The organism is Klebsiella sp. A52, from assembly GCF_018388785.1.
GTDB classification, from domain to species: Bacteria; Pseudomonadota; Gammaproteobacteria; order Enterobacterales; family Enterobacteriaceae; genus Klebsiella; species Klebsiella aerogenes.
This window is the reverse complement of record NZ_CP074437.1, coordinates 1,723,082-1,948,878: the sequence shown is the minus strand read 5'-3', so window position 1 is coordinate 1,948,878 and position 225,797 is coordinate 1,723,082. Positions and strand designations below refer to the sequence as shown.

Genomic DNA, 225,797 nt, shown 5'->3' with positions numbered 1-225,797 from the left:
TATTACGGGCTGGAAAAACCGCAAACCGATAGCGATTTCGCCGATCAGGTCTGGAGCTATTTCGCGACGGGTACGCAATTACAGGAGCTATACATCACACCATCGATGCTTAACAAAGCGAAGTGGGATACCCTGGCGCAGGCGGCAAAATGGTCGAGGGCAAATGCGGATGTGCTGGTGGATACCCATTGGGTCGGCGGCGATCCTACCGCGCTGGAAGTTTACGGCTGGGCTTCATGGAAGAAAGATAAGGCGATATTAGGCCTGCGTAACCCATCAGATAAACCGCAGCAGTATTTCCTGGATCTCGCAAAAGCGTTCGAGATACCGCAGGGAGAGACATCGCGATTTACGTTAAAAAGCGTTTACGGTAGTAACGCGACCTTCCCAGCTGATTACCAGCAAGCGGTTATTGTTACGCTACAACCCTTACAAACGCTGGTTTTCGAAGCGACGCCGGTAAAATAGTCAGCCGCGCCCGGTTAACCCCGGGCGCAGTGGTTATCCCTGCTGCTCCAGCGCGTATTTATACAGCGCGTTCTTCTTCACGCCGTGGATTTCCGCGGCCAGCGCGGCGGCTTTCTTCAACGGCAGTTCCGCCTGTAACAGCGCCAGAGTCCGCAGCGCGGCCGCCGGCAACGCCTCTTCCTGGGCCTTAAAACCTTCGACGATCAGCACCATCTCGCCTTTGCGGCGATTTTCGTCTTCCTTCACCCACGCCACCAGCTCGCCAATCGGCGCGCCGTGGATAGACTCCCAGGTTTTGGTCAGCTCGCGTGCCAACACTACGTAACGGGATTCGCCCAGAACCGCGCAGATATCCTCCAGGCTCTCCACCAGGCGGTGCGTTGACTCATAAAAGATAATAGTGCGCGGCTCTTCTTCCAGCGCCTTCAGGGTATCGCGGCGGCCTTTCGATTTCGCCGGCAGGAAACCTTCATAGCAGAAACGATCGGACGGCAAACCGGCGGCGCTCAGAGCGGCAATCGCAGCACAAGGGCCCGGTAGCGGCACGACGCGAATATTGGCTTCACGGCAGGTACGCACCAGATGGTAGCCGGGATCGTTAATCAGCGGCGTGCCGGCATCGGACACCAGCGCGATGTTCTGCCCCTCTTTTAATTTCGCTAAAAGTGTTTCGGCCTTTTGCTGCTCGTTATGGTCGTGAAGGGCAAATAAACGGGCGTTAATCGCAAAATGCTGCAGCAGCAAACCGGTATGGCGGGTATCCTCCGCAGCAATTAAATCAACAGCTTGCAACACTTCCAGTGCGCGCTGCGTGATATCAGACAGATTCCCTATCGGAGTGGGCACAATGTACAGTTGCCCCTGAGAATTATCCGCTGATTCGTGTTGTTTCATTGTCTCGTCCGTATTGCCGATTTAATATTGAGCATTGAGCCAAAAAAATATCACTGGATACATATGGTACCGTCAACATTTCTTCGTTCTAAGCCCGCGCGCTGTCTGCCCGTATTGCTGGCTACTCTTCTTTTTGCTGGCTGCGGCACCCACACGCAGGATCAAAGCACGGCGTTTATGCAGGGTACGTCGCAGGCCAACTCCAGTTTCTACCTACAGCAGATGCAGCAAAGCACGAATGATAGCAAGACCAACTGGCAATTACTCGCCATTCGTGCACTGCTGCAGGAAGGTAAGAAGCAGCAGGCTATCGACCTGTACAACCAACTGCCGTCGAACCTGAACAGCACGCAGGCCCGTGAACAGTCGCTGCTGGCGGTGGAAGTCAAACTGGCGCAAGGCGATTACCAGGGCGCGAAGGCATTGCTGAGCAAACTCGATCCTCTCAGTTTTGAGAAAAATCAGCAGCCGCGCTACTGGCAGGCGCAAATTGACGCCAGCCAGGGACAGCCGTCTCTGGCATTGCTGCGTGCGCTGATTGCCCAGCAGCCCCTGCTAAACCAGACGAAGCAAAAACAACAAAACATCGACGCCACATGGAAAGCGCTAACGGCGATGACCCCACAGCAGGCCAACGCGCTGGTAATCAATGCCGACGAAAACGTGCTGCAGGGCTGGCTGGATCTGCAGCGGATGTGGTTCGACAACCGCAACGATCCGGCAATGCTGAAAGCGGGCGTCAAAGACTGGCAAATCCGTTATCCGCAGAACCCGGGGGCGCAGATGCTGCCCACTGCGCTGGTGAATATGCAAAACTATAAACCGGCCTCGACCAATAAAATCGCCCTGCTGCTGCCTCTGAACGGCCAGGCGGCGATTTTCGGCCGCACTATCCAGCAGGGTTTTGAAGCGGCGAAGAATGGCGCCCCAGCGGTCCAGGGTAGCGCAGTGCCGGCGCAGGTCGCCCAGGCGGCGAATGTTGCCGGCAATAACGATGTGGTGAGCCCTTCGCAGGCGGAAGTCGGCGATCTCACCGCCACCGGCAGCCAGGCCGCGCCGGTGCAGGCGCCAGCGGAGACGCAGGCCGCGCCTGCCGCGAAACCAGCAGCCGCTCCGCTATCCGCCCCGGTTACCGCAACGCCGGCAGCACAACCGGTAGCACAACCGGTGAGCGCGCCAGCCGCGCAGCCGCAGCCCGCGGTGGCGACCACCGCCAATCCTGCCGCTGAACTGAAAATTTACGATACCACCAGCCAGCCGATGAGCCAGCTGCTGGCGCAGGTGCAGCAGGACGGCGCCACCCTCGTGGTCGGCCCGCTGCTGAAAGAAAACGTCGAAGAGGTGATGAGAAGCAACACCTCGCTGAACGTGCTCGCCCTTAACCAGCCGGGTAAAGTCGAGAACCGCCCGAACCTGTGCTACTTCGCGCTCTCCCCGGAAGATGAAGCCCGCGACGCGGCGCGTCATATTCACGATCAGGGCAAGCAAACGCCGTTACTGCTGGTGCCGCGCGGCGCGCTTGGCGACCGCGTGGTCAGCGCATTCGCCGACGAGTGGCTGAAACTGGGCGGCGGTACGGTGCTGCAGCAACGTCTGGGATCGACGGCGGAGCTGAAATCCGGCGTCAACGGTGGCGGCATCTCGCTGACCGGCAGCCCGGTATCGACGCTGCCGTCATCTGTGGATAGCTCGCTCGGCAGCCCAGGCGACGTTCCGGTCAGCAGCGGCGGCAGCATCGATGCCGCCTATATCGTCGCTACCCCGGAACAAATTGGCTATATCAAGCCGCTGATCGCCATGCGCAACGGCAGCCAGAGCAACGTCACCCTGTACGCCAGCTCCCGCAGCGCCCAGGGCACCTCCGGCCCGGATTTCCGTCTGGAGATGGAAGGCCTGCAATATAGTGAAATCCCGATGCTGGCTGGCAGTAACCCGGCGCTGATGCAGCAGGCGCTCTCAGCCGTGCGTAACGACTACTCGCTGGCGCGTCTGTATGCGATGGGCGCCGACGCCTGGTCGCTGGCGAATCATTTCGCGCAAATGCGCCAGAGCCCAGGTTACGAGCTGAACGGCAATACGGGCGATCTGACGGCCACGCCGGACTGCGTGATCAACAGGAAGTTATCATGGCTCAAGTACCAACAGGGACAAATCGTCGCAGCCAACTAAGCAAACAGACCGGCGACGCCTGGGAAAGCCAGGCGCGTCGGTGGTTAGAACGGCATGGACTGCGTTTTATCGCCGCCAACGCCCGCGAGCGCGGCGGCGAGATCGATCTTATTATGCGCGACGGCGCGGTTATCGTGTTCGTCGAAGTGCGCTACCGGCGCAGCGCCAGCTACGGCGATGCCGCCGCCAGCGTCACGCCGCAAAAGCAACAACGTCTTCTCAAGGCTGCTCGTCTGTGGCTCTCCCGGCAGAATGGGAGTTTTGATACTGTGGATTGCCGTTTCGATGTGGTAGCCTTCACCGGCAACGACATCCAATGGCTGAAAAACGCCTTTGGCGAATAGCGTATTATCAGATTTAAGGGATCCCGTGCTCGACAGAATTAAAGCCTGCTTTACCGAAAGCATTCAAACCCAAATCGCCGCCGCGGAAGCGCTCCCGGACGCCATCTCGCGCGCGGCTATGACGCTCGTTCAGTCGCTGCTTAACGGCAACAAAATCCTCTGTTGTGGTAATGGCACCTCCGCCGCCAACGCACAGCATTTTGCTGCCAGCATGATCAATCGTTTCGAAACAGAGCGCCCTGGTTTACCCGCCATTGCACTAAATACCGATAATGTGGTCTTAACCGCAATCGCCAACGATCGCCTGCATGATGAAATCTACGCTAAACAGGTGCGCGCGCTGGGTCACGCCGGCGACGTACTGTTGGCGATTTCTACGCGCGGCAATAGCCGGGATATCGTGAAAGCCGTGGAAGCGGCGGTCACCCGCGATATGACTATCGTGGCGTTAACCGGTTACGACGGCGGCGAGCTGGCTGGCCTGTTAGGTCAGCAGGACGTTGAAATCCGCATTCCTTCGCACCGCAGCGCGCGGATCCAGGAAATGCACATGCTTACCGTCAATTGTCTGTGCGATTTGATTGATAACACGCTTTTTCCACACCAGGACGAATAAGGAGAACACATGAAGGCTCTCTCGCCCCTCGCCATCCTGCTTTCTGCGCTACTGCTACAGGGCTGCGTCGCCGCAGCGGTAGTCGGTACGGCAGCCGTCGGCACCAAAGCGGCAACGGACCCGCGTACGGTGGGTACGCAGGTTGATGACAGCACCCTGGAGCTACGCGTTAACAGCGCCTTAGGGAAAGATGAACAGATTAAGAAAGAAGCGCGTATTAACGTCACCGCTTATCAGGGTAAGGTCCTGCTGACCGGTCAGTCGCCGACCGCCGATCTCTCCTCTCGCGCCAAACAAATCGCGATGGGAGTTGAAGGGACTACCGAAGTCTTCAATGAAGTGCGTCAAGGCCAGCCGATTGGCTTAGGCACCGCGTCGTCGGATACCTGGATCACCACCAAAGTTCGTTCCCAACTGCTGGGCAGCGATCAGGTGAAGTCTTCCAACGTGAAAGTGACGACCGAAAACAGCGAAGTGTTCCTGATGGGCCTGGTCACCGACCGTGAAGGCCGCGCGGCGGCAGATATCGCCAGCCGGGTAAGCGGCGTGAGCCGCGTCACCACCGCGTTTACCTATCTTAAATAAACGTGATCTAACCCGGCTGGCGCTTCGCTAAGCCGGGCTACCAAATAGCGCTGCGCTGTAGCCCCGGTAAGCGGCAGTATAAATTAAAGGCAGGCCGCACGGACCGTAGGCCGGGTAAGGCGCAGCCGCCACCCGGCACAAAATCCGGAACGGGTCCACAGCCCCGCGCCGGATAAATTACACCAGCGCCAGCGCGCCGACGATCGCCCCGCACAACGCCACCAGCCCGCCGGTTAGCCACAGCGCTTTAGCCGGAAACGCCTTACGCAACATAACCAGCGACGGTACGCTCACCGCAGGCAAGGTAATCAGCAGCGCCAGCGCCGGCGCGGTGCCCATTCCAGCCAGCATCATCGTCTGCACAATCGGGATTTCCGCCGCCGTCGGGATAACGAACAGACAACCGGCTATCGCCATTGCGATCACCCAGAACAGCGTGTTATCGACCGCGCCCTCGGCATGCGGGAACAGCCAGACCCGCGCCGCGCCCAGTACCAGCACCGCGAGGATGTAAACCGGGATCGTACTCCAGAACAGCGACCACAGCGCGCGCAGCCAGCGGTTGATAAAACTGCCCTCATCATTCTTCAGTTGGCTAACGTCTTCTGCCGCTACCGGCTGCGTCGCCGCCTCTTTTACCCATTTTTGCACCAGCGTCGCCACCACCAGCACCGTCGCCAGCCCGGCCACCAGCCGGATCAGAGCAAAATGCCAGCCAAGCACGAAACCCATAAAAACCAGCGTCGCCGGGTTCAGCAGCGGGTTGCCCATCCAGAACGCCAGCGCCCCGCCCATCGACACCTGCTGTTTACGCATTCCGGCGGCAACCGGCGCGGCGCAGCAGGTACACATCATCCCCGGTAGCGAAAAAATTGCTCCCAGCAGCGTACCCTGAAAACGAGATTGCCCAAGCGTGCGCAGCAGCCAGTCGCGGGGGATCAGCACCTGAATAAGCGAACCGAGCAGCACGCCGAGCGCCGCCGCTTTCCAGACCGCGAGGAAGTAAACCATCGCGTAATCCCATGCCGCCTGCAGCGGGTTTACATCAGCCTGGGCGAGAATAGATTTACCGATACTGTGGGTTTCCGCGGCCGTAAAGGCTTTACCGTAATACGGCTGCCATTTGACGTACCACAGGCCAACGATAACGACGAGAAAGAACAGTGCGGGTTTCCACCATTGAAATGGTGATGCCGCCTGAGATGAAGACTGACCAGCCATAGCATTCCCCAGGGAGAAGTGATAACAAATAAGGAGGTGAATACTACGCCTGCCGTCCAAATTTGAAAATGATTAATCCGCCTGCCTGGCGGCGCGTTCCCGTAGCTGAGACGAGGTCAGGATCTGGACGCCTTCATGGCTCGGCGCCAGCGCCTCGGCCAGCAGAGCCGTCGCCACATCGCGGGCCTGAATGGCTTTCCAGTCTCCAGGCAGAAAACGAAATAGCGGTGCAAAGAGCGTTTCATTGGCGCGTTTATGCTCCCGATCGCCCAGTAACATCGAAGGACGGGCAATGGTCAGCCGCGGCCACTCCTGCGCAATCAGCGCCTCTTCCATTTCTCCTTTCACGCGGTTATAGAAGAAGGGCGAATGCGAATTGGCGCCCATCGCGCTGACCACCAGCATATGTTGCGCCCCGAGGCGCTTCCCGACCAGCGCCGTATCCACCACCAGCGTATAGTCAGCATGCACAAACGCTTCTTTACTCCCCGCTTCCCGTCGCGTGGTGCCCAGGCAGCAGAATACGATATCGACAGGATCAACCACCTGCGCCAGTGCATCGGTCAACTGCGGATCGTGTGGATTGAATACCCCCTCCGCTGGAGCAAGCGGACGGCGCGTTGGCGCAGTAATCGCGCTAATACGCGGCTCACTCTGTAGTAGCCGAAGTAAGTGCCCACCAACCAATCCAGTCGCGCCGGTTAATAATACCTGACTCATCAAATCTCCTTTGCAGAATAGTCTGCCTTGCACTTTGCCCCACATGTTCCAGGCTTAATAGCTTACGAGGTAAGTATCCACCATCATCATGGAAATGCCTCATTCACTGCCAAAAGATCGGAGGAAGAATGAGTAAAAAGATTGCCGTACTAATCACCGACGACTTCGAAGATTCTGAATTCACCTCACCTGCCGAGGCTTTTAAACTTGCCGGGCATCAGGTCGTGACAATTGAGAAACAGGCGGGAAAAACGGTAAAAGGGAAGCAAGGCGAGGCTGAAGTGGCGATCGACAAAGCGATTGATGACGTGACGCCGGCGCAGTTTGACGCCCTGTTGCTGCCTGGCGGCTATTCACCGGACCAGTTGCGGGGTGATGAGCGCTTCGTCACTTTTACTCGCGACTTCGTGAATAGCGGTAAACCGGTCTTTGCCATTTGTCACGGCCCGCAGTTACTCATCAGCGCAGACGTCATTCGCGGGCGTAAGCTCACGGCGGTTAAACCCATCGTGGTCGACGTGAAAAACGCCGGCGGTGAGTTTTACGATCAGGAAGTGGTGCTTGATAACGATCAGTTAGTCACCAGCAGAACCCCGGACGATCTTCCGGCGTTCAATCGCGAGGCGCTACGCCTGCTCGGGGCTTGAGTCGCGCAGCCAATATAGCTTTTTGCCAAAACCCAGCGTGTTGTCGGTAAATTTAAGCTCGTCGGGACGGATCTCCCACACCGGCGCCGACAACATGCGGGCGACAGGAAAGCGTTTAACGTAGCGTTTTCGCATCTCAGCCTCTTCGTCACCGTGAAGGCGGCGGATCTCCCCCTTAAACTGCACGCCGCGGATTAAGGCAACGGTCTTTGGCTGGCCGTTGACCGTCCCGGCGACCTTCGCGCGTTCGCCGGTCATCTGGCCGTGACGGGTTTTTTCGTCGCTCAGCAGATAAAAAACGACGTTATCCGGGTCGTAAACGTAAAACGCATTGGCGCACCACAGCTCGTCATCACGTGCGACGCACCAGGTGATGACGTGTTGTTTACCCAGCCAGCGGCTAATCGCGGCAAGCGTTTCCATCTTTATTCTCCATTATGCTATGGTGCACACACCCTAACAAACTGACGTTATTACCGTGTGCTGGTTTCTCTATCTTATTCGAACCGCTGATAACCGCCTGTATACCGGCATTACCACCGATGTTCCGCGCCGCTTTCTTCAGCATCAGGAAGGCAAAGGAGCGAAAGCGCTGCGCGGCAAAGGCGAACTGGCGCTGGCGTTTAGTCAGAAAGTTGGTGACCACTCACTCGCTCTGCGGCTGGAGTATCGCATCAAGCAGCTAACGAAGCGCCAGAAAGAGCGCCTCGTTGCCGGGGATGGTTCGTTCGAGACCCTGCTGGAGGGGCTCAGAAGCGATTGAAATGATCGCTGTACTCGACCAGACCGTGTACGCCCTGCAGCGCGTCATCCGCCAGACGGTGCACCTGGAAGGCTTCAGCGGTGTCCGGCCAGCGGCAGCGTAAATCGAACGCGGCGGCGGGTTCAAAGCCTAAACGGCCATACAGCGCCGGTTCGCCCAGCGTAACCACCGCGGCGTAGCCAAATTCATTTAATGAATCCAGCCCTTCGTAGACCAGCTGTCGGCCAATACCCTGGCGGCGATAGCTTTCATCTACCGCCAACGGCCCCAGACCGACCCACTGCAGCTCTTCGCCTTCGACGGTGACCGGGCTAAAGGCGACGTAGCCCACCACATGGCCTTCATCGTCAGTGGCGACTAAGCCCAGCGTGATCAAACCATCTTCACGCAGATCGTGCACCAGCTTCGCTTCCGCGTCGCTGCCGAACGTACGGCGCAGCAGCGCGTCGATACCCGGCGCATCAATCCCAATTTCCACTCGAATCAGCATGCCTCACCTACCGATGTCTGTTCAGGTTTCTGCGGGCTCTTCAGGCCTGCTTCGACAAAATCCGCCATCTGCAGCAGCATGACCCGCAGTGCTTTCGGCATCTGCTCCAGCTCGATGGCATCCATCAGGTTCTTCACGTATAGACCCAGCTCAGTATCACCTTCAATCACCAGACGACGCTGGAAGAATAGCGTATCCGGATCCTGTTTACGCGCGGCAATCATCAGCAGATCGCTGGCATCGGCGCTAAAGCTGACGTCGGCGTCAGCCTGCTGGCTGACCACCAGGCGACCATCGACTACCGAGGTATACCACAGCAGGCCAATATCGCGCACATTAATACTTAACCAGCGACCTTCGAGAAACTCCAGTTCTCCATCCGCCAGCGCCTGGCGAAATTGCCAGCTCAATACTTGTTCCAGCACCTGGCGCTTGAGGGCAAAAGGCGCCAGCTTAACCGGCACGCTCATTAAAGACGGGCCAAAACGGACCAGCCGGGAACGCAGTTCATCCAACACAAGCTTCACTCCATGCATGCAATAGTTTCGCTATTGTGCCATATCAAATAAACGACATAGCGGCGTAAATCAACAAAATCGCGATGATGGTCGCCAGCTATTGAGCCCACCAATACGCTTTTAACTGCCTCAAATCAAAAATTGTCACCAGAAGGTTAACTAAAATCCCAGCTCGTTAACCATTTTGCGTCCCTGACCGGCCGCGTTTTTCAGGAAAAATTATGGAGCTGCTCTGCCCCGCCGGTAACCTCCCGGCACTTAAGGCGGCCATCGAAAACGGCGCCGATGCCGTGTATATCGGGCTGAAAGATGACACCAATGCCCGCCACTTTGCCGGCCTTAATTTCACCGAAAAGAAATTGCAGGAAGCCGTCAGCTTTGTGCACCAGCATCGCCGTAAGCTACATATCGCGATTAACACCTTCGCCCATCCCGACGGTTATGCCCGTTGGCAGCGTGCTGTGGATATGGCCGCGCAATTGGGCGCCGACGCGCTTATCCTCGCCGATATCGCGATGCTGGAGTACGCCGCGGAACGCTATCCGCACATTGAACGTCACGTTTCAGTGCAGGCGTCCGCCACTAACGAAGAGGCGGTGCGTTTTTATCACCGCAACTTTGACGTTGCCCGCGTCGTACTGCCGCGGGTGTTATCCATTCACCAGGTGAAACAGTTAGCCCGCGCCACGCCGGTGCCGCTGGAAGTTTTCGCCTTCGGTAGCTTATGCATCATGGCGGAAGGCCGCTGCTATCTCTCGTCGTATCTCACCGGCGAATCGCCAAATACCGTCGGCGCCTGTTCGCCCGCGCGCTTCGTCCGCTGGCAGCAAACGCCGCAGGGGCTGGAGTCACGCCTTAACGAAGTGCTGATCGATCGCTATCAGGATGGCGAGAATGCCGGTTATCCGACGCTGTGCAAAGGCCGCTACCTGGTCGACGGCGAGCGCTACCACGCGCTGGAAGAACCCACCAGCCTCAATACCCTGGAGCTGTTGCCAGAACTGATGGCCGCCAATATCGCCTCGGTAAAAATCGAAGGCCGTCAGCGCAGCCCGGCATACGTCACCCAGGTAGCGAAAGTCTGGCGTCAGGCGATCGACCGCTGTAAAGCCGATCCGCAGAATTTCGTGCCGCAATCCGCATGGATGGAAACCCTTGGTTCGATGTCCGAAGGAACGCAAACCACCCTTGGCGCCTATCACCGTAAATGGCAGTGAGAAACATGAAATATTCATTAGGGCCGGTGCTGTACTACTGGCCAAAAGAGACGCTGGAAGATTTTTACCAGCAGGCGGCAAACAGTAGCGCTGACACCATTTATCTGGGCGAGGCGGTGTGCAGCAAGCGCCGCGCCACTAAAGTCGGCGATTGGATCGAAATGGCGAAAGCGCTGGCCGGTAGCGGCAAGCAGGTGGTGCTCTCCACCCTCGCGCTGGTGCAGGCCTCCTCCGAACTGGGCGAGCTGAAGCGCTATGTCGAGAACGGCGAATTCCTGATTGAAGCCAGTGACCTCGGCGTGGTCAACCTCTGCGCCGAACGCAAGCTGCCCTTCGTCGCCGGTCATGCGCTGAACTGCTACAACGCCGTCACTTTGCGCCTCCTGCTGAAGCAGGGCATGACGCGCTGGTGCATGCCAGTGGAGCTTTCCCGCGACTGGCTGGCTAATTTGCTGACCCAGTGCGAAGAACTGGGCATTCGCAACCAGTTTGAAGTCGAAGTGCTGAGCTATGGCCATTTGCCGCTGGCTTATTCCGCGCGCTGCTTTACCGCCCGCTCGGAAGACCGGCCAAAAGACGAATGCGAAACCTGCTGCATCAAGTACCCAACCGGGCGCAGCATGCTGTCGCAGGAGAACCAGCAGGTGTTTGTGCTTAACGGCATTCAGACGATGAGCGGCTACGTCTATAACCTTGGCAACGAGTTAACCTCGATGCACGGTCTGGTGGATATGGTGCGCCTGTCGCCGATGGGCAGCGAGACCTTTGCCATACTCGACGCCTTCCGCGCCAACGAAAATGGCGCTGCGCCGCTGGATCTCACCGCCAACAGCGATTGCAACGGCTACTGGAAACGGCTGGCCGGGCTGGAGCTGCAGGCGTAAGGTGAAGTGTAAAAGCTCACTTTGTTAACAACGGTTATTAATTTTTAATGCACTATTAAAAGATTCACCGTCGACAAAGTGAGCTGTTATGACTGATAAAACCATTCCGTTCTCGGTGCTCGATCTGGCGCCGATCCCGCAGGGATCTTCGGCTAAAGAAGCCTTCTCCCACTCTCTCGCTCTCGCCCGGCTGGCGGAATCCCGCGGCTACCACCGTTACTGGCTGGCTGAGCACCATAATATGGTGGGCATTGCCAGCGCGGCGACTTCGGTGTTGATTGGCTATCTTGCCGCCAATACCACCACCCTGCATCTGGGCTCCGGAGGCGTGATGTTGCCAAACCATTCGCCGCTGGTGATCGCCGAACAGTTCGGTACCCTGAATACGCTGTATCCCGGACGTATCGATCTCGGCCTTGGCCGCGCGCCGGGCAGCGATCAGCCGACCATGCGCGCGCTGCGTCGCCATATGAGCGGCGATGTCGATAATTTCCCGCGCGATGTGGCGGAGCTGGTGGACTGGTTTGACGCCCGCGATGCTCATCCGCAGGTGCGCCCGGTTCCCGGCTATGGCGAACGAATTCCGGTGTGGCTGCTGGGCTCAAGCCTGTACAGCGCGCAGCTGGCGGCGCAGCTTGGTCTGCCATTTGCTTTCGCCTCTCACTTCGCGCCGGACATGTTATTCCAGGCGCTGCATCTGTATCGCAGCAATTTCAAACCTTCGGCGCGGCTCGAAAAACCGTACGCGATGGTATGCATCAATATTATCGCCGCCGATAGCAATCGCGACGCGGAGTTCCTCTTTACTTCGATGCAGCAGGCCTTCGTTAAGCTGCGCCGCGGCGAAACCGGGCAGTTGCCGCCGCCGGTGGAAAATATGCATCAGCTGTGGTCAGCGTCCGAGCAGTATGGTGTGCAGCAGGCATTAAGCATGTCGCTGGTTGGCGATAAAACCAAAGTTCGCCACGGGTTAGCGTCGATTCTTCGCGAAACGGAAGCGGACGAAATCATGGTTAACGGCCAGATCTTCGACCACCAGGCGCGCCTGCATTCCTTTGATTTAGCGATGCAGGTGAAAGAGGAGTTGTTAGGTTAGTGACGCGGTAAGCCCGGTGCGCGTCACGCCACCGGGCGATGCGGTTATTGATAAACCGGCAACAGATTAAAGCTCGACAGGAAATGCACCACCGCGTTGCCGAGCCCGAACAGCAGGATCAGCGTAATCATCGGTTTTCCGCCCCAAACGCGGAACTGTGGGCTACCGAAGCGTTTACGCGAAGCGCGGGCCAGCAGCGCCGGCACAATCGCCGCCCATACCGTCGCCGCCAGACCGGCATAGCCAATGGCGTAAAGGAAGCCATCTGGTTTCACCAGCCCGCCGATCATCGGCGGGATAAAGGTCAACAGCGCGGTTTTAAAGCGTCCCATCGCGCTATCGTCAAAGCCAAACAGATCCGCGAGATAATCGAACAACCCCAGCGTCACGCCGAGGAAGGAACTGGCGACGGCAAAGTTGGAGAACACCACCAGCAGCAGATCCAGACCGCGGCTATTCAGCACGCCGCTCAGCGCCTGCACCAGCACATCAATGTTGCCGCCCTTCTGGGCGATACCGATAAACTGCGGACGAGGGATATTACCCATCGTCACCAGCAGCCAGACCACATACAGACCCAGCGCCAGCAGCGTACCGTAAATCAGACAGCGGGTAATGGTACGCGGATCCTTACCATAATATTTCATCAGGCTCGGCACGTTACCGTGATAGCCAAACGAGGCCAGGCAGAACGGCAGCGTCATCAGCAGGTATGGCGCATAGGAGGCATTCTTCTCCACGACGTTAAACAGCGTCGTCGGCTCGACGTGCCCCAGCAGGCTGCCGAAGGTCAGAAAGAAGGTAATCACCTTAGCGCCCAGTACGATAGCCGTCATGCGGCTTACCGCTTTCGTGCTCATCCAGACGATAAAGGCCACCAGCAGCGCGAAGCCGAAGCCCGCAGCGCGCGCGGGTACGTTCAGCGACATTTCACTGAAGGTGTGGTGCAGGATCGAACCGCTCGCCGAAATATAGGCGTAGGTCAGGATATACAGCACAAAGGCGATCGACACGCCGTTTACCAGGTTCCAGCCTTTGCCGAGCAGGTCTTTGGTAATGGTGTCGAAGCTGGAGCCAATCCGGTAGTTAAGGTTGGCTTCCAGAATCATCAAACCGGAGTGCAGCATGCAGAACCAGGTAAAAACCAGCGCCGCCAGCGACCAGAAGAACCACGCGCCGGACATAACCACCGGCAGCGAGAACATGCCCGCGCCAATAATTGTGCCGCCGATAATCACCACGCCGCCAAATAAAGACGGTCGGGTGGCCGTAGTGGTTAGTGTCGCCATTTGCCGAAATCTCCAGTCGAAAATACTTCGCTCACGTTGAGCATGACGCACTGTACCAGTACACGAGTACAAAAGAAATAAAAAAAGCCCCAATCATGACGATCGGGGCTGTATTATTTACTTTACGCTAGCGGATTGCGCTTATTACGCATCGCCACCGAAACGACGACGACCCGCGGAATCATCACGGCGCGGCGCGGAAGCATCGTCACGACGCGGCGCGCGGCCGCCTTCACGACGTTCGCCGCTGAAACGACGACCTTCACCACGACCGCCTTCACGACGTTCGCCACCGAAGCTACGACCGCCTTCACGACGCTCGCCGCCGAAGCCACGACCGCCTTCACGACGCTCGCCGCCGCCACGACGTTCGGTGCGCGGCTGCGCATCGCCCAGCAGCTGCATGTTCATCGGCTTGTTCAGGATGCGGGTACGAGTAAAGTGCTGCAGCACTTCGCCCGGCATACCTTTCGGCAGTTCGATGGTGGAGTGAGAACCGAACAGCTTGATGTTACCGATGTAACGGCTGCTGATGTCGCCTTCGTTAGCGATCGCGCCAACGATATGACGAACTTCAACGCCGTCATCACGGCCCACTTCAATGCGGTACAATTCCATTTCACCCACGTCACGACGCTCACGCTTCGGACGATCTTCACGATCGCCACGCGGGCCGCGGTCATTACGGTCGCCACGGCGTTCGAAACGGTCATCACGATCGCGGAATTCACGACGCGGACGCATCGGCGCATCCGGCGGAACGATCAGAGAACGTTCGCCCTGGGCCATTTTCAGCAGCGCAGCGGCCAGCGTTTCTACGTCCAGCTCTTCGCCTTCCGCGGTCGGCTGGATTTTCGCCAGCAGCGCACGGTACTGGTCCAGATCGCTGCTTTCCAGCTGCTGCTGAACTTTAGCGGCGAATTTCTCCAGGCGACGTTTGCCCAGCAGTTCTGCGTTCGGCAGTTCTACTTCAGGGATCGTCAGCTTCATCGTACGTTCGATGTTACGCAGCAGGCGACGCTCACGGTTCTCAACGAACAGCAGCGCGCGACCCGCACGACCCGCACGACCGGTACGACCGATACGGTGAACGTAAGATTCGGAATCCATCGGGATGTCATAGTTAACAACCAGGCTGATGCGCTCAACGTCCAGGCCGCGGGCCGCAACGTCGGTGGCGATCAGGATATCCAGACGACCGTCTTTCAGGCGCTCCAGGGTCTGCTCACGCAGCGCCTGGTTCATATCGCCGTTAAGCGCGGCGCTGTTATAACCGCTACGCTCCAGCGCTTCTGCCACTTCCAGGGTCGCGTTTTTGGTACGCACGAAGATAATCGCCGCATCAAAGTCTTCCGCTTCCAGGAAACGCACCAGCGCTTCGTTTTTACGCATGCCGTAAGCAGTCCAGTAGCTCTGGCTGATGTCCGGGCGCGTGGTGACGCTGGACTGAATGCGCACTTCCTGCGGCTCTTTCATGAAGCGGCGGGTAATGCGACGAATCGCTTCCGGCATAGTGGCGGAGAACAGAGCGGTCTGATGACCTTCCGGGATCTGCGCCATAATGGTTTCTACGTCTTCGATAAAGCCCATGCGCAGCATTTCATCTGCTTCGTCCAGTACCAGGCCGCTCAGTTTAGAGAGATCCAGCGTACCGCGCTTCAGGTGGTCCAGCAGACGACCCGGGGTACCGACAACGATCTGCGGCCCCTGACGCAGGGCGCGCAGCTGCACGTCATAACGCTGGCCGCCGTACAGGGCAACCACGTTTACGCCGCGCATATGTTTAGAGAATTCCGTCATTGCTTCAGCAACCTGTACCGCCAGTTCGCGGGTCGGCGCCAGCACCAGAATCTGCGGTGCTCTCAGCTCAGGATCGATGTTGTTCAGCAGCGGTAAAGAGAACGCTGCGGTCTTACCGCTACCGGTCTGGGCCATACCCAGAACGTCGCGGCCGTCCAGCAGATGCGGAATGCACTCAGCCTGGATCGGAGATGGTTTTTCGTAACCCAGATCGTTAAGCGCTTCAAGGATAGGAGCCTTCAGGCCCAGATCTGCAAAAGTGGTTTCGAATTCAGCCATGTAGTACGTGTGCCTCAAAATTAATGGCGGCCAGTCTACATAACTCATCGTGAAAATTTAGAGTAATTTTCATTGAAAAGTGTGAACCGGCTCAAAGTAGGTGTATTAACGAACAACAACGCCCTCACCCGCGAAGGTGATGGCAATCAAAAAATGGGCTGATGTGTGTTCGTCAGCTATTGCTGGTCCGATTCTGCCAGGTCATCTTGCTCCTGGCCCAAGAGCGATAATTCCAACAATGCGTATCGGTGCTCAACGTAGTTATGAACGTTGTTAGCGACCGCCAGTTTGAACAGTGCCGTAGCGCTGTCCTTGTCCCCCAGACTTAGGTAGTACTTACCTAAATAGAAGTTGGTTTCACTGAGATGCTCAGCGAGCGAGGTGTTATCCGTTGCGTCTGCCTTCAGACGGGTCATCAGCTCTTTTTCGCTAATGTCGCCAAGGTAGAACTCGACAATGTTCCATCCCCATTGCTCTTTATCCGACTTGTTGAAGCGCTGTTTCAGTGCTTCAAGCGCCTGCTTCTCATCAAGCTTACGCTCGGCGAGGTATAACCACAGACTGCGGAAAGGATCATTGGGATCGTCTTGATAAAACGCCAGCAGATCATCTTGCGCTAACTTAGCACGGCCACCGTAATACAGAGCGATGCCGCGGTTTAAGTGCGCGTAGTTGTAAGTTGGATCAAGCTCAAGTACAGAATCAAACGCTTCATAGGCAGCATCAAAATTGCCTGCCTGCGTTAAATAAATGCCTAAGTAATTGAATACTTCAGGCATATCGGGTCGGATTGCCAGCGCTTGTGAAAAATCATTTCGCGCTAATGCCCTCAGACCGAGACTATCATACAACACTCCGCGCTCATATAAAAGCTGTGCGCGTTCGTCATCGGTTAAAGCCCGACTGGCAAGAATTTGTTCCATGCGCGCCAGAATCACTTCTTGCTGCAAAGTCGGTTGCAATGGTACCGCGAGGACGGCGTCCTTACGCCAGGCAGAGTTGCTGCATCCTGCCAGCGTGAGAGCTGTCGCCACGAAACACCAGCGCAGAAAAGGCTTCATTTCCCACTCCCGAAGACAACGATTGGATGAACGTCCAGTTCCCCGGCTGCAAAAAGGCATCCTGCCCGGAATAGACCCTCCGCCGAAGCGGAGGGCAATCGGCAACCTTACTCGCCCTGCTCTGCGGCCGGAGCTTCCGGCGCGGTAGCTGGCTGAGTCTGCTCAGTTGCTTCTTTAATGCTCAGACGTACGCGGCCCTGACGGTCAACTTCCAGAACCTTAACCGGTACTTCCTGACCCATCTGCAGGTAATCAGTCACTTTCTCAACGCGCTTGTCAGCGATCTGAGAGATGTGAACCAGACCTTCTTTACCGCCGCCGATGGCAACGAATGCGCCAAAGTCAACGATGCGGGTCACTTTACCATTGTAGATACGGCCAACTTCGATCTCAGCGGTGATCTCTTCGATACGGCGGATAGCATGCTGCGCTTTGTCGCCGTCGGTCGCTGCGATCTTCACGGTACCGTCATCTTCGATTTCGATGGTGGTGCCGGTTTCTTCGGTCAGAGCACGGATAACAGAACCGCCTTTACCGATAACGTCTTTGATCTTGTCCGGGTTGATCTTGATGGTGTGGATACGCGGTGCGAATTCGGAGATGTCGCCGCGCGGCGCGTTAATCGCCTGTTCCATCACGCCCAGGATGTGCAGACGCGCACCTTTAGCCTGGTTCAGAGCAACCTGCATGATTTCTTTGGTGATACCTTCAATTTTGATATCCATCTGCAGCGCAGAGATACCGTCGCGAGAACCCGCAACTTTGAAGTCCATATCGCCAAGGTGGTCTTCGTCACCCAGAATGTCGGACAGTACGACGAAGTTGTCGCCTTCTTTCACCAGACCCATTGCGATACCCGCAACGGCGGCTTTCACCGGCACGCCAGCGTCCATCAGCGCCAGAGATGCGCCACAGACGGAAGCCATGGAAGAAGAACCGTTGGATTCGGTGATCTCAGATACCACGCGAACGGTGTACGGGAATTCGTCGATTGTCGGCATTACGGCCAGAACGCCGCGCTTAGCCAGACGACCGTGACCGATTTCACGACGCTTCGGAGAACCCACCATGCCAGTTTCGCCTACGGAGTACGGAGGGAAGTTGTAGTGGAACAGGAAGGAGTCCGTGCGCTCGCCCATCAGTTCGTCGATGTTCTGCGCGTCGCGTGCGGTACCCAGAGTCGCGGTAACCAGCGCCTGAGTTTCGCCGCGGGTAAACAGTGCGGAACCGTGAGTACGCGGCAGTACGCCGGTACGAACGTCCAGACCACGGATCATGTCTTTTTCGCGGCCATCGATACGCGGCTCGCCTGCCAGTACGCGGCTACGAACAACGTTTTTCTCGATGGCGTGCAGGATTTCACCCAGTTCGTTGGCGTCCAGGGTTTCATCTTCAGCAACCAGCGTAGCGATGGTTTCAGATTTGATGACGTCAACCTGAGCGTAACGCTCTTGTTTGTCGGTGATACGGTAAGCATCGCTCAGGCGGGATTCAGCCAGCGCAGCAACGCGCGCGTTCAGCGCTTCGTTGACCGCTTCCGGCTGCCAGTCCCAACGTGGTTTACCGGCTTCTTTCACCAGATCGTTGATGTTCTGAATAACAACCTGCTGCTGCTCGTGGCCAAAGACCACCGCGCCCAGCATCTGGTCTTCGCTCAGCAGTTCAGCTTCGGATTCAACCATCAGTACGGCCGCTTCGGTACCGGCAACCACCAGATCCAGTTTGCTGGATTTCAGCTCTTCCTGGGTTGGGTTCAGTACGTACTGGTCGTTGATGTAACCCACGCGAGCGGCGCCGATTGGGCCATTGAACGGAATACCGGACAGAGACAGCGCTGCGGATGCGCCGATCATCGCGACGATATCCGGGTTAACCTGCGGGTTAACGGAAACAACGGTCGCGATAACCTGAACTTCGTTAACGAAGCCTTCCGGGAACAGCGGACGAACCGGGCGGTCAATCAGACGCGCGATCAGGGTTTCGCCTTCGCTTGGACGGCCTTCACGACGGAAGAAGCCACCCGGGATTTTACCGGCAGCGTAAGTACGCTCCTGGTAGTTAACAGTCAGCGGGAAGAAGTCCTGGCCCGGTTTCGCTTTTTTCTGACCCACAACGGTAACGAATACCGCGGTGTCATCCATGCTAACCATCACAGCGGCCGTTGCCTGGCGCGCCATCATGCCGGTCTCCAGGGTTACGGTGTGTTGGCCGTACTGGAATTTACGAACGATCGGATTAAGCAAAATTCTATCCTTTTATCTAAATATGACGCCATATCCACGATATCGCGCCTGATGACCCGATCCTCTGCATCCTCGCGACTAATGACAACCTTTACCCGCCCCTGCGGATGAAGCCTCTCATTAGCCGCGCGAACCTCTGCATGAAGATCATTAATAGCAACAATACATGAGTTTTTAATGAATTGCTGCCGCCCGGTCGAAAAAAGGGGCCGTGAGGCCCCTTTTTCTGAAACTCGCAGAATTAGCGACGCAGACCCAGACGCTCGATCAGCGCGGAGTAACGTGCAACATCTTTACGTTTCAGGTAGTCGAGCAGTTTACGACGCTGAGAAACCATGCGCAGCAGACCACGACGGCTGTGGTGATCTTTTTTGTGCTCTGCAAAGTGACCCTGCAGGTGGTTGATCTGTGCAGTCAGCAGTGCAACCTGAACTTCAGTAGAACCGCTGTCGTTTGCGCCACGACCGAACTCAGAAACGATTTGTGCTTTAGCTTCAACGCTTAGAGACATTTTCAAACTCCAAAATTATAAGTAAAGAAAGGGTGCCGATCTCTAATTCAGCAACCCCTGATGCAACGCCCGAAAATGTTAAAACACTTTAGCGGACGTTAAGCGGCGATATTCTACTCGTAGCAGGCTTTTATCGCAACAAAAGCGCTCACTGCGGGTATTCCACCACCAGACGACGGGGCGCGACGCGGCCTTCATCGTCGATTTCGCCCATGCCGAGGAACTTGCCGGACTCGCTTTCCATCACCCGCACCAGCCCGTTAAGCGGCGCGCCTGACTGACGAACCGGATTACCGTTCTTAAAGTAGACCGCGGAAGTTTCTGGAATATGAACCAGCGGGTAATCCGAAGCCGGGCTGTCCATCGGCATCAGCAGCGGATCAAGCAGTTGCGCGGCAGGAATATCCTGCGCCGCCGCCTGTTCGACCAGCGCCTGCAGCTGCTCCAGGGTCACCATCCGCTCGACCGGGTATTTGCTCACCGCCAGGCGACGCAGGAAAATCACGTGCGCGCCGCAGCCAAGTTTCTCACCCAAATCATCGATAATCGTACGGATGTAGGTGCCTTTCGAGCAGTGGATCTCAAGCTCCAGTTCATCGCCTTCATGGCGAATAAACAGCAGCTCATAGACCGTAATCGGCCGGGCTTCACGCGGAACCTCAATGCCCTGACGAGCGTATTCGTACAGTTTTTTACCCTGATACTTCAGCGCCGAGTACATCGACGGCACCTGCTGAGTCTCGCCGCGGAAGCTATCCAGCGCCGCCGCCAGTTGTTCTTCGCTAAAGGTTAGCGGGCGTTCTTCCACCACCTGACCATCGGCGTCGGAGGTATCCGTACGCTGGCCAAGTTTGGCGATCACGCGATAACGCTTATCGGAGTCCAGCAGATACTGGGAAAACTTAGTCGCTTCGCCAAGGCAAACCGGCAGCATACCGGTCGCCAGCGGATCCAGCGCGCCGGTATGCCCAGCGCGGTTGGCGTTATAAATACGTTTTACTTTCTGCAGCACATCGTTGCTGGAGGCGCCCTGAGGCTTATCCAGCAGCAATACGCCGTGCACGTCGCGGCCGCGACGACGAGGACGACTCATTAGTCCTCCTTGCTGTCGTCCGGGTTAACACGACGCTCATCGTCGTGTTTCACCACGCTGGTAACCAGGTTGGACATGCGCATCCCTTCGACCAGCGAGTTGTCGTAGAAGAAAGTCAGTTCCGGCACGATGCGCAGGCGCATCGCTTTGCCCAGCAGAGAGCGGATAAAGCCAGAGGCTTCCTGCAGCGCTTTGATGCCCGCTTTCACCGCGGCTTCATCTTTGTCGTTGAGGAAGGTGACATACACTTTGGCATAGGCCAGGTCACGGGACATTTCCACGCCGGAAACGGTGGTCATCATGCCCAGACGCGGGTCTTTGATTTCACGCTGCAGGATGATGGCAATTTCTTTTTGCATCTCCTGGGCCACGCGCTGCGGGCGACCAAATTCTTTCGCCATAATAAATTCTCCAGAATAAAGACAAAAAAGGGGCCAAAAGCCCCTTTTTAAAATTATTGCCGGGTGGCGCTTCGCTTACCCGGCCTTCGCATAGCTATCTGACGATTAATCGATGCTACGCTGGATTTCGATGATTTCGAACACTTCGATCATATCGCCAACGCGAACGTCGTTGTAGTTCTTCACGCCGATACCACATTCCATGCCGTTACGGACTTCGTTAACGTCATCTTTGAAGCGGCGCAGGGATTCCAGCTCGCCTTCATAGATAACCACGTTGTCGCGCAGGACGCGGATTGGGTTGTGACGTTTAATCGTACCTTCGGTAACCATACAGCCCGCGATGGCGCCGAATTTCGGCGATTTGAAGACATCACGCACTTCAGCCAGACCGATGATCTGCTGTTTCAGTTCCGGAGACAGCATGCCGCTCATCGCTGCTTTCACTTCGTCGATCAGGTTATAGATGACGGAGTAGTAACGCAGATCCAGGCTTTCTGACTCGATAACTTTACGTGCGGAAGCATCGGCACGAACGTTGAAGCCAACCAGAATCGCGTTGGAAGCGGCAGCCAGGGTCGCGTCGGTTTCGGTGATACCACCTACGCCGGAACCGATGATCTTCACTTTAACTTCGTCGGTAGACAGTTTCAGTAAGGAATCGGAAATCGCTTCGACAGAGCCCTGCACGTCCGCTTTCAGCACGATGTTCACTTCGTGAACTTCGCCTTCGGTCATGTTAGCGAACATGTTTTCCAGTTTAGATTTCTGCTGGCGAGCCAGTTTAACTTCACGGAATTTACCCTGACGATACAGCGCAACTTCACGCGCTTTTTTCTCGTCACGAACAACGGTAACTTCATCACCCGCCGCCGGAACGCCGGACAGACCGAGGATTTCCACCGGAATGGACGGACCCGCTTCCAGCACTTCGCGACCCAGTTCGTCACGCATCGCACGTACGCGGCCATATTCAAAGCCACACAGTACGATATCGCCCTTATGCAGAGTACCTTCGCGAACCAGAACGGTAGCTACCGGACCACGACCTTTATCCAGGAAGGATTCGATGACCGCGCCGCTCGCCATACCGTTACGTACCGCTTTCAGTTCGAGAACTTCAGCCTGCAGCAGGATTGCGTTCAGCAGGTCGTCGATACCGGTACCGACTTTCGCTGATACTGGGATGAACTGCGCTTCACCGCCCCACTCTTCCGGCATCACGCCGTACTGGGAGAGTTCGTTCTTCACGCGATCCATATCCGCTTCCGGCTTATCGATCTTGTTCACTGCAACCACTACCGGCACCTGCGCCGCTTTGGCGTGCTGGATAGCTTCCACAGTCTGCGGCATCACGCCGTCGTCTGCCGCCACCACCAGAACCACGATATCCGTCGCCTGCGCGCCACGAGCACGCATAGAGGTAAACGCGGCGTGGCCCGGGGTATCCAGGAAGGTGATCATGCCGTTGTCGGTTTCTACGTGGTACGCGCCGATGTGCTGGGTAATACCACCCGCTTCGCCGGAGGCAACCTTAGTAGAACGAATGTAGTCCAGCAGAGAGGTTTTACCGTGGTCAACGTGACCCATGATGGTCACTACCGGTGCGCGCGGTTCAGCCGCAGCGCCGGTGTCACGGTCGCTCATTACTGCTTCTTCCAGCTCGTTTTCACGACGCAGGATAACTTTGTGGCCCATCTCTTCGGCAACCAGCTGTGCGGTTTCCTGGTCGATGACCTGGTTGATGGTCGCCATCGCGCCCAGTTTCATCATCGCTTTGATGACCTGAGAGCCTTTGACCGCCATCTTGTTGGCCAGCTCGCCAACGGTGATGGTTTCGCCGATCACAACATCACGGTTAACGGCCTGAGCCGGCTTCTGGAAGCCCTGCTGCAGAGAAGAACCTTTACGATGTTTGCCGCCTTTACCGCCGCGAACGGCCGCACGGGCTTCTTCACGGTCAGCTTTAGATTCAGCGTGTTTGTTGCCTTTCTTCGCCGGACGCGCAGCTTTGCTGTTACGGCCACGGCCGCGACCGCCTTCAACTTCACGATCGTTATCATCTTCAGCCTGACGCGCATGCTGAGAGGTGGTTACGTGGTAGTCGGTCGTTTCTTCTGGGGTTTCCGGAGTTTCACTCCAGTTTTTTTCATTTTCTTCAGCCATACGGCGTGCTTCTTCCGCTACACGGCGCGCTTCTTCTTCAAGTTTGCGGCGTGCTTCTTCTTCCGATTTGCGCTTCAGCTCCGCTGCTTCGTTCTCACGGCGGATCTTTTCAGCCTGGGCGGTCTTGGTCATTTCGTCGGTATGTTGATTGCTCACTTTGTCTTTTTCCGCGGCTTCACGTTTCGCTTTATCAGCGACTTCACGTTTAGCTTGTTCTGCGGCCTCACGTTCAGCTTTTAATTGCGCCTCGCGTTTAGCTGCTTCTTCAGCTTCACGACGGGCCTGCTCTTCCGCTTCACGCTGCGCCTGCTCTTCCGCGGCCAGGCGTTCAGCCTCTTGCGGATCGCGTTTCACAAAGGTGCGTTTCTTGCGGACTTCGATTTGTACCGATTTACTCTTTCCACCGGTACCTGGAATATTTAACGTGCTGCGCGTTTTACGCTGCAACGTCAGCTTGTCAGGCGCCGAGCCGTGTTCACGGTTCAGGTGCGTTAACAAGGTTTGCTTCTCTTGCGCGGTCACAGAATCATCAGCCGATTTGCGAATGCCTGCATCAGCAAATTGCTGTATCAGGCGATCCACAGAGGTCTGAATTTCTGAGGCCAGCGCTTTAATAGTCACATCTGTCATGCTGTTCCTTCCTGCTACAGTTTATTACGCTTCGTCGCCGAACCAACAAATGTTGCGAGCAGCCATGATGAGTTCACCAGCTTTCTCGTCGGTCATACCTTCGATATCAGCCAGGTCATCAACGCCCTGTTCGGCGAGATCTTCCAGCGTACAAACACCACGGGCAGCCAGCTTAAACGCCAGAGCACGGTCCAAACCTTCCAGATTCAGTAAATCGTCGGCAGGTTTGTTGTCTCCCAGGCTTTCTTCCTGAGCCAGCGCCAGTGTAGTCAGTGCGTTTTTCGCACGCTCACGAAGTGCTTCAACGGTCGCTTCGTCAAGGCCGTCGATTTCCAGCAGTTCTTTCATCGGCACATAGGCCAGTTCTTCCAGCGAGGAGAAGCCCTCTTCAACCAGTACGGTTGCGAAATCTTCATCAATATCGAGATATTTGGTGAAGGTATCGATAGCGGCATGGGCTTCAGCCTGGTGCTTAGCCTGCAGGTCATCAACGGTCATCACGTTGAGTTCCCAGCCGCTGAGCTGCGATGCCAGGCGGACGTTCTGACCGTTACGGCCGATCGCCTGCGCCAGGTTGCCTGCTTCTACCGCGATGTCCATGGTGTGTTTATCTTCATCCACCACGATGGACGCGACGTCAGCCGGCGCCATAGCGTTAATCACGAACTGCGCCGGGTTATCATCCCACAGGACGATATCGATGCGCTCGCCGCCAAGCTCGGTAGAAACCGCCTGAACGCGCGCGCCGCGCATACCGACACAAGCGCCAACCGGGTCGATACGCTTGTCATTGGTTTTCACAGCGATTTTCGCACGAGAACCCGGATCGCGGGCTGCGGCTTTGATTTCCAGCACTTCTTCGCCAATTTCCGGCACTTCAATGCGGAACAGTTCGACCAGCATCTCCGGTTTGGAGCGAGTCACGAACAGCTGCGCGCCGCGCGCTTCCGGACGAACGGCGTACAGCACGCCGCGAATACGGTCGCCCGGACGGAAGTTTTCACGCGGCAGCATATCTTCACGCAGGATCACGGCTTCAGCATTGCTGCCCAGATCCAGAGTGATGTTGTCGCGGTTCACTTTTTTCACCACGCCGGTGATGATCTCACCTTCGTGCTCGCGGAACTGATCGACAACCATCGCGCGCTCAGCTTCACGTACTTTCTGTACGATAACCTGTTTAGCGGTCTGCGTAGTGATACGGTCGAAGGTGACAGATTCAATCTGATCTTCAACGTAGTCGCCGACGTTCATGCTTTCATCTTCGTAACGCGCAGCTTCCAGCGTGATCTCGCGGGTAGGTTGAGTCACCTCTTCAACCACCAGCCAGCGACGGAAGGTGTCGAAATCGCCGCTTTTACGGTCGATTTCTACGCGAACGTCGATCTCTTGTTCGTATTTTTTCTTGGTCGCCGTTGCCAGAGCGCTTTCCAACGCTTCGAAAATCTTCTCGCGCGGCAGCGCTTTTTCGTTGGAAACGGCTTCAACAACAGCCAAAATTTCTTTGTTCATCGGGGCCTTTCACCTCAATCCAGACTGTTAAAAGTGGGGAACCAGGTTCGCCTTCTGGATGTTACTCAGCGCGAACACTTCATCTTTGCCTTCGACGGTTACCGTGATCATCTCACCGTCTACCGCTTTGATAATGCCCTGCCATTTACGACGGTTCTGTACCGCCATGCGCAGCACCAGCGAAACTTCTTCACCGGTGAAACGTTGATAGTGTTCAGCAGTAAACATCGGACGGTCGAGACCAGGCGAAGAGACTTCCAGGTTGTAAGCGACGGTGATCGGATCTTCGACATCCATGACAGCACTGACCTGGTGGCTCACATCAGCACAATCATCAACATTGATGCCATCTTCACTATCAATATAGATGCGCAGTGTGGATGTGCGACCGCGAATAAATTCGATGCCGACCAGCTCAAAGCCAAGCGCTTCAACTGGCGCAGTGAGCATCTCTGTTAATTTTTGCTCTAATGTGGACAAACCCACCCCCAAGACATAAAAAAAGGGCGTATAGCCCAGTTATTCTGAAGTCAGATAACAAAAAACCCCGATAAATCGGGGCTTTAGATAACTGAACCCTGAGACCGCAATTGCGATCTGGAACACCTTCCAGAAGAATTCTTTCAAATCCGGCTACGAAGGACCTAGTCCTCACAGTATATTTGAAAAAGTACTTAATGGGAAAGTGGTTGCGGGGGCCGGATTTGAACCGACGACCTTCGGGTTATGAGCCCGACGAGCTACCAGGCTGCTCCACCCCGCGCCTGAAACGTGGCATATTTTACTCTTTCTGAGCAAAAGACGCAAATACTGCTGGGATTTGGTACCGAGGACGGGACATAAAATCGTGGTGAATTGTATCGATAAATCATATATTTTGTCAACATCCATTTTACACCACCCGCTTGCCGTTTATGCTGGCATTTCAGGCTTTTTTAGCAAAATCACCATCAGGCTCTTCCTGTCGCCAGCAAAAGATGATTAAATGAAAACTCACAATTAGTGCATAAAAATGCAAATTTGTTGTTGAGTCGAACTCACCACAGTCTATCTAGCAGGGTTTTATTTTATGACGACGATTCTTAAGCATCTCCCGGTTGGTCAACGTATTGGTATTGCTTTCTCTGGTGGACTGGATACCAGCGCCGCCCTGCTGTGGATGCGTAAAAAAGGCGCGGTTCCTTATGCATATACCGCGAATCTGGGCCAGCCTGACGAAGACGACTACGAAGCCATTCCGCGTCGTGCGAAAGAGTATGGCGCTGAAGGCGCTCGTCTGATTGATTGCCGCAAACAACTGGTGGCGGAAGGTATAGCGGCGATTCAGTGCGGCGCATTCCATAACACCACCGGCGGCTTAACTTATTTCAATACCACGCCGCTGGGCCGCGCCGTGACCGGCACCATGCTGGTTGCCGCGATGAAAGAAGATGGCGTCAACATCTGGGGCGACGGTAGCACCTATAAAGGCAACGATATCGAGCGCTTTTATCGCTACGGTCTGCTGACCAATGCGGAACTGCAGATTTACAAACCGTGGCTGGATAGCGACTTCATTGATGAACTGGGCGGTCGTCATGAAATGTCCGAGTTTATGATAGCCTGCGGCTTCGACTACAAAATGTCTGTCGAAAAAGCCTATTCCACCGACTCCAACATGCTGGGTGCGACGCACGAAGCGAAAGATCTCGAATTTCTCAATTCCAGCGTGAAAATCGTCAACCCGATCATGGGTGTGAAGTTCTGGGATGAAAGCGTAAAAATCGCCGCTGAAGAAGTGACCGTGCGTTTTGAACAGGGCCACCCGGTTGCGCTGAATGGTAAAACGTTCAGCGATGACGTCGAACTGATGCTGGAAGCTAACCGCATCGGTGGTCGCCACGGTCTGGGCATGAGCGATCAGATTGAAAACCGCATCATTGAAGCGAAAAGCCGCGGCATCTATGAAGCCCCGGGGATGGCGCTATTGCATATCGCCTACGAGCGCCTGCTGACCGGTATCCATAACGAAGATACTATCGAGCAATATCATGCTCATGGCCGCCAGTTGGGTCGTCTGCTGTATCAGGGACGCTGGTTCGATTCCCAGGCGCTGATGCTGCGCGATTCGCTGCAGCGTTGGGTAGCCAGCCAGATCACTGGCGAAGTCACCCTTGAACTGCGTCGCGGCAACGACTACTCGATCCTGAATACCGTGTCAGACAACCTGACCTATAAAGCAGAGCGTCTGACCATGGAAAAAGGCGATTCCATGTTTACCGCTGAAGATCGTATCGGCCAGCTGACCATGCGTAACCTGGACATTACCGATACTCGTGAGAAGCTATTCGGCTATGCCCAATCCGGGCTACTCAGCGCGTCTTCCGCCACCGGTCTGCCACAGGTTGAAAACCTGGAAAATCGCGATAAATAAACCGCGAAGCCAAACTCTCCAGCCGGCGCTAACCCGCCGGCTTTTTTATTTCCGCAATAAATCCTAAATCACAACCCTACTTTATCGTTATAGTTTATGGCATCACTATTTTTAATAATCACCATCTATAATTTATCGAATACCTGTACTCTTATACCGAGAGGATCGCAATGAATATTAAACCTCCCGTTCGGCCGCAAGACGCGATCAACCGTCTGATGGCAATGCTGGAACCGCATGCCACGCCAATAAATATGGTCGCAAGGAAAAGGCTTAGCTGGGAATATAAAGGTAAAATCCAGCTCTATCTGTTTAAGAAAGGTGAGTTATCCATTTTTCGCTCATCGGACAGATTACTCATGGTCACCGTCTATGAACCACACCTGTTTGGCGTAGCCGAGATGCTGCAGCCCAGCCGTAGCCACGGCCTTCGCGCGGAAGTCGATACGGAGATCCTGCGGATTGACAGCGACAAAGCCATGCAACTGTTCAGTGAGCATAACATGTGGGAAGAGGTCACCCGGCTACTAGCTTACCACACCTCTTATTTGGTGTATCGCGACGATTTAGTATTACAGCAGCGGACTTATTCGGTCATTCGCAATCACTTAATGGAAATGCTGTTGCTTCCTGAAGAGACTCGTTCGCGGGTATCCATGCTGGAATATATTCAGGACCGCACGCATTTGTCGCGCAGCAGCATTCTGAATGTGCTTTCCGCATTGAAAAAAGGTGGCTATATCGAGTTTGCCCGCGGTGGTTATTTACAGAGTATCACCTCCCTGCCTGAGAAGTTTTAACACACTGCAGTCCCACTTATCGCCTCACGACCATTATTTAAAAATAAACATATAAACGGTAACGGTGGGCGATAAATGCTTTTATTCTGCACATAACTATTAAACCAGAAACCCGTTAATTTTGCCCGAGCGCTCGTATCGGGCATTTTTTTACCCGAAGGAATACGAATAATGAGCATGTTCAGATTGAAATCCATCCTGCTTATCGCCGCCCTGAGCGCCAGCAGCGCCGCCTTCGCTTCCGTTAGTCTTCACGGTGAGGCCGGTTCAGAATTCACCAACTTATCAGCCAGCTTTAATCCACAGGCTCCCGGAATGACCTTTAACGGGAACTGGGCGCATAGCGATAACGATGGCGATACGGTGGGATTGGGCATGGGCTATAACTTTGACCTCGGTCCGTTCCTGCTGACGGCCGGTGGTAAAGCGGTATACCTGAATCCGAACGATGGCGATGAAGGCTATGCGATTGCCCTCGGCGGCGGCGCTCAACTACCGCTTGGCGATTTCTTTACCTTGTTCGGTGAGGCTTATTATTCCCCGGATTCAATGTCCAGCGGCGTTGATGAATACCTTGAAGCCAATGCCGGCTTACGCGTGAATATCATTAAATCCATGAGCATCGAAGCGGGCTATCGCTATATCGATATGGCGGGTAAACATGACCACCGCGATAACGTCCTGGCGGATGGCGCCTATGCGGGTTTCAATTTCCGTTTCTAAGTGCGGCAAAAGGGATTGCCTATCGGCAATCCCTTTTTTTATGCGACAGATGGTATGGTTTTCAGCAGCTTATTAATTTCCTGCAAGCCCGCAATATTGTTCTCTTTACGGTAGACGTCGTTCATCGAAGCCATTTGCTCAAGTTTGGTTAACGCACCGTAGACCTGAAACGCCTCGCTATGCTTATCAAAGACATCCCGTTTATCCACATCCTGTAAATAGTTGCTTTTAAGCGACTGGCTTAACTTGCTGATGAGCAGGTTGTTATCCTGAAAACAGTTAACGACCGTTGATGATTCCGGCGCAGGCACGGAATTATTTATAACCGGCACCTGCAGGGTATTCAACGTGTCTACTGTTTCTGGCGAAGAATTGCTGCTGCATCCGGCCAGGCCCAACATACCGGCAATGATAACTACTTTTAAAGTACGCATGGCGTCACTGAACCTCGTCAAAATTGATGAGGGCGACTTTAGCGATTTCACGGGGATCAAAACCAGCGGAGTGTTGTTTATAAATAAACAACGAATAGAGAGGGACAAAAACAAAAAAAGACGCTTTTCAGCGTCTTTTCTCTGGAATATTGGTACCGAGGATGGGACTCGAACCCACAAGCCCGTTAGGGCACTACCACCTCAAGGTAGCGTGTCTACCAATTCCACCACCTCGGTACAGAATACTTAGTGCGGGATATCGCTGGCCGGCTGAGCCGGTGCGGTTGGCTGAGTCTGCTCAGATTTCGGCGCACTCAGATTATCCCACTCACTTCCTTTATTGGTCTTGTTGCTGTTGATATTACCCAGCGCCAGACTGATGATGAAGAACAGCGCGGCCAGGATGCCGGTCATACGGGTCATGAAGTTACCAGAACCGCTAGAACCAAACAACGTGCCAGAAGCGCCTGCTCCGAAGGAGGCTCCCATGTCAGCGCCTTTACCTTGCTGCAGCATGATCAGGCCAACAAGGGCAATCGCTACAATAAGGAAAATTACTAAAAGAGCTTCGTACATAATCAACCTGTTCCTTGCGGATTCGCCGCATACCAAGTGCTTCACCAATAAAGCGGGACGTTTTAATATTTCCCACTGAAGCGGGTGTGAATACTAACCAAAGCGAATAACCTTCGCAAGGGCAATTTTGGTGTATTGTATCAACTGCGGAAAAAAACAGCAAAAAGCGTTTTTATATGCTTAAAAAGGCAGCAACAGCCGCCTTTTTAATCACTTAGACGCGATAGTTATACGCTTTTGACCGCATCGGCGATACGGTGGGCAAATTCCTTCACCTGCGCTTCATGCTCGCCTTCAACCATCACGCGAATCAGCGGCTCTGTGCCAGATTTACGCAGCAGCACGCGTCCACGGTTCCCCAGCGCAGCCTCAACTTCGGCAGTGACCGCTTTTACGCTGTCATGTTCCAGCGGGTTGCCGCTGCCTTCGGTAAAGCGTACGTTGACCAGAATCTGCGGGAACATTTTCATACCGCTGCACAGATCGTGCAGGCTCATATGATTACGCACCATCGCCGCCACCACCTGCAGGCTGGCGACAATGCCATCGCCGGTGGTGGTTTTGTCCAGCAGAATCACGTGGCCGGAGTTTTCCGCGCCGATACGCCAGCCTTTTTCCTGCAGTTTTTCCAGCACGTAGCGGTCACCCACTTTCGCACGGGTAAACGGAATGCCAAGTTGCTTCAGCGCCAGCTCAAGACCCATGTTGCTCATCAGCGTGCCGACTGCGCCACCGCGCAGCTGACCCTGACGCAGACCCTCACGGGTGATAATATAGAGGATCTGATCGCCATCGACTTTATTACCTTCATGATCAACCATGATGACGCGATCGCCATCGCCGTCGTAGGCAATACCCAGATCGGCTTTTTCCGCCAGCACGCGTGCCTGCAGCGCGCGGACGTCGGTTGCGCCGACCTCTTCGTTAATATTTAGCCCATCAGGCTCACAGCCCATCGCGATAACCTGTGCGCCCAGTTCACGGAATACATTCGGCGCAATGTGGTAAGTCGCGCCGTGGGCGCAATCCACCACTACCTTCAGCGAACCGAGGCTCAGCTCATTCGGGAAAGTGCCTTTACAGAACTCAATATAGCGGCCTGCGGCATCGACAATACGGCTGGCTTTCCCAAGCTCAGCGGAATCAACGCAGGTCAGCTCTTTTTCCATCTCTGCTTCAATTGCTTCTTCGACGTCATCCGGAAGCTTAGTGCCTTCGATGGAGAAGAATTTAATACCGTTGTCGTAGAAAGGGTTATGAGAGGCAGAGATGACGATTCCCGCTTCAGCGCGGAAGGCGCGGGTCAGATAAGCGATTGCCGGCGTCGGCATAGGGCCGGTAAATGAGGCGGACAAGCCCGCAGCCGCCAGGCCAGCTTCCAGCGCGGATTCCAGCATGTAGCCAGAAATTCGCGTGTCTTTGCCGATAATGATTTTACGTGAACCATGGCGCGCGAGCACTTTGCCGGCCGCCCAACCCAGTTTCAGCACGAACTCAGGCGTAATAGGTGCGTCGCCAACGCGGCCACGAATACCATCGGTGCCAAAATATTTGCGGTTACTCATAACGTTTATTTTCCTTAGCGGCCAGGGTGGCTTCCACCACGCGCAGCGCTTCTACCGTTTCTTTGACATCATGGACGCGAATTATCTGCGCGCCCTGCATTGCAGCAATGACTGCGCAGGACAAGCTGCCGCTCAGCCGTTCCGACGGCCCTACGTTCAACAGCTGACCCACCATCGACTTACGCGACATCCCCACCAGCAGCGGGAGGCCAAAATGATGGAACTCCCCTAGTCGGGCAAGCAGTTCATAGTTATGGGAAAGATTTTTACCGAATCCGAATCCCGGGTCGAGCAACAATTTTTCTTTTGCGATCCCCGCCTGTTCGCAGCGCACAATGTGTTCAGCAAAAAAACGGTCAACATCGGCAAAAACATCTTCGTACTTCGGCGCTTCCTGCATCGTTTTCGGCTGCCCCTGCATATGCATCAGGCACACCGGTAGCCCGGTTTGCGCGGCGGCCTGCAGGGCGCCAGGCTCGGTTAATGAACGGATATCGTTAATGATATGCGCGCCAGCGCGCGCGGATTCGCGGATGACCTCGGCTTTCGAGGTATCAACCGAGATCCAGACTTCAAAACGCTGTGCAATTGCCTCAACCACCGGGATCACCCGCGCCAGCTCTTCCTCGACGCTGACTTCCGCCGCGCCAGGCCGGGTTGATTCACCGCCGATATCAATAATAGTCGCCCCGGCGTTAATCATCAGGTTGGCATGCTTAACCGCTTCAATCAGTGAATTGTGGCTGCCGCCATCGGAGAAGGAATCCGGCGTAACGTTAAGGATCCCCATCACATGCGGATGGGAGAGATCGAGCGTTGACCCCTGGGCGTGTAATTGCATGTTTTCTTTCCGCTATGGTTTGTACAGTTGTCGTTCGGACAGGATTCGGCCCGTACCATCTTAGAGATTCTGACGGTGACATCATTCAATTCCTCAAAAGGAATAATGAAGCGCCGGCGTTTAAATATTCAAAAAATGAATATTATCAGACAGACGATGCATCCGCGCGTGTTGCAGCCGCCTCCATCCCGAAAACATTTTACGCGATGGACGATAGCATGCCATCGCTATAGTTATGTTCCGAAAGAGGAACGCTGAAGACCGGCACATAAAACAAAAGGGCCGCAGCGGATTAGGCTGCGGCCCTTATTAGTCAGAGCGCTTTGGCAAAGCGTGGAGGCTTATTTGTCGCCCAGCTGTTCCGACATGGTATTACCCGGATTCGGCGTACGCGGTTCATCAACCGGACGCGGCGCCGTCGGGGTGCCATTGTTGCCAGAGTTATTAGAAGAACCCGGTTCTTCCCAACCCGCCGGCGGACGAACATCGCGACGAGCCATCAGGTCGTCAATCTGCGGCGCATCGATGGTCTCATATTTCATGAGCGCATCTTTCATCGCGTGCAGAATATCCATGTTGTCGTTCAGCAGCTGGCGAGCACGACCATAGTTACGCTCAATCAGCGATTTCACTTCCTGGTCGATGATACGCGCGGTTTCATCAGACATATGCTTCGCTTTCGCGACGCTACGGCCGAGGAACACTTCGCCCTCTTCTTCGGCATACAGCAGCGGGCCGAGTTTGTCAGAGAAGCCCCACTGGGTAACCATGTTACGCGCCAGGTTAGTCGCAACTTTAATATCGTTGGACGCGCCGGTAGAAACATGTTCCGCACCGTAGATAATTTCTTCCGCCAGACGACCGCCGTACAGGGTGGAGATCTGACTTTCCAGTTTCTGACGGCTGGCGCTGATAGCATCGCCTTCCGGCAGGAAGAAGGTCACACCCAGCGCACGGCCGCGCGGGATAATCGTCACTTTGTGTACCGGATCGTGCTCAGGTACCAGACGGCCGATAATCGCGTGGCCCGCTTCGTGGTACGCGGTCGATTCTTTCTGCGCTTCCGTCATCACCATGGAGCGACGTTCCGCACCCATCATGATTTTGTCTTTCGCTTTTTCGAACTCAACCATCGAGACGACGCGTTTGTTACCACGGGCAGCAAACAGGGCAGCTTCGTTCACCAGGTTCGCGAGGTCAGCACCGGAGAAGCCAGGAGTACCACGAGCAATAATTGCCGCGTCGATATCCGGCGCCAGCGGTACGCGACGCATGTGAACTTTAAGGATCTGCTCACGACCACGAACATCCGGCAGACCAACGACAACCTGACGGTCAAAACGGCCAGGACGCAGCAGTGCCGGGTCCAGAACGTCCGGACGGTTAGTCGCGGCGATAACGATGATACCTTCGTTACCTTCGAAGCCGTCCATCTCAACCAGCATCTGGTTCAGGGTCTGCTCACGCTCATCGTGACCACCGCCAAGACCGGCGCCACGCTGGCGACCGACGGCGTCGATTTCATCGATGAAGATGATGCAAGGCGCTGCTTTCTTAGCTTGTTCGAACATGTCGCGTACGCGAGACGCGCCGACACCCACAAACATTTCTACGAAGTCAGAACCGGAAATAGTAAAGAACGGCACTTTTGCTTCGCCGGCGATAGCTTTCGCCAGCAGCGTTTTACCGGTACCCGGAGGGCCGACCATCAGGACGCCTTTCGGGATTTTACCGCCCAGCTTCTGGAAACGGCTCGGTTCGCGCAGATATTCAACCAGCTCGCCTACTTCCTCTTTCGCTTCGTCGCAACCGGCAACGTCAGCAAAGGTGGTTTTGATCTGGTCTTCGGTCAGCATTCGGGCCTTGCTCTTGCCGAAGGACATCGCGCCCTTTCCGCCGCCGCCCTGCATCTGACGCATAAAGAATATCCAGACGCCGATCAGCAGCAGCATCGGGAACCAGGAAATGAAGATGGAAGCCAGCAGGCTTGGTTCTTCCGGCGGTTCGCCAACTACTTTGACGTTTTTAGTCAACAGGTTGTCGAGCAGCTTCGGATCGTTAACCGGAATGTAAGTCGTGTAACGGTTACTATCTTTCTTGGTAACGTTGATCTCACGTCCGTTGATACGCGCTTCGCGAACCTGGTCCTGATTGACCTCTTGCAGGAAGGTAGAATAATCCACCTTGCGGCCATTCGACTCGCTGGGCCCAAAGCTCTGGAATACTGACATCAGCACAACGGCAATGACCAGCCAGAGTATTAGGTTTTTCGCCATGTCACTCAAGGGATTAACCTCTTATTACAACTGTGTTAAAAACAGCGTCAGGATACTCTATATCCAGCGTCTTTCAAACTTTCGTTTGAAATCTACCGGTTATGGTTTACGCCCGGTCGCTACAATATACACTTCACGCGAACGAGCGCGGGAAGAGTCCGGCTTACGAACTTTGACCTTCGTAAACAGGGAGCGAATTTCTCTAAGATACTCATCGAAGCCTTCGCCCTGGAACACCTTCACAACAAAACTACCACCTGGCGCTAATACATCACGAGACATTTCAAGCGCCAGTTCTACCAGATACATAGCCCGGGGAATATCCACCGCCGGTGTTCCGCACATATTCGGCGCCATATCGGACATGACAACTTGTACTTTACTGTCGCCTACTCGCTCAAGTAACGCTTTCAGGACTAATTCATCACGAAAGTCGCCCTGAAGGAAGTCCACACCGACGATTGGATCCATTGGTAAAAGATCGCAAGCGATGATGCGGCCGCTGTTTCCGATCTGCGTAACCGCGTATTGCGACCAGCCACCGGGTGCAGCGCCAAGGTCGACTATCGTCATCCCCGGCTTAAAAATCTTGTCACTTTGCTGTATTTCATCAAGTTTAAACCAGGCACGGGAACGTAACCCCTTTTTCTGTGCCTGTTGAACATATTTATCGCTAAAGTGTTCCTGAAGCCAGCGGCTTGAGCTGGCAGAACGCTTTTTACCTGTCATTTAACATTCCCATTCGGGTTCATCGTACTTTACTGCGTAAAAATCGACGCGGTAGTTTGGCGATATATGGGAGATGGCGGTAGAATGACCCGTTTTCAATCCCAACGTAAGCAAAAAAATACGATGAATCTGAGTACTAAACAAAAACAGCACCTGAAAGGTCTGGCACATCCGCTCAAGCCGGTAGTTATGCTTGGCAATAATGGTTTGACCGAAGGGGTACTGGCCGAGATCGAACAAGCGTTAGGGCACCATGAGCTCATCAAGGTGAAGATCGCCTCAGAAGATCGCGAAACTAAAGCCTTGATCGTGGAAGCCATCGTGCGTGAAACCGGCGCCTGTAACGTACAGGTCATCGGTAAAACGCTGGTTCTGTACCGCCCAACGCCAGAGCGTAAAATCTCGCTGCCACGCTAAGAATATCCTGAATCCCGACACAACATTGTGTAAAACGAGGGATTTCTGTGGCCAGGCGAGCAAAATGCCATGCTCCTGACGTTGATAAAAGGCCGCTATGCGGCCTTTTTCCTTTCTTTACAATCTATAAACATCGTAGCGGGAAATACGCCTTACAGGTACTCAACCTTGGTAATTTCGTATTCCACTTCACCACCCGGGGTACGGATAGTGACGACATCATCCTGCTCTTTGCCAATCAGACCGCGGGCGATCGGTGAATTCACAGAGATGAGATTCTGTTTAAAATCCGCTTCGTCATCGCCCACGATACGGTAAGTCTGCTCTTCGTCGTTATCCAGGTTCAGCACACTGACCGTGGAGCCGAAAATCACGCGGCCATTATTCGGCATCTTAGTGATATCGATAACCTGCGCATTCGACAGTTTTGCTTCGATATCCTTGATACGACCTTCGCAGAAGCCCTGCTGTTCACGGGCAGCGTGGTATTCCGCGTTCTCTTTCAGATCGCCGTGCTCACGCGCCTCGGCGATAGCAGCAATAATCTCTGGACGACGTACGGACTTCAGGAAATCCAGTTCTTCGCGCAGTTTCTCTGCGCCACGTAAGGTCATCGGAATAGCTTGCATTTGTTATACCTCTTTATCATTCCTTCATGGAACGGACGGAGTCGTTCCGCCATCGGTCACGTCTTAGCCATGGCCGAAGCAAAAAGAAAACCGACCCGGGAAACACTCCCCAGGTCAGCAGCAATTTTCAATTTGATACGCATTTTACCCTGAAGTTCACTATGGGTCATCGTTTACTTTACAGGGTGATGCACCGTAGTATGACGGCTTGGTTTCAGGTTGTTAGCGCGAGATTATGCGATTTCCCAGATTTATCATCGGATTGACTGCCGGTATAGCGCTTAGCGCTCAGGCCGCGAATATTGACGAGTACATCAGTCAGCTTCCTGCTGGCGCGAACCTTGCCTTCATGGCGCAGAAGGTTGGCTCCCCGACGCCGGAGATAGACTTCCACAGCCAACAGATGGCGCTGCCTGCCAGTACCCAGAAGGTGATCACCGCGCTGGCGGCGTTGCTGCAGCTGGGGCCGGACTTCCGCTTCACCACGACGCTGGAAACCAAAGGCTCGCTTGACGGCGGTGTGCTGAAAGGCGACCTGATTGCCCGCTTCGGCGGCGATCCGACGCTAAAGCGTCAGGATATCCGCAACATGGTGGCGTCGCTGAAAAAAGCCGGCATACAGCGCATTGAAGGCAATGTGCTTATCGATACCTCGGTTTTCGCTAGCCACGATAAGGCCCCCGGCTGGCCATGGAATGACATGACGCAGTGCTTCAGCGCCCCGCCAGCGGCAGCGATTGTTGATCGTAACTGTTTCTCCGTCTCACTCTATAGCGCGCAGAAACCCGGCGATTTGGCCTTTATCCGCGTGGCCTCTTACTATCCGGTCACCATGTTCAGCCAGGTGCGGACGCTCGCCCGCGGCTCCGCAGAGGCGCAGTATTGCGAGCTGGACGTCGTACCAGGCGATCTTAACCGCTACACCCTCACCGGCTGCCTGCCGCAGCGCAGCGAGCCGCTGCCGCTGGCGTTCGCCATTCAGGACGGCGCAGGCTATGCAGGCGCGATCCTGAAAGCTGAGCTCACCGATGCGGGTATCACCTACAGCGGCACTCTCTTGCGCCAGACCCTGGCTAACGATCCGGGCACCGTGCTGGCGACGACCCAATCGGCGCCGTTGCACGATCTTCTACGCATCATGTTGAAGAAATCCGACAACATGATTGCCGATACGGTGTTTCGTACTATCGGCCACGCGCGAATGGGCGTGCCAGGAACCTGGCGCGCCGGTTCCGACGCGGTGCGGCAAATTCTGCGCCAGCAGGCGGGTATTGATCTCGGTAACACGATTATCGCCGATGGCTCAGGCCTGTCCCGGCACAATCTTATCGCGCCGGCGACGATGATGCAGGTATTGCAGTACATCGCTCAGCACGATAACGAGCTCAACTTTATCTCGATGTTGCCGCTTGCCGGGCACGATGGTTCGCTGCAGTATCGCGCCGGTCTTCATCAGGCGGGCGTTGACGGTAAGGTTTCGGCGAAGACCGGTTCGCTGCAGGGGGTATATAACCTGGCAGGTTTCATTACCACCGCCAGCGGGCAAAAGATGGCCTTCGTGCAGTATCTCTCCGGCTATGCGGTGCCGCCGAGCGACCAGCGCAACCGCCGCATACCATTGGTGCGCTTCGAAAGTCGACTGTATAAAGATTTGTACCAGAACAACTAAAACAAAAGGGCCGCATCAGATGATGCGGCCCTTTTTACTCAGAATTAACGTTTGTAGATGAATTCGACGCCTTCTTCGTCGTCTTCGTCCCAGTCGTCATCCCAGTCTTCGTCATCTTCTTCCAGTTCGGCTTCTTCAAGCTGCTGACGGTGATAGTCGTCCCACATGAACTCGACTTTCTCCGGCTTCTGCTCTTCTTCCGCCTGCACGATTGGATTTTCGATGATAAAGGTCATCACGTCCCAGCACAGGTCTTTAACGCCCTGCTGGCTGGCCGCGGAGATCAGATAGAACTTATCTTCCCAACCCAGCGCTTCGGCGATGGCCTTCGCTTTGGCTTCAGCCTCCGCTTTGTCCATCAGGTCAATCTTGTTGAAGACCAGCCAGCGCGGTTTAGAGGCCAGCTTCTCGCTGTATTTCTCCAGTTCGCCGATGATAATGCGCGCGTTTTCTACCGGATCGGAACCGTCGATAGGCTCGATGTCGATAAGGTGCAGCAGCACGCGGCAGCGCTCGAGGTGCTTAAGGAAGCGAATACCAAGGCCAGCGCCTTCCGCTGCGCCCTCAATCAGCCCCGGAATATCGGCGACCACAAAGCTCTTCTCGTTGTCCATACGCACCACGCCCAGGCTCGGTACCAGGGTGGTAAATGGATAGTCGGCCACTTTCGGCTTCGCCGCGGAGACCGCGCGAATGAAGGTGGATTTACCGGCATTCGGCATCCCCAGCATCCCCACGTCGGCCAGCAGCATCAGCTCGAGCTGCAGATCGCGCTTATCGCCCGGCGTACCCATGGTTTTCTGACGCGGGGTACGGTTAACGGATGATTTGAAGCGCGTGTTGCCCAGACCATGCCAGCCGCCTTTCGCAACCATTAAACGCTGACCGTGCTTGGTCATATCGCCCATGGTCTCGCCGGTTCCCTGGTCGATGACGCGGGTCCCTACAGGCACTTTCACCGTGACATCTTTACCGCGTTTACCGGTACAGTCGCGGCTCTGACCGTTCTGTCCGCGTTCTGCGCGGAAAGATTTTTCGAATCGATAGTCGATCAGGGTGTTGAGGTTCTCGTCCGCTTCCAGCCAAACGTCGCCGCCGTCACCGCCATCGCCGCCGTCCGGGCCGCCTCGCGGAATATATTTTTCGCGGCGGAAGCTAACGCAACCATTGCCGCCGTCACCTGCTACGACCAGGATCGTTGCTTCATCTACAAACTTCATTTTACTCTCCGTAAATCATTCGCCTGAGCGGGGCAGCGGTACAACCGCTTCTCGCTTGCGCCAGCGTCCCCAAAGACGATGGCCAATGGCGGAATACATCGCGCCCGCAACCACGACAAACGCACCGAGATAACCAATCAGGTTTAACATCGGTCTGGCGAAAACATCGGGCCAGGCCATTGATAATAAATCAGAAAACAGTAGCGTAAACAGTGGCGTTAAGGTAATTAACGCGCTGACCTGCGCCGCCTGCCAGCGCGCCATGGCTTCCGCCAGCGCCCCGTAGCCGACCAGGGTATTCAGCCCGCAAAAAATCAGGCAAGCCAGTTGCCAGTCGCTCAGTTGGGAGATAACCCCCGGTTTAGCGAGTGGCAGTAAAGCAATCGTACATAAAGTGTACAGCAAAAATAGTATCTGCTGTGATGCCAGGCGCCGCAATAACACCTTTTGCGCGACCCCGTAGCTTACCCACACCGTTGCCGCTGCGACACCAAAAATTACCCCCCACGTGTAGTCCGTGAGACGGGTAAAGATTTCAATCAGGCTGGTGTTGAAGAACATCACCAGCCCGCTGAGCAACATCAGCGCCCCTACAACCTGGGTACCGCGCATGCGCTCTTTCAGAATCACAACGCTTGCCACCATCATACCGACCGGTGATAACTGGCCGATGACCTGGGAGGCCGTTGGACTGAGATATTGCAAGGAAGAGCTGAACAGAATGAAGTTACCGAACAGACCGCCGGTAGCAATCGCTAATAAAACCAACCAACGCGGCTTGCGAAAAATACGCAGCGGCGGCAGCTTGCCTTTGATGGCGAGGATCGCGCCAAGACCAATACTGGCCATCAAAAAGCGATAAAAGACCACCGTTGGCGGCTCCATCACTTCGAGAACCTGCTTCATTGCAATTGGCAGTGCTCCCCAACACATCGCGGTGGTTAGCGCCAAAAGAATGCCTATGCCGGCCTGCTGCTTCATGATGCCCGTTTTCCCTGCAGAAATTTTTCCGGGATTCTAATGTAAAAAGCCCCGCAACGTGTTGCGGGGCTTTCATCCGTCACCAGGACGCGAAAAACTTATTCAGCAACGATGCTGATGAATTTACGGTTTTTCGGGCCTTTAACTTCGAACTTGACTTTACCGTCAGTCAAAGCGAACAGAGTGTGGTCACGGCCGCAACCAACGTTGGTGCCAGCGTGGAATTTGGTACCACGTTGACGAACGATGATGCTACCTGCCAGAACTGCTTCACCGCCGAAACGTTTTACGCCCAGACGTTTAGCTTCTGAATCGCGACCGTTACGAGTCGAGCCGCCAGCCTTTTTATGTGCCATTTAAATCTACTCCCTCAAGTCTTAGGCGCTGATGCCAGTGATTTTCACATCAGTGAACCACTGACGGTGGCCTGCTTGCTTACGATAGTGTTTACGACGACGAAACTTAACGATTTTAACTTTCTCGCCACGACCGTGAGCAACAACTTCAGCTTTGATTACGCCGCCCTCAACGAAAGGAACGCCGATCTTGATTTCTTCACCGTTTGCGATCATCAGAACTTCAGCGAACTCAACAGCTTCGCCAGTTGCGATGTCCAGCTTTTCCAGGCGAACGGTCTGACCTTCGCTTACTCGGTGTTGTTTACCACCACTTTGGAAAACCGCGTACATATAAAACTCCGCTTCCGCGCACCTCTTCGTGTGATTCAGAGTGCGCTATAAATATTCACAATAGGGCGCGAATATTACGCAAAACGCGACCCTTTGACAAGAGCGATCATCGATCAACGCAGAAAAAAAACACAACTTTCACGCTAACGTTTATCTGCGCTGATTTTTCAGTACAATCATATCTTCTTTTAATTCTATCTTAATCCTTCTGTGATCCCACCTGGATTCGCGGTAACAGGACATTTGGCCCGGCTTTTGCGATGAATTTAGAAAAAATCAATGAGTTAACCGCGCAGGATATGGCGGGTGTCAATGCGGCAATCCTCGAGCAGCTCAACTCAGATGTACAGCTTATCAATCAGTTAGGCTACTACATCGTCAGCGGAGGCGGTAAACGTATTCGTCCGATGATCGCCGTGCTTGCAGCGCGTGCGGTCGGCTATCAGGGGAATGCGCACGTCAACATTGCCGCACTGATCGAATTTATTCATACCGCGACCCTGCTGCATGACGACGTCGTCGACGAGTCCGATATGCGCCGCGGCAAGGCGACGGCCAATGCCGCGTTCGGTAACGCCGCCAGCGTACTGGTGGGCGACTTTATCTACACTCGCGCCTTCCAGATGATGACTCGCCTCGGTTCGCTGAAGGTGCTGGAGGTGATGTCGGAAGCCGTAAACGTTATCGCCGAAGGTGAAGTCCTGCAGTTGATGAACGTCAACGACCCGGATATCACAGAAGAGAACTATATGCGGGTCATCTACAGTAAGACCGCCCGTCTGTTTGAAGCCGCTTCGCAGTGTTCCGGCATCCTGGCTGGCTGCAGCGCGGAAGAAGAACAGGCGCTGCAGGATTATGGTCGTTACCTCGGCACCGCGTTCCAGCTGATTGACGATCTGCTGGATTACAGTTCCGATGGCGAACGCCTTGGCAAAAACGTCGGTGATGACCTGAACGAAGGCAAACCAACGCTGCCGCTACTGCACGCGATGCATCACGGTACCCCGGATCAGGCGGCGATGATTCGCGGCGCTATCGAGCAGGGTAACGGACGCCATCTGCTTGACGCCGTACTTGAAACCATGGCGGCCTGCGGTTCGCTGGAGTGGACGCAGAAACGTGCGGAAGAAGAAGCCGATAAAGCTATCGCCGCGCTGCAGGTTCTGCCGGATACGCCGTGGCGCGAGGCGCTCATCGGCCTTGCCCATATCGCCGTTCAGCGCGACCACTAATCCCCCCTTTCTCCCGCGCGCATTGCGCGGGAGAGTTCCAATAAAATCCAATATCCTTCAAATAACGCCATAAACCTTAATATATTCCGAATATACAGGAACTATAATGGAACTTGTTAAAACCATATAAGAACCAGGGTATAGTATTTCAGCCGTCCGTATTGACGCGCAGACAGTTATCACCGGGAGAATTTATGGATAAGTTCATCGACTGGCATTCAGCGGATATCATTGCCGGCCTTCGCAAAAAGGGGACATCGCTCGCAGCTGAGTCGCGACGTCACGGTTTAAGCTCTTCTACGCTTGCCAACGCACTAACCCGTCCGTGGCCAAAGGGCGAATTGATTATTGCTAACGCGCTGGGAACCGATCCGTGGGTTATTTGGCCATCGCGTTATCACGATCCCATTACCCATCAGTTCATCGACAGAACGCAGATGATGCGTCAGAAGAGAAATAAGACCTAAGGTGAGGGAGAGCTCGATAACAGCCCCCGGACGGACGTCAGAGGGCTGCTACCGAAGCGGGACTACTCGCCCTTAACGCGTTCGATATTCGCGCCCAGAGCCTGCAGTTTATCTTCGATGCGCTCATAGCCGCGATCGATGTGATAGATACGGTCGACGATGGTCGTCCCTTCCGCAATACAACCCGCCAGTACCAGGCTTGCGGATGCACGCAGGTCGGTCGCCATGACCTGTGCGCCGGACAGCTTCGCGACACCATGGCAAATCGCGGTATTGCTCTCGATTTCCGCGTGCGCGCCCATACGGATCAGTTCCGGAATGTGCATGAAGCGGTTTTCGAAGATGGTTTCGGTGATAACGCCAGTCCCTTCAGCCACCAGGTTCAGCAAGGTGAACTGCGCCTGCATGTCGGTTGGGAAACCCGGGTGCGGCGCGGTACGCACGTTGACCGCTTTCGGACGGTTGCCGTGCATATCGAGGCTAATCCAGTCTTCACCGACTTCAATATCCGCGCCAGCTTCGCGCAGCTTCGCCAGCACCGCATCCAGGGTATCCGGCTGCGCATGGCGGCACATAATTTTACCGCCGGAGATCGCCGCGGCAACCAGGAAGGTACCGGTTTCGATACGGTCCGGCAGCACGCGATAAACGCCGCCGCCGAGACGCGCGACGCCTTCGATGGTGATACGGTCGCTGCCCTGGCCTTTGATTTTCGCGCCCAGCGCGTTGAGGAAGTTGGCGGTATCGACGATTTCCGGCTCGCGCGCGGCGTTTTCGATAACCGTGGTGCCTTCAGCCAGCGTCGCCGCGCTCATGATAGTCACGGTCGCCCCTACGCTCACCTTATCCATCACAATATGCGCGCCTTTCAGACGCCCATTGACTGATGCCTTCACATAGCCTTCTTCCAGTTTGATTTCCGCGCCCAGCTGTTCCAGACCGGTAATGTGCAGGTCGACCGGACGCGCGCCGATAGCGCAGCCGCCCGGCAGAGAAACCTGACCCTGACCGAAACGCGCCACCAGCGGCCCCAGCGCCCAGATGGAAGCGCGCATGGTTTTCACTAAATCGTACGGAGCACAGAAAACATTTACCGGACCGGCATCGATCCATACGGAACCATTGCGCTCGACCTTCGCGCCCAGCTGGCTCAGCAGCTTCATGGTGGTATCGATATCTTTCAGCTTCGGTACATTCTGGATTTCAATCGGCTCTTCGGCTAACAGCGCGGCAAAGAGGATTGGCAGGGCAGCGTTTTTAGCGCCGGAAATGGTGACCTCGCCCTGCAGGCGAGTCGGCCCCTGAACACGGAATTTATCCATTGATTCTGTTCTCGGTTAAAAATTCATCAACGCTGTAGGGAACATCCCTACAGCTTAAAAGCCATTAAGTTTGCGATCGCGCGCCCATTCTTGCGGGGTAAACGCTTTGATCGACAGCGCATGAATGCGATTGTCGGCAATATATTCCATCAGCGGCGCGTAGATAGCCTGCTGTTTTTTTACCCGGCTCATGCCGTCAAACATCTCACCCACAGCGATAACCTGAAAGTGGCTGCCATCGCCAGAGACGTGGACTTCCTGAAGGGAGAGTGCGTTCATCAGCACGGTCTGAATTTCATGATTTTCCATGGGATCACATTTTTCTGAGTGTGAAAACAGCCCAACATCTTAGAGGAAAGTGGCGCTGTCTTAAACAAGCAAAAAGCCCCATCGAACAGATTGATAGGGCTTTCAGAATAGCTTCAGCATTAACCTACTGAAAAATTTACGGGATCATGTCTGCCGGAAGGTTGTAAAGACTCACCAGCGTTTGCAGGTTTTCGCTTTTTCCTACCACTTGCGCCGTTTTGCCCTGCCGGCGTACCAGCGCGACAAAATGAACCAGCAACGCCACTCCGGCGCTATCGACCCGCGAAACGTCGCTGAGGTCGATAGTGGATACGCCGTCGGTAGCCTGCGCGCGGGCATTCCACAGCGGCAGTATAAATTCCTGATCCAGTTCGCCGCGCAACGCCAGGCGTTCACCGTCGCGGTTCCAGCTCAGTTGCTCGCTCATTATTTTTTCTGTTCCAGAGTGATAGGCTGGGCAGAAATAGCTTTCAGCTGCGCGGTCAGACCGTCAACGCCTTTCGTACGCAGCAGATCGCTCCACTCGTTTTGTTTGGTAGTGATCATGCTGACGCCTTCGGCGATCATGTCATAAGCCTGCCAGTTGCCGGTCTGGGTATTTTTACGCCATTGGAAGTCCAGGCGTACCGGAGGACGGCCATTCGGGTCGAGGATGGTGACGCGAATCGGAACGATGGTTGCGCTGCCCAGCGGCTGCTCAGGCGCAATTTGATAAGTCTGCCCGTGATACATGGCCAGCGCCTGACCGTAAGCCTGTTTCAGATATTCGCGGAAGGCGGCAAAGTAGGCTTCACGCTGTGCAGGCGTCGCCTCTTTGTAGTAACGGCCCAGCACCAGCGCGCCGGCGTATTTCACCTGCACGTAAGGCAGCAGTTCCTGATCGACGATATCACGCAGATAGTTTGGGTTCGCTTTGATCTTCGGCTGTTCGTTCTTCAGACGATCGAAGGTCTTCTGCGCCGCCTCGTCCATCAGCTTATACGGGTTAGTTTGATCCGCGGCATGCGCGGCGGTCAGTGGAGCAATCACCAGCATGGCGACCATGAGTAAGCGTTTAAACATATCTTGTCTCTCCTGAAATTAATGCGTCATGCCGGCCTGCGGCGTAGCGTCAGTATGACTCTCAGCCGCCGCCTTATCATTGTCAGAATTCTGATTATCGCCGCCCTTGCTGTTATAGAGGAACTGGCCTATCAGATCTTCCAGTACCATCGCGGACTTGGTGTCCTGAATCGTACCGCCGTCTTTAAGAATAGCGGTGCCCAGTTCCGGATCTTCGAAACCGACGTTCAGCGCCAGGTACTGCTCCCCGAGCAGGCCGGAAGTACGAATCGCCAGCGAACTGGTATCCGGAATGTGGTTGTAGCTTTCGTCGATATCGATGGCAACACGCGGCAGATAGGTTTTCGGATCGAGGGTAATATCGGCAACGCGACCGACCACCACACCGCCGATACGCACCGGTGAACGCGCTTTCAGGCCGCCGATGTTATCGAAGGTCGCATAAAGACGGTAAGTCGGTTCGGTACGCAACGAGGTCACGTTCGCCGCCTTCAGACAGACAAACAGCGCCGCCAGCAGCGCCGCCAGTAAGAACACACCTACCCAGATCTCATTTTTTTTCGTTTGCATGAACTTAATTCCCAAACATCAGCGCAGTCAGCACAAAATCCAGCCCCAGAACCGCCAGCGACGAATGCACCACGGTGCGCGTCGTTGCCCGGCTAATTCCAGCGGAAGTGGGGATAGCGTCATAACCATTGAATAACGCAATCCAGGTTACCGTAACGGCAAAAACCAGGCTTTTAATCAGGCAGTTAACCAGATCCATTCGCCAGTCGACGGCATTTTGCATCGCGGTCCAGAAGAACCCTGCGTCGATGCCTTTCCAGCTTACGCCAACCAGCGAACCGCCCCAGACCCCCACGGCGACGAAAATGATCGTCAACAGCGGTAGCGAGATGACCCCGGCCCAGAAGCGCGGCGAAATCACCCGGCGCAGCGGATCCACCGCCATCATCTCCATGCTGGAGAGCTGCTCGGTCGCCCGCATCAGGCCAATCTCGGCGGTTAACGCCGAACCGGCTCGCCCGGCGAACAGCAGCGCGGCCACCACCGGCCCCAGCTCGCGCAGCAGCGACAGCGCCACCAGCATGCCCAGACTGGTCTCAGCGCTATAGGTCGTTAATACCAGATAACCCTGCAGCCCCAGTACCATTCCGATGAACAGCCCCGAAACGATAATAATCAGCATCGATAGCACGCCGACGTTATACAGCTGGCGTACCAGCAGCGGCGCATGCTTGCGAAATTCCGGCTTGCCCACCACGGCATTAAACAGCATTAATCCGGCGCGCCCGAAGGTCGCGGTGGTTTTGATGCCGCGGTGTCCGAGCGCTGCCAGCGCATTAAATAGCATGAGTCGTTTAGCTCCCTTTGCCTAATAAATCATGGTGGTAATCGCCCGCAGGATAGCGGAACGGCACCGGGCCGTCAGCGATGCCATCAATGAACTGGCGCACGCGCGGATCGCTATTTTCACGCAGCGATTGCGCGCTGCCGTGGGCAACGATTTTCTTATCCGCCACGATGTAGGCGTAATCCGCAATGCTCAGCACTTCCGGTACGTCGTGCGATACCACAATGCAGGTCACTCCCAGGGTGCTATTCAGCTCTGAGATAAGTTTAACCAATACGCCCATGGTGATGGGATCTTGTCCGACGAAGGGTTCGTCAAACATGATCAGATCCGGCTCAAGGGCAATAGCCCGCGCCAGCGCCGCGCGCCGCGCCATCCCGCCGGAGAGTTCAGAAGGCATCAGTTTCGCCGCGCCGCGTAGCCCAACCGCCTCCAGCTTCATCATGACGGTGGTATGCAGCAGCGCATCCGGCAACTGGGTATGTTCGCGCAGCGGGTAAGCTACGTTATCAAACACGTTCATATCGGTGAATAGCGCGCCGGACTGAAACAGCATGCTCATACGTTTACGCACGGTATACAGCCGCGAGCGCGTCATTTGCGGCACGTTTTCGCCGTCAAACAGGATCTCGCCGCTGTCCGGCGGGATCTGGCCGCCGATCAAACGCAGCAGGGTCGTCTTGCCGATCCCCGATGGCCCCATAATGGCGGTAATCTTGCCGCGAGGCACCGATAGCGAGATATCATCGAAGATGACGCGGTCGCCCCGAGAGAAACGAATACCGCGAACCTCGACTAAATTCGCCAGAGTTTGGCTCATAAAATCATCCTTACTAAACCTTCGGGCTAAGCATGGCGCTTTCTTTCACCACAAACCCAACATTTTTACAGAATCTTACCTGCCCGGGTTAGCGAAAGCTGGCATTTGTTTTACTTTTGCCACACATAAAGTCAAAATTAAGAATTCGTTACGCTGCGTACGGACGGCCAGCGAGGCGACGATTATACCTGAAGAAAGGACTTTAGATGCTCTTAGCAACGGCTCTGTTAATAATTGGTTTACTGCTGGTCGTTTACAGCGCCGATCGTCTGGTATACGCCGCTTCAATACTGTGCCGCATGATGGGGATCCCGCCGCTCATCATCGGCATGACTGTCGTGAGCATCGGTACCAGCCTGCCGGAGATCATCGTTTCCGTCGCCGCCTCCCTGCACGGACAAACCGATTTGGCGATCGGCACGGCGTTGGGATCCAATATTACTAATATTCTATTAATTCTCGGTCTTGCCGCCCTGCTCCATCCATTTACCGTGCATTCTGATATCCTGCGCCGCGAATTGCCGTTAATGTTGCTGGTCAGTTTACTGGCGGGATTTGTACTTTACGATGGTCAACTGTCGCGTCTGGACGGGCTGTTTTTACTGGCGCTGGCCATACTGTGGCTGGTGTTTACCCTAAAGATAGCGCGCCTGGCGGAACGCCAGGGCAGCGATAGCCTGACCCGGGAACAGCTGGCGGAGCTGCCACGCGGCGGTTCGCTGCCCGTCGCCCTGCTGTGGCTCGGGGTGGCGATGATCGTCATGCCGATGGCCACCCGCATGGTGGTGGATAACGCCACGGTGCTGGCGAACTATTTCGCAATTAGCGAGCTGACGGTCGGCTTAACGGTTATTGCTATCGGCACCAGCCTGCCGGAACTGGCCACCGCTATCGCCGGCGCACGAAAAGGGGAAGACGATATCGCCATCGGGAATATTATTGGCGCGAATATCCTTAACCTTGTGTTGGTACTCGGGCTGCCAGCGTTAATAGCCCCTGGCGCCTTCCCTGCCGAAGCTTTTACGCGCGACTACAGCGTAATGCTGCTGGTCAGCGCTATCTTCGCGCTGCTGTGCTGGCGGCGCAAACGGCAGCCGGGACGCGTAGCGGGCGCCTTGCTGGTCGGCGGCTTTATGGTTTGGTTGGCGCTACTGTTCTGTTCTGCGCCGTTCTTCGTTGAATGAATTGGGATAACATCATGTCGCAAATAGATTTGCCAACGGATTTTGACTTTCAACAGGCAGGACGTCAGGTTCTGGAAATTGAACGTGAAGGTCTGGCCCAGCTCGATCAGTATATTAATGAAGATTTCACCCGCGCCTGTGAAACGATTTTCCGCTGCGGCGGTAAAGTCGTGGTGATGGGCATGGGTAAATCCGGTCATATCGGGCGCAAAATGGCGGCGACTTTCGCCAGTACCGGTACTTCGGCTTTTTTTGTCCATCCCGGTGAAGCGGCTCACGGCGATCTGGGGATGGTCACGCCGCAGGATGTGGTCATCGCGCTATCCAATTCCGGTGAATCTAATGAAATTCTGGCGTTGATTCCGGTGCTTAAACGCCAGCAGGTGCCGCTTATCTGCGTCACCAGCCGTCCGGACAGCAGCATGGCGCGCGCCGCCGATATTCATCTATGTGTGAAAGTGCCGAAAGAGGCCTGTCCGCTAGGACTGGCGCCGACCTCCAGCACCACCGCCGCGCTGGTGATGGGTGACGCCCTTGCCGTAGCGCTGCTCGAAGCTCGCGGCTTTACCGCCGAAGATTTCGCCCTGTCACACCCCGGCGGCGCACTTGGTCGTAAGCTGCTGCTGCGGGTCAATGATATTATGCATACCGGCGATGAGATCCCTCACGTCGGCCTGCAGGCCACCCTGCGCGATGCGCTGCTGGAAATCACCCGTAAGAATTTAGGCATGACGGCCATCTGCGATGACGAGATGAATATCATCGGCATCTTCACCGATGGCGACCTGCGCCGCGTCTTTGATACCGGCGTCGATATGCGTAACGCCAGCATCGCTGAAGTCATGACCCCAGGCGGGATCCGCATTCGTCCGGGCATGCTGGCGGTAGATGCGCTCAACCTGATGCAGTCCCGCCATATCACCTGCGTGCTGGTTGCCGATGGCGACCGACTGCTAGGTGTGGTACATATGCACGATCTGCTGCGCGCTGGCGTAGTGTAAGTAAGGATAAAATAATGAATAATGCTGATGCCCAGGTCGACACCTGCTACGGGCCGGTAAGCCAGGAATTTATCGACCGGGCGGCGAAGATCCGTTTACTGATCCTCGACGTCGACGGCGTGCTTTCCGACGGCCTTATCTATATGGGCAACAACGGCGAAGAACTGAAAGCGTTTAACGTCCGCGATGGCTACGGGATCCGCTGCGCGCTGACTTCCGGTATTGAAGTCGCGATTATTACCGGGCGAAAAGCTAAACTGGTAGAAGACCGCTGCCAGACGCTGGGCATTACGCATCTGTATCAAGGTCAGTCCGATAAGCTATTGGCGTTTCGCGAATTATTAAGCAAACTGGCGGTTCGCCCCGATGAAGTCGCGTACATTGGCGACGATCTGATCGACTGGCCGGTAATGGCGGAGGTCGGTTTAAGCGTCGCCGTCGCCGATGCGCATCCGCTGCTGCTCCCGCGGGCGAACTATGTCACGCGAATTAACGGCGGACGCGGCGCGGTACGCGAAGTCTGCGATTTGTTACTATTGGCGCAGGGCAAGCTTGATGAGGCCAAAGGGCAATCAATATGAGTAAAACCAGACGTTGGGTTATCATCTTACTATCGCTGGTCGCGTTGATCCTGATCGGCCTGAACCTGGCGAGTACGGACGACACCGCGACCGTCGCGGTCAATCCTAACGATCCGACGTATAAAAGCGAGCATACCGATACCGTGGTGTACAGCCCGGAAGGCGCGCTGAGCTATCGTCTGATAGCCGAGCATGTCGAATACTTTTCCGAACAAGAAGTATCGTGGTTCACCAACCCGGTAATGACCACCTTTGATACCAACAAGGTTCCGGCCTGGTCAATCAGAGCGGATAAAGCCAAGTTAACCAACGACCGTATGCTGTATCTTTACGGCCACGTTGAGGTCGACGCGTTGAGCCCCGACTCTCAACTGCGCAAAATTACCACCGATAACGCGCAGGTGAACCTGGTGACCCAGGATGTAACCTCTGACGATATGGTGACGTTATACGGAACAACATTTAATTCCAGCGGCCTGAAAATGCGCGGGAACCTACGCAGCAAAAATGCCGAGCTGATTGAAAAGGTTAGAACCTCTTATGAAATTCAGAACAAACAAACTCAGCCTTAACATTGCGCTCGCAAGCGCGCTTCTGGCCGCCAGCCTGCCGGCTCTGGCAAAAACCGGCGATACCGATCAGCCGATTCACATCGAATCCGATCAGCAGTCGCTGGATATGCAGGGTAACGTCGTGACCTTCACCGGTAATGTGGTCGTTACCCAGGGGACCATTAAGATCAATGCCGACAAGGTCGTGGTTACCCGCCCTGGCGGTGAAAAAGGCAAAGAGGTGATCGACGGTTTCGGCAATCCGGCCACCTTCTATCAGATGCAGGACAACGGCAAACCGGTGAAAGGCCGCGCGTCGAAAATGCATTATGAACTGCAGAACGATTTCGTGGTGCTGACCGGTAACGCGCATCTGGAACAGCTGGATAGCAATATTCAGGGCGATAAAATCACCTATCTGGTGAAAGAGCAGAAAATGCAGGCCTTCAGCAACAAAGGCGGCCGCGTGACTACGGTACTGGTGCCTTCGCAGTTGCAGGACAAAAGCGGCGATCAGCAAAAGAAAGGTAAGTAATCCGTTATGGCAACATTAACTGCAAAAAACCTCGCCAAAGCCTACAAAGGCCGCCGCGTGGTGGAAGACGTCAGCCTGACCGTCAACTCCGGTGAAATCGTCGGTCTGCTGGGCCCGAACGGCGCCGGTAAGACCACCACCTTTTATATGGTGGTGGGCATTGTGCCGCGCGATGCCGGCAACATTATCATTGACGATGAAGATATCAGTCTGCTGCCGCTGCACGCGCGCGCGCGCCGCGGCATTGGTTACCTGCCGCAGGAAGCCTCTATCTTCCGCCGCCTGAGCGTCTACGATAACCTGATGGCGGTGCTGCAGATTCGCGACGATCTCAGCAGCGAGCAGCGTGAAGATCGCGCTAAAGAGCTGATGGAAGAATTCCACATCGAACACCTGCGCGATAGCCTGGGCCAGGCGCTCTCCGGCGGTGAACGCCGCCGCGTCGAAATCGCCCGCGCGCTGGCGGCGAACCCCAAATTCATCCTGCTGGATGAACCGTTCGCCGGGGTCGACCCCATCTCCGTTATCGATATTAAACGCATCATCGAACACCTGCGCGACAGCGGGCTTGGCGTACTCATTACTGACCATAACGTCAGGGAGACGCTGGCGGTCTGTGAACGAGCTTATATCGTAAGCCAGGGCCATCTCATCGCCCACGGCACCCCGCAGCAAATCCTTGAAGACGAGCAGGTTAAACGCGTGTACCTTGGGGAAGACTTCAGACTCTGATAGGGTAGAGGTTATAGACGTTTTAGCCGGAGATATTGACCCTGAACATGAAGCAAGGTTTGCAATTAAGGCTAAGCCAACAGCTTGCCATGACGCCCCAACTGCAGCAGGCCATCCGCTTGTTGCAGCTGTCCACGTTAGAACTCCAGCAAGAACTCCAGCAGGCGCTGGAGAGTAACCCGTTGCTTGAGCAAACCGATCTTCACGAAGAGGTTGAAACCACAGAAGCCGAGGACCGCGAGTCTCTGGATACCGTCGACGCGCTCGAACAAAAAGAGATGCCGGACGAGCTCCCGCTGGACGCCAGTTGGGATGAAATCTACACCGCCGGCACGCCGTCGGGTAATGGCGTCGACTACCAGGACGATGAACTGCCGATCTATCAGGGTGAAACCACCCAGAGCCTGCAGGATTATCTGATGTGGCAGGTTGAGCTCACGCCTTTCACCGATACCGACCGCGCGATTGCCACCTCCATCGTCGATGCCGTTGACGATACCGGCTACCTTACTATTCCCATTCAGGACATTGTCGATAGTATCGAAGATGATGAAATTGGCATTGAGGAAGTGGAAGCGGTACTCAAACGCGTGCAGCGTTTCGATCCGGTCGGCGTCGCCGCCAGGGATCTCCGTGACTGCCTGCTGATCCAGCTTTCACAATTTGCCAAAGAGACGCCGTGGCTGGAAGAGGCGCGGTTGATCATCAGCGAGCATCTTGATCTCCTGGCCAACCACGATTTCCGCAGCCTGATGCGCGTCACCCGCTTGAAAGAAGACGTTCTGAAAGAGGCGGTTTGCCTGATCCAGTCGCTGGATCCGCGGCCGGGGCAGTCCATACAAACCAGCGAGCCGGAGTACGTGATCCCGGATGTGCTGGTGCGCAAGGTTAGCGGCCGCTGGGTTGTCGAGCTCAATTCCGATAGCATTCCGCGGCTGAAGATTAATCAGCAATACGCGGCGATGGGCAATAATGCGCGCAACGACGCCGACAGCCAATTTATCCGCAGCAACCTGCAGGAAGCCCGCTGGCTGATTAAGAGCCTTGAGAGCCGTAACGATACCCTACTGCGCGTCAGCCGCTGCATCGTCGAACAGCAGCAGGCCTTCTTTGAGCAGGGCGAAGAATTTATGAAACCGATGGTGCTGGCGGATATCGCCCAGGCCGTCGAGATGCATGAATCAACAATTTCACGCGTTACCACGCAAAAATATCTGCACAGTCCACGAGGTATTTTTGAGTTGAAGTATTTCTTCTCCAGCCATGTCAATACCGAAGGCGGCGGCGAAGCCTCGTCTACCGCCATTCGCGCGCTGGTGAAGAAGTTAATCGCCGCGGAAAACCCCGCGAAGCCGTTGAGCGACAGCAAGCTCACCACCATGCTCTCCGATCAGGGTATTATGGTGGCACGGCGCACTGTTGCTAAGTACCGAGAGTCTTTATCCATTCCGCCGTCAAACCAGCGCAAACAACTGGTCTGACACAACCGATAAGGAAGACACTATGCAGCTCAACATTACAGGACACAACGTCGAGATCACTCCTGCTATGCGCGACTTCGTCACCACGAAGTTCAGCAAACTGGAGCAGTTTTTCGATAGGATCAACCAGGTCTATATTGTGTTAAAAGTAGAGAAGGTGACGCAAATCGCGGACGCCAATTTGCATGTCAACGGTGGCGAAATCCATGCCAGTGCGGAAGGGCAGGATATGTATGCCGCTATCGATGGTCTTATCGATAAGCTGGCAAGACAGTTAACAAAACATAAAGATAAACTGAAACAACACTAATTGTCCGGGCGATCGCCCTTATCCGCAGCCCGCGGATAAGGGCAGCTCAGGTGAAATTATGATGAACAACGATTCCGCTCTACAACTGAGCAATGTCCTTAACCAGGATTGTACCCGTAGCCAGGTTCACTGCCAGAGCAAGAAACGCGCGCTGGAAATCATCAGCGAACTGGCGGCGAAGCAGCTAGGTTTACCGCCGCAGGTGGTCTTTGAAGCGATCCTGACCCGTGAAAAAATGGGCAGTACCGGGATCGGCAACGGCATTGCGATCCCTCACGGCAAGCTTGAAGAGGATACCCTGCGCGCCGTTGGCGTCTTTGTGCAGCTGGAAACGCCGATCGCCTTCGATGCGATCGACAATCAGCCGGTCGATCTGCTGTTTGCGCTACTGGTGCCGGCCGATCAAACCAAAACCCACCTGCATACGCTCTCGCTGGTCGCCAAACGTCTGGCGGACAAAACCATCTGCCGTCGCCTGCGCGCTGCGGTGAGCGATGAAGAGTTGTATGAGATCATCACCGAAGCAGGAAGCAGCGATGACGCTTAACGTGAGTCGCGCCTTAACCTTTATCGTACTGAGGAGAAACGGTACATGGTACTGATGATCGTCAGCGGCCGCTCTGGCTCGGGGAAATCCGTCGCCCTGCGAGCGCTGGAAGATATGGGCTTCTACTGTGTGGATAACCTGCCGGTAGTGCTGTTGCCTGAGCTGGCGCGAACGCTGGCCGACCGCGATATCTCCGCGGCCGTCAGCATCGACGTGCGCAACATGCCGGAATCACCGGAAATCTTTGAACAAGCGATGCAGAACCTGCCGGAATCCTTCTCCCCGCAGCTGCTGTTCCTTGATGCCGACCGCAACACCCTGATCCGCCGCTACAGCGATACCCGCCGCTTGCATCCGCTCTCCAGCAAGAATCTGTCGCTCGAAAGCGCGATCGACGAAGAGAGCGATCTGCTCGAGCCGCTGCGCTCGCGCGCGGACCTGATCGTCGATACTTCCGAAATGTCGGTGCATGAACTGGCCGAGATGCTGCGTACCCGCCTGCTAGGTAAACGCGAACGTGAATTGACGATGGTCTTTGAATCATTCGGCTTCAAACACGGTATCCCTATCGATGCCGATTACGTTTTTGACGTCCGTTTCCTGCCGAACCCGCACTGGGATCCGAAGCTACGCCCCATGACCGGCCTCGATAAACCGGTTGCCGCCTTCCTCGATCGCCATACGGAAGTGCATAACTTTATTTATCAGACCCGAAGCTATCTGGAGCTTTGGTTGCCAATGCTGGAAACCAATAACCGCAGCTATCTGACGGTGGCCATTGGTTGTACCGGCGGTAAGCATCGCTCGGTCTATATTGCCGAACAGCTGGCTGACTACTTCCGCTCGCGCGGTAAGAACGTGCAGTCTCGTCACCGGACGCTGGAAAAACGTAAATCATGACCGTCAAGCAAACCGTTGAAATCACCAACAAGCTGGGCATGCATGCGCGCCCGGCGATGAAGCTTTTCGAGCTAATGCAGAATTTCGATGCGGAAGTGTTGCTACGCAACGACGAAGGCACGGAGGCGGAAGCCAATAGCGTTATCGCCCTGCTGATGCTCGATTCCGCCAAAGGTCGTCAAATTGAGGTGGAGGCCAGCGGCCCGCAGGAAGTCGAAGCGCTGGCGGCGGTGATCGCGCTATTCAACGCCGGGTTTGATGAAGACTAAGCATCTCCCGGCGGGATTGCGGTTAATGCAGCTTATTGGCCTGCATAAAGCCTTCGCCGCCTAACTGACGCATCTGGCGCAGGATCCATGCCTGTCGGCTGCGAACATAACCTGATGGCGCATCGGCGCGAAACCGAATCGGATTCGGTAATACCGCCGCCAGCAGCGCGGCCTCTGCAGGGGTTAAACGGCTGGCCGGCTTATGAAAATAGCGCTGAGCCGCCGCTTCAACACCGAAAATACCGTCGCCAAACTCGGCGATATTCAGATACACGGTGAGAATGCGTTTCTTGCTCCAGACCGTTTCAATACCGACGGTCAGGCCCACTTCCAGCCCCTTGCGTAGCCAGCTACGGCCATCCCATAAAAACAGGTTTTTCGCCGTCTGCTGAGAGAGCGTCGACGCGCCGCGAATTCGATTTTCATTCCGTTCGTTGTGCGCCAGCGCTTTTTCGATTGCCGGCACGTCAAAACCCCAGTGGTCGGGGAATTTCTGATCTTCAGCGGCAATCACCGCCAGCCCCATCCAGGGGGAAATCTCGTCCATACCAACCCAATCAGAATGGGCGACATAATGAAAATCACCGGAGAACCAGGCGCTAACCTGGCGCTCGAGCATCACCGCTGAGAACGGCACCGGCAGAACGCTGAATACGGCGATACCGCCGCCCCAGAAAACCACGCAGATAAGCGCCAGGCGTAACAGCAGGCGCTTGATCATCGCCAGCGGCGCAACACGCTTACTCATTCAGCGAGAACCAGTACGCGATCGACCAGTTTCTCAATACCGCTGGCGGCCTCGGCAATATTCTGCGCCAGCATATAAGCAGGCGTAGTCACCACTTTGTTGTCTTCATCGACCACGATGTCGTCAACCGGGCACGGCACGTGCTCCGCGCCCATCTCTTCCAGCACCTCGGCAGTATCCGGATCGGTACCGATGGTTATCCGCAGCGGTGTCGGGAAAATCTTCGGCAACAGCGCCGGCGCGATACACATAAAGCCCAGCGGCTTACCCGCCTCGTGCATCGCCAGCGTTAACGCCTGCAGATCGCGGTCAACGACGCAGTCACTCCCCTGGGCGGCGAAATTACTCAGGTTTTTCGCCGCGCCAAAGCCGCCTGGCACAATCAGCGCATCCAGATCGTCCACACGGGCGCTGGCCAAAGGCTGAATAGCGCCGCGCGCAAGACGCGCCGCTTCAATCAGCACGTTGCGGCTTTCCGCCATCGTTTCGCCGGTCAGATGATTGATCACGTCGGTTTGCGCCTTATCCGGCGCAAAGCAGACGGCCTGCGCGCCGCGACGCGCAATGGCCAACAGGGTAATGACCGCTTCATGGATTTCTGCGCCGTCGTAAACGCCACAGCCGCTTAGTACCACGCCAATCTTCTTCATCTTGCTAACCCCTTAGCGCAACTCTATGAAACAAGTAAATAATTTTGATTTACTCGCTATGCTTCACATATTTTACCGATTCACGTAACAAATTATTTATGGTTTGCTATCTTAATGAACGAGCAAGCCAAATCCTCAGGTTGCGCCGTGTAAAAAAATCACTCGAACAATCCTGGCTCAACAACCAGTTCCCTGGTGTTGGCGCAGTATTCGCGCACCCCGGTTTATCCGGGGTCATTTTTTATCCGCCGCCGCAATCCAGGCCTTCAGTATCGCAACATCGTTTTGCCACTCGGATTTCATCTCTTCCACCCACTCGCCGACGTTGTCTTCCCACGCGGGTAAATCTGGCGTTTGGATCTGCTGTCCCAACTGCTGGATATGGCGCAGGCCTATCGAACCCGCCGCGCCCTTAATTTTATGGCCCTCATCGACGATACCTTTCTGGTCGCGCGCGGTGAGATTCGATTCCAGCACGGACATGTAGCCTGGCATCATCTTCTCAAACACCGCCAGCCCGTCGGTAATCAGCTTCGGTCCCACCAGCTCGATATATTGCTCCAGCATATCGGTGTCCAGTACCGATGCCGATTTCGCGACATCCACCGCAGGCGGTTCATGGCCGTCGTCTTCCGGCGCATCCCAGAATTTCTTGATGATCGCGGTTAACGCCGGTACCGACAGCGGCTTACTCAATACATCATCCATGCCGGCATCAAGGTACTCTTTTTTGTCCTTCAGCACGTTAGCGGTCAGCGCCACCAGCGGCGGCAGCTCATCGGCGGCATAGCGCTGTTTTAGCTGCCGCGAGATATCGAGGCCGGTCATGTCCGGTAGCTGAATATCCAGCAACACCAGGTCGTATTCGCCGGGTTCGAACATCTCCAGCGCGGCTTTACCGGTCATCGCCACGTCCACGCTGTTGCCCAGTTTTTCCAGCACCGAACGGGCGACAATCACGTTCAGTTCGATATCTTCCACCAGCAGCACGTTCAGCGCCGGCAGCGGCATATCGTCTTCGGCCAGCGTATCTTCGACTTCATCAGCCACCGCCTGCGCGTGTACGGTCAGGGTAAACGTCGCCCCCTGCCCCGGCTGGCTGGTCACGCTGATATCGCCGCCCATATTGCGCGCCAGACGGCGCGACACCGCCAGACCAATGCCGGTACCGGTTGCCGGTTTACCGCCATGGCTATCTTTCACCTGATAATACATGGCGAAAATTTTGTCCTGCTCCGCCTGCGGGATACCGATACCGGAGTCCTCGACTTCGAAGTGCAGCATATCGCCTTCATCATAGCGGACGCGCACGGTGACATTGCCCTGCTGGGTAAACTTCACCGCATTGCTGATCAGATTCCACAGGATCTGCCGCAGGCGCGTACCATCGGTTACCACCTTGTGCGGCAGCGGCTGGGTTGGCTCCATCACAAAGCGCAACCCTTTCTGCTGCGCCTGCAGGCCCGAGAGGTTCTCCAGATCGGCAAGGAAGCTGGTGAAGTCCACCTCCTGATTATCGAGCTGCACTTTGCGCCGCTCCATTTTATCCATGTCGATAATATCGTTGAAGATATTCCCCAGCGTCACCGCTGAAACATGGATAGTTTTCAGATATTTTTCCTGCTCGTTGGTCAATTCAGTATCCAGCAGGATGCGGCTGAGCCCAACGATGCCGTTGAGCGGCGTACGCAGCTCGTGGCTGATGGTTGAGATAAAGGTGGTCTTGTCCCGGCTGGCGCGCTCCAGCGCGTCCTGATAGCGCTTACGCTCGGTAATATCGCGGCCAAAGCCCATCAGGCCACGGCGCTTGCCCACGCGGTCATAGTAGGGGACCTTGCGGATCTCAAAGCAGGCTTTACGCCCATCGGGATAATCGAGCCATTGTTCGTAGGTCAGCGAGACATTATGGCGGAAGACTTTCTCATCGGTCTCCAGCACTTTCACCGCGGCTTCTTCGCTATAGACATCCTGCGGCTTGAGGTGAATCAGCTGCTTTTCGCTTTTTCCGGTCAACAGTTCCATCGCCCGGTTACAGCCGGAGAACTCTTTATCTTCGTTACGATAGAAAACCAGATCCGGTGAGGCATCAAGGAAAGAGCGCAGGAAGGAGGACTGTTGTTCCAGCTGAATTTGCGTCTCTTCACGCTCTTTCATCTCTATTTTCAACTGTTCCAGCGTAGTCTCGCGTTCCGCTTCCGCTTTCTCACGCTCGCCAATTTCCTGGTTCAACTGGGCGATATTGTCCTTGAGCTGCACGTTAAGCTTAAGGTCGCGCTCGCGCATCTCTTCCAGCTTTTCCACCAGCCGCGAGAGCCGCTGCCGCGACTCTTCCAGCTGTTCGACCACCACTGACAGAAAATAGACCGCCCAGGGGGTAATCAGCAGCCCGAAGAAGATAGAACGGATGACATCAATACTCTCCACCTGCCCATGCAGCACCATCGTGACGGCCATCTGCACCACGATAGCCAGCACCACCAGCGCCAGAGCTAACAGCATTGAAAAGCGCACCAGACCTAACTTCATCATCAGATCGACATAGTACTGCGCCAGCATACGAATTTGCTTCATGAGGGATTCCTTATCGCCAACTCCGCACAATAATACCCAATTCTGAACATTACGCTGTAAGTTGTGCAAAAAATGCGGCGGTAATCAGCCGTTAAGGAAGTGGAGCATCAGGCGGGCAGGATCCACGGTGTCCCCAATGCCGACCCCTGAACGCCATGGGCATTAAGGTATTTGTCCAGCTCGACCATGCCGGTCCAGCGGTTTTCGCACCACAGCGGCGCCAGCAGCGTTGGGCGACGGGCGCTGGCCGAGATACGGTGATAAATCACCTCCGGCGGGGTATGGCGAATCATCTCACCGGCGGTGACCGTATAGTCATCCAGCGCAATACCGTTCAGGCGCCCCGCCTGCCAGGCTTTCGCCATGATGCTGCCGGTCACGATGTGCAGCGGGTGCAGCTTGATGCCATCGACGCCGGTGTCAACTACCCGTTGCAGGGTGTGCAGGCACTGCTGCTGGGTTTCGCCCGGCAGGCCGACGATAAGATGCGCACAGACCTTTAATCCGCGCTCGCGCGCCAGTCGGGTGGTGCGCTGGTAGCAGGCAAAGTCATGGCCGCGATTGATACGATGCAGCGTTTTATCATGCGCAGTCTGCAATCCCAGCTCCAGCCAGATTTCATAGCCCTGCTCCCGATATTCGCTGAGCAGGTCCAGCACCGCATCGGGAACGCAGTCGGGGCGAGTGCCGACGCACAGCCCCACGATATTCGCCTGGCTCACCGCCTGCTGATACATCGAACGCAGGAGCTGAACTTCGGCAAAGGTGCTGGTGTAGGCCTGGAAATAAGCAAGATAGCGTTTCGCGCGGTTGACCAGCTGCGCCTGGTGCGCCAGCTGATCGGCAATTGAGCGGTACTGCTGGGCCTCGTCGGCGAAGGAGGCGACATTACAAAATGTGCAGCCGCCGCGGCCAATTGTGCCATCACGATTCGGGCAGCTAAATCCACCATGCAGCGTCAGTTTATGTACCTTTTCACCGTAGCGGCGCGTAAGATCCCCACCAAACATGTTGACTAATTTTTGTAACTGCATAATCTGATAGACCGGCCTCAAGAAAGGGGCCAAGCCTGCCATTTTTAGCCTCCGACGGCGATGACCTGGATCAATCGTCAGCGCGGCCGCTTAGCTCATTGCATATTCAATCAAAATAAACGCTGTTTCATTCACAGCTGCAGTAATAACATTTCCTTATACTTCAATGCTGAGTTTCAATTATCTTTGTCACAGCAAAAAATAGTTTTATTTCCTGCCATTAAGAACAGCAGCAGTCAAATACTCTGCTATAAAAATACAATTCAGCACAGAAAGGTAATCTTAGGCTGCGGATATAGTGAGACAGATCACACTAGATTACGCATCCCTGAGAGTTTACATGCCTTTAAAAAAACAATAATACCCTTTAAAATCATAAAATTAACCACCTCTTAGCACACTTTTGTATAAATAAGATTGCCATTTGACGTAAGTGTGGATTCTCGATAAGTTGGGAATCCGCTGGAAGCTTTCTGGATGAGCGCTCTGCTCATCATATTTATGCAGTAATTGAGATTCCCTCTTAATAGCAAGTCCTCAAACTTGTGTACCGATGCGAAAAGGATTTAAAGAGGGCGAATGCGAGGTAGGCAAAGATGCCCTTACCCCGTCGCCATGCTCTTGCTGTGCCTTGCGCGCAATCGATTAAGAGGGCATCCCGTAGAGCCTGGGGAGGTTCACTGATATGTTGTACGACAAATCCCTTGAGCGGGATAACTGTGGTTTCGGCCTGATCGCCCACATAGAAGGCGAACCTAGCCACAAGGTAGTGCGCACCGCTATACACGCACTGGCCCGAATGCAGCACCGCGGCGCGATCCTTGCCGATGGTAAAACCGGCGACGGTTGCGGCCTGCTGTTACAAAAACCCGATCGTTTCTTCCGGATTGTGGCGGAAGAGCGCGGCTGGCGCTTAGCCAAAAACTACGCCGTCGGGATGCTGTTCCTGAATAAAGACCCCGAGCTGGCAAGCGCTGCGCGCCGTATCGTTGAAGAAGAGCTGCAACGCGAAACATTGTCTATCGTTGGCTGGCGCGATGTGCCGACTAACGAAGGCGTGCTCGGTGAAATCGCCCTCTCCTCGCTGCCTCGTATTGAACAAATTTTTGTTAACGCTCCGGCAGGCTGGCGCCCGCGCGATATGGAACGTCGTCTGTTCATCGCGCGCCGTCGCATTGAAAAGCGCCTGCAGGAAGACAAAGATTTCTACGTTTGTAGCCTGTCGAACCTGGTCAATATCTATAAAGGTCTGTGTATGCCGGCGGATTTGCCGCGCTTCTACCTGGACCTCGCGGACCTGCGCCTGGAATCCGCTATCTGTCTGTTCCACCAGCGCTTCTCCACCAACACCGTACCACGCTGGCCGCTGGCGCAGCCGTTCCGCTATCTGGCGCACAACGGTGAAATCAATACCATCACCGGTAACCGCCAGTGGGCCCGCGCCCGTACCTATAAATTCCAGACCCCGCTGATCCCCGATCTGCATGACGCCGCGCCGTTCGTCAATGAAACCGGCTCTGACTCAAGCTCGATGGATAATATGCTGGAACTGCTGCTGGCAGGCGGGATGGATATCGTCCGCGCGATGCGCCTGCTGGTACCGCCGGCCTGGCAGAATAACCCGGATATGGATCCGGAGCTGCGCGCGTTCTTCGACTTTAACTCCATGCATATGGAGCCGTGGGACGGCCCGGCGGGCATCGTCATGTCCGACGGTCGCTACGCCGCCTGTAACCTCGACCGTAACGGTCTGCGTCCGGCGCGCTACGTCATTACCAAAGATAAACTCATCACCTGCGCGTCTGAAGTCGGCATCTGGGACTATCAGCCGGATGAGGTGATGGAAAAAGGCCGCGTTGGGCCTGGCGAGCTGATGGTCATCGATACCCGCAGCGGGCGCATTCTGCACTCGGCGGAAACCGATAACGATCTGAAAAGCCGCCATCCGTACAAAGAGTGGATGGAGAAAAACGTCCGCCGTCTGGTGCCGTTCGAAGACCTGCCGGAAGAAGAAGTCGGCAGCCGTCAGTTGGATGACGACACGCTCGCCAGCTACCAGAAACAGTTTAACTACAGCGCCGAAGAGCTGGACTCCGTTCTGCGCGTCCTTGGGGAAAACGGCCAGGAAGCGGTCGGTTCGATGGGCGATGATACCCCATTCGCCGTGCTCTCCAGCCAGCCGCGTATCATTTACGATTATTTTCGCCAGCAGTTCGCCCAGGTGACAAACCCGCCTATCGATCCGCTGCGTGAGGCGCACGTGATGTCGCTGGCTACCAGTATCGGCCGTGAAATGAACGTCTTCTGCGAAGCGGAAGGCCAGGCGCACCGCCTGAGCTTCAAATCGCCGATCCTGCTGTACTCCGACTTTAAACAGCTGACCACCATGGAGGAGGAGCACTATCGCGCCGACACCCTGGACATTACCTTTGATGCCAACGAAACCACGCTGGCCGAGACGGTAAAAGCGCTGTGCGATAAAGCGGAACAGATGGTGCGTAACGGTACCGTATTGCTGGTACTGTCTGACCGCAACATCGCGAAAGATCGTCTACCGGTGCCGGCGCCGATGGCCGTTGGCGCTATCCAGACGCGCCTCGTCGAAAAGAGCCTGCGCTGCGACGCTAACATCATCGTCGAAACCGCCAGCGCCCGCGATCCGCACCACTTCGCGGTGCTGCTGGGCTTTGGCGCGACGGCTATCTATCCTTATCTGGCTTACGAAACCCTGGCGAAGCTGGTGGATAGCAAAGCTATCGATAAAGAATACCGTGCGGTGATGCTGAACTACCGTAACGGCATCAACAAAGGCCTGTACAAAATCATGTCGAAGATGGGGATCTCGACCATCGCCTCCTACCGCTGCTCGAAGCTGTTCGAAGCGGTCGGCCTGCATCGCGACGTGGCCGACCTCTGCTTCCAGGGCGTAGTGAGCCGCATCGGCGGCGCCGGTTTCGACGACTTCCAGCAGGACCTGCTGAATCTGTCGAAGCGCGCATGGCTGGCGCGTAAACCGCTGGCTCAGGGCGGCTTGCTGAAATACGTCCACGGCGGCGAATATCACGCCTACAACCCGGACGTCGTTCGCACCCTGCAGCAGGCGGTTCAGAGCGGCGAATACCGTGATTATCAGGAATACGCGAAGCTGGTTAATGAACGCCCGGCGGCCACGCTGCGCGATCTGCTGGCGCTCAACCCAAGCGATGAAGCCGTAAGCATCAATGAGGTGGAATCAGCGAAAGAGCTGTTTAAACGCTTCGATACCGCGGCCATGTCGATCGGCGCACTGAGCCCGGAAGCGCACGAATCACTGGCGGAAGCGATGAACAGCATCGGCGGCTTCTCCAACTCCGGTGAAGGCGGTGAAGACCCGGCGCGCTACGGCACCAACAAAGTCTCGCGCATTAAGCAGGTGGCTTCCGGTCGTTTCGGCGTTACTCCAGCCTACCTGGTGAATGCCGACGTGATCCAAATTAAAGTCGCCCAGGGCGCGAAACCCGGTGAAGGCGGACAGTTGCCGGGTGACAAAGTGACGCCTTATATCGCCAAACTGCGTTATTCGGTACCGGGCGTGACGCTGATCTCCCCGCCGCCGCACCACGATATTTACTCTATCGAGGATCTGGCGCAGCTGATTTTCGACCTCAAGCAGGTCAATCCGAAGGCGATGATTTCCGTCAAACTGGTTTCCGAACCGGGTGTCGGCACCATCGCCACCGGCGTGGCGAAAGCCTACGCAGACCTTATCACTATCGCCGGTTACGATGGCGGTACCGGGGCGAGCCCGCTCTCATCGGTGAAATATGCCGGCTGTCCGTGGGAACTTGGCCTGGTGGAAACCCAGCAGGCGCTGGTCGCCAACGGCCTGCGTCATAAAATTCGCCTGCAGGTAGACGGCGGCCTGAAAACCGGCCTCGATATCATCAAAGCGGCGATCCTTGGCGCGGAAAGCTTCGGCTTCGGCACCGGCCCGATGGTCGCGCTGGGCTGTAAATACCTGCGTATCTGTCACCTGAACAACTGCGCCACCGGCGTAGCGACCCAGGACGACAAACTGCGTAAGAACCACTACCACGGCCTGCCGTTCAAAGTGACCAACTACTTTGAATTCATTGCCCGCGAAACCCGCGAGCTGATGGCGCAGCTGGGCGTGAAGCGTCTGGTGGACCTGATCGGCCGTACCGACCTGCTGAAAGAACTGGAAGGCTTTACGGCGAAACAGCAGAAACTGGAGCTCGGCAAACTGCTGGAAACCGCTGAGCCGCTGCCGGGCAAGGCGCTGTACTGCACCGAGAGCAACCCGCCGTTCGATAACGGCGTGCTCAACGCGCAGCTGCTGCAGCAGGCGAAGCCGTATGTGGATAACAAACAGAGCAAAACGTTCTGGTTCGATATTCGTAACACCGACCGTTCCGTTGGGGCGTCATTGTCCGGCTATATCGCCCAGACTCATGGCGACCAGGGGCTGGCCGCCGACCCGATTACCGCCCACTTTAGCGGTACCGCGGGCCAGAGCTTCGGCGTCTGGAACGCCGGCGGCGTTGAGCTGCACCTGACCGGCGACGCCAACGACTACGTGGGTAAAGGGATGGCGGGCGGTCTGCTGTCGATTCGTCCTCCGGTCGGCTCCGCCTTCCGCAGCCATGAAGCAAGCATCATTGGCAACACCTGTCTGTATGGCGCGACCGGCGGTCGTCTGTACGCGGCAGGACGCGCGGGCGAACGCTTTGCGGTACGTAACTCCGGCGCCATCACCGTGGTGGAAGGCATCGGCGACAACGGCTGTGAATACATGACCGGCGGTATCGTCTGTATCCTGGGTAAAACCGGCGTGAACTTCGGCGCAGGTATGACCGGCGGCTTTGCTTACGTCCTGGATGAAGATGGCGACTTCCGTAAACGCGTTAACCCTGAACTGGTGGAAGTTCTGGACGTGGACACGCTGGCTATCCATGAGGAACACCTGCGCGGCTTAATTACCGAACACGTCCAGCTTACCGGTTCGCAGCGCGGCGAAGAGATCCTCGCCAACTGGCCGGCCTTCGCGGCGAAGTTTGCGCTGGTTAAACCGAAGTCCAGCGATGTTAAAGCACTGTTGGGTCACCGTAGTCGTTCCGCAGCTGAGCTGCGGGTGCAGGCGCAGTAAGGGGTTAAGATGAGTCAGAACGTATACCAATTTATCGACCTGCAGCGTGTTGATCCGCCAAAGAAACCGCTGAAGATCCGTAAAATTGAGTTTGTAGAAATTTACGAGCCGTTTTCAGAAGGCCAGGCCAAGGCGCAGGCGGATCGCTGCCTCTCCTGCGGCAACCCTTACTGCGAATGGAAATGTCCGGTGCACAACTACATCCCGAACTGGCTGAAGCTGGCCAACGAGGGGCGTATTTTTGAAGCGGCGGAGCTGTCGCATCAGACCAACACCCTGCCGGAAGTCTGCGGACGTGTCTGCCCGCAGGACCGCCTGTGCGAAGGTTCCTGCACCCTGAACGATGAGTTCGGCGCGGTGACCATCGGCAACATTGAACGCTATATCAACGATAAAGCGTTTGAGATGGGCTGGCGCCCGGACTTGTCCGGCGTGAAGCAAACCGGTAAAACTGTCGCCATCATCGGCGCCGGTCCGGCAGGGCTGGCCTGCGCCGATGTGCTGACCCGCAACGGCGTGAAGGCGATCGTCTTCGATCGTCATCCGGAAATCGGCGGCCTGCTGACCTTCGGCATCCCGGCGTTCAAGCTGGAAAAAGAGGTGATGACCCGCCGCCGTGAGATCTTCACCGGCATGGGGATTGAGTTCCGGCTCAATACCGAAGTGGGTCGTGACGTCCAGCTCGACGATCTGCTGAAAGAGTACGATGCGGTATTTCTGGGCGTGGGCACCTACCAGTCCATGCGCGGCGGGCTGGAAAACGAAGATGCCAACGGCGTGTATGACGCTCTGCCGTTCCTTATCGCCAACACCAAACAGATCATGGGCTTTGGCGAAACGGCGCACGAACCTTTCGTCAGTATGGAAGGCAAACGCGTGGTGGTTCTCGGCGGCGGCGACACCGCGATGGACTGCGTGCGGACCTCGGTTCGTCAGGGGGCGGCGCACGTTATTTGCGCCTATCGCCGTGACGAAGAAAACATGCCGGGCTCCAAACGCGAAGTGAAAAACGCGCGTGAAGAGGGTGTCGAATTCCAGTTCAACGTCCAGCCGCTGGGCGTGGAAGTGAATGCCAACGGCAAAGTGTGCGGCGTGAAAATGGCGCGCACCGAAATGGGCCAGCCGGATGCGAAAGGCCGCCGTCGCGCGGAAATCGTCGCCGGTTCCGAGCACGTGGTGCCGGCAGACGCGGTGGTGATGGCGTTTGGTTTCCGTCCGCACAGCATGGAATGGCTGGCGAAGCATAGCGTCGAGCTGGACTCTCAGGGCCGCATCATCGCCCCGGAAGGCAGCGACAACGCGTTCCAGACCAGCAACCCGAAAATCTTTGCCGGCGGCGATATCGTTCGCGGTTCGGACCTGGTGGTAACGGCGATTGCCGAAGGCCGCAAAGCGGCAGACGGTATCCTCAACTATCTTGAAGTCTGATTAGATTCTGAGTCGCAACGCATAAAAGCCCGATGGTTAACGCCACCGGGCTTTTTTATTGCTCATTGAGTGGAAACGGCTTTTTTCAACGCCGTATTATACCAGCCACAGATATGCTCTAAGCGGGTTATCGCTGACCCGACGGTGACGGCCCACGCGCCGTGGCGCATCGCCTCAGCCGCCTGCGCTGGCGTATTATACCGCCCCTCGGCGATTACCCTGCAGCCCGCGGCGCTGAGGCTTTTCACCAGCGCCAGGTCGGGCTCATCCGGCGTCTCTTCTGCGGTATAGCCTGAAAGAGTGGTGCCGACGATTTCTGCGCCCAGCTGCCAGCACTGCAGGGCATCGGCCTGAGACGAACAATCCGCCATCGCCACTTTTCCCTGATGATGAATTTCCGCCAATAGCCCCGATACCGGTACCGGACGCTGACGCGGCGTACCGTCAATGGCAATCATATCCGCCCCGCACTGCGCCAGCGCGACGATATCCTCCACCCACGGGGTGATACGCACCGGGCTTTCATGCAGATCGCGCTTTATCAGGCCGATAATGGGCACCGTCACTAACGGACGAACGGCCTGCAGGTTGTTCAGACCTTCAATACGCAGCGCCACGGCCCCCGCCTGCTCTGCCGCCAGCGCCATCGCGGCGACAATCTGCGGGTTATCAAGCGGGCTGCCGGGTACCGGCTGGCAGGAGACAATTAATCCGCCATGCTGGCGTATACGCGAATTTAGTTGGGCAAATAAAGACATTCCTGCTCCCCGAACGGATACGTGTAGCGTTAACAGTACCAGTGGCGAGACGCGTGATGTGTGGCGGGGTTAACAAAGCAAGCAGGCAAAAAAACAGGCCCCGGAGGGCCTGTCAGGCATTACTTCACAACGCGCAGCGCCGGACGACCACCGCGCGGCGGCGGTGGCGTGTCGTCAGGATCGTCATCGTGATTATCCGGCTTATCGCCATCAATCACCGACATCACCGTTTCGTTTTCGCTCTCAGGCGCGACGTCATCATCGTTGAGGCTGCTGACATCTTCGTCATAGGCCGCTTCAGGTTCAAACATCGTTCCTGCGCCGTTCTCACGGGCATAGATTGCGAGTACCGCAGCCAGCGGCACGGAAACGTTGCGCGGTACGCCGCCGAAGCGGGCGTTAAAGCGCACTTCGTCATTCGCCAGTTCCAGATTGCCCACCGCACGCGGCGCAATGTTCAGAACGATTTGGCCGTCGCGAGCGTACTCCATCGGCACGAGAACGCCTGGCAGCGTCACATCGACGACCAGGTGCGGAGTCAGCTGGTTATCCAGCAGCCACTCATAGAACGCCCGCAGCAGGTACGGGCGACGCGGCGTCAGCTGTGATACATCCATTATTTAGCCCCGGCCGAGGCGCATTTCACGCTCGGCTTCAGTTAAAGAAGCGAGGAAAGAATCACGTTCGAAGACGCGAGTCATATAGCCCTTAAGCTCTTTCGCGCCAGCACCCACCAGTTCTACGCCGAGAACCGGCAAACGCCACAGCAGCGGAGCCAGGTAGCAATCGACCAGGCTGAACTCATCGCTCAGGAAGTAAGGCTTCTGAGTAAAGACCGGCGCAATCGCCTGCAGTTCTTCACGCAGCTGCTTACGAGCGGCATCAGCCTGGGCCGCGGTACCGGTCTGGATGGTATTCATCAGCGAATACCAGTCTTTCTCGATACGTTGCATGTACAGACGGCTTTCACCACGCGCCACCGGGTAAACCGGCATTAGCGGCGGATGCGGGAAACGCTCATCCAGGTATTCCATAATGATGCGGGATTCCCACAGAGTGAGCTCACGATCCACCAGCGTCGGGACGCTTTGATTCGGGTTGAGGTCAATCAGATCCTGAGGCGGGTTATCCTTCTCCACGTGCTCTATCTCAAAACTGACACCTTTTTCGGCCAGCACGATGCGGACCTGATGGCTATAGATGTCAGTAGGACCAGAAAACAGCGTCATTACCGAACGTTTGTTGGCAGCGACAGCCATGAAAACCTCCAGGTATATTCAGAATTTTTACTGCTGCCGACCACGCATGGCCAGCCAGATGTATAAACCCCATTCGCACGGCGACGATATGTTCATTGATTAACTAAAAAATGAACAACCACCAGCATTTGGGCAGAAAATTGGATGATAGTTTACCAGATTTTGCGGACGTTGTGGTGAGGGTATTCTGGAAATGCTGAAAAAGTGGTAAGAACAGGCCATTTCTTTGTGGATAACAGCCGTTTTATCCATAAAAAAACCCGCCGGAGCGGGTTTTTTCGCAAATTGTTCTGCGTGAGCAGAAAACAATTAACGTTTGGAGAACTGCGGACGACGACGTGCTTTACGCAGACCGACTTTCTTACGTTCAACCTGACGAGCGTCACGAGTAACGAAGCCAGCTTTACGCAGTTCAGAACGCAGGGACTCGTCGTACTCCATCAGAGCGCGGGTGATACCGTGACGGATCGCACCAGCCTGACCAGAGATACCACCACCTTTAACAGTGATGTACAGATCCAGTTTCTCAACCATGTCGACCAGTTCCAGCGGCTGACGAACTACCATGCGGGCAGTTTCACGACCGAAGTACTGTTCCAGCGAACGCTGGTTGATTACGATTTTGCCGTTGCCCGGTTTGATGAAAACGCGAGCTGCGGAACTTTTGCGGCGACCAGTGCCGTAGTATTGATTTTCAGCCATTGCCTATAATCCCGATTAGATGTCAAGAACTTGCGGTTGCTGTGCCGCGTGGTTGTGCTCGTTACCAGCGTAAACTTTCAGTTTACGGTACATAGCACGACCCAGCGGGCCTTTTGGCAGCATGCCTTTAACCGCGATTTCAATCACACGCTCAGGACGGCGGGCAATCATCTCTTCAAAGGTCGCTTCTTTGATACCACCGATGTGGCCGGTGTGGTGGTAGTACATTTTGTCTTCGCGCTTGTTGCCGGTTACAGCAACTTTTTCTGCGTTCAGAACGATGATGTAATCACCAGTATCAACGTGCGGAGTGTATTCCGCTTTGTGCTTACCGCGCAGGCGACGAGCCAGTTCAGTAGCCAGACGGCCCAGAGTTTTACCGGTCGCGTCAACAACATACCAGTCGCGTTTTACGGTTTCTGGTTTAGCTGTAAAAGTTTTCATTAAAAGCTTACCCAAATAAATAAGTTACACGTTGGTGAACACCCAAACGTTTAGTCAGTTGAGGTTCACACGACAAAGTCCGGCAAACCTACCCCTTCGAATAGCCTATGCCAGCACATAGAAGATTTCGGGAAAAAAAACCTTCTCGTAACGTGGGGTCGCAAGATTATAGAGAAGTAGGGGCCAAAGATCGACCCCTTTATGTGATTTGCAGCAGGTTTTTCTCAACCTGAGAAGAAGGCTGGATTCAGGGCATGTGCGGCTGCTTCAGATACTCTTCGCTTTGCATTTCCTGCAGGCGCGATAAACAGCGCTGGAACTCAAACTTCAGGCGTTCGCCCTGATAGATCTCATACAGCGGTACCGCCGCGCTGACTACCAGCTTCACGTGGCGTTCGTAGAATTCATCCACCAGCGCGATAAAGCGCCGCGCTTCGCTCTCGAGCTGCGTCGTCATCACCGGCACATCGAACAACATCACGGTATGGAACAGGCGTGACAGCGCGATGTAATCGTGCTGGCTGCGCGCATCCACGCACAGCGTGTCGAACGACGCCGCCAGGGTCTGGTTTTCCACGCCCAGCGTCGGCAGCGGCCGGTGGTTAATTTCCAGCGTCGGCATCTGCTCGCGTTTGGCCCCCGCCAGCGCCAGCCAGAGTTTATCCATTTGCTGGTTGGTCTCGGCATTGAGCGGCGACAGCCACAGATGCGCCTGGGTTAAAGTGCGCAGGCGGTAATCAATCCCCGCATCGACGTTCATAATGTCGCAATGCTGTTTGATGGCGTCTATCGCCGGCAGGAAACGCGCGCGTTGCAGACCATTGCGGTAGAGTTCGTCCGGCGGGATGTTCGAGGTAGCGACCAGCGTAATCCCCCGCGAGAACAGCGCTTTCATTAAGCCGCCGAGCAGCATGGCATCGGTGATGTCGGAGACAAAAAACTCGTCGAAGCACAACACATCGGTTTGCGCTTTAAAGCGATCGGCAACGATTTCCAGCGGGTCGCTATGCCCCTGCAGGGTGGTTAACTCTTCGTGCACGCGCAGCATAAAGCGATGGAAATGCAGGCGCTGTTTACGCTCGCCCGGCAGGCTTTGATAGAACATATCCATCAGCCAGGTTTTGCCGCGCCCCACGCCGCCCCACATATACAGGCCGCGTACGGCGGTCGCTTCCGCCGCCGGCTCACGCTTGCCGAGTAGTTTGCTGAATTTCGCCCGCAGACCGCCGCCCGCGGGCGCTGCGGCTACAGGTTTATCCTGCAGTTCACGATAGATGGTATCGAGTCGGCTGACCGCTTCTCGTTGGACATCGTCTGGTTGATGGCTGCCCTCTTTGAGAGCTAAAAGGTAACGCGATGTTGGGGACAGGCTTTGCATGATCTTATTGTTATTCCTTGAAAACCGTGGCGCCGTAGCGCACGATTGACGAAAAAAAGGCGGTTCTACAGTACGCGATGATACGCCAGGATTCCACTTCTGTGGAATTAGCGGTTATAGTGGCACTATCGGGCGCAGGCGGAGAGCCTAACAGCCACCCTACGGAACCACAAAACAACGGGAGATGTTCATGACCTGGGAATACGCGCTAATTGGATTAGTCGTCGGTATCATCATCGGTGCCGTCGCCATGCGTTTTGGTAACCGCAAATTGCGTCAGCAACAAGCGCTGCAGTTCGAACTGGAAAAGAATAAAGCAGAGCTTGAAGAGTATCGCGAAGAGCTGGTCAGCCATTTTGCGCGCAGCGCAGAACTGCTGGACAACATGGCGGATGACTACCGTCAGCTGTATCAGCACATGGCAAAAAGCTCCAGCAGCCTGCTGCCGGACGCCATGGCGGACGCTAATCCGTTCCGCAATCGCCTGGCGGAGTCCGAAGCCAGCAACGATCAGGCGCCGGTCCAGATGCCGCGCGACTACTCTGAAGGCGCCTCCGGCCTGCTGCGCGGTGGCGCGAAACGCGACTGATCCCGCTGTCTGCGTAAAAATATTTACCGGGCGCGCCTTCCGCGCCCGTCTTCCCCCTGCATCCCAGCTACAATTTAAGCACGGACCGCATTGTTAGCCGGTCGAAAATTCAATAACATCAAATCATTCGGACGTTTTTTCCATACACCTCAGGTTACGAGAGCCAGCATCTAATGAAGAAACAGACTTTGCTGTTGAGTGCGTTAGCGTTAAGCATTGGATTATCGTTGTCGGTCCTGCCTCCGGCGGCGGCATCACTGCCGACCCAGGTTCCAGGCCAGGGCGCGCTGCCGAGCCTCGCGCCGATGCTGGAAAAAGTATTGCCTGCGGTGGTGAGCGTGCAGGTAGAAGGCACCGCCTCGCCGGTGCAGAATATGCCGGAAGAGCTGAAAAAATACTTCGGCGACAACGCGCCGCAAGAGCAGGCGCAGCCGTTTGAAGGCCTCGGTTCAGGGGTGATTATCGACGCCGCCAAAGGCTACGTGCTGACCAACAACCACGTAATAAGCCAGGCGCAGAAAATCAGCATTCAGTTGAACGATGGCCGCGAGTTCGATGCCAAACTGGTAGGCAGCGACGAACAGAGCGATATCGCTCTACTGCAGGTTTTAAAACCCAGCAATTTAACGCAAATCGCCATCGCGGATTCCGACAAACTGCGCGTCGGCGATTTCGCCGTTGCCGTCGGCAACCCCTTCGGCCTCGGCCAAACCGCCACTTCCGGCATTATCTCCGCGCTGGGCCGTAGCGGCCTTAATCTCGAAGGGCTGGAAAACTTTATTCAAACCGATGCCTCAATTAACCGCGGCAACTCCGGCGGCGCGCTGCTGAATCTCAACGGCGAGCTTATCGGCATTAATACCGCCATTCTGGCGCCGGGCGGCGGCAGCATCGGTATCGGATTCGCCATCCCGAGCAACATGGCGAAGACCCTCGCCGATCAGCTTATTCAATACGGCGAAATCAAACGCGGCCTGCTGGGTATTAAAGGCATGGAAATGAGCGCGGATATCGCTAAGGCGATGAATATCAACGCTCAGCGCGGCGCCTTCGTAAGCGAAGTCCTGGCCAATTCAGGCTCCGCAAAAGCAGGGATTAAATCCGGTGACGTTATCGTCAGCATGAACGGCAAGCCGCTAAGCAGCTTCGCCGAGCTGCGTTCGCGTATCGCCACTACCGCCCCTGGCACTAAAGTAAAACTGGGGCTACTGCGCGACGGCAAACCATTGGAGGTTGAAGTGACGTTGGATAAGAGCACTTCTTCCACCGCCAGCGCCGATCTGATTATCCCGGCCCTGCAGGGAGCGGCGCTAAGCGATGGCCAGCTGAAAGACGGCACTAAGGGCGTGACTATCGATAGCGTCGATAAAGGCAGCGCGGCGGCACAGGTTGGCTTGCATAAAGACGATCTGATTATCGGCCTCAACCGCCAGCGCGTGCGTTCCATCGCCGAGCTACGTAAAGTGCTGGAAACCAAACCGGCCGTCATCGCGCTGAATGTGCTGCGCGGTAACGAAAGCATTTATCTGCTGCTACGCTGACGGCTGCTTCCGGACATCGCGCGTCGTGCGATGTCCGGATAAGTCATGCTATGCTGCGCCTGCCCATTAATTAACGATATTCGCATCATGCCAGGAAAGCTTTTACGTTCAGTCCTTATCGGTTTAATCGTCGGCGGCATCCTGCTGGCGGCGATGCCTTCGCTGCGCCAGTGGCAGCTCTCATCAGCGACGCCGAGCGATACCGCTGACGAATCGCCCGCCAGCTATAATGCCGCGGTAAGACGCGCAGCGCCGGCGGTGGTCAACGTCTATAACCGCGCGCTGAACAGCACCAGCCATAACCAGCTGACGCTTGGCTCCGGCGTTATCATGGACCAACGCGGATATATCCTCACCAACAAGCACGTCATCAACGATGCTGACCAGATAATCATTGCGCTGCAGGATGGACGGGTATTCGAAGCCCTGTTAGTCGGTTCCGATACCCTGACCGACCTGGCGGTGCTCAAAATAAACGCCAGCGGCGGCCTGCCGGTCATCCCGATTAACCCGAAACGCGTTCCGCATATCGGCGATGTAGTACTGGCGATAGGCAACCCATATAACCTCGGACAAACCATCACCCAGGGCATCATCAGCGCGACCGGTCGTATCGGCCTGAACCCTACCGGGCGGCAGAATTTCCTGCAAACCGATGCCTCTATCAACCACGGCAACTCCGGCGGCGCGCTGGTCAACTCGCTGGGTGAATTGATGGGTATTAACACCCTGTCGTTTGATAAGAGCAATGACGGCGAAACGCCGGAAGGGATCGGCTTTGCCATCCCGTTCCAGCTGGCGACCAAGATCATGGATAAACTGATCCGCGATGGTCGGGTGATCCGCGGTTACATCGGGATCAGCGGCCGCGAGATCGCGCCAATGCATGCGCAGAGCGGCGGCATGGATCAGATCCAGGGGATCGTCGTGAATGACGTCGCCCCGGATGGCCCGGCGGCGCAGGCTGGGATCCGCGCCAATGACGTGATCATCTCGGTGAATGATAAACCAGCAGTTTCGGCGCTGGAAACCATGGACCAGGTTGCGGAAATTCGCCCGGGTTCAGAAATCCCGGTGGTCATCATGCGCGATGATAAGAAAATCACCCTGCACGTGGCGGTACAGGAATACCCGGCGACAAATTAACGCTTAGCGCTCCTTTATCGGGAGCGCGATTAATCGGCAAACAGCGGTCCGGCCGGGAATCTGGCCAGAAACCCGGTCACCGCCAGTAACGACCACAACGATGGCCAGCGGATCTGCCGCTCCTGCAGTTCATCATCCAGCGTCAGTAACGCGAACTCCCCTCTCTCGCCGAGAACCCCGCCCTGCCACAGCAGCCGTTGCGCCTGCTGCCGCGCCCACGGCGATTCACTCTTCCAGGCCAGTAAATGCAGCAGCGACTGCTGTAAACAAACGCTGTGCGCATGGTTGTCCCGCAGCAATCGTCGATACACCGGCAGCGAGATACTGCGTACGCTGTAGAAACCGCTGCGCGATTCACTATCAGCCTGCGCCACGCTGGCGCACATCTGCCCGGCCAGATCGCATAAACGATTATGCGTCAGCGGCTGACGCAGCGCATCCAGATGCCCGGCAGCGGCGCAAAGCAGGCCGCTCCTTTGCCGCTCCTGCGTCAGCGAATCAAGCAACGCCGCTACCGTTTCAGCCTCCCCGCTCTGCGCATGCTGTATACCGGCGTCATAACAACAGACAAAGAAATCATGGCTGCCACGGCCGACCGGCGGGTGCGCCAGCAGATTCAGCGCCGGATGCAGTTGTTCAAGCTCCTCCAGCGACGCCAGGGCGTCATCAACGACCCCCTCTTTTGCCGACGACCGGCTGGCAGGATGTAATACTAGCGTTTCATTCATCAAAGCCTCCTCAGGAAAAATTCCCGGCTCGCGCGGCGCCCGGCCGGGCTACGGGGTCACCGGTCGCCCGGCTAAGGTGCCAGCCGCCCTCCGGGAACCTCTCCCCGGTGGCGCTGCGCTTACCGGGGCTACAAACCGGAGCGGACCGGTCGCCCGGCTAAGGCGCCAGCCGCCATCCGGCAACCTCTCCCCGGTGGCGCTGCGCTTACCGGGGCTACAAACCGGAGCGGACCGGTCGCCCGGATAAGGCGCCAGCCGCCATCCGGGAACCTCTCCCCGGTGGCGCTGCGCTTACCGGGGCTACAAACCGGAGCGGACCGGTCGCCCGGCTAAGGCGCCAGCCGCCATCCGGGAACCCCTCCCCGGTGGCGCTGCGCTTACCGGGGCTACAAACCGGAGCGGACCGGTCGCCCGGCTAAGGCGCCAGCCGCCATCCGGGAACCTCTCCCCGGTGGCGCTGGCTTACCGGGGCTACAAACCGGAGCGGACCGGTCGCCCGGATAAGGCGCCAGCCGCTATCCGGCAACCTCTCCCCGGTGGCGCTGCGCTTACCGGGGCTACAAACAGGAGCGGACCGGTAGCCCGGATAAGGCACCAGCCGCCATCCGGGAACCTCTCCCCGGTGGCGCTGCGCTTACCGGGGCTACAAACCGGAGCGGACCGGTCGCCCGGATAAGGCGCCAGCCGCCATCCGGGAACCTCTCCCCGGTGGCGCTGCGCTTACCGGTGTTACAAACCGGAGCGGACCGGTCGCCCGGATAAGGCGTCAGCCGCTATCCGGAAACCTCTCCCCGGTGGCGCTGCGCTTACCGGGGCTACAAACCGGAGCGGACGGGTAGCCCGGATAAGGCGCCAGCCGCTATCCGGGATGGATGCCGGCCTACATCGCCAGCACGTACTTGAGCATCACCCCGGCGGCGATCGCCGAGCCGATCACCCCGGCCACGTTCGGGCCCATCGCGTGCATCAGCAGGAAGTTCTGCCCGTCCGCTTCCAGACCCACCTTGTTGGACACCCTCGCCGCCATCGGCACCGCCGATACCCCGGCGGAACCAATCAGCGGGTTGATCTTGTGCTTACTGAACACGTTCATCAGCTTGGCCATCAACACCCCGGCGGCGGTGCCCACGCAGAAGGCGATCACCCCCAGCAGCAGGATCCCCAGCGTCTGCGGCTGCAGGAACTTGTCCGCCACCAGCTTGGCCCCCACCGACAGCCCGAGGAAGATGGTGACGATATTGATCAGCGCGTTCTGCACCGTATCGCTCAGACGATCCACCACCCCGCTTTCGCGCATCAGGTTGCCGAAGCAGAACATTCCCAGCAGCGGCGCGGCGTCCGGCAGCAGCAGCGCCACCAGCAGCAACAGCACCGCCGGGAAGAGGATCTTCTCGCGTTTGCTCACCGTACGCAGCTGCACCATGCGGATCTTCCGCTCTTTGTCGCTGGTCAGCGCCTTCATGATCGGCGGCTGGATCAGCGGTACCAGCGCCATGTAGGAGTAGGCGGCCACCGCGATGGCCCCCAGCAGCTCCGGCGCCAGCTTGCTCGACAGGTAGATGGCCGTCGGGCCGTCGGCGCCGCCGATGATGCCGATGGCCGCCGCCTGCGGCAGGGTGAAGGAGATGAAGCCGAAGTAGTTCAGCGTCAGCGCCCCGAGCACGGTGGCGAAGATCCCGAACTGCGCCGCCGCCCCCAGCAGCAGGGTGCGCGGGTTGGCCAGCAGCGGGCCGAAATCGGTCATCGCCCCGACGCCCATAAAGATCACCAGCGGCGCGATACCCGAGCCAATCGCCACCTTATAGAAGATGGCCAGCACTCCGGAGGAGTAGCCCATGTCCACCGCCAGCGTCTCCATCTGCCCCTGCACCGACGGCAGGGCCAGCGCCAGCGCCTCCTTGATGGCGTGGACGTCCGGCGCGCAGTTGAGCTTCGCGGCAATCACCGCCAGCTGGACCGGGTCGTGGTGGGCCAGCAGGTTTTCCAGCGCGCTCAGCGCCAGCCCGGCCTCCGGGATATTGGAGAGCAGGCCGCCGAAGCCAATCGGCAGCAGCAGTAACGGCTCGAACTTTTTCGCAATCGCCAGCCACAGCAGCAGCAGGCTGACCAGCAGCATCACCGCCTGGCCGGCTCCCAGGTGCATCAGCCCCATGCCCTGAATCAGGGCGTTCAGACTTTCCATTTGCGCTCCTCGTCCTTACGCCAGCTGCAGCAGGGTGTCGCCGACCGCCACCGCATCGCCGGATTTCACCGCGATACCGCGTACGGTACCGGCCTGCGCGGCGCGGATTTCGGTTTCCATCTTCATGGCTTCCAGAATCAGCAGTACCTCGCCTTCCGCCACCGCCTGGCCTTCGCTGGCCAGCACCTTCCAGATGGTGCCCGCCAGCGGCGCGGTCACCGGGGTGCCGGCGCCTGCCGGGGCGGCTGCCTGAACCGGTGCGGAAGACGGAGTGGCCGCCGTCAGCTGGCTGACGTCGCCGCCGTCGCTGACTTTGACCACGAAGGCTTTGCCTTCCACTTCCACGGTGTAGACGCCGGAGGCGGCGGCTTTTGCCGGCGCGGCAGATTTTGCTTCTTCCACCTGCGGCACGGGCTCAAAGGCCGCCGGGTTGTGGCGGTTTTCGAGGAACTTCAGGCCGATTTGCGGGAACAGCGCCACGGTGAGTACGTCGTCGATGGCATTTTCGGCAAGCGTGATGCCCTTCTCCTGCGCCTGGCGTTTCACGTCGGCTTCAAGCTCCGCCAGCTCCGGCTTCAGCAGGTCCGCCGGGCGGCAGGTGACGGCGTCGGCGCCATCGAGCACCCGCGCCTGCAGGGCGGCGTTAACCGGCGCCGGGGTGTGGCCGTATTCGCCTTTCAGGATACCGGCGGTCTCTTTCGCGATGGTTTTGTAGCGCTCGCCGCCCAGCACGTTAAGCACCGCCTGGGTGCCGACAATCTGCGAGGTCGGAGTCACCAGCGGGATGAAGCCGAGGTCCTCGCGCACGCGGGGGATTTCCGCCAGCACCTCATCCAGACGGTGGGCGGCGCTCTGCTGTTTAAGCTGGCCCTCAAGGTTGGTGAGCATCCCGCCCGGCACCTGGGCGACCAGGATACGGCTGTCGGTGCCTTTCAGCTGGCCTTCGAAGGCGTGGTATTTTTTGCGCACCTCGCGGAAGTACGCGGCGATGCTCTCCAGCTTGTGGATATCGAGGCCGGTGTCGTAGCGGGTCCCGGCGAGGGTGGCCACCAGCGCTTCGGTGGCCGGGTGGCCGTAGGTGGCGCTCATCGAGGAGATGGCGGTATCGACGCCGTCGACGCCGGCTTCAATAGCCTTCAGCAGCGCCATCTCCGCCATGCCGGTGGTGGAGTGGCAGTGCAGGTGCAGGGTGACGGCAAAGCGTTTTTTGATTTCGCTGACCAGCTCAAAGGCGGCATGCGGGGTGAGGATACCGGACATGTCCTTGATGGCGATGGAGTCGACGCCGGTCTCCAGCAGCTGTTCGGTGAGGTCGAGCCAGGTCTGCAGGGTGTGCGCCGGGCTGGTGGTGTAGCTGAGGGTGCCCTGGGCGTGGGCGCCGTGGCTGCGCACCGCCTGCAGGGCGGCTTTCATGTTGCGCGGGTCGTTCATGGCATCGAAAACGCGGAACACGTCCATGCCGTTTTTGACGGCGCGCTCGACAAAGCGCTCCACCACGTCGTCGGCGTAGTGGCGGTAGCCGAGCAGGTTCTGGCCACGCAGCAGCATCTGCAGCGGGGTTTTCGGCATCGCCTTTTTCAGTTCGCGCAGGCGGACCCACGGGTCCTCGCCGAGGAAGCGGATGCAGGCGTCAAAGGTGGCGCCGCCCCAGCATTCCAGCGAGCGGTAGCCGACGTCATCCAGCTGAGCGGCGACGGGCAGCATATCGTCAAGGCGCAGACGGGTGGCGAACAGGGACTGGTGGGCGTCGCGCAGGACGACATCGGTAATGGCAACGGTCATGAATTCCTCCGTGAATTAAGGATTAAGGCGGCGATGGTGGTGAATGGCGGCGACAATCGCCGGTTTTAAGCGGGCGAAGTCGTCGGCGGGCGCGACGGCGGCCGGCGCCGCTTTGGGCGCGGCAGGCGGCTCAGGGAACAGACGGGTAACGGCGAGAGACATCCCCCGGATGGCGAAAATGAGCAGCAGCAGGAACGCCAGCACGAAGCCCATGCCAAGACACATCAGGGTGAAGCCCTCGCCTAACAGCGCAGCATCAGTCATAAAATAGCCTTTGGAGGGGCGCAATAATGGCGTGATGAACCCGCGATAGCAGAGTGGATTTCCCCAGACCACATGGTCAGAAGCCTCTTTATCGCGGAATTTAATTCTCGCCACTACTGCGCAATATATTTAGCCAGGAGTTATTTAATAAAACTTACGTGCTGACAGATCTCATCAGCGACAATCTCTTTGCGCTGATTAAATATCACTTTATTCTGCTCAAACAGGTTATTTCCATGGGTATCGATCGACACAATAAGTGGGCCGAATTCTTTTACCCGGCAAACCCATAAGGTTTCCGGCATACCTAAATCACGCCACTGGGCGTCTTCAATTTCTTCCACACAGACCGCGGCAACCACCGCGCAGCCGGCCGGGAATACGCAGTGCAGCGCTTTATGTTCGGCGCAGCCTTCTTCGGTACCTTTGCCCATGCCGCCTTTACCGACAATGAGTTTCACACCGGTCTTAGCAATAAATTCTTTTTCAAATTTCTCCATACGCATACTGGTGGTTGGTCCAACAGAGACCATTTCAAATTTATCTTCTGTACCTTTAATCGGCCGCACAATTGGCCCGGCATGTAATATCGCGCCGCCAGCAACGTTGACCGGCAATTCGCGACCGCCTTCAATTAAACGACGATGAGCAACATCACGACAGGTAACAATATGACCATTAAGATAAATAATATCGCCCGCTTTAATATCAGCTAAATCTTCATCTTTAATTGGCGTAGTAAGTATTTTTTTAGTCATCAGAAAGCCACTCCTGTGTGAGACGTAATGGTGTAATTCAAATCTTTATCGAAAACGATATGTCCTTTGCGGTGCGACCAGCAGCCGACGTTGACCGCCACGCCAATGGTGGAAGGGTGGCGTGCGGTATTTTCGATATTGACGCCCATCACGGAGGTATTGCCGGACATCCCCTGCGGGCCAAGGCCAATTTTATTAATGCCGTCTTCGAGCATTTTCTCCAACGATGCGGCGCGTTCATTCTCATTGCGCGATCCCACCGGACGCATCAGCGCTTTCTTCGACAGCAGCGCCGCCGTTTCAACGGAAGTCGCGACGCCAACGCCAACCAGCAGCGGCGGACAGGCGTTCAGGCCATAGCTGGTCATCACATCCAGTACGAAACGGGTTACGCCTTCGTAACCGGCGCCCGGCATCAGCACCATCGCTTTACCCGGCAGCGAGCAGCCGCCGCCGGCCATATAGGTGTAAATGCTGCACTGGTCGGAATCGGGGACGATCTCCCAGAATACCGTCGGCGTACCTTTACCCACGTTTTTACCGGTGTTGTATTCGTCAAAGGTCTCAACGCTATTGTGGCGCAGCGGAGAATCCACGGTGGCTTTAATCACCGATTCGCGCAGCAGCGCTTCCAGCTCGCCAATCAGCGGGAAATTAGCGCCGCACTCAACCAAAAACTGAATGACGCCGGTGTCCTGGCAAGAGGGACGATCCAGCTCTTTCGCCAGACGCTGGTTTTCAATCATGGTGGTAAAGATGACGTCAGCCAGCTGGCTGGTCTCTTTCTTATGCAACTCTTTCAGTTTTGCAGTGACGTCATCAGGCAATACTTTGCCGGTATATCCCACGAATTTGGCCATAATATCGGTCATTCGGGATATCTGTTCGCTTTTGCTCATAAAGGCTCCTTAGTCAGAACAGCGTCCGTAAATTACGGGTGAAAAGGGAAAAGAATTGGCAGCAGTACGAGGCTGACAATGGTAGAAACGATAATCAGAGGAAGGCCCGATTTGGCGTAATCGACAAACTTATAGCCGCCTGCCGATAGCACCATCATGTTGGCGGGCATACCGATCGGCGTCGCGTAGGCGCAGGAACTGCCGATTACGGTCGCCATCAGAACCGCTTTCGGATCGGCGCCCATTCCGGCCGCGATCGACAAACTCACCGGTACCAGTAGCGCGACGGTGGCGGTATTGGACATAAAATTGGTCATGATGACGGACAGCGCAAAGACCACCACCATCAACATGAACGGGGAAGAGTTCTGGCCCAGCATGCCGATGACATGATCGGCAACCAGCTTGCCAGCACCGGTCATTTCCAGCGCTTTTGCCAGCGCCAGCGTGCCGCCAAAAATGAAAATAGTCTGTGAATCAATCGCCTTATAGGCCTGCTTTTCCGTCAGCACGCCGGTAAACACCAGGACTAACGCACCGATACAGCCTGCCACCGTCAGGCTAATGCCGGTCTGTTTCTCAAAAATCATGCCGAGGATCGTGGCGATCAGCACCACCAGCGACAGGATCTGTTTCCAGCGCGGAACGTGGCTGTAATCACGCTGTTCGCCGACGCTACCGACTTCACCGCTATTCGCGGTAGCAGGCAGAAATTTATAGCCGATAGTCAGGAAATAGAAGATGCCGCAGAGCAGCATCGGTAAACCCACTTTCGCATACTCAAAGAAGCCAAAGCCGCTACCGATATTCTGCAACGCCGATTGCGCGATCAGGTTGCCGGGCGCGCCAATCAGCGACAGGTTGCCGCCGAGCGCGGCGGCAAATACCAGCGGCATCAGCAGACGCGAGCGGGCAAAACCCGATTTCGCCGCGACGCCAATTACTACCGGGATCAATACCGCCGCCGTACCGGTGTTGGAAAGAAAACCCGACATCACGCCGACGACCACCATGATGGTGAAGATCAGCTGTTTTTCGGTTTTGGCGAAGTGAGTGATCACCCCACCGACTTTATTGGCCATCCCGGTTTCAAATAACGCCCCGCCGACGATAAACATGGCGACAAAAAGAATGACGTTGGAGTCGATAAAACCGGCAAAAGCTTGTTTTAGATCCAACACGCCGGTGAGCACTAACGCCACGCAGACCACCATGGAAGTCACTGCCAAAGGCACCTTCTCCCAGACAAACATGACGATAGCGAACACCAGCAAACATAAGGTGATGGTAATCGGTTCCATATTTATAATTATCCATATCAATGATATATGATATTGTATCCAATATTAACGAGGGAGAAATTATGCCCATGCAAAAAGTAAGTCAATGCGTTTTTAAACAAAGATCGCGCAGTGCGATCTGCATCAAGATCCTCTGCAGATCGTCACAAGAGATGATTAATAGCGTTGATGAATACGACTAAAACCAACAGGCTTTAGCGCTATACAGAGGTTTCGGGAAGGTATCGCGTGAGCATATTTTCCATTGAGCGAATAATATGCTCGCGCATGCGCTGACGCGCCAGTTCTTCATTATGCTGTTCAAGTGCCTGTAAAATCGCCTTATGTTCGCGAATGGAGATAGCGGCGTATTCTGCTTCGGTGACCTTGTGCCCCATCGACAGTCCGTTCCACATATTACAGAGCAGCATCTTCATTTTTTCGTTGCCCGCGGCGTTCCAGATCTCCATATGGAAGGCCTGGTTCAGGTCGGAATATTCAGTGAAGTTATTATCGGCCAGCGCTTTTTCCGCCGCATCGTGTACCCGGGCAATGGACGAAATATCCGTGCCGGGACGGGAGGCTTTCGCCACTGCCTCACTTTCCAGCAGCGCGCGAATTTCATAATGCTCGCGAATCGTCTGTTCGTTGATCCCCAACACCACCGCGCCTTTATTAGGGCGGACTTTAATCAGGCCATCGGCGGCTAAAATCTGAAACGCTTCGCGCACCGGCATGCTGGAAACGCCGACCATCCGGGCAATGCCTTCGAGAGTTATCTCCTGCCCTTCCACTAAATCCCGCGAAAGAATCGCTTTGCGTAATACCGCAGCGACCTGCTCTTTCGCCGAAAGAAGCTTAATTTTCCCTAATTTAGGCTTCTGCACTTTCCCAATCCTTCATATGTTGACGCATAATTTCCGCAAGCATGAGGAAATAACGCTGTGTTGCCTGAGCAATATTGCCCACATCGCCGCGGCTAATGGCTCCAGCCAGTTCATGTAGTATCAGTGCCGATTCCTGGCTATCGTCTTTCAGATACAGGATGACATAAGAAATATATCCATCCAAAAATTGCTGATACGCCTTCGCCAGATAGCGGTTATCAAGATAGGAAATCAGCAACTGATGAAATTCCAGTTCGCGAGTTTTGTCGCCAGGCTGCGCCAGCGCTTGCGCGCGCCCGAGCAGCAATTCCCCCTGGTTTGCCGGCACGAGAGTGAACAATTCGGCAGCCATCACCGCGATCACGCGAAAAATATGGCTAACATCATCGGGCACCAGCTTTGATACCTGCATATGACGGTTAGGCAAGCGCACCAGAAACCCCTCTTGTTCAAGAGACTGCAACGCTTCTCTAACCGGCATACGTGAAAGCCCTAGCTGCTCAGCAATACTCTCCTGCGCCAGCTCATCTCCCGGTTTTATCGCTCCGGAAAGAATTTGATAGCGAATGATTTGCGTAATGTGGTCCCTGGTCTGCTTTCTTTCGATCTTTTTCACAACGTCCTCATTGCGTGGGGCTTAAGACGCGGGGATTTTAGCAGATTTAGCCGCCAGGCGGCGCATTCGGCAGGGAGATGAGGCGATAAAAAAGCCGGAACGACGGTTCCGGCTTTTCTGCTAAGGAGATGTTACTTGTTGACGAAATCCTCGCCGAGGGCGATATCTTTCTTCAGCGTATCCAGCATGCCTTCCAGCGCCTGCTGTTCAAAAGCGCTGAGTTTACCAATAGACTGACGCTCTTCCACGCCATTTTTGCCCAGCAGCAGCGGCTGCGAGAAGAAACGGGCATACTGGCCGTCACCTTCGACGTAGGCACATTCAACCACGCCTTTTTCACCCTGCATGGCACGCACCAGTGAGAGCCCGAAACGCGCAGCCGCCTGGCCCATCGACAGCGTCGCCGACCCGCCGCCCGCTTTCGCTTCCACGACTTCCGTCCCGGCGTTTTGAATACGTTTGGTGAGATCCGCGACTTCCTGCTCGCTAAAGCTGACGCCAGAAATCTGCGACAGTAAAGGCAGGATAGTGACGCCAGAGTGGCCGCCAATGACCGGAACTTCAACCTCGGTTGCCGACTTGCCTTTCAGCTCGGCGACAAAAGTATTAGAGCGAATAATGTCGAGCGTGGTGACGCCAAACAGTTTGTTTTTATCGTACACGCCGGCTTTTTTCAGCACTTCGGCGGCGATAGCGACGGTGGTATTTACCGGGTTGGTGATAATACCGATGCAGGCCTGCGGACAGGTTTTTGCGATCTGCTGCACCAGATTTTTAACGATACCGGCGTTAACATTAAATAAGTCGGAACGATCCATGCCGGGCTTGCGCGCGACGCCGGCGGAAATCAGCACCACATCAGCGCCTTCCAGCGCCGGGGTTGCATCTTCACCGGAGAAACCTTTGATTTTTACATCTGTGGGAATATGACTTAGATCTACCGCCACGCCCGGCGTAACCGGAGCGATGTCGTACAACGAGAGCTCTGAACCTGAAGGCAGTTGGGTCTTAAGTAGTAGGGCAAGCGCCTGGCCGATGCCACCAGCGGCGCCGAGGACTGCAACTTTCATCCTAAACTCCTTATTATGGTTAATTTACACCCTGAATAATTCGAGTTGCAGGAAGGCGGCAAGAGCGTGAATCCCCAGGAGCTTACTGAAGTAAGTGACTGGGGTGAACGATTGCAGCCAACGCACATGCAGCTCGAAGTATGACGGGTATAGTCTTTCGTTATTCCGTCGCCTGGACCTTAATTCACAAGATGAACAATTACAATAATTATGGCTGAAGAATGCGGGGTACGCGCAATGATGCAGCAAATTCGCATTTTTCTTCCTGAGACTGGCCATCCAGCAAAGCCGTAGTACCGGATCGACTATTGGTTACAATACACCCAGCTCGCTCGGCAAAACAATATCAATTTCATAACATTTATTTCACTTTTACAGCAATTTACCCGCTGTGATGCAGGCATGTTCCTCATCAGGGTTATTTGCTAAAATATGCGCCTTTCATAACATTATTTACGCTATTCCCTTGCGGATTATTTGCATAAAAATGCACTTGTATGCATAATGATGTTGTTTTTACCACCATAATCTGGGTGACTTATGCGTAGTTCGGCAAAACAAGAAGAACTGGTTAAAGCGTTTAAATCGCTGCTTAAAGAAGAAAAATTCAGCTCGCAAGGCGAAATCGTTCAGGCGCTGCAGGAAGAAGGTTTCGAGAACATCAACCAATCGAAAGTTTCCCGCATGCTGACAAAGTTTGGCGCCGTTCGCACGCGTAACGCCAAAATGGAAATGGTCTACTGTTTGCCTGCCGAACTCGGCGTGCCGACGACCTCCAGCCCGCTGAAAAACCTGGTGCTGGACATCGATTATAACGATGCGGTGGTAGTGATTCACACCAGCCCCGGCGCGGCGCAGCTGATCGCACGCCTGCTGGATTCCTTAGGTAAAGCCGAAGGTATTCTGGGTAGTATCGCGGGGGATGACACTATCTTTACCACCCCTGCCCGCGGTTTTTCCGTTAAAGATCTCTACGACGCGATTCTGGTCCTGTTCGAACAGGAACTCTAAGCGCTCCCCCTCTGGTTCCCGCCAGAGGGCTCTTCCCCGCAAAACGCTCCCCCTCAAACCTTCAAATAAAGCAGCATTTTTTTAACATTTAGTGTGGTTTTCCACCTCTATACATTCCTTTACCGAATGATAACGGCTAAAGCGCACAAAAGATCAAAGCGCAATATCTATTTGATTTAAATATAAATAATCATGACATTCACCCCATGAATGACATTTCTAATTCTTATACGTTATAAAAACGACATTTCTTGGAAATTATTTACACTGAAAACAATTAGCATGGTATTAATATTTTTGGTGATTAGTGTATACTTGATTTTGTGATGAGGGTCACGAAACAAAGCCCCCTAATAATAAAATTCGACGAGGTGAACATCATGAAAATCAAAACCACTGTAGCCGCACTCAGCATGCTATCCGTACTGTCCTTTGGCGCTTTCGCCGCTGATTCAATCAACAGCACTCAAGCGGAAAGCCGCCAGTCACTGGGCACCGTATCTATCGGCGCGGTAGGTTCTTCCCCGATGGATATGCACGAAATGCTGAACAAAAAAGCACAAGAAGAAGGTGCTTCTTCTTATCGCATTATCGAAGCTCGCACCGGCGACCACTGGCACGCCACTGCTGAACTTTATAAATAAGCTTTAACGATTGTCGGTCATTAACTGAAACAGTATCTCTTCAGCGGCCTGGGTTCATACGAAATCTCCCGCCGCTGCACAAATGGTTGGAGTAAAGATTATGAAAAGCGCAATTATCATCGCATCCCTGGGTCTGGCATCTGTTCTCTCTTTCGGCGCAAGCGCAGCCGTACAGCAAGTGAACGCCGATCAAGCACAAAATCTGCAACCAATGGGCACTATCTCTGTATCTCAAGTAGGTAGCGCGCCAATGGATATGCGCCAGGAACTGGCGGCTAAAGCCGAGAAAGAAGGCGCCAGCAGCTACCGCATTATTGAAGCTCGTACCGGCGACAGCTGGCACGCGACTGCTGAGTTGTACAAATAAACCCTCGTCGTCTTATCCGACGACTTGCCCCCGCCCTGCCGGGGGCTTTTTTATGCCCAACGGGCATTGAAACGTAGTAGTCCTTCCAGCTCCTCTTCCGCTTCATCGAACAGCAAAATTAACGCGCCAAAGCGACGACGCTGTTTTTCATCCAGATGAACAAATTCAATCTCCAGCGGGAACGGTAAGCGCCCTCCCGTCACCGCGCTCCACAGCGCGTCGAGGTTATCCACCTGCTTATCCGGTAGCGCGAAGGCGCGGGAAAACTCGCGATAGAAATCCTGTTGCTCAGCTATTTCATCAAAATCAAAGGTATAAATAGTCATTGCCCGGCGCCCCTTAAGCTCTGTCCCTCTACACCAAATAAGTATAGCGATAAAAAAACCGACGCCGGGGCGTCGGTTCGCAGCTTAGCTGTTGGTGAGCACGTGCTGATATTTCTTCAGCATATCGACCAGCCGTCGCACCGGCTCAGTGACCTGGGGCGACGCCTGCCAGTGAAGGAGTTTTTCCTGATAAACATCAAGCTCTTCCAGCAGACGGGTAAAGTAACGGCGGCGCTTATCATCGCTGCCGGCGGAGATAACGTGATCGGCGGTTCGCCGCAGCTGGCGGTGGAAGGCCGACAAATCCTCGTTTACCGGCACCGGGGCATCGCGTAGACGCTGGTGCGCGATAATCAGCGTCAGCGCCAGCCGGAAGCGGGCGATATCGCCGGGAAACTTGTTCAGCAGTAAAAATAGCTGTTGATACAGCGCCGGCAAATGGTTCTCTTTACGCCGGGCGCTATTCGTGGTCAGCGAAGAGACCGCCGCCGAGACGAACTGGTTCAATAGCACCCGTCCGGTGCGGGCCTGCGAGTTATCACGCACTAACAGAATCACCATCAGCGCGAGGAAACAGCCGACAATCTGCCCCAGGGCGCTATCGAGGAACTGGCTAAACTGGAACTGCATCGGGTTATCCAGCACCAGAATATTGATGGTGCTCGCCAGGGCCCCAAGCGATCCCAACCGCCGCTTTTGTACCTCAATGCCGATAAAGAACGCCATCGCGGCAAGGCTGATACACAGCAGCAGCATGCTCTGCTGCGTCGCAGGCATGACGACAAGGAAGAACAGCGCGCCGAGCGGTAGAGCGGCAAGGGTGCCATAGAGGAAGTCTAAGGCCACCATCCGCGGGTTAGGCAGACGCATCGCCAGCGCGGTCACCACGGCAATCATAACCATCGCCCCGCTACCGGATGTCCAGCCGGTCCACAACCAGAACAAGGTGCCGAGAATACACGAAATAGAGGTTCGCCAGAAATTGACCATCGCGTGGTGACGCTCGGCGGACTCAACCTTCACCACCGTTTCGCCGCGTAAGACTTCATCTTCGATACGGCTGATTTTGGTATTGCCGACCACGCCGCGCTTCAGCAGCAGGTAACGCGTCGCCGCGCCGACCCAGCTATAAATCGTAACTGGCGTATTGTGTTCACCTTTCCAGGTCAGGAAGCGGCGCATACGCTTAAGCTGTTGATGCACATCCTGTACGGTTTCTACGGGCTCGGCAAACAGCTCGCGGTAGTCGTCAGTCACCATCTCCGGGCGAGAGTTCTGGATCAGATAGGTTTCGCAGGCCTGAGTAATCAGCGTCAGCGATAGCGTGTTGATCGCCTTTAGCCGCTGGTTTACCTTCGCCCAGCGCGAAGATTCCATGATCAGGTTGCCGCGCATCCCCTCCAGCGCGGCAGTACGACGCACCAGCGCTCCCCAGGCTTTATCCACCACCTCGCTATCGCCATGGGCGACACAAAGCTGCATCAGGCGATACTGATCCAGCAGCAGGTTATCCAGTTCGAGGTCGATCTCTTTTTTGATAGAACGCGGAGAAAATAGCAGGTCAGCGACGATGGCGCTGACGATCCCGATGACAATTTCGCTGCAGCGCTCGACGGCAAACTGCGGCGCCAGCATCGGGTCGGTATGAATGGTGATGATGATAATCAGCGCCGTATAACCCGCCAGCCCCCAGGCGTAGGAGTTTTCGACCTTCACCAGCGAGGAGATCCAGGTGCAGAAACCGGCCCAGAGACAGCAGACCAGCATCATCAATAGCGGCGCGCGGATCATGAGGATGATGATCGCCAGCGCGGCAATACAGCCGATAAACGTCCCGGCAATACGCAGCATCCCGCGGTAGCGAATCGCCCCGGAATAGGGCTCACCGCCAGCGGCAAATGCCGGACCGGCGGTCACGATAGCCGCGGTCAATACGGCCCAGCGCGGCGTCTCAAGCTGAAAATGAAAGCCGACGAACAGCGCCAGCACCACCGCGCATGCAAGCTTAATGGCAAAGCGGAGATGCCGGGGAGCAATGGTATAGGTCCCCATGGCGATTAACCAAACTCACGCAAGCGCATGGCGACTTTCTGGAAGAAGTTGGCCTGGCTGGCGTCGCGATCTTCTTTGCCGGTGATGACAACGGTCGCAGTGGTGCCCGACGGCCAGAGGTTGCCCTGCTGCTGGTCAAGACGGATACGTACCGGCACGCGCTGCGCCAGACGTACCCACTCAAGGTTGGAGTCAACGGAAGCCATGCCTTTCGCATCGCTGCTGCTGCTGGCGTTGGTTACGCCCGCGGCAACGCTGTCGACGGTACCTTTTATCACCTTACTACTGCCGAGCGGGGTGATTTCGGCGCGGTAGCCTGGACGCACGCCTTCCAGCTTGGTCTCTTCCAGATAGGCCATCACGTAGAAGGTATTTTGTTTCACCAAAGCGACCGCGGTCGAACCGCGGGTGATGAATTCGCCGGAGTAGACGTTCAGGTTGGTCACCCAGCCATCGGCAGGCGCACGGATAACCGTACGTTCAAGATCCAGCTTGGCTAAGTCGCGGCTGGCCACCGCTTTCGCCAGCTGATGCTCAACGGTTTGCAGTACGTTGTTGGCCTGGTCAATCTCTTCGCGCGACATGGCCTGCACGCCGAGCCTGTTACGGCGCCCGGCTTCAACGCGTTTTTCCTGAGCCAGCGTCTGGTAATAAGAGACGTCGGCTTCCGCCTCCGCCAGCGCTTTTTGGTAACGAGGTTGGTCAATAACGAACAATACCTGGTCTTTCTTAACCAGTTGGTTATCCTTGACATTCACTTGCGAAATGAGCCCCGACACGTCCGGCGCGATGGCAACGATATCGGCGCTAAAGCGCGCATCGCGCGTCCACGGCGACGCGGTGTAGTACACCCATGCGCGAAAAATAGCGATAAACGCCAGAATAACCAGTATCACAGTGATGGCAGTACGCAGGATATTTCTTGTTAGTGTTTTCACATCGACCTCAAACGAACAAGCGCGATATCAGATAAAACAGACAGCAATACAGCGCAGTATTAAACAGTGCAGGGTGCCAGACAAAATCATAAATACCGGTCGGAACCAGCAAACGGTGCACCAGCCAGAAGATGGCTAGCGACAATAGCAGCTCAAAGAAGATCGGCGGAAACGATAGGCCGAAAATCACTATGACAGGAAACAGACTCATGATGACCTTGATAAGAAGCGTACAGGTGGTAGCGTGATGCGTTTATTATGTAGCTAACTATATATTAACGTAACAATTGCAGCCTTATCTATAATATGTGATCTAAATCACTTTTAAGCCAGAGTGAATAATGGAACGACTAAAACGCATGTCGGTGTTCGCCAAAGTGGTTGAGCTGGGCTCTTTCACCGCCGCCGCACGCCAGCTCCAGATGAGCGTTTCATCTATCAGCCAGACCGTTGCTAAACTGGAAGACGAGCTTCAGGTAAAGCTGCTCAACCGCAGCACCCGCAGCCTGGGCTTAACAGAAGCGGGTAAAATTTATTACCAGGGCTGCCGAAGAATGCTCTTTGAAGCGCAGGACGTCCATGAACAGCTGTATGCCTTCAACAATACCCCTATCGGCACGCTGCGCATCGGTAGCTCTTCAACTATGGCACAGAATGTGCTGGCGCGCATAACCGCCGAAATGCTCAAAGAATATCCGGGTTTATCGATTAATCTGGTGACCGGCATCCCCGCGCCGGACCTGATTGCCGACGGCCTCGACGTGGTGATACGCGTCGGCGCATTGCAGGATTCCAGCCTCTTCTCGCGGCGGTTAGGCTCAATGCCAATGGTGCTCTGCGCGGCGAAAAGCTATCTTCAGCACGCGGGATGTCCGGAAAAACCAGCGGATCTTGCCAGCCACTCGTGGCTGGAATACAGCGTACGGCCAGATAATGAGTTCGAAATTATCGCTCCGGAGGGGATCTCAACGCGACTGATCCCACAAGGACGCTTCGTCACCAACGACCCGATGACGCTGATCCGCTGGCTGACTGCCGGCGTTGGCGTGGCCTACGTTCCGCTGATGTGGGCGATCGACGAGATCAACCGCGGTGAACTGGAGATCCTGCTGCCGAGCTATCAATCGGATCCGCGACCGGTCTATGCGCTATATACCGAAAAAGATAAGCTGCCGCTGAAGGTGCAGGTATGTATTAACTATCTGACGGATTATTTTGTCGAGGTGGCGAAGATCTATCAGGGAATGCACGGGCGCGGGATGACCCGTTAACTGACATCCCGGCAGCGGCACCGCGCCGCCGGGACCAGAGGTTATCAGGCGGTGCCGCCAACGGTAAGGTTGTCGACTTTCAGCGTCGGCTGGCCGACGCCGACCGGGACGCTCTGCCCTTCTTTACCGCACACGCCAACGCCGCTATCCAGCTTCAGGTCGTTACCGACCATGGAAATCTGCTGCATCGCTTCGATACCGGAACCGATTAGCGTCGCGCCTTTGACTGCCTTGGTCACTTTACCTTTTTCAATCAGATAGGCTTCCGAGGTCGAGAAGACAAATTTACCGGAGGTAATGTCCACCTGACCGCCGCCAAAGTTCGGCGCATAGATACCGTAATCGACCGATTCGATAATCTCCTGTGGCGTCGACTTACCGGCCAGCATATAGGTGTTGGTCATCCGCGGCATCGGCAGATGCGCATAAGATTCGCGGCGACCATTACCGGTCGGCGCGACGCCCATCAGACGCGCGTTGAGCTTATCCTGCATATAACCTTTCAGGACGCCGTTTTCGATAAGCACGTTGTATTGACCCGGCGTACCTTCGTCATCAATCGCGACCGAACCACGGCGATCGGCCATGGTGCCGTCATCCACGACGGTGCACAGTTCAGAGGCGACTAATTCGCCCATGTGACCGCTGAAGACCGAGGTGCCGCGACGGTTAAAGTCACCTTCCAGGCCGTGGCCGACGGCTTCATGCAGCAGCACGCCAGGCCAGCCCGCGCCAAGCACCACCGGCAGCATACCGGCTGGCGCCGCAACCGCGGACAGATTGACTAATGCCATACGTACCGCTTCACGCGCCCAGACATCCGCCCGTACGTCGCCATCCAGCGGCGCGAGGAAATAATCATAGCCAAACCGTCCGCCGCCGCCGCTGGCGCCGCGCTCGCGTTTGCCGTCTTCCTCCACCAGCACGCTCACGGAGAGACGAACCAGCGGACGGACATCAGCGGCCAGCGTCCCGTCCGTTGCCGCTACCAGGATAAGCTCGTAGACGCCGCTCAGACTGGCGGAAACTTCCTGCACGCGCTTATCGGCAGCACGCGCCACCTTATCGACGCGGCGCAGAATATCCAGTTTCTCTTCGCGGCTCATGCTCTGCAGCGGATCGACGCTGGTATAGAGAGAGCTGTACTCCACCGCGCCGAGCGTCTGCACTTTGCCGTCGCCATGGTCGCGGACGATAGTACGCGCCGCCTGCGCGCTCTGCTCAAGCGCCAGTTTGCTGATTTGGTCAGCATAGGCAAAACCAGTTTTCTCGCCGCTTACCGCCCGGACGCCTACGCCCTGGTCAATATTGTACGACCCATCTTTAATGATGCTGTCTTCCAGAACCCAGGATTCGTGATAGCTCGACTGAAAATAAAGATCGCCGTAATCGAGACGGCGCTCAGCCAGTTGGCCAAGAATGGCAAACAGGTCCTGATGATTCAGGCCATTTGCCGACAGTAATTGTTCACTTACCAGGTTCAAACTCATCGTTACGCTACTCGTTTGTTGCCGCCTGACACAGGGGAATACCATGCGGCGAAAAAGATGACGGGGAGAAAATGCCCTCTATTGAGAGTGCGATAATTCCCCGTACTCGTCAAATCATTGCTTTTTGTTGCTGCGCGCCTGGCGCAGCACTTCGTTGATTTCCGGCTGATCGATTGGACCCGTAATGCGATAGCGCAGAATCGACACTTTGTTCCACAGCGGCCCAAGCACCTTGCTGGCGGCAAAAACCGCCGCGCCGACGATCGGGTTGACGGCGAATGCCGCCGCTACGCCGACGGTCGCCGATATTTCCGGCGCCACCACCGCTTGTAAATCTAAACGACGGCGCACCAGATCGACCGAACCTTTCATCGCGATGTCGGCTTCAAGGCCATCCACCAGCGTATCATCCGTATTCAATACGCCGTCTTTAATCCATGCCGTACTGCGAATCGAATCAAACCAGAAGCCTTCCTGGAAGGTGTCGCTGAAATCGAAGCGTAGCTTACGCAGCAGCGCGTCAACGCTCAATAGCCTTAACAACTGACCGGCATGACCGGTGCTCAGGTCAGTAAACTCGCCTTTGCCGAGGCGGCTTTTGAGGATCCCGTTCAGCGAAGCGACATCAGGCTGCCATGGCGGCGCGCGCCAGTGCAGATCGTAATCGACATCAAACGACGAGCCTTTTACCGGCGTCGAAACGCCAAAGAAGTTCACGAAGTCATCCGTTTTATTACCGTGCAGCTTGCCTTTCAGCGAGGTACGCACGCCGCCGGGCGCATTCACCCAGACGCCATCGGTAGTGAGTCGGCCAAAGCCGGTATCCACCAGGCCATTACTGAGGGTGAGCGTATCGCCCTTGATATCGAAGTCACCGTCGATTCGCCCATATTTTTGCCCCCACAGCCAGCACTCTTTACAGCGCAGCTGTAAATCAGGCCAGCCGCGGAAATCCAGACGGGTATCAGCCAGCGGGCCGCTCTCTTTTTTCGCCGTGCCGTTGTTATCGCTGGAAGGGTTGTAATAGAGATAGCGAATAGCCGCCAGCCAGGGCGCGTTCTTATGCATCGTCAACGTAGCGTTGATTTCGCGCCCCTGCGCCTCCACCTTCGAGCCGCTACCGTCAGGCTGGGAGACCAGACTGACGTTATTCCAGTTCTGCCCGGCGAACGCCAGCGACGGTGTACGAAGCGTCACGCGCTCCGGGAAAGCCATATTACTGCTCACTTCGTTGACGGCCCCCCGCTGGAACAACGCCAGCCATTGCGCGCCATCCATCGCCGGCATGTTCAGCTCGACGCCTGATGCTTCAGGCAGCGAAGGAATCGCTTTGCTGTCGGAGGTCAGAATCGCCCGGTCGAGCGTCAGCTTATTATTCAGTAACCAGCGGCTATTGACGTGGTTCTTGCTGCCGATGTTGCCGGTCAGATCGAAGCTGTTTAAGCCACCGGTCACGTTGATTTTCACCGGCAACGGCTCGCCCGCAGATTTATTCACCGGCGCAGGTAAGTGACTACTCACATTTTTCAGATCGCCGTTGATATCGACTTTGTAGCTCGCGCTACCGTGATACGGTAACTCAATGGCCACTTTGCCATCCCAGGGGACGCTGCCGCTGAGTTCATCATTGACCGCTTTCGGCAGCAGGCCGGTACGCGTCGGCTGCCAGTTAGCGTTCATGCCGACGTCAACGAGGAAGGCTTTCGCCCCTTCACTAGTGGTGAAATTGAGGTTCAGCGGTTGATTAAACCAGGTCGCGCTTAGCGGCCCGCTTTTTAAATCTCCGTTCTCAAAGCTGAACTGACCATTGAGGTTCTTCAGCGTCGCGTCAATCGGCTTGATAAACAGATCGTTATTTTTCAGCCGCACATCGCCTTTGGCGGTGGTCATCTCGCCATCGAGCGGGATAGCAAGATGTAAGCGAGCGCTCACATTACCATCCAGCTGCAGTTCATCCAGCGCCGAGCCGAGCGAATCCTTCAGCGGGGTCTGTTTGAAATAAGGGCCGACCTCTTTGCCCGGTCCGTTAACATCGGCATCAATAAACAGTTTTTCATGGGAATAGTCGGGGATCACCGCGTCAAGGTTGCTGGCGGTGACGTTGCCCAGCATCGCTTTATCCGCCTTCATCCACAGGCCGTTATTGACGAAGTTAAGATTGATATCCAGGCCGGTCAGCGCCGGCCAGTCCGGCTGGAAGGCGAAGGTCGCGTTCTTCAGCGGTACCGAGACCTGGAATTGGCCTTCGTTATGCTCATAAGGGAACAAATGCGGGTTGCCGCCGTAAACCAGGGTGGCATTACTGGCCTGGCCGCCCTTAATTGCGCCGCTCAGGTAATCCACCAGCGCTTTGCCCATCAGGTTTTCCGGGAAATAACGCCACGCCTGGCCGCCATCGTTGGTACTGATACCCGCCAGGATGCCTAACCACGGCTCATCGCCTTCCGGCTGCAGATAGCGGAAGCCGCCGCGCGCGCGAACGCCGGTAGCCTGTACGTCGATATCGCGGCCATCCAGCATAAAGCCCTTGCTGTTCTTCTCCCAGCTCAGAGTCGCATCGCCCTGGGCTATCTCCAGCGGCGCGCGAAAGACCGTTTCATAGGGCATTTTCGCCTGGGTCATATGCGCGCGCAGTTCGCCGTTTTCAACGCTGCCGCTCAGGCTGCCGGAAAAGTGCTCGGCCCCCGGCAGCAGCTTCCACTGCTTCCACGCCAGATCGCTCCAGTCGGCCTGGAAACGGGTCTTTTCCGTTGCCTGCAGCGGGATATCCAATGCCAACAGGTTGATCTTGCCGCTCGGCTGGGTAGTTCGCCACACTTCGCCAAAGCTCGGCGCCAGCTTATCGGCCATCGGCTGCAGACCGGTCAGGCCGCCAAGCTCGAGATTGCTGGCGCGGATGCGCAGCTCATCGCTACGCTGATTGTTATTACCACCCACTTCCTGCGCCGGGATCCACGCCATCGCCAGCGCGCCGCGCGGCCAGGCTTTACCGTCTATCGAGATCCGCGTGTCGGGGATATGAAATGCCCAACTTTGATTTTCGCGTGTGATATGCGCCGTCAGGTTATCCACCGACAGCTGATGCAGATGCTTGTCACCCTGCCAGCTGGCGCCGCCTTTTTTCAGCCACACATCGCCGCTGGCGACATCGCCTTTATCGATGGTCATCCAGCCTTCGAGACTAAAGCGCGCGCTCTGCAGGGCGATGTTGTCCTGCATCCAGCGCCCGAGCCAGGGTTTAACGTCGATGTCGTCGGCCTGTAACCAGAGGCGCCCCTTATTGAGCAGGCCGTTCTCGTCACGTAAATCCATCCGCACCTGCATGACGCCGTGCTGGCCGGTGAGGCTCGAAAGGCTCAGTTGCCCCTCGGCGCGGTGGCGGTTTTTACCGTTAAGCCAGGTAAGCTGCGGGATCGCCAGCTCCGCGCGCTGACCGGAAATCGTCAGGAAGCTCAAATGGCTATCGCGGAGAATAAAGTGGTCAAACTGACGCAGGAACAGATCGCTGATGCGGTCGGTCTTCAGGCTGGCGCCGTCGTCGTTGGTCTGGATGGGGGTATTGGTGTGGATTTGCAGCTGCCAGAAGGTCAGGTCGCGGAACTGCCAGCGCATATGTAGCAGGCTTTGCCAGACGTCGAGCGCAAGGGTAACCCGTTTGATCGTCATTTCGCCACCGTCTTTCAAGGTGGCTTTAATATCGCGAACGTCCAGCGTCGGGCCGAAGTTTTCCCAGTTGGCGTTGATCTGCGAGGCATCGACCGCCACCCCGGATACCGCGGTAATTTTCTCCAGCAGTTGGGGACGCCAGTTATTTAGCTGCGGCAATGCCAGACGCAGGCCGCTCACCAGCAGCGCAACAATCACCACCACGGTTGCCACGGTGAGCAGTAATATCCCGGGCCATCGCCTCAACGCATCTCTCCTTGTCAGCCTGTTACGCCTCATCCTTCAGCCCGCCTGTTTACCGCCCCCGACGCCATCGGGAACGACGGGCTGAATGATTACATCATTACCACATCGAACTGCTCTTGATTATAGAGCGGCTCAATTTGCACTTTAACCTGCTTGCCGACAAAGATTTCGACTTCCGCCAGCGCGTGGGACTCTTCCCCTTTCAGAGCTTCCGCGACGGCAGGTGAAGCATAGACCAGGAAGCGGTCTGAGTCATACGCATGATGCACGCGGACTATCTCGCGCATGATCTCATAACAGACCGTTTCGACCGACTTTACCGTGCCGCGCCCATGACAGGTAGGACACTCGTTACACAGCACATGTTCCACGCTTTCGCGGGTGCGCTTGCGGGTCATCTCGACCAGCCCCAGCTGCGAGAAGCCGTTAATGCTGGTTTTCACCCGGTCTTTACTCAGCGCCTGCTCCAGCGAATGCAGTACCCGACGACGATGATCTTCATTATTCATATCAATAAAATCAATGATGATAATGCCGCCCAGGTTACGCAGACGCAGCTGGCGCGCGATGGCCTGCGTGGCTTCAATATTGGTATTGAAGATAGTGTCGTCGAGATTGCGGTGGCCGACGAACGCCCCGGTGTTGATATCAATGGTGGTCATCGCTTCGGTCTGATCGATGATCAGATAGCCGCCTGATTTCAGCTCGACTTTACGCTCCAGCGCGCGCTGGATTTCGTTCTCAACGTCAAAGAGATCGAAAATAGGCTGGCGGCCGCTGTAATGTTCCAGCTTGCTGGTCATTTCCGGGATGTATTCCGCGGTGAACTCCAGCAGCGCCTCGTAGGTCAGGCGCGAATCCACGCGAATGCGGTCAAGCTGAGCATCGGCGAAATCGCGCAGCACGCGCTGGGCCAGCGCCAGCTCGCCGTACATCTGATAACGGGTCTGGTTGCGCTTTTTGCGCTCCATGACTTTGGTCCAGACGCGCTTGAGGTAGGCCGCATCCGCCGCCATCTCTTGCTCATGCACGCCTTCCGCCGCGGTGCGAATAATAAACCCGCCCTGCTCGTCGCAATATTCGGTGACCACGCTTTTCAGACGTTCGCGCTCGGCCTCGCTTTCAATTCTCTGCGACACGCCGACGTGCGAAGCGCCGGGCATAAAGACTAAATAGCGGGAAGGTATGGTGATGTCGGTGGTCAGACGCGCGCCTTTGGTGCCCAGCGGATCTTTCACCACCTGTACCATTAGGTCCTGGCCCTGACGCACCAGTTCGGAAATATCGCGAACGGTAAACTGCTTCTGCTCTTCACCCGCCACGCACTCGGTGTGCGGCATGATATCGGAAGCATGCAGGAAGGCGGCCTTATCCAGGCCAATATCTACAAAAGCCGCCTGCATTCCAGGCAACACACGACTGACACGACCTTTGTAGATATTGCCTACGATTCCGCGCCGCGCTTCTCTCTCAATATGAATTTCCTGCAGGATCCCGCCATCGATATACGCGACGCGCGTCTCGGATGGCGTTACGTTAACTAATAATTCAGCCGTCATCTTTATCCCTTTTCTTCACGCAGTGAGTTAAAGTTACTCAGCAACTCATACGTTTCCACCAGCGGTAAGCCGACTACGGCGTGATAGCTGCCATTTATCTTCCTGACAAAACAACCACCCAACCCTTGAATACCGTATGCGCCTGCTTTATCTAAAGGTTCGCCGCTGGCTACGTAGGTAGCGATATCCTGCTCGGAGAGCAGACGGAAGGTCACTTCCGTCACCACCAGACAATCCAGCGTTTGCTGTTTATCCGCCAACGCCACCGCGGTCATCACCTGGTGGGTTTTTCCGGAAAGCATGCGAAGCATTTCTGCGGCGTGCCCGGCATCGCGCGGCTTTTCCAGCACTTCGCCGTTAAGAATGACAATCGTATCCGCTCCCAACACCGGCAGATCGCGCGGCGCCATAGCCACGCCAGCCAGCGCTTTTTCACGCGCCAGACGCGCAACATAATGCGCAGCGCTCTCCTGCGGGCCGCGCCGTTCCTCAATACCCGGAACCAGGCGTTCGAAAGAGAGACCAAGCTGAGTTAACAGTTCCTGCCGACGCGGGGAACCAGAAGCCAGATACAGAGTTGTCATATCAACCTTTATTGAACCGCAAATTGCTGACGCACTTTACGCATTAGCAGGAATAGCCACGGCCAGAGCACACCGTTTACTACACTACTCCAGAACACTTCCGGACGGAAAGAGACGTTGATCACTAAAAACTCTGCCCAGAAAACAATGATATCAACGGCAAGAGACAACAGCATGACCACCAGCGCCTGTTGCCAGAGCGCCAGATTACGGAACAGCTGATATTTTAAAGCGACCAGATAGGCAACGATACTTAACGACAGCGCGCGTACGCCAAGGGTCGAACCGCTGATGAGGTCGAGAATCGCCCCCATCACAAAGCCGGTACCGACGTTAACCCGATGCGGCAGCGCCAGGATCCAGTAAAGCAGAATCAACAACACCCAGTTTGGCCGGAAGACGGTGATGTCCTGCGGCCAGGGCATAATCTGCAGCAATAGCGCAATAAGAAACGAGAGCCAGATAACCCAGCGTCCCTGGCTACGATAACTTGCCACTATTGCCCCCCTGCTGGCAGAGGTTGCGCGGACGGCGGCGGCGTCAGGCCCGTCGCCGGCGCCGGCATCTGCGGCCCCATCGCATCAGGCGCAGGCAGCACCTGCGGCATCATTTGCATCAGGCGTTCATTGGCAACGCGGTGAACCTCTTCCGGGGTCATTGGGTTGGCGCCGTTACGATCGGCGCCCCACAGCAGCAGCAGATAGCGTAAACGCTGCAGCCCGGCAGTCGGACGAGCCTGGATTACCGTGTAAGCACGCTGAGTATCCAGACGTACCGAGGAGACCACCCCAACCGGATACCCTTCCGGGAAGCGTCCGCCGAGCCCGGAAGTCACCAGCACATCGCCGACGCGAATATCGGTATTCGCCGGCAGATGTTCAAGCTGTAAATCATCAGTGCAGCCGTTGCCGGCGGCAATCACGCGGATATCGTTACGCAGTACCTGAATCGGCAAGGCATGGGTCGCATCGCAAATCAGCAGCACGCGGCTGGTCATTTTCGCAACCGCCACCACCTGACCGACAACGCCCTTGTCGCTGATAACCGGCTGGCCTTCATAAACGCCGTTAACGCTGCCCTTGTCGATAACGACCTGATCGCTGTAGGGGTCGTTAACCGTCGAGATAACCTGAGTTACCATCTTCTGCTCGTCCTGACGCAGCGGCGAGCCTAGCAGTTCACGCAGGCGGGCATTTTCTTGTTTGTATTGGCCAAGCATCAGTAGATCGCTGTTTTTCAGCAATAACTCCTGACGCAGCGCGCGGTTTTCCAGTTCGAGCTGATCGCGGGTCGCCAGCGATTGCGATACGCTGTCGAGCAGTTCCCGGGGACCATTTGAGATAAAGTAGAAAGGACTGACGGCAGTATCCATGTACGTTCGAATCTGGCTGAACGTACCCAGGCGGCTGTCGGCGATAATGACGCCAAGCGCCACCAAAACCGCCAGAATAAGGCGAATCTGTAGCGACGGGCCACGGCTAAAAATTGGCTTCATAGGCTATGCGTATTCTCGTGTCAGTAAAGACCAGAGGCAGCCCTTAAGCTGCCCCAGACCTTCAGGCTGACTACTCTTCGCTGAACAAGTCGCCGCCGTGCATATCGATCATTTCCAGCGCCTTACCGCCGCCACGAGCGACGCAGGTCAGTGGATCTTCTGCAACTACGACAGGGATCCCTGTCTCTTCCATTAACAGACGGTCAAGGTTGCGCAGCAGCGCACCGCCGCCGGTCAGGACCATACCGCGCTCGGAGATATCGGATGCCAGCTCCGGCGGGCACTGCTCCAGCGCGACCATAACGGCGCTGACGATGCCGGTCAGCGGCTCCTGCAGCGCTTCGAGGATTTCGTTGGAATTCAGGGTGAAGCCGCGTGGAACGCCTTCAGCCAGGTTACGGCCGCGAACTTCGATTTCGCGTACTTCATCACCCGGGTAAGCGGAACCGATTTCGTGTTTGATACGCTCAGCGGTCGCTTCGCCGATCAGGGAACCGTAGTTACGACGCACGTAATTGATCACGGCTTCATCGAAACGGTCGCCGCCGATACGTACGGAAGAAGAGTAGACCACGCCGTTCAGGGAGATAACCGCGACTTCGGTAGTACCGCCGCCGATATCGACAACCATAGAACCGGTCGCTTCAGAAACCGGTAAGCCTGCGCCGATCGCGGCCGCCATCGGCTCTTCGATCAGGAAAACTTCACGGGCGCCAGCACCCTGCGCGGATTCGCGGATAGCACGACGCTCAACCTGGGTCGCGCCAACCGGCACGCACACCAGCACACGCGGGCTCGGGCGCATAAAGCTGTTGCTATGCACCTGTTTAATAAAGTGTTGCAGCATCTTTTCAGTCACGAAGAAGTCGGCGATAACGCCGTCTTTCATCGGGCGAATCGCCGCGATGTTGCCCGGCGTACGGCCCAGCATCTGCTTCGCTTCATGACCTACAGCGGCAACGCTTTTCGGCGAACCGGCACGATCCTGACGAATGGCCACAACGGAAGGCTCATTCAATACGATGCCTTGTCCTTTTACATAAATAAGGGTATTCGCGGTACCCAGGTCAATGGACAGGTCATTGGAAAACATGCCACGAAATTTTTTTAACATACTAAGGGATAATCCTGAAAGCTGGGGCGGAAAACAAAATCCGCTTACTTTACCAACCACACGCAGCAGCGACAAGGCGCAAAAATCATCTGCTACGGTGAAAATTAGTGCAGTTCATTTCCTTTGTTACAAACATTTACGAAGTCCCTTCGGCGCTGAATAAATCAGCTGCGCTCCGTGCTCTGTTTGTACCTGTCAAAGGTCAGTCTTGCGTAAGTTGCGACATTCCGGCGGGTAGACAAGCACACCCCCTTTACTATGGCGCGCGTTATTCTACGTGAAATCACGCCAAACGGCAGATCAAACAGAGTATCTTTGCGAATATTTTTTCACATTTGTGTCAAGTGGCTGTGAGGCGGCAAAAAATTCCCCCTGCCCGCCGGTCACGCCGCATTGCGACAGCACCTGCCACTCGCTGCGACTGCGTACTCCCGTCGCAAAAACCTGTACCGGCATCCCTTTACAGGCCTCCACCAGACTTTGAACCAGTAACTGGTTCTCGCTGCGTTTTTCAATATTGCGCGATAGCCCTTGATGCAGCTTGATCACTTCCACGTCCAGCTGCTTGATCCAACTGGTGCCAACCAACGTCAACCCGGCCTGAACCACGGCGACGCGAATGCCCAGCGCGTTTATCAACCGCATAACCGGGTGTAAACGGCCGATATATTGACAAACATCCGCCTCTGCAAGTTCAAAAATAATCCGCCGACGTTGTGATTTTTCGCACTGCATCATGGTATCGCGCAGCCAACGCTGGAAACGCGGGCGAATCAGCGACTCCACGGTCACCTGCAGGGCCAGCGTTTGATCAGGCCAATAACTTAATAACGGCAGCAAACGCGTAATCTGTAGGCGATCGTACTCTTCCGCTAAGCCAAACTGCTGCACCATTGGCATATACTCGGCGGCAATCACCTCTTCTTTACCGTCATAGATGCGACACATTAGCTCGCGATGATGTACCCGCCCATCGCGCATGACCGCCGGTTTCTGATACAAGCGCGGGCCGCCGCGGCTAAGCATCTGCTCGATAAGCGTCCGCCAGCGCACGTTGCCGCGCCCTTTCTCCGGCAGTGAATCATCGTAAACCGCCCAGCTATTACTCCCCTGTAGCACGGCGTTGCGGGTAGCCGCTTCGGCGTGTTCCATCACCTGAGAAGTGGACTGGCCGCTGCGGAACGCGCAGATGCCGATATGCATCGTGTCGTCTTTATCCAGCACCCGCGTTGACGGCAGCGCATCCATCGCCTTGAGTAACTGCCCGGCGATACTATCAGCCTCTTTTAAAGTGCGATGCGGCAATAAGACGGCGAAATCGCTACGGTGATAGCGCGCCAGTAGCGAGCCGGGATAGCGCATAATAAAAGTAGACAGCAAATTAATTAGCGTGAAGTAATGCTCTTCCGCCGCCGCCCGTCCCCAGTTGTCGCGCAGCAGATCAAACTCCGGCAGGCGAATCATCATCACGATACCGTGCGCCCCCACCTTTTCCTGATCGTCCAGCAGCGTCGCCAGCTGGTTATCAAAGAACAGGCGGTTATTGAGGCCGGTTTTGGAATCCTGGGCGGCGTAGGAGCGAATCAGGGTATCCATGCGGCTGCGCTGATCGCTGGCGAACTGCAGTTCCGAGAGCAGCATATCCAGCGCGCTGCTGGTACTGGCCGGCCATTCATGAACAGAACCGCGCACCTGCGGCCCGCGCTCGCCGCTGAGAATGCGCCGCGCGCGCAGCTCCAGTAGTTCTTGCCCCGCCAGCTGGCGGCGGATCCAGCGAATCGAAAAGAAGATAATCAGCACCATGAAGCCGATGGCGAAGGAGAGCGGCGCGGTGACGTGAAGCGAGCGGAAATAATTGACCATCGGGTCCATGTAGACCAGACGAATCGAAATTCCGGGATGTTTGAGCGAGGGTACCGTCATTTCACGATACTGGTTGTTACTGCCCAGCGGACGATAACTGTCGCCGCGGGTATGGCTGTAAAGCGATTTGCCGTTGAGCAGAAAATCAATATGTTCGACTTCTACCGGCGTCAGCAGCTCGTCCATTTGCGGTTCGAGCTTTTCAAAAGAGGTGGTTACCAGGCGGCTGTCCAGCATCGTCGCCACCGCCTGCACGCGATTCTCAACTTTAATCTGAATGCCGTTGTAAAAGCTCAGCGACGCGCCGATGAGCGTGACAAAAATCGTCAGGCTGGTGAGCAGCGTAACAAATGCTGAGAATTTCGTCGTTAATCGCATCCCTGTGTTAACTCCGCGTGTGAATAACTACCCGAAGGGCATTCGGGCCCCTTTTAAGACTTTTTCTTAAGTAAGTACTAACTTTCTGAAGCGACGCATACTACCAAAGCTGGCGTATCTGGCAATTTATTGCGTTACATCCACGTAATAATGCCGTTAGCGAGTATAGTCTGCAGAATAATTTTTCCAATCTTCAAACCGCGAGGAACCACATATGCAGGCTTTAATCTTAGAACAGCAGGATGGCAAAACCCTTTCCTCGGTGCAAAACATCGATGCCAACCTGCTGCCGCCAGGCGATGTGACGGTCGATATTCACTGGTCGAGCCTCAATTATAAAGATGCCCTGGCCATTACCGGCAAAGGAAAAATTATCCGCAACTTTCCGATGATTCCTGGTATCGATTTTGCCGGTACCGTCCATGCCAGCGAAGATCCGCGTTTTCACGTTGGCCAGCAGGTGTTGCTCACCGGTTGGGGCGTGGGAGAAAACCATTGGGGCGGCCTGGCCGAGCGCGCCCGCGTCAAAGGTGAATGGCTGGTGGCCATGCCTGAAGGTCTCGACGGACGCAAAGCGATGACCATCGGTACCGCAGGCTTTACCGCCATGCTATGCGTGATGGCGCTGGAAGACGCCGGCGTGCGACCGCAGGATGGCGAGATCGTCGTAACAGGCGCCAGCGGCGGCGTCGGCAGCACGGCGGTCGCTCTGCTGCATCATCTGGGTTATCAGGTGGCGGCGGTTTCCGGTCGCGAAAGCACCCATGACTTTCTGAAAAGCCTCGGCGCGCAGCGTATTCTGGGCCGCGATGAGTTTACCGAGACCCGGCCGCTGGAAAAACAAATCTGGGCGGGCGCTATCGATACCGTCGGCGATAAAGTACTGGCGAAGGTACTGGCGCAGATGAACTATGGCGGCTGCGTCGCGGCCTGCGGCCTGGCGGGCGGTTTCGCGCTGCCGACCACCGTGATGCCATTCATCCTACGCAACGTACGCCTGCAGGGCGTCGATTCGGTAATGACCCCGCCTGCGCGCCGCGCCGAAGCCTGGCGCCGGTTGACGCGCGATCTGCCGGAATCTTTTTACGCGCAAAGCGCGACTGAAATCTCCCTTGCCGATGCCCCGGCCTTCGCCGATAAAATCATGAACAACCAGATCCAGGGACGTACGCTGGTCAAAATCGGCTAATCTGCAATTTTTCGTGACATATTCGCGATCGCGCTCCGCCTCCGTCATGCTTAGGAAAAAGTATGACGGAGGACGCCATGAAAACCAGAAAACTGACGGAAGCCGACGTAACGGCGGAATCGGTATTTAACCTGCAGCGCCGCCAGGTGCTGAAAATGCTCGGTATCGGCGCGACGGCGATGTCGCTCTCAACAAAGGCCCATGCCGACCTGCTCGATTGGTTCAAAGGCCATGACCGCCCGCCGGCGCCCGCCGGAAAGGCCCTCACCTTTGATAAACCCGCAGCATGGCAAAGTAAGCTCGCCCTCACCCCGGAAGATAAAGTCGCCGGCTACAACAACTTTTATGAATTCGGCCTCGATAAAGCCGATCCGGCCGCTAACGCAGGCAGCCTGCGCACTGACCCCTGGACGCTTACCATCGGCGGCGAAGTCGCCAAACCCCTGACGCTCGATCACGACGACCTGACCCGTCGTTTCCCGCTGGAAGAACGAATTTATCGTATGCGCTGCGTGGAGGCCTGGTCGATGGTCGTACCGTGGGTCGGCTTCCCCCTGCATAAACTGCTCTCGCTGGTGGAGCCCACCAGCAACGCCCGCTACGTCGCTTTCAAAACGCTGTATGCGCCGGAACAGATGCCGGGACAAAAAGATCGCTTCATCGGCGGCGGCCTGGCCTATCCCTATGTCGAAGGGTTGCGCCTTGATGAAGCGATGCACCCGCTCACGCTGATGACCGTTGGCGTCTACGGGAAAGCGTTACCGCCGCAAAACGGCGCGCCCATCCGCCTGACCGTGCCGTGGAAGTACGGCTTTAAAGGGATTAAATCGATCGTGAGTATTGAGTTAACCCGCGAGCGGCCGCCGACCACCTGGAATCTGGCGGCGCCGGATGAATACGGTTTCTATGCCAATGTGAACCCGCACGTCGATCATCCGCGCTGGTCGCAGGCCAGCGAGCGGTTCATCGGCGCCGGCGGCGTACTCGACGTAAAACGCCAGCCAACGCTGCTGTTTAATGGCTATGCCGAGGAAGTCGCCTCGCTGTATCGCGGGCTTAACTTACGGGAGAATTTCTAGTGCGTCTGAGCGTTAAACAGATAGGCTGGCTGAAAGTTGTGCTGCATTTAGCCGGTTTTTTACCGCTGGTCTGGCTGTTCTGGGCCGGGCATCAGGGCTACTTCAGCGCCGATCCGGCGAAGGATATCCAGCATTTTACCGGACGGATGGCGCTGAAGTTTTTGCTTGCCACCTTGCTTATTACGCCGCTGGCGCGTTACGCTAAACAGCCATTATTGATACGCACCCGTCGTTTATTAGGGTTATGGTGCTTTGCCTGGGCAACGTTGCATCTCACCAGCTATACGCTGCTGGAGCTCGGCATTAACAATCTGGCGTTACTCGGTTCCGAGATAATCAACCGTCCGTATCTCACGCTTGGTTTAATCAGTTGGCTGGTTTTACTGGCGCTGGCGGCGACGTCAACCCAGTACATGCAACGAAAATTAGGCCGTCGTTGGCAAACATTGCACAACTTCGTCTATCTGGTCGCGATCCTCGCCCCTATACATTATCTATGGTCGGTGAAAATTTTATCGCCGCAGCCGCTGATATATGCCGGGCTGGCAATGGTACTTTTAGCCAGCCGCTATAAGAAGTTTCGCCAGTGGTGGCGCTAATCTCCGGATATGTGCAGTTCCCCGCAGAACGTTTATCAACCGCGACTCTTTTTACGATAGCGGTTGATAATCTTCCCTGATAAGACCAGTATTTAGCTGCCAATTGCTACGAAATCGTTATAATGTGCGACTTTGGTTTTCCTGAAGGGATTTTCGAACCCTGAAAAGGTGACAAGCGCGCATCGAAGGTATATTTTGTTTTTTGCCCGAGATTAGCAGGAGATAGCTGCACAATGGCTGACAAGTTTCGCATTTTGCTTTTGAACGGACCAAACCTTAATATGCTCGGCAGCCGTGAACCCGAGAAGTATGGTTCGCTAACGCTGGCAGAAATTGTTAACCGTTTAACCGCAGAAGCGGAAGCGCTAAACGTGACGCTCGACCACCTGCAATCCAATGCGGAGTTCGCGCTCATCGACCGAATTCATCAGGCTAAAGACTCTGTGGACTATATCCTGATCAATCCGGCCGCGTTTACGCATACCAGCGTGGCCATCCGCGACGCGCTGCTTGCCGTGAGTATCCCGTTTATCGAGATCCACCTGAGCAACGTGCATGCGCGCGAGCCGTTCCGTCACCACTCGTATCTGTCTGATGTCGCCTCGGGCGTTATCTGCGGATTAGGTGCGGACGGCTATTCATACGCTTTACAGACGGCGGTAAAACGCCTGTCACAAACACACTAAACAAAGAGTACGGAACCCACTCATGGATATTCGTAAGATTAAAAAACTGATCGAGCTGGTTGAAGAATCAGGCATCTCCGAACTGGAAATTTCTGAAGGCGAAGAGTCTGTACGCATCAGCCGTGCAGCGCCGGCCGCCAGCTATCCGGTAATGCAGCAAGCTTATGCTGCGCCAATCGCCCAGCCTCAGGCGCCAGCCGCCGCAGCGCCGGCAGCAGCACCTGCCGCTGAAGCGAAAGCGGAAATCAGTGGTCACATCGTACGTTCCCCGATGGTCGGTACTTTCTACCGCACCCCGAGCCCGGACGCGAAAGCCTTTGTGGAAGTCGGTCAGAAAGTTAACGTGGGCGACACCCTGTGCATCGTAGAAGCGATGAAAATGATGAACCAGATCGAAGCCGACAAAGCCGGCGTGGTTAAAGCCATTCTGATCGAAAGCGGCCAACCTGTAGAATTCGACGAGCCGCTGGTTGTCATCGAGTAACGAGGCGAACATGCTGGATAAAATTGTCATCGCTAACCGTGGCGAGATCGCACTGCGCATCCTGCGTGCCTGTAAAGAACTGGGCATCAAGACCGTTGCTGTGCACTCCACCGCGGATCGCGATTTAAAACACGTATTATTAGCGGATGAGACGGTCTGTATCGGCCCGGCTCCGTCCGTAAAAAGCTATCTGAACATCCCGGCTATCATCAGCGCGGCGGAAATCACCGGCGCGGTAGCGATTCACCCGGGTTACGGCTTCCTGTCCGAAAACGCTAACTTTGCCGAGCAGGTTGAGCGTTCCGGTTTCATCTTCATCGGCCCGAAAGCCGACACTATCCGCCTGATGGGCGACAAAGTGTCTGCCATCACCGCAATGAAGAAAGCTGGCGTTCCGACCGTTCCAGGTTCTGATGGCCCGCTGGGCGACGACATGGACGCAAACCGCGCGCATGCCAAACGCATCGGCTATCCGGTTATCATCAAAGCCTCCGGCGGCGGCGGCGGTCGCGGTATGCGCGTCGTGCGCAGCGACGCTGAACTGGCGCAATCCATCTCCATGACCAAAGCGGAAGCGAAAGCGGCTTTCAACAACGACATGGTCTACATGGAGAAATACCTGGAAAATCCTCGTCACATCGAGATCCAGGTGCTGGCGGACGGCCAGGGCAACGCTATCTATCTGGCAGAACGCGACTGCTCCATGCAGCGTCGTCACCAGAAAGTCGTCGAAGAAGCGCCGGCGCCGGGCATTACCCCGGAACTGCGTCGCTACATCGGCGAACGTTGCGCGAAAGCCTGTGTGGATATCGGCTATCGCGGAGCGGGTACCTTTGAATTCCTGTTCGAAAACGGCGAGTTCTACTTCATTGAGATGAACACCCGTATTCAGGTAGAACACCCGGTTACCGAAATGATCACCGGCGTCGACCTGATCAAAGAACAGCTGCGCATCGCGGCGGGTCAGCCGCTGTCTATCAAGCAAGAAGAAGTCCAGGTTCGCGGCCATGCGGTGGAATGCCGTATCAACGCCGAAGACCCGAACACCTTCCTGCCGAGCCCGGGTAAAATTACCCGCTTCCACGCGCCGGGCGGTTTTGGCGTGCGCTGGGAATCTCATATCTACGCCGGTTACACCGTACCGCCGTACTATGACTCAATGATCGGCAAACTGATCTGCTACGGCGAAAGCCGTGATGTGGCGATTGCCCGCATGAAGAACGCGCTGCAGGAACTGATCATCGATGGCATCAAAACCAACGTTGAGCTGCAGATGCGCATTATGAGCGACGAGAACTTCCAGCATGGTGGCACCAATATCCACTATCTGGAGAAAAAACTCGGACTGCAGGAAAAATAATCCTGTACTCGCTGCAAAAGGCCGGATAATCCGGCCTTTTTTCTTTTTCTCTCCCCTCGACTTTTCCATGCGGTACAATCCCCGCTTTCTTCATCCTCAAGGGACAAAAAATGGACAAAAGATTTGTTCAGGCCCATAAAGAAGCGCGCTGGGCGCTGTGGCTGACCCTTCTCTATCTTGCCGCCTGGCTGGCTGCGGCCTATCTACCGGGCGTCGGTATTGGCTTTACCGGGCTGCCACACTGGTTCGAACTGGCCTGCCTGCTGGTGCCGCTGCTGTTCGTTCTGCTGTGCTGGGCGATGGTGCGCTTTATCTTCCGCGATATCTCTCTGGAGGATAACGATGCAGCTTGAGATTATCGTGGTGCTGATCGCTTATCTGTTTGTGGTCTTCGGGCTGTCTCTTTACGCGATGCGTAAACGCAGTACCGGGAACTTCCTTAGCGAGTATTTTCTTGGCAGCCGATCGATGGGCGGTTTTGTATTAGCGATGACCCTCACCGCCACCTATATTAGCGCCAGCTCGTTTATCGGCGGTCCCGGCGCCGCCTACAAATATGGACTGGGCTGGGTACTGCTGGCGATGATCCAGGTACCGACGATCTGGCTCTCTCTCGGGATCCTCGGCAAGAAGTTCGCGATCCTGGCGCGCCGCTACAACGCCATTACCCTTAACGATATGCTGCAGGCGCGCTACCAAAGCCGCGCGGTGGTATGGATTGCCAGCGTCAGCCTGTTGGTGGCCTTTGTCGGGGCCATCGCGGTGCAGTTTATTGGCGGCGCGCGCCTGCTGGAAACCGCCGCCGGTATCAAATACGAAACCGGACTACTGATATTTGGCATCACGATCGCGCTCTATACCGCGTTCGGCGGCTTCCGCGCCAGCGTACTCAACGATACCATGCAGGGAATGGTGATGTTGATCGGGACGATCGTCCTGCTGGTTGGCGTAGTGCATGCCGCTGGCGGTCTGCATCAGGCGGTAGATACGCTCCAGCGGATCGACCCGCAGCTGGTGTCGCCTCACGGCGCCGATGATATCCTCACGCCAACCTTTATGACCTCGTTCTGGGTACTGGTCTGTTTCGGCGTCATCGGCTTGCCGCATACCGCCGTGCGCTGTATCTCCTATAAAGACAGCAAGGCCGTGCACCGCGGGATCGTTATTGGCACCATCGTGGTGGCGATTCTGATGTTCGGTATGCATCTCGCCGGCGCGCTTGGCCGCGCCGTCCTGCCAGGCCTCACCGTCCCCGATCAGGTGATCCCGACGTTGATGGTCCAGGTGCTGCCGCCGTGGGCCGCGGGGCTATTTTTAGCGGCGCCGATGGCCGCGATTATGTCTAACGTTAACGCCCATTTACTGCAGGCATCGGCTACGATCATTAAAGATCTGTGGCTCAGCGCTCAGCCTACGAAAAAGCGTAATGAGCAGAAGCTGAAGCGGATCTCAACGATCGCCACCTTAGTGCTCGGCATACTTATGATGCTGGCCGCCTGGCGGCCGCCGGAAATGATTATCTGGCTTAATCTGCTGGCCTTTGGCGGCCTGGAAGCGGTGTTCTTATGGCCGCTGGTGCTGGGTCTCTACTGGGAGCGGGCAAATGCTGCTGGCGCGCTCAGCGCGATGTTAGTGGGCGGCGTACTGTATGCCGTGCTCGCGACGTTTAATATTCAGTACCTGGGCTTCCACCCTATCGTGCCCTCGCTGCTGCTAAGTTTGTTGGCTTTTGTCGTCGGGAACCGTTTCGGTCAGCCCGTACCGCCAGCCCCAATTATGACTACTGATAAATAAAGAGTTTTGCCATGCCTTGGATCCAACTAAAACTGAATACGACCGGCGCTCACGCGGAAGAACTGAGCGACGCGCTGATGGAGGCCGGCGCGGTCTCGATTACCTTCCAGGACACCCACGACACGCCGGTGTTTGAGCCGCTGCCGGGTGAAACCCGTTTGTGGGGCGATACCGACGTTATTGGCCTGTTCGACGCGGAAAGCGACATGAACGAAGCGGTTGCTATCCTTGAGCAGCATCCGCTGCTCGGCGCAGGCTTCGCGCATAAAATTGAACAGCTGGAAGATAAAGACTGGGAACGCGAGTGGATGGATAACTTCCACCCGATGCGTTTCGGCGAACGCCTGTGGATTTGCCCGAGCTGGCGCGATGTTCCTGATGAGAATGCAGTCAATGTGATGCTTGATCCAGGACTCGCCTTTGGTACCGGCACTCACCCAACGACCGCGATGTGTCTGCAGTGGCTCGATGGCCTTGACCTTCAGGGCAAAACGGTTATCGATTTTGGCTGCGGTTCCGGCATCCTGGCGATCGCCGCGCTGAAGCTGGGCGCCGCCAAAGCTATCGGTATTGATATCGATCCGCAGGCCATTCAGGCCAGCCGTGATAACGCCCAGCGTAATGGCGTCTCCGAACGCCTTGAACTCTATTTGCCGCAGGATCAGCCAGAATCCATGAAAGCCGATGTGGTGGTCGCAAACATCCTGGCAGGCCCGTTGCGTGAGCTGGCCCCTTTAATCAGCGTCCTGCCGGTTACAGGCGGCCTGCTGGGCCTTTCTGGAATCCTGGCAAGCCAGGCGGAAAGCGTTTGTGAAGCCTACGCCCCGCTCTTCACCCTCGACCCGGTGGTGGAGAAAGAGGAGTGGTGCCGAATTACCGGACAGAAAAACTAAGTCAGACTGCGGCCTACGGGCCGCATTTTTGTTTCCAGTAACCGCCGAATATTGCCAGGAAATGAGAGCCGGATCGCATTACGATGCCCTTTTTTGACTACAAAAACAGCGTTTTATCCCGTCTCGTATCGCCTTCGTCTCAGAAAAATCGAGAAGTTTTGCGATTTTATAATTGGACACAAATTATCCCATTGCTAATAACGCAATGATTAATATGATAATTTATTCATGACTATTACGTTACTCCTGGATTCATTGATCTGTAACAGAGGATTGGTCAAAGTTTGGCCTTTCATCTCGCGCAAAAAATGCGTAATATACGCCGCCTTGCAGTCACAGTATGGTCATTTCTTAACTCATGCGCATCGGACACCACCAGCTCAGAAATCGCCTGATCGCAGCACCTATGGCTGGCATCACTGACAGACCATTCAGGACGCTGTGTTACGAGATGGGAGCAGGTTTAACCGTCTCCGAGATGATGTCCTCCAACCCGCAGGTATGGGAGAGCGACAAGTCCCGGTTACGGATGGTGCACATTGATGAGCCCGGTATTCGTACCGTGCAAATCGCCGGTAGCGTACCGGAAGAGATGGCCGCGGCCGCCCGTATTAACGTGGAAAGCGGCGCCCAGATTATTGATATCAATATGGGGTGCCCGGCTAAAAAGGTGAATCGTAAGCTCGCTGGTTCAGCCCTCTTGCAGTATCCCGATCAGGTGAAGTCAATCCTGACCGCGGTCGTCAAGGCAGTGGACGTTCCGGTGACTCTCAAGATTCGCACCGGTTGGGAACCGGAACACCGTAACTGTGTAGAGATTGCCCAACTGGCTGAAGAATGTGGCATTCAGGCTCTGACTATTCACGGACGCACTCGCGCCTGCTTGTTTAACGGAGAAGCTGAATACGACAGTATTCGGGCAGTTAAGCAGAAAGTTTCCATTCCGATTATCGCGAATGGCGACATTACTGACCCGCTTAAAGCCAGAGCCGTGCTCGACTACACGGGGGCTGACGCCCTCATGATAGGCCGTGCGGCTCAGGGAAGACCCTGGATCTTTCGGGAAATCCAGCATTATCTGGACACTGGGGAGTTGCTGCCCCCCCTGCCGTTGGCAGAGGTTAAGCGCTTGCTTTGCGCGCATGTTCGGGAACTGCATGACTTTTACGGTCAGGCAAAAGGGTACCGAATCGCGCGTAAACACGTCTCCTGGTATCTCCAGGAGCATGCTCCAAATGACCAGTTTCGGCGCACATTCAACGCCATTGAGGATGCCAGCGAACAGCTGGAGGCGTTGGAGGCATACTTCGAAAATTTTGCGTAATAGAAATAAAGAGCTGACAGAACTATGTTCGAACAACGCGTAAATTCTGACGTACTGACCGTTTCTACCGTTAACTCTCAGGATCAGGTAACTCAAAAGCCCCTGCGTGACTCGGTTAAACAGGCACTGAAGAACTATTTTGCTCAACTGAATGGTCAAGATGTTAATGATCTGTATGAGCTGGTATTGGCTGAAGTTGAACAGCCACTGTTGGACATGGTGATGCAATACACCCGTGGTAACCAGACCCGCGCTGCCCTGATGATGGGTATCAACCGCGGTACTCTGCGTAAGAAACTGAAAAAATACGGCATGAACTGATATTAATCAGTAAATTGCTGAATTAAAAAGGCGCTCTTCGGCATGGGGAAGCGCCTTTTTTTATGGCCTGATTTTTGATACTGATCTACTGCCCCACGGCAGCCATCGGCCACCCGCTATGGCCAGGTTGCTGCAGCGATAACGCCGACATAATATTGTCTACCAGCACGGGCGCCTGCTCATAGAGATTGAATTGTTCAGGATCCATTAACCAGTTCTTAATAATTCCTGTAAAAGCGCCATGTAATATAATTAACGTGATTTCGATATTTGTTTCCGCCGGTAATAACCTGTTTCTGACACAACGCTGTAGTACGTCACGGACAATCGCGTAATTAAAGCCAATTCGCTTGCGGATTTCCGTTTCCGGCAGCATATCGCTGGCGAATTCGCATTTGTGATAAAGAATCTGTAACAGCGCCTGCTGTCGGGGTGTTTCGGCAATATATTGCAATCCGGTAATAAATTTTTTACGTAACCCCATTAACGGATTTTGGTTATCCAGTTCCCACTGCTGATGGGGCAATAACTCCCTAAGCGGCGGCTGCTGCTGCCACATTTCATTAAACAACTCCGCCTTGCTGGAAAAATGCCAGTACACCGCTCCACGCGTGACGCCAGCGGCGTCGGCGATATCAGTCAGCGTGGTATTGGTAACGCCGCGCTGTGCGAACTGCTGGATCGCGGACTCAATCAGGAGCTGACGCGTTCTTAATGCGTCCTCTTTGGTTTTTCTGGCCATAACCTTTCCCACTAGCTGCCGAACGGTGAATACAAAATTTACTGATACTTTGGCCAATTTAGCATTCCATCAATATTATTATTTAGCAAAAATGCAGATACCATCACTTAATTCATCGATGTTTTAATACATCAAACAAATATAAAAATAAAACATATTCACCGGAATGATATTAATGAATGATGAGTGAAGAATGTGTCCTTTTTTTTGTTTTTGCGTGCCTTGTTCATTGTTCAAAAATAACTATCCCTTACATCCATCGGTGATTATTTGTAGGATAACGAACCGCTTTAATATTCATTATTTCTTCGCAGATTCGCCGCCCTATCCGGCCCGTAATCTATAAGGAACAGCAATGACGAGTCATGCCAGAGTTTCTCTTTTAGCCAGCCTAATTATCTCCACCTTGTTGCTTACCGGTTGTGATAATTCAGGCGATCAACAGGCGCAGCCGCAAGCGCCTCAGGTTAGCGTACATGTGGTGCGCAGCGAACCGCTCTCCGTTACTACCGAATTACCGGGGCGGACTTCGGCTTTTCGCGTCGCTGAAGTTCGCCCCCAGGTCAGCGGCATTATCCTGAAACGCAATTTTGTCGAGGGCAGCGATATCAAGGCCGGTGAATCGCTCTATCAAATCGACCCGGCCACTTATCAGGCCGCGTGGAACAGCGCCAAAGGCGACGAGGCGAAAGCCGAAGCCGCAGCGGCTATCGCCCATCTGACGGTGAAACGCTATGTCCCTCTGCTGGGAACTCAGTACATCAGTCAGCAAGAGTACGATCAGGCCGTCGCTACCGCACATCAGGCCGATGCCGACGTCGTGGCGGCTAAAGCCGCGGTCGAAAGCGCCCGTATCAACCTTGCGTACACCAAAGTGACCTCGCCGATTGACGGTCGCATTGGTAAATCCAGCGTAACTGAAGGCGCACTGGTGACCAACGGCCAGGCTGACGCCATGGCGACGGTGCAGCAGCTCGATCCGATCTATGTCGACGTGACCGAATCCAGCAACGATTTTATGCGTCTGAAACAGGAAAGCCTGCAGCGTGGTGATGATAGTAAAAGCGTGCAGTTGATTATGGAAAATGGCCAACCCTATTCCCTAAAGGGGTCGCTGCAATTTTCTGATGTGACGGTCGATGAAAGCACCGGGTCTATTACCCTTCGCGCGGTATTCCCTAATCCGCAACACACTCTCCTGCCGGGTATGTTTGTCCGCGCCCGTATCGATGAAGGCATCAATCCGCAAGCGATTCTGGTACCACAGCAGGGGGTTACCCGCACGCCGCGCGGCGATGCCACGGTGATGATCGTCAATGCACAGAACCAGGTGGAAAACCGTGAAGTCACCGCCGCGCAGGCGATAGGCGATAAATGGTTGATCACCAGCGGTCTGCAAAACGGCGACAAAGTCATCGTTAGTGGATTACAAAAGGTTCGCCCTGGCGTCACCGTGAAGGCGACGGAAGATACCGCTGCCCCAGCTGCACAATAAGGTATGAATCGCTATGTCTAAGTTCTTCATCCATCGACCGGTGTTTGCATGGGTGCTGGCAATCATCATGATGATTGCCGGTGGCCTGGCCATCATGCAGCTCCCTATTGCGCAATATCCTACGATCGCGCCGCCTGCGGTGGCGATTTCTGCTACCTATCCTGGCGCGGATGCGCAAACCGTGCAGGACACCGTCACCCAGGTTATCGAACAGAACATGAATGGTATCGATAATCTGATGTACATGTCCTCTACCAGTGATTCATCCGGTAGCGTGACCATCACTCTCACTTTCGAATCCGGCACCGACCCGGATATCGCGCAGGTTCAGGTACAGAACAAACTGCAGCTGGCGACGCCGCTGCTGCCACAGGAAGTACAGCAGCAAGGTATTAGCGTTGAGAAATCCAGCAGCAGCTTCCTGCTGGTTGCCGGTTTTATCTCTGATAATCCAAACACTACCCAGGATGATATTTCCGACTACGTTGCCTCTAACATCAAAGACCCTATTAGCCGCCTTAACGGCGTTGGCGATGTGCAATTGTTCGGCGCGCAATATGCCATGCGTATCTGGCTTGACGGCAACCTGCTGAATAAATATAACCTCACGCCGGTCGATGTTATCAACCAACTGAAGGTGCAAAACGATCAGATTGCCGCCGGGCAACTTGGCGGAACACCATCTGTTAAAGGTCAGCAACTTAACGCCTCGATTATTGCTCAAACTCGCCTGAAAGATCCGGAGGAATTCGGTAAAGTCACGCTGCGGGTTAACGCCGATGGTTCCGTCGTTCGCCTGAAGGATGTGGCGCGCATTGAATTAGGCGGCGAGAACTATAACGTTGTCGCCCGCATTAACGGTAAACCCGCCTCTGGATTGGGGATTAAACTGGCGACTGGCGCCAATGCGCTGGATACCGCTACGGCGATTAAGGCGAAACTTGCCGAGCTGCAGCCCTTCTTCCCGCAAGGGATGAAAGTTGTTTATCCCTACGACACCACGCCGTTCGTTAAAATCTCCATTCACGAAGTGGTGAAAACGCTGTTTGAAGCCATTATCCTCGTCTTCCTCGTGATGTATCTGTTCCTGCAGAACATCCGTGCGACGCTTATCCCGACGATTGCCGTGCCGGTGGTTTTGTTGGGTACCTTTGCGGTACTGGCGATGTTCGGCTACTCCATCAATACGCTAACCATGTTCGGCATGGTGCTGGCGATTGGGCTACTGGTCGATGATGCCATCGTGGTGGTAGAGAACGTCGAGCGCGTGATGGTCGAGGACAAGCTTTCCCCCGTTGAAGCCACAGAGAAATCAATGGAGCAGATTCAGGGGGCGCTGGTTGGTATCGCCATGGTGCTCTCGGCGGTATTCGTCCCGATGGCCTTCTTTGGCGGCTCGACCGGGGCAATTTACCGCCAGTTCTCAATTACTATCGTTTCCGCAATGGCGCTGTCTGTGCTGGTCGCGTTGGTGTTGACTCCGGCGCTGTGCGCAACCATGTTAAAACCGTCATCCGCCGACCATCATGGCAAAAAGGGGTTCTTCGGCTGGTTTAACGCCAGGTTTGACCAAAGCGTTAACCACTACACCAACAGCGTAAGCGGGATCCTGCGAGGCACCGGGCGCTACCTCGTTATCTATCTGCTGATCGTTATCGGCATGGCAATGCTGTTTGTCCGCTTGCCTACATCCTTCCTGCCTGATGAAGACCAGGGTGTGTTCCTGACCATGGTTCAGTTACCTGCTGGCGCTACACAAGAGCGTACGCAAAAGGTGCTCGACTCCGTCAGCGACTACTATCTACAGAAAGAGAAAGCTAATGTTGAGAGCGTGTTCACCGTTAACGGCTTTAGCTTCAGCGGACAAGGACAAAACTCCGGTATGGCGTTTGTCAGTCTGAAACCATGGGAAAAGCGCAGCGGTTCGGAAAACGGCGTTGAAGCCATTATCAAGCGTGCCACCGCCGCATTTAGCCAGATTAAAGATGCAATGGTCTTCCCGTTCAACATGCCGGCCATCATCGAGTTAGGTACCGCGACCGGTTTCGACTTCGAGCTGATTGACCAGGGGGGCTTAGGGCATTCACAGTTGACCCAGGCTCGAAACCAGCTTTTAGGTATGGTAAGACAGCATCCGGATCAACTTGTGCGCGTACGCCCTAACGGTCTGGAGGATACGCCGCAGTTTAAACTTGACGTCGATCAAGAGAAAGCGCAGGCGCTTGGCGTCTCGTTATCCGACATTAACGAAACGATATCAGCTGCGCTGGGCGGCTATTATGTGAACGACTTTATTGACCGCGGCCGCGTGAAGAAAGTCTACGTTCAGGCCGATGCCAGTTTCCGTATGCTGCCTGGTGATATCAATAACATGTATGTCCGCAGCTCTAACGGTGAAATGGTGCCGTTCTCGGCATTTGTTACTTCACGTTGGGTATATGGTTCTCCGCGCCTCGAACGTTACAACGGCCTGCCTTCGATGGAGATCCTCGGCGAAGCAGCTCCGGGTAAGAGTACCGGGGAAGCCATGGCCTTGATGGAGCAACTGGCCAGTAAACTGCCTGCGGGTATCGGTTATGACTGGACCGGCTTGTCTTATCAGGAACGTTTATCAGGTAACCAGGCGCCAGCGCTATATGCTATTTCGCTGATAGTCGTCTTCCTCTGTCTGGCAGCACTCTATGAAAGCTGGTCTATTCCATTCTCAGTTATGCTGGTTGTGCCATTAGGGGTTATCGGCGCATTATTAGCAGCTTCGCTTAGAGGGTTGAATAATGACGTTTATTTCCAGGTTGGCCTGCTAACGACTATTGGTTTATCTGCGAAGAACGCCATTCTTATTGTTGAGTTCGCCAAAGATCTTATGGATAAAGAAGGGAAAGGCATTATTGAGGCAACCCTGGAGGCATCCCGTATGCGTCTACGCCCTATATTAATGACTTCATTAGCCTTTATTCTTGGGGTCATGCCGTTAGTGATTAGCCATGGCGCTGGTAGCGGCGCACAAAACGCTGTCGGTACCGGTGTGATGGGCGGTATGCTTACTGCAACGCTATTGGCCATCTTCTTCGTGCCGGTGTTCTTTGTGGTCGTAAGGCGTCGCTTTACCCGTCACGCAGAATAATCGACTATAATTATCAAGGCGCCACGCGGCGCCTTTTTTTATATTTATCAGAACAACAAGTTAGTAGAAATATTAATTTTTCATCCCCAACTAACGCATTGGTATATCCCTTCCTGCATATTCTCTTCATTATTTCTCATTTCTCTTCACGATATTTACACTGCTCATAATTTGAGATTATTTCCCCTTCCAGGCCCGGGTCATTGCGGTGGTAAAATAAGCTATTCCGTTATGTGTTAACAACGTTGACAGCAAACGGTTATTTAGAGGTAATACCATGAAAAAATTAATATTAGTGACATTGTTAGCAACGTTGCTTGCTGGCTGTGCTCATGATTCCCCGTGCGTGCCTGTCTATGACTCGCAGGGCCGACTGGTGCATACCAATACCTGTGTAAAAGGCACAACACAGGATAACTGGGAAACGGCTGGCGCGATCGCCGGTGGGGCCGCAGCGGTTGCCGGTCTCACGTTAGGTATCGTGGCGCTGACTCGTTAGCAATTCCTCTCCATGAATGCTCAGCCTGGAGGCGTTCCCTTTGGCTCAGTCGCCAGAAAGACAAAAGGCCCAGTCGTATGACTGGGCCTTTTGTTTACGTTGATATGGCAGCGGCTTTCCCCGGAGGCGGTGCTGCGCACCTTTTCCGGGCTACGGGTTGCGTAGCCCCGGTAAGCGCAGCGACACCGGGGGAGATGGCGGCGTGTCTGGCCGCAAAAGACAAAAGCAGAAAGCCCGTCTTCCGACTGAGCCTTTCGTTTACGTTGCTATGGCAGCGGCTTTCCCCGGAGGCGGCGCGATGCGCCTTTTCCGGGCTACGGGTTGCGTAGCCCCGGTAAGCGTAGCGCCACCGGGGAACTGGTGCCGCGTCTGGCCGCAAAACATAAAAACAAAAGGCCCAGTCTTTCGACTGAGCCTTTCGTTTTATTTGATGCCTGGCAGTTTATGGCGGGCGTCCTTCCCGCCACCCTCCGGGCCGTTGCTGCGCAACGTTCAAATCCGCTCCCGGCGGATTTGTCCCTACTCCGTAGAGCGCTCACCGACAAACAACAGATAAAACAAAAGGCCCAGTCTTTCGACTGAGCCTTTGGTTTTATTTGATGCCTGGCAATTCCCTACTCTCACATGGGGAGACCCCACACTACCATCGGCGCTACGGCGTTTCACTTCTGAGTTCGGCATGGGGTCAGGTGGGACCACCGCGCTCTCGTCGCCAGGCAAATTCTTTACAAGTGCCGAACTTTAACCTAAAAAGTGGTGCTGATACCCAGAGTCGAACTGGGGACCTCACCCTTACCAAGGGTGCGCTCTACCAACTGAGCCATATCAGCACGCTAAATTTGATGCCTGGCAGTTCCCTACTCTCACATGGGGAGACCCCACACTACCATCGGCGCTACGGCGTTTCACTTCTGAGTTCGGCATGGGGTCAGGTGGGACCACCGCGCTATCGCCGCCAGGCAAATTCTGTTTTATCAGCCCGTCTTATCGACGCACTGATTAATCTGTATCACGCTGAAAATCATCTCAAATCCGCCAAAACAGCTTCGGCGTTGTAAGGTTAAGCCTCACGGTTCATTAGTATCGGTTAGCTCAACGTATCGCTACGCTTACACACCCGACCTATCAACGTCATCGTCTTTAACGTTCCTTCAGGAGACTTAAAGTCTCAGGGAGAACTCATCTCGGGGCAAGTTTCGTGCTTAGATGCTTTCAGCACTTATCTCTTCCGCATTTAGCTACCGGGCAATGCCATTGGCATGACAACCCGAACACCAGTGATGCGTCCACTCCGGTCCTCTCGTACTAGGAGCAGCCCCCCTCAATTCTCCAGCGCCCACGGCAGATAGGGACCGAACTGTCTCACGACGTTCTAAACCCAGCTCGCGTACCACTTTAAATGGCGAACAGCCATACCCTTGGGACCTACTTCAGCCCCAGGATGTGATGAGCCGACATCGAGGTGCCAAACACCGCCGTCGATATGAACTCTTGGGCGGTATCAGCCTGTTATCCCCGGAGTACCTTTTATCCGTTGAGCGATGGCCCTTCCATTCAGAACCACCGGATCACTATGACCTGCTTTCGCACCTGCTCGCGCCGTCACGCTCGCAGTCAAGCTAGCTTATGCCATTGCACTAACCTCCTGATGTCCGACCAGGATTAGCTAACCTTCGTGCTCCTCCGTTACTCTTTGGGAGGAGACCGCCCCAGTCAAACTACCCACCAGACACTGTCCGCAACCCCGGTCAGGGGCCAACGTTAGAACATCAAACATTAAAGGGTGGTATTTCAAGGTTGGCTCCACGCAGACTGGCGTCCACGCTTCAAAGCCTCCCACCTATCCTACACATCAAGGCTCAATGTTCAGTGTCAAGCTATAGTAAAGGTTCACGGGGTCTTTCCGTCTTGCCGCGGGTACACTGCATCTTCACAGCGAGTTCAATTTCACTGAGTCTCGGGTGGAGACAGCCTGGCCATCATTACGCCATTCGTGCAGGTCGGAACTTACCCGACAAGGAATTTCGCTACCTTAGGACCGTTATAGTTACGGCCGCCGTTTACCGGGGCTTCGATCAAGAGCTTCTCCTTACGGATAACCCCATCAATTAACCTTCCGGCACCGGGCAGGCGTCACACCGTATACGTCCACTTTCGTGTTTGCACAGTGCTGTGTTTTTAATAAACAGTTGCAGCCAGCTGGTATCTTCGACTGATTTCAGCTCCACCCGCAGGGGCTTCACCTACATATCAGCGTGCCTTCTCCCGAAGTTACGGCACCATTTTGCCTAGTTCCTTCACCCGAGTTCTCTCAAGCGCCTTGGTATTCTCTACCTGACCACCTGTGTCGGTTTGGGGTACGATTTGATGTTACCTGATGCTTAGAGGCTTTTCCTGGAAGCAGGGCATTTGTTACTTCAGCACCGTAGTGCCTCGTCATCACACCTCAGCGTTAATAAGGTACCGGATTTACCTGGAACCTCCGCCTACATGCTTAAACCGGGACAACCGTCGCCCGGCTAACATAGCCTTCTCCGTCCCCCCTTCGCAGTAACACCAAGTACAGGAATATTAACCTGTTTCCCATCGACTACGCCTTTCGGCCTCGCCTTAGGGGTCGACTCACCCTGCCCCGATTAACGTTGGACAGGAACCCTTGGTCTTCCGGCGTGCGGGCTTTTCACCCGCATTATCGTTACTTATGTCAGCATTCGCACTTCTGATACCTCCAGCAACCCTCACAGGCCACCTTCGCAGGCTTACAGAACGCTCCCCTACCCAACAACACATAGTGTCGCTGCCGCAGCTTCGGTGCACAGTTTAGCCCCGTTACATCTTCCGCGCAGGCCGACTCGACCAGTGAGCTATTACGCTTTCTTTAAATGATGGCTGCTTCTAAGCCAACATCCTGGCTGTCTGTGCCTTCCCACATCGTTTCCCACTTAACTGTGACTTTGGGACCTTAGCTGGCGGTCTGGGTTGTTTCCCTCTTCACGACGGACGTTAGCACCCGCCGTGTGTCTCCCGTGATAACATTCTTCGGTATTCGTAGTTTGCATCGGGTTGGTAAGTCGGGATGACCCCCTAGCCGAAACAGTGCTCTACCCCCGAAGATGAGTTCACGAGGCGCTACCTAAATAGCTTTCGGGGAGAACCAGCTATCTCCCGGTTTGATTGGCCTTTCACCCCCAGCCACAAGTCATCCGCTAATTTTTCAACATTAGTCGGTTCGGTCCTCCAGTTAGTGTTACCCAACCTTCAACCTGCCCATGGCTAGATCACCGGGTTTCGGGTCTATACCCTGCAACTTAACGCCCAGTTAAGACTCGGTTTCCCTGCGGCTCCCCTATACGGTTAACCTTGCTACAGAATATAAGTCGCTGACCCATTATACAAAAGGTACGCAGTCACACCCGAAGGTGCTCCCACTGCTTGTACGTACACGGTTTCAGGTTCTTTTTCACTCCCCTCGCCGGGGTTCTTTTCGCCTTTCCCTCACGGTACTGGTTCACTATCGGTCAGTCAGGAGTATTTAGCCTTGGAGGATGGTCCCCCCATATTCAGACAGGATACCACGTGTCCCGCCCTACTCTTCGAGTTCACAGCCTGTGCATTTTGGTGTACGGGACTATCACCCTGTACCGTCGGACTTTCCAGACCGTTCCACTAACACACAAGCTGATTCAGACTCTGGGCTGCTCCCCGTTCGCTCGCCGCTACTGGGGGAATCTCGGTTGATTTCTTTTCCTCGGGGTACTTAGATGTTTCAGTTCCCCCGGTTCGCCTCGTTAACCTATGTATTCAGTTAACGATAGTGTGACGAATCACACTGGGTTTCCCCATTCGGACATCGCCGGCTATAACGGTTCATATCACCTTACCGACGCTTTTCGCAGATTAGCACGTCCTTCATCGCCTCTGACTGCCAGGGCATCCACCGTGTACGCTTAGTCGCTTAACCTCACAACCCGAAGATGTTTCGTAAAACATTTTCGTGTCGCGAAAATTTGAGAGACTCGAACACACATTGACTGTGTGTCGTTTCAATTTTCAGCTTGATCCAGATTTTTAAAGAGCAAATATCTCAAACGTCACCCGAAGATGAGTTTTGAGATATGTCGGCGCGCGTCTTTCACTCACGAACCAGCAAGTGGCGTCCCCTAGGGGATTCGAACCCCTGTTACCGCCGTGAAAGGGCGGTGTCCTGGGCCTCTAGACGAAGGGGACACTGAAGTCTCAATCGCAAGACGCCTTGCTTCTTTACTTTCATCAGACAATCTGTGTGAGCACTGCAAAGGCAGGTTCTTTAAGGTAAGGAGGTGATCCAACCGCAGGTTCCCCTACGGTTACCTTGTTACGACTTCACCCCAGTCATGAATCACAAAGTGGTAAGCGCCCTCCCGAAGGTTAAGCTACCTACTTCTTTTGCAACCCACTCCCATGGTGTGACGGGCGGTGTGTACAAGGCCCGGGAACGTATTCACCGTAGCATTCTGATCTACGATTACTAGCGATTCCGACTTCATGGAGTCGAGTTGCAGACTCCAATCCGGACTACGACATACTTTATGAGGTCCGCTTGCTCTCGCGAGGTCGCTTCTCTTTGTATATGCCATTGTAGCACGTGTGTAGCCCTACTCGTAAGGGCCATGATGACTTGACGTCATCCCCACCTTCCTCCAGTTTATCACTGGCAGTCTCCTTTGAGTTCCCGGCCGGACCGCTGGCAACAAAGGATAAGGGTTGCGCTCGTTGCGGGACTTAACCCAACATTTCACAACACGAGCTGACGACAGCCATGCAGCACCTGTCTCAGAGTTCCCGAAGGCACCAAAGCATCTCTGCTAAGTTCTCTGGATGTCAAGAGTAGGTAAGGTTCTTCGCGTTGCATCGAATTAAACCACATGCTCCACCGCTTGTGCGGGCCCCCGTCAATTCATTTGAGTTTTAACCTTGCGGCCGTACTCCCCAGGCGGTCGACTTAACGCGTTAGCTCCGGAAGCCACGCCTCAAGGGCACAACCTCCAAGTCGACATCGTTTACGGCGTGGACTACCAGGGTATCTAATCCTGTTTGCTCCCCACGCTTTCGCACCTGAGCGTCAGTCTTTGTCCAGGGGGCCGCCTTCGCCACCGGTATTCCTCCAGATCTCTACGCATTTCACCGCTACACCTGGAATTCTACCCCCCTCTACAAGACTCTAGCCTGCCAGTTTCGAATGCAGTTCCCAGGTTGAGCCCGGGGATTTCACATCCGACTTGACAGACCGCCTGCGTGCGCTTTACGCCCAGTAATTCCGATTAACGCTTGCACCCTCCGTATTACCGCGGCTGCTGGCACGGAGTTAGCCGGTGCTTCTTCTGCGAGTAACGTCAATCACCAAGGTTATTAACCTTAATGCCTTCCTCCTCGCTGAAAGTACTTTACAACCCGAAGGCCTTCTTCATACACGCGGCATGGCTGCATCAGGCTTGCGCCCATTGTGCAATATTCCCCACTGCTGCCTCCCGTAGGAGTCTGGACCGTGTCTCAGTTCCAGTGTGGCTGGTCATCCTCTCAGACCAGCTAGGGATCGTCGCCTAGGTGAGCCATTACCCCACCTACTAGCTAATCCCATCTGGGCACATCTGATGGCATGAGGCCCGAAGGTCCCCCACTTTGGTCTTGCGACGTTATGCGGTATTAGCTACCGTTTCCAGTAGTTATCCCCCTCCATCAGGCAGTTTCCCAGACATTACTCACCCGTCCGCCGCTCGTCACCCGAGAGCAAGCTCTCTGTGCTACCGCTCGACTTGCATGTGTTAGGCCTGCCGCCAGCGTTCAATCTGAGCCATGATCAAACTCTTCAATTTAAGTTTGATGCTCGTGAATTAAACTTCGTAATGAATTACGTATGTTCACTCAGAGACTTGGTATTCATTTTTCGTCCGAGGACGTTAAGAATCCATGTCACTTTGAGTGCCCACACAGATTGTCTGATAAATTGTTAAAGAGCAGTTGCGACGCGCTTTAGCGCTCTGTCGCGAGGTGGCGTATATTACGCTTTCCTCTTTCAGAGTCAACCCTGAATTTCAGAATTTTTCTCTTCAACCGAACCGGCTGTTTGTGTGAAGTGATTCACATCTGCCGTGTCAGTGGGTGCGCATTATAGGGATCCCATTTTTTTGCACAAGCCTTTTTTCGATCTTTTTTTCTGAATGATGGTTTTTCGCGCTTTTCGCGCTGTTATTGCTCAAATAGCTCAATTTTTATCAGAAAAAGGGGTTGCGGGAGCGCCTGAAAGCTACCAAAGTCTGCTTATCTACCCTGATGTTGAGGCAGTCATGTCCAGTAATATACTTCCTTATAAAGAATTATTTCCCCAAATCGGTCTGCGGGTGATGGTGGATCCCAGCAGCGTTGTGATAGGCGACGTCAGAATTGCCGATGATGTAAGCATTTGGCCACTGGTCGCCATCCGCGGCGACGTGAACTATGTGTCAATCGGCGCACGTTCTAATATTCAGGACGGCAGCGTCCTGCATGTCACCCACAAGTCTTCTTATAACCCTGAAGGTAATCCGCTGCTCATCGGTGAGGATGTTACCGTCGGGCATAAGGTCATGCTGCACGGTTGCACTATCGGCAATCGCATTCTTGTCGGAATGGGGTCAATTCTGCTGGATGGCGTGGTAGTAGAGGATGACGTGATGATCGGCGCCGGCAGCCTGGTTCCGCAAAACAAGCGTCTGGAAAGCGGATACCTCTACTTTGGCAATCCGGTAAAACAAATCCGCCCCCTGACGGAGGCGGAATATGCAGGGCTGAAGTATTCAGCCAACAACTATGTGAAGTGGAAAGACGACTACCTGGATCAGGAAAACCAGACCCAACCCTGAGGGTCTTCTTGCCGATCGCGAATTAGCGCTTCCGCTTCATCTTCCAGATCCCAGCGATGTTCACTAAATAGAGCCAGCCACTGCGCTGGCTCATCGCCACCGAATCGTTGCTGCAGTGTCTTACCCCGAATAGCGCAGGTTAACTGCATACCATTGACCAGCGCCGGGAATAGGATGCATTGACGTTCAGCGTCCCACTCTTCTCTATCGGGAAATTGGATCGCCTGGTTCACGCATTCAGTTCCTGATGTAAAACGGCAATTACCGGAGCAATTTCCGGTAGCGTACCGTGCCACAGCAGAACGGCATGTGCGGCCTGAGCCACCAGCATACCTAATCCATCCGCCAGTTTTTTAGCGCCATACTGCTGGCACCAATGCAGAAATGGCGTATTTCCTTTCTGATAAAACATGTCATAGCAGTAAACGTCGGCATGAATTAACGAGGAAGGTATTGCCGGGATATCGCCACTTATACCGCTGGACGTCGCGTTAATAATGAGGTCAAACTGGTGGCCTTCCAGTTTATCCAGCGGTAACGCGCTAACGCTGCCGGTATGAGCAAAAAGCGTTGCCAGCTCATGAGCGCGGGAAAAAGTACGGTTAACAATAGTGACCGCGCAATCTAAAGAGAGCAGCGGTAACAATACACCACGCGATGCGCCGCCTGCGCCAATCAATAAAATCCTCATACCAGGTTTGATAAACCCCAGGCGCTCTAAATCGCTTAATAACCCTATGCCATCCGTATTGTCGCCAAGCAGACGGCCATCTTCCAGGCGCTTCAACGTATTGACTGCACCAGCCAGCGCGGCGCGTTCAGTGAGTTCATCGGCACGGGCAAAAGCTTCCTCTTTAAAGGGAACGGTCACGTTAGCGCCCTTACCGCCCGTGTTGAAAAAAGCGTCCAGGGTATTCACAAAATCATCTAATGGCGCCAGTACCCGACCGTAGGGGTGCGCAATATGTAACTGTTCGGCAAACAACTGATGAATGGAAGGCGACTTGCTATGCGCTATAGGGTTACCAAAAACGGCATAAGTTTCCATAAATTACCCCTGGCGGAACTGTTCACCCGTCAGGGCATCACGGATTTCAGATGGGTTTTGCCGCCCGCCCGTTGCGCCATCCACCACCGGGAAACTATCGCCAAACTGGGCACGTACTTCAGCAGTAGTCCGGCACGGCGGCTGACCGGTTAAGTTGGCGCTCGTTGAGACCAGCGGCTTTCCGTAGGCTTCACATAATTCAATTACCAGTGGATGATCGGTAACGCGCACGGCCAGCGAATCAAAGCGCCCCGTCAGCCAGCGTGGGGTATCCGGACGCGCCGGGAACACGAACGTCACCGGGCCGGGCCAACAGGAAAAGATAGCTTCACGCTGGGCGTCGCTTAACCGGGAATCATCAATATACGGTTTCAACTGTTCAAAGCTAGCGGCGATAAGAATCAGTCCCTTTTCAACAGGGCGCTGTTTTAACGCCAGAAGACGCATCACGGCCGTTTCGCTATCCGGATCGCAACCAACGCCAAATACCGCTTCGGTTGGATAGGCGATAACATGTTCATTATTCAGTACCGCCACAGCCTGTGCGACGGTTTCTGAGGGCAGGTTTTTATTCACTTATTTGTTCCGCCGGGATCGGCTTTCCACATTGTTTACTGGCGCAAAAGCGTTTAACGCCCTGCGCGGTTTTCTTTTCTATTAATAGCGGGTAATGGCATTCAGGGCATTCGCCCGCCACCGGTTTAAAATTAATAACGAACTGGCAATCAGGGTAGCGATCGCAGGAGTGAAAGGTTTTACCGAAACGGGAGCGACGCTGCACCAGATGACCCTGTCCGCATTGCGGACACGCGATAGCGGTCTCATCAGGTTTATCAATCAGCTCGGTATGTTCGCATTCGGGATAACGACTGCAGCCGATGAACATACCAAAGCGCCCCTGGCGTAACACCATAACAGCGCCGCAAGATGGGCACTCTTGCCCCTCCAGTACCTTGACGATATGTCCATCCGCCTGACTTTTCAGGGGACGGACATAGTCACAGTCCGGATAGTGAGAACAGCCGAGAAACGGGCCATGTTTCCCGGAACGAATCACCAGTTCGGCCCCGCACTGCGGGCAGGGCTCGTTTTTACGCACCGAAAACAGTGCTGATTTGGTCATAACAACTCGATGTTGCTGCAATAAGATTAATGCAGCATACCTTCATTTACTTCGAAGAGTAATTCTTCCATTTGCTGATAGGCGTTTTCACAGCCCGGAATATTAAACAGAACCATCAGGATCACCCATTTCAGGTCTTCCAGTTCAAACTCTGCCGTATCCAGCGCCAGTACGCGCTCTATCACCATTTCTCGCGTTTCGAGGTTCAACACCTGGATCTGCTCGAGGAAGAGTAAAAATCCTCGACAGCTGGCATCCAGACGCTGGCACTCTTCATCGGTATATACCCGAAGAGAGAGCGGGTCGGAGGCGAGCTGCATGGGTTCAACGAGACCTTCCTGATAATCAGCCAGTTTCTCGAGCCACATTAACGCGTTATAGATGTCTTCCCGCTCAAAACCCGCATCGGTCAGATCCCGCGTCAGTTTGTCCTGATCCACGCGCATTTCTGCTTCGTTATGGATATAAGTCTCAAACAAATACATGAGTACGTCGAACATGGCTTGCCCTCCTTAATCGGACATAGCCGCCGGGTACAGCTGCGATCCAGCCTGCTAACTCCAGTTCAAGTAGCTGGGCTACGGTTACTGGCACAGATTGGCCGGCACGTTCAGCGACAACGTCAACAGGTGTTACCTCATCTCCTACGTTAGCCAGGAGCTCTGGAAATGGCAATGCTACAGGAGGCTGATCTGCGTAATTATTTAGCAAATCAGCGGTCTCTTCCCGCGCTGACAGCTCATATTGCCAATACTCAAGGATCTCTTCCGGCGCGGTAACGGGAACCGCTCCCTGCTTTATCAGCCAGTGCGGCCCTTCAGAGCCTGGATTGCCAATTGGCCCAGGCAGGGCAAATACATCTCTACCCTGTTCCAGCGCGCAGCGGACAGTTACCAGGGAACCGCTTTTCAAGGCGGCCTCTATCACCAGAACCCCAGCGCTTAACCCGCTGATAATCCGGTTGCGGCGTGGGAAATTCCCCGGTAACGGTCGCGCAGAGAGAGGAAATTCGGAAAGTAGCGCGCCGCCGCTTTCCTCGATCTGCTTTGCTAAAGCCCGATGCCGGTGCGGATAGATATCAGATAAACCATTGCCTAATACGGCGATGGTTTTTCCCTTTACCGCCAACGCCCCGCGATGGGCAATGCCGTCAATCCCCAACGCCAGACCGCTAGTAATGGTCAAGCCATACCGCGCCAGCGCTTCACTGAATGCCTTTCCCCACCGCGCGCCGTACCACGAGTGCGCGCGGCTCCCAATGATCGCCAACTGTCGGCTACACAAGAGATCAACATTACCGCACACCAGCAGCGCGCCGGGATAATCGTCGATAGCGCGTAGCTGCGGCGGGTAGCGTGCATGATCCGCTGAAAGCAAATGATGTTCTGGTTGCTCTAACCATTGCAGTGAGGCGTCAATCTCCTGTTGCTTAAAGGCAAGAAACTGTATTGCCTGCGCTTTAGTTAAACCGGCCTCATGCAACGTTTCATTATCCGCATGACCTGCGCCAGCCAGCCGTCGCGCAACTAATACCATTTTATCGCCGTACAGGTTATTCACCCGCATCAGACGCAGCCAAATCTCCGTGGGCGTCATCCGTTCCCCCCTGCCATTAGCGGCTCAGCCAATCCTTGTGATTGGTTAGCGAGACTGTCAATTAGAGGGGGTTTTGTCTAGAATAGAGGTAATAATCTTATCAACTACTGAATACGACTCTGGATCTTTATGGCAGTTTTGCAAGTGTTACATATTCCGGACGAGCGCCTTCGCAAAGTCGCCGAGCCGGTCAAAGAAGTGAATGCAGAAATTCAGCGTATCGTCGATGATATGTTCGACACGATGTACGCTGAAGAAGGTATTGGTCTGGCCGCCACGCAGGTGGATATCCATCAGCGTATTATCGTTATTGATGTCTCGGAAAACCGTGAAGAGCGCCTGGTGCTCATCAACCCAGAGCTACTCGAAAAGGACGGCGAAACCGGCATTGAAGAAGGTTGTCTGTCGATTCCGGAACAACGTGCGCTGGTTCCACGTGCCGAAACCGTAAAAATCCGCGCGTTGGACCGTGAAGGCAACGCTTTCGAGCTGGAAGCTGATGGCTTGTTGGCTATCTGTATCCAGCATGAAATGGATCACCTGGTCGGTAAGCTGTTCATTGACTATCTGTCGCCGCTCAAACAGCAGCGCATTCGCCAGAAAGTTGAGAAACTGGATCGTTTACGCGCCCGTGCCTGATAACAAGGATTAACGTGTCACAAACACTACGTATCATTTTCGCCGGAACCCCCGACTTTGCAGCGCGTCACCTTGACGCGCTGTTGTCGTCTGAACATCAGGTGGTTGGCGTATTTACTCAGCCCGACCGCCCTGCTGGTCGCGGCAAAAAATTGATGCCGAGCCCGGTAAAAGTGCTGGCTGAAGCCAACAATCTACCGGTCTTCCAGCCATCCTCCCTACGTCCGCAGGAAAATCAGCAACTGGTTGCCGATCTTAACGCCGATGTTATGGTCGTCGTGGCTTATGGACTGATCCTGCCGAAAGCGGTTCTTGAAATGCCGCGTTTGGGCTGCATTAACGTTCACGGCTCCCTGCTTCCTCGCTGGCGCGGCGCAGCGCCGATTCAGCGTTCGCTATGGGCTGGCGATGCCGAAACCGGTGTCACCATCATGCAGATGGACGTCGGTCTTGATACCGGCGACATGCTGTATAAGCTCTCCTGCCCGATTACCGCGGAAGATACCAGCGGTAGCCTGTACGATAAGCTGGCCGACCTTGGCCCAGAGGGTCTACTGGCGACCTTAGCGCAGCTGGCCGATGGTAGCGCAGAGCCTGAAGTTCAGGACGAATCGCTAGTCAGTTACGCCGAGAAGCTGAGTAAGGAAGAGGCCCGTATTGATTGGTCGCTTTCCGCAGAACAGCTCGAACGCTGTATCCGCGCATTTAATCCCTGGCCAATGAGCTGGCTGGAAATCGATGAGCAACCGGTGAAGGTGTGGCGTGCATCCGTTATTGCAGAATCCGCCAACGCAGAGCCAGGCACTATCGTTGCAGCAACCAAGCAAGGGATCCAGGTTGCCACCGGCAACGGTATTCTGAATCTGGAATCACTGCAGCCGGCAGGGAAAAAAGCGATGAGTGCCCAGGATTTACTGAACTCTCGCCGGGAATGGTTTATCCCCGGAAACCGCCTTGCCTGACGCACTTCTCTTCTAAAGCCCGGGTTCGCCGGGCATTTTTATTTTTGCGCTTATGAAAAAGAATAGTAATTTACGCAGCCTGGCAGCCCAGGCTATTGAGCAGGTCGTAGAGAAAGGCCAGTCTTTAAGCAATGTTCTGCCGCCGCTTCAGCAAAAAGTGAGCGAAAAAGACAAAGCGCTGCTGCAGGAGCTGTGCTTCGGCGTCTTGCGTACCTTAAGCCAACTCGAGTGGCTGATTGGTAAACTAATGGCGCGTCCGATGACCGGCAAACAGCGTACCGTACATTTCCTGATCATGGTCGGCCTGTATCAGCTACTTTATACGCGAATTCCCCCGCACGCCGCGCTGGCGGAAACGGTGGAAGGCGCGGTGGCAATTAAGCGTCCGCAGCTTAAAGGGCTTATCAATGGCGTATTACGCCAGTTTCAGCGCCAACAGGAAGAGCTGCTGGCCGAATTCGCCCAGCATGAGAACCGTTATCTCCATCCTAAATGGCTGCTTAAACGTCTGCAGCAGGCCTGGCCGGAACAATGGCAGGATGTTGTGTCAGCTAATAATTTACGCCCGCCAATGTGGCTGCGTGTGAATCGCAGTCATCATTCGCGAGATGAATGGCTCTCTCTGCTGGAAGACGCGGGTTTACAGGGTTTCGCTCACCCGGACTATCCGGATGCCGTCCGTCTTGCCTCCCCGGCCCCGGTCCATGCGTTACCGGGATTTGATGAAGGCTGGGTCACCGTTCAGGACGCCTCAGCTCAGGGCTGCATGCGCTACTTGCAACCGGAAAACGGCGAGCGCATTCTCGATCTCTGTGCGGCGCCGGGCGGCAAGACGACGCATATTCTGGAAGTCGCGCCGCAGGCAAATCTAATGGCGGTCGACATCGACCAGCAGCGTCTGTCTCGTGTCTATGACAACCTGAAACGTCTGGGTATGAAAGCGGAAGTGAAACAGGGCGATGGCCGCTATCCTGAACAGTGGTGCGGCGATGAGCAGTTCGACCGTATTTTGCTTGATGCGCCATGTTCGGCCACTGGCGTTATCCGTCGGCATCCGGATATTAAATGGCTGCGCCGGGATCGCGATATCGCCGAGCTGGCGCAATTACAGGCAGAAATTCTCGATGCCACCTGGGCTCATCTGAAACCGGGCGGTACGCTGGTCTATGCGACATGCTCTATTTTGCCGGAAGAGAATAGCCAACAGATCGCCGCCTTCCTGGCCCGTACCAGAGATGCCGAACTCCATGAGACAGGGACGCCGGAAAACCCGGGTCAGCAAAATCTGCCAGGGGCGGAAGAAGGCGATGGCTTCTTTTACGCTAAGCTAATCAAAAAGCGGAATTAATGGGTCACTGCTGATGAAGATTATTATTCTTGGCGCCGGACAGGTAGGCGGCACGCTGGCGGAAAATCTCGTCGGCGAAAACAACGATATTACCCTGGTCGATACCAATGGCGACCGTTTGCGCGGTCTGCAGGATAAGTTCGATCTCCGCGTCGTTCAGGGCCACGGTTCTCATCCGCGCGTGCTGCGTGAAGCTGGCGCCGATGATGCCGATATGCTGGTCGCCGTGACCAGCTCAGATGAGACCAACATGGTGGCCTGTCAGGTCGCCTATTCACTGTTTAATACGCCGAATCGTATCGCCCGAATTCGTTCACCGGATTACGTTCGCGATGCCGATAAACTTTTTCATTCAGAAGCGGTACCAATTGACCATCTGATTGCTCCGGAGCAATTAGTCATCGATAACATCTACCGTCTGATTGAATATCCGGGCGCGCTTCAGGTAGTGAACTTCGCTGAAGGGAAAGTGAGCCTGGCCGTTGTGAAGGCTTATTACGGTGGACCACTGGTCGGTAATGCACTATCAACGATGCGTGAACATATGCCGCACATCGACACGCGCGTTGCAGCAATTTTCCGCCACGACCGACCAATTCGCCCACAGGGATCAACCATCGTTGAAGCTGGCGACGAAGTCTTCTTTATCGCCGCATCGCAACATATTCGCGCCGTAATGAGCGAACTCCAACGTCTGGAGAAACCCTACAAGCGCATTATGCTGGTCGGCGGCGGCAACATCGGCGCGGGTCTCGCGCACCGCCTGGAGAAAGACTACAGCGTGAAGTTGATCGAGCGCGATCAACAGCGTGCCGCTGAGCTTGCCGAAAAGCTGCAGAATACGATCGTCTTTTATGGCGATGCGTCGGATCAAGAGTTACTGGCGGAAGAGCACATCGATCAAGTCGATCTCTTTATTGCCGTCACCAATGATGACGAAGCCAATATCATGTCGGCAATGCTGGCCAAGCGGATGGGCGCGAAGAAGGTCATGGTGCTGATCCAGCGTCGCGCTTATGTCGATCTGGTTCAGGGAAGCGTGATTGATATTGCTATATCCCCGCAGCAAGCCACTATTTCTGCACTGCTGAGCCACGTACGTAAAGCTGATATTGTCGGTGTTTCGTCGCTACGCCGCGGCGTTGCCGAAGCGATTGAGGCCGTCGCGCATGGCGATGAAAGCACCTCTCGGGTAGTTGGCCGTTCAATTGATGAAATTAAGCTGCCGCCGGGAACGATTATTGGCGCGGTAGTGCGCGGTAATGACGTAATGATCGCCAATAATAATTTACGTATTGAGCAAGGCGACCACGTAATTATGTTCCTGACCGACAAGAAATTTATCTCCGACGTTGAGAGACTATTCCAGCCGAGCCCGTTCTTCCTGTAATTACAATGGGCGTCGCTCAGACGCCTTTTTATTATCCCTTATTTATCAATGGATAATATTTTCCGGCAATTATTCAACAGCAATGGAAAATGGAAATACATTTGATAAACTTATCAATGTCAGCTGGCTCAAGGAGAGTAAAATGGGTATGTTAAAAGAATTCCGCGAATTCGCAATGCGCGGGAATGTTGTCGATTTGGCAGTGGGTGTCATCATTGGTGCAGCATTCGGTAAAATTGTATCGTCTTTAGTGGCCGATATTATTATGCCTCCGCTGGGTTTGCTCATTGGCGGGATCGACTTTAAACAGTTCGCCGTTACGCTACGCGATGCGCAGGGGGATGTCCCGGCCGTTGTCATGCATTATGGCGTGTTTATTCAGAACGTCTTCGATTTCATCATCGTCGCCTTCGCGATTTTCATGGCGATCAAACTGATGAATAAACTGAACCGTAAGAAAGAAGAAGCGCCTGCCGCTCCGGCGCCGAGTAAAGAAGAAGTCCTTCTGAGTGAAATCCGCGATCTGTTAAAAGAACAAAATAACCGTTCTTAATCAGCACACAGAAAGCAGAAGGCCAGTGGTAAAAAAGCGATTCGCTTGCTTGCCACTGGCCTCCCGGTCATTACGTCCTGCATGTTTTTCTTTACGTTGATAGCTTCCTTTCCCTTTCTTATTTTTCTCAACGCGCTGTCTGAATAATGGGTCATGCAGTAATGCCTCAATCGCATTATCTTTAATTTGCCCTTTGGTATGCTGATAGCGACTCATAGTAACTCCAGTTAATGTATGAATTCGGCGCGAGTGTAGATCCGCGCGCGGAAAAAATCAACGCCCGGCATGGCTACCGCTGGCGCCTTGCTCTAAAGCTTCAAGAATTGAGCAGTAAACGCTACTGTGCGCCGTGCCGCAGCAGGCATCATTCAGCCGCTGTAAAGAACGCCGCATCGTTTCCAGTTCTTTAATACGCGCTTCGACTTCACTTAGCCGGGCCTGGACGATCCCTTTAGACTCCTGGCAAGTATGATGTTCGGGATCGATACGGATCGATAATAATTCGCGGATCGACTCCAGAGTGAAGCCTAATTGCCGGGCATAACGGATAAAACGCAGTCGCTGCAGATCGTTATCCGAATAGAGGCGAAAACCGCCTTCAGTGCGGATGTCGTGATCCATCATTTGCTGCTTTTCATAATAGCGGATGGTATCCGGGGTGACATCAGCCAGTTTGGCCAGCTCGCCAATACGATACATAGCTACTCCTCGTTAATTTTGTGCCACAGTCTATCGGCATAATCACCGCGTAGAAAATCGGTATTCATCCCTGCCTGACGTAATTTCAGCTCAAACAGAGTCAAGCGACGGTTTAACTCGGCATACCGCGGGTCGTCATGCTCAACGGTCTTGAGTAGGTCGCTCAACGCCATGGCATCTCTACGTAACTCGAGTTCAGGTGGTAAACAGCCGGCATTTTTTAATAAGCGGTAACCGGCGCGTAGTTCCGGCGGCACATGTGAATCATCATCCAGCGCCAGCGGTTCACCGCTGCCCGTCAGATTATCAAACTCGCCTTTAGATTGTGCGTCGAGGATGTGGCGTTCTGCCCACTGGTCCAGTAACCACATTATACGGCTCCCAGGGATGAACAAAAAGAGTACAGATAGTGTAATGAAGTGGGGTGGCGGTAGATATAAAAAAACCCGCCGGGGCGGGTTTTTTTACGTTACTACAGATTACTCTGCAGCAGCTTCTGCTTTCAGCTCAGCACGATCAACCAGCTCGATGTATGCCATCGGCGCGTTGTCGCCTGCACGGAAGCCACACTTCAGAATGCGAGTGTAACCACCGGCGCGGCTCGCGAAACGCGGGCCCAGCTCGTTAAACAGTTTTGCCACGATCTCGTTATCACGAGTGCGGGCGAATGCCAGACGACGATTAGCAACGCTATCAGTCTTGGCAAGAGTAATCAGCGGCTCAACTACGCGACGCAGTTCTTTCGCTTTCGGCAGGGTCGTCTTGATGATCTCATGACGAACCAGCGAACCTGCCATGTTACGGAACATAGCCTGGCGATGGCTGCTGTTGCGGTTCAGTTGACGACCACTCTTACGATGGCGCATGACCTTATCCTTCTCAGTAAAACCTTAACCTGTGATCCGGTTACTCGTCAGCAATGCTTGCCGGTGGCCAGTTTTCCAGGCGCATGCCCAGAGACAGACCACGTGAAGCCAGCACGTCTTTAATCTCGGTAAGAGATTTTTTACCCAGGTTCGGCGTTTTCAGCAACTCAACCTCGGTACGCTGTACCAGATCACCGATATAGTGGATAGCTTCTGCCTTGAGGCAGTTAGCAGAGCGGACAGTCAATTCCAGATCGTCAACAGGGCGCAGCAGGATCGGATCGAACTCTGGTTTCTCTTCTTTCACTTCCGGCTGACGTACATCACGTAAGTCAACGAAAGCTTCCAGTTGTTCAGCCAGAATGGTTGCCGCACGACGAATCGCCTCTTCAGGATCGATTGTGCCGTTGGTTTCCATCTCGATGACCAGCTTGTCCAGGTCGGTACGCTGCTCAACACGCGCGGCTTCAACATTGTAGGCAATACGCTCTACAGGGCTGTAGCAGGCGTCGACCAGCAGACGGCCGATTGGGCGCTCATCTTCTTCCGAATGAATTCGGGCAGAAGCCGGCACATAACCGCGACCGCGCTGAACTTTGATGCGCATGCTAATAGATGCGTTCTCATCGGTCAGGTGGCAGATCACGTGCTGCGGCTTGACGATTTCGACATCACCGTCGTGGGTAATGTCGGCTGCAGTCACAGGGCCAATGCCAGATTTATTCAAAGTAAGGATGACTTCATCTTTACCCTGAACTCTCACCGCCAGCCCTTTCAGGTTGAGCAGGATTTCAAGGATGTCTTCCTGAACGCCTTCTTTGGTGCTGTACTCGTGCAGTACACCATCAATCTCAACCTCGGTCACCGCGCAACCCGGCATCGATGAGAGCAGAATACGGCGCAGTGCGTTACCCAGAGTATGGCCGAAGCCACGCTCTAAAGGCTCAAGGGTCACCTTGGCGTGCGTCGAACTCACTTGCTCGATATCGACCAGGCGCGGTTTTAGAAACTCTGTCACAGAACCCTGCATTGTGTCCTCTCTTTGGTACTAAGCTTTACTTGGAGTAAAGCTCGACGATCAGGTGTTCGTTAATGTCCGCAGACAGATCAGAACGCTCCGGCTGACGCTTGAACGTACCTTCCATCTTGCCAGCATCAACTTCCAGCCAGGTTGGCTTTTCACGCTGCTCAGCCAGCTCCAGAGCGGCTTTCACGCGAGATTGCTTTTTCGCTTTCTCACGGATGCTAACAACGTCATTCGCTTTTACCTGATAAGAAGCGATGTTAACAACACGACCGTTTACCATGATAGCCTTGTGGCTAACCAGCTGGCGTGCTTCAGCACGAGTGGCGCCGAAGCCCATACGGTATACAACGTTGTCCAGACGACCTTCCAGCAGAGCCAACAGGTTTTCACCGGTGTTGCCTTTCAGACGTGCTGCTTCTTTATAGTAGTTACGGAACTGACGCTCCAGCACACCGTACATACGGCGAACTTTTTGCTTTTCACGCAACTGCACACCATAGTCAGACAGACGCGGCTTACGCGCACCGTGCTGGCCAGGAGCTTGTTCAATTTTACACTTGGTATCGATCGCGCGAACGCCAGACTTAAGGAATAAGTCAGTGCCCTCACGACGGCTCAGCTTGAGCTTAGGACCCAAATATCTTGCCATTTTCTTTCTCCAACAATCCTAGAAACGAGGCGTTATACGCGACGTTTTTTCGGCGGACGACAACCGTTATGAGGGATCGGAGTCACATCAGTAATATTAGTGATGCGGAAACCAGCGGCGTTCAGTGCACGAATAGTAGATTCGCGACCTGGACCCGGACCTTTAACCATAACTTCCAGATTCTTGATGCCGTATTCTTTTACGGCTTCTGCGCAACGCTCTGCTGCAACCTGAGCTGCAAACGGAGTGGATTTGCGAGAACCACGGAAACCGGAACCACCGGCTGTTGCCCAACCCAGCGCGTTACCCTGACGATCAGTGATGGTAACGATGGTGTTGTTAAAAGAAGCATGGATATGAGCCACGCCATCAGAGACTTGTTTTCTTACACGCTTACGTGCACGAACTGGTGCCTTTGCCATTATTCAATCACCCCGATTATTTCTTGATCGGTTTACGCGGACCCTTACGGGTACGTGCGTTGGTCTTAGTACGCTGACCGCGAACCGGAAGACCACGACGATGGCGTAAACCACGGTAGCAACCAAGGTCCATCAGACGCTTGATGCTAAGGGTGATTTCACGGCGCAGATCACCTTCAACGACAAATTTACCTACTGCTTCACGCAGAGAATCAATCTGTTCTTCAGACAGCTCACTGATCTTAACATTTTCAGCGATACCCGTTTCAGCGCAGATGGCTTTAGAGCGGGTCTTGCCGATACCAAAAATTGCGGTTAAAGCAATTACGGTATGTTTCTGATCAGGAATGTTAATGCCTGCTATACGGGCCACTATGCACTCCTACTATTTAATATGTACGTACCATGCTGAAAAGCCCGTTTTCAGGATACTCAAATGGAAACGTACAGACATACAAAAGATTGGCTGGCTAATCTAGCCAGCTCAACCCAACTTTGCAAGAAAAATATGCGAATAAATCAGCCTTGGCGCTGTTTATGCTTTGGCTCGGCACTGCAAATCACACGGATGACACCATCACGCTTAACGATTTTGCAGTTACGGCATAATTTCTTGACGGAAGCACGAACTTTCATTTTTACTCTCCGTAACTTCTCGGGCGACCAGTTAGCGGCCGTAGCCTTTCAGGTTCGCCTTCTTCAATGCAGACTCATACTGACTAGACATCATCAGAGTTTGCACTTGAGCCATAAAGTCCATAATCACGACGACAACAATAAGCAGCGAGGTTCCACCGAAGTAGAACGGCACTTTCATTGCATCACGCATGAACTCCGGGATCAGGCAGATAAAAGTGATATACAACGCACCGACCAGAGTCAGGCGGGTCATTACTTTATCGATATACTTCGCCGTTTGTTCTCCCGGACGAATTCCTGGTACAAATGCACCGGACTTCTTCAGGTTATCTGCTGTTTCACGCGGGTTGAAAACCAACGCCGTGTAGAAGAAACAGAAGAAGATGATTGCAGACGCATAGAGTAACACATAAAGCGGTTGCCCAGGCTGCAAATACAGCGAAATTGTTGTCAGCCAGTTCCAACCAGTACCGCCCCCGAACCATGACGTGATGGTCGCCGGGAACAGAATAATACTGGAAGCGAAGATTGCCGGGATTACCCCCGCCATATTCACTTTCAGCGGTAAATGTGTGCTCTGTGCAGCATAGACACGACGACCCTGTTGACGCTTAGCGTAGTTTACCACAATGCGGCGTTGACCACGTTCAACGAATACAACGAAGAAGGTCACTGCAAATACTAATACTGCAACCAACAGCAACAGGAGGAAGTGCAGGTCGCCTTGACGCGCTTGCTCGATAGTATGGGCGATGGCCGGCGGGAGTCCCGCAACGATCCCGGCGAAGATCAGGATCGAGATACCGTTTCCGATACCGCGTTCGGTGATCTGTTCGCCGAGCCACATCAGGAACATAGTCCCTGTGACCAGACTAACAACAGCGGTGAAATAGAATGCAAAGCCCGGATTAATCACCAGGCCCTGCATACCAGGCATATTCGGCAGACCGGTAGCAATACCGATCGACTGGAATATAGCCAGCACCAGAGTACCGTAGCGGGTGTACTGGCTGATCTTACGACGACCAGACTCCCCTTCTTTCTTCAGTTCTGCCAGCGGTTGATAAACAACGGTCAGCAGCTGGACAATGATCGACGCCGAAATATACGGCATGATCCCCAGAGCAAAGATAGAAGCACGGCTGAGAGCACCACCAGAGAACATGTTAAACATTTCAATGATGGTGCCTCGCTGTTGCTCAAGCAGTTTGGCAAGTACAGTGGCATCAATACCAGGGATCGGAATAAAAGAGCCAATACGGAACACAATCAGCGCACCGATAACAAACAGAAGTCTGCGTTTCAGTTCGCCAATTCCACCTTTGGCACTTTGAAAATCTAATCCCGGTTGTTTAGCCATCTGCTACTTATTCCTCAATTTTACCGCCAGCAGCTTCGATAGCAGCACGAGCGCCTTTAGTCACGCGCAGGCCACGAACAGTTACCGGACGAGTTACCTCACCAGACAGGATCACTTTCGCGAACTCGATCTGGATACCGATAATGTTAGCCGCTTTCAGCGTGTTCAGGTCTACCACATCGCCTTCTACGTGAGCCAGATCAGACAGACGAACTTCTGCGGTGATCATTGCTTTACGAGAAGTGAAGCCGAATTTCGGCAGACGACGGTACAGTGGCATCTGACCACCCTCGAAACCGCGACGTACGCCACCGCCAGAACGAGAGTTCTGACCTTTGTGACCACGACCACCGGTTTTACCGAGGCCAGAACCGATACCACGACCCAGGCGTTTACCCGCCTTTTTGGAGCCTTCGGCCGGAGACAGAGTATTTAAACGCATCTCTTACTCCTCAACTTTAACCATGAAGGAAACCGCGTTGACCATACCACGAACAGCAGGAGTATCCTCGCGCTCTACGGTGTGACCAATACGACGCAGACCCAGGCCAAGCAGCGTTGCCTTGTGTTTCGGCAAACGACCGATTGCACTGCGGGTTTGAGTAATTTTAATAGTCTTTGCCATGGTTTATTTCCCCAGAATTTCTTCAACGGATTTACCACGCTTGGCAGCGACCATATCTGGAGACTTCATATTTTCCAGGCCATCAATAGTTGCACGAACCACGTTGATCGGGTTGGTGGAACCATATGCTTTAGCCAGAACGTTACGAACCCCAGCGACTTCCAGAACGGCGCGCATTGCACCACCGGCGATGATACCGGTACCTTCGGAAGCCGGCTGCATGAATACACGAGAACCCGTGTGAGTACCCTTAACCGGGTGCTGCAGGGTGCCAGTATTCAGCGCGACGTTAATCATATTGCGACGGGCTTTTTCCATCGCTTTCTGGATCGCTGCTGGAACTTCACGCGCTTTACCGTAACCAAAACCTACGCGACCGTTACCGTCACCAACTACAGTCAGAGCTGTGAAGGAGAAAATACGACCACCTTTAACGGTTTTAGATACGCGGTTAACCGCGATCAGCTTTTCCTGCAGTTCGCCAGCTTGTTTTTCGATGTGAGCCATCTTACACCTCTACCTTAGAACTGAAGGCCAGCTTCACGGGCAGCATCTGCCAGTGCCTGGACACGACCATGATATTGGAACCCGGAACGGTCAAAGGAAACATCTTTGATGCCTTTTTCCAGAGCGCGTTCAGCAACAGCTTTACCCACAGCTGCAGCCGCGTCTTTGTTACCGGTGTACTTCAGTTGTTCAGAGATAGCTTTTTCTACAGTAGAAGCAGCTACCAGAACTTCAGAACCATTCGGAGCAATTACCTGTGCGTAAATATGACGCGGGGTACGATGTACCACCAGGCGAGTTGCACCCAGCTCCTGGAGCTTGCGGCGTGCGCGGGTCGCACGACGGATACGAGCAGATTTCTTATCCATAGTGTTACCTTACTTCTTCTTAGCCTCTTTGGTACGCACGACTTCGTCGGCGTAACGAACACCCTTGCCTTTGTAAGGCTCAGGACGACGGTAGGCGCGCAGATCTGCTGCAACCTGGCCGATCACCTGCTTATCAGCGCCTTTCAGCACGATTTCAGTTTGAGTCGGACATTCTGCAGTGATACCGGCCGGCAGCTTATGTTCAACAGGATGAGAGAAACCTAAAGCCAGGTTTACTACATCCCCTTTGACCGCTGCACGATAGCCTACACCAACCAGCTGAAGCTTTTTAGTGAAGCCTTCGGTAACACCGATAACCATTGAGTTCAGCAGGGCACGCGCGGTACCAGCCTGAGCCCATCCGTCTACGTAACCATCACGCGGACCGAAGGTCAGAGCATTATCTGCATGTTTAACTTCAACAGCATCGTTGAGAGTACGAGTCAGCTCGCCATTCTTACCTTTGATCGTAATAACCTGACCGTTGACTTTAACGTCAACGCCGGCAGGAACAACGACCGGTGCTTTAGCAACACGAGACATTTTTTCCTCCGATTAGGCTACGTAGCAGATAATTTCGCCACCAAGACCAGCTTGGCGCGCTGCACGATCAGTCATAACACCTTTAGAGGTAGAAACAACTGCGATACCCAGACCCGCCATAACTTTCGGCAGCTCATCTTTACGTTTGTAGATGCGCAGACCTGGGCGGCTGACACGCTGAATGCTTTCTACAACAGCTTTACCCTGGAAATACTTAAGAGTCAGTTCCAGTTCCGGCTTGATGTCGCCTTCAACTTTAAAATCTTCAATAAAGCCTTCTTCCTTCAGCACGTTGGCAATTGCCACTTTCAGCTTGGAGGAAGGCATGGTGACCGCAGCTTTATTCGCGGCCTGACCGTTACGGATACGGGTCAGCATATCCGCGATCGGATCTTGCATGCTCATCTGTCTTTACTCCCGTGATTCAATTGGTGACAATTACCAGCTAGCCTTTTTCAGACCCGGGATTTCACCGCGCATAGCGGCTTCACGGACCTTAATACGGCTCAACCCGAACTTCCGCAGGAAACCATGCGGACGACCTGTTTGACGGCAGCGATTACGCTGACGAGACGGGCTGGAATCACGCGGCAGAGTCTGCAGCTTGAGAACAGCGTTCCAACGATCTTCGTCGGTTGCGTTCACATCAGAGATGATAGCTTTCAGTTCAGCGCGTTTAGCGAAGAATTTATCAGCTAAAGCCACGCGCTTTACTTCGCGTGCTTTCATTGATTGCTTAGCCATTAAGTAACCCTACCTTACTTGCGGAACGGGAAGTCAAAGGCAGCCAGCAGAGCGCGGCCTTCTTCATCAGATTTCGCAGTAGTGGTAATGGTAATATCCAAACCACGAACGCGGTCGACTTTATCGTAGTCGATTTCTGGGAAGATGATCTGCTCACGGACACCCATGCTGTAGTTACCACGACCGTCGAAAGACTTAGCGGACAAGCCACGGAAGTCACGGATACGCGGTACAGCAATAGTGATCAGGCGCTCAAAGAACTCCCACATGCGCTCGCCGCGCAGAGTTACTTTACAGCCGATCGGATAGCCCTGACGGATTTTGAAGCCTGCAACTGATTTGCGTGCTTTGGTGATCAGCGGTTTTTGACCGGAGATTGCTGTCAGGTCAGCTGCTGCGTTATCCAGCAGTTTCTTGTCAGCGATCGCTTCACCAACACCCATGTTCAGGGTGATCTTCTCGACCCGAGGGACTTGCATGACAGAATTGTAGTTAAACTCAGTCATGAGTTTAGCGACTACTTCGTCTTTGTAGTAATCATGCAGTTTCGCCATCGTACTACTCCAAATTACTTGATAGTTTCGCTATTAGATTTGAAGAAACGGACTTTTTTGCCGTCTTCGAATCTAAAGCCTACACGGTCAGCCTTGCCGGTTGCCGCGTTGAAGATAGCAAGGTTAGAGACTTGAATAGCTGCTTCTTTCTCTACGATGCCGCCTGGTTGGTTCAGGGCCGGAACCGGCTTCTGATGTTTCTTAACCAGGTTGATACCTTCAACAATGACCTTGCCGGAAGACAGGACATTTTTAACTTTACCGCGTTTACCTTTATCTTTACCGGTTAACACGATAACTTCGTCATCACGACGGATTTTCGCTGCCATGATTCGCTCCTTAGAGTACTTCTGGTGCCAGAGAGATAATTTTCATGAACTTCTCGTTACGAAGTTCACGAGTTACCGGCCCAAAAATACGCGTACCGATAGGTTGCTCGCTGTTATTGTTTAAAATAACGCATGCATTACCATCGAAGCGAATGACAGAACCGTCCGGGCGACGAACACCCTTCTTGGTGCGCACCACTACCGCCTTCAGCACATCACCTTTCTTGACCTTACCACGCGGAATTGCTTCTTTGATGGTGATCTTGATGATGTCGCCTACGCCTGCGTAGCGACGGTGCGAGCCACCCAGAACCTTGATACACATTACGCGACGTGCACCGGAGTTGTCGGCGACGTTCAGCATAGTCTGTTCTTGGATCATTTTAGTGCTCCGCTAATGTCAACTACTACTGGGACCCAAAAGCTGGGTCGTTAAAAAGCCCCATATCGAGGGCGCGGCATTATAACACCGCTTCTGCAATATGGGTAGAAAAAATAAACGGCCCATCGCTGAGCCGTTTATTCGTATTGAGAATGCGTACTCTATTACAGAACCGCTTTCTCTACAACGCGAACCAGCGTCCAGGACTTAGTCTTGGACAGTGGACGGCATTCACGGATTTCAACCTTGTCGCCGATACCACATTCGTTGTTCTCGTCATGTACGTGCAGTTTGGTCGTACGTTTGATGAATTTACCGTAGATCGGGTGTTTCACAAAACGTTCGATAGCAACAACAATGGATTTCTCCATTTTGTCGCTAACTACGCGACCTTGCAGAGTACGGATTTTATCGGTCATTACGCACCCGCCTTCTGAGTCAGTAAAGTCTTAACGCGTGCAACATCACGACGCACTTGCTTCAGCAGATGAGTCTGTTGCAGCTGGCCACTTGCAGCCTGCATACGCAGGTTGAACTGCTCACGCAGCAGGTTCAGCAGCTCAGCGTTCAGCTCTTCAACGCTTTTTTCACGCAGCTCTTTTGCTTTCATTACATCACCGTCTTAGTTACAAAGGTGGTTTTGATCGGCAGTTTCGCTGCTGCCAGGCCGAATGCTTCACGGGCCAGCTCTTCCGGTACGCCGTCCATTTCATAAAGGACTTTACCCGGCTGAATCAAGGCAACCCAGTACTCCACGTTACCTTTACCTTTACCCATACGAACTTCCAGCGGCTTCTCGGTGATCGGTTTGTCCGGGAATACACGGATCCAGATCTTACCTTGACGCTTAACTGCACGGGTCATAGCACGACGTGCTGCTTCGATCTGACGTGCAGTCAGACGACCACGGCCAACAGCTTTCAGACCGAAAGTGCCGAAGCTAACATCCGTACCCTGCGCCAGACCACGGTTGCGGCCTTTGTGCACTTTACGGAATTTTGTACGCTTTGGTTGTAACATCAGCGACGCTCCTTATTTACGGCCTTTACGCTGCTGCTTTTTAGGTTGAGCAGCCGGTTCCGGTTGTTCAACAGCAGCCATACCACCCAGGATCTCACCTTTGAAGATCCATACCTTAACGCCGATTACACCGTAAGTGGTGTGCGCTTCAGAGGTGTTGTAGTCGATGTCAGCACGCAGAGTGTGCAGCGGTACGCGACCTTCACGGTACCATTCGGTACGTGCGATTTCCGCGCCGCCCAGACGGCCGCTAACTTCAACTTTGATACCTTTAGCGCCCAGACGCATTGCGTTCTGTACAGCACGCTTCATAGCACGACGGAACATAACGCGACGTTCCAGCTGAGAAGTGATGCTGTCAGCAACCAATTTAGCGTCCAGTTCAGGCTTACGAACTTCGGCAATATTGATCTGTGCAGGAACGCCAGCGATATCCGCTACGACCTTGCGCAGTTTTTCTACGTCTTCGCCTTTCTTACCGATAACGATACCCGGGCGAGCAGTGTGAATGGTCACACGGATGCTCTTAGCCGGACGCTCGATAACGATGCGAGATACAGACGCTTTAGCCAGCTCTTTAGTTAAGAACTGACGTACTTTAAAATCGCTGTCCAGGTTGTCAGCGAATTCTTTGGTGTTCGCGAACCAGGTAGAGTTCCATGGTTTGACAATACCCAGGCGAATACCATTAGGATGTACTTTCTGACCCATTGCTAGTCTCCAGAGTCTCAGCGATCGGACACAACCACAGTGATGTGGCTGGTGCGCTTCAGGATGCGATCTGCACGACCTTTAGCACGCGGCATAATGCGCTTCATGCTCGGGCCTTCGTCTACGAAAATTTTCGCAACTTTCAGATCATCAATGTCAGCGCCATCGTTGTGTTCAGCGTTAGCAATGGCAGATTCCAGTACCTTCTTGACCAGTACAGCAGCTTTTTTGTTGGTGTAGGTCAGAATATCCAGGGCCTGCGACACTTTCTTACCGCGAATCAGGTCAGCTACAAGGCGAACCTTCTGAGCAGAAGAACGAGCATGGCGATGTTGAGCTAAAGTTTCCATCTCTTCCTCCTACCTTATTTCTTCTTCGCTTTTTTATCAGCAGCGTGGCCGCGATAAGTACGAGTCGGTGCGAATTCACCCAGTTTGTGACCAACCATTTCGTCGGAAACAAAGACTGGAACGTGCTGACGACCATTATGGACAGCGATGGTCAAACCGATCATGTTAGGAAAGATCGTTGAACGACGGGACCAAGTGCGCAGGGGCTTCTTGTCTCCGCTTTCCACCGCTTTCTCTACCTTCTTCAGCAAGTGCAGGTCAATAAAAGGACCTTTCTTGAGAGAACGTGGCATGGCTTATCCTCTAAAATTATTTGCTACGGCGACGTACGATGAATTTATCAGTACGCTTGTTGCTGCGGGTCTTCTTACCTTTGGTCTGCAGGCCCCACGGGGATACCGGGTGCTTACCAAAGTTACGACCTTCACCACCACCATGTGGGTGATCGACTGGGTTCATCGCAGTACCGCGAACGGTAGGACGAACACCACGCCAGCGTGCAGCACCTGCTTTACCCAGAACGCGCAGCATATGCTCAGCATTGCCAACTTCGCCCAGAGTAGCGCGGCAGTCTGCTTCGACTTTACGCATTTCACCAGAACGCAGACGCAGGGTGACATAAGCACCGTCACGAGCAACGATCTGAACGTAAGTACCAGCGGAACGAGCCAGCTGACCGCCTTTACCTGGTTTCATTTCTACGTTATGAACGGTAGAACCAACCGGGATATTGCGCATCGGCAGGGTGTTGCCTGCTTTGATTGCAGCATCAACGCCAGACTGAATCTGGTCGCCAGCTTTCAGGCCTTTCGGGGCCAGAATGTAACGGCGCTCACCGTCTTTGTACAGAACCAGCGCGATGTTCGCGGAACGGTTCGGATCGTACTCAAGACGTTCAACAACTGCCGGGATACCATCTTTGTTGCGTTTGAAGTCAACAATACGGTAAGCCTGCTTGTGACCACCACCGATATGACGAGTGGTGATACGGCCATTGTTGTTACGACCGCCGGATTTGCTGTTTTTTTCAACCAGCGGAGCAAAAGGTTTGCCCTTGTGCAGCTCTGGGTTGACCACTTTAACAACGTGGCGACGACCCGGAGATGTCGGTTTACATTTAACAACTGCCATTGTATTACTCCTCCGACTTACTCAGCGCCGCCGACGAAGTCCAGATTCTGGCCTTCCTTCAGGGTGACGTAAGCTTTTTTCCAGTCGCTACGACGACCGATACGCTGTCCGTGACGTTTAACTTTCCCTTTAACTACCAGGGTGTTAACGACTTCGACTTCGACTTCAAACAGTTTCTGCACAGCAGCTTTGATTTCTGCTTTGGTCGCGTCTTTAGCAACTTTGAGAACGATGGTGTTGGTTTTTTCCATCGCAGTAGACGCTTTTTCAGAAACGTGCGGTGCGCGCAGCACCTTCAGCAGACGTTCTTCACGAATCATGCCAGCATCTCCTCAACTTGCTTAACAGCATCAGCAGTCATTACGACTTTGTCGAAGGCGATCAGGCTAACCGGGTCGATACCAGTCGCATCGCGTACGTCAACCTTGTGCAGGTTACGTGCGGCCAGGAACAGGTTCTCGTCCAGCTCACCGGTGATGATCAGCACATCTTCCAGAGCCATGTCTTTCAGTTTCTGAGCCAGCAGCTTAGTTTTAGGCGCTTCTACAGAGAACTTCTCGACAACGATCAGACGATCCTGACGTACCAGTTCGGACAGAATGCTTTTCAGCGCGCCGCGGTACATCTTCTTGTTAACTTTTTGACTGTGGTCCTGCGGACGAGCAGCGAAGGTTACGCCACCGGAACGCCAGATCGGGCTCTTGATAGAACCTGAACGCGCACGGCCGGTACCTTTCTGGCGCCATGGCTTTTTGCCTGAACCAGTTACTTCAGCACGAGTCTTCTGAGCACGAGTACCCTGACGCGCACCAGCTGCATAAGCAACAACAACCTGGTGAACCAGCGCTTCGTTGAAATCACGACCGAAGGTAGTTTCGGAAACAGTCAGCGCGCTCTGCGCGTCTTTCAATACTAATTCCATTGCTATCCCCTTACGCCTTCACAGCTGGTTTAACGATCAGGTCGCAGCCGGTTGCACCCGGAACACCACCTTTAACCAGCAGCAGGTTGCGCTCAGCGTCAACACGTACTACGTCCAGGCTCTGAACAGTAACGCGTTCGTTGCCCAGCTGACCTGCCATTTTCTTGCCTTTGAACACTTTGCCCGGAGTCTGGTTCTGACCGATAGAACCCGGAACGCGGTGAGACAAGGAGTTACCGTGGGTAGCGTCCTGGGTACGGAAGTTCCAGCGCTTAACGGTACCAGCGAAACCTTTACCTTTAGAGGTACCGGTTACGTCAACTTTTTTAACGTCAGCAAACAGTTCAACGCTAATGTTCTGACCAACGGTGTATTCTTCACCATCTGCCAGACGGAACTCCCACAGGCCGCGGCCAGCTTCTACGCCAGCTTTAGCAAAGTGACCAGCTTCCGGCTTAGTTACACGGTTAGCTTTTTTAGCACCAGTGGTAACCTGAACAGCGCGATAGCCATCGTTAGCCAGATCTTTGACCTGAGTAACGCGGTTTGCTTCAACTTCGATAACGGTTACTGGGATAGAGACGCCATCTTCAGTGAAGATGCGGGTCATACCCACTTTTTTACCGACTAAACCAATCATTGTATCAACCTCTCAATCGCTCGATGACCTGATTAACCCAGGCTGATCTGCACGTCTACACCGGCAGCCAGGTCCAGACGCATCAGAGCATCAACGGTTTTTTCAGTTGGCTCAACGATGTCAACCAGACGCTTGTGAGTACGAATCTCGTACTGATCACGCGCATCTTTGTTGACGTGCGGAGAGATCAGAACGGTGAAACGCTCTTTGCGGGTCGGCAGCGGGATCGGACCACGGACTTGCGCACCAGTGCGCTTAGCAGTCTCGACGATTTCCGCGGTTGATTGATCGATCAGACGATGATCAAACGCTTTAAGGCGGATACGGATTCTTTGGTTCTGCATGAGACCAGAGCTCCAATTATTTTATAGACGAAATGATTACTCCTCATACCCATTACGATTGATGGGAGAGTGTAACCGTTCTTACAGAGTTCCCCGATTGGGAACATTGTTAGGTAGCAAACTGCGCTACCAGGGCTCATATCGAACCGGCCGTCAATTTTGACAGGCCCGCGCATTATACGCAAATTCAGGCGCGACGCAAGTGCTGATTAGAAAATCATCACCACAATTTGCGCGTCTTCTCGCGCAGGCGCTCAGCAATGCAATAACACAATAAATAAGTCAGGAATAAGCCTTCCATCTTGCACAAATGCGCTTTGCGCAAACGCGCGACGATAAGCAAAGTGAGCGCATTATCCCCGAACAGGAGTGTTCCATGCTTACCGTCCTCCCCTTCTTAGTTTGCTACTGTGCATTAACCCTGGCGTTGTGCCGGCAGGACCTGCTTCACGGTCTTCTTCCCGACAGTCTCACCTGCCCGCTGCTGTGGAGTGGTTTAGTTTTTTACCTGTGTCTTGCGCCGCAGCGGCTAGAAGATGCCGTCTGGGGGGCTATTGCCGGCTATCTTTTTTTTGCCCTGCTCTATTGGCTATATCGCATGTTTCGCAGCTATGAGGGATTAGGATACGGCGACGTTAAATATCTTGCCGCCCTCGGCGCCTGGCACGGTTGGCAAAAGTTGCCACAGCTGGTATTGGTCGCCTCGCTGTTTGCCGGGATGACATGGATGACATTGGCGTTGGTCAGGAGGAGGAAGCAACAACGATGGGATTTGAACAACCCGCTGCCGTTTGGGCCATTTCTGACTGCAGCGGGTTTTTGGTGCGGGTGGCAGACGTTCGCTAGTCTGACACTTTGATCTGCGATTGAAGGTAATTTTGCAGACCGATTTTACCGATCAGATCTAACTCGGTTTCCAGCCAGTCAATATGGCCTTCCTCATCGGCAAGGATTTCAATCATCATATCGCGACTGACATAATCATGAACGCTGTCGGCATAGGCGATTGCCTCACGCAGGTTTTGCGCACCTTCGAGCTCCAGCCGTAAGTCAGACTGCAGCATCTCTTCGACATCCTCACCGATGCCAAGTTTGCCAAGATCCTGCAGGTTAGGCAGCCCTTCAAGAAACAAAATACGCTCGATGTACTTATCGGCGTGTTTCATCTCATCGATAGATTCATGATATTCAATATCGTTGAGGCGCATCAGGCCCCAGTTCTTGAACATTCTTGCATGAAGAAAATACTGGTTAATAGCAACCAGTTCGTTTCCCAATAATTTATTGAGATAACTTATGATTTTGACATCACCTTTCATTATAAAGTCCCTCCGCTTCCACTTATTGAAGCGTAGTCCGGGCTATAAGGATGTCAAAAAGAGAAGGGTCGCGATCAGGCGATTTCTTTGAATTCCGGCATGCTGGTTAATTCATCTTCCATCACTTCGCGTGCCGCGCGGACGCACTTACCGCATTGATTTCCAACGGGAATAAACTTGCGTAATTGTTGAAAAGATTGCGGTTGAAATTGACGCACAACCTGGCGGATTTTTTTATCGCTAACGCCATTGCACAAACAAACGTACATATAAACTCCCGTTCAATTTATGCACAAAGTTTAAATGAGAATAGTTATGATTACAATAGACTGTTTATTAATTATCCGTAGCGGCGCACTTTATGAATATTTAAACCAACCTGGCTTATCACCAAATCACAGACAGCAAAAAGGGCGCCGAAGCGCCCTTTTTAATTCAAAGCTAACGAATTAACCCAGAACTTTAGCTACAACGCCCGCGCCAACGGTACGGCCGCCTTCACGGATTGCGAAACGCAGACCGTCGTCCATCGCGATCGGGTGGATCAGGGTAACAACCATTTTGATGTTGTCGCCCGGCATTACCATCTCTACGCCTTCCGGCAGTTCGATGGTACCAGTCACGTCAGTAGTACGGAAGTAGAACTGCGGACGGTAGCCTTTGAAGAACGGAGTATGACGGCCGCCTTCGTCTTTGGACAGGATGTACACTTCAGATTCGAACTTGGTGTGCGGCTTGATGCTGCCCGGCTTAGCCAGTACCTGACCACGTTCGATTTCTTCACGTTTGATACCACGCAGCAGAACACCTACGTTCTCACCAGCACGGCCTTCGTCCAGCAGTTTGCGGAACATTTCAACGCCAGTACAGGTGGTTTTCGCGGTTTCTTTGATACCAACGATTTCAACTTCTTCACCAACTTTGATGATACCGCGCTCTACACGACCGGTAACAACGGTACCACGACCGGAGATGGAGAATACGTCTTCGATCGGCAGCAGGAACGGCTTGTCAATCGCACGCTCTGGTTCCGGGATGTAAGAATCCAGGAAGCCAGCCAGTTCGATGATTTTCGCTTCCCACTCTGCGTCGCCTTCCAGCGCTTTCAGAGCAGAACCACGAACGATCGGAGTGTCGTCGCCCGGGAAATCGTACTGAGACAGCAGTTCACGAACTTCCATCTCAACCAGTTCCAGCAGCTCTTCGTCATCAACCATGTCGCATTTGTTCAGGAACACGATGATGTACGGAACGCCTACCTGACGACCCAGCAGGATGTGCTCACGAGTCTGCGGCATCGGGCCGTCAGTCGCAGCAACAACCAGGATCGCGCCATCCATCTGAGCAGCACCGGTGATCATGTTTTTAACATAGTCGGCGTGGCCCGGGCAGTCTACGTGTGCGTAGTGGCGAGTCGGGGTGTCATATTCAACGTGAGAAGTGTTGATGGTGATACCACGAGCTTTTTCTTCCGGCGCGTTATCGATCTGGTCGAATGCGCGAGCAGCACCGCCGTAGGTTTTAGCCAGTACGGTGGTGATTGCAGCGGTCAGAGTAGTTTTACCATGGTCGACGTGGCCGATAGTACCAACGTTGACGTGCGGTTTTGTACGTTCAAATTTTTCTTTAGACACGGCTATATTCCTTACTATAGTGCTCTCCCCTCAGGAGAGAGCACGGGACTTAGGTTTTAATCCTGTGGATTATTTACCACGGGCTTCAATAACGGCCTGAGCAACGTTGTTCGGAGCATCATCATACTTCAGGAATTCCATGGTGTATGATGCACGACCTTTGGTCAGAGAACGCAGCTGAGTTGCATATCCGAACATTTCAGACAGCGGAACTTCAGCGTGGATCTTAACGCCAGTTACTTCAGATTCTTGACCGCGCAGCATGCCGCGACGACGGCTCAAGTCACCGATTACGTCACCGGTGTTCTCTTCCGGAGTTTCTACTTCAACCTTCATGATCGGCTCAAGCAGAACTGGTTTCGCTTTCTTAAAGCCTTCTTTAAAGGCGATAGAAGCGGCCAGTTTAAACGCCAGCTCAGAGGAGTCAACGTCGTGGTAAGAACCGAAGTGCAGACGGATACCCATATCAACTACCGGGTAACCAGCCAGCGGACCAGCTTTCAGCTGTTCCTGGATGCCTTTATCAACGGCCGGGATGTATTCGCCAGGGATTACACCACCTTTAATGTCGTTGATGAACTCGTAACCTTTCGGGTTAGAGCCCGGCTCCAGCGGGTACATGTCGATCACAACGTGACCGTACTGACCACGACCACCAGACTGCTTGGCGTGTTTACCTTCAACATCGGTAACTTTCTGGCGAATCGCTTCGCGGTAAGCAACCTGAGGTTTACCGACGTTCGCTTCAACGTTGAATTCACGCTTCATACGGTCAACGATGATGTCGAGGTGCAGCTCACCCATACCGGCGATGATGGTCTGGTTAGACTCTTCGTCAGTCCATACGCGGAATGACGGGTCTTCTTTAGCCAGACGACCCAGAGCCAGACCCATTTTTTCCTGGTCAGCTTTGGTTTTCGGCTCAACGGCGATGGAGATTACCGGCTCAGGGAATTCCATACGCTCCAGAATGATCGGCGCATCCGGGTCACACAGGGTGTCACCAGTGGTTACGTCTTTCAGACCGATAGCGGCAGCGATATCGCCCGCGCGAACTTCTTTGATCTCTTCACGTTTGTTAGCGTGCATCTGAACGATACGACCGAAACGCTCACGTGCAGCTTTCACGGAGTTCAGTACGGTATCACCAGAGTTAACCACACCGGAGTACACACGGAAGAAGGTCAGGTTACCAACAAACGGGTCGGTAGCGATTTTGAACGCCAGTGCAGAGAACGGCTCGTCGTCGCTTGCGTGACGCTCAGCCGGGGTATCTTTACCGTCGTCCAGGATGCCGTTGATTGCCGGAACATCAACCGGGGATGGCAGGTAATCAATTACCGCATCCAGCATCGCCTGAACACCTTTGTTCTTGAACGCAGAACCGCAGGTTACCAGGATGATTTCGTTGTTCAGAACGCGCTGACGCAGAGCTTTTTTGATCTCTTCTTCAGTCAGTTCTTCACCACCCAGGTATTTTTCCATCAGCTCTTCGGAAGCTTCCGCAGCGGACTCGATCAGGTTCTGGTGCCATTCGTCAGCCAGGTCCTGCATGTCAGCCGGGATATCTTCGTATTCGAAGGTAACGCCCTGGTCTGCATCGTTCCAGTTGATGGCTTTCATTTTCACCAGGTCAACAACACCGGTGAAACCTTCTTCAGCACCAATTGCCAGCTGCAGCGGAACCGGGTTCGCGCCCAGACGGGTTTTGATCTGACCAACAACTTTCAGGAAGTTCGCACCCATGCGGTCCATTTTGTTAACGAACGCAATGCGCGGAACTTTATATTTGTTTGCCTGACGCCATACGGTTTCAGACTGCGGCTGAACACCACCAACTGCGCAGTAAACCATTACCGCACCATCAAGAACACGCATGGAACGTTCTACTTCGATAGTGAAGTCAACGTGCCCCGGGGTGTCGATGATGTTTACACGGTGCGGTTCATACTGTTTAGCCATACCAGACCAGAATGCAGTAGTCGCAGCGGAAGTGATGGTGATACCACGTTCCTGCTCCTGCTCCATCCAGTCCATGGTAGCGGCGCCGTCATGAACTTCACCGATTTTGTGGTTTACACCGGTGTAGAACAGAATACGTTCGGTAGTAGTGGTTTTACCGGCGTCGATGTGCGCACTGATACCGATGTTACGGTAGCGTGCGATGGGTGTTGTACGAGCCATTTGATTCCTCGTTTATTTCTTTAGGCGTTCAGTTAAGTTATCCAGAGCGGGCGACTCATCTGAAACGCCCGCCTGGTGACTATGACTCCGAAGGGATTACCAACGGTAGTGTGCGAACGCCTTGTTGGCTTCGGCCATACGGTGAACGTCTTCACGTTTCTTAACTGCAGTACCTTTGTTGTCTGCAGCGTCAGTGAGTTCGTTCGCCAGGCGCAGAGCCATGGATTTATCACCGCGTTTACGAGCAGCTTCAACGATCCAACGCATTGCCAGGGCATTACGACGAACCGGACGTACTTCAACTGGAACCTGATAAGTAGAACCACCTACGCGGCGGGACTTAACTTCGACAGTCGGGCGCACGTTTTCGAGCGCAACTTCGAAGGCTTCCAGTTCAGTTTTACCAGAGCGCTGAGCCAGGGTCTCCAGCGCGCTGTATACGATAGTTTCTGCAGTAGATTTTTTACCATCTACCATCAGGATATTTACAAATTTAGCCAGCAGTTCTGATCCGAACTTCGGATCCGGCAGAATTTTACGCTGACCAATGACGCGACGACGTGGCATGGAAATACTCCGTTGTTAATTCAGGATTGTCCAAAACTCAAAGAGTTTAGTTTGACATTAATATAAAACGTTTGGCCTTACTTAACGGAGAACCATTAAGCCTTAGGACGCTTCACGCCGTACTTGGAGCGAGCCTGCTTACGGTCTTTAACGCCGGAGCAGTCAAGCGCACCACGAACGGTGTGGTAACGAACACCCGGAAGGTCTTTAACACGACCGCCACGGATCAGGATCACGGAGTGCTCCTGCAGGTTGTGACCTTCACCACCGATGTAGGAGGTGACTTCGAAACCGTTAGTCAGACGCACACGGCAAACTTTACGCAGTGCGGAGTTCGGTTTCTTAGGAGTGGTGGTATATACGCGAGTACATACGCCACGTTTCTGCGGGCAGGCTTCCAGCGCCGGCACGTTGCTCTTTGCAACTTTGCGCGCGCGTGGTTTGCGTACCAGCTGGTTAACTGTTGCCATTAAATAGCTCCTGGTTTTAGCTTTTGCTTCGTAAACACGTAATAAATCGCCTCATATAATATGAGGACGCAGAATTTTAGGGCGGTGCCGAAAAGGTGTCAAGAAATATACAACGATCCCGCCATTACCAGGCCAACTGACCTTCATGTTTGACCGTAAGACTGACGAAATCAGTATAGTCAACCCTGACGACACTGTCCGCAATTTGACCAGCCAGCCCGCGGGCTTCGATATCGTCTTGCAGAGCATGTAGGGTTATGGGGGCGGATTGCAGGATTTCAAGGAAACGGCCGCCGTCAATCGCCGCGACCACGCCATCGGAGAGCAGCAGCAGATCGTCACCTGGCTTCACCAGACGCAGCATCGCATCGATATCGGCGTGCCAGGGAGAGACGCTTAGAGTATGGAGCATCTGGGCCTCAGAATCGTAGAATCACGTTGAACTCGTCAAGCCGGGCGCGCAGCGCTTCTGGCTCGAGGCTTTCTGCATCCACCACCCACGGCGTATCGGCGGCCAGACCGCGTTCGCGGGCAGACGCCGCGCATAGCCAACACTGTTCGATGTCATACAGCGATAACAGCTTGAAGGTGGCGATATAATCACGGGCGAGGATTTTTCCCGGCTGCTGGCCAGGGATAATCTGAAACACGCCGTCGCCGACAAAGAAGACGCCGAGATCATCGGTAAGCGCCGAGGTCGCCAGTAAGGCGTCCAGCCCTTCCCTGCCGGCTGCGCTGCCGTGCGGCGCGGAAGAAAATACGAAAGCCACGCGTTTCATCAGAACTGCACCATTCTATCGCAGGTTAACGACGCTTCAGCCAGCGCGCCTAGTCCGCTTAAGGTGAATCCCGGCTGCAGATTCTGCGCCGGCAAACCAAGCTGCTGCGCTTCGCGTTCATCGGTCACGCCGCGGCGTAGCGCGGCTGCCACGCAAATGTGTAGCGCAACGGCATGTTCATCATGCAGGCGCTGCCAGTGACGCACCAGGTCTACCTCATCGCTGGCAGGGGCCGTCAGCTGATTGGCGTTGTAGACTCCTTCGCGATAGAAAAACACGCAGGCCAGTTCATGCCCTGCGTTAATAACCGCCTGCGCAAACTGCCACGCGCTACTGGCCTGCTGAGTACCGTAGGCAGGCCCGGTTACCGTGATGGCAAAACGCATTACTTATCGAGTCCCTGGAAATCACCGCTTTTAAACTGGCGGATGTAAAGGTACACCGTGTGTTTAGAGATATTCAGGCGATCGGCTACCTGGTTAATCGCATCTTTGATATCGAAGATGCCTTTCTCGTAAAGATTCAACACGATTTGGCGGTTTTTCGCGTTATTCGACACGTTGCGATCGGCATTCACCTCTTCAATGGTGAACTCCAGCGTTTGTGCGACCAGGTCATCTACCGACGAGGCGAAGTTGACCTGCGAGTTGACTTCCGGCGTTTCCGGCGGAATGAAAGTGCTCATAATCTGCGAGAACGGGACATCGAGGTTCATGTTGATACAAAGCAGACCAATCACCCGATGTTCGCGGTTACGTATGGCGATAGTCACCGATTTCATCAGCACGCCGCTTTTCGCGCGGGTAAAATAGCACTTCGATACGCTGCTATCCGCTCCCGTCATATCGTGCAGCATACGTAACGCCAGATCGGTAATCGGCGAGCCAATTTGGCGGCCGGTGTGTTCACCGTTAGCGATACGAATAGCGGAGCATTTTAAATCCTGCAGTGAGTGCAGCACGATTTCACAGTGGGAGCCAATGAGCATCGCTAACCCGTCCACCACCGCTTCATAGGATTTTAGGATATCGAAGTCGGTCTGGTCGAAAGGACGTTGATCCAGCAGGTCAAGCTCGCTGGTTTCGTTGGTTAAAAGCGACCTGGACATGTAAAAAAGCACTCCTTTTCAGGAGCCTGTCGTTATCGTCAGGGCAGGCTCATCATCATTATTAAGCTATCTAAAGTAATACAGCGCCTGAGGAATTTTCCAGTTTTAATTATATCTGCTGCCAATAAAAAAGCCGCCGCCCCTGAAGGCGGCGGCTTATGGCAGATTACTTCTTAGCGTCAGCAGCCGGTGCTTCGGCAGCGGCTTCTGGCTTAGCATCAGCCTTCGGAGCCGGTTTGATGTCCAGCAGTTCTACATCGAATACCAGCGTAGAGTTAGCCGGGATACCCGGAACGCCAGTTTTGCCGTAAGCCAGATCCGGTGGGATGACCAGCTTGATTTTGCCGCCTTTTTTGATGTTTTTCAGGCCTTCGGTCCAGCCCGGGATAACGCCATCAAGACGGAAAGAGAGCGGCTCGCCGCGGGTGTAAGAGTTGTCGAACTCTTTACCATCGATCAGCGTACCTTTGTAGTTCACCACGACGGTATCGCTGTCTTTCGGCGCATCGCCGGTACCGGCTTTCTCGACTTTATACATCAGGCCGGATTTAGAAGTTTTCACGCCCTTCTCTTTAGCGAAGGCGTCACGGAACGCTTTGCCTTTGGCATCGTTCTCGGTCGCATCTTTTTCCATCTTCTGCTGAGCGGCGGTTTTCACGCGGGTCTCAAAGGACTGCAGAGTGGTTTCAATTTCTTTGTCGGACAGTTTGCTCTTATCGGCAAACGCATCCTGCACGCCGGCGATCAGCTGGTCTTTATCCAGTTTGATACCCAGCTTCTCTTGTTCTTTCAGGGAGTTTTCCATGTAACGGCCGAGGGATGCACCCAGCGCATAAGCGGATTTTTGATCGTCATTTTTAAATGCCGATTTGCTGTCCGCCGCCGGTGCGGCTTTTGCTGCGGTATCGGCAGCAAAGGTCAGCGGTGCATTCAGGGCAACGGCCATCGTGGTCGCCAGCAGCGTTACTTTAAACAGTGATTTCATCCATTTCTCCAGGGCCGGGGCATCTCACCCCAGGGTTATCATAAAAAGCAAAAAACGTACTATAGAACGTTGCAGAACAAATCTACATACGGACCTACCTGAATATCGCCTCATTTCAGACTATTTTTGTATGAATTAGTTTCCTCTCTGACGTTACGATGCTGCGTTAACGCGGAAACTTGAGTAGAATCCGCCCGCAAACAAGACAGAAGAGGCGACCTATGAACGATAGCACAATGGAGACGCGTCTGGCGGAACTGGAAAGCCGACTGGCGTTTCAGGAGATCACCATCGAGGACCTCAACAAAACCGTCACGGCGCATGAAATAGAAATGGCCAAAATGCGCGAACATATGCGCTTGATGATCGAAAAACTGAAAGCGACGCAGCCGTCGCACATCGCGTCACAGTCTGAAGAGACACCGCCTCCGCATTATTGAGACGTAAAAAAAGCGGGTCTCCCCGCTTTTTTTGGCTATTCGCGCGAACGCGACGCCATTAGTGGCAACCGCAACCGCCGTTACCGCAACCACCTTTGCCGTGTTCATGGTCGTGACCATGATCGTGGCCGTGACCGCCGCAGCAACCGTCATGACCGTGGTCATGATCGTGATCGTGGCCATGAGCGCCGTGTACGTGACCGTGCTCCAGCTCTTCTGCAGTGGCTTCGCGCAGGGCGACAACTTCTACGTTGAACTTCAGATTCTGGCCAGCCAGCATGTGGTTGCCGTCAACCACCACGAAATCGTCGCCGACTTCGGTGATTTCTACCGGTACCGGACCCTGGTCGGTTTCAGCCAGGAAGCGCATGCCAACCTGCAGTTCGTCAACGCCCATGAAGACGTCTTTAGGAACGCGCTGAACCAGGTTTTCGTCATACTGGCCGTACGCGTCATTCGCGCCGACTTCGACATCAAATTTGTCGCCCACTTCGTGGCCGTTTAATGCGTTTTCCAGGCCGGAAATCAGGGAACCGTGACCATGCAGGTAGTCCAGCGGCGCACTCACCGGAGACTCATCAACCAACACACCGTCTTCTGTACGTACCTGATAGGCCAGGCTGACCACCAGGTCTTTTGCTACTTTCATGATATCTCCTGAGCATGGGAAGAATAGTGGCGCAGATTGTAGCGGAATTCTGCAGCCGTGTACCCTCTAGCTTAAAAAAAGCCGACAGATAACGCTAGTCCGGATGAAAAATGCCGATCACTTGCTCTTCTTTGCGAACGTGTTCGCGGACCTCTTTATCGGCCTCGCGCATCTGATGTCCGCACTTAACACACTCAACAATATCGACATTATTCTCGCGCCACATCGCCAGTGAATCCTGTGCCTGGCACGCCGGACATTTTGCGCCGGCAATAAAACGTTTACGTACCGCCATTTTGCTCTACCTTTTATTCAAACTCGTCCCAGCCGTCCAGCTGCCGGCTTTCTTTCTGCATCTCACGCTCAAAAATCTCTTCCAGCTCGCGCCGGGCTTCCCGCACGCGGGATATCTGTACGGTATCAGTATGCACCGGCATTAACTCGCGAAGCATTCGCATATCGAGGCGTCGAAAGTGTAACTGCGCGCGCTGCGCCTGATGCGGATGCATTCCCAGAGTCACCAGCGCCTTGCGCCCCAATTCCAGGGCGCTGGAGAAGGTTTCACGCGAGAACTGCGTCACGCCGGCCTGTAATAGCTCATGCGCCTCTACGCGCCCCCGTGCTCGCGCCAGAATATGCAGGTGGGGAAAATGCTGTTGGCACATCTCCACCAGCTTCATGGTATCTTCCGGCTCGTTGCAGGTAATCACGATCGACTGCGCCTCTTCCGCCCCCGCCGAGCGCAGCAGCTCAAGCTGCGTCGCATCGCCGAAATAGACTTTGTAGCCATATTTGCGCATCAGGTTAACCGCGCTGATATCGCGTTCAAGCACGGTAATACGCATTTTATTAGCCATCAGCAGACGCCCAATCACCTGACCAAAACGCCCGAAACCGACGATAATCACCTGTGGCTTATCATCCTCGACCCACGGCGCCTCATCGGTATCTTCCGCCGGGTTAAGCCGTCGCGACAGCACTTTATCAATGATCTTCATCAGGAGCGGCGTGGTCATCATCGATAAGGTTACGGTAACCAGCAGCAGCGCCATTTGATCGTTATGGAACAGCTTCTGCGAAGCCGGCATGGAAAAGAGAACAAAGGCGAACTCGCCGCCCTGGCTCAATACTCCGGCGAACTGCGTGCGCTCGGAGCTGCGCAAACCATATAGCCGGGCCAATACATAAAGCACCAGCGCTTTAACCGCCACCAGCGCGGCAACGCTTAGCGCGACCCACAGCAAATGGGTGTAGAGCACGCCAAGATTCAGCGCCATGCCGACGGAGATAAAAAACAGCCCCAGCAGCAAGCCTTTAAACGGCTCAATAGCGATTTCCAGCTCGTGGCGATATTCGCTTTCCGCCAACAGCACGCCGGCGATAAACGTCCCCAGCGCCATTGACAGCCCCAGGGCGTCCATAAACAGCGCGGAACCCAGCACCAGCAGCAGCGTGGCGGCGGTAAATACCTCACGCACGCCGGAACCGGCGATAAAACGGAAAACCGGGCGCAGCAGAAAACGGCCGCCAATCAGCATGCCGGCGAAAGCCAGCACCTTCATCCCCACCGACATCCAGTTGAAGTTATCGTCGCCGTGTCCGGCGAGCAGCGGGACCAGCGCCAGCGCCGGGATCACCGCTAAATCCTGAAATAACAGAACTGAAAAGCCCAGCTGGCCGGATTCGTTACGGCTCATTCCCTTCTCGCGCATCAGCTGCAGCGCCATTGCGGTAGAGGACATTGCTAACCCAATACCGCCCACCACGGCCGCCTGCCACGAAAACCCGGTGACCACCAGCAATCCGCCGAGGATCGCCGCGCTAAACAGCACCTGCGCCGCGCCGACGCCGAATATCGAGTTGCGCAGTTGCCACAGTTTGGCCGGATTAAGCTCAAGGCCGATGATGAACATCAGGAATACAACGCCCAGCTCGGAAAAGTGAAGAATTTCATCCACATCGCTAATAAAGCCAAGCCCCCACGGGCCAATTGCAATCCCGGCCAGCAGGTAGCCGAGCACGGCGCCAATGCCCAGCCGGGCCGCCAGCGGTACCGCCACCACGGCGGCAAACAAAAACAGTACCCCTGCTAATAGCAAATCAGCTCCCGCCATTGACGCCTCCTGTAGCAACAGGATTCGCGAGCCAATCGCGATATGCGCGGGCGTGGCTTTGCAAATCTTCCGGCCGCTGTCGGCGCGCCCAGTAGACAATAATCGGACTCAGCCAGTGCATGCGGCACATGCCGGCCGTTAACTCAAAAGGGCGCAGAATATCATTCATCGGATAGCGATTAGCATCGCGGCGGTAAGCGCTCTCCGGCTCGCCGGTGGTGATCACGCTACGCCAGTACTTTCCCGCCAGTTGATTTCCTCCCGCGCCGCTGGCGAAGCCGCGGCTCAGCACCCGGTCCAGCCACTCTTTCAACAATGCCGGGCAGCTCCACGTATACAGCGGATGTTGGAAAACAATCACCTGATGCTGACGCAGAAGATCCTGCTCATGGGCGATATCAATAAAAAAATCTGGATAGTGCGCATAAAGATCGTGCACGGTGACATTCGGCAACTGTAAAGCCGGTTCAAGCAACACCCGGTTGGCCACGGAATCCTGAGATTCTGGGTGGGCATACAGCAGCAACACTTTCGCTGTCTGAGACATCATTCCCCTCCCGAACGTCATCTGGCGGCTTGCGAAGCGGCTGCGTCTCGACGCAACCAGAATGACTTTGTCTATCGTCTTCATTTTGGGCTACCATTGCGGCCCAATGGAGCGTTTCGCTTCCACACTACATTATCATAAAGACAAATTAACATAGTCTGAACATACGGCGCCTTATGATTGTTTTCTCCTCGTTACAAATTCGTCGCGGCGTACGCGTCCTGCTGGACAACGCCACCGCCACCATCAATCCTGGCCAGAAGGTCGGTCTGGTAGGTAAAAACGGCTGCGGTAAATCTACGTTGCTTTCGCTTTTGAAAAACGAGATAAGCGCCGACGGCGGCTCCATGACCTTCCCGAGCAACTGGCAGCTGGCGTGGGTTAATCAGGAAACGCCGGCCCTGCCGCAGCCGGCTATTGATTATGTTATTGATGGCGATCGCGAGTTCCGCAAGCTGGAAGCCGATTTACAGCAGGCCAATGAGCGCGACGACGGCCATGCCATCGCCACCGTCCACGGTAAGCTGGATGCGATTGACGCCTGGACGATTCGTTCCCGCGCCGCCAGCCTGCTGCACGGCCTTGGATTCAGTAACGAACAGCTCGATCGGCCGGTCAGTGATTTCTCCGGCGGCTGGCGTATGCGCTTAAACCTCGCGCAGGCGCTGATCTGCCGTTCCGATCTGCTGCTGCTCGACGAACCGACCAACCACCTCGATCTTGATGCGGTGATCTGGCTGGAAAAGTGGCTAAAGGGCTATAACGGTACGCTGATCCTGATTTCCCACGATCGTGATTTCCTCGATCCGATCGTCGATAAAATTATTCATATCGAACAGCAAACGATGTTCGAATACACCGGTAACTACAGCTCGTTTGAAATCCAGCGCGCGACCCGTCTGTCGCAGCAGCAGGCCATGTATGAAAGCCAGCAGCAGCGCGTAGCCCACTTGCAGAGCTACATCGACCGTTTCCGCGCCAAAGCCACCAAAGCGAAGCAGGCGCAGAGCCGTATCAAAATGCTTGAGCGTATGGAGCTTATCGCCCCGGCGCACGTCGATAACCCGTTCCACTTCAGCTTCCGCGCGCCGGAAAGTCTACCGAACCCGTTACTCAAGATGGAGAAAGTCAGCGCCGGCTACGGCGAACGAATTATTCTCGACTCCATCAAGCTGAATCTGGTACCCGGTTCGCGTATCGGTCTGCTGGGGCGCAACGGCGCCGGTAAATCAACGCTGATTAAGCTGCTGGCCGGCGAACTACAGCCGCTGTCCGGTGAAATTGGCCTGGCTAAGGGCATTAAGCTCGGTTACTTCGCCCAGCATCAGCTCGAATTCCTGCGCGCCGATGAGTCGCCGATACAGCATCTGGCCCGCCTGGCGCCGCAGGAGCTGGAACAAAAACTGCGCGACTACCTCGGCGGCTTTGGATTCCAGGGGGATAAAGTCAGCGAAGAGACCCGCCGTTTCTCCGGCGGCGAAAAAGCGCGTCTGGTGCTGGCGTTAATCGTCTGGCAGCGTCCTAACCTGCTGCTGCTCGATGAACCGACCAACCACCTTGATCTTGATATGCGCCAGGCCTTGACCGAAGCGCTGATCGACTTCGAAGGGGCGCTGGTCGTGGTCTCGCACGATCGCCACCTGATCCGCTCCACCACTGACGATCTGTACCTCGTACACGACGGCAAAGTCGAGCCCTTTGATGGCGATCTGGAAGATTATCAGCAGTGGCTGAGCGATTCGCAGAAGCTGGAAAACCAGACCTCTGAAGCGCCAAAGGATAACGGCAATAGCGCGCAGGCGCGTAAGGATCAAAAACGCCGCGAAGCCGAACTGCGTACGCAAACGCAACCGCTGCGTAAAGAGATTGCCCGTCTGGAAAAAGAGATGGATAAACTCAACGCGCAGCTGGCGCAGGCGGAAGAGAAACTGGGCGACAGCGAGTTGTATGACGCTTCGCGCAAAGCGGAATTAACCGCATGCCTGCAGCAGCAGGCGAGCGCCAAATCAGGGCTCGAAGAGTGTGAGATGGCGTGGCTCGACGCGCAGGAACAGCTGGAGCGGATGCTGCAGGAAAGTTAATGAGTAACCGCCCGGCGGTGAGAGAAAATTCATCGTCGGGACTTTCTGCTTAGCCATCCCGGGAGACTTTCCGAAATTCATCGCTCAGCCATTCTCTTGAGTCATTTTCATGTAATCTATACCGATTACCCGCAAGACCACATATTGGCTAACCGCCCACTTTTATGCGCGGTATAGTGTTCTAAAAGTTTCTTAATAATCCTGGTACTATGGTTGAAATAACCCCGACAGCAGTGACGCCCCCCGATAACGACTCGCGTGAATTCCATCCGATGCGCGGCGTGGGCAATCGTCATCTGCAAACCATGCTGCCGCGGATCATCCGCCGCAAGCTCCGATTTACGCCGCACTGGCAACGCCTTGAGCTGCCGGATGGCGATTTCGTCGATCTGGCCTGGAGCGAAGACCCCGCCGGCGCGCGCCACAAACCGCGACTGGTGGTCTTTCACGGTCTGGAAGGCAGCCTGCACAGCCCTTACGCCCACGGTTTGATTCACGCCGCCATGCAGCGCGGCTGGCTCGGGGTGGTGATGCATTTTCGCGGTTGCAGCGGCGAGCCGAATCGCAACAGTCGTATTTATCACTCTGGCGAAACGGAAGACGGTACCTGGTTCCTGCACTGGCTGCAGCGCGAGTTCGGCGCCGCGCCGACGGCGGCGGTAGGCTATTCGCTTGGCGGCAACATGCTGGGCTGTCTGCTGGCGAAAGAAGGCGACAATATTCCGCTCGATGCAGCCGTCATTGTCTCGGCGCCCTTTATGCTGGAAGCCTGCAGCTACCATATGGACAAAGGATTTTCGCGCGTCTATCAGCGTTACCTGCTCAACCTGCTGAAAGCCAACGCCGCGCGCAAGCTGAAAGCCTATCCAGGCTCGCTGCCGGTCGATCTTCGCCAGCTTAAAAGCATGCGCCGCATCCGCGAATTCGACGACATGATCACCGCCAAAATCCACGGTTTCGCCGATGCGCTAGACTATTACCGACAGTGCAGCGCGATGCCGCGCTTAAGCGATATCACCAAGCCGACGCTGATCATTCACGCGAAAGACGATCCGTTTATGGACCATCATTCAATTCCGCCGCAGGAACAACTGCCGGCTAACGTCGAATATCAGCTCACGGAACAGGGCGGCCACGTTGGCTTTGTCGGCGGTACGCTGCGAAAACCGCAAATGTGGCTGGAGCAACGTATTCCGGATTGGTTAACCCGCTGGCTGGGAGGACAAGCATGATTATTCCCTGGCAGGATCTCGATCCCGAAACGCTGGATAATCTGATTGAAAGCTTTGTGTTGCGCGAAGGCACCGATTATGGTGAACATGAACGTTCGCTTGCCGATAAAGTCGCCGATGTAAAACAGCAGCTTAAAACCGGGGAGGCCGTGCTGGTGTGGTCAGAACTGCACGAGACGGTCAACATCATGCCCCGCAAGATGTTTAACGGCTAAGCGCCATGCCCCTCTAACCGCGAGTGCCTGGCGCGATACGGCGACACACCATCACTTAATCAGGGAGTTGTTATGTCTGCCAAACATCCAGTGATCGCAGTCACGGGCTCCAGCGGCGCGGGCACCACCACCACCAGCCTCGCGTTTCGCAAAATTTTCTCGCAACTGAACCTGCATGCCGCGGAGGTCGAAGGGGATAGCTTCCATCGCTATACTCGCCCGGAAATGGACATGGCGATCCGCAAGGCGCGCGATCAGGGCAAACACATCAGCTACTTTGGCCCGGAAGCCAACGACTTCAGCCTGCTTGAACGCACCTTTTTAGAGTACGGCGAATTCGGCAAGGGCCAGTCGCGCAAATATCTCCATACCTACGATGAAGCGGTTCCCTGGAATCAGGTTCCCGGCACCTTTACCCCATGGCAACCGCTGCCTGAACCGACCGACGTGTTGTTTTATGAAGGGCTGCACGGCGGCGTGGTGACGCCGCAGCATGACGTGGCGAAACATGTCGACCTGCTGGTCGGCGTGGTGCCGATCGTCAACCTTGAATGGATCCAGAAGCTCATTCGCGATACCAGCGAACGCGGCCATTCGCGCGAAGCGGTGATGGACTCGGTGGTGCGTTCGATGGAAGACTATATCAATTTCATCACCCCGCAGTTCTCACGCACCCATATCAACTTCCAGCGTGTGCCGACGGTCGATACCTCGAATCCGTTTGCCGCCAAAGGCATTCCATCGCTCGACGAAAGCTTCGTGGTGATTCACTTTCGCAATTTGCAGGGGATTGATTACCCCTGGCTGTTGGCGATGCTACAGGGGTCGTTTATCTCGCATATGAACACCCTGGTGGTGCCAGGCGGTAAGATGGGGCTGGCGATGGAGCTCATTATGGCGCCGCTGGTCGAGCGCTTGATGGAAGGCAAAACCATTAGTTAAGGGCAAAATAAAACCCCGGTCGCCGTGCTGCCGGGGTTAGCGTCCCGCTACATCAATTCGTCTCAGGCTTCGATCACTTCGTAAGAGTGGGTGATGTTAACGGCCTTTTCCAGCATCAGCGCCACCGAACAATACTTCTCCGCGGATAAATCCACCGCACGGGACACCGCCGCATCCTTCAGCTCTTTACCGGTGACGATAAAGTGCAGATTGATATGGGTGAACAGGCGCGGCGCCTCTTCACGGCGTTCAGAGGTCAGCTTCACTTCGCAGTTGGTGACGTTTTGACGCCCTTTTTGCAGGATAGACACCACGTCAATTGCGCTACAGCCGCCCGCCGCCATCAGCACCATTTCCATCGGGCTGGGCGCTTTGTCCCCGGAGTTGCCATCCATTAAAATCTGGTGGCCGGAGGCCGACTCACCGATGAAGGTTAGACCTTCCACCCATTTCACACGCGCTTGCATAAAATTTAACTCCGCTGTTGCAATTTTCCTGACAGATTACGCGCACATAACAAATCTCGCAACGGAAGGCGACCTGGGTCATGCTGAAGCGAGACACCAGGAGACATGCGGTGAAAGCTATGCTAAAACAGTCTGGATGCTACAGTAATACATTGATGTACCGCATGTATGCTGAGGAGTTCACATTACAGGCTGCATAAATTGAGCAGCCAGCTTCCCAGGCATAGGGAAAAATACGATTGCATGCCCGGATGCCGTGTAGTGTCGGCGTCCGGAGATAGCTTATAACAGAGGATAACCGCGCATGGTGCTTGGCAAACCGCAAACAGACCCTACCCTTGAATGGTTCTTGTCTCATTGCCACATTCATAAGTACCCATCAAAGAGCACGCTGATTCACCAGGGTGAGAAAGCGGAAACGCTTTACTACATCGTAAAAGGCTCCGTGGCTGTACTCATCAAGGATGAAGAAGGTAAAGAGATGATCCTCTCTTACCTCAACCAGGGCGATTTCATCGGTGAATTAGGCCTGTTTGAAGAAGGTCAGGAACGTAGTGCCTGGGTACGTGCGAAAACCGCATGTGAAGTGGCCGAGATCTCTTACAAAAAATTCCGTCAGTTAATCCAGGTGAACCCGGACATCCTGATGCGCCTCTCTTCGCAGATGGCGCGTCGTCTGCAGGTCACTTCCGAGAAAGTCGGTAACCTTGCTTTCCTCGACGTGACGGGCCGTATCGCTCAGACCTTACTGAATCTGGCGAAACAGCCTGATGCCATGACCCACCCGGACGGGATGCAGATCAAAATCACCCGCCAGGAAATTGGCCAGATCGTCGGCTGTTCTCGTGAGACGGTTGGCCGTATTCTGAAGATGCTGGAAGATCAAAATCTGATCTCCGCACACGGTAAAACTATCGTCGTCTACGGTACCCGTTAAGTCGCTAAACGGCGTATTGCTCCGCGCAGTACGCCGTTTTTGTTTCTCCCATGTGGCGCAGGCTGATTTACCACCCGGAAGTCAACTACGCACTGCGGCAAACGCTGGTGCTGTGTCTACCTGTGGCCATCGGGCTTCTGCTCGGCCATCTGCAGCAAGGGTTGCTGTTCTCGTTAGTTCCCGCCTGTTGCAATATCGCCGGTCTCGACACCCCGCATAAACGCTTTTTCAAACGCCTGATCGTTGGCGGCTGCCTGTTTGCCGGCAGCAGCCTGATTGTGCAATTGCTTCTGGCGCGGGACATCCCGTTGCCGCTTATCCTCAGCGCGCTGGCGCTGATTCTCGGCGTGACGGCGGAAATCAGTTCGCTGCACGCTCGCCTGTTGCCGGCATCGCTTATCGCCGCCATTTTTACCTTAAGCCTGGCCGGCAATATGCCCATCTGGGAGCCGCTGCTTATCTATGCGCTGGGAACCTTGTGGTACGGACTCTTTAACTGGTTCTGGTTTTGGCTCTGGCGGGAGCAGCCGCTGCGCGAGTCGTTAAGCCTGCTTTACCGCGAACTGGCTAATTATTGCGAGGCCAAATATAGCCTCCTGACGCAGCACACTGACCCGACGACCTCCCTGCCGCCGCTGCTTACCCGCCAGCAGAAGGTGGTCGATTTAATTACCCAATGCTACCAGCAGATGCATATGTTAGCCGCCAACCAGCGTAGCGATCATAAGCGCCTGCTGCGCGCGTTCCAGGTTGGGCTGGATCTGCAGGAACATATTTCAGTGAGCCTGCACCAGCCGGAAGAGGTACAAAAACTGGTGGAGCGCAGCCATGCGGAAGCGGTTATCCGCTGGAACGCGCAGACCGTCGCCGCGCGTCTGCGGGTGCTGGCGGATGATATTCTCTACCACCGCTACCCGCGTCGCTTCCAGATGGATAAGCAAATCGGCGCGCTGGAAAAAATCGCTTATCAGCATCCCGATAACCCGGTAGGCCAGTTCTGCGCCTGGCACTTCAGTCGTATCGCCCGCGTGCTGCGCACCCAGCGCCCGCTGTACGCACGTAACCTGATGGCGGATAAAGAACGGCGCCTACCGCTACTACCGGCGCTGAAGAACTACCTGTCATTGAAATCCCCGGCGCTGCGCAACGCCGCGCGCATCAGCGTAATGTTGAGCATCGCCAGCCTGATGGGCAGCGCCCTACATCTGCCGAAGCCGTACTGGATCCTGATGACCGTGCTGTTCGTGACGCAAAACGGTTACGGCGCCACCCGCGTGCGGATTGTCCACCGGGCGGCAGGCACCCTGGCGGGCCTGGTGATCGCCTGGCTGACCCTACATTTCCACGTACCGGAGAGCTACACGTTAAGCGGTATGTTGTTCATCACGCTGCTGAGCTATCTCATCATCCGTAAACACTACGGCTGGGCGATGGTGGGCTTTACCGTCACCGCGGTATATACCCTGCAGTTGCTAACGCTTAACGGCGAGCAGTTCATCGTCGCCCGCTTTATCGATACCATCATTGGCTGTCTGATCGCCTTTGGCGGGATGGTCTGGCTATGGCCGCAATGGCAGAGCGGCCTGCTACGTAAAAACGCCCACGATGCCCTGGAGGCCGATCAGGAGGCTATTCGGCTGATCCTTAGCGCCGATCCGCAGGCCCCGGCGTTGGCCTACCAGCGTATGCGCGTCAACCAGGCGCACAACGCCCTGTATAACTCGCTTAACCAGGCGATGCAGGAACCGGGCTTTAACTCGCACTATCTGGAAGATATGAAGCTGTGGGTAACCCATAGCCAGTTTATCGTTGAGCATATCAACGCCATGACCACGCTGGCGCGCGAGCATACGATGCTAACGCCTGACCTGGCGCAGCGGTATCTGGAATCGTGTGAAATTGCCCTGCAGCGCTGTCAGCAGCGTCTGGATTCAGACGGGCCGGGCAGCGCGGGCGATGTGAATATTATGGAATCCCAGGACGGGGAAGTGTTGCGTGGGCCGCTCAGCACCCTTGAGCAGCATTTGCAGCGGATCCTCGGCCATCTGAACACCATGCACACCATTTCGTCGGTGGCATGGCGTCAGCGTCCGCATCACGGCATCTGGCTACGCACGACTAAGCGCTAAGTACGTTTTTAACCGCCTGCGCGAAGCGCGCCATCCCTTCGGCGATATCGCTATCATCAATCACCAGCGACGGCACAAAGCGCATTACGTCCGGCCCGGCGTTTAACACCATCACCCCGGCCTCCGCCGCGGCATAGAGGAAATCGCGCGCGCGTCCGTGATGCTGCGGCTTAAGCGCGGCGCCGATTAACAGTCCCATGCCGCGGATGTCGCTGAACAGATCAAACTGCGCATCGATCTGCTGCAGGTGTTCGACAAACAGCGCCCGTTTGGCATTGACGCCCGCCAGCACCTGCGGCGTGTTAATCAGGTTGAAAGCCGCGGTCGCCACCGCACAGGCCAGCGGATTGCCGCCGTAGGTGGAGCCATGGGAACCGGCATGGAAGGCGCTGGCGATTTCATTGGTGGTTAACATCGCGCTAATCGGGAAACCGCCGCCGAGCGCTTTCGCGCTGGTCAGGATGTCCGGCGTCACGCCGTAATGCATATAGGCGAACAATGAACCGGTACGGCCCATACCGCACTGCACTTCATCAAATACCAGCAGCGCCTGATGCTGGTCGCACAGATCGCGCAGCCCCTGCAGGAACGCTGGCGTCGCCGCCATCACCCCGCCCTCGCCCTGAATCGGCTCAACCACCACCGCGCAGGTATGGTCATCGATCACCGCTTTCACCGCCTCGAGATCGTTAAATGGAACATGCACGATATCTGCCGGTTTCGGCCCGAAACCGTCAGAGTATTTCGGCTGACCGCCGACCGAGACGGTGAACAGCGACCGTCCGTGGAAAGCATTATGGAAAGCGATGATTTTGGTTTTGTACGGACTATGGCGAGTGATCGCGTAATGACGCGCCAGCTTGAACGCCGTTTCGTTGGCTTCCGTTCCGGAGTTCATAAACACCACGCGCTCGGCAAAAGTGGCATCTACCAGCTGGCGCCCCAGGCGCAGCGCCGGCTCGTTGGTAAAAACGTTGCTGGTGTGCCACAGGGTCTCGCCCTGCTCACGCAGCGCCGCCACCAGCGCCGGGTGGCAGTGGCCCAGCGCGGTCACCGCAATCCCGCCGGCAAAATCAACGTACTCTTTGCCCTGCTGATCCCAAACGCGGCTGCCTTTCCCCTTCACCGGAATAAACTCCGCCGGTGCATAAATCGGCAGAATGACTTCATCGAATGTGGCGCGGGTGATTGCCGGTTGCTCTGTTGCCATGTGATGCCCATCCTTCTGTGTAACGTGCAATGATTGCGAAGTTTTAATCACAAAATATGCATAATAAATCACCTCATGGCAACTACAAATCAGCGTTTAAGGAAGTTTTCCAGCAACTGGTGTCCCTGTTCGCTAAGAATGCTCTCCGGGTGGAACTGCACGCCTTCGAGATCCCACTGGCGATGGCGGATACCCATGATTTCACCGCTGGCGCTGCGGGCGGTAACGATAAAATCCGCGGGAAGGGTCGGCGGGTCGATAACTAATGAATGGTAGCGCGTAACGGTAAGCGGGTTGTTTAGTCCCTGAAAAACGCCCTCGCCGTTGTGCTCAATCAGCGACGTTTTACCATGCATGACCTGCGCGGCGCGTACGATGGTGGCGCCAAAGACCTGGGCGATGGCCTGATGACCCAGACACACGCCGAGCAGCGGTGTTTTACCGGCATAGCGGCGGATAACGTCCAGCGAAATACCGGACTCATCCGGCGTGCAGGGGCCCGGTGAAATGACGATTTTCTCCGGCGCCAGCGACGCTATCTCTTCCAGCGTTAACTCATCGTTACGCTTAACCAGCACCTCCGCCCCCAGTTCGCAAAAATACTGGTACAGATTCCAGGTGAAAGAGTCATAGTTATCGATTAGCAGGATCATAGCGGCTCCGGAAAAAACAAAACCGGGCTATTCTACTCAGATTCCCGCGCTTCGCTTACCACTTTACGAAAGATCCGCTCCAGCGGCTCCGGGTCGCCCATCGCGCCCAGCTGGTTAGCCTGGCTCCACGCATCCGGATCGATGCCCCGCCAGTCGAGCAGGTAGCCGGCGTGAATGGCCAACTGTTCGAAGAAGATCCTTTGCGTCAGGCCGTTGCCAAGGCGGAACGGATGCAGGACATTGATTTCGCCGTAGTACCAGCTCAGGCGCTCGACGAAGGTCTCCCGGGGCAGTTCACGCAGATAGTCCTCTTCTTCCAGCTTGCGCATCAGCGCGTTACCCTCTTTCTCTATCCACGCGAAGTGGCAAAATGGCGTATCGCCCTGGTAGATATCGATTTCCCGCAGTTTGCCCGCCCAGTCAAAGAGATCCTGATAAAGTTGCCGGTGAATGGCGCAGAGATGCGGTAAACCGCGGCCGCGCGGGCCCAACGGGATCGTCGCCGCACGCAGCGAAGTGAATTCCCATACAGTTTGTTCCAGCCGTTGCGCCTGATGGATACCCAGCCGGTTACGCAGCACATCCAGCGCCGGATAGAGATAGGGGTCGCGACCGTCGCCATATTTATCGCTCATGACGCCTCCTCAGCTCGGCAAGACGCGCCAGCGCTTCCTCAGCCGTCAGGCTAACCAGCGGTACCGTCGCGCCTTCAAGGCGTCTGCTGGCCTGAAAATTGGCGTTGCGGGTCTGTTCCCAGAGCCGGGATTTTTGCTTATCGGTGAGTAAACGCATGGTCGCCTCCCTTATCGTCCCCTGTGTGCCACAAGTATAAGCAGCAATTTCGGGTTACGCAGAGAGGCAAGCCAGGCGCAGGCGGACCGCCCGCGCCAGAAGAGGGTTACGGCAGCACTTTCGCCGAAAGAATAACGACCGGTTTAGACGGAACATTTTGGTACGGGCCAACGTTGTGGGTCGGAACCTGAGAGATTTTGTCGGCGACGTCCATACCCTTCACCACTTTACCAAATACCGCATAGCCAAAATCACGCTGGCCGTGGTCGAGGAAGGCGTTATCCGCCACGTTGATGAAGAACTGGCTGGTCGCGCTGTCCTGATCGGCGGTACGCGCCATGGCGATCGTCCCGCGGGTATTACGCAGGCCATTGTCGGCTTCGTTTTTAATCGGCGGGTTAGGCTGCTTTTGCTGCATCTGCTCGTTAAAGCCGCCGCCCTGCACCATAAAGCCTGGGATCACCCGGTGGAAGGTCGTGTTGTTATAGAAACCGCTGTTCACGTACTTCAGGAAGTTATCGACAGAAATCGGCGCCTTCTGGCTATTCAGCTCCAACTCGATGTTGCCAGCAGAAGTGGTCAGCAGTACGTGCGGGTCGCCCTTGGCCGCCATGGCGGGGGAGAATGCTGAAATGGCGAATACGGCAGCCATCGCCGCCAGAGTGGATTTGAGCATGGAAATTCCTTAACGGAGCAGAGTAAAAAGCAAGTGCCTTGATTCTAAAGAGCCTTTGCATAGCGGGCTAGCCTTTTACCTAATTTTACTTAGCTGAAACACTTGTTACGAACTGACTCAATCCTCTCACCGATCACTAATGTGATGGAGATCACATAAATCCATGCAATAAATTCTACATTTCAATATAAACGTTTGCCTTCATCACTTGAATGAATAAAATCTGTGCGCCCGGCGCAGCGTCAACGCGCTTTACCTATCTATTCACAGGCCTGTCATGACTAACAGCAATCGTATCAAGCTCACATGGATCAGCTTTTTCTCCTACGCCCTGACCGGCGCGTTGGTGATCGTCACCGGGATGGTGATGGGGAACATCGCAGATTATTTCCATCTGCCGGTGTCCAGTATGAGTAACACCTTTACCTTCCTCAATGCCGGTATTCTGATTTCTATCTTCCTCAATGCCTGGCTGATGGAGATCGTGCCGCTGAAAACCCAGCTGCGCTTTGGCTTTATCCTGATGCTGTTAGCCATCGCCGGGCTGATGTTCGGCCACAGCCTGACGCTGTTCTCCGCGTCGATGTTCGTGCTCGGTCTGGTCAGCGGGATCACCATGTCGATCGGGACTTTCCTGATTACCCACATGTATGAAGGCCGCCAGCGCGGCGCGCGTCTGCTGTTCACGGACTCCTTCTTCAGCATGGCAGGGATGATCTTCCCGATGGTCGCCGCCGTTCTGCTGGCGCGCAGCATCGAGTGGTACTGGGTTTACGCCTGTATCGGCCTGGTCTACGTCGCTATTTTCGTGCTGACTTTCGGCTGTGAGTTCCCGGTGCTTGGCAATAAAGCGCTGGCGGAAAACAGCCAGCCGGTAGTGAAAGAGAAATGGGGCATCGGCGTGCTGTTCCTTTCCATCGCCGCGCTATGCTACATCCTCGGCCAGTTGGGCTTTATCTCCTGGGTACCAGAGTATGCCAAAGGCCTCGGCATGAGCCTCGGCGACGCCGGTAAGCTGGTCAGCGATTTCTGGATGTCCTATATGATCGGCATGTGGTCGTTCAGCTTCATCCTGCGCTTCTTCGACCTGCAGCGCATCCTGACCGTGCTGGCGGGTCTGGCGACAGTCCTGATGTATCTGTTCATTAACGGTTCGCCGGAGCATATGCCGTGGTTCATCCTGACCCTTGGCTTCTTCTCCAGCGCTATCTATACCTCGATCATTACCCTGGGCTCGCAGCAGACCAAAGTCGCTTCACCGAAGCTGGTGAACTTCATTCTGACCTGCGGCACCATCGGCACCATGCTGACCTTCGTGGTGACCGGGCCGATCGTCGCGGCCAGCGGCCCGCTGGCCGCGCTGCACACCGCGAACGGCCTCTATGCCGTGGTATTCGTGATGTGTCTGCTCCTTGGCTTCGTTTCCCGCCACCGTCAGAACGCGTCGGCGCACTAAGCCTTAGGCCCCTTTGCTTCGGCAAAGGGGCTATTTTTGGTAAAAAACAGCTCCTCGCCGCCTTTATCGGTCTGTATCCACGTCTGCGCCAGCTGCGTAGTCGCAATGACCCTTCCCTGACGAATTGACCAACGTACCGGCACCTGGCAGCGTACGGCTTCAAAACCGTTTTCAGCAGGCAAGATCACCAGATTAGCCGGATTGCCGGTAGCGATGCCGTAATCATTGAGCCCAAAGGTTCTGGCGCTGTTGTGGGTAATCAGCTGTAGACTGTCGTTAATCTGCTGATAGCCCATCAGTTGGCAAACGTGCAGCCCCATATGCAGCACCTGTAGCATGTTGCCGGTTCCCAACGGATACCATGGGTCGAACACATCATCGTGGCCAAAACAAACATTAATGCCGGCCGCCATCAGCTCCTTGACCCGCGTCACGCCGCGCCGCTTCGGGTAGTCATCAAAGCGCCCCTGCAGATGAATATTGACCAGCGGGTTGGCGACGAAGTTAATGCCCGAGAGTTTTAACAGGCGGAACAGCCGCGAGGTATAAGCGCCATTGTAGGAGTGCATCGCGGTCGTATGACTCGCGGTCACCCGGGGGCCGATTCCCTCTTTTAATGCCAGCGCGGCGACCGTTTCGACAAAGCGTGACTGTTCATCGTCAATTTCATCGCAGTGGATATCCAGCGGACGCTGGTATTTCTGCGCCAAACGGAAGGCGATATGCAGCGATTCCACTCCGTATTCACGAGTAAATTCGAAATGCGGGATCGCCCCGACCACATCGGCGCCCAGCTGTAATGCCTCCTCCAGCAAACTCTCACCATTGGGGTAGGATAAAATCCCTTCCTGGGGGAAGGCGACTATCTGCAAATCGACCCACGGCGCTACCTCTTGTTTGACTTCCAGCATCGCTTTCAGCGCGGTCAACGATGGGTCAGAAACATCGACATGGGTGCGAACAAACTGGATGCCGTTAGCGATTTGCCAGCGCAGGGTTTTCCACGCGCGGGCTTTCACATCCTCATGGCTTAGCAGCGCTTTACGCTCGGCCCAACGCTCAATCCCCTCGAACAGCGTCCCGGACTGGTTCCAGTTTGGTTCTCCCGCCGTTTGCGTGGTATCGAGATGAATGTGCGGTTCGATAAACGGCGGGATGGCCAATCCGCCGCGGGCGTTAAGCACTTCGTAGCTCTCGCTGCGTGCCTCTCCCATCGGCGTAATGTCGCCGAATCGCCCTTTATCAATCGCAATCTGCCACAACCCTTCCCTCTTTGGCAGATGGACGTTCTGAATTAACCACAGCGGCGTTGTCGACATAGTTTGCTCCCCTGAATATTGCTCATTTCTTCCGCTGCCTTTGTACATAAAAAGAACAGAACGGAAAAGCCTGATTTTTCCATAACTTATAAAAATCATTATAAATCATGAATATACTCATTAAGTGGTAGGTAAGTTCTAAATTGATTTGTATCAATGAGTGTAGTAGCTGAATCGTTAAGGTAGGCGGTAATAGAAAAGAAATCGAGGCAAAAATGAGCAAAGTCAGAATCGCTATTATCGGTAACGGCATGGTCGGCCATCGCTTTATCGAAGAGCTTCTTGATAAGGCGCCTGCCGGACAATTCGACATTACCGTGTTCTGTGAAGAGCCGCGTATCGCCTATGACCGTGTCCACCTGTCGTCTTACTTCTCCCATCACACTGCGGAAGAGCTGTCGCTGGTACGCGAAGGTTTCTATGAGAAACACGGCGTCAAGGTGCTGGTCGGCGAACGCGCGATTACCATCAACCGCCAGGAAAAGGTTATCCACTCCAGCGCTGGCCGTACCGTTTTCTACGACAAGCTGATTATGGCGACTGGCTCATACCCGTGGATCCCGCCGATTAAAGGCGCGGAAACCCAGGATTGCTTCGTCTATCGTACTATTGAAGATCTTAACGCCATCGAATCCTGCGCCCGTCGCAGCAAACGCGGCGCGGTGGTCGGCGGCGGTCTGCTCGGTCTGGAAGCAGCCGGCGCGCTGAAAAATCTCGGGGTGGAAACCCACGTGATCGAGTTTGCGCCGATGCTGATGGCCGAGCAGCTCGATCAGATGGGCGGCGAGCAGCTGAAGCGTAAGATCGAAAGCATGGGTGTGAAGGTTCACACCAGCAAAAACACCAAAGAGATCGTTCAGCAGGGCACCGAGGCGCGCAAAACGATGCGCTTCGCCGACGGTAGCGAACTGCAGGTCGATTTCATCGTCTTCTCTACCGGTATCCGTCCGCGCGACAAGCTGGCTACTCAATGCGGTCTCGCCGTCGCCCAGCGCGGCGGCATCATGGTCAACGATAGCTGCCAGACCTCCGACCCGGATATCTACGCTATCGGCGAATGCGCCAGCTGGAATAACCGCGTGTATGGTCTTGTCGCCCCGGGCTACAAAATGGCGCAGGTGACGGTTGACCATATCCTCGGCAACGACAATCTGTTCACCGGCGCCGACCTCAGCGCCAAGCTGAAACTGCTCGGCGTTGACGTTGGCGGTATCGGCGACGCCCACGGGCGCACGCCGGGCGCGCGTAGCTACGTCTATCTCGACGAAAGCAAAGAAGTCTACAAACGGCTCATCGTCAGCGAAGATAACAAAACCCTGCTCGGCGCGGTACTGGTCGGCGACACCAGCGATTACGGCAACCTGCTGCAGCTGGTGCTGAACGCCATCGAATTACCGGAAAACCCGGATTCGCTGATCCTCCCGGCCCACGCCGGCAGCGGCAAGCCGTCTATCGGCGTGGATAAACTGCCGGACAGCGCGCAAATTTGTTCCTGCTTCGACGTCAGCAAAGGCGACCTGATCGCCGCTATCAATAAAGGCTGTCACACCGTAGCGGCGCTGAAAGCGGAAACCAAAGCCGGAACCGGCTGCGGCGGCTGTATTCCGCTGGTGACGCAGGTGCTCAACGCCGAGCTGGCGAAACAGGGTATCGAAGTGAACAACAATCTGTGCGAGCACTTCGCCTACTCTCGCCAGGAACTGTTCCACCTGATCCGCGTGGAAGGCATCAAAACCTTCGACGAGCTGCTGGAAAAACACGGTCAGGGCTACGGCTGTGAAGTCTGTAAGCCGACCGTCGGTTCCCTGCTGGCCTCCTGCTGGAATGAGTACATCCTCAAACCACAGCACACGCCGCTGCAGGACACCAACGATAACTTCCTCGCCAATATCCAGAAAGATGGCACCTACTCGGTGATCCCGCGCTCCGCAGGCGGCGAAATCACGCCAGAAGGCCTGGTTGCCGTCGGTCGCATCGCGCGCGAATTTAATCTGTATACCAAAATCACCGGCTCCCAGCGTATCGGCCTGTTCGGCGCGCAAAAAGATGACCTGCCGGAGATCTGGCGTCAGCTGATTGAAGCCGGCTTCGAAACCGGCCATGCGTACGCCAAAGCGCTACGTATGGCGAAAACCTGCGTCGGCAGTACCTGGTGCCGCTACGGCGTCGGCGATAGCGTCGGCTTCGGCGTAGAACTGGAAAACCGCTACAAAGGCATCCGTACCCCGCACAAAATGAAGTTCGGCGTCTCCGGCTGCACCCGTGAATGCGCGGAAGCCCAGGGTAAAGACGTTGGGATCATCGCCACCGAGAAAGGCTGGAACCTGTACGTGTGCGGTAACGGCGGGATGAAACCACGCCACGCCGATCTGCTGGCCGCGGACCTCGATCGCGATACGCTCATCAAATATCTCGACCGCTTTATGATGTTCTACATCCGCACCGCCGATAAGCTGACCCGTACCGCGCCGTGGCTGGACAACATGGAAGGCGGCATCGACTATCTGCGCAGCGTCATCATCGACGATAAGCTGGGCCTGAACGATCACCTTGAAGAAGAGCTGGCTCGCCTGCGCGCCGCTTTCGCCTGCGAATGGACCGAGACCGTCAATAACCCGGCGGCGCAGACGCGCTTCAAACACTTTATCAACAGCGACCAGCGCGACCCGAACGTTCAGGTGGTGCCGGAACGTGACCAGCATCGCCCGGCCACGCCCTATGAGCGCATCCCGGTCACGCTGGTGGAGGAAAACGTATGAGCCAGTGGGTAAACATCTGCAAAATTGACGACATCCTGCCGGCGACCGGCGTCTGCGCGCTGCTGGGGCAACAGCAGGTGGCTATCTTCCGTCCGTACCATGACGACAGAGTGTTCGCCATCAGCAATATCGATCCGTTCTTCAATGCCAGCGTGCTGTCCCGCGGGATCATCGCTGAGCATGACGGCGCGCTGTGGGTTGCCAGCCCGCTGAAAAAGCAGCGCTTCCGCCTCAGCGACGGGTTGTGCATGGAAGATGAGAGCCACTCCATCGCCCATTACGAAGCCCGTGTTAAAGATGGCAAAGTGCAGCTGAAAGCCTGATGCCGCATGGTTCCCTCCGCGCCGCGGGGGGAACCATATCATCGGCTTATAACCACTACTAAGTAGAGGCGGCAAAATTCATATCTCCGTGATTCCCTCTGCTGCTATGCTACGACCGCACTCCCTTTCCCCCCTTGCCGTGAGGATCTGCCGTGGACCACTTACCTATTTTTTGCCAACTACGCGATCGCGACTGCTTGCTGGTCGGCGGCGGCGATGTCGCTGAACGCAAGGCGCGTCTTTTGCTCGACGCCGGCGCCCGGTTAACGGTGAACTCACGCCAGTTTACTCCGCAGTTTCAGGTGTGGGCCGAGGCGCAGATGCTGACGCTGGCGCAGGGCGATTTCAATCCTGCGCTGCTCGATAACTGCTGGCTGGCGATCGCCGCCACCGACGATGATGTCGTTAATCAGCAGGTCAGCGAGGCAGCCGAATCACGGCGTATTTTCTGTAACGTGGTGGATGCGCCCCGTCAGGCTAGCTTTATCATGCCGTCAATTATCGACCGCTCGCCGCTGATGGTCGCCGTGTCTTCCGGTGGTACCTCGCCGGTGTTGGCGCGCCTGCTGCGTGAAAAGCTCGAATCGCTGCTGCCGCTGCATCTCGGACAAATCGCCCGCTATGCCGGGCAGCTGCGCTCAAGGGTGAAAAAGCAGTTCGCTACCGTCGGCGAACGCCGCCGCTTCTGGGAAAAGCTATTTGTTAACGATGGCCTCGCCCAATCGCTGGCGAACGATGATCGTCAGGCCGTCGCCGATACCACGGAACGGTTACTGAATGAACCACTGGAACATCGCGGCGAAGTGGTGCTGGTTGGCGCCGGTCCGGGCGATGCCGGTCTGCTCACCCTCAAAGGGCTGCAGCAGATCCAGCAGGCCGATGTGGTGGTCTACGACCGGCTGGTCTCCGACGATATTATGAATCTGGTGCGCCGCGACGCCGATCGGGTATTTGTCGGCAAACGCGCAGGCTATCACTGCGTGCCGCAGGAGGAAATTAACCAAATCCTGCTGCGCGAAGCGCAAAGCGGCAAGCGTGTCGTGCGCCTGAAAGGCGGCGATCCGTTTATTTTTGGCCGCGGCGGCGAAGAGCTGGAGACTCTCTGCGCGGCAGGTATTCCGTTCTCGGTGGTGCCGGGGATCACCGCCGCATCCGGCTGCTCAGCCTACTCAGGTATTCCGCTTACCCACCGTGATTTCGCCCAGGGCGTACGTCTAATTACCGGCCATATGAAAACCGGTAGCGATCTCGACTGGCAAAACCTGGCGGCGGAAAAACAGACGCTGGTGTTCTATATGGGGCTAAACCAGGCGCCGGCGATCCGTGAAAAGCTGATCGCCCACGGCATGGCGGCGGATATGCCGGCCGCCATCGTCGAGAACGGCACCGCGGTCAACCAGAAGGTTGTCGCCGGCACTCTGGATCGGTTGGATATTCTGGCGCAGCAGATGGCCAGCCCGGCGTTGATTATCGTGGGCCGCGTGGTGGCGCTACGCGACAAGCTGAACTGGTTTTCTCACCATTAAGCTAATGCGCTCTAACAGACACAAAAAAACCGGGATTATCCCGGTTTTTTTACCTTCAGCGAGCCTTGTTACGGCTTAGCGACAAAGCCAATCGCGTCATATACCGCTTTCAGGGTCTTAGAAGCGTGCGCGCTGGCTTTTTCCGCCCCCTCTTTCATCACCTGATTAAGGAACGCTTCGTCGTTGCGGAAACGGTGATAGCGCTCCTGCAGCTCGGTCAGCATACCGGAAACCGCTTCGGCGACTTCGCCTTTCAGGTGGCCGTACATTTTACCTTCAAAGTGCTGTTCCAGTTCCGGAATGCTCTGGCCGGTCACGGCGGAGAGGATATCCAGCAGGTTGGAAACGCCCGCTTTGTTTTGCACATCGTAACGGACAACCGGCGGCTCGTCGGAGTCGGTCACCGCGCGTTTAATCTTCTTAACTACCGATTTCGGGTCTTCCAGCAGACCAATGACGTTGTTGCGGTTGTCATCGGACTTGGACATCTTCTTGGTCGGCTCCAGCAGGGACATCACGCGCGCGCCGGACTTAGGAATAAACGGCTCCGGCACTTTAAAGATATCGCCATAGATAGCGTTAAAGCGCTGCGCGACGTCGCGGCTCAGCTCAAGATGCTGTTTCTGATCTTCGCCTACCGGTACCTGGTTGGTCTGGTACAGCAGAATATCAGCGGCCATCAGTACCGGGTAGTCAAACAGACCGGCGTTGATGTTCTCGGCGTAGCGCGCGGACTTGTCTTTAAACTGGGTCATGCGGCTCAGCTCGCCGAAATAGGTGTAGCAGTTCAGCGCCCAGCCCAGCTGGGCGTGTTCCGGCACGTGAGACTGGACGAAAATGGTGCTCTTTTGCGGATCGATACCACAGGCCAGGTACAGCGCCAGCGTATCCAGCGTCGCTTTACGCAGGTTCTGCGGATCCTGACGCACGGTGATTGCGTGCTGGTCAACGATGCAGTAAATACAGTGATAGTCATCCTGCATGTTTACCCATTGACGCAGCGCACCCATATAGTTGCCAATGGTCAATTCACCTGAGGGCTGTGCGCCACTAAAAACGATGGGCTTAGTCATTTTTTAATTCCTGAGTTTCACTGTACGGTAGCCCAAGAGCGGGCAAGAGTTCATTAAATTGGTCAAAGATAAAATCCGGCTCGCTCAACGCAATCGGCTCGCCGTAGTTGTAGCCGTAAGTCAGACCGATAGAGCAACAGCCCGCCGCTTTCGCCGCCTGAATATCGTTGCGCGAATCCCCGACGAACAGGAGTTCGGCTGGCGTCAGAGAGAGCTTTTGCGCCACCAGCAGCAGCGGATCCGGATGCGGCTTTTTATTCTTCACATCGTCGCCGCCGATCACCACGCTAAAGTATTTCGCGATATCGAGGGCCTCGAGCAAGGGCGCCACGAACGGTGTCGGTTTGTTGGTAACCAGCGCCAGCGGCAGGCCTTTTGCGTGCAGCGCGCCGAGCGTATCGGCCACTGCCGGGAACAAGAAACTGCCTTCTTCCGCCGCTTCGGCGTAATAGCGGTCGAACAGTTTACGCAAAACGCGTAGCTGTTCGTCTTGCGGTATATCATGATCGTCGACGGAAGGTTTCCCCATCGCCGCGCGTAACGTGGCACGCTCCTGGCGAGCCCAATTCAGCGCCCGCTCCATCAGGACGTCTGCGCCGTTGCCAATCCAGGTCACGACGCGCTCTTCACCTGCCACCGGCAGTTCCAGCGCGTAAAGCGCGCTATCAACGGCAGCGGTTAAACCCGGCGCGCTATCGACCAGCGTACCGTCCAGGTCAAATGCCACGCCGCGGACGGCCTGTAATTTATCCATGACTAACCTTCGCTAATTCACTGCGCATTTGATCAATAACTTTTTTGTAGTCCGGCTGGCCGAAGATCGCCGAACCGGCGACAAACATATCCGCACCGGCCGCGGCAATTTCACCAATGTTGCTGGCTTTCACGCCACCATCGACTTCAAGGCGAATGTCGTAGCCGGATTGATCGATAAGCTGACGCACCTGACGCAGTTTTTCAAGAGTGTGCGGAATAAAGGACTGGCCGCCAAAGCCTGGGTTAACCGACATCAGCAGGATCACATCCAGCTTATCCATAACGTAATCGAGATAGCTCAGCGGCGTTGCCGGGTTGAATACCAGCCCCGCTTTACAGCCGTGCTCTTTGATAAGCTGCAGGCTGCGGTCGACGTGTTCAGAGGCTTCCGGGTGGAAAGTGATAATGCTGGCGCCGGCTTCGGCAAAATCAGGAATGATGCGGTCGACCGGCTTTACCATCAGGTGCACATCGATCGGCGCGGTAATGCCGTAGTTGCGCAGCGACTTCAGCACCATCGGGCCAATCGTCAGATTCGGCACGTAGTGGTTGTCCATGACGTCGAAGTGTACGACATCCGCGCCCGCCGCCAGTGCCTTAGCGGTATCCTCGCCCAAACGGGCAAAATCAGCCGACAGAATCGAAGGGGCAATCAAATACTGCTTCATCCGCATCTCCTTGAAATTTATTTGGTCTTCGGCGGACGGTACAGCGCTAAGAGCTCGTCCACCTTTTTACGCGTACCACCGTTGCTGCTGATGCTGCGCCGAACCTTCACAATATGCGTTTCCGCCGCGTTTTTATACCACTCCTGCGTCAGCGGCGTGCGGTGGTTTGAGATAAGCACCGGGATCCGCTTTTTCATCAACGATTCCGCCTTTTTCGCCAGCATTACCTGCTGATCAAGGTTGAAACTGTTGGTGTGGTAGGCGGTAAAATTCGCCGTCGCCGTCAGCGGCGCGTACGGCGGGTCGCAATAGACCACCGCCCGGCTATCGGCTCGCTTCATGCACTCTTCATAAGATTCGCAGTAAAACTCGGCGTTCTGCGCCTTGGCGGCGAAGTGATAGAGCTCAGCCTCGGGGAAATAGGGCTTTTTGTAGCGGCCAAACGGCACGTTGAACTCGCCGCGCAGGTTGTAGCGGCACAATCCGTTGTAGCCATGGCGATTCAGATACAGGAACAGCACCGCGCGACGCAGGGGATCCTGACTCTGGTTGAATTCATCACGGTACTGGTAGTAGCGCTCCGCGGCGTTGTTTTCCGGCGTAAACATCTCGCGTGCGGCGCTGACGTATTCGTCAGTGCGCAATTTGACGATGTTATACAGACCGATCAGATCGCTATTGATATCCGCGAGGATATAACGAGAAAAGTCGGTATTCAGGAATACCGACCCGGCGCCCACAAAGGGCTCAATTAAGCATTCACCTTCCGGCAAATGCTTTTTAATATCGTCAAGCAGGGGGTATTTCCCCCCTGCCCACTTCAGAAAAGCGCGATTCTTTTTCATGCTGCCTAACTAATTACACTTTCTCCGGCTGTGGAGAAATCGCTCCGACAGCATCCTGCGCTTAAGACTACTCGCGGCATTACTTCAGGTCAGCTTGTACCTGATGCAGCGGTTTTGCCCATGGATTTTTCGCCTGAACATCCGCAGGGAGCGTGGCGACGGCACGTTTCGCTTCATCTTTCGAAGCGTAGATGCCGCTGACCAGCACATACCACGGTTGACCGTTGCGAGTCGTCTCATAGACAACATATTTTTCCAGCTTCTCTTTCTTAGCCCAGTTGTTCAGGTTGTTGTAGTTAGAGGAGCTGCTGAGCTGCAACGTATAGTTACCTGACGGCGCAGACTTCATCGAACCAACATCGCCAGCCGTTTTGCTACCAGCCGCTGCGGTCGCCGCAGGCGCAGTGGCCGCCGGGGTGGAGGTCGTTGCGGCAGGCGCAGTCGCGGTAGCCGTTGGCGCGGTTGTCGCAGCCGGTTTAGTCTGCGCAGTGGCGACAGGCTTGCTGGCGGTAGCCGCCGGCGCGCTCTCTACGCGCTTAGGTTTGGTTTCAACCGGCGCTTTGGCGGTAGCCTGCGGCTTGCTTTGCGGTTTCGGTTCAATCACCACCTGTTTACGCTCGACAGGACGCGGCGCGGCAGCCGTCTGGCGTTCGGTCGTTTGACGCGGCGCGGCGCCATTACGCATTGGCGCAACGGTCGCAGGTTCGGTCGGTAAGGTGGAGTTAGCAACGGCGCTATCCAGTTGACCCTGCTGCTGAGTCAGTGCGTTGTTCAGGTCGCCCTGAACTTCCACACGCTGCTGGCCCTGCGGCTCAGAGGCGGGTTGACCCTGAGTCGGATTAGAGGCGATCGGCGGCAGAGAAACGTCCTGCGGCTGTTGCTGGTTGGTGTTGCCCGCAGTTTGATCGACCGGCTGCGCGGCATTGTTGTTCTGGTCAGCGGTCATGCTTTGATCGCCTGACAGGTTAACGCTCTTCTCACCAGAAGCGGATTCATTGGAAGAAGATGGCGATTTCAGCGCCGAACCCACGCCGACAATCAGCAGCAGGAGTACCAGCACCCCGACGCCCATCATGACATACTGGCGGGAAGCCGGTTTAGCAGGAGCCTTTTTGCGTTTACGCGGACGGCGTTCAACCTGCTGCTCTTCTTCTGCTTCTTCTTCGGACTCAAGGTCCTCTTCATACTCTTCTTCATCGCGTTCACGACGGGCTTTGTTCGCGCGCGTCGGACGGCTTTCATCAGCCTCGAGATCGAGATCGTCGAAATTGATCTGCGGATCGGCGTCACGCTCGGAAGACTGACGGGAACGACCAGTACGACGATCGTTGCGATCGGCTTTCATATCGTCTTCTGGTTTGAAATCATCCATTTAACACCCCACTAAAAGGCTTATGCTCACGATTATTGCATGTTGCCCGAAATGATAACGCCGCGCGGACGCGGCTAGACCTTCTTATTGTTGCGCCTGCTGAGTATCAGCAATCGCGCCAAGAACTACATCGTGCGACACTCCGCCGCGGACCTCGCTCTTTCCTATAGCGAGCGGCAATACCAGGCGCATTTCGCCTGCCAGTACCTTTTTATCACGCATCATGTGAGGCAAGTACGCTTCTGCAGACATTTCCTGCGGCCCGCGTACCGGCAACCCTGCACGTTGCAACAGCGCAATCATACGCTGCGTATCCTGCGCGCTAAACTGCCCTAAACGCTCGGACGTATGCGCCGCCATGACCATTCCTGCCGCCACAGCTTCGCCATGTAGCCAGTTACCGTAGCCCATTTCAGCTTCGATAGCATGACCAAATGTATGTCCCAGATTCAGTAAAGCACGTAACCCGGTTTCGCGCTCGTCGGCAGCGACAACTTCGGCTTTTAACTCACAACAACGGCGAATACAGTACGCCATCGCTGATTCATCCAGCGCCATCAGCGCATTGATGTTGTCTTCAAGCCAGCAGAAGAACTCGCCGTCGAGAATAATGCCGTACTTAATGACCTCAGCCAGGCCGGAGGAGAGCTCGCGCTTCGGCAATGTTTTGAGACAATTAAGGTCGACGACCACGGAAACCGGCTGCCAGAAGGCGCCAATCATATTTTTACCGAGGGGATGGTTTACGGCCGTTTTGCCGCCAACCGAAGAGTCCACCTGCGAAAGCAGCGTGGTGGGAACTTGAATAAAACGTACGCCGCGCTGATAGCTCGCCGCGGCAAAACCGGTTAAATCGCCAACCACGCCGCCGCCGAGCGCCACGAGTGTGGTGTCGCGGCCATGTGGTTTTTGCAACAGCGCGGTAAATACCGTATCCATCACCGCCAGGCTTTTATACTGCTCGCCATCCGGCAGGATCACGCTGTCGACATTGACACCCGCTTGCTCCAGTACGGAGCGAACGGTATCAAGATAAAGCGGCGCCAGCGTTTCATTGGTGACCAGCATAACCTGGTCGCCTGATTTCAGTGGCAGAAAAGAAGCTGGATCGTTAAACAAACCAGCCGCGATGGTAATCGGGTAACTACGTTCCCCGAGAGTTACAGTCAGCTTCTCCATAACGCGACGTCCACCTCAGTTGCTTTACTCTGACGCACTTTATTAAGCCAGAATCAGTTGCTTTCCAGCATATGAATAATCTGGTTTGCAACGACTTTCGCGCTTTGATCGTCGGTGCGGATAGTCACATCGGCAATCTCTTCATACAGCGGATTACGCTCATCTGCCAACGCTTCAAGAACTTCACGTGGCGGCGCATCTACTTGTAATAAAGGACGCTTTTTATCGCGCTGCGTACGAGCAAGTTGTTTTTCGATCGTTGTTTCCAGGTAGACCACCACGCCGCGGGCGGAGAGACGGTTACGCGTTTCACGGGATTTTACTGAGCCGCCGCCAGTGGCGAGTACGATTCCCTGTTTTTCCGTCAACTCATTGATGATTTTTTCTTCACGATCGCGGAAGCCTTCTTCGCCTTCGACATCGAAGACCCAGCCGACGTCTGCGCCAGTGCGTTTCTCAATCTCTTGATCAGAATCGTAAAATTCCATGTTGAGCTGTTGGGCTAACTGGCGCCCAATAGTGCTTTTGCCGGCACCCATAGGCCCAACCAGAAAGATATTGCGTTTCTCTGCCATTTTTTCGGTACTACTAAGACTATTCGTTAATGATAAACCCGCTTCGCAGACACCCAGCGCAGCAGGACATGAACTGAAACCTCATATGCAATAGAGCGAGAGTCAGACTAAAAATTATCTCAATACTCCGGCTGGTTTGGCAACAGAATAAAATCACCGGACATAAAGGGAGGATTGATGTCGTACCCGACTCTCAAATCGGTACCCCTTGTATGCTAAATCCGTCCCCGCGTCAAACACCTGAAACGTGTTTAGCATGAAAAACCCGCTTAATGTACTGCCAGAATACGCGGCGTGATGAAGACAACCAGTTCACGTCGTTCATTATCTTTACCATCATGGCGAAACAGCTGCCCGAGTAAGGGGATTTCGCCAAGCAACGGCACGCTGTCGCGCGCCCACTTATTCTTCTGCGAAAAAATACCGCCCAGCGCCAGGGTCTCGCCGCTTTTCACCTCGACTAAGGTTTCAATCTCTTGCTTATCAATTGCCAGCGCTTCGCCGTTTTCCTGCTGCAGTACCTGGCCTGGCGTATTTTCGCTAATGCGCAGCTTCAGGCGCACGCGATCCTGCTGTAGCACCGTCGGCGTCACCTCCATACCCAGGACCGCCTCTTTAAACTCAACCGAGGTGGCGCCGCTTTCTCCGCTGGAGACCTGATAGGGGATCTCGCTGCCCTGTTTGATACTAGCGGGTTGCATATGCGACGCCAGCAGGCGCGGACTGGCGATGATGTCCACCTGCTGCTTTTGCTCCAGCGCGGAAAGCTCAAGCTCCAGTAGCCGCCCGTTAATCCGGCCGATATTAAACCCGCCGCGGGTGGTCGCGTCTGATACCGCCAGATTACTGCTCAGGTTGGTCATTTTCCCCATCCCCGGCGTGCTGCTGGCCTCCGCCAGGCTCCACTTCACGCCAAGCTCACGCAGGCTGGTCGCGCTCATTGACACAATGTGCGCCGCCAGCTCCACCTGCCCGACCGGCAGATCCATCTCTTCAGCCCACGCCTTCAGCGCCGGCAGATGCCGATCGTCGTCGCGGATTAACAGACGATTAGTTCGCCGATCGACGGTCATCGTGCCGCGGGCGCTCAACAGCTTGCCCCCGGATTTCGCCAGTTCGTCTGCGTCGGCATAGCGAAGCGGGATACTGTGGTTACGTAATGGCAGATTCTGCCAGCGTTTAGCCTGCTCGGCTTCCTGCTGCGTCCGTTTCGCTTGCTGCCACGCCAGCGTGTGGATGTACAACACCGTGCCCTGACGGGCCATTGTCAGTCCAGCGCTATCGAGAACCGACTGGAGCGCCTGTTGCCAGGGGACGCTATTTAAGTGGAGCGACAGCGTGCCGCTGACCTCCGGCGCCACGATTAAATTAAGATGTTGCATTTCCGCCAGGCTTTGCAGTACCTGGGCCACCGGTACATCATCAATCACCAGCGATACCGGCGGTTCTTTTTTCGCCGCCGCGGCCAGCAGCGGCAGCAGCAGAAGTAGCAGGCTTATCCTTCGCATCATGTTGGCTTTCCTTACGTGACCAGACCCAGCGTGCGGGTTCACACCCGGTATTGGCCTCCAGAGTTAATGTTTCTGCCGTTAGCTGTCGAATTCGCCAGCCGCCAGGCAAAACGTCGTTAATTCGTACACGCCGCCACTGACCGGTATGATCCTGAACAAGACCCAGCCACTGGGCCGGGCGGCCAACCCCGCCGCCGTAACGCCACTGCGTCAGCTGCGCGGTCTGGCAGTGGTCCTCGACCGGTAAAAAAGGATCGCGCGCTCCTGCCAGCAGCGGGCAAACCAGCAGCAGCATGTATCCTTTATATTTCATCGTCGCGCTCCAGTTGCAACGACATCTGTAGCACCCCTTTTTCATCATTTAGTGAAAAAGCGCTTGCGTGTACCCCGCAATCGGCAAGCCAGGCGAACAGCGGCGGCACCGACTGCCAGTTAACCGCCGCCAGCATCTCACCGCCTCGCCCTCGCGGTTGCCAGGCCTGTAACAAGATACCGGCCACGGGTGGCTCCAGCGGTGAAAAACGCCGGGCCGTCCAATCATCAACCACGCGCTGCTGCAGCGTGGCCCGCAGCGGCATTACTCGCCGCCATTGCGTCTGTAGCGGCACATTCGCGGGCGGTGAAACGCTGACAGCAGCAAGCGAAAACGCCAGATACATTGCCGCGGCCAAAACTGTGGCGCAGAGTAACGCTAACGGCCATCCGCGCAGCGCCTGCAGGCGTTCAATCGCTGTCCGCATCGGCAGTGTCTCCAGGTAGAAAAAAGCTAAATGACCAGCGTCCCTGTGTATCGCGATGCGTTCCTCCTGCCATCGCCGGTTGAAACCCCTCCAGCTTGCCAAGCGCCTTTTCCAGCGCCACCACCGCCTTGAGGTTCAGCGCCAGGCCGCTGAGGGTGATGCCCTGCGGTTGGTAGTCCAGTCTGGTTAACCACAGCGGCTCCGGCAACAGCGACGCTAACGTGAGCAATCGTGTCTGCCAGGCCTGCATTTCGGCTCGCCGCTGCGCTTGCCGTGCCTGTCGCTCACCGCGCTTTATTTCTTCGCGCATCTCCCGCTCGCGTTGCAACAGCGTGGAATAAAGCAGATTGTCGGCCTGGGTATGCATCGCCTGCTGCGCCGCGTCCATCTGACGCAACGCGCGCGTCGCTATCGTCAGGGCGGCGATGCTTAACGCCATCGCTACCGCCAGCAGCCCGCCCAGACGCAAGCGTTGCCGCCGTCGCGTCTCGCGCCACGGCAGAAGATTAATCGGCTGCGCCATGGTTATTTACCTCCCAGCGCCAAACCAAGCGCGATAGCAAAGCGATCGCCGCAGGCGGGAAGCGGCGGCTGCAGGCGGTGGATCACGCTCCAGCAATCAAAGCTATTTTCCGCCAACGGCAGGCTGCTACAGAGCTGGAACTGTTCATCGTTGAGGCGCGAGGTTAAGTGCGAGAAAGAGGGGGCTTCAGCGCATGGACAATAGCCCCAGCGCTCCTGGGTCGCCCATAACCATTGCGCGTCCCCCTGCCAGACCAATCCCTGAGTCGCGTCAGTAAGCCAGGGAAAAAAAGAAGTGAGAGCAGCCGCATCCGGCACGATCGCCGCCAGGCGCAGCTTCAGCCGCCGAGCCAGTTGACGCAGCGCGTCGATATCCAAACGCTGAGCCGCCGTCGCCTGCCAGCCATCGTTAGCCGCGCGGGCGGTGTAATCGATACACAGCGAAGAGGCAGGCATTTCCAGCTGACGCGCCATCGTACCCGCTATCCACATTGCTCTTTCGTTTTCCCGCAGCGACACCTGTGGCGCCGGCAACTGCTTTTGCAGCGTACGGCTGGCAGGAAGCGCAATGCACACCTGATGCTGTAACGGCAGCTCGCGGCGCCAATCACGTAACCGCTTCACCGCCTCATTGATGTCAACGATGCTGCCCTGCGCCACCAGGCCGGGCGGCAGCGGAATTCGCCACCAGCGACGTAACGCCCAGCGTCCACGTTCGTACAATAGTGCCACTATGACGACGCTATCCTGTTGAATGTGAATTCCTATACGCCAATTTCTGAAAGTCATGCTTAGATCTCCTTATCCGCGATTGCGATTCAAGGAGCAGCCTGGATATACCATGTGGCGAAATGGGGGCTTTTAGCGTCGATCGACACGCCGTCTGGAAGACATAGCGCCAGCAAGCCGCCCCGTGGGGGTATATCAATGCTCCTGGCTTGCCTTTATACTACCGCGCGTTTGTTTATAAACTGCCCAAATAAAACTAAATGGGAATTCTCCGGTGAAGTTCGTAAAGTATCTTTTTATCCTTGCAGTTTGTTGCGTTCTGCTGGGAGCAGGCTCGATTTATGGCCTCTACAAATTTATAGAGCCGCAACTCCCCGACGTCGCGACCTTAAAGGATGTGCGCTTGCAGATCCCGATGCAGGTTTATAGCGCGGACGGCGAGCTCATTGCGCAATATGGCGAAAAGCGCCGCATCCCCGTCACTCTGCAGCAGATGCCGCCGGAGCTGATAAAAGCGTTTATCGCGACTGAAGATAGCCGCTTCTATGAGCATCATGGCGTCGATCCGGTGGGGATTTTCCGCGCCGCCAGCGTGGCGATGTTCTCAGGCCATGCTTCGCAGGGCGCCAGTACTATTACTCAGCAGCTTGCGCGTAACTTCTTCCTCAGCCCGGAAAAAACGATAACGCGTAAGATCAAAGAGGTTTTCCTCGCGATCCGCATCGAACAGCTGCTGAATAAAGACGAAATTCTCGATCTTTACCTCAATAAAATTTACCTCGGCTACCGCGCCTATGGTGTCGGCGCCGCCGCGCAGGTTTACTTCGGTAAAACGGTCGATCAGCTGACGCTGAGCGAAATGGCGGTCATCGCCGGTCTACCAAAAGCGCCTTCCACCTTTAACCCGCTCTATTCGCTGGATCGCGCGACCTCGCGTCGCAACGTGGTGCTGTCGCGTATGCTGGGCGAAGGCTATATCACCCAGGCACAGTACGATCAGGCGCGCAGCGAGGCGATTGACGCCAGCTATCACACGCCGGAAATCGCCTTCTCCGCCCCGTATTTGAGCGAAATGGTGCGTCAGGAGATGGTCAACCGCTACGGCGAGCAGGCCTACGAAGACGGCTATCGCGTCTACACCACCATCACGCGTAAAAACCAGCAGGCCGCCCAGCAATCGGTGCGTAAAAACGTGCTCGATTACGACATGCGCCACGGCTATCGCGGCCCGGTCAACGTGCTGTGGAAAGTTGGCGAGACCCCGTGGGATAACAAAAAAATCCTCGATACGCTGAAAAAACTGCCGGGCGTCGGCCCGCTGGCGCCGGCGGTAGTCACCTCCGCGAACCCGCAGGAAGCCGTCGCGTTGCTGGGCAACGGCACGTCGGTGGCGTTAACGATGGATGGCGTCCGCTGGGCGCGTCGCTACGTTTCCGATACGCAACAAGGCTCGACGCCGCGCAAAGTGACCGACGTCATTCAGACCGGGCAGCAAATTTGGGTGCGCAAAGAGGGCGACAAATGGTGGCTGTCGCAGGTGCCGGAAGTGAACTCCGCGCTGGTCTCTATCAACCCGCAAAATGGCGCGATTATCGCTCTGGTCGGCGGCTTTGACTTCAATCAGAGTAAATTCAACCGCGCTACCCAGGCGCTACGTCAGGTTGGCTCCAATATCAAGCCGTTCCTTTATACCGCGGCGATGGACAAAGGCTTAACCCTCGCCAGTATGCTTAACGATGTGCCGATCTCCCGCTGGGATGCCGGCGCGGGCTCCGACTGGCGGCCAAAAAACTCGCCGCCGCAGTACGCCGGCCCTATTCGTTTGCGTCAGGGATTAGGTCAGTCGAAGAACGTGGTGATGGTGCGCGCGATGCGCGCAATGGGCGTCGATTATGCGGCAGAGTATCTGCAGCGTTTCGGCTTCCCGGCGCAGAACATCGTCCATACCGAATCACTGGCGCTGGGTTCCGCTTCCTTTACCCCGCTACAGGTCGCCCGCGGCTACTCGGTAATGGCTAACGGCGGCTTCCTGATTAACCCGTACTTCATTAGCAAGATCGAGAACGACCAGGGCGGCGTGCTGTTTGAAGAGCGGCCTAAGGTCGCCTGTCCGCAATGTAATTCGCCGGTGATCTACGGCGATACGCCGAAATCCAACGTGCTGGAAAACCAGGATGTCGAAGAGGTCGCCACCTCTCAGGAGCCGCAAAACGGCGACGTCCCGCCGCAACCGCAGCTTGAGCAGGCTAATCAGTCGCTGGTCGCGCAAAGCGGCGCGCCGGAGTATGCCCCGCATGTTATCAACACGCCGCTGGCCTTCTTGATTAAGAGCGCGCTGAATACCAATATTTTCGGCGAACCGGGCTGGATGGGCACCGGCTGGCGTGCGGGCCGCGATCTGCAGCGTCATGATATCGGCGGCAAAACCGGTACCACCAACAGTTCGAAAGATGCGTGGTTCTCCGGATACGGTCCGGGCGTCGTGACGTCGGTGTGGATTGGTTTCGATGACCACCGTCGCGATTTGGGCCGTACCACCGCTTCCGGCGCGATTAAAGATCAGATTTCGGGTTATGAAGGCGGCGCTAAAAGCGCCCAACCGGCCTGGGATGATTTTATGAAACGGGTGCTGGAAGGCGTGCCGGAAGAGCCGTTAACGCCGCCGCCGGGTATTGTGACGGTGAATATCGACCGCAGTACAGGTCAACTGGCTAACGGCGGCAACAGCCGCGCCGAGTACTTCATCGAGGGCACGCAGCCTACCCATCAGGCAGTGCGCGAAGTCGGCACCACCATTACCGATAGCGGTGGCGAAACCCACGAATTGTTCTAATAAAAAAAGCGCCTGCAGGCGCTTTTTTTATGTCCGGATGAGACGCTTATAACTACAAACGCCCCTGCGCCTGTAGCCATTCACGCACCAGAAACAGCGCGCTGACGTTACGCGCTTCATTGAAGTCTTCTTCTTCCAGTAGCGACATCAGCTGCGACAGCGGCCAGCGCACCTGCGGCAGCGGTTCCGGCTCATCGCCCGGCAGCGATTCCGGATAGAGATCTTCCGCCACCATGATGTTCATTTTGCTGGAGAAATAAGATGGCGCCATGCTGAGCTTCTTCAGGAAGGTCAATTGACGGGCGCCGAAACCCACCTCTTCTTTCAGCTCGCGGTTGGCGGCTTCCATGGCGGTTTCGCCAGGGTCGATAAGCCCTTTGGAGAAACCCAGCTCGTAGGATTCGGTGCCGACCGCATATTCGCGGATTAAAATAATGTGGTCGTCAACAATCGGCACAATCATTACGGCTTCACGCGCGGTGGGCCGCATGCGTTCATAAACGCGACGCACGCCGTTGCTGAACTCCAGGTCCACGCTTTCAACATTAAAAAGACGCGAACGCGCTACCGTTTCAACGTTGAGAATGGTGGGTTTTTGTAATGATTTGCTCATTGTCATCGGTCTATGCTGTGATTACAGAAGTCATTGTGCGATACGCAGCACGGTTTCGGCAATCCAAATTGCCACTAATTTACATAGTTGCAACGTTTTGCTTGCGATGCAAAGATTCATAAAGATAAAAAAGTCAATAGGTTGAATTTGTTTTGAGAATTTACCGATTCCTGAGTTTTCCCGTTTTTGATAAGCTTACATGCTGCTGCATTGCACAATAAAATTTCCTGCATTAGACAACATGTGCCGATAAACAATTAAAATTACTATGACGATGGGATGGGCATGGGCACCTTTCTGACCTTTTTCACAGCTCTGCTACTCTGTGTCTTGCTTATCGGGTGGTGGTATCGATCTCATGCCAGACGTCGTCGCCTCCCCTTACTGCAAGCCTTTAGCGACGCGACGACCCGCAAGCTTTCTGATGATGAACGCCAGGCGGTCGAAAAGTATCTCGATGGCCTCAGCCAGTCGCAACAGGTACCGGCGACCGGCGCCAGCGTCGCGCCTGTCGCCCTGAAACTGAATGAGCAGAGCGACACCGTTTATACCGTCACCCGCGCCGTCACCCGCTATGGCATTTCGTCTGATGAGCCCAACAAATGGCGATACTTCCTCGACTCGGTGGAGGTTCACCTGCCGCCGTTCTGGGAACAGCATATCAACGACGAGAACAGCGTCTCGCTGATCCCAACCGACAGCCTGCCGCTGGTGATTGTTCTCAATGACCACACCTTGCGCGACTATCCGCAGGAAGCCCGCAGCTACGCGCTTGAACGCGCATCGGCTACCCAGGCGTCGATTCGCGGTGAGGAGAGCGAGCAGGTCGAGCTGCTGAACATCCGCCAGGAAACTCAGGAAGAGCATGCTCTCAGCCGTCCTGACAGCCTGCGCGAAGGGATTATGATCGTCGCAGCCTTCCTGCTGTTCTATTGCTGTCTGATCTCCCCGGATGTCTTCGCGCCGTGGCTGCTCGGCGGCGGCGTGCTGCTGTTGGCCGCGGGCGTATGGGGCATTTACGCGCCGCCGCTGGCCGGTTCGCTACGCGAAATCCACTGCCTGCGCGGGATGCCGAAGCGCTGGGGACTGTTTGGCGAGAACGACCAGGAACACGTTAATAATATTTCGCTGGGGATTATCGACCTTATCTATCCGCGTCACTGGCAACCGTGGATCGCCCAGGATCTGGGGCAGCAAACCGATATTGATATTTATCTTAACCGCCACGTTGTTCGCCAGGGGCGATTCCTGTCGCTGCACGATGAAGTGAAACACTTCCCGCTGCAGTACTGGCTGCGCAGCGCGATTATCGCCGCCGGCGCGCTGCTGGTCGTCATCATGCTGTGGATTAGCGTACCGCTGAATATGCCCTTTAAATTCACCCTCTCCTGGCTTAAGGGGGCGCAGACCATCGAAGCCACCACCGTCGGCCAGCTTGAGAAGGCGAAAGTACGAATCGGCGACACGCTGCAATTAAAAGGTACCGGGATGTGCAACATCCGTACGCCGGGCGCCTGGAGCGCGAAAGACGCGTCACCGTTTACGCCATTCGATTGTTCGCAGATTATCTGGAACGACGCGCCTCCCCTGCCGCTGCCGGAGTCCGATATCGTCGGGAAGGCCACGGCGCTGGTCCAGGCGGTACAGCGCCAGTTGCATCCTGACCCGGACGACGATTCGCACGTTAGCCCGGCATTACGTTCGGCAATTCAGAAATCAGGAATGGTGCTGCTGGATGACTTCGGCGATATCGTGCTGAAAACCAACGATCTCTGCTCGGCGAAAGATGACTGCGTGCGTCTGAAGAACGCGCTGGTCAACCTTGGCAATACCCGCAACTGGGAAGCGCTAACCAAACGCGCCACCGCCGGTAAGCTCGATGGGGTGAACGTATTGCTGCGCCCGGTAAGCGCCGAATCGCTGGAGAATCTGGTGACCACTTCCACCGCGCCGTTTGTGATGCGTGAAACCTCCCGTGCGGCGCAGGCGCTAAATAGCCCGGCCCCTGGCGGATTCCTGATCGCCAGCGATGAAGGCAGCGAACTGGTCAATCAGCCGTGGCCGGCTATCAGCCTGTACGATTATCCCGCCCACGAGCAGTGGGGCGAGCTGCAGCGCCTGGCGGGCATGTTGATGCACACGCCATTCCATGCGGAGGGGATTGTCACTAATCTTTATACCGATGCCAATGGCACCCAGCATATCAACCTGCACCGCATTCCCGATCGCAGCGGACTGTGGCGCTATCTTGGCACCACTCTGCTGCTGCTGGCGATGCTTGGTTGTATGGCGTGGCACGGCGTGCAGGCGATCCGTCGCTATCAGCGCCAGCGCCTGCGCATGGAAGAAATTCAAAAATATTATGAAAGCTGCCTGAATCCGGTTCTTATCCCTTCCCCGGATCATCAAGATTAATTCCTGCGCGACAGGGTGTGATACCCTGTCGCGCATTTCCCCCTCGCTGGAGACTCACCATGCAAATCAATATCGCGTGGCAGGAGGTTGATACCGTTCTGCTGGATATGGATGGTACGCTGCTCGACCTCGCCTTCGACAACTACTTCTGGCAAAAATTGGTCCCGGAAACCTGGGGCGCCGCGCGCGGACTCAACCTGCAGGAAGCCAAAGCGGCAATGCACCAGGAGTATCACGCCGTGCAGCATACGCTAAACTGGTACTGTCTTGATTACTGGAGCGAGCGACTGGGTTTGGATATTTGTGCGATGACCAGCGAGCAGGGACCGCGGGCAAAACTGCGGGAAGATACCGTGCCATTCCTTGATGCGCTGCGGGCCAGCGGCAAGCGCCGCATCCTGCTGACCAACGCGCACCCGCATAATCTGGCGGTGAAGCTCAAGCACACCGGTCTGGACGCGCACCTTGATTTATTACTTTCCACCCACACATTTGGTTATCCGAAAGAGGATCAGCGCCTGTGGCGCGCGGTGGCGGATGAAACCGGCCTTGATGCGCGCAAAACGCTGTTTGTCGATGACAGCGAGGCTATCCTGGACGCGGCGGCGCAGTTCGGTATTCGTTATTGCCTGGGCGTCACCAATCCGGATTCCGGCCTGGCGGAAAAACAGTATACCCGCCATCCCGGCGTGAACGATTACCGGCGGCTGATCCCTTCCCTGACTCCGGAGGAGAGGCCATGAAAGATAAGCCCGCAGAAAGCGTCAGGCTGGACAAATGGCTCTGGGCAGCCCGCTTTTATAAAACTCGCGCCATTGCGCGCGAAATGGTTGAAGGCGGCAAGGTGCACTACAACGGACAACGTAGTAAGCCGAGCAAAATCGTCGAGCTGAATGCCACCCTGACCCTGCGCCAGGGCAACGACGAGCGCACCGTTATCGTCAAAAGCGTTACCGAACAGCGCAGGCCAGCCAGCGAAGCCGTTATGCTGTACGAAGAGACGGCGGAGAGTATCGAGAAACGCGAAAAAGTGGCGCTGGCGCGTAAGCTGAATGCGCTCACGATGCCGCACCCAGACAGACGTCCGGACAAAAAAGAGCGCCGCGACCTGATGAGATTTAAACACGGCGACAGCGAATAACGCTGCCGCCAGCAAGAGAGATGATTATGACTCAACACGATCAATTACATCGTTATCTGTTTGAAAACTATGCCGTGCGCGGTGAACTGGTCACCGTATCGGACACGTTGGAACAGATCCTGGCCAACCATAGCTACCCGCAGCCGGTGAAAACCGTGCTGTCGGAGCTGCTGGTCGCCACCAGCCTGCTGACCGCCACGCTGAAGTTCGCCGGCGATATTACCGTTCAGCTGCAGGGCGACGGCCCGCTCTCGCTGGCGGTGATCAACGGCAATAACCAGCAGCAGCTACGCGGCGTCGCTCGGGTTCAGGGTGAAATCCCGGAAGGCGCGGACCTGAAAACGCTGGTCGGCAACGGCTATCTGGTCATTACCATCTCTCCACAGGAAGGCGAGCGCTATCAGGGCGTTGTTGGCCTGGAAGGCGATACCCTGGCGGCATGCCTGGAAGATTACTTCCAGCGTTCCGAACAGCTGCCGACCCGTCTGTTTATTCGTACCGGCGAGCACGACGGTAAAGCGGTGGCCGGCGGCATGCTGCTGCAGGTGATGCCGGCTCAGGACGCGCAGCTTAACGACTTCGAGCATCTGGCGACCCTGACCGAGACCATCAAGGCGGAAGAGCTGTTCACCCTGCCGGCGACCGATGTATTATGGCGCCTGTACCATGAGGAAGAGGTGACGGTATACGACCCGCAAGACGTCGAGTTCAAATGTACCTGTTCTCGCCAGCGCTGCGCCGATGCGCTGAAGACGCTGCCGGATGAAGAAGTCGACAGCATCCTCGCCGACGAAGGCGAAATTGATATGCATTGCGACTACTGCGGTAATCATTACCTGTTCAACGCGATGGATATCGCCGAGATCCGTAATAACGCCTCGCCGGCGGATCCGCAGGTACACTAATCGCCCCTCTCGCCGGGCGTTGCCGGGTTTTTCTAACCCGCCGCGCCTGGCGTCAACTATTTCGACCGCGTGTTGAATCGATTTTCACTGAAAGAGTTACGTAACTTTCTTTCAAGAAAGCGATTACATTCACATTTCAGCAGTTTTTTTAATTACTTTTTAACCATTCGGAAACATCTATCGCCACCTGCGGCCGTTTTCCTGAGATAATCACGCGCACTTCGTGACAGGAGTCACTGTGTTTTTCGTAAGAAAGGCGTTTGTCGAGATACGTAAATCTATGAGCCTGGTCGCGGTCTATTCCCTGAAAGAAACCCTACAATTTAAAGCAGTACATATTGGCTAAGGAGCAGTGACATGCGCGTTAATAGTTTAACCCCGCAGGATCTCAAGGCTTACGGTATCAATGACGTCCAGGAAATTGTCCACAACCCGAGCTTCGATACGCTGTATCAGGAAGAGCTCGACCCGAAACTGGAAGGTTATGAGCGTGGCGTATTAACCAATCTTGGCGCCATCGCCGTCGATACCGGCATTTTCACCGGCCGTTCGCCGAAAGATAAATATATCGTCCGTGACGATACCACTCGCGATACCGTGTGGTGGTCTGATAAAGGCAATGGCAAGAACGACAACAAGCCGCTCTCCCAGGAAACCTGGCAGCACCTGAAAGGCCTGGTGACTCACCAGCTGTCGGGCAAACGCCTGTTTATCGTCGACGCCTTCTGCGGCGCCAACGCCGACACCCGCCTCAGCGTGCGCTTTATTACTGAAGTCGCCTGGCAGGCACACTTTGTTAAGAACATGTTCATTCGCCCGAGCGAAGAAGAGCTGGCAGCCTTCGAGCCGGACTTTATCGTCATGAACGGCGCGAAGTGCACCAACCCGCAGTGGAAAGAGCAGGGTCTGAACTCCGAAAACTTCGTGGCTTTCAACCTGACCGAGCGCATCCAGCTTATCGGCGGCACCTGGTACGGCGGCGAAATGAAGAAAGGGATGTTCTCGATCATGAACTACCTGCTGCCGCTGCAGGGCATCGCTTCGATGCACTGCTCCGCTAACGTCGGCGAAAAAGGCGATGTCGCCGTGTTCTTCGGCCTGTCCGGCACCGGTAAAACCACCCTCTCCACCGACCCGAAACGCCGCCTGATTGGCGATGACGAGCACGGTTGGGATGATGATGGCGTGTTTAACTTCGAAGGCGGCTGCTACGCGAAGACCATTAAGCTGTCGGAAGCCAACGAGCCGGATATCTATCACGCGATCCGCCGCGATGCGCTGCTGGAAAACGTCGTGGTACTGGCTGACGGCACCATCGATTTTGATGACGGTTCGAAGACCGAGAACACCCGCGTCTCCTACCCGATCGACCATATCGAAAATATCGTTAAGCCGGTTTCGAAAGCCGGTCACGCTACCAAGGTCATCTTCCTGACCGCCGACGCCTTTGGCGTATTGCCGCCGGTTTCACGTCTGACCGCTGACCAGACTCAGTACCACTTCCTGTCTGGCTTTACCGCCAAGCTGGCCGGTACCGAGCGCGGCGTCACCGAGCCAACCCCAACCTTCTCCGCCTGCTTCGGCGCCGCGTTCCTGTCGCTGCACCCGACGCAGTACGCTGAAGTGCTGGTAAAACGCATGCAGGCTTCCGGCGCCCAGGCCTACCTGGTCAACACCGGCTGGAACGGTACCGGCAAACGTATCTCAATTAAAGATACCCGCGCGATTATCGACGCCATCCTCGACGGTTCGCTGGATAACGCCGAAACCTTCACTCTACCGATGTTCAACCTGCAGATCCCAACCGAGCTGCCGGGCGTCGATACCCATATCCTCGACCCGCGTAATACCTACGGTTCTCCGGAGCAGTGGCAGGAGAAAGCCGATCAGCTGGCGAAACTGTTTATTGAGAACTTCGAGAAGTATACCGATACCCCGGCCGGCGCTGCGCTGGTTGCGGCCGGTCCGAAGCGTTAATCAGATCGCAGAAACAACAAAGCCGGGCGATGCCCGGCTTGAGATTGATGACAAACCTCATGCAACCATTGGACTTACAGATTGCAAGAGACAAATAACAAGGAAAATCAATTTATTGATTTTCGGCTGATAACCACAAAGAAGGAAAAACCACGCTTTTTCCTTCTTTGTCAGCAGTCTGAAGCCGGGCGATGCCCGGCTTTTTTATATTTATACGCTAATCAACTCTCTTTCGCGGGCTTCGCCGGCGACAACGCGCGATGCACCGGAATCGGTAGCCAGGCGCGGATCAGCAGGCCGCCGCGTTCGCTGGTGCCAATCTCCAGTCGGCCGTTATGATTGTCGATAATACGCTGCACTATCGCCAGCCCCAGCCCGGTGCCGCTGGTGCTACGGGCGCTATCGCCGCGCACAAACGGCTGGAACAGATGTTCGCGCTGTTCCGGTTTAATCCCCGGGCCGTCATCTTCCACCTGGAACCAGGCGCGGCTGGCTTCGCTGCCGCTGCTGACTTTAATCCAGCCCTTACCGTAACGAGCGGCGTTCACCACCATATTGGCTAACGCGCGTTTGATCGACAGCGGATGCAGGCGCAGCGGAATTTCTCCGGCCTGCAGATCGGTGGCGATTTCCCGCTCGTAGCCGCTTTCGGCGGCGATCACTTCGCCTAACACGGCGTTGAGATCCGCAAGCTCCATCGGCATCTCCTGGCCGGTGCGCAGGTAATCAATAAACTGCTCGATGATGGCGTTGCACTCTTCGATATCTTTATTGATCGACTCGGCGAGATAGCCGTCCTGCTCGCCCATCATCTCCGTCGCCAGCCGGATCCGCGTCAGCGGCGTGCGCAAATCGTGGCTGACCCCGGCCATCAGCAGCGTACGGTCGTCCGCCAGCTGTTTGACCCCGGCGGCCATATGGTTGAAGGCGCGGGTCACCGAACGCACTTCTGACGCGCCGTATTCGCGCAGCGGCGGCGGAATAATCCCGCGCCCGACCTGCAGCGCGGCATGTTCAAGGTCGACAAGCGGCCGGTTCTGAATGCGGATAAATAGCCACGCGCCGCCAATGGCCAGCAGCATTATCGCCAGCGTATAGCGGAATAGCGGCGAGAAATCGCCCTGATGGATTTCAGTCAGCGGTACCCGCACCCAGATATTCGGCGACAGCCAGGTCTTCAGCCACACCACCGGCGAGCTTTTGTTGACCTCAACCCGCACTTCGGTCGGCCCGCCAAGCTGGTGCGCCATCTGCTGGCTTAAGAATTCATAATGCTGCGCCCAGCGCAGGCCTGCGTCTTCCGCCGCCTCATTGGAATAGAGCGAAATCCCCAGCTCGCGGTAAATTTCGCGGCGAAACGCCGGCGGTACCACCAGTTGAGTGCCGTCTTCCAGCTGCAGTTTATCGGTCATCAGCATACGGACTTCGTATGCCAACACCTTGTTAAACTGCTGCAGGCTGGGCAGGATCGCGAAATTCAGCACCACCAGATAGGTCGTCACCAGGCTGACGAACAGCAGGGTGACGATCAGTAACAGGGTGCGGGCAAATGAGCTTCGCGGCGAAAAACGCACGCGCTTCATGCCTTAGAACCGTCCGGTACGAAGACGTAGCCCAGTCCCCAAACGGTCTGGATGTAGCGCGGGTGCGCCGGATCTTCTTCCACCATGCGGCGCAGGCGGGAGATTTGTACGTCGATGGAGCGCTCCATCGCCGAGTATTCGCGGCCGCGGGCAAGGTTCATCAGCTTATCGCGGGACAGCGGCTCGCGCGGATGGCTAACCAGCGCTTTTAATACCGCGAACTCACCGCTGGTGAGCGGCATCGGCTCATCTTCACGGAACATCTCGCGGGTGCCGAGGTTCAGTTTGAACTTGCCAAAAGCAATCACCGCTTCTTCTTGCGATGGCGCGCCCGGCAGCTCGTTCGCCTGGCGGCGCAGCACGGCGCGGATACGGGCCAGCAGTTCGCGCGGGTTAAACGGTTTAGGAATGTAATCATCGGCGCCGATTTCCAGGCCCACGATACGGTCCACTTCTTCCCCTTTCGCCGTCACCATAATGATCGGCATCGGGTTGCTCTGGCTACGCAGACGGCGGCAGATAGATAAACCATCTTCGCCCGGCAGCATCAGATCCAGCACCATCAGGTGGAAGGATTCACGGGTCAGCAGGCGATCCATCTGTTCGGCGTTCGCCACGCTACGAACCTGGAAGCCCTGCTCGGTCAGATAACGTTCCAGCAGCGCGCGCAGGCGCATGTCGTCATCCACAACCAGAATCTTATAATTCTCTTGCATTGTTTGTACTCCCAAAGGTTCACTGCAATCGTTAGTGCGTATTCTTAAAAACCCACGCTAATACGACCAGCCAAATCTGGTATATATTCTAGTCGAAATTGTTACAAAGCATATTAAACAGCAGTTTATACCCGTCATTCTTCAAGTTGCACGTGCGTTGGCTGCGTGCGCTCACCCCAGTCACATAGTTATCTATGCTCCTGGGGATTCACACACTTGCCGCCTTCCTGCAACTCGAATTATTTAGGGTAAACCCGTCATTCTGAGCAAAATTTACCACCGGCGCGACAAAAAAGGAAAAGGCGGAGGGTCTCCTCCGCCTTTTTAGCTAATTTTGCCGCTTACGCGCGTCGTTGGCTCATGCCGTACCACAGCACCACCAGGAAGCATAGCAGCGGCAACCCATAGGCCAACGCGGTACTGTAGCGGTCGGCCAGCGCCCCCATGAAGTAAGGCATAATCGCCCCACCGACGATGGCCATAATCATAAACGAGCTGGCGCGTTTGGTATGGCTGCCCATATTTTTAACGCCCAGCGCGAAAATGGTCGGGAACATAATCGACATAAAAAAGAAGACCGCAATCAGCGCCACCACCGACACGCCATCAATGCTCATCATCACCAGACCGCAGAGCACGATATTGACCAGCGAGTAAACCATCAGCAGGGTCGCCGCCTGCACCCGCCCCATCAGCCAGGTACTGAAGAAACGACCGACCATAAAGCTAATCATCGCAATCGACAGCAGATAGGAAGCGTGCTGGTTTGTTACGCCATGCCAGTGCTCGGTCGCATAGTTGATAAAGAACGCCCCCACACCGACCTGCGCGGCAACGTAAAAGAACTGGGCGATGACCCCGCCGGTAAAGTGGCGATGCTGCCACAGCCCTTGTGCCGCTTCTTGCTGACTGCCCTCATCCTCGCGAATATCCGGCATCGGCGTGCGGCGGAACAGCAGCGCGATGGCCAGCACCAGCACGGCGATAGCGACATAGGTGATTTTTACCGAGCTCTGATCGCCGGTATCGCTCTGAGTGGCTGAAAAGAACAGTGTGCCGCCGATCAGCGGGCCAATAAACTGCCCCAGTCCGTTAAACGACTGCGCCAGATTCAACCGCCGCTCGGCGCCTTTACTATTGCCAAGTACCGTCGCATAAGGGTTCGCCGCGGTCTCAAGGCAGCCTAATCCACAGGCAATCACAAACAGCGCGAAGAGGAATAGCGCAAAGCTATTCACGCTCGCCGCCGGCACAAACAGCAGCGCGCCAAGCGCATACAGGCACAAACCGACCAGGATCCCCGCTTTATAACCGCGTTTATCCATAAAATAGCCGGCGGGCAGCGCCACCAGGAAGTAGGCGCCAAAATAGGCCGCCTGCAGTAAACCGGACTGCGCTTTGGTGACGTGCAGGGTCTCCTGAAAGTGTTTATTGAGAACATCGAGCAGGCCGTAAGAGAGCCCCCACATAAAGAACAGGCTGGTGACCAGCATAAATGCCCAGCGCAGATTAGGGGTCGCCCCGGCGCGGGCCGCCAGCGGCTCCGCCGTTTTATTCACTAGCATGGTGAGATCCTCAGTAGAGTACAGAGTTGTTTTATTGATCCTGCAAAGAGAATATGCGCTCCATCGACACCCATTTTTCGCCTGCCGGCGTCCAGGGGGTGGGAACCTGGTATTGCCACATCAGCGCTTCCCAGCGCTGAATGACCGGGTGGTTCAGGCTGTGCTGAGCAAAGCGTTCGCCATCGAAATCCCCGGCGACCTCCATCACCATAAACAGCCGCGTGCCAAGCCGGTAAATCTCCATATCCAGCACGCCATGGGCGCGCAGGTGCCCGGCGACTTCCGGCCAGATACGTTCATGCAGACGCTGGTATTCGGCGATTTTCTCCGCCGAATCGACTAAATCCAGCGCCTGACACAGCCGCCGCCGCGCGGCGGTAACGCTCATGACAGCGCCCTGTCGAGATGCAAATATCCGCCGTCCACCGATAGCCACTGCCCGGTAGTGTGCGACGCGCGCGAGGAGATAAGAAACACCACGGTGTTGGCGATCTCTTCCGGCGTGGTCATGCGTTTGCCCAGCGGAATGCGTTGGTTAATCGCCGCCATCTGCCGCTGCGGATCGGGGAAGGTATTTATCCAGCGCTGGTACTGCGGCGTCAGCACTTCCGCCGGAACCACCGCGTTGACGCGCACGCCGCTCTCGCGCAGCGATACCGCCCATTCACGGGTTAATGCCAGCACCGCCCCTTTCGCCGCGGTATAGCCGCTGGTGCCGCCCTGGCCGCTGAGCGCGGTTTTCGAGGCGATATTGACGATAGCGCCCCGCGCCACCTCTAACGCTTCGCGGCACAGGTGGGCCATCTGATAGTAGTGGATCAGGTTTTTCTCAAGCGATCCGAGAAACGCCTCACGCCCGGCCTCGAGCCCTACGCCATCGTTCACTCCGGCGTTATTCACCAGCGCATCAATGCGGCCAAATCGCGCCAGCACCTGACCTACCGCCCCGGCGCATTCAGCCTCCTGGCACAGGTCGGCGATAATGAGCTCACTTTGCGGCGCGATTTGCTTCAACCTATCCATAAACCCCTGCTCTGGCAGGGCGTTAGTGACGATGACCGGCACCGCCCCCTCTTCCGCCAGCAGTTGCGTCACGGCCGCGCCGATCCCCGAGCCGCCGCCGGTGACGATAACCACTTTGTCTTTAAGAAATAGATCCACGCTTCGCCTCCGTTAAACCATAAACCCGACAGGCAGTGCCGCCCCAAATAGCTGACCGCTGCGTTTCCGTCAGCGGAGCCAGCGCCGTTTCGCACAGCTGGTAAACCTGGCGGTACTCCGCCGCCAGCAGGCATACCGGCCAGTCGGAACCAAACATTAGCCGCTGCGGGCCAAACAGCTCCAGCGCGGCGTCGAAGAAAGGCAGCAGCTGTTCCTCAGTCCAGCATCCGCGCCCGGCTTCGGTCACCAGGCCGGAAAGTTTGCCCACCACATGCGGTAATGCGGCCAGCGGCCGCGCCTGTTCGGCCCAGTGGGCCGCGCCGCGCGCGATATCCGGCTTGCCGAAATGATCGAGCACCAGCCAGTGGTCATCGTGGCGGGCGGCAAAGCGCGCCGCCGCCGCGAGATGACGATGGGTAACCAACAGATCCCAGCTATAGCCCTGGCGCTGCAACTGCTGCATTCCTCGCGAGACCGCCTCGCGCTCAAGCCACGCTGCCGGGTCGGCTTCATCCTGCACCTGATGGCGCAACCCGCACAGCTGGCCGCGCCACTGCGTCAGCTTGTCTTCGAGATCCGCGGCGGTAATATCCAGCCAGCCCACCACGCCGCATACGCCTGCTGCTTGAGAAACCTGCGCCACCAGCCAGGCGGTTTCGTTTTCATCATGACGCGCCTGCACTACCACCGCGCCATCGAGCCGGTGCTGCGCCAGCAGCGGCTGGAGCTGCGGGGGGTAAAAATCCCGGCGCAGTTGCGGCATGTCGTCATCAATCCACGGGTAATCCTGTGGCTGATAGCGCCAGTAGTGGTGGTGGGCGTCAATGCGCAACATGCGCTTCTCCACGGTAGCGGTACTGCTCGATAGAAGCCTGATGCATTTCAATCGAGTAGCCCGGCGCCTGCGGCGGCATATAAGCTGCGCCGCGGATTTCGCAAGGGTGCAGGAAGTGCTCGTGCAGATGGTCGACAAACTCAATCACCCGCCCTTCATGGGTACCGGCGATGCACAGGTAGTCAATCATCGACAGGTGCTGGACGTATTCGCACAGTCCGACGCCGCCGGCGTGCGGGCAAACCGGCAGGTTGTACTTCGCCGCCATCAGCATCACCGCCAGCACTTCGTTGACGCCGCCTAACCGGCAGGCATCGATCTGCACCACGTCAATCGCGCCGCGCATAATGAACTGTTTGAACATAATCCGGTTCTGGCACATCTCGCCGGTGGCGACCTTCACCGCGCCGATGTTCTCGCGGATCTTGCGGTGACCTTCGATATCATCCGGGCTGGTCGGCTCTTCGATAAACCACGGGTTGGCGAAGGCCAGCGCTTTGACCCACGGAATCGCGGCATCCACTTCCCATACCTGGTTGGCGTCAATCATCAGTTTCCGCTCGGGGCCAATCACTTCCCGGGCAATGCGCACGCGGCGGATATCGTCTTCAATGTCGCGCCCGACCTTCAGCTTGATATGCGAGAAACCGGCGTCCACCGCCTGCTGACAAAGACGACGCAGTTTGTCATCACCGTAACCCAACCAGCCCGCTGAGGTGGTGTAACACGGATAACCATGCGTCTGCAGTTGTTCAAGCCGCTGGGCTTTGCCCTCTTCACGGCTTTCCAGCAGGCGCAACGCCTCCTCCGGGGTAATGCAGTCGGTGATGTAGCGAAAATCGATGCAGCGCACCAGCTCGGCCGGGCTCATATCGGCGACCAGTCGCCAGACCGGTTTGCCTTCGGCCTTCGCCCACAGATCCCACACCGCATTGACCACCGCGCCGGTCGCCAGGTGAATCGCGCCTTTGTCCGGGCCAATCCAGCGCAGCTGGCTATCGCTGGTAAAGCGCCGCCAGAAGGCGCCCATATCGGCGGCGATCGCCTCGAGTTGCTCGCCGACGATTAAATGCTCCAGCGCCTGAATCGCCGCGCAGCAAATTTCGTTGCCGCGGCCAATGGTGAAGGTCAGCCCGTGACCGGTGAGCTTAGGATTGTCGGTTTCGAGGATCACGTAGGCGGCGGAGTAATCCGGATCGGGATTCATCGCGTCGGAGCCGTCCAACTGCTGCGAAGTGGGGAAGCGAATATCCTCTACCCGCAGGGCGGTAATTTGCGTCATTGTTTGTCCTCCACGGTCAGCTGCTGCTGTTCGCCCAACCCTTCAATGCCCAAACGAATAGTCTGGCCGGCGCGTAAATAAACCGGCTGCGGTTTCTGGCCCATACCCACCCCTGGCGGCGTGCCGGTGGAGATGACATCGCCCGGCTGCAGGCTCATAAAGCGGCTCAGGTAGCTGATGATATAGGGCACTTTGAAAATCATGGTGCGGGTGTTGCCGTCCTGATAGCGTTTGCCGTCGACCTCCTGCCACAGGTTGAGGGCGTTGGGGTCGGGGATTTCATCGGCGGTCACCAGCCAGGGGCCCGTCGGCCCGAACGTGTCGCAGCCTTTGCCCTTATCCCAGGTGCCGCCGCGCTCAATTTGATACTCGCGCTCGGAGACGTCATTAATCACGCAGTAGCCAGCAACGTGCTGCATGGCGTCGCGCTCGTCGATATAGCGCCCGCCTTTGCCAATCACTACCCCTAATTCGACTTCCCAGTCGGTCTTTTGCGAACCGCGCGGGATAATCACGTTGTCGTTAGGCCCGACCACCGCGCTGGTCCACTTGCTGAATACCACGGGTTCCTGCGGAATGTCGGCGCCGGTCTCTGCGGCGTGATCGGCATAGTTCAGGCCAATGCAGATAAACTTACCGATACCGCCGACGCAGGCGCCAATACGCGGATTGCCTTCAACCAGCGGCAGGCTGTAGAGATCCAGCTGGCGCAGACGCGCCAGACTCTCCGGCAGCAGCGCGTCGCCGCGCAGATCGTTAATATATTGCGACAGGTCGCGCAGGCGGCCGTCGTTATCGAGTACGCCCGGACGCTCGCTGCCGGGATTGCCAAAACGAAGTAATTTCATGCGTTTTCCTGATAGTGAAATAAAGCGCCGTACGGTTAGTTGCTCCAGCCGCCGTCAATAATCTGTACCGTACCGGTGGTGTAGGCGCTGGCGTCGGAAGCCAGATACAGCGCCAGCTGGGCGATCTCTTCCGGCTTGCCGATGCGGCCAATAGGCTGGCGGGCGACAAACGCCTCATAAACCGCCTCTTCGCTCAACCCTTGTTCACGCGCCTGCTCGGCAATACGTCCGCGCAGAGAAGGTGAATCGACGGTGCCCGGACAAATCGCATTACAACGAATGCCCTGGGTGACGAAATCCGCCGCCACCGAGCGGGTCAGGCCAATGACCGCCGCTTTACTGGCGCTGTAGGCGAAGCGGTTTGGTACCCCTTTCACGCTGGAAGCCACCGATGACATGTTGATAATCGAGCCGCCGCCGCGGGCGATCATCGCCGGCAAAAAGGCGCGAATCGTGTGGAACATGGCGGTGACATTCAGATCGAGAGCGAACTGCCACTCCCGCTCGCTACATTCAAGAATGCTGCCGCTATGCACCACCCCGGCGCAGTTGAACAAGACATCCAGCGGGCCCAGCGTTTCCGCGGCGGCGGCAATAGCGTCGGCGCGGGTGACATCCAGCTGCAGCGGCTGCACGCCGGGGATATCGCTCAATCCGGCAATGTTGATATCGCTGGCAATTACTTCCGCGCCAGCGGCGGCAAATAGCCGCGCGCAGCTATTGCCAATCCCCTGCCCTGCGGCGGTAATCAGAACGCGTTTTCCGGTTAGTTCCATTTCTCTCCCCTGGTCTAAAGGACTAATGGTCAGGCCATTGGTGGTAGTCAAAGGCCTGACCTTTCGCATGACAAGTCAGGCATAACCCGCTATCGTGAAGCTTAGATGTTGCAAAAACGGCCACAAACGGCACATTGGTTAACCAATTAATTACACTCGACTAACAAACACTCAAGTGTGCTGGCCAATATTTGTGCGCTTTATCACTGTCTATCGCATGAGCAAAGGTGAAACATGCCGATTACCAGACTGGAAAACCCAAGGATTTACAGACAGATAGCAGACCAACTCAAGCGATTAATTGAGAACAACGAATTTCCACCCGGCAGTCGTCTCCCGTCTGAGCGAGATTTAGCCCAGCAGTTGAACGTCAGCCGCGCATCGGTACGCGAAGCGCTGATTGCGCTGGAGGTGATTGGCCTGGTGGACGTGCGCGTCGGCAACGGGGTAATCGTCAAATCGCAGACGCCGCTCGCCGCCACCAAAGAACCGGTGATGGCGCAGGCCGGTCGCGACCAGTGGACGGAGATCGACGACGAACTCAACATAGACCTCGATTTTAACGCCGAACTTCCGCCCTTTTCCCTGCTGCAGGCGCGCCTGTTAATCGAACCGGAAACCGCCGCGCTGGCGGCGCGCCATGCCAGCCCCGAGGAGCTGGTCGCTATCCGCGAGGCCTTTGAACAGAACTGTCGCGATAACCGTGCCGGTTCAACCACCCATCCCGGCGACCGCCTGTTCCATATCCGTATCGCTCAGGCCAGCGGCAACCCGGCGTACGCGTTTATCATCGGCCACCTGCTCGGCCACCGCTACGGCAGTATGTTCCGCATGCTGCAGCGCCATTACACCCCGGACGATATGCCACATCGCTCGGAACAGGAGCATCGCGCGATCCTTGAAGCCATTGAGGCCCACGACGTACGTGCGGCAAAAAAAGCAATGAAAAATCATATTGATCAGGTGATTACCATTTTTACCCGCCGCCAGTAGCCGCGATTTCTGCGCCTGGCGCTTTACCTTGCCGAAACGGCTGGTTAAGGTACGGCGGGACGAGATTATTTTGGATGAACCACAGATGAAAACGCCGCTGATCACCCGTGAAGGGTATGAAAAACTGAAGCAAGAGATGGATTACTTGTGGCGTACAGAGCGCCCGGAAGTCACCAAGAAAGTGACCTGGGCGGCGAGTCTTGGCGACCGCAGCGAAAACGCCGATTATCAGTACAATAAAAAGCGCCTGCGCGAAATCGACCGCCGGGTGCGTTATCTCACCAAGTGTCTGGAAAATCTAAAAATCGTCGATTATTCCCCGCAGCAGGAAGGCAAAGTGTTCTTCGGCGCGTGGGTGGAAATCGAGAACGACGATGGTGATACCAAGCGCTTTCGCATTGTCGGCTACGATGAAATCTTCGGCCGCAAAGACTATATCTCTATCGATTCGCCAATGGCGCGCGCTTTACTGAAGAAAGAGGTGGGCGACCTGGCTATCGTTAACACCCCGGCGGGCGAAGCCAGCTGGTACGTCAATGAAATTGAATACGTGAAATAGCGCCGGAACATTCCGAGAGAACCCGGTCGCGGCTGGCATTTTAGCCTGGCAGCCCGTATAACTATCCCCTGATTTTTGACCCTAATGATGAATAAAACCGATGATGAATGATTCGCTCTGCCGCATTATTGCGGGTGAACTTCAGGCCAGAGCCGAACAGGTAGAAGCTGCCGTTCGCCTGCTTGATGAAGGGAACACCGTGCCGTTTATTGCACGTTATCGTAAGGAAGTCACCGGCGGTCTGGATGACACGCAGCTGCGTAATCTGGAAACTCGCCTCGGGTATCTGCGCGAACTGGAAGACCGCCGCCAGGCGATCCTCAAATCGATCGGCGAACAGGGCAAGCTCAGCGAAGCGCTGGAAAAAGCCATCAACGCCACCCTCAGCAAAACCGAGCTCGAAGATCTCTACCTGCCGTACAAACCCAAACGCCGCACCCGCGGGCAAATCGCCATTGAAGCCGGTCTCGAACCGCTGGCCGATCTGCTGTGGAATGAGCCCTCCCACGATCCGGAAACCGAAGCGGCAAACTATATCGATGCCGATAAAGGCGTGGCGGATAGCAAAGCCGCTCTCGACGGCGCGCGCTATATTCTGATGGAACGCTTCGCGGAAGACGCCGCCCTGCTGGCGAAAGTACGTGATTATCTGTGGAAAAACGCCCATCTGGTGGCCAGCGTCGTCAGCGGCAAGGAAGAAGAAGGCGCTAAATTCCGCGATTACTTCGACCACCATGAACCGATCGCTTCCGTGCCGTCACACCGCGCGCTGGCGATGTTCCGCGGGCGCAATGAGGGCGTGCTGCAGCTGTCGCTCAACGCCGACCCGCAGTTTGACGAGCCGCCGAAAGAGAGCCACTGCGAGCAGATCATTATCGATCATCTCGGCCTGCGCCTGAACAACGCCCCGGCGGACAGCTGGCGCAAAGGCGTCGTCAGCTGGACCTGGCGCATCAAGGTGCTGATGCACCTCGAAACCGAATTAATGGGCACCGTGCGCGAACGCGCGGAAGACGAAGCGATTAACGTATTCGCCCGTAACCTCCATGACCTGCTGATGGCCGCGCCTGCCGGCCTGCGCGCCACCATGGGCCTCGATCCGGGCCTGCGTACCGGCGTCAAAGTGGCGGTAGTCGACGGCACCGGCAAACTGGTGGCCACCGATACCATCTACCCGCATACCGGCCAGGCGGCTAAAGCCGCCGTCGTGGTGGCGGCGCTGTGCGAGAAACATAACGTTGAGCTGGTGGCTATCGGCAACGGTACCGCTTCCCGCGAGACCGAGCGTTTCTTCCTCGACGTGCAAAAACAGTTCCCGAAAGTGACCGCCCAGAAGGTAATCGTCAGCGAAGCCGGCGCGTCGGTCTACTCGGCTTCCGAACTGGCGGCGCAGGAGTTCCCGGACCTCGATGTTTCCCTACGCGGCGCGGTCTCTATCGCCCGCCGTCTGCAGGATCCGCTGGCCGAGCTGGTGAAAATCGATCCGAAATCAATCGGCGTCGGTCAGTATCAGCATGACGTTAGCCAGACGCAGCTGGCGCGTAAGCTGGATGCGGTGGTGGAAGACTGCGTTAACGCCGTCGGCGTTGACCTTAACACCGCCTCGGTGGCGCTGTTGACACGCGTCGCCGGCCTGACCCGCATGATGGCGCAGAATATCGTCGCCTGGCGCGACGAGAACGGCCAGTTCCTCAACCGCCAGCAGTTGCTGAAGGTTAGCCGTCTGGGGCCAAAAGCCTTTGAACAGTGTGCCGGCTTCCTGCGCATTAACCACGGCGACAACCCGCTGGACGCCTCAACCGTTCACCCGGAAGCCTACCCGGTGGTCGAGCGTATTCTGGCCGCTACCCAGCAGGCGCTGAAAGATCTAATGGGCAACAGCAGCGAGCTGCGCAACCTGAAAGCCTCTGATTTTACCGATGATAAGTTCGGCGTGCCGACGGTATCCGATATCATCAAAGAGCTGGAAAAACCGGGCCGCGATCCGCGCCCTGAGTTTAAAACCGCCCAGTTCGCCGACGGCGTTGAGACAATGAACGACCTGCTGCCGGGGATGATTCTGGAAGGCGCGGTCACCAACGTCACCAACTTTGGCGCCTTCGTCGATATCGGCGTGCACCAGGATGGCCTGGTCCATATCTCTTCGCTGTCGAATAAGTTCGTTGAAGACCCGCATACCGTGGTCAAAGCGGGCGATATCGTCAAAGTGAAGGTGATGGAAGTCGACCTGCCGCGTAAACGCATCGCGTTAACGATGCGACTCGATGAACAGCCGGGCGACAGCAACGCGCGCCGCGGCGGCGGCAACGATCGCCCGCAGGGTAACCGCCCGGCGGCAAAAGCGGCGAAGCCGCGCGGTCGCGATGCTCAGCCAGCCGGCAACAGCGCGATGATGGATGCGCTGGCCGCCGCGATGGGCAAAAAACGCTAATCTTTCCCTGCCCCTCAATACGAGGGGCAATTTTCCGCTTTTTAATGCCTGAACCTCGATTAATATATTCCAGTAACCTTTCAATAAGTTCGAACTTTATAAAGTTTCATTCTGTTAACCAATGAAACCTTTATTAAACATTAAGTGAATAAATTAATTTTTCCCTTATTTTTAGCTACAGCAACGTTCTTGCGTCATATCAAAAAATAAGCAAATTCCCCGGAAAACCGCATTTATTATCCATGTCATGTATTGATGATACAAACCATTCTCATTATCATCGTTATCAGTTAAGTTTTATTCTTCTTCGTTGGCTATAGTCCCCAGCGCCGCTTTTATAGCCGCGCCTGGAAATTCTCTTTTCGGTTAGCGATAACAAGTAGGCCCTATGCAATTCACTCCTGATAGTGCGTGGAAAATCACCGGTTTTTCCCGCGATATTAGCCCGGCTTATCGGCAGAAACTGCTCTCCCTGGGAATGTTGCCCGGCTCTTCGTTTCATGTCGTGCGCGTGGCGCCGTTGGGCGATCCTATTCATATTGAGACCCGGCGGGTGAGCCTGGTATTACGTAAAAAAGACCTCGCGTTAATTGAACTGGAAGCGGTTGCGCAATAACACCTGACCCGGCACTAAGAGTCTGAAAAATGAAAAAATTAACCGTTGGTTTAATTGGTAATCCTAATTCCGGCAAAACAACGTTATTCAATCAGCTAACCGGCGCGCGCCAGCGGGTGGGGAACTGGGCGGGGGTCACCGTTGAGCGCAAAGAAGGCGCCTTCGCCACTACCGACCACCAGGTCACCCTGGTCGACCTACCGGGCACCTATTCGCTGACCACCATCTCCTCGCAAACGTCGCTCGATGAACAGATTGCCTGTCACTATATTCTTAGCGGCGATGCCGATCTGCTGATTAACGTCATCGACGCCTCGAACCTGGAACGTAACCTCTATCTGACCCTGCAGCTGCTGGAGCTGGGTATTCCCTGCGTCGTCGCGTTAAACATGCTCGATATTGCCGAAAAACAGCAAATCCGCATCGACGTCGACGCGCTGGCGGCCCGTCTCGGCTGCCCGGTTATCCCGCTGGTCTCCACCCGCGGCCGCGGCATCGAAGCGCTGAAAATGGCGCTTGACCGCCATGAACACAATCAGCCGCTGGAACTGGTGCACTATCCGCAATCCCTGCAGCGCGAAGCCGATATGCTGGCGCAGGCGATGCCTGATGATATGCCGCTGCGTCAACGCCGCTGGCTGGGGCTGCAGATGCTGGAAGGCGATATTTATAGCCGCGCCTTCGCCGGCAACGCCGCCGACAAACTCGATCTGGCGCTGGCCAACCTGAGCGGCGAGATGGACGATCCGGCGCTGTATATCGCCGATGCCCGCTATCAAAGCATTGCCGCGGTATGCGATGCCGTCAGTAACACCCTGACCGCCGAGCCGAGCCGCTTCACCACGGCGATGGATAAAATTATCCTTAACCGCTTCCTCGGCTTACCGATCTTCCTGTTCGTGATGTACCTGATGTTCCTGCTGGCTATCAACATCGGCGGCGCCCTGCAGCCGATTTTCGACGCCGGTTCGGTGGCTATCTTCATTCACGGCATCCAGTGGCTGGGCTACACCCTGCACTTCCCGGACTGGCTGACCGTGTTCCTCGCGCAAGGGCTGGGCGGCGGTATCAATACCGTGCTGCCGCTGGTGCCGCAAATCGGCATGATGTACCTGTTCCTCTCCTTCCTTGAGGACTCCGGGTATATGGCGCGCGCGGCCTTCGTGATGGACCGCCTGATGCAGGCGTTAGGTTTGCCGGGGAAATCCTTCGTGCCGCTGATCGTTGGTTTCGGCTGTAACGTGCCTTCCGTTATGGGCGCCCGTACGCTGGATGCGCCGCGTGAACGGCTGATGACCATCATGATGGCGCCGTTTATGTCCTGCGGCGCCCGACTGGCGATTTTTGCGGTCTTCGCCGCCGCCTTCTTCGGGCAGAACGGCGCGCTGGCGGTCTTCTCACTGTACGTACTGGGCATCGTGATGGCGATTCTTACCGGCCTGATGCTCAAATACACCATTATGCGCGGCGAAGCCTCGCCGTTCGTGATGGAGCTGCCGGTGTATCACGTACCGCACATCAAGAGCCTGGTTATCCAGACCTGGCAGCGCCTGAAAGGCTTCGTCCTGCGCGCCGGTAAGGTCATTGTGATCGTCAGTATTTTCCTCAGCGCACTGAACAGCTTCTCGCTTAGCGGCAAAGTGGTCGATAACATCAACGACTCGGCGCTGGCTTCGGTCAGCCGGGTGATTACCCCAGTGTTTAAGCCGATTGGCGTGCACGAAGATAACTGGCAGGCAACCGTCGGCCTGTTTACCGGCGCGATGGCGAAAGAAGTGGTGGTCGGTACGTTGAATACCCTCTACACCGCGGAAGATATCCAGAATGAAGAGTTTAACCCACAGGAGTTTAGCCTTGGCGACGAGCTGTTGGCCGCCGTCGATGAAACCTGGCAGGGGCTGAAAGACACCTTTAGCCTGAGCGTGCTGGCGAACCCGATTGAAGCAAGCAAAGGCGATGGCGAAATGGAAACCGGCGCCATGGGCGTGATGGGCAGCAAATTCGGCAGCGCCGCCGCCGCGTACAGCTACCTGATTTTCGTCCTGCTCTATATTCCATGCATTTCCGTGATGGGGGCGATTGCCCGTGAATCCAGCCGCGGTTGGATGATGTTCTCGGTGCTGTGGGGGCTTAATATCGCCTACTCGCTATCGACGCTTTACTACCAGACCGTGAGCTTTAGCCAGCACCCGCGCTACAGCCTGGTGTGTATTCTGGCGGTGATTCTGTTTAACGTCGTGGTCTTTGGCCTGCTGCGTCGGGCGCGGAGCCGGGTGGATGTTTCCCTGCTGGCGACGCGTAAAACCCCGACGTCCTGCTGCCAGAGTCCGGCCGGCGACTGCCATTAAGGAGCAATCATCATGGCATCGTTAATCGAAGTACGCGATATGCTGGCCCTGCAGGGGCGCATGGAGGCCGCACAGCTGAGCGCCCGCCTGCATACGCCGCGGCCGCTGATCGACGCCATGTTAAGCCGCCTGGAAGCGATGGGGAAAGCGGTCAAGATGACCGAAGATGCCGATGGCTGCCTTTCCGGCAGCTGTAAAAGCTGCCCGGAGGGTAAAACCTGCCTGCGGGAATGGTGGTCTTTGCGCTGAAGGGACATGTCTGATGGCGGCGCGTTGCGCCTTATCCAGGCTACCGGACGACGGTGAACTGGAACCCTGCCAGGCGCAGCGCTGGCAGGGAAAATCGGGCTTACTTATACACGTCGGCGTTCGCGTGAACCGTCTTCTCGTTCTTCTCGCCGGCAATCACCACGAAGTACTTACCGCCCAACTCATCCGCCTTCTTCGACAGATCGCGCTTCGCGTCCATCGGCGACGTGGTACGGGAAGTCGTGATGCTGCCGACCTTGGTCAGATTCATCTTCGCGACTTCATCTTTCTGGATCTCTTTCGCCGCGAACGCGCCAAAAGAGAGGGAGCCTATCACCAGAGATGCAACAATACCTGTAACAAGTTTCATAGCCTTTACTCTCCATAAGGTTGTTATTGTTAGTTTGCGGCGGCAAAAACGAAATAATCAACCACCGCAACAACCTAAGTATTGCCCGATCCTGATGATTTACCACGCGGCGCTAAAAATAATTATTCAGCCGCTTTTTCAACGCGATCAGAGGCTCACAAAATGGCTGGGGATGTGAAATAAACGGCGCATGGGCCGCCTTTTCGAAGACAATAGACTCACTTTGCGGCCACAGCTCATCCAATAGCGGAACGATTTTACGCGGCACCAGCCCATCCAGGCGACCATAGAGGCGCAAAAACGGTATGGTCAGCGCGGCGAGCGGTTGACGCAAATCGGCGGTTTTGAGGATTTCCAACCCGCCGTTGAGAACCTCGGCAGGCGGCATCGGCAGCGACAGAACGGTGCTTTTCAGCGCCCGGGCGTCCTGGCGCGCGCTTTCGGTACCCATGGTTTGCAGGGCGAGAAAACGCTCGACGGTACGCTGGAAATCTTCACTAAGCTGTTGCTGGAAGCCGCTCAGCACTTCCGGTTTAATCCCCGGCCACTGGTCGCGCGCGCCAAAACACGGCGAAGAAGCGACGGTCACCAGCGCCTGCACGCGTTGCGGGTGCTGCAGCGCCACCAGACTCGCCACCAGCCCGCCCAGGCTCCAGCCAAGCCAGATGGCCTGCTCCGGCGCTTTTTCAACGACCTGCTGCGCCATCTCTTCAAGCGTTAAAGCGCCAAAACCACCGCTGCGGCCATAGCCCGGCAGATCCACCAGGTGCAGGGTAAAATGCGTAGCCAGTTCCGGCGTGATGCAATCCCACACGTTGGCATTCAGCCCCCATCCGTGCAGCAGCACAAGATGACAATTTCCTTCGCCCGTGGTTTGCCACCAGATGTCATTCATCAGTTACTGTTCTCTTTCCATCACTATGAGGGGAATTATGCTAACAGCACACGGCTTATGCTGGCTATGCCAAATGCCGCTGGCTATCGCTCACTGGGGGATTTGCTCGCGCTGCACCGCCTCGTTGCTCATCTCACAATCACTCTGCCCGCAGTGCGGCCTACCGGCATCGGCCTCTAACGTCCCCTGCGGACGCTGCCTGCAAAAACCGCCGCCCTGGCAGCGGCTGGTGACGGTGAATAGCTATGCCCCGCCGCTAAGCGGACTGGTACATCAGTTCAAGTTTGCCTCTCATCCGGAGTTGGGACCCGCGCTGGCGCGACTGCTCCTTTTACGCCTGCGCCTTTACCGCGCGCTGCCGCCGGTGGACCGGATTATCAGCGTGCCTCTCTGGCAGCGCCGCCACTGGCGTCGGGGATTTAACCAAAGCGAGGCGCTATGCCGTCCGCTGGCGCGGTGGATGGGCTGTGCCTGGCGCGGCGATGCGCTGACGCGAACCCGGCGTACCGCAACGCAGCACCAGTTAAGCGCCAGATTACGTAAGCAGAACCTGAAAAATGCTTTCCAGGTTGAATTATCCGTTCGGGGCCACCATATCGCCATTGTGGATGATGTCGTCACAACCGGAAGCACCGTCGCCGAGATTTCCCGCCTGCTTTTGCGAAACGGCGCCGCGACGGTTCAGGTATGGTGTGTGTGCCGTACCTTGTAGACCCCCGCTGATGGGCGTATTATAACCCAGTAAAATAGTCAACTATTAGGCCAACGCTATGATCCGTATTTCCGATGCTGCACAAGCGCACTTTGCCAAACTGCTGGCAAATCAGGAAGAAGGGACGCAAATTCGCGTATTTGTGATTAATCCCGGCACCCCAAACGCTGAGTGCGGCGTATCCTACTGCCCACCGGATGCGGTGGAAGACACCGACACGGCGCTGAAATTTGAACAGCTGACCGCGTATGTTGATGAACTCAGCGCCCCTTATCTGGAAGATGCTGAAATTGACTTCGTCACTGACCAGCTCGGTTCCCAGCTGACGCTGAAAGCGCCGAACGCCAAAATGCGTAAGGTTTCCGACGATGCCCCGCTGATGGAGCGCGTCGAGTATCTGCTGCAGTCGCAGATCAACCCACAGCTGGCAGGCCACGGCGGCCGCGTTTCGCTGATGGAAATCACCGAAGACGGGCTGGCTATCCTGCAGTTCGGCGGCGGTTGCAACGGCTGCTCAATGGTCGACGTGACCCTGAAAGAAGGGATCGAAAAGCAACTGCTGAACGAATTCCCGGAGCTGAAAGGCGTGCGCGACCTGACCGAACACCAGCGCGGCGAGCACTCCTACTACTAAGCTTTCGCCTTCTCGCCCGGCAACAACCATTTGCCGGGTGAATTTCCCCTCCAGCATGTTACCGCGCAACATTTCTGACTAGTCGACACGACAAAAACCCGGCAGAGAGTATGACTTAAGTCTCATATTTAAAATTTACCCCGTTCAGGGCATTCTCAAAGCTCACATGTTACCCGTATCATCCACAACAAGCACCACCGACAAAAAAATAGCCAGCTATCCTTTCTCTGGGTCAGGTATAAGCCAGCTTTACGGTGCCAGACATCCTTGTTCCTCTGCGGAACGGATACTGTAGATGTTCAGACTTTAACGTTACCCATAACAAGTTAAGGCCAGGTAAATCATGCCATTAGTCATCGTAGCTATCGGGGTTGCCCTGTTATTGTTGCTGATGATCCGTTTCAAAATGAACGGCTTCATCGCTCTGGTTCTGGTGGCGCTCGCCGTCGGATTAATGCAGGGTATGCCTCTGGATAAAGTCATCGTATCCATCAAAAACGGCGTCGGGGGCACGCTCGGCAGCCTCGCGCTGATCATGGGCTTCGGCGCCATGCTCGGTAAAATGCTGGCGGACTGCGGCGGCGCGCAGCGTATCGCCACCACCCTGATTGATAAATTCGGTAAAAAACATATTCAATGGGCCGTTGTACTGACCGGTTTCACCGTCGGTTTCGCCCTGTTCTATGAAGTCGGTTTCGTGCTGATGCTGCCGCTGGTCTTTACCATCGCCGCCTCCGCGCGTATCCCGCTGCTGTACGTTGGCGTACCGATGGCCGCGGCGCTCTCCGTCACCCACGGTTTCCTGCCGCCGCACCCTGGCCCGACCGCTATCGCGACAATTTTCCACGCCGATATGGGCAAAACGCTGCTCTACGGTACGATTCTGGCTATCCCGACGGTTATTCTCGCCGGTCCGGTTTTCGCCCGTTTCCTGAAAGGTATTGATAAGCCGATCCCGGAAGGCCTGCACAACCCAAAAACCTTCACCGAAGAAGAGATGCCGGGCTTTGGCGTCAGCGTCTGGACCTCTCTGGTACCGGTGATCCTGATGGCGATGCGCGCCGTCGCCGAGATGGTTCTGCCGAAGGGCCACGCCTTCCTGCCCGTTGCCGAGTTCTTCGGCGACCCGGTGATGGCGACCCTGATTGCGGTGCTGATCGCGCTGTTCACTTTCGGCCTGAACCGCGGCCGCTCCATGGAGCAGATCAACGATACGCTGACCTCCTCTATCAAAATCATTGCCATGATGCTGCTGATCATCGGCGGCGGCGGCGCCTTCAAGCAGGTGCTGGTGGATAGCGGCATGGATAAGTACATCGCCTCTATCATGCACGAATCCAATATGTCACCGCTGTTTATGGCGTGGTCTATTGCTGCGGTACTGCGTATTGCGCTGGGTTCGGCTACCGTTGCCGCTATCACCGCGGGTGGTATCGCCGCGCCGCTGATTGCCACCACCGGCGTCAGCCCGGAGCTGATGGTTATCGCCGTGGGTTCCGGTAGCGTCATCTTCTCGCACGTGAACGACCCAGGTTTCTGGCTGTTCAAAGAGTATTTCAACCTGACCATTGGCGAGACCATCAAGTCCTGGTCGGTACTGGAAACCATCATTTCCGTGTGCGGCCTGATTGGTTGTCTGCTGCTGGGGATGGTGGTGTAACCCTCCCTCCCTGAAATAAAAAAGCCGGGTGCGCATCATACGCCCCGGCCTTTTTATTATTCGTTTCCCGGATAGCGGCTAACGCCTTATCCGGGCTACCCGCGGTGCCGTTTTTGTCGGGTGGCGCTGCGCTTACCCGACCTACGGTCCGCGCGGCCTGCATTTAATTTATTCACCATGCTGGCTGAAACTGCCGGTGTTGGCGGCCTCAAAATCGCTGAGACGTTCCCAGAAGGCCGGGGGTACAGGGGGCGGTGGCAACTGACCGCCCCCTGCGCCATGAGAGACATAACGCAGAAGAAATATCGGGAGCGCAATGTGCTCGGAATTAACACAAAGCACATGTTTTCCCCGACCAAAACCGTTGCAAACCGATAACAGTATCTACCAGTAGCCCCGGTAAGCGCAGCGCCACCGGGGAATTCTCTCTGGATTAGCGGGCCTTGCGGCGCTTATCCAGGTCTTTAATCAGCTTATTCACCTGCGCATCGGCAAACATCTGCTCGAGCGTCACGCTAAGCTTACGCCGCCAGTTGGGATACTCGGTACTGGTACCCGGGATGTTGACCGGTGAAGCCATCTCCAGCCAATCTTCCGGCTGCAGCCCAAGCAGGGCGCTGTTACTGTCGGCGATGTAGCGCTGCATCCCGCGATTGAGCGTTGAGGTCATCGCCATCAGCGAGGCTTTATGTCCGGCGCGCTTCGGCAAACAGCCGTGCCGATGCAGCGCATCCAGCAACCCCTGCTTCGCTTGTTCGCGATCGGCATATAAGCCGCGCAGCACCACTTCATCCGGATACAGGCCCAGCGTCTTCCCAAGCGTCAAATCGCCGCTCTCCCAATAACCGCGCAGCGTCGGTAGATCGTGGGTCGTCGCGACCGCCATCGACTGTTGCGGATAAGCCTTCGGCGCGCGGAACGTTTTATCAGGGCCATTCTCGAAGTAGAGCACTTTGTACGAGTAGACCCCGCTTTTGCGCAGCTTGCCGACGATTTCGACCGGTACGGTGCCCAGGTCTTCGCCGATCACCATGCAGCGGTGCCGCTGGCTCTCCAGCGCCAGGATCGCCAGCAGGTCATCCACGGGATACTGCACATAGGCGCCGTGGTCGGCGGTTTCGCCATACGGTATCCACCACAAACGCAGCACCGACATCACGTGGTCAATACGTAACGCGCCGCAGTTTTGCATATTCGCCCGTAGCAGTTCGATAAACGGCTCGTAGGCGCGGGCAACCATGACGTGCGGATCCATCGGCGGCAGGCCCCAGTTCTGTCCCAGCGGGCCGAGGATGTCCGGCGGCGCGCCGACGGAAGCCTTCAGGCAATACAGCTCGCGATCGCACCACGTCTCCGATCCGCCTTCGGCGACGCCGACCGCCAGATCGCGATACAGGCCAATCGGCATCCCGTCCTGCTGGCTGGTGTGCCAGCAGGCGGCGAACTGCGTATAAGCCAGCCATTGCAGCCACAGATAGAAGCTCACCTCATCGGCATGCTCCGCACAGAAGGTTTTCACCTGCGGGCTACTCGTACTTTGATACGCTTCCGGCCATGCCGGCCAGCCCCAGCGCATCGGATCCTGCTGGCTTTGCCAGGCATGCAGCGCATCAAACGCCGCCTGCCAGTAGAGACTTTCTCCCTCGCGCAGCACGAACTGGCGGAACTCCGCCATCTGCTCGTCTTCACGCTTAGAAAACTCAGCCCACGCCAGACGCAGCGCGGTCAGCTTCAGCGCGGTGACGGCGGTATAATCGACATCAGCGGTCTGCCGCGCGGCCTGCAAGGCCTGCTGGGTTTCCGCAAGCTGCCACCATGCCTGCGCGGCAGGGCTACGCTGGAAATCTTCCACCACGTTGACGTCGATATAGATAACGTTGAGCCAGCGGCGCGATGACGGACTGTACGGACTGGCGCTCTCCGGGTTCGCCGGATAGAGCGCGTGAATCGGGTTGAGACCGATAAACGCGCCGCCGCGACGGGCGATTTCCGGCAGCATGGCGCGTAGATCGCCGAAGTCGCCGATGCCCCAGTTATTCTCAGAACGCAGGGTGTAGAGCTGGACGCAGGCGCCCCAAAGCTTTTTGCCCTCTTTGAGCGCCTGCGGTTCGTAGCAACGCGCCGGGGCGACGATCGCCCGGCAGTGCCAGCGTTCGCCGTCCCGCGTGAGAGTCAGGGTGTGATAGCCCGTCGGCAATCGCCCTGGCAGGGTGAGCGCTTCGCCGCCGCGCGTCTCGCCCTGATACTGCTTACCATCTTCGGTCGTCAGCAGCCAATGAAACGCGCCGCTTCCCGCGACCGACAGCTGCATTTTTTTACCGTGGGTAAAAACCTTGACGCTGGGCAGCGGTACTACCGCCGCTTTCGCGGCAGTAGACGTACGATGCATAGCATCCAGCAAACGTTGTTTGGTGGTCGCCGCGATCGACTGCGGCTGCCCGTGCGCGTTGATATAGCTGGGGCTGATCCCCGCCGCCAGCGCGGCGTTATCAAGGCGTTTATTCTCCATAGGCCTGTCCTTAGCGTTTTGCCTGCCAGATACGTTGCTGATAATCACGGATAGAACGGTCGGAGCTGAACATGCCGCAGCGCGCGGTGTTGAGGATCGCCGCACGGGTCCAGGCTTCCTGGTCGCGATACAGTTCATCCACCTGCTTCTGCGCCGCGACGTAAGCGCTAAAGTCAGCCAGCACCAGGTACGGATCGCCGCCTTGCAGCAGGCTATGCAGCATCTGATCAAAGGCGTGTTTGTCGCCGCCGCTATATTTTCCGCTCTCCAGCTCTTTCAGCACCGCGTCCAGCAGTTTATCTTTTTTGCGCCATTTCAGCGGATCGTAGCCTTTCGCTTTCAGCGCCTTAACTTCTTCCACGGTATGGCCGAAGATAAAGATATTGTCCTCGCCAACCTGCTCGGCGATTTCAACGTTGGCGCCGTCAAGGGTGCCGACGGTCAGCGCGCCATTCAGCGCCAGCTTCATGTTGCCGGTACCGGAGGCCTCTTTACCCGCCGTAGAAATCTGCTCGGAGACGTCCGCCGCCGGGATCAGCATTTCCGCCGCCGATACGCAGTAATCCGGCAGGAAGACCACTTTTAGCTTATCGCCCACCAGCGGATCGTTGTTGATCGCCTCGGCCA

General features: G+C 55.4%; 236 protein-coding genes, 4 tRNA genes, 4 rRNA genes and 1 pseudogene (2 of these 245 running past the window's edge). 84 read left to right on the top strand and 161 right to left on the bottom strand.

Annotated elements, in window-relative coordinates; all coding sequences use genetic code 11:
- Window positions 1–468: the 3' end of an alpha-galactosidase gene (locus KGA69_RS09215; protein WP_213293024.1), read on the top strand. Its footprint begins 1,422 nt before the window's first position; 468 of the gene's 1,890 nt are visible here — the last part of the coding sequence; its start codon lies off the left edge, out of view; it ends in the stop codon at window positions 466–468.
- Window positions 469–501: 33 nt separating this feature from the next.
- On the opposite strand, the gene rsmI is transcribed toward KGA69_RS09215, so the two are convergent.
- Window positions 502–1,362: a 16S rRNA (cytidine(1402)-2'-O)-methyltransferase gene (gene rsmI, locus KGA69_RS09210; protein ID WP_045394926.1), complete on the bottom strand. Its 861-nt coding sequence runs from the start codon at window positions 1,360–1,362 to the stop codon at window positions 502–504.
- Window positions 1,363–1,425: 63 nt separating this feature from the next.
- On the opposite strand from rsmI, the gene KGA69_RS09205 reads away from it, so the two are divergent.
- Genes KGA69_RS09205 through dolP form a run of 4 tightly spaced genes read left to right on the top strand, consistent with a single transcriptional unit; the run spans window position 1,426 to window position 5,076 of the window.
- Window positions 1,426–3,531, top strand: coding sequence for a penicillin-binding protein activator (locus KGA69_RS09205; RefSeq protein WP_213293022.1), 2,106 nt, complete (start codon window positions 1,426–1,428; stop codon window positions 3,529–3,531).
- Window positions 3,489–3,875, top strand: coding sequence for a YraN family protein (locus tag KGA69_RS09200; RefSeq protein ID WP_045394928.1), 387 nt, complete (start codon window positions 3,489–3,491; stop codon window positions 3,873–3,875). The genes KGA69_RS09205 and KGA69_RS09200 overlap by 43 nt, the downstream gene beginning before the upstream one ends.
- A gap of 25 nt (window positions 3,876–3,900) precedes the next feature.
- On the top strand, window positions 3,901–4,491 hold the full coding sequence (diaA, locus tag KGA69_RS09195) for a DnaA initiator-associating protein DiaA (protein WP_015369544.1): 591 nt from the start codon (window positions 3,901–3,903) through the stop codon (window positions 4,489–4,491).
- Between the two features lie 9 nt (window positions 4,492–4,500).
- Complete coding sequence (dolP, locus tag KGA69_RS09190; protein ID WP_045394929.1) at window positions 4,501–5,076, top strand: division/outer membrane stress-associated lipid-binding lipoprotein; 576 nt, start codon at window positions 4,501–4,503, stop codon at window positions 5,074–5,076.
- Window positions 5,077–5,253: 177 nt separating this feature from the next.
- Here dolP and KGA69_RS09185 read toward each other — a convergent pair whose 3' ends face one another.
- The gene (locus KGA69_RS09185) at window positions 5,254–6,297 is read right to left on the bottom strand and encodes a permease (RefSeq protein ID WP_213293021.1); all 1,044 of its coding nucleotides are present in this window, start codon (window positions 6,295–6,297) and stop codon (window positions 5,254–5,256) included.
- A 72-nt stretch (window positions 6,298–6,369) separates the two neighbouring features.
- Entirely contained in the window at window positions 6,370–7,017 is a 648-nt protein-coding gene (locus KGA69_RS09180; RefSeq protein ID WP_049060829.1) for an NAD(P)H-binding protein, read from the bottom strand.
- Between the two features lie 128 nt (window positions 7,018–7,145).
- On the opposite strand from KGA69_RS09180, the gene KGA69_RS09175 reads away from it, so the two are divergent.
- A complete protein-coding gene (locus tag KGA69_RS09175) occupies window positions 7,146–7,664 on the top strand; it encodes a type 1 glutamine amidotransferase domain-containing protein (RefSeq protein WP_015703592.1) in 519 nt (172 codons plus the stop codon).
- Here the strand turns inward: KGA69_RS09175 and KGA69_RS09170 are convergent.
- On the bottom strand, window positions 7,644–8,087 hold the full coding sequence (locus KGA69_RS09170) for a YhbP family protein (RefSeq protein ID WP_049060831.1): 444 nt from the start codon (window positions 8,085–8,087) through the stop codon (window positions 7,644–7,646). The two genes, KGA69_RS09175 and KGA69_RS09170, sit on opposite strands and share 21 nt — an antisense overlap.
- A 49-nt stretch (window positions 8,088–8,136) precedes the next feature.
- Here KGA69_RS09170 and KGA69_RS09165 point away from each other — a divergent pair, with 49 nt between their 5' ends.
- Complete coding sequence (locus tag KGA69_RS09165; RefSeq protein ID WP_026612209.1) at window positions 8,137–8,427, top strand: GIY-YIG nuclease family protein; 291 nt, start codon at window positions 8,137–8,139, stop codon at window positions 8,425–8,427.
- Here KGA69_RS09165 and KGA69_RS09160 read toward each other — a convergent pair.
- Together KGA69_RS09160 and ubiT are read right to left on the bottom strand one after the other, a co-directional pair.
- The gene (locus tag KGA69_RS09160; protein ID WP_213293020.1) at window positions 8,414–8,917 is read right to left on the bottom strand and encodes a GNAT family N-acetyltransferase; all 504 of its coding nucleotides are present in this window, start codon (window positions 8,915–8,917) and stop codon (window positions 8,414–8,416) included. The two genes, KGA69_RS09165 and KGA69_RS09160, sit on opposite strands and share 14 nt — an antisense overlap.
- Window positions 8,911–9,435 (bottom strand): ubiquinone anaerobic biosynthesis accessory factor UbiT, encoded by a 525-nt coding sequence (gene ubiT / locus KGA69_RS09155; RefSeq protein WP_015369536.1) that lies wholly within the window; start codon window positions 9,433–9,435, stop codon window positions 8,911–8,913. Before ubiT ends, KGA69_RS09160 begins: the two co-directional genes overlap by 7 nt.
- Before the next feature lie 221 nt (window positions 9,436–9,656).
- Between ubiT and ubiU the strand changes: the two genes are divergently transcribed.
- The 3 genes from ubiU to KGA69_RS09140 all read left to right on the top strand — a co-directional run bounded on the left by ubiU (window position 9,657) and on the right by KGA69_RS09140 (window position 12,632).
- Window positions 9,657–10,652 (top strand): ubiquinone anaerobic biosynthesis protein UbiU, encoded by a 996-nt coding sequence (gene ubiU / locus KGA69_RS09150; protein WP_045377933.1) that lies wholly within the window; start codon window positions 9,657–9,659, stop codon window positions 10,650–10,652.
- 5 nt (window positions 10,653–10,657) lie between these two features.
- Complete coding sequence (locus tag KGA69_RS09145) at window positions 10,658–11,536, top strand: U32 family peptidase (RefSeq protein WP_045394995.1); 879 nt, start codon at window positions 10,658–10,660, stop codon at window positions 11,534–11,536.
- Window positions 11,537–11,624: 88 nt separating this feature from the next.
- Window positions 11,625–12,632: a luciferase-like monooxygenase gene (locus tag KGA69_RS09140; protein WP_045394935.1), complete on the top strand. Its 1,008-nt coding sequence runs from the start codon at window positions 11,625–11,627 to the stop codon at window positions 12,630–12,632.
- 44 nt (window positions 12,633–12,676) lie between these two features.
- On the opposite strand, the gene mtr is transcribed toward KGA69_RS09140, so the two are convergent.
- From mtr to KGA69_RS09080, 12 genes are all read right to left on the bottom strand, one after another.
- On the bottom strand, window positions 12,677–13,921 hold the full coding sequence (gene mtr, locus KGA69_RS09135) for a tryptophan permease (RefSeq protein ID WP_045394937.1): 1,245 nt from the start codon (window positions 13,919–13,921) through the stop codon (window positions 12,677–12,679).
- 144 nt (window positions 13,922–14,065) lie between these two features.
- Window positions 14,066–16,000, bottom strand: a complete 1,935-nt coding sequence (locus KGA69_RS09130) for a DEAD/DEAH family ATP-dependent RNA helicase (RefSeq protein WP_015369531.1) — start codon at window positions 15,998–16,000, stop codon at window positions 14,066–14,068.
- Entirely contained in the window at window positions 15,993–16,073 is an 81-nt protein-coding gene (yrbN, locus tag KGA69_RS09125) for a protein YrbN (RefSeq protein ID WP_086538083.1), read from the bottom strand. Before yrbN ends, KGA69_RS09130 begins: the two co-directional genes overlap by 8 nt.
- A 103-nt stretch (window positions 16,074–16,176) precedes the next feature.
- Window positions 16,177–17,061, bottom strand: a complete 885-nt coding sequence (nlpI, locus tag KGA69_RS09120) for a lipoprotein NlpI (protein ID WP_020077841.1) — start codon at window positions 17,059–17,061, stop codon at window positions 16,177–16,179.
- Window positions 17,062–17,168: 107 nt separating this feature from the next.
- Window positions 17,169–19,304, bottom strand: coding sequence for a polyribonucleotide nucleotidyltransferase (pnp, locus tag KGA69_RS09115; RefSeq protein ID WP_045394938.1), 2,136 nt, complete (start codon window positions 19,302–19,304; stop codon window positions 17,169–17,171).
- Between the two features lie 241 nt (window positions 19,305–19,545).
- Window positions 19,546–19,815 carry a 30S ribosomal protein S15 gene (rpsO, locus tag KGA69_RS09110; RefSeq protein ID WP_045394940.1) on the bottom strand — a complete coding sequence of 90 codons (270 nt, stop codon included), beginning with the start codon at window positions 19,813–19,815 and terminating at the stop codon, window positions 19,546–19,548.
- Between the two features lie 148 nt (window positions 19,816–19,963).
- On the bottom strand, window positions 19,964–20,908 hold the full coding sequence (gene truB / locus KGA69_RS09105; RefSeq protein ID WP_045394942.1) for a tRNA pseudouridine(55) synthase TruB: 945 nt from the start codon (window positions 20,906–20,908) through the stop codon (window positions 19,964–19,966).
- On the bottom strand, window positions 20,908–21,309 hold the full coding sequence (gene rbfA, locus KGA69_RS09100) for a 30S ribosome-binding factor RbfA (RefSeq protein ID WP_002918248.1): 402 nt from the start codon (window positions 21,307–21,309) through the stop codon (window positions 20,908–20,910). The genes truB and rbfA overlap by 1 nt, the downstream gene beginning before the upstream one ends.
- Before the next feature lie 105 nt (window positions 21,310–21,414).
- On the bottom strand, window positions 21,415–24,105 hold the full coding sequence (gene infB / locus KGA69_RS09095) for a translation initiation factor IF-2 (RefSeq protein WP_015703597.1): 2,691 nt from the start codon (window positions 24,103–24,105) through the stop codon (window positions 21,415–21,417).
- 24 nt (window positions 24,106–24,129) lie between these two features.
- Window positions 24,130–25,617, bottom strand: a complete 1,488-nt coding sequence (gene nusA, locus KGA69_RS09090) for a transcription termination factor NusA (RefSeq protein WP_015369524.1) — start codon at window positions 25,615–25,617, stop codon at window positions 24,130–24,132.
- A gap of 27 nt (window positions 25,618–25,644) precedes the next feature.
- Window positions 25,645–26,097 (bottom strand): ribosome maturation factor RimP, encoded by a 453-nt coding sequence (gene rimP, locus KGA69_RS09085; RefSeq protein ID WP_015703598.1) that lies wholly within the window; start codon window positions 26,095–26,097, stop codon window positions 25,645–25,647.
- 206 nt (window positions 26,098–26,303) lie between these two features.
- Window positions 26,304–26,380 (bottom strand) — tRNA-Met (locus KGA69_RS09080).
- Window positions 26,381–26,686: 306 nt separating this feature from the next.
- Here KGA69_RS09080 and argG point away from each other — a divergent pair.
- The 3 genes from argG to KGA69_RS09065 all read left to right on the top strand — a co-directional run bounded on the left by argG (window position 26,687) and on the right by KGA69_RS09065 (window position 29,553).
- The gene (gene argG / locus KGA69_RS09075) at window positions 26,687–28,030 is read left to right on the top strand and encodes an argininosuccinate synthase (RefSeq protein WP_015369521.1); all 1,344 of its coding nucleotides are present in this window, start codon (window positions 26,687–26,689) and stop codon (window positions 28,028–28,030) included.
- Between the two features lie 170 nt (window positions 28,031–28,200).
- Complete coding sequence (locus KGA69_RS09070) at window positions 28,201–28,830, top strand: winged helix-turn-helix transcriptional regulator (RefSeq protein ID WP_045394944.1); 630 nt, start codon at window positions 28,201–28,203, stop codon at window positions 28,828–28,830.
- Between the two features lie 171 nt (window positions 28,831–29,001).
- A complete protein-coding gene (locus KGA69_RS09065) occupies window positions 29,002–29,553 on the top strand; it encodes a YfaZ family outer membrane protein (RefSeq protein ID WP_045394946.1) in 552 nt (183 codons plus the stop codon).
- 38 nt (window positions 29,554–29,591) lie between these two features.
- On the opposite strand, the gene KGA69_RS09060 is transcribed toward KGA69_RS09065, so the two are convergent.
- From KGA69_RS09060 to rlmE, 7 genes are all read right to left on the bottom strand, one after another.
- Window positions 29,592–29,954 (bottom strand): hypothetical protein, encoded by a 363-nt coding sequence (locus tag KGA69_RS09060; protein ID WP_380379404.1) that lies wholly within the window; start codon window positions 29,952–29,954, stop codon window positions 29,592–29,594.
- A gap of 183 nt (window positions 29,955–30,137) precedes the next feature.
- Window positions 30,138–30,224: transfer RNA gene (locus KGA69_RS09055), tRNA-Leu, on the bottom strand.
- A 9-nt stretch (window positions 30,225–30,233) separates the two neighbouring features.
- A complete protein-coding gene (gene secG, locus KGA69_RS09050) occupies window positions 30,234–30,563 on the bottom strand; it encodes a preprotein translocase subunit SecG (protein ID WP_015369517.1) in 330 nt (109 codons plus the stop codon).
- Window positions 30,564–30,790: 227 nt separating this feature from the next.
- Entirely contained in the window at window positions 30,791–32,128 is a 1,338-nt protein-coding gene (gene glmM, locus KGA69_RS09045; protein WP_213293018.1) for a phosphoglucosamine mutase, read from the bottom strand.
- The gene (folP, locus tag KGA69_RS09040; RefSeq protein ID WP_045394950.1) at window positions 32,121–32,969 is read right to left on the bottom strand and encodes a dihydropteroate synthase; all 849 of its coding nucleotides are present in this window, start codon (window positions 32,967–32,969) and stop codon (window positions 32,121–32,123) included. The genes glmM and folP overlap by 8 nt, the downstream gene beginning before the upstream one ends.
- A gap of 341 nt (window positions 32,970–33,310) precedes the next feature.
- The gene (ftsH, locus tag KGA69_RS09035) at window positions 33,311–35,245 is read right to left on the bottom strand and encodes an ATP-dependent zinc metalloprotease FtsH (RefSeq protein ID WP_015369514.1); all 1,935 of its coding nucleotides are present in this window, start codon (window positions 35,243–35,245) and stop codon (window positions 33,311–33,313) included.
- Between the two features lie 99 nt (window positions 35,246–35,344).
- Window positions 35,345–35,974, bottom strand: a complete 630-nt coding sequence (gene rlmE, locus KGA69_RS09030) for a 23S rRNA (uridine(2552)-2'-O)-methyltransferase RlmE (RefSeq protein ID WP_008806638.1) — start codon at window positions 35,972–35,974, stop codon at window positions 35,345–35,347.
- A 123-nt stretch (window positions 35,975–36,097) separates the two neighbouring features.
- Between rlmE and yhbY the strand changes: the two genes are divergently transcribed.
- Complete coding sequence (yhbY, locus tag KGA69_RS09025; protein ID WP_002918374.1) at window positions 36,098–36,391, top strand: ribosome assembly RNA-binding protein YhbY; 294 nt, start codon at window positions 36,098–36,100, stop codon at window positions 36,389–36,391.
- 152 nt (window positions 36,392–36,543) lie between these two features.
- Here yhbY and greA read toward each other — a convergent pair whose 3' ends face one another.
- The gene (gene greA, locus KGA69_RS09020; protein ID WP_045394952.1) at window positions 36,544–37,020 is read right to left on the bottom strand and encodes a transcription elongation factor GreA; all 477 of its coding nucleotides are present in this window, start codon (window positions 37,018–37,020) and stop codon (window positions 36,544–36,546) included.
- Window positions 37,021–37,255: 235 nt separating this feature from the next.
- Between greA and dacB the strand changes: the two genes are divergently transcribed.
- A complete protein-coding gene (gene dacB, locus KGA69_RS09015) occupies window positions 37,256–38,689 on the top strand; it encodes a serine-type D-Ala-D-Ala carboxypeptidase (RefSeq protein ID WP_213293017.1) in 1,434 nt (477 codons plus the stop codon).
- 44 nt (window positions 38,690–38,733) lie between these two features.
- Here the strand turns inward: dacB and cgtA are convergent, their stop codons facing one another.
- The 4 genes from cgtA to rplU all read right to left on the bottom strand — a co-directional run bounded on the left by cgtA (window position 38,734) and on the right by rplU (window position 41,579).
- Entirely contained in the window at window positions 38,734–39,909 is a 1,176-nt protein-coding gene (gene cgtA / locus KGA69_RS09010) for an Obg family GTPase CgtA (protein WP_045377966.1), read from the bottom strand.
- Between the two features lie 15 nt (window positions 39,910–39,924).
- Window positions 39,925–40,890 carry a DMT family transporter gene (locus tag KGA69_RS09005; protein WP_015369509.1) on the bottom strand — a complete coding sequence of 322 codons (966 nt, stop codon included), beginning with the start codon at window positions 40,888–40,890 and terminating at the stop codon, window positions 39,925–39,927.
- 98 nt (window positions 40,891–40,988) lie between these two features.
- Window positions 40,989–41,246, bottom strand: coding sequence for a 50S ribosomal protein L27 (rpmA, locus tag KGA69_RS09000; protein ID WP_002434222.1), 258 nt, complete (start codon window positions 41,244–41,246; stop codon window positions 40,989–40,991).
- 21 nt (window positions 41,247–41,267) lie between these two features.
- Complete coding sequence (rplU, locus tag KGA69_RS08995; RefSeq protein ID WP_015703604.1) at window positions 41,268–41,579, bottom strand: 50S ribosomal protein L21; 312 nt, start codon at window positions 41,577–41,579, stop codon at window positions 41,268–41,270.
- A 260-nt stretch (window positions 41,580–41,839) separates the two neighbouring features.
- Between rplU and ispB the strand changes: the two genes are divergently transcribed.
- Both ispB and sfsB read left to right on the top strand, forming a co-directional pair.
- A complete protein-coding gene (ispB, locus tag KGA69_RS08990) occupies window positions 41,840–42,811 on the top strand; it encodes an octaprenyl diphosphate synthase (protein WP_045394958.1) in 972 nt (323 codons plus the stop codon).
- 194 nt (window positions 42,812–43,005) lie between these two features.
- Window positions 43,006–43,278, top strand: coding sequence for a DNA-binding transcriptional regulator SfsB (sfsB, locus tag KGA69_RS08985; RefSeq protein WP_015369506.1), 273 nt, complete (start codon window positions 43,006–43,008; stop codon window positions 43,276–43,278).
- Between the two features lie 62 nt (window positions 43,279–43,340).
- On the opposite strand, the gene murA is transcribed toward sfsB, so the two are convergent.
- From murA to mlaF, 7 genes are all read right to left on the bottom strand, one after another.
- Complete coding sequence (gene murA, locus KGA69_RS08980) at window positions 43,341–44,600, bottom strand: UDP-N-acetylglucosamine 1-carboxyvinyltransferase (RefSeq protein WP_045394960.1); 1,260 nt, start codon at window positions 44,598–44,600, stop codon at window positions 43,341–43,343.
- A gap of 54 nt (window positions 44,601–44,654) precedes the next feature.
- On the bottom strand, window positions 44,655–44,909 hold the full coding sequence (gene ibaG, locus KGA69_RS08975) for a BolA family iron metabolism protein IbaG (protein WP_015369504.1): 255 nt from the start codon (window positions 44,907–44,909) through the stop codon (window positions 44,655–44,657).
- 136 nt (window positions 44,910–45,045) lie between these two features.
- Window positions 45,046–45,336, bottom strand: coding sequence for a lipid asymmetry maintenance protein MlaB (gene mlaB, locus KGA69_RS08970; RefSeq protein WP_015369503.1), 291 nt, complete (start codon window positions 45,334–45,336; stop codon window positions 45,046–45,048).
- Window positions 45,336–45,971, bottom strand: a complete 636-nt coding sequence (gene mlaC, locus KGA69_RS08965; protein ID WP_045394964.1) for a phospholipid-binding protein MlaC — start codon at window positions 45,969–45,971, stop codon at window positions 45,336–45,338. The genes mlaB and mlaC overlap by 1 nt, the downstream gene beginning before the upstream one ends.
- Window positions 45,972–45,989: 18 nt before the next feature.
- Complete coding sequence (gene mlaD / locus KGA69_RS08960; protein ID WP_045394997.1) at window positions 45,990–46,541, bottom strand: outer membrane lipid asymmetry maintenance protein MlaD; 552 nt, start codon at window positions 46,539–46,541, stop codon at window positions 45,990–45,992.
- A gap of 4 nt (window positions 46,542–46,545) precedes the next feature.
- On the bottom strand, window positions 46,546–47,328 hold the full coding sequence (mlaE, locus tag KGA69_RS08955; RefSeq protein ID WP_015369500.1) for a lipid asymmetry maintenance ABC transporter permease subunit MlaE: 783 nt from the start codon (window positions 47,326–47,328) through the stop codon (window positions 46,546–46,548).
- Between the two features lie 7 nt (window positions 47,329–47,335).
- Window positions 47,336–48,148, bottom strand: a complete 813-nt coding sequence (gene mlaF, locus KGA69_RS08950; RefSeq protein WP_015369499.1) for a phospholipid ABC transporter ATP-binding protein MlaF — start codon at window positions 48,146–48,148, stop codon at window positions 47,336–47,338.
- A 206-nt stretch (window positions 48,149–48,354) separates the two neighbouring features.
- Between mlaF and KGA69_RS08945 the strand changes: the two genes are divergently transcribed.
- From KGA69_RS08945 to npr, 11 genes are read left to right on the top strand one after another with little or no spacing between them, the layout of a single operon-like run.
- A complete protein-coding gene (locus KGA69_RS08945) occupies window positions 48,355–49,332 on the top strand; it encodes a calcium/sodium antiporter (RefSeq protein WP_045394967.1) in 978 nt (325 codons plus the stop codon).
- Window positions 49,333–49,346: 14 nt separating this feature from the next.
- Window positions 49,347–50,333, top strand: a complete 987-nt coding sequence (kdsD, locus tag KGA69_RS08940; RefSeq protein ID WP_015369497.1) for an arabinose-5-phosphate isomerase KdsD — start codon at window positions 49,347–49,349, stop codon at window positions 50,331–50,333.
- 14 nt (window positions 50,334–50,347) lie between these two features.
- Window positions 50,348–50,914 (top strand): 3-deoxy-manno-octulosonate-8-phosphatase KdsC, encoded by a 567-nt coding sequence (kdsC, locus tag KGA69_RS08935; protein ID WP_015369496.1) that lies wholly within the window; start codon window positions 50,348–50,350, stop codon window positions 50,912–50,914.
- Complete coding sequence (lptC, locus tag KGA69_RS08930) at window positions 50,911–51,486, top strand: LPS export ABC transporter periplasmic protein LptC (protein WP_047044700.1); 576 nt, start codon at window positions 50,911–50,913, stop codon at window positions 51,484–51,486. Before kdsC ends, lptC begins: the two co-directional genes overlap by 4 nt.
- Window positions 51,455–52,000: a lipopolysaccharide ABC transporter substrate-binding protein LptA gene (lptA, locus tag KGA69_RS08925; RefSeq protein WP_015369494.1), complete on the top strand. Its 546-nt coding sequence runs from the start codon at window positions 51,455–51,457 to the stop codon at window positions 51,998–52,000. Before lptC ends, lptA begins: the two co-directional genes overlap by 32 nt.
- A 6-nt stretch (window positions 52,001–52,006) precedes the next feature.
- On the top strand, window positions 52,007–52,732 hold the full coding sequence (gene lptB / locus KGA69_RS08920) for an LPS export ABC transporter ATP-binding protein (RefSeq protein ID WP_004206203.1): 726 nt from the start codon (window positions 52,007–52,009) through the stop codon (window positions 52,730–52,732).
- A gap of 47 nt (window positions 52,733–52,779) precedes the next feature.
- The gene (gene rpoN, locus KGA69_RS08915; RefSeq protein ID WP_047044697.1) at window positions 52,780–54,213 is read left to right on the top strand and encodes an RNA polymerase factor sigma-54; all 1,434 of its coding nucleotides are present in this window, start codon (window positions 52,780–52,782) and stop codon (window positions 54,211–54,213) included.
- A 22-nt stretch (window positions 54,214–54,235) separates the two neighbouring features.
- Entirely contained in the window at window positions 54,236–54,523 is a 288-nt protein-coding gene (hpf, locus tag KGA69_RS08910; RefSeq protein WP_004125711.1) for a ribosome hibernation promoting factor, read from the top strand.
- 58 nt (window positions 54,524–54,581) lie between these two features.
- Window positions 54,582–55,070: a PTS IIA-like nitrogen regulatory protein PtsN gene (gene ptsN / locus KGA69_RS08905; RefSeq protein WP_015369492.1), complete on the top strand. Its 489-nt coding sequence runs from the start codon at window positions 54,582–54,584 to the stop codon at window positions 55,068–55,070.
- A gap of 45 nt (window positions 55,071–55,115) precedes the next feature.
- On the top strand, window positions 55,116–55,970 hold the full coding sequence (rapZ, locus tag KGA69_RS08900) for an RNase adapter RapZ (RefSeq protein WP_015369491.1): 855 nt from the start codon (window positions 55,116–55,118) through the stop codon (window positions 55,968–55,970).
- Window positions 55,967–56,239: a PTS phosphocarrier protein NPr gene (npr, locus tag KGA69_RS08895; protein ID WP_002918431.1), complete on the top strand. Its 273-nt coding sequence runs from the start codon at window positions 55,967–55,969 to the stop codon at window positions 56,237–56,239. Before rapZ ends, npr begins: the two co-directional genes overlap by 4 nt.
- Window positions 56,240–56,261: 22 nt before the next feature.
- Here the strand turns inward: npr and mtgA are convergent, their stop codons facing one another.
- From mtgA to KGA69_RS08875, 4 genes are all read right to left on the bottom strand, one after another.
- Complete coding sequence (mtgA, locus tag KGA69_RS08890) at window positions 56,262–56,987, bottom strand: monofunctional biosynthetic peptidoglycan transglycosylase (protein ID WP_045394973.1); 726 nt, start codon at window positions 56,985–56,987, stop codon at window positions 56,262–56,264.
- Window positions 56,984–57,637, bottom strand: a complete 654-nt coding sequence (elbB, locus tag KGA69_RS08885; protein WP_045394975.1) for an isoprenoid biosynthesis glyoxalase ElbB — start codon at window positions 57,635–57,637, stop codon at window positions 56,984–56,986. The genes mtgA and elbB overlap by 4 nt, the downstream gene beginning before the upstream one ends.
- Before the next feature lie 234 nt (window positions 57,638–57,871).
- Window positions 57,872–60,208, bottom strand: a complete 2,337-nt coding sequence (gene arcB, locus KGA69_RS08880) for an aerobic respiration two-component sensor histidine kinase ArcB (RefSeq protein WP_045394977.1) — start codon at window positions 60,206–60,208, stop codon at window positions 57,872–57,874.
- A 107-nt stretch (window positions 60,209–60,315) separates the two neighbouring features.
- Window positions 60,316–61,242, bottom strand: coding sequence for a tRNA modification radical SAM protein MnmL/YtqA (locus KGA69_RS08875; protein ID WP_063447632.1), 927 nt, complete (start codon window positions 61,240–61,242; stop codon window positions 60,316–60,318).
- A 685-nt stretch (window positions 61,243–61,927) separates the two neighbouring features.
- On the opposite strand from KGA69_RS08875, the gene gltB reads away from it, so the two are divergent.
- On the top strand, window positions 61,928–66,388 hold the full coding sequence (gene gltB, locus KGA69_RS08870) for a glutamate synthase large subunit (RefSeq protein ID WP_213293015.1): 4,461 nt from the start codon (window positions 61,928–61,930) through the stop codon (window positions 66,386–66,388).
- Window positions 66,389–66,397: 9 nt separating this feature from the next.
- Complete coding sequence (gltD, locus tag KGA69_RS08865; protein WP_015369485.1) at window positions 66,398–67,816, top strand: glutamate synthase subunit GltD; 1,419 nt, start codon at window positions 66,398–66,400, stop codon at window positions 67,814–67,816.
- A gap of 55 nt (window positions 67,817–67,871) precedes the next feature.
- Here gltD and KGA69_RS08860 read toward each other — a convergent pair.
- From KGA69_RS08860 to zapE, 6 genes and pseudogenes are all read right to left on the bottom strand, one after another.
- Window positions 67,872–68,574 (bottom strand): annotated as a pseudogene (locus tag KGA69_RS08860) (N-acetylmannosamine-6-phosphate 2-epimerase).
- A 119-nt stretch (window positions 68,575–68,693) separates the two neighbouring features.
- Complete coding sequence (gene sspB, locus KGA69_RS08855; RefSeq protein ID WP_045394985.1) at window positions 68,694–69,191, bottom strand: ClpXP protease specificity-enhancing factor; 498 nt, start codon at window positions 69,189–69,191, stop codon at window positions 68,694–68,696.
- 3 nt (window positions 69,192–69,194) lie between these two features.
- Complete coding sequence (gene sspA, locus KGA69_RS08850) at window positions 69,195–69,833, bottom strand: stringent starvation protein SspA (protein WP_015369483.1); 639 nt, start codon at window positions 69,831–69,833, stop codon at window positions 69,195–69,197.
- 309 nt (window positions 69,834–70,142) lie between these two features.
- A complete protein-coding gene (rpsI, locus tag KGA69_RS08845) occupies window positions 70,143–70,535 on the bottom strand; it encodes a 30S ribosomal protein S9 (RefSeq protein ID WP_000829818.1) in 393 nt (130 codons plus the stop codon).
- Window positions 70,536–70,550: 15 nt separating this feature from the next.
- A complete protein-coding gene (rplM, locus tag KGA69_RS08840; protein WP_002918559.1) occupies window positions 70,551–70,979 on the bottom strand; it encodes a 50S ribosomal protein L13 in 429 nt (142 codons plus the stop codon).
- 247 nt (window positions 70,980–71,226) lie between these two features.
- A complete protein-coding gene (zapE, locus tag KGA69_RS08835; protein WP_213293013.1) occupies window positions 71,227–72,357 on the bottom strand; it encodes a cell division protein ZapE in 1,131 nt (376 codons plus the stop codon).
- Between the two features lie 190 nt (window positions 72,358–72,547).
- Between zapE and zapG the strand changes: the two genes are divergently transcribed.
- From zapG to degS, 3 genes are all read left to right on the top strand, one after another.
- Complete coding sequence (gene zapG, locus KGA69_RS08830) at window positions 72,548–72,946, top strand: Z-ring associated protein ZapG (RefSeq protein ID WP_015369480.1); 399 nt, start codon at window positions 72,548–72,550, stop codon at window positions 72,944–72,946.
- Window positions 72,947–73,119: 173 nt separating this feature from the next.
- Window positions 73,120–74,487, top strand: a complete 1,368-nt coding sequence (degQ, locus tag KGA69_RS08825) for a serine endoprotease DegQ (protein WP_047077785.1) — start codon at window positions 73,120–73,122, stop codon at window positions 74,485–74,487.
- An 87-nt stretch (window positions 74,488–74,574) separates the two neighbouring features.
- The gene (gene degS / locus KGA69_RS08820; protein WP_015703614.1) at window positions 74,575–75,633 is read left to right on the top strand and encodes an outer membrane-stress sensor serine endopeptidase DegS; all 1,059 of its coding nucleotides are present in this window, start codon (window positions 74,575–74,577) and stop codon (window positions 75,631–75,633) included.
- Window positions 75,634–75,662: 29 nt separating this feature from the next.
- Here degS and KGA69_RS08815 read toward each other — a convergent pair whose 3' ends face one another.
- The 10 genes from KGA69_RS08815 to mdh form a co-directional block, all read right to left on the bottom strand.
- Window positions 75,663–76,361: a hypothetical protein gene (locus KGA69_RS08815; RefSeq protein ID WP_213293012.1), complete on the bottom strand. Its 699-nt coding sequence runs from the start codon at window positions 76,359–76,361 to the stop codon at window positions 75,663–75,665.
- 880 nt (window positions 76,362–77,241) lie between these two features.
- A complete protein-coding gene (locus KGA69_RS08810) occupies window positions 77,242–78,543 on the bottom strand; it encodes an oxaloacetate decarboxylase subunit beta (protein WP_213293010.1) in 1,302 nt (433 codons plus the stop codon).
- A gap of 15 nt (window positions 78,544–78,558) precedes the next feature.
- On the bottom strand, window positions 78,559–80,325 hold the full coding sequence (gene oadA / locus KGA69_RS08805) for a sodium-extruding oxaloacetate decarboxylase subunit alpha (protein ID WP_213293008.1): 1,767 nt from the start codon (window positions 80,323–80,325) through the stop codon (window positions 78,559–78,561).
- Between the two features lie 15 nt (window positions 80,326–80,340).
- Complete coding sequence (locus tag KGA69_RS08800) at window positions 80,341–80,589, bottom strand: oxaloacetate decarboxylase subunit gamma (protein WP_213293006.1); 249 nt, start codon at window positions 80,587–80,589, stop codon at window positions 80,341–80,343.
- 140 nt (window positions 80,590–80,729) lie between these two features.
- Window positions 80,730–81,347, bottom strand: a complete 618-nt coding sequence (ttdB, locus tag KGA69_RS08795) for a L(+)-tartrate dehydratase subunit beta (protein ID WP_015703618.1) — start codon at window positions 81,345–81,347, stop codon at window positions 80,730–80,732.
- Entirely contained in the window at window positions 81,347–82,246 is a 900-nt protein-coding gene (gene ttdA / locus KGA69_RS08790; RefSeq protein ID WP_045397212.1) for a L(+)-tartrate dehydratase subunit alpha, read from the bottom strand. Before ttdA ends, ttdB begins: the two co-directional genes overlap by 1 nt.
- A 32-nt stretch (window positions 82,247–82,278) precedes the next feature.
- Window positions 82,279–83,547 (bottom strand): SLC13 family permease, encoded by a 1,269-nt coding sequence (locus KGA69_RS08785; protein WP_213293005.1) that lies wholly within the window; start codon window positions 83,545–83,547, stop codon window positions 82,279–82,281.
- A gap of 200 nt (window positions 83,548–83,747) precedes the next feature.
- Window positions 83,748–84,413, bottom strand: a complete 666-nt coding sequence (locus KGA69_RS08780) for a GntR family transcriptional regulator (protein WP_213293004.1) — start codon at window positions 84,411–84,413, stop codon at window positions 83,748–83,750.
- Window positions 84,400–85,029 (bottom strand): GntR family transcriptional regulator, encoded by a 630-nt coding sequence (locus KGA69_RS08775; protein ID WP_047047146.1) that lies wholly within the window; start codon window positions 85,027–85,029, stop codon window positions 84,400–84,402. The genes KGA69_RS08780 and KGA69_RS08775 overlap by 14 nt, the downstream gene beginning before the upstream one ends.
- A gap of 131 nt (window positions 85,030–85,160) precedes the next feature.
- Window positions 85,161–86,099: a malate dehydrogenase gene (mdh, locus tag KGA69_RS08770; RefSeq protein WP_045397222.1), complete on the bottom strand. Its 939-nt coding sequence runs from the start codon at window positions 86,097–86,099 to the stop codon at window positions 85,161–85,163.
- 540 nt (window positions 86,100–86,639) lie between these two features.
- Here mdh and argR point away from each other — a divergent pair.
- From argR to yhcN-B, 3 genes are all read left to right on the top strand, one after another.
- Complete coding sequence (argR, locus tag KGA69_RS08765; RefSeq protein ID WP_015369474.1) at window positions 86,640–87,110, top strand: transcriptional regulator ArgR; 471 nt, start codon at window positions 86,640–86,642, stop codon at window positions 87,108–87,110.
- Window positions 87,111–87,490: 380 nt separating this feature from the next.
- Entirely contained in the window at window positions 87,491–87,754 is a 264-nt protein-coding gene (gene yhcN, locus KGA69_RS08760) for a peroxide/acid stress response protein YhcN (protein ID WP_015369473.1), read from the top strand.
- A 100-nt stretch (window positions 87,755–87,854) separates the two neighbouring features.
- Window positions 87,855–88,121, top strand: a complete 267-nt coding sequence (gene yhcN-B / locus KGA69_RS08755; RefSeq protein ID WP_015369472.1) for a DUF1471 family stress response protein YhcN-B — start codon at window positions 87,855–87,857, stop codon at window positions 88,119–88,121.
- Window positions 88,122–88,171: 50 nt separating this feature from the next.
- Here yhcN-B and KGA69_RS08750 read toward each other — a convergent pair whose 3' ends face one another.
- From KGA69_RS08750 to aaeX, 4 genes are all read right to left on the bottom strand, one after another.
- On the bottom strand, window positions 88,172–88,447 hold the full coding sequence (locus KGA69_RS08750; RefSeq protein ID WP_045380213.1) for a barstar family protein: 276 nt from the start codon (window positions 88,445–88,447) through the stop codon (window positions 88,172–88,174).
- A gap of 84 nt (window positions 88,448–88,531) precedes the next feature.
- Entirely contained in the window at window positions 88,532–90,499 is a 1,968-nt protein-coding gene (aaeB, locus tag KGA69_RS08745; protein ID WP_047047143.1) for a p-hydroxybenzoic acid efflux pump subunit AaeB, read from the bottom strand.
- Window positions 90,500–90,504: 5 nt separating this feature from the next.
- On the bottom strand, window positions 90,505–91,437 hold the full coding sequence (gene aaeA / locus KGA69_RS08740; protein ID WP_045397228.1) for a p-hydroxybenzoic acid efflux pump subunit AaeA: 933 nt from the start codon (window positions 91,435–91,437) through the stop codon (window positions 90,505–90,507).
- Window positions 91,438–91,444: 7 nt separating this feature from the next.
- Window positions 91,445–91,648: a p-hydroxybenzoic acid efflux pump operon protein AaeX gene (gene aaeX / locus KGA69_RS08735; protein WP_002918640.1), complete on the bottom strand. Its 204-nt coding sequence runs from the start codon at window positions 91,646–91,648 to the stop codon at window positions 91,445–91,447.
- Window positions 91,649–91,778: 130 nt separating this feature from the next.
- Between aaeX and aaeR the strand changes: the two genes are divergently transcribed.
- Window positions 91,779–92,708, top strand: a complete 930-nt coding sequence (aaeR, locus tag KGA69_RS08730) for an HTH-type transcriptional activator AaeR (protein WP_015703623.1) — start codon at window positions 91,779–91,781, stop codon at window positions 92,706–92,708.
- A 44-nt stretch (window positions 92,709–92,752) separates the two neighbouring features.
- Here the strand turns inward: aaeR and tldD are convergent, their stop codons facing one another.
- The 8 genes from tldD to csrD form a co-directional block, all read right to left on the bottom strand.
- The gene (tldD, locus tag KGA69_RS08725) at window positions 92,753–94,198 is read right to left on the bottom strand and encodes a metalloprotease TldD (RefSeq protein WP_015369467.1); all 1,446 of its coding nucleotides are present in this window, start codon (window positions 94,196–94,198) and stop codon (window positions 92,753–92,755) included.
- Between the two features lie 114 nt (window positions 94,199–94,312).
- Window positions 94,313–98,110 (bottom strand): AsmA2 domain-containing protein YhdP, encoded by a 3,798-nt coding sequence (gene yhdP, locus KGA69_RS08720; RefSeq protein WP_045397231.1) that lies wholly within the window; start codon window positions 98,108–98,110, stop codon window positions 94,313–94,315.
- 89 nt (window positions 98,111–98,199) lie between these two features.
- Window positions 98,200–99,669 (bottom strand): ribonuclease G, encoded by a 1,470-nt coding sequence (gene rng / locus KGA69_RS08715; protein ID WP_015369465.1) that lies wholly within the window; start codon window positions 99,667–99,669, stop codon window positions 98,200–98,202.
- A 2-nt stretch (window positions 99,670–99,671) separates the two neighbouring features.
- Window positions 99,672–100,253, bottom strand: coding sequence for a Maf family protein (locus tag KGA69_RS08710; RefSeq protein WP_015369464.1), 582 nt, complete (start codon window positions 100,251–100,253; stop codon window positions 99,672–99,674).
- Window positions 100,254–100,261: 8 nt separating this feature from the next.
- Window positions 100,262–100,750, bottom strand: a complete 489-nt coding sequence (mreD, locus tag KGA69_RS08705) for a rod shape-determining protein MreD (protein WP_015369463.1) — start codon at window positions 100,748–100,750, stop codon at window positions 100,262–100,264.
- Complete coding sequence (gene mreC, locus KGA69_RS08700) at window positions 100,750–101,748, bottom strand: rod shape-determining protein MreC (RefSeq protein WP_015369462.1); 999 nt, start codon at window positions 101,746–101,748, stop codon at window positions 100,750–100,752. The genes mreD and mreC overlap by 1 nt, the downstream gene beginning before the upstream one ends.
- 70 nt (window positions 101,749–101,818) lie before the next feature.
- On the bottom strand, window positions 101,819–102,862 hold the full coding sequence (mreB, locus tag KGA69_RS08695) for a rod shape-determining protein MreB (protein ID WP_002918653.1): 1,044 nt from the start codon (window positions 102,860–102,862) through the stop codon (window positions 101,819–101,821).
- A gap of 300 nt (window positions 102,863–103,162) precedes the next feature.
- On the bottom strand, window positions 103,163–105,103 hold the full coding sequence (gene csrD / locus KGA69_RS08690) for an RNase E specificity factor CsrD (RefSeq protein WP_015369461.1): 1,941 nt from the start codon (window positions 105,101–105,103) through the stop codon (window positions 103,163–103,165).
- A gap of 214 nt (window positions 105,104–105,317) precedes the next feature.
- On the opposite strand from csrD, the gene KGA69_RS08685 reads away from it, so the two are divergent.
- From KGA69_RS08685 to fis, 11 genes are all read left to right on the top strand, one after another.
- Window positions 105,318–106,292, top strand: a complete 975-nt coding sequence (locus tag KGA69_RS08685; protein WP_047047136.1) for an acrylyl-CoA reductase (NADPH) — start codon at window positions 105,318–105,320, stop codon at window positions 106,290–106,292.
- 77 nt (window positions 106,293–106,369) lie between these two features.
- Window positions 106,370–107,371: a protein-methionine-sulfoxide reductase catalytic subunit MsrP gene (gene msrP / locus KGA69_RS08680; RefSeq protein ID WP_045397237.1), complete on the top strand. Its 1,002-nt coding sequence runs from the start codon at window positions 106,370–106,372 to the stop codon at window positions 107,369–107,371.
- Complete coding sequence (gene msrQ / locus KGA69_RS08675; RefSeq protein WP_047047133.1) at window positions 107,371–107,970, top strand: protein-methionine-sulfoxide reductase heme-binding subunit MsrQ; 600 nt, start codon at window positions 107,371–107,373, stop codon at window positions 107,968–107,970. Before msrP ends, msrQ begins: the two co-directional genes overlap by 1 nt.
- 233 nt (window positions 107,971–108,203) lie before the next feature.
- The gene (gene aroQ / locus KGA69_RS08670) at window positions 108,204–108,656 is read left to right on the top strand and encodes a type II 3-dehydroquinate dehydratase (RefSeq protein WP_015369457.1); all 453 of its coding nucleotides are present in this window, start codon (window positions 108,204–108,206) and stop codon (window positions 108,654–108,656) included.
- 22 nt (window positions 108,657–108,678) lie between these two features.
- Window positions 108,679–109,140 carry an acetyl-CoA carboxylase biotin carboxyl carrier protein gene (accB, locus tag KGA69_RS08665; RefSeq protein WP_015369456.1) on the top strand — a complete coding sequence of 154 codons (462 nt, stop codon included), beginning with the start codon at window positions 108,679–108,681 and terminating at the stop codon, window positions 109,138–109,140.
- 10 nt (window positions 109,141–109,150) lie between these two features.
- Window positions 109,151–110,500 (top strand): acetyl-CoA carboxylase biotin carboxylase subunit, encoded by a 1,350-nt coding sequence (gene accC, locus KGA69_RS08660; protein ID WP_015369455.1) that lies wholly within the window; start codon window positions 109,151–109,153, stop codon window positions 110,498–110,500.
- 110 nt (window positions 110,501–110,610) lie between these two features.
- On the top strand, window positions 110,611–110,853 hold the full coding sequence (locus KGA69_RS08655; RefSeq protein WP_015369454.1) for a DUF997 family protein: 243 nt from the start codon (window positions 110,611–110,613) through the stop codon (window positions 110,851–110,853).
- The gene (gene panF, locus KGA69_RS08650) at window positions 110,843–112,294 is read left to right on the top strand and encodes a sodium/pantothenate symporter (protein ID WP_045397242.1); all 1,452 of its coding nucleotides are present in this window, start codon (window positions 110,843–110,845) and stop codon (window positions 112,292–112,294) included. Before KGA69_RS08655 ends, panF begins: the two co-directional genes overlap by 11 nt.
- Before the next feature lie 11 nt (window positions 112,295–112,305).
- On the top strand, window positions 112,306–113,187 hold the full coding sequence (gene prmA / locus KGA69_RS08645) for a 50S ribosomal protein L11 methyltransferase (RefSeq protein ID WP_045397245.1): 882 nt from the start codon (window positions 112,306–112,308) through the stop codon (window positions 113,185–113,187).
- A gap of 358 nt (window positions 113,188–113,545) precedes the next feature.
- Window positions 113,546–114,511: a tRNA dihydrouridine synthase DusB gene (gene dusB / locus KGA69_RS08640; RefSeq protein WP_015369451.1), complete on the top strand. Its 966-nt coding sequence runs from the start codon at window positions 113,546–113,548 to the stop codon at window positions 114,509–114,511.
- A gap of 24 nt (window positions 114,512–114,535) precedes the next feature.
- Complete coding sequence (fis, locus tag KGA69_RS08635) at window positions 114,536–114,832, top strand: DNA-binding transcriptional regulator Fis (RefSeq protein ID WP_000462905.1); 297 nt, start codon at window positions 114,536–114,538, stop codon at window positions 114,830–114,832.
- An 85-nt stretch (window positions 114,833–114,917) separates the two neighbouring features.
- Here the strand turns inward: fis and envR are convergent, their stop codons facing one another.
- Window positions 114,918–115,574: an acrEF/envCD operon transcriptional regulator gene (envR, locus tag KGA69_RS08630; protein ID WP_045397249.1), complete on the bottom strand. Its 657-nt coding sequence runs from the start codon at window positions 115,572–115,574 to the stop codon at window positions 114,918–114,920.
- A 355-nt stretch (window positions 115,575–115,929) separates the two neighbouring features.
- Between envR and KGA69_RS08625 the strand changes: the two genes are divergently transcribed.
- The 3 genes from KGA69_RS08625 to KGA69_RS08615 all read left to right on the top strand — a co-directional run bounded on the left by KGA69_RS08625 (window position 115,930) and on the right by KGA69_RS08615 (window position 120,692).
- On the top strand, window positions 115,930–117,069 hold the full coding sequence (locus KGA69_RS08625) for an efflux RND transporter periplasmic adaptor subunit (protein ID WP_045397252.1): 1,140 nt from the start codon (window positions 115,930–115,932) through the stop codon (window positions 117,067–117,069).
- Window positions 117,070–117,082: 13 nt separating this feature from the next.
- Window positions 117,083–120,193, top strand: coding sequence for an efflux RND transporter permease subunit (locus KGA69_RS08620; RefSeq protein ID WP_213293003.1), 3,111 nt, complete (start codon window positions 117,083–117,085; stop codon window positions 120,191–120,193).
- A gap of 277 nt (window positions 120,194–120,470) precedes the next feature.
- Window positions 120,471–120,692: a hypothetical protein gene (locus tag KGA69_RS08615; protein WP_015369447.1), complete on the top strand. Its 222-nt coding sequence runs from the start codon at window positions 120,471–120,473 to the stop codon at window positions 120,690–120,692.
- Between the two features lie 601 nt (window positions 120,693–121,293).
- On the opposite strand, the gene rrf (KGA69_RS08610) is transcribed toward KGA69_RS08615, so the two are convergent.
- The 6 genes from rrf (KGA69_RS08610) to KGA69_RS08585 form a co-directional block, all read right to left on the bottom strand.
- Window positions 121,294–121,409 (bottom strand): 5S ribosomal RNA (gene rrf / locus KGA69_RS08610).
- Window positions 121,410–121,446: 37 nt separating this feature from the next.
- A tRNA-Thr gene (locus tag KGA69_RS08605) sits at window positions 121,447–121,522 on the bottom strand.
- Window positions 121,523–121,536: 14 nt separating this feature from the next.
- Window positions 121,537–121,652 (bottom strand): 5S ribosomal RNA (gene rrf / locus KGA69_RS08600).
- A gap of 96 nt (window positions 121,653–121,748) precedes the next feature.
- Window positions 121,749–124,653, bottom strand: a 23S ribosomal RNA gene (locus tag KGA69_RS08595).
- Between the two features lie 190 nt (window positions 124,654–124,843).
- A tRNA-Glu gene (locus KGA69_RS08590) sits at window positions 124,844–124,919 on the bottom strand.
- A gap of 85 nt (window positions 124,920–125,004) precedes the next feature.
- Window positions 125,005–126,544: ribosomal RNA gene (locus KGA69_RS08585) — 16S ribosomal RNA — on the bottom strand.
- The 16S, 23S and 5S rRNA genes sit together here with 2 tRNA genes alongside, the layout of an rRNA operon.
- A gap of 471 nt (window positions 126,545–127,015) precedes the next feature.
- Here KGA69_RS08585 and KGA69_RS08580 point away from each other — a divergent pair.
- Window positions 127,016–127,570: a gamma carbonic anhydrase family protein gene (locus KGA69_RS08580; RefSeq protein ID WP_213293002.1), complete on the top strand. Its 555-nt coding sequence runs from the start codon at window positions 127,016–127,018 to the stop codon at window positions 127,568–127,570.
- Here KGA69_RS08580 and KGA69_RS08575 read toward each other — a convergent pair.
- From KGA69_RS08575 to dprA, 6 genes are read right to left on the bottom strand one after another with little or no spacing between them, the layout of a single operon-like run.
- Window positions 127,546–127,803 (bottom strand): DUF1488 family protein, encoded by a 258-nt coding sequence (locus tag KGA69_RS08575; RefSeq protein WP_045397955.1) that lies wholly within the window; start codon window positions 127,801–127,803, stop codon window positions 127,546–127,548. The genes KGA69_RS08580 and KGA69_RS08575 overlap by 25 nt on opposite strands.
- Complete coding sequence (aroE, locus tag KGA69_RS08570) at window positions 127,800–128,618, bottom strand: shikimate dehydrogenase (RefSeq protein WP_047047081.1); 819 nt, start codon at window positions 128,616–128,618, stop codon at window positions 127,800–127,802. Before aroE ends, KGA69_RS08575 begins: the two co-directional genes overlap by 4 nt.
- Window positions 128,619–128,621: 3 nt before the next feature.
- Window positions 128,622–129,194: an L-threonylcarbamoyladenylate synthase type 1 TsaC gene (tsaC, locus tag KGA69_RS08565; protein ID WP_015703634.1), complete on the bottom strand. Its 573-nt coding sequence runs from the start codon at window positions 129,192–129,194 to the stop codon at window positions 128,622–128,624.
- Complete coding sequence (locus tag KGA69_RS08560; protein WP_015369441.1) at window positions 129,187–129,741, bottom strand: DNA topoisomerase family protein; 555 nt, start codon at window positions 129,739–129,741, stop codon at window positions 129,187–129,189. Before KGA69_RS08560 ends, tsaC begins: the two co-directional genes overlap by 8 nt.
- Window positions 129,742–129,767: 26 nt before the next feature.
- A complete protein-coding gene (gene smg, locus KGA69_RS08555) occupies window positions 129,768–130,241 on the bottom strand; it encodes a DUF494 family protein Smg (RefSeq protein WP_015369440.1) in 474 nt (157 codons plus the stop codon).
- Window positions 130,213–131,337 (bottom strand): DNA-protecting protein DprA, encoded by a 1,125-nt coding sequence (dprA, locus tag KGA69_RS08550; protein ID WP_045397948.1) that lies wholly within the window; start codon window positions 131,335–131,337, stop codon window positions 130,213–130,215. Before dprA ends, smg begins: the two co-directional genes overlap by 29 nt.
- A gap of 129 nt (window positions 131,338–131,466) precedes the next feature.
- On the opposite strand from dprA, the gene def reads away from it, so the two are divergent.
- The 5 genes from def (at window position 131,467) to mscL (ending at window position 136,229) form a co-directional block, all read left to right on the top strand.
- Window positions 131,467–131,976, top strand: coding sequence for a peptide deformylase (gene def / locus KGA69_RS08545; RefSeq protein ID WP_045397945.1), 510 nt, complete (start codon window positions 131,467–131,469; stop codon window positions 131,974–131,976).
- 14 nt (window positions 131,977–131,990) lie between these two features.
- Window positions 131,991–132,938, top strand: coding sequence for a methionyl-tRNA formyltransferase (fmt, locus tag KGA69_RS08540; protein WP_045397942.1), 948 nt, complete (start codon window positions 131,991–131,993; stop codon window positions 132,936–132,938).
- 52 nt (window positions 132,939–132,990) lie between these two features.
- On the top strand, window positions 132,991–134,286 hold the full coding sequence (gene rsmB, locus KGA69_RS08535; RefSeq protein ID WP_213293001.1) for a 16S rRNA (cytosine(967)-C(5))-methyltransferase RsmB: 1,296 nt from the start codon (window positions 132,991–132,993) through the stop codon (window positions 134,284–134,286).
- A 13-nt stretch (window positions 134,287–134,299) separates the two neighbouring features.
- Window positions 134,300–135,676: a Trk system potassium transporter TrkA gene (trkA, locus tag KGA69_RS08530; RefSeq protein WP_015369435.1), complete on the top strand. Its 1,377-nt coding sequence runs from the start codon at window positions 134,300–134,302 to the stop codon at window positions 135,674–135,676.
- 142 nt (window positions 135,677–135,818) lie between these two features.
- A complete protein-coding gene (gene mscL, locus KGA69_RS08525; RefSeq protein WP_015369434.1) occupies window positions 135,819–136,229 on the top strand; it encodes a large-conductance mechanosensitive channel protein MscL in 411 nt (136 codons plus the stop codon).
- Here the strand turns inward: mscL and KGA69_RS08520 are convergent, their stop codons facing one another.
- The 31 genes from KGA69_RS08520 to rpsJ all read right to left on the bottom strand — a co-directional run bounded on the left by KGA69_RS08520 (window position 136,230) and on the right by rpsJ (window position 151,061).
- Window positions 136,230–136,445: an alternative ribosome-rescue factor A gene (locus KGA69_RS08520; protein WP_045397936.1), complete on the bottom strand. Its 216-nt coding sequence runs from the start codon at window positions 136,443–136,445 to the stop codon at window positions 136,230–136,232. It abuts the gene before it with no gap.
- A 57-nt stretch (window positions 136,446–136,502) separates the two neighbouring features.
- Window positions 136,503–136,928, bottom strand: coding sequence for a Zn(2+)-responsive transcriptional regulator (gene zntR / locus KGA69_RS08515; protein WP_015369432.1), 426 nt, complete (start codon window positions 136,926–136,928; stop codon window positions 136,503–136,505).
- Between the two features lie 2 nt (window positions 136,929–136,930).
- Entirely contained in the window at window positions 136,931–137,299 is a 369-nt protein-coding gene (locus KGA69_RS08510; protein WP_015369431.1) for a DnaJ family domain-containing protein, read from the bottom strand.
- A 108-nt stretch (window positions 137,300–137,407) separates the two neighbouring features.
- On the bottom strand, window positions 137,408–137,794 hold the full coding sequence (gene rplQ, locus KGA69_RS08505) for a 50S ribosomal protein L17 (protein ID WP_004868344.1): 387 nt from the start codon (window positions 137,792–137,794) through the stop codon (window positions 137,408–137,410).
- 40 nt (window positions 137,795–137,834) lie between these two features.
- Window positions 137,835–138,824 (bottom strand): DNA-directed RNA polymerase subunit alpha, encoded by a 990-nt coding sequence (locus KGA69_RS08500; protein ID WP_002438685.1) that lies wholly within the window; start codon window positions 138,822–138,824, stop codon window positions 137,835–137,837.
- 25 nt (window positions 138,825–138,849) lie between these two features.
- Window positions 138,850–139,470 (bottom strand): 30S ribosomal protein S4, encoded by a 621-nt coding sequence (gene rpsD, locus KGA69_RS08495; protein ID WP_002919224.1) that lies wholly within the window; start codon window positions 139,468–139,470, stop codon window positions 138,850–138,852.
- A gap of 32 nt (window positions 139,471–139,502) precedes the next feature.
- The gene (gene rpsK, locus KGA69_RS08490) at window positions 139,503–139,892 is read right to left on the bottom strand and encodes a 30S ribosomal protein S11 (protein ID WP_004388621.1); all 390 of its coding nucleotides are present in this window, start codon (window positions 139,890–139,892) and stop codon (window positions 139,503–139,505) included.
- Window positions 139,893–139,908: 16 nt separating this feature from the next.
- A complete protein-coding gene (gene rpsM, locus KGA69_RS08485) occupies window positions 139,909–140,265 on the bottom strand; it encodes a 30S ribosomal protein S13 (RefSeq protein ID WP_015369429.1) in 357 nt (118 codons plus the stop codon).
- Between the two features lie 146 nt (window positions 140,266–140,411).
- Window positions 140,412–140,528, bottom strand: coding sequence for a 50S ribosomal protein L36 (rpmJ, locus tag KGA69_RS08480; RefSeq protein ID WP_000868187.1), 117 nt, complete (start codon window positions 140,526–140,528; stop codon window positions 140,412–140,414).
- Window positions 140,529–140,559: 31 nt separating this feature from the next.
- The gene (secY, locus tag KGA69_RS08475) at window positions 140,560–141,891 is read right to left on the bottom strand and encodes a preprotein translocase subunit SecY (RefSeq protein WP_015703640.1); all 1,332 of its coding nucleotides are present in this window, start codon (window positions 141,889–141,891) and stop codon (window positions 140,560–140,562) included.
- Between the two features lie 7 nt (window positions 141,892–141,898).
- Window positions 141,899–142,333 carry a 50S ribosomal protein L15 gene (gene rplO / locus KGA69_RS08470; protein ID WP_015369426.1) on the bottom strand — a complete coding sequence of 145 codons (435 nt, stop codon included), beginning with the start codon at window positions 142,331–142,333 and terminating at the stop codon, window positions 141,899–141,901.
- Between the two features lie 3 nt (window positions 142,334–142,336).
- Window positions 142,337–142,516 carry a 50S ribosomal protein L30 gene (gene rpmD / locus KGA69_RS08465; RefSeq protein WP_001140434.1) on the bottom strand — a complete coding sequence of 60 codons (180 nt, stop codon included), beginning with the start codon at window positions 142,514–142,516 and terminating at the stop codon, window positions 142,337–142,339.
- 3 nt (window positions 142,517–142,519) lie between these two features.
- Complete coding sequence (gene rpsE / locus KGA69_RS08460; protein WP_015703641.1) at window positions 142,520–143,023, bottom strand: 30S ribosomal protein S5; 504 nt, start codon at window positions 143,021–143,023, stop codon at window positions 142,520–142,522.
- A 14-nt stretch (window positions 143,024–143,037) separates the two neighbouring features.
- The gene (rplR, locus tag KGA69_RS08455) at window positions 143,038–143,391 is read right to left on the bottom strand and encodes a 50S ribosomal protein L18 (RefSeq protein WP_006817270.1); all 354 of its coding nucleotides are present in this window, start codon (window positions 143,389–143,391) and stop codon (window positions 143,038–143,040) included.
- 9 nt (window positions 143,392–143,400) lie between these two features.
- Window positions 143,401–143,934 (bottom strand): 50S ribosomal protein L6, encoded by a 534-nt coding sequence (gene rplF, locus KGA69_RS08450; RefSeq protein ID WP_008807049.1) that lies wholly within the window; start codon window positions 143,932–143,934, stop codon window positions 143,401–143,403.
- Between the two features lie 12 nt (window positions 143,935–143,946).
- Window positions 143,947–144,339, bottom strand: coding sequence for a 30S ribosomal protein S8 (gene rpsH / locus KGA69_RS08445; RefSeq protein ID WP_008807048.1), 393 nt, complete (start codon window positions 144,337–144,339; stop codon window positions 143,947–143,949).
- 33 nt (window positions 144,340–144,372) lie between these two features.
- Window positions 144,373–144,678, bottom strand: coding sequence for a 30S ribosomal protein S14 (gene rpsN, locus KGA69_RS08440; RefSeq protein ID WP_002919667.1), 306 nt, complete (start codon window positions 144,676–144,678; stop codon window positions 144,373–144,375).
- 14 nt (window positions 144,679–144,692) lie between these two features.
- Window positions 144,693–145,232 carry a 50S ribosomal protein L5 gene (gene rplE / locus KGA69_RS08435; protein ID WP_003031123.1) on the bottom strand — a complete coding sequence of 180 codons (540 nt, stop codon included), beginning with the start codon at window positions 145,230–145,232 and terminating at the stop codon, window positions 144,693–144,695.
- 14 nt (window positions 145,233–145,246) lie between these two features.
- A complete protein-coding gene (gene rplX / locus KGA69_RS08430; protein WP_015369424.1) occupies window positions 145,247–145,561 on the bottom strand; it encodes a 50S ribosomal protein L24 in 315 nt (104 codons plus the stop codon).
- A gap of 10 nt (window positions 145,562–145,571) precedes the next feature.
- A complete protein-coding gene (gene rplN / locus KGA69_RS08425) occupies window positions 145,572–145,943 on the bottom strand; it encodes a 50S ribosomal protein L14 (protein ID WP_000613954.1) in 372 nt (123 codons plus the stop codon).
- Window positions 145,944–146,107: 164 nt separating this feature from the next.
- Window positions 146,108–146,362, bottom strand: a complete 255-nt coding sequence (rpsQ, locus tag KGA69_RS08420; RefSeq protein WP_002438707.1) for a 30S ribosomal protein S17 — start codon at window positions 146,360–146,362, stop codon at window positions 146,108–146,110.
- Entirely contained in the window at window positions 146,362–146,553 is a 192-nt protein-coding gene (rpmC, locus tag KGA69_RS08415) for a 50S ribosomal protein L29 (RefSeq protein WP_002919754.1), read from the bottom strand. Before rpmC ends, rpsQ begins: the two co-directional genes overlap by 1 nt.
- Window positions 146,553–146,963: a 50S ribosomal protein L16 gene (rplP, locus tag KGA69_RS08410; RefSeq protein ID WP_002919759.1), complete on the bottom strand. Its 411-nt coding sequence runs from the start codon at window positions 146,961–146,963 to the stop codon at window positions 146,553–146,555. Before rplP ends, rpmC begins: the two co-directional genes overlap by 1 nt.
- Window positions 146,964–146,975: 12 nt before the next feature.
- Window positions 146,976–147,674, bottom strand: coding sequence for a 30S ribosomal protein S3 (gene rpsC / locus KGA69_RS08405; RefSeq protein ID WP_002919766.1), 699 nt, complete (start codon window positions 147,672–147,674; stop codon window positions 146,976–146,978).
- Window positions 147,675–147,691: 17 nt separating this feature from the next.
- Complete coding sequence (gene rplV / locus KGA69_RS08400; RefSeq protein ID WP_002919773.1) at window positions 147,692–148,024, bottom strand: 50S ribosomal protein L22; 333 nt, start codon at window positions 148,022–148,024, stop codon at window positions 147,692–147,694.
- Between the two features lie 14 nt (window positions 148,025–148,038).
- Window positions 148,039–148,317: a 30S ribosomal protein S19 gene (rpsS, locus tag KGA69_RS08395; protein WP_001138115.1), complete on the bottom strand. Its 279-nt coding sequence runs from the start codon at window positions 148,315–148,317 to the stop codon at window positions 148,039–148,041.
- Window positions 148,318–148,333: 16 nt separating this feature from the next.
- A complete protein-coding gene (gene rplB / locus KGA69_RS08390; protein WP_015369423.1) occupies window positions 148,334–149,155 on the bottom strand; it encodes a 50S ribosomal protein L2 in 822 nt (273 codons plus the stop codon).
- A 17-nt stretch (window positions 149,156–149,172) separates the two neighbouring features.
- Window positions 149,173–149,475, bottom strand: a complete 303-nt coding sequence (gene rplW, locus KGA69_RS08385) for a 50S ribosomal protein L23 (protein ID WP_000617546.1) — start codon at window positions 149,473–149,475, stop codon at window positions 149,173–149,175.
- Complete coding sequence (gene rplD / locus KGA69_RS08380; protein WP_000424395.1) at window positions 149,472–150,077, bottom strand: 50S ribosomal protein L4; 606 nt, start codon at window positions 150,075–150,077, stop codon at window positions 149,472–149,474. The genes rplW and rplD overlap by 4 nt, the downstream gene beginning before the upstream one ends.
- Before the next feature lie 10 nt (window positions 150,078–150,087).
- The gene (gene rplC / locus KGA69_RS08375; RefSeq protein ID WP_003031117.1) at window positions 150,088–150,717 is read right to left on the bottom strand and encodes a 50S ribosomal protein L3; all 630 of its coding nucleotides are present in this window, start codon (window positions 150,715–150,717) and stop codon (window positions 150,088–150,090) included.
- Window positions 150,718–150,749: 32 nt separating this feature from the next.
- A complete protein-coding gene (gene rpsJ, locus KGA69_RS08370; RefSeq protein ID WP_001181005.1) occupies window positions 150,750–151,061 on the bottom strand; it encodes a 30S ribosomal protein S10 in 312 nt (103 codons plus the stop codon).
- Window positions 151,062–151,437: 376 nt separating this feature from the next.
- Between rpsJ and KGA69_RS08365 the strand changes: the two genes are divergently transcribed.
- Complete coding sequence (locus tag KGA69_RS08365; protein ID WP_047078586.1) at window positions 151,438–151,920, top strand: prepilin peptidase; 483 nt, start codon at window positions 151,438–151,440, stop codon at window positions 151,918–151,920.
- On the opposite strand, the gene bfr is transcribed toward KGA69_RS08365, so the two are convergent.
- From bfr to fkpA, 11 genes are all read right to left on the bottom strand, one after another.
- Window positions 151,904–152,380: a bacterioferritin gene (gene bfr / locus KGA69_RS08360; RefSeq protein WP_015369420.1), complete on the bottom strand. Its 477-nt coding sequence runs from the start codon at window positions 152,378–152,380 to the stop codon at window positions 151,904–151,906. The genes KGA69_RS08365 and bfr overlap by 17 nt on opposite strands.
- A 74-nt stretch (window positions 152,381–152,454) precedes the next feature.
- Window positions 152,455–152,649, bottom strand: coding sequence for a bacterioferritin-associated ferredoxin (gene bfd / locus KGA69_RS08355; RefSeq protein ID WP_015369419.1), 195 nt, complete (start codon window positions 152,647–152,649; stop codon window positions 152,455–152,457).
- 180 nt (window positions 152,650–152,829) lie between these two features.
- Complete coding sequence (tuf, locus tag KGA69_RS08350) at window positions 152,830–154,014, bottom strand: elongation factor Tu (protein WP_015369418.1); 1,185 nt, start codon at window positions 154,012–154,014, stop codon at window positions 152,830–152,832.
- Between the two features lie 69 nt (window positions 154,015–154,083).
- The gene (fusA, locus tag KGA69_RS08345) at window positions 154,084–156,198 is read right to left on the bottom strand and encodes an elongation factor G (protein ID WP_045375915.1); all 2,115 of its coding nucleotides are present in this window, start codon (window positions 156,196–156,198) and stop codon (window positions 154,084–154,086) included.
- A gap of 96 nt (window positions 156,199–156,294) precedes the next feature.
- Window positions 156,295–156,765 (bottom strand): 30S ribosomal protein S7, encoded by a 471-nt coding sequence (gene rpsG, locus KGA69_RS08340; RefSeq protein WP_015369416.1) that lies wholly within the window; start codon window positions 156,763–156,765, stop codon window positions 156,295–156,297.
- Window positions 156,766–156,860: 95 nt separating this feature from the next.
- Entirely contained in the window at window positions 156,861–157,235 is a 375-nt protein-coding gene (gene rpsL, locus KGA69_RS08335; RefSeq protein WP_000246815.1) for a 30S ribosomal protein S12, read from the bottom strand.
- Window positions 157,236–157,359: 124 nt separating this feature from the next.
- Complete coding sequence (gene tusB / locus KGA69_RS08330) at window positions 157,360–157,647, bottom strand: sulfurtransferase complex subunit TusB (protein WP_045394886.1); 288 nt, start codon at window positions 157,645–157,647, stop codon at window positions 157,360–157,362.
- A gap of 7 nt (window positions 157,648–157,654) precedes the next feature.
- The gene (gene tusC, locus KGA69_RS08325; protein ID WP_045394885.1) at window positions 157,655–158,014 is read right to left on the bottom strand and encodes a sulfurtransferase complex subunit TusC; all 360 of its coding nucleotides are present in this window, start codon (window positions 158,012–158,014) and stop codon (window positions 157,655–157,657) included.
- Entirely contained in the window at window positions 158,014–158,400 is a 387-nt protein-coding gene (tusD, locus tag KGA69_RS08320) for a sulfurtransferase complex subunit TusD (protein ID WP_045394884.1), read from the bottom strand. Before tusD ends, tusC begins: the two co-directional genes overlap by 1 nt.
- Complete coding sequence (locus tag KGA69_RS08315) at window positions 158,400–159,122, bottom strand: helix-turn-helix transcriptional regulator (protein ID WP_004868391.1); 723 nt, start codon at window positions 159,120–159,122, stop codon at window positions 158,400–158,402. The genes tusD and KGA69_RS08315 overlap by 1 nt, the downstream gene beginning before the upstream one ends.
- A gap of 166 nt (window positions 159,123–159,288) precedes the next feature.
- Window positions 159,289–160,107, bottom strand: a complete 819-nt coding sequence (gene fkpA / locus KGA69_RS08310; RefSeq protein ID WP_015369412.1) for an FKBP-type peptidyl-prolyl cis-trans isomerase — start codon at window positions 160,105–160,107, stop codon at window positions 159,289–159,291.
- 221 nt (window positions 160,108–160,328) lie between these two features.
- On the opposite strand from fkpA, the gene KGA69_RS08305 reads away from it, so the two are divergent.
- Window positions 160,329–160,547: a protein SlyX gene (locus tag KGA69_RS08305; RefSeq protein WP_015369411.1), complete on the top strand. Its 219-nt coding sequence runs from the start codon at window positions 160,329–160,331 to the stop codon at window positions 160,545–160,547.
- A gap of 58 nt (window positions 160,548–160,605) precedes the next feature.
- Here KGA69_RS08305 and slyD read toward each other — a convergent pair whose 3' ends face one another.
- From slyD to kefG, 4 genes are all read right to left on the bottom strand, one after another.
- Window positions 160,606–161,196: a peptidylprolyl isomerase gene (gene slyD / locus KGA69_RS08300; protein WP_015369410.1), complete on the bottom strand. Its 591-nt coding sequence runs from the start codon at window positions 161,194–161,196 to the stop codon at window positions 160,606–160,608.
- A 94-nt stretch (window positions 161,197–161,290) separates the two neighbouring features.
- Window positions 161,291–161,491, bottom strand: a complete 201-nt coding sequence (locus KGA69_RS08295) for a YheV family putative zinc ribbon protein (RefSeq protein ID WP_004106389.1) — start codon at window positions 161,489–161,491, stop codon at window positions 161,291–161,293.
- A 13-nt stretch (window positions 161,492–161,504) separates the two neighbouring features.
- The gene (gene kefB / locus KGA69_RS08290) at window positions 161,505–163,310 is read right to left on the bottom strand and encodes a glutathione-regulated potassium-efflux system protein KefB (protein ID WP_047050225.1); all 1,806 of its coding nucleotides are present in this window, start codon (window positions 163,308–163,310) and stop codon (window positions 161,505–161,507) included.
- A complete protein-coding gene (gene kefG, locus KGA69_RS08285; RefSeq protein WP_015369408.1) occupies window positions 163,297–163,860 on the bottom strand; it encodes a glutathione-regulated potassium-efflux system ancillary protein KefG in 564 nt (187 codons plus the stop codon). Before kefG ends, kefB begins: the two co-directional genes overlap by 14 nt.
- A 173-nt stretch (window positions 163,861–164,033) precedes the next feature.
- Here kefG and KGA69_RS08280 point away from each other — a divergent pair, with 173 nt between their 5' ends.
- From KGA69_RS08280 to KGA69_RS08265, 4 genes are all read left to right on the top strand, one after another.
- A complete protein-coding gene (locus tag KGA69_RS08280) occupies window positions 164,034–165,938 on the top strand; it encodes an ABC transporter ATP-binding protein (RefSeq protein WP_063415835.1) in 1,905 nt (634 codons plus the stop codon).
- A 272-nt stretch (window positions 165,939–166,210) separates the two neighbouring features.
- The gene (locus tag KGA69_RS08275) at window positions 166,211–167,170 is read left to right on the top strand and encodes a hydrolase (protein ID WP_230981849.1); all 960 of its coding nucleotides are present in this window, start codon (window positions 166,211–166,213) and stop codon (window positions 167,168–167,170) included.
- Window positions 167,167–167,385 carry a YheU family protein gene (locus KGA69_RS08270; protein ID WP_015369405.1) on the top strand — a complete coding sequence of 73 codons (219 nt, stop codon included), beginning with the start codon at window positions 167,167–167,169 and terminating at the stop codon, window positions 167,383–167,385. The genes KGA69_RS08275 and KGA69_RS08270 overlap by 4 nt, the downstream gene beginning before the upstream one ends.
- 72 nt (window positions 167,386–167,457) lie before the next feature.
- On the top strand, window positions 167,458–168,327 hold the full coding sequence (locus tag KGA69_RS08265; RefSeq protein WP_015369404.1) for a phosphoribulokinase: 870 nt from the start codon (window positions 167,458–167,460) through the stop codon (window positions 168,325–168,327).
- Between the two features lie 62 nt (window positions 168,328–168,389).
- Here KGA69_RS08265 and KGA69_RS08260 read toward each other — a convergent pair whose 3' ends face one another.
- Window positions 168,390–168,794, bottom strand: coding sequence for an OsmC family protein (locus KGA69_RS08260; protein ID WP_015703648.1), 405 nt, complete (start codon window positions 168,792–168,794; stop codon window positions 168,390–168,392).
- A gap of 304 nt (window positions 168,795–169,098) precedes the next feature.
- On the opposite strand from KGA69_RS08260, the gene crp reads away from it, so the two are divergent.
- Entirely contained in the window at window positions 169,099–169,731 is a 633-nt protein-coding gene (gene crp / locus KGA69_RS08255) for a cAMP-activated global transcriptional regulator CRP (RefSeq protein WP_000242758.1), read from the top strand.
- Window positions 169,732–169,781: 50 nt separating this feature from the next.
- Window positions 169,782–171,860 carry a YccS/YhfK family putative transporter gene (locus tag KGA69_RS08250; RefSeq protein WP_045394881.1) on the top strand — a complete coding sequence of 693 codons (2,079 nt, stop codon included), beginning with the start codon at window positions 169,782–169,784 and terminating at the stop codon, window positions 171,858–171,860.
- Here the strand turns inward: KGA69_RS08250 and argD are convergent.
- The 5 genes from argD to ppiA form a co-directional block, all read right to left on the bottom strand.
- Window positions 171,850–173,070, bottom strand: a complete 1,221-nt coding sequence (argD, locus tag KGA69_RS08245) for a bifunctional acetylornithine/succinyldiaminopimelate transaminase (RefSeq protein ID WP_063447542.1) — start codon at window positions 173,068–173,070, stop codon at window positions 171,850–171,852. The genes KGA69_RS08250 and argD overlap by 11 nt on opposite strands.
- An 89-nt stretch (window positions 173,071–173,159) precedes the next feature.
- A complete protein-coding gene (gene pabA / locus KGA69_RS08240) occupies window positions 173,160–173,723 on the bottom strand; it encodes an aminodeoxychorismate synthase component 2 (RefSeq protein WP_045394877.1) in 564 nt (187 codons plus the stop codon).
- Window positions 173,724–173,755: 32 nt separating this feature from the next.
- On the bottom strand, window positions 173,756–174,358 hold the full coding sequence (locus KGA69_RS08235; protein WP_049060876.1) for a putative adenosine monophosphate-protein transferase Fic: 603 nt from the start codon (window positions 174,356–174,358) through the stop codon (window positions 173,756–173,758).
- The gene (locus KGA69_RS08230; RefSeq protein WP_064571555.1) at window positions 174,348–174,515 is read right to left on the bottom strand and encodes a YhfG family protein; all 168 of its coding nucleotides are present in this window, start codon (window positions 174,513–174,515) and stop codon (window positions 174,348–174,350) included. Before KGA69_RS08230 ends, KGA69_RS08235 begins: the two co-directional genes overlap by 11 nt.
- A 106-nt stretch (window positions 174,516–174,621) precedes the next feature.
- Window positions 174,622–175,191 (bottom strand): peptidylprolyl isomerase A, encoded by a 570-nt coding sequence (gene ppiA / locus KGA69_RS08225; protein WP_015369397.1) that lies wholly within the window; start codon window positions 175,189–175,191, stop codon window positions 174,622–174,624.
- Window positions 175,192–175,468: 277 nt separating this feature from the next.
- Between ppiA and tsgA the strand changes: the two genes are divergently transcribed.
- Complete coding sequence (tsgA, locus tag KGA69_RS08220) at window positions 175,469–176,647, top strand: MFS transporter TsgA (RefSeq protein WP_015369396.1); 1,179 nt, start codon at window positions 175,469–175,471, stop codon at window positions 176,645–176,647.
- Here tsgA and KGA69_RS08215 read toward each other — a convergent pair.
- Window positions 176,644–177,966, bottom strand: coding sequence for a cytosine deaminase (locus KGA69_RS08215; RefSeq protein ID WP_045394871.1), 1,323 nt, complete (start codon window positions 177,964–177,966; stop codon window positions 176,644–176,646). The two genes, tsgA and KGA69_RS08215, sit on opposite strands and share 4 nt — an antisense overlap.
- 215 nt (window positions 177,967–178,181) lie before the next feature.
- Between KGA69_RS08215 and nirB the strand changes: the two genes are divergently transcribed.
- The 3 genes from nirB (at window position 178,182) to cysG (ending at window position 182,574) form a co-directional block, all read left to right on the top strand.
- Window positions 178,182–180,725, top strand: a complete 2,544-nt coding sequence (gene nirB / locus KGA69_RS08210; protein ID WP_015369394.1) for a nitrite reductase large subunit NirB — start codon at window positions 178,182–178,184, stop codon at window positions 180,723–180,725.
- Window positions 180,722–181,048, top strand: coding sequence for a nitrite reductase small subunit NirD (nirD, locus tag KGA69_RS08205; RefSeq protein ID WP_015369393.1), 327 nt, complete (start codon window positions 180,722–180,724; stop codon window positions 181,046–181,048). The genes nirB and nirD overlap by 4 nt, the downstream gene beginning before the upstream one ends.
- Before the next feature lie 152 nt (window positions 181,049–181,200).
- Window positions 181,201–182,574, top strand: coding sequence for a siroheme synthase CysG (gene cysG, locus KGA69_RS08200; RefSeq protein WP_213293000.1), 1,374 nt, complete (start codon window positions 181,201–181,203; stop codon window positions 182,572–182,574).
- Between the two features lie 68 nt (window positions 182,575–182,642).
- On the opposite strand, the gene trpS is transcribed toward cysG, so the two are convergent.
- The 12 genes from trpS to pilM form a co-directional block, all read right to left on the bottom strand.
- Window positions 182,643–183,647 carry a tryptophan--tRNA ligase gene (trpS, locus tag KGA69_RS08195; protein WP_045394867.1) on the bottom strand — a complete coding sequence of 335 codons (1,005 nt, stop codon included), beginning with the start codon at window positions 183,645–183,647 and terminating at the stop codon, window positions 182,643–182,645.
- Window positions 183,640–184,401 carry a phosphoglycolate phosphatase gene (gph, locus tag KGA69_RS08190; RefSeq protein ID WP_049060880.1) on the bottom strand — a complete coding sequence of 254 codons (762 nt, stop codon included), beginning with the start codon at window positions 184,399–184,401 and terminating at the stop codon, window positions 183,640–183,642. Before gph ends, trpS begins: the two co-directional genes overlap by 8 nt.
- On the bottom strand, window positions 184,394–185,071 hold the full coding sequence (rpe, locus tag KGA69_RS08185) for a ribulose-phosphate 3-epimerase (RefSeq protein ID WP_015369389.1): 678 nt from the start codon (window positions 185,069–185,071) through the stop codon (window positions 184,394–184,396). Before rpe ends, gph begins: the two co-directional genes overlap by 8 nt.
- 17 nt (window positions 185,072–185,088) lie before the next feature.
- On the bottom strand, window positions 185,089–185,916 hold the full coding sequence (gene dam, locus KGA69_RS08180; RefSeq protein ID WP_045394863.1) for an adenine-specific DNA-methyltransferase: 828 nt from the start codon (window positions 185,914–185,916) through the stop codon (window positions 185,089–185,091).
- 79 nt (window positions 185,917–185,995) lie between these two features.
- A complete protein-coding gene (gene damX, locus KGA69_RS08175) occupies window positions 185,996–187,288 on the bottom strand; it encodes a cell division protein DamX (protein ID WP_213292998.1) in 1,293 nt (430 codons plus the stop codon).
- An 84-nt stretch (window positions 187,289–187,372) separates the two neighbouring features.
- Window positions 187,373–188,467, bottom strand: coding sequence for a 3-dehydroquinate synthase (aroB, locus tag KGA69_RS08170; protein ID WP_045394859.1), 1,095 nt, complete (start codon window positions 188,465–188,467; stop codon window positions 187,373–187,375).
- 53 nt (window positions 188,468–188,520) lie between these two features.
- Window positions 188,521–189,042 carry a shikimate kinase AroK gene (gene aroK / locus KGA69_RS08165; RefSeq protein ID WP_002920267.1) on the bottom strand — a complete coding sequence of 174 codons (522 nt, stop codon included), beginning with the start codon at window positions 189,040–189,042 and terminating at the stop codon, window positions 188,521–188,523.
- 269 nt (window positions 189,043–189,311) lie between these two features.
- A complete protein-coding gene (gene hofQ, locus KGA69_RS08160) occupies window positions 189,312–190,553 on the bottom strand; it encodes a DNA uptake porin HofQ (RefSeq protein WP_213292996.1) in 1,242 nt (413 codons plus the stop codon).
- On the bottom strand, window positions 190,465–190,866 hold the full coding sequence (locus KGA69_RS08155; RefSeq protein WP_045394855.1) for a HofP DNA utilization family protein: 402 nt from the start codon (window positions 190,864–190,866) through the stop codon (window positions 190,465–190,467). The genes hofQ and KGA69_RS08155 overlap by 89 nt, the downstream gene beginning before the upstream one ends.
- On the bottom strand, window positions 190,856–191,293 hold the full coding sequence (locus KGA69_RS08150; protein WP_213292994.1) for a HofO family protein: 438 nt from the start codon (window positions 191,291–191,293) through the stop codon (window positions 190,856–190,858). Before KGA69_RS08150 ends, KGA69_RS08155 begins: the two co-directional genes overlap by 11 nt.
- A complete protein-coding gene (locus KGA69_RS08145; protein ID WP_213292992.1) occupies window positions 191,277–191,816 on the bottom strand; it encodes a PilN domain-containing protein in 540 nt (179 codons plus the stop codon). The genes KGA69_RS08150 and KGA69_RS08145 overlap by 17 nt, the downstream gene beginning before the upstream one ends.
- 2 nt (window positions 191,817–191,818) lie before the next feature.
- The gene (gene pilM, locus KGA69_RS08140) at window positions 191,819–192,604 is read right to left on the bottom strand and encodes a pilus assembly protein PilM (RefSeq protein WP_213292990.1); all 786 of its coding nucleotides are present in this window, start codon (window positions 192,602–192,604) and stop codon (window positions 191,819–191,821) included.
- 214 nt (window positions 192,605–192,818) lie between these two features.
- Here pilM and mrcA point away from each other — a divergent pair, with 214 nt between their 5' ends.
- Window positions 192,819–195,377 carry a peptidoglycan glycosyltransferase/peptidoglycan DD-transpeptidase MrcA gene (gene mrcA, locus KGA69_RS08135; RefSeq protein ID WP_213292989.1) on the top strand — a complete coding sequence of 853 codons (2,559 nt, stop codon included), beginning with the start codon at window positions 192,819–192,821 and terminating at the stop codon, window positions 195,375–195,377.
- Between the two features lie 52 nt (window positions 195,378–195,429).
- Here the strand turns inward: mrcA and nudE are convergent, their stop codons facing one another.
- A complete protein-coding gene (nudE, locus tag KGA69_RS08130; RefSeq protein ID WP_015703662.1) occupies window positions 195,430–195,990 on the bottom strand; it encodes an ADP compounds hydrolase NudE in 561 nt (186 codons plus the stop codon).
- Between the two features lie 285 nt (window positions 195,991–196,275).
- Here nudE and KGA69_RS08125 point away from each other — a divergent pair, with 285 nt between their 5' ends.
- From KGA69_RS08125 to pckA, 5 genes are all read left to right on the top strand, one after another.
- A complete protein-coding gene (locus KGA69_RS08125) occupies window positions 196,276–198,405 on the top strand; it encodes an intracellular growth attenuator family protein (protein WP_045394848.1) in 2,130 nt (709 codons plus the stop codon).
- A gap of 59 nt (window positions 198,406–198,464) precedes the next feature.
- Complete coding sequence (gene yrfG, locus KGA69_RS08120) at window positions 198,465–199,148, top strand: GMP/IMP nucleotidase (RefSeq protein ID WP_045394847.1); 684 nt, start codon at window positions 198,465–198,467, stop codon at window positions 199,146–199,148.
- A complete protein-coding gene (hslR, locus tag KGA69_RS08115; RefSeq protein WP_015369376.1) occupies window positions 199,145–199,546 on the top strand; it encodes a ribosome-associated heat shock protein Hsp15 in 402 nt (133 codons plus the stop codon). Before yrfG ends, hslR begins: the two co-directional genes overlap by 4 nt.
- Window positions 199,547–199,572: 26 nt before the next feature.
- Window positions 199,573–200,451, top strand: a complete 879-nt coding sequence (hslO, locus tag KGA69_RS08110; RefSeq protein ID WP_015703666.1) for an Hsp33 family molecular chaperone HslO — start codon at window positions 199,573–199,575, stop codon at window positions 200,449–200,451.
- A gap of 357 nt (window positions 200,452–200,808) precedes the next feature.
- On the top strand, window positions 200,809–202,428 hold the full coding sequence (gene pckA / locus KGA69_RS08105) for a phosphoenolpyruvate carboxykinase (ATP) (protein ID WP_045375850.1): 1,620 nt from the start codon (window positions 200,809–200,811) through the stop codon (window positions 202,426–202,428).
- 221 nt (window positions 202,429–202,649) lie between these two features.
- Here pckA and envZ read toward each other — a convergent pair whose 3' ends face one another.
- The 9 genes from envZ to KGA69_RS08060 form a co-directional block, all read right to left on the bottom strand.
- A complete protein-coding gene (gene envZ / locus KGA69_RS08100; RefSeq protein WP_015369373.1) occupies window positions 202,650–204,011 on the bottom strand; it encodes a two-component system sensor histidine kinase EnvZ in 1,362 nt (453 codons plus the stop codon).
- Entirely contained in the window at window positions 204,008–204,727 is a 720-nt protein-coding gene (gene ompR, locus KGA69_RS08095; protein WP_001157751.1) for an osmolarity response regulator transcription factor OmpR, read from the bottom strand. The genes envZ and ompR overlap by 4 nt, the downstream gene beginning before the upstream one ends.
- 341 nt (window positions 204,728–205,068) lie before the next feature.
- Window positions 205,069–206,292, bottom strand: coding sequence for a sugar MFS transporter (locus KGA69_RS08090; RefSeq protein ID WP_213292987.1), 1,224 nt, complete (start codon window positions 206,290–206,292; stop codon window positions 205,069–205,071).
- Window positions 206,293–206,323: 31 nt separating this feature from the next.
- Window positions 206,324–206,680 (bottom strand): L-rhamnose mutarotase, encoded by a 357-nt coding sequence (locus KGA69_RS08085; RefSeq protein ID WP_015369371.1) that lies wholly within the window; start codon window positions 206,678–206,680, stop codon window positions 206,324–206,326.
- Window positions 206,677–207,453: an L-fucose dehydrogenase gene (locus KGA69_RS08080; RefSeq protein WP_045394844.1), complete on the bottom strand. Its 777-nt coding sequence runs from the start codon at window positions 207,451–207,453 to the stop codon at window positions 206,677–206,679. Before KGA69_RS08080 ends, KGA69_RS08085 begins: the two co-directional genes overlap by 4 nt.
- Window positions 207,437–208,288, bottom strand: coding sequence for an amidohydrolase family protein (locus KGA69_RS08075; protein WP_045394843.1), 852 nt, complete (start codon window positions 208,286–208,288; stop codon window positions 207,437–207,439). The genes KGA69_RS08080 and KGA69_RS08075 overlap by 17 nt, the downstream gene beginning before the upstream one ends.
- Window positions 208,275–209,570, bottom strand: a complete 1,296-nt coding sequence (locus KGA69_RS08070; protein ID WP_049060788.1) for an L-fuconate dehydratase — start codon at window positions 209,568–209,570, stop codon at window positions 208,275–208,277. The genes KGA69_RS08075 and KGA69_RS08070 overlap by 14 nt, the downstream gene beginning before the upstream one ends.
- The gene (locus KGA69_RS08065) at window positions 209,567–210,418 is read right to left on the bottom strand and encodes a fumarylacetoacetate hydrolase family protein (protein ID WP_213292985.1); all 852 of its coding nucleotides are present in this window, start codon (window positions 210,416–210,418) and stop codon (window positions 209,567–209,569) included. Before KGA69_RS08065 ends, KGA69_RS08070 begins: the two co-directional genes overlap by 4 nt.
- A 35-nt stretch (window positions 210,419–210,453) precedes the next feature.
- Window positions 210,454–211,194, bottom strand: a complete 741-nt coding sequence (locus KGA69_RS08060) for an SDR family oxidoreductase (RefSeq protein WP_015703673.1) — start codon at window positions 211,192–211,194, stop codon at window positions 210,454–210,456.
- A gap of 234 nt (window positions 211,195–211,428) precedes the next feature.
- On the opposite strand from KGA69_RS08060, the gene KGA69_RS08055 reads away from it, so the two are divergent.
- The 6 genes from KGA69_RS08055 to feoC all read left to right on the top strand — a co-directional run bounded on the left by KGA69_RS08055 (window position 211,429) and on the right by feoC (window position 218,390).
- A complete protein-coding gene (locus tag KGA69_RS08055; protein ID WP_213292983.1) occupies window positions 211,429–212,187 on the top strand; it encodes a FadR/GntR family transcriptional regulator in 759 nt (252 codons plus the stop codon).
- Window positions 212,188–212,272: 85 nt separating this feature from the next.
- On the top strand, window positions 212,273–212,746 hold the full coding sequence (gene greB / locus KGA69_RS08050; protein WP_015703675.1) for a transcription elongation factor GreB: 474 nt from the start codon (window positions 212,273–212,275) through the stop codon (window positions 212,744–212,746).
- Window positions 212,747–212,846: 100 nt separating this feature from the next.
- On the top strand, window positions 212,847–215,177 hold the full coding sequence (locus KGA69_RS08045; RefSeq protein ID WP_047064507.1) for a Tex family protein: 2,331 nt from the start codon (window positions 212,847–212,849) through the stop codon (window positions 215,175–215,177).
- A 388-nt stretch (window positions 215,178–215,565) separates the two neighbouring features.
- The gene (feoA, locus tag KGA69_RS08040) at window positions 215,566–215,793 is read left to right on the top strand and encodes a ferrous iron transporter A (protein WP_015703677.1); all 228 of its coding nucleotides are present in this window, start codon (window positions 215,566–215,568) and stop codon (window positions 215,791–215,793) included.
- A 29-nt stretch (window positions 215,794–215,822) separates the two neighbouring features.
- Window positions 215,823–218,141 carry a Fe(2+) transporter permease subunit FeoB gene (gene feoB, locus KGA69_RS08035; protein ID WP_045394838.1) on the top strand — a complete coding sequence of 773 codons (2,319 nt, stop codon included), beginning with the start codon at window positions 215,823–215,825 and terminating at the stop codon, window positions 218,139–218,141.
- A 12-nt stretch (window positions 218,142–218,153) separates the two neighbouring features.
- Window positions 218,154–218,390 (top strand): [Fe-S]-dependent transcriptional repressor FeoC, encoded by a 237-nt coding sequence (gene feoC, locus KGA69_RS08030; RefSeq protein WP_049060791.1) that lies wholly within the window; start codon window positions 218,154–218,156, stop codon window positions 218,388–218,390.
- A gap of 100 nt (window positions 218,391–218,490) precedes the next feature.
- Here feoC and KGA69_RS08025 read toward each other — a convergent pair whose 3' ends face one another.
- Together KGA69_RS08025 and bioH are read right to left on the bottom strand one after the other, a co-directional pair.
- Window positions 218,491–218,760 carry a YdgH/BhsA/McbA-like domain containing protein gene (locus KGA69_RS08025; protein ID WP_015369359.1) on the bottom strand — a complete coding sequence of 90 codons (270 nt, stop codon included), beginning with the start codon at window positions 218,758–218,760 and terminating at the stop codon, window positions 218,491–218,493.
- A gap of 112 nt (window positions 218,761–218,872) precedes the next feature.
- Entirely contained in the window at window positions 218,873–219,655 is a 783-nt protein-coding gene (gene bioH / locus KGA69_RS08020) for a pimeloyl-ACP methyl ester esterase BioH (protein ID WP_213292981.1), read from the bottom strand.
- Between the two features lie 37 nt (window positions 219,656–219,692).
- Here bioH and gntX point away from each other — a divergent pair, with 37 nt between their 5' ends.
- The 3 genes from gntX (at window position 219,693) to gntT (ending at window position 222,661) form a co-directional block, all read left to right on the top strand.
- A complete protein-coding gene (gene gntX / locus KGA69_RS08015; protein WP_213292980.1) occupies window positions 219,693–220,367 on the top strand; it encodes a DNA utilization protein GntX in 675 nt (224 codons plus the stop codon).
- Window positions 220,368–220,425: 58 nt separating this feature from the next.
- Complete coding sequence (gene nfuA / locus KGA69_RS08010; protein ID WP_015369356.1) at window positions 220,426–221,001, top strand: Fe-S biogenesis protein NfuA; 576 nt, start codon at window positions 220,426–220,428, stop codon at window positions 220,999–221,001.
- Between the two features lie 343 nt (window positions 221,002–221,344).
- On the top strand, window positions 221,345–222,661 hold the full coding sequence (gene gntT / locus KGA69_RS08005; protein WP_047078876.1) for a gluconate transporter: 1,317 nt from the start codon (window positions 221,345–221,347) through the stop codon (window positions 222,659–222,661).
- A 433-nt stretch (window positions 222,662–223,094) separates the two neighbouring features.
- Here the strand turns inward: gntT and malQ are convergent, their stop codons facing one another.
- Window positions 223,095–225,170: a 4-alpha-glucanotransferase gene (gene malQ / locus KGA69_RS08000; protein ID WP_213292978.1), complete on the bottom strand. Its 2,076-nt coding sequence runs from the start codon at window positions 225,168–225,170 to the stop codon at window positions 223,095–223,097.
- Between the two features lie 10 nt (window positions 225,171–225,180).
- A protein-coding gene (gene malP, locus KGA69_RS07995) for a maltodextrin phosphorylase (RefSeq protein WP_045394834.1) crosses the window boundary here: on the bottom strand, window positions 225,181–225,797 show its end. It continues 1,774 nt past the right edge of the window; the window shows 617 of its 2,391 coding nt (coding positions 1,775–2,391); its start codon lies beyond the right edge, outside the window; its stop codon occupies window positions 225,181–225,183.

Bases quoted from the DNA above. Each gene is read 5' to 3' on its own strand.
- rbfA (WP_002918248.1), bottom strand. From the start codon at position 21,309: ATGGCGAAAGAATTTGGTCGCCCGCAGCGCGTGGCCCAGGAGATGCAA.
- kefB (WP_047050225.1), bottom strand. From the start codon at position 163,310: ATGGCGGGAGCTGATTTGCTATTAGCAGGGGTACTGTTTTTGTTTGCC.
- rplQ (WP_004868344.1), bottom strand. From the start codon at position 137,794: ATGCGCCATCGTAAGAGTGGTCGTCAACTGAACCGCAACAGCAGCCAT.
- KGA69_RS08150 (WP_213292994.1), bottom strand. From the start codon at position 191,293: ATGCGGACAGCGATTGAACGCCTGCAGGCGCTGCGCGGATGGCCGTTA.
- KGA69_RS08520 (WP_045397936.1), bottom strand. From the start codon at position 136,445: ATGAGTCGCTATCAGCATACCAAAGGGCAAATTAAAGATAATGCGATT.
- rapZ (WP_015369491.1), top strand. From the start codon at position 55,116: ATGGTACTGATGATCGTCAGCGGCCGCTCTGGCTCGGGGAAATCCGTC.
- rpsQ (WP_002438707.1), bottom strand. From the start codon at position 146,362: ATGACCGATAAAATCCGTACTCTGCAAGGTCGCGTAGTTAGCGACAAA.
- rpsG (WP_015369416.1), bottom strand. From the start codon at position 156,765: ATGCCACGTCGTCGCGTCATTGGTCAGCGTAAAATTCTGCCGGATCCG.
- KGA69_RS08270 (WP_015369405.1), top strand. From the start codon at position 167,167: ATGATTATTCCCTGGCAGGATCTCGATCCCGAAACGCTGGATAATCTG.
- rpsE (WP_015703641.1), bottom strand. From the start codon at position 143,023: ATGGCTCACATCGAAAAACAAGCTGGCGAACTGCAGGAAAAGCTGATC.
- zntR (WP_015369432.1), bottom strand. From the start codon at position 136,928: ATGTATCGTATTGGCGAGCTGGCCAAACTGGCTGATGTCACCCCGGAT.
- KGA69_RS08235 (WP_049060876.1), bottom strand. From the start codon at position 174,358: ATGAGCGATAAATATGGCGACGGTCGCGACCCCTATCTCTATCCGGCG.
- tusB (WP_045394886.1), bottom strand. From the start codon at position 157,647: ATGCTCCATACTCTAAGCGTCTCTCCCTGGCACGCCGATATCGATGCG.
- KGA69_RS08125 (WP_045394848.1), top strand. From the start codon at position 196,276: ATGGGCACCTTTCTGACCTTTTTCACAGCTCTGCTACTCTGTGTCTTG.
- pabA (WP_045394877.1), bottom strand. From the start codon at position 173,723: ATGATCCTGCTAATCGATAACTATGACTCTTTCACCTGGAATCTGTAC.
- yrfG (WP_045394847.1), top strand. From the start codon at position 198,465: ATGCAAATCAATATCGCGTGGCAGGAGGTTGATACCGTTCTGCTGGAT.
- KGA69_RS08060 (WP_015703673.1), bottom strand. From the start codon at position 211,194: ATGGAACTAACCGGAAAACGCGTTCTGATTACCGCCGCAGGGCAGGGG.
- prmA (WP_045397245.1), top strand. From the start codon at position 112,306: ATGCCTTGGATCCAACTAAAACTGAATACGACCGGCGCTCACGCGGAA.
- KGA69_RS08045 (WP_047064507.1), top strand. From the start codon at position 212,847: ATGATGAATGATTCGCTCTGCCGCATTATTGCGGGTGAACTTCAGGCC.
- malQ (WP_213292978.1), bottom strand. From the start codon at position 225,170: ATGGAGAATAAACGCCTTGATAACGCCGCGCTGGCGGCGGGGATCAGC.
- rplC (WP_003031117.1), bottom strand. From the start codon at position 150,717: ATGATTGGTTTAGTCGGTAAAAAAGTGGGTATGACCCGCATCTTCACT.
- rplU (WP_015703604.1), bottom strand. From the start codon at position 41,579: ATGTACGCGGTTTTCCAAAGTGGTGGTAAACAACACCGAGTAAGCGAA.
- KGA69_RS09005 (WP_015369509.1), bottom strand. From the start codon at position 40,890: ATGAAGCAGCAGGCCGGCATAGGCATTCTTTTGGCGCTAACCACCGCG.
- fkpA (WP_015369412.1), bottom strand. From the start codon at position 160,107: ATGAAATCACTGTTTAAAGTAACGCTGCTGGCGACCACGATGGCCGTT.
- fis (WP_000462905.1), top strand. From the start codon at position 114,536: ATGTTCGAACAACGCGTAAATTCTGACGTACTGACCGTTTCTACCGTT.
- ttdB (WP_015703618.1), bottom strand. From the start codon at position 81,347: ATGACTAAAAAAATACTTACTACGCCAATTAAAGATGAAGATTTAGCT.
- KGA69_RS08815 (WP_213293012.1), bottom strand. From the start codon at position 76,361: ATGAATGAAACGCTAGTATTACATCCTGCCAGCCGGTCGTCGGCAAAA.
- lptB (WP_004206203.1), top strand. From the start codon at position 52,007: ATGGCAACATTAACTGCAAAAAACCTCGCCAAAGCCTACAAAGGCCGC.
- KGA69_RS08305 (WP_015369411.1), top strand. From the start codon at position 160,329: ATGAACGATAGCACAATGGAGACGCGTCTGGCGGAACTGGAAAGCCGA.
- tusC (WP_045394885.1), bottom strand. From the start codon at position 158,014: ATGAAACGCGTGGCTTTCGTATTTTCTTCCGCGCCGCACGGCAGCGCA.
- KGA69_RS09160 (WP_213293020.1), bottom strand. From the start codon at position 8,917: ATGCTGATTCGAGTGGAAATTGGGATTGATGCGCCGGGTATCGACGCG.
- KGA69_RS08025 (WP_015369359.1), bottom strand. From the start codon at position 218,760: ATGAAACTTGTTACAGGTATTGTTGCATCTCTGGTGATAGGCTCCCTC.
- gntX (WP_213292980.1), top strand. From the start codon at position 219,693: ATGCTAACAGCACACGGCTTATGCTGGCTATGCCAAATGCCGCTGGCT.
- crp (WP_000242758.1), top strand. From the start codon at position 169,099: ATGGTGCTTGGCAAACCGCAAACAGACCCTACCCTTGAATGGTTCTTG.
- yhcN-B (WP_015369472.1), top strand. From the start codon at position 87,855: ATGAAAAGCGCAATTATCATCGCATCCCTGGGTCTGGCATCTGTTCTC.
- KGA69_RS08275 (WP_230981849.1), top strand. From the start codon at position 166,211: ATGCGCGGCGTGGGCAATCGTCATCTGCAAACCATGCTGCCGCGGATC.
- rplV (WP_002919773.1), bottom strand. From the start codon at position 148,024: ATGGAAACTTTAGCTCAACATCGCCATGCTCGTTCTTCTGCTCAGAAG.
- KGA69_RS08365 (WP_047078586.1), top strand. From the start codon at position 151,438: ATGCTTACCGTCCTCCCCTTCTTAGTTTGCTACTGTGCATTAACCCTG.
- envZ (WP_015369373.1), bottom strand. From the start codon at position 204,011: ATGAAGCGCGTGCGTTTTTCGCCGCGAAGCTCATTTGCCCGCACCCTG.
- KGA69_RS08260 (WP_015703648.1), bottom strand. From the start codon at position 168,794: ATGCAAGCGCGTGTGAAATGGGTGGAAGGTCTAACCTTCATCGGTGAG.
- panF (WP_045397242.1), top strand. From the start codon at position 110,843: ATGCAGCTTGAGATTATCGTGGTGCTGATCGCTTATCTGTTTGTGGTC.
- oadA (WP_213293008.1), bottom strand. From the start codon at position 80,325: ATGACCGTTGCCATTACCGATGTCGTCCTGCGCGACGCCCACCAGTCC.
- yhcN (WP_015369473.1), top strand. From the start codon at position 87,491: ATGAAAATCAAAACCACTGTAGCCGCACTCAGCATGCTATCCGTACTG.
- rpe (WP_015369389.1), bottom strand. From the start codon at position 185,071: ATGAAGCAGTATTTGATTGCCCCTTCGATTCTGTCGGCTGATTTTGCC.
- smg (WP_015369440.1), bottom strand. From the start codon at position 130,241: ATGTTCGACGTACTCATGTATTTGTTTGAGACTTATATCCATAACGAA.
- nirB (WP_015369394.1), top strand. From the start codon at position 178,182: ATGAGCAAAGTCAGAATCGCTATTATCGGTAACGGCATGGTCGGCCAT.
- aaeR (WP_015703623.1), top strand. From the start codon at position 91,779: ATGGAACGACTAAAACGCATGTCGGTGTTCGCCAAAGTGGTTGAGCTG.
- KGA69_RS08075 (WP_045394843.1), bottom strand. From the start codon at position 208,288: ATGTTGCGCATTGACGCCCACCACCACTACTGGCGCTATCAGCCACAG.
- KGA69_RS08945 (WP_045394967.1), top strand. From the start codon at position 48,355: ATGCTCTTAGCAACGGCTCTGTTAATAATTGGTTTACTGCTGGTCGTT.
- rplR (WP_006817270.1), bottom strand. From the start codon at position 143,391: ATGGATAAGAAATCTGCTCGTATCCGTCGTGCGACCCGCGCACGCCGC.
- rpmJ (WP_000868187.1), bottom strand. From the start codon at position 140,528: ATGAAAGTTCGTGCTTCCGTCAAGAAATTATGCCGTAACTGCAAAATC.
- KGA69_RS08145 (WP_213292992.1), bottom strand. From the start codon at position 191,816: ATGGCGCAGCCGATTAATCTTCTGCCGTGGCGCGAGACGCGACGGCGG.
- KGA69_RS08810 (WP_213293010.1), bottom strand. From the start codon at position 78,543: ATGGAAAGTCTGAACGCCCTGATTCAGGGCATGGGGCTGATGCACCTG.
- dacB (WP_213293017.1), top strand. From the start codon at position 37,256: ATGCGATTTCCCAGATTTATCATCGGATTGACTGCCGGTATAGCGCTT.
- KGA69_RS08055 (WP_213292983.1), top strand. From the start codon at position 211,429: ATGCCGATTACCAGACTGGAAAACCCAAGGATTTACAGACAGATAGCA.
- elbB (WP_045394975.1), bottom strand. From the start codon at position 57,637: ATGAAGAAGATTGGCGTGGTACTAAGCGGCTGTGGCGTTTACGACGGC.
- rsmB (WP_213293001.1), top strand. From the start codon at position 132,991: ATGAAAAAGAATAGTAATTTACGCAGCCTGGCAGCCCAGGCTATTGAG.
- feoB (WP_045394838.1), top strand. From the start codon at position 215,823: ATGAAAAAATTAACCGTTGGTTTAATTGGTAATCCTAATTCCGGCAAA.
- sfsB (WP_015369506.1), top strand. From the start codon at position 43,006: ATGGATAAGTTCATCGACTGGCATTCAGCGGATATCATTGCCGGCCTT.
- aroK (WP_002920267.1), bottom strand. From the start codon at position 189,042: ATGGCAGAGAAACGCAATATCTTTCTGGTTGGGCCTATGGGTGCCGGC.
- bioH (WP_213292981.1), bottom strand. From the start codon at position 219,655: ATGAATGACATCTGGTGGCAAACCACGGGCGAAGGAAATTGTCATCTT.
- ptsN (WP_015369492.1), top strand. From the start codon at position 54,582: ATGATGAACAACGATTCCGCTCTACAACTGAGCAATGTCCTTAACCAG.
- KGA69_RS08065 (WP_213292985.1), bottom strand. From the start codon at position 210,418: ATGAAATTACTTCGTTTTGGCAATCCCGGCAGCGAGCGTCCGGGCGTA.
- KGA69_RS08265 (WP_015369404.1), top strand. From the start codon at position 167,458: ATGTCTGCCAAACATCCAGTGATCGCAGTCACGGGCTCCAGCGGCGCG.
- pckA (WP_045375850.1), top strand. From the start codon at position 200,809: ATGCGCGTTAATAGTTTAACCCCGCAGGATCTCAAGGCTTACGGTATC.
- mlaE (WP_015369500.1), bottom strand. From the start codon at position 47,328: ATGCTATTTAATGCGCTGGCAGCGCTCGGACACCGCGGCATCAAAACC.
- rpsC (WP_002919766.1), bottom strand. From the start codon at position 147,674: ATGGGTCAGAAAGTACATCCTAATGGTATTCGCCTGGGTATTGTCAAA.
- KGA69_RS09200 (WP_045394928.1), top strand. From the start codon at position 3,489: ATGGCTCAAGTACCAACAGGGACAAATCGTCGCAGCCAACTAAGCAAA.
- npr (WP_002918431.1), top strand. From the start codon at position 55,967: ATGACCGTCAAGCAAACCGTTGAAATCACCAACAAGCTGGGCATGCAT.
- KGA69_RS09060 (WP_380379404.1), bottom strand. From the start codon at position 29,954: ATGTTGGGCCTGGCCGGATGCAGCAGCAATTCTTCGCCAGAAACAGTA.
- tusD (WP_045394884.1), bottom strand. From the start codon at position 158,400: ATGCGTTTTGCCATCACGGTAACCGGGCCTGCCTACGGTACTCAGCAG.
- KGA69_RS09070 (WP_045394944.1), top strand. From the start codon at position 28,201: ATGAATATTAAACCTCCCGTTCGGCCGCAAGACGCGATCAACCGTCTG.
- mreB (WP_002918653.1), bottom strand. From the start codon at position 102,862: ATGTTAAAAAAATTTCGTGGCATGTTTTCCAATGACCTGTCCATTGAC.
- aaeX (WP_002918640.1), bottom strand. From the start codon at position 91,648: ATGAGTCTGTTTCCTGTCATAGTGATTTTCGGCCTATCGTTTCCGCCG.
- KGA69_RS08620 (WP_213293003.1), top strand. From the start codon at position 117,083: ATGTCTAAGTTCTTCATCCATCGACCGGTGTTTGCATGGGTGCTGGCA.
- KGA69_RS08155 (WP_045394855.1), bottom strand. From the start codon at position 190,866: ATGAAATATAAAGGATACATGCTGCTGCTGGTTTGCCCGCTGCTGGCA.
- murA (WP_045394960.1), bottom strand. From the start codon at position 44,600: ATGGATAAATTCCGTGTTCAGGGGCCGACTCGCCTGCAGGGCGAGGTC.
- rplP (WP_002919759.1), bottom strand. From the start codon at position 146,963: ATGTTACAACCAAAGCGTACAAAATTCCGTAAAGTGCACAAAGGCCGC.
- KGA69_RS09185 (WP_213293021.1), bottom strand. From the start codon at position 6,297: ATGGCTGGTCAGTCTTCATCTCAGGCGGCATCACCATTTCAATGGTGG.
- rpsD (WP_002919224.1), bottom strand. From the start codon at position 139,470: ATGGCAAGATATTTGGGTCCTAAGCTCAAGCTGAGCCGTCGTGAGGGC.
- rpmC (WP_002919754.1), bottom strand. From the start codon at position 146,553: ATGAAAGCAAAAGAGCTGCGTGAAAAAAGCGTTGAAGAGCTGAACGCT.
- ftsH (WP_015369514.1), bottom strand. From the start codon at position 35,245: ATGGCGAAAAACCTAATACTCTGGCTGGTCATTGCCGTTGTGCTGATG.
- KGA69_RS08315 (WP_004868391.1), bottom strand. From the start codon at position 159,122: ATGTCCAGGTCGCTTTTAACCAACGAAACCAGCGAGCTTGACCTGCTG.
- ubiU (WP_045377933.1), top strand. From the start codon at position 9,657: ATGGAGCTGCTCTGCCCCGCCGGTAACCTCCCGGCACTTAAGGCGGCC.
- infB (WP_015703597.1), bottom strand. From the start codon at position 24,105: ATGACAGATGTGACTATTAAAGCGCTGGCCTCAGAAATTCAGACCTCT.
- rpmA (WP_002434222.1), bottom strand. From the start codon at position 41,246: ATGGCACATAAAAAGGCTGGCGGCTCGACTCGTAACGGTCGCGATTCA.
- aaeB (WP_047047143.1), bottom strand. From the start codon at position 90,499: ATGGGGACCTATACCATTGCTCCCCGGCATCTCCGCTTTGCCATTAAG.
- nlpI (WP_020077841.1), bottom strand. From the start codon at position 17,061: ATGAAGCCTTTTCTGCGCTGGTGTTTCGTGGCGACAGCTCTCACGCTG.
- gntT (WP_047078876.1), top strand. From the start codon at position 221,345: ATGCCATTAGTCATCGTAGCTATCGGGGTTGCCCTGTTATTGTTGCTG.
- feoC (WP_049060791.1), top strand. From the start codon at position 218,154: ATGGCATCGTTAATCGAAGTACGCGATATGCTGGCCCTGCAGGGGCGC.
- rplN (WP_000613954.1), bottom strand. From the start codon at position 145,943: ATGATCCAAGAACAGACTATGCTGAACGTCGCCGACAACTCCGGTGCA.
- mdh (WP_045397222.1), bottom strand. From the start codon at position 86,099: ATGAAAGTTGCAGTCCTCGGCGCCGCTGGTGGCATCGGCCAGGCGCTT.
- fusA (WP_045375915.1), bottom strand. From the start codon at position 156,198: ATGGCTCGTACAACACCCATCGCACGCTACCGTAACATCGGTATCAGT.
- kdsC (WP_015369496.1), top strand. From the start codon at position 50,348: ATGAATAATGCTGATGCCCAGGTCGACACCTGCTACGGGCCGGTAAGC.
- KGA69_RS08785 (WP_213293005.1), bottom strand. From the start codon at position 83,547: ATGGAACCGATTACCATCACCTTATGTTTGCTGGTGTTCGCTATCGTC.
- truB (WP_045394942.1), bottom strand. From the start codon at position 20,908: ATGAGTCGTCCTCGTCGTCGCGGCCGCGACGTGCACGGCGTATTGCTG.
- KGA69_RS08250 (WP_045394881.1), top strand. From the start codon at position 169,782: ATGTGGCGCAGGCTGATTTACCACCCGGAAGTCAACTACGCACTGCGG.
- KGA69_RS08510 (WP_015369431.1), bottom strand. From the start codon at position 137,299: ATGTGGTTACTGGACCAGTGGGCAGAACGCCACATCCTCGACGCACAA.
- aroQ (WP_015369457.1), top strand. From the start codon at position 108,204: ATGGCTGACAAGTTTCGCATTTTGCTTTTGAACGGACCAAACCTTAAT.
- KGA69_RS08580 (WP_213293002.1), top strand. From the start codon at position 127,016: ATGTCCAGTAATATACTTCCTTATAAAGAATTATTTCCCCAAATCGGT.
- dprA (WP_045397948.1), bottom strand. From the start codon at position 131,337: ATGACGCCCACGGAGATTTGGCTGCGTCTGATGCGGGTGAATAACCTG.
- rpmD (WP_001140434.1), bottom strand. From the start codon at position 142,516: ATGGCAAAGACTATTAAAATTACTCAAACCCGCAGTGCAATCGGTCGT.
- glmM (WP_213293018.1), bottom strand. From the start codon at position 32,128: ATGAGTAACCGCAAATATTTTGGCACCGATGGTATTCGTGGCCGCGTT.
- KGA69_RS08500 (WP_002438685.1), bottom strand. From the start codon at position 138,824: ATGCAGGGTTCTGTGACAGAGTTTCTAAAACCGCGCCTGGTCGATATC.
- csrD (WP_015369461.1), bottom strand. From the start codon at position 105,103: ATGCGATTAACGACGAAATTCTCAGCATTTGTTACGCTGCTCACCAGC.
- hofQ (WP_213292996.1), bottom strand. From the start codon at position 190,553: ATGATGCGAAGGATAAGCCTGCTACTTCTGCTGCTGCCGCTGCTGGCC.
- rplX (WP_015369424.1), bottom strand. From the start codon at position 145,561: ATGGCAGCGAAAATCCGTCGTGATGACGAAGTTATCGTGTTAACCGGT.
- nusA (WP_015369524.1), bottom strand. From the start codon at position 25,617: ATGAACAAAGAAATTTTGGCTGTTGTTGAAGCCGTTTCCAACGAAAAA.
- rpsI (WP_000829818.1), bottom strand. From the start codon at position 70,535: ATGGCTGAAAATCAATACTACGGCACTGGTCGCCGCAAAAGTTCCGCA.
- mlaB (WP_015369503.1), bottom strand. From the start codon at position 45,336: ATGAGCGAGCAACTGAGCTGGAACCGCGACGGTGAACGCCTGGCGTTG.
- trpS (WP_045394867.1), bottom strand. From the start codon at position 183,647: ATGACTAAGCCCATCGTTTTTAGTGGCGCACAGCCCTCAGGTGAATTG.
- argR (WP_015369474.1), top strand. From the start codon at position 86,640: ATGCGTAGTTCGGCAAAACAAGAAGAACTGGTTAAAGCGTTTAAATCG.
- rpsN (WP_002919667.1), bottom strand. From the start codon at position 144,678: ATGGCTAAGCAATCAATGAAAGCACGCGAAGTAAAGCGCGTGGCTTTA.
- KGA69_RS08875 (WP_063447632.1), bottom strand. From the start codon at position 61,242: ATGCAGTTACAAAAATTAGTCAACATGTTTGGTGGGGATCTTACGCGC.
- yrbN (WP_086538083.1), bottom strand. From the start codon at position 16,073: ATGAAAATTACTCTAAATTTTCACGATGAGTTATGTAGACTGGCCGCC.
- msrP (WP_045397237.1), top strand. From the start codon at position 106,370: ATGAAAACCAGAAAACTGACGGAAGCCGACGTAACGGCGGAATCGGTA.
- ispB (WP_045394958.1), top strand. From the start codon at position 41,840: ATGAATTTAGAAAAAATCAATGAGTTAACCGCGCAGGATATGGCGGGT.
- KGA69_RS08655 (WP_015369454.1), top strand. From the start codon at position 110,611: ATGGACAAAAGATTTGTTCAGGCCCATAAAGAAGCGCGCTGGGCGCTG.
- hpf (WP_004125711.1), top strand. From the start codon at position 54,236: ATGCAGCTCAACATTACAGGACACAACGTCGAGATCACTCCTGCTATG.
- KGA69_RS08615 (WP_015369447.1), top strand. From the start codon at position 120,471: ATGAAAAAATTAATATTAGTGACATTGTTAGCAACGTTGCTTGCTGGC.
- KGA69_RS08090 (WP_213292987.1), bottom strand. From the start codon at position 206,292: ATGCTAGTGAATAAAACGGCGGAGCCGCTGGCGGCCCGCGCCGGGGCG.
- KGA69_RS08215 (WP_045394871.1), bottom strand. From the start codon at position 177,966: ATGTCGACAACGCCGCTGTGGTTAATTCAGAACGTCCATCTGCCAAAG.
- zapE (WP_213293013.1), bottom strand. From the start codon at position 72,357: ATGCAAAGCCTGTCCCCAACATCGCGTTACCTTTTAGCTCTCAAAGAG.
- KGA69_RS08685 (WP_047047136.1), top strand. From the start codon at position 105,318: ATGCAGGCTTTAATCTTAGAACAGCAGGATGGCAAAACCCTTTCCTCG.
- nfuA (WP_015369356.1), top strand. From the start codon at position 220,426: ATGATCCGTATTTCCGATGCTGCACAAGCGCACTTTGCCAAACTGCTG.
- rpsL (WP_000246815.1), bottom strand. From the start codon at position 157,235: ATGGCAACAGTTAACCAGCTGGTACGCAAACCACGCGCGCGCAAAGTT.
- rplO (WP_015369426.1), bottom strand. From the start codon at position 142,333: ATGCGTTTAAATACTCTGTCTCCGGCCGAAGGCTCCAAAAAGGCGGGT.
- secY (WP_015703640.1), bottom strand. From the start codon at position 141,891: ATGGCTAAACAACCGGGATTAGATTTTCAAAGTGCCAAAGGTGGAATT.
- KGA69_RS08800 (WP_213293006.1), bottom strand. From the start codon at position 80,589: ATGACTGATGCTGCGCTGTTAGGCGAGGGCTTCACCCTGATGTGTCTT.
- rplF (WP_008807049.1), bottom strand. From the start codon at position 143,934: ATGTCTCGTGTTGCTAAAGCACCGGTCGTTGTTCCTGCCGGCGTTGAC.
- secG (WP_015369517.1), bottom strand. From the start codon at position 30,563: ATGTACGAAGCTCTTTTAGTAATTTTCCTTATTGTAGCGATTGCCCTT.
- rlmE (WP_008806638.1), bottom strand. From the start codon at position 35,974: ATGACAGGTAAAAAGCGTTCTGCCAGCTCAAGCCGCTGGCTTCAGGAA.
- ompR (WP_001157751.1), bottom strand. From the start codon at position 204,727: ATGCAAGAGAATTATAAGATTCTGGTTGTGGATGACGACATGCGCCTG.
- cgtA (WP_045377966.1), bottom strand. From the start codon at position 39,909: ATGAAGTTTGTAGATGAAGCAACGATCCTGGTCGTAGCAGGTGACGGC.
- slyD (WP_015369410.1), bottom strand. From the start codon at position 161,196: ATGAAAGTAGCAAAAGACCTGGTGGTCAGCCTGGCCTATCAGGTACGT.
- ttdA (WP_045397212.1), bottom strand. From the start codon at position 82,246: ATGAGCAAAAGCGAACAGATATCCCGAATGACCGATATTATGGCCAAA.
- rplB (WP_015369423.1), bottom strand. From the start codon at position 149,155: ATGGCAGTTGTTAAATGTAAACCGACATCTCCGGGTCGTCGCCACGTT.
- arcB (WP_045394977.1), bottom strand. From the start codon at position 60,208: ATGAAGCAAATTCGTATGCTGGCGCAGTACTATGTCGATCTGATGATG.
- mreC (WP_015369462.1), bottom strand. From the start codon at position 101,748: ATGAAGCCAATTTTTAGCCGTGGCCCGTCGCTACAGATTCGCCTTATT.
- feoA (WP_015703677.1), top strand. From the start codon at position 215,566: ATGCAATTCACTCCTGATAGTGCGTGGAAAATCACCGGTTTTTCCCGC.
- degQ (WP_047077785.1), top strand. From the start codon at position 73,120: ATGAAGAAACAGACTTTGCTGTTGAGTGCGTTAGCGTTAAGCATTGGA.
- mtgA (WP_045394973.1), bottom strand. From the start codon at position 56,987: ATGAGTAAGCGTGTTGCGCCGCTGGCGATGATCAAGCGCCTGCTGTTA.
- damX (WP_213292998.1), bottom strand. From the start codon at position 187,288: ATGGATGATTTCAAACCAGAAGACGATATGAAAGCCGATCGCAACGAT.
- aroE (WP_047047081.1), bottom strand. From the start codon at position 128,618: ATGGAAACTTATGCCGTTTTTGGTAACCCTATAGCGCATAGCAAGTCG.
- rpsJ (WP_001181005.1), bottom strand. From the start codon at position 151,061: ATGCAGAACCAAAGAATCCGTATCCGCCTTAAAGCGTTTGATCATCGT.
- bfd (WP_015369419.1), bottom strand. From the start codon at position 152,649: ATGTACGTTTGTTTGTGCAATGGCGTTAGCGATAAAAAAATCCGCCAG.
- folP (WP_045394950.1), bottom strand. From the start codon at position 32,969: ATGCAATTACACGCCCAGGGGTCAACGCTCGATCTCTCCCATCCGCAT.
- sspA (WP_015369483.1), bottom strand. From the start codon at position 69,833: ATGGCTGTCGCTGCCAACAAACGTTCGGTAATGACGCTGTTTTCTGGT.
- hslR (WP_015369376.1), top strand. From the start codon at position 199,145: ATGAAAGATAAGCCCGCAGAAAGCGTCAGGCTGGACAAATGGCTCTGG.
- kdsD (WP_015369497.1), top strand. From the start codon at position 49,347: ATGTCGCAAATAGATTTGCCAACGGATTTTGACTTTCAACAGGCAGGA.
- nudE (WP_015703662.1), bottom strand. From the start codon at position 195,990: ATGAGCAAATCATTACAAAAACCCACCATTCTCAACGTTGAAACGGTA.
- argG (WP_015369521.1), top strand. From the start codon at position 26,687: ATGACGACGATTCTTAAGCATCTCCCGGTTGGTCAACGTATTGGTATT.
- rplM (WP_002918559.1), bottom strand. From the start codon at position 70,979: ATGAAAACTTTTACAGCTAAACCAGAAACCGTAAAACGCGACTGGTAT.
- KGA69_RS09180 (WP_049060829.1), bottom strand. From the start codon at position 7,017: ATGAGTCAGGTATTATTAACCGGCGCGACTGGATTGGTTGGTGGGCAC.
- gltB (WP_213293015.1), top strand. From the start codon at position 61,928: ATGTTGTACGACAAATCCCTTGAGCGGGATAACTGTGGTTTCGGCCTG.
- greA (WP_045394952.1), bottom strand. From the start codon at position 37,020: ATGCAAGCTATTCCGATGACCTTACGTGGCGCAGAGAAACTGCGCGAA.
- KGA69_RS09145 (WP_045394995.1), top strand. From the start codon at position 10,658: ATGAAATATTCATTAGGGCCGGTGCTGTACTACTGGCCAAAAGAGACG.
- lptA (WP_015369494.1), top strand. From the start codon at position 51,455: ATGAAATTCAGAACAAACAAACTCAGCCTTAACATTGCGCTCGCAAGC.
- dolP (WP_045394929.1), top strand. From the start codon at position 4,501: ATGAAGGCTCTCTCGCCCCTCGCCATCCTGCTTTCTGCGCTACTGCTA.
- mtr (WP_045394937.1), bottom strand. From the start codon at position 13,921: ATGGCGACACTAACCACTACGGCCACCCGACCGTCTTTATTTGGCGGC.
- rpsO (WP_045394940.1), bottom strand. From the start codon at position 19,815: ATGTCTCTAAGCGTTGAAGCTAAAGCACAAATCGTTTCTGAGTTCGGT.
- nirD (WP_015369393.1), top strand. From the start codon at position 180,722: ATGAGCCAGTGGGTAAACATCTGCAAAATTGACGACATCCTGCCGGCG.
- zapG (WP_015369480.1), top strand. From the start codon at position 72,548: ATGACCTGGGAATACGCGCTAATTGGATTAGTCGTCGGTATCATCATC.
- mlaD (WP_045394997.1), bottom strand. From the start codon at position 46,541: ATGCAAACGAAAAAAAATGAGATCTGGGTAGGTGTGTTCTTACTGGCG.
- envR (WP_045397249.1), bottom strand. From the start codon at position 115,574: ATGGCCAGAAAAACCAAAGAGGACGCATTAAGAACGCGTCAGCTCCTG.
- KGA69_RS08750 (WP_045380213.1), bottom strand. From the start codon at position 88,447: ATGACTATTTATACCTTTGATTTTGATGAAATAGCTGAGCAACAGGAT.
- dam (WP_045394863.1), bottom strand. From the start codon at position 185,916: ATGAAAAAGAATCGCGCTTTTCTGAAGTGGGCAGGGGGGAAATACCCC.
- KGA69_RS09130 (WP_015369531.1), bottom strand. From the start codon at position 16,000: ATGGCTGAATTCGAAACCACTTTTGCAGATCTGGGCCTGAAGGCTCCT.
- rpsK (WP_004388621.1), bottom strand. From the start codon at position 139,892: ATGGCAAAGGCACCAGTTCGTGCACGTAAGCGTGTAAGAAAACAAGTC.
- yhbY (WP_002918374.1), top strand. From the start codon at position 36,098: ATGAATCTGAGTACTAAACAAAAACAGCACCTGAAAGGTCTGGCACAT.
- rplE (WP_003031123.1), bottom strand. From the start codon at position 145,232: ATGGCGAAACTGCATGATTACTACAAAGACGAAGTAGTCGCTAAACTC.
- gph (WP_049060880.1), bottom strand. From the start codon at position 184,401: ATGGATAAATTACAGGCCGTCCGCGGCGTGGCATTTGACCTGGACGGT.
- rplD (WP_000424395.1), bottom strand. From the start codon at position 150,077: ATGGAATTAGTATTGAAAGACGCGCAGAGCGCGCTGACTGTTTCCGAA.
- aroB (WP_045394859.1), bottom strand. From the start codon at position 188,467: ATGGAGAAGCTGACTGTAACTCTCGGGGAACGTAGTTACCCGATTACC.
- lptC (WP_047044700.1), top strand. From the start codon at position 50,911: ATGAGTAAAACCAGACGTTGGGTTATCATCTTACTATCGCTGGTCGCG.
- rpoN (WP_047044697.1), top strand. From the start codon at position 52,780: ATGAAGCAAGGTTTGCAATTAAGGCTAAGCCAACAGCTTGCCATGACG.
- trkA (WP_015369435.1), top strand. From the start codon at position 134,300: ATGAAGATTATTATTCTTGGCGCCGGACAGGTAGGCGGCACGCTGGCG.
- rpsS (WP_001138115.1), bottom strand. From the start codon at position 148,317: ATGCCACGTTCTCTCAAGAAAGGTCCTTTTATTGACCTGCACTTGCTG.
- gltD (WP_015369485.1), top strand. From the start codon at position 66,398: ATGAGTCAGAACGTATACCAATTTATCGACCTGCAGCGTGTTGATCCG.
- argD (WP_063447542.1), bottom strand. From the start codon at position 173,070: ATGGCAACAGAGCAACCGGCAATCACCCGCGCCACATTCGATGAAGTC.
- sspB (WP_045394985.1), bottom strand. From the start codon at position 69,191: ATGGATGTATCACAGCTGACGCCGCGTCGCCCGTACCTGCTGCGGGCG.
- KGA69_RS08560 (WP_015369441.1), bottom strand. From the start codon at position 129,741: ATGACCAAATCAGCACTGTTTTCGGTGCGTAAAAACGAGCCCTGCCCG.
- KGA69_RS08230 (WP_064571555.1), bottom strand. From the start codon at position 174,515: ATGCGTTTACTCACCGATAAGCAAAAATCCCGGCTCTGGGAACAGACC.
- tsgA (WP_015369396.1), top strand. From the start codon at position 175,469: ATGACTAACAGCAATCGTATCAAGCTCACATGGATCAGCTTTTTCTCC.
- rng (WP_015369465.1), bottom strand. From the start codon at position 99,669: ATGACGGCTGAATTATTAGTTAACGTAACGCCATCCGAGACGCGCGTC.
- kefG (WP_015369408.1), bottom strand. From the start codon at position 163,860: ATGATGTCTCAGACAGCGAAAGTGTTGCTGCTGTATGCCCACCCAGAA.
- KGA69_RS09175 (WP_015703592.1), top strand. From the start codon at position 7,146: ATGAGTAAAAAGATTGCCGTACTAATCACCGACGACTTCGAAGATTCT.
- KGA69_RS08625 (WP_045397252.1), top strand. From the start codon at position 115,930: ATGACGAGTCATGCCAGAGTTTCTCTTTTAGCCAGCCTAATTATCTCC.
- KGA69_RS09140 (WP_045394935.1), top strand. From the start codon at position 11,625: ATGACTGATAAAACCATTCCGTTCTCGGTGCTCGATCTGGCGCCGATC.
- KGA69_RS08070 (WP_049060788.1), bottom strand. From the start codon at position 209,570: ATGACGCAAATTACCGCCCTGCGGGTAGAGGATATTCGCTTCCCCACT.
- mscL (WP_015369434.1), top strand. From the start codon at position 135,819: ATGGGTATGTTAAAAGAATTCCGCGAATTCGCAATGCGCGGGAATGTT.
- accC (WP_015369455.1), top strand. From the start codon at position 109,151: ATGCTGGATAAAATTGTCATCGCTAACCGTGGCGAGATCGCACTGCGC.
- def (WP_045397945.1), top strand. From the start codon at position 131,467: ATGGCAGTTTTGCAAGTGTTACATATTCCGGACGAGCGCCTTCGCAAA.
- rpsH (WP_008807048.1), bottom strand. From the start codon at position 144,339: ATGAGCATGCAAGATCCGATCGCGGATATGCTGACCCGTATCCGTAAC.
- bfr (WP_015369420.1), bottom strand. From the start codon at position 152,380: ATGAAAGGTGATGTCAAAATCATAAGTTATCTCAATAAATTATTGGGA.
- tldD (WP_015369467.1), bottom strand. From the start codon at position 94,198: ATGAGTTTGAACCTGGTAAGTGAACAATTACTGTCGGCAAATGGCCTG.
- mlaF (WP_015369499.1), bottom strand. From the start codon at position 48,148: ATGAGCCAAACTCTGGCGAATTTAGTCGAGGTTCGCGGTATTCGTTTC.
- greB (WP_015703675.1), top strand. From the start codon at position 212,273: ATGAAAACGCCGCTGATCACCCGTGAAGGGTATGAAAAACTGAAGCAA.
- rplW (WP_000617546.1), bottom strand. From the start codon at position 149,475: ATGATTCGTGAAGAACGTCTGCTGAAGGTGCTGCGCGCACCGCACGTT.
- accB (WP_015369456.1), top strand. From the start codon at position 108,679: ATGGATATTCGTAAGATTAAAAAACTGATCGAGCTGGTTGAAGAATCA.
- rsmI (WP_045394926.1), bottom strand. From the start codon at position 1,362: ATGAAACAACACGAATCAGCGGATAATTCTCAGGGGCAACTGTACATT.
- KGA69_RS08295 (WP_004106389.1), bottom strand. From the start codon at position 161,491: ATGGCGGTACGTAAACGTTTTATTGCCGGCGCAAAATGTCCGGCGTGC.
- KGA69_RS08280 (WP_063415835.1), top strand. From the start codon at position 164,034: ATGATTGTTTTCTCCTCGTTACAAATTCGTCGCGGCGTACGCGTCCTG.
- mlaC (WP_045394964.1), bottom strand. From the start codon at position 45,971: ATGTTTAAACGCTTACTCATGGTCGCCATGCTGGTGATTGCTCCACTG.
- KGA69_RS08085 (WP_015369371.1), bottom strand. From the start codon at position 206,680: ATGAGCGTTACCGCCGCGCGGCGGCGGCTGTGTCAGGCGCTGGATTTA.
- KGA69_RS09065 (WP_045394946.1), top strand. From the start codon at position 29,002: ATGAGCATGTTCAGATTGAAATCCATCCTGCTTATCGCCGCCCTGAGC.
- KGA69_RS08710 (WP_015369464.1), bottom strand. From the start codon at position 100,253: ATGACAACTCTGTATCTGGCTTCTGGTTCCCCGCGTCGGCAGGAACTG.
- hslO (WP_015703666.1), top strand. From the start codon at position 199,573: ATGACTCAACACGATCAATTACATCGTTATCTGTTTGAAAACTATGCC.
- ppiA (WP_015369397.1), bottom strand. From the start codon at position 175,191: ATGCTCAAATCCACTCTGGCGGCGATGGCTGCCGTATTCGCCATTTCA.
- pilM (WP_213292990.1), bottom strand. From the start codon at position 192,604: ATGACTTTCAGAAATTGGCGTATAGGAATTCACATTCAACAGGATAGC.
- dusB (WP_015369451.1), top strand. From the start codon at position 113,546: ATGCGCATCGGACACCACCAGCTCAGAAATCGCCTGATCGCAGCACCT.
- ibaG (WP_015369504.1), bottom strand. From the start codon at position 44,909: ATGGAAAATCATGAAATTCAGACCGTGCTGATGAACGCACTCTCCCTT.
- degS (WP_015703614.1), top strand. From the start codon at position 74,575: ATGCCAGGAAAGCTTTTACGTTCAGTCCTTATCGGTTTAATCGTCGGC.
- KGA69_RS09170 (WP_049060831.1), bottom strand. From the start codon at position 8,087: ATGGAAACGCTTGCCGCGATTAGCCGCTGGCTGGGTAAACAACACGTC.
- KGA69_RS09205 (WP_213293022.1), top strand. From the start codon at position 1,426: ATGGTACCGTCAACATTTCTTCGTTCTAAGCCCGCGCGCTGTCTGCCC.